At 66.4% G+C, this 230,686-nt stretch carries 196 protein-coding genes and 3 tRNA genes (2 of these 199 cut by a window edge); 104 read left to right on the plus strand and 95 right to left on the minus strand.

The window, feature by feature from the left end:
* The 5 genes from RH91_RS14665 to ald form a co-directional block, all read right to left on the minus strand.
* Positions 1–768, minus strand: the 5' portion of a protein-coding gene (locus RH91_RS14665; RefSeq protein ID WP_232283520.1) for an alpha/beta hydrolase. 342 nt of this gene lie to the left of the window's left edge; only the first 768 of its 1,110 coding nucleotides appear in the window; its start codon is at positions 766–768; its stop codon lies off the left edge, out of view.
* 125 nt (positions 769–893) lie between these two features.
* Positions 894–3,503, minus strand: coding sequence for an HWE histidine kinase domain-containing protein (locus tag RH91_RS14670; RefSeq protein ID WP_010163641.1), 2,610 nt, complete (start codon positions 3,501–3,503; stop codon positions 894–896).
* On the minus strand, positions 3,493–3,987 hold the full coding sequence (locus tag RH91_RS14675) for a biliverdin-producing heme oxygenase (RefSeq protein ID WP_232283521.1): 495 nt from the start codon (positions 3,985–3,987) through the stop codon (positions 3,493–3,495). Before RH91_RS14675 ends, RH91_RS14670 begins: the two co-directional genes overlap by 11 nt.
* 313 nt (positions 3,988–4,300) lie before the next feature.
* Complete coding sequence (locus RH91_RS14680; RefSeq protein ID WP_010163643.1) at positions 4,301–5,593, minus strand: hypothetical protein; 1,293 nt, start codon at positions 5,591–5,593, stop codon at positions 4,301–4,303.
* Between the two features lie 110 nt (positions 5,594–5,703).
* Entirely contained in the window at positions 5,704–6,810 is a 1,107-nt protein-coding gene (gene ald, locus RH91_RS14685) for an alanine dehydrogenase (protein WP_010163644.1), read from the minus strand.
* Between the two features lie 132 nt (positions 6,811–6,942).
* On the opposite strand from ald, the gene RH91_RS14690 reads away from it, so the two are divergent.
* From RH91_RS14690 to trxB, 6 genes are all read left to right on the plus strand, one after another.
* Positions 6,943–7,383: an Lrp/AsnC family transcriptional regulator gene (locus RH91_RS14690; protein WP_029623896.1), complete on the plus strand. Its 441-nt coding sequence runs from the start codon at positions 6,943–6,945 to the stop codon at positions 7,381–7,383.
* Positions 7,384–7,498: 115 nt separating this feature from the next.
* Complete coding sequence (locus RH91_RS14695; RefSeq protein WP_010163647.1) at positions 7,499–9,430, plus strand: KUP/HAK/KT family potassium transporter; 1,932 nt, start codon at positions 7,499–7,501, stop codon at positions 9,428–9,430.
* A gap of 2 nt (positions 9,431–9,432) precedes the next feature.
* Positions 9,433–9,948 carry a 2'-5' RNA ligase family protein gene (locus RH91_RS14700; protein WP_010163648.1) on the plus strand — a complete coding sequence of 172 codons (516 nt, stop codon included), beginning with the start codon at positions 9,433–9,435 and terminating at the stop codon, positions 9,946–9,948.
* Positions 9,949–10,007: 59 nt separating this feature from the next.
* Positions 10,008–10,084: transfer RNA gene (locus RH91_RS14705), tRNA-Met, on the plus strand.
* A 66-nt stretch (positions 10,085–10,150) separates the two neighbouring features.
* Complete coding sequence (locus RH91_RS14710; protein WP_029623898.1) at positions 10,151–10,534, plus strand: VOC family protein; 384 nt, start codon at positions 10,151–10,153, stop codon at positions 10,532–10,534.
* A 105-nt stretch (positions 10,535–10,639) separates the two neighbouring features.
* Entirely contained in the window at positions 10,640–11,605 is a 966-nt protein-coding gene (trxB, locus tag RH91_RS14715) for a thioredoxin-disulfide reductase (RefSeq protein WP_010163651.1), read from the plus strand.
* 162 nt (positions 11,606–11,767) lie between these two features.
* Here trxB and RH91_RS14720 read toward each other — a convergent pair whose 3' ends face one another.
* From RH91_RS14720 to RH91_RS14730, 3 genes are read right to left on the minus strand one after another with little or no spacing between them, the layout of a single operon-like run.
* Positions 11,768–12,544 (minus strand): hydrolase 1, exosortase A system-associated, encoded by a 777-nt coding sequence (locus RH91_RS14720; RefSeq protein ID WP_010163652.1) that lies wholly within the window; start codon positions 12,542–12,544, stop codon positions 11,768–11,770.
* Entirely contained in the window at positions 12,532–13,203 is a 672-nt protein-coding gene (locus tag RH91_RS14725) for a hypothetical protein (RefSeq protein WP_010163653.1), read from the minus strand. The genes RH91_RS14720 and RH91_RS14725 overlap by 13 nt, the downstream gene beginning before the upstream one ends.
* A gap of 7 nt (positions 13,204–13,210) precedes the next feature.
* A complete protein-coding gene (locus RH91_RS14730; RefSeq protein WP_010163654.1) occupies positions 13,211–13,483 on the minus strand; it encodes an acyl carrier protein in 273 nt (90 codons plus the stop codon).
* A 115-nt stretch (positions 13,484–13,598) separates the two neighbouring features.
* Between RH91_RS14730 and RH91_RS14735 the strand changes: the two genes are divergently transcribed.
* From RH91_RS14735 to RH91_RS14790, 12 genes are all read left to right on the plus strand, one after another.
* Positions 13,599–15,101 carry an AMP-binding protein gene (locus RH91_RS14735; RefSeq protein ID WP_010163655.1) on the plus strand — a complete coding sequence of 501 codons (1,503 nt, stop codon included), beginning with the start codon at positions 13,599–13,601 and terminating at the stop codon, positions 15,099–15,101.
* Positions 15,098–16,330, plus strand: coding sequence for a pyridoxal-dependent decarboxylase, exosortase A system-associated (locus tag RH91_RS14740; RefSeq protein WP_010163656.1), 1,233 nt, complete (start codon positions 15,098–15,100; stop codon positions 16,328–16,330). Before RH91_RS14735 ends, RH91_RS14740 begins: the two co-directional genes overlap by 4 nt.
* A 66-nt stretch (positions 16,331–16,396) precedes the next feature.
* The gene (locus tag RH91_RS14745; protein ID WP_198283268.1) at positions 16,397–17,047 is read left to right on the plus strand and encodes an XrtA/PEP-CTERM system exopolysaccharide export protein; all 651 of its coding nucleotides are present in this window, start codon (positions 16,397–16,399) and stop codon (positions 17,045–17,047) included.
* Between the two features lie 13 nt (positions 17,048–17,060).
* Entirely contained in the window at positions 17,061–18,581 is a 1,521-nt protein-coding gene (locus RH91_RS14750) for an XrtA system polysaccharide chain length determinant (protein ID WP_010163659.1), read from the plus strand.
* Positions 18,578–19,492 (plus strand): AAA family ATPase, encoded by a 915-nt coding sequence (locus tag RH91_RS14755; protein ID WP_010163660.1) that lies wholly within the window; start codon positions 18,578–18,580, stop codon positions 19,490–19,492. Before RH91_RS14750 ends, RH91_RS14755 begins: the two co-directional genes overlap by 4 nt.
* Positions 19,492–21,129 carry a hypothetical protein gene (locus RH91_RS14760; protein ID WP_010163662.1) on the plus strand — a complete coding sequence of 546 codons (1,638 nt, stop codon included), beginning with the start codon at positions 19,492–19,494 and terminating at the stop codon, positions 21,127–21,129. The genes RH91_RS14755 and RH91_RS14760 overlap by 1 nt, the downstream gene beginning before the upstream one ends.
* A 38-nt stretch (positions 21,130–21,167) precedes the next feature.
* Positions 21,168–22,313 (plus strand): ExeA family protein, encoded by a 1,146-nt coding sequence (locus RH91_RS14765; protein WP_010163663.1) that lies wholly within the window; start codon positions 21,168–21,170, stop codon positions 22,311–22,313.
* Positions 22,314–22,318: 5 nt separating this feature from the next.
* Entirely contained in the window at positions 22,319–23,173 is an 855-nt protein-coding gene (locus RH91_RS14770) for an XrtA system polysaccharide deacetylase (RefSeq protein WP_010163664.1), read from the plus strand.
* A complete protein-coding gene (locus tag RH91_RS14775; protein WP_010163665.1) occupies positions 23,170–24,243 on the plus strand; it encodes a FemAB family XrtA/PEP-CTERM system-associated protein in 1,074 nt (357 codons plus the stop codon). Before RH91_RS14770 ends, RH91_RS14775 begins: the two co-directional genes overlap by 4 nt.
* Positions 24,243–25,466 carry a TIGR03087 family PEP-CTERM/XrtA system glycosyltransferase gene (locus RH91_RS14780; RefSeq protein ID WP_010163666.1) on the plus strand — a complete coding sequence of 408 codons (1,224 nt, stop codon included), beginning with the start codon at positions 24,243–24,245 and terminating at the stop codon, positions 25,464–25,466. The genes RH91_RS14775 and RH91_RS14780 overlap by 1 nt, the downstream gene beginning before the upstream one ends.
* Before the next feature lies 1 nt (position 25,467).
* On the plus strand, positions 25,468–27,012 hold the full coding sequence (xrtA, locus tag RH91_RS14785; protein WP_010163667.1) for an exosortase A: 1,545 nt from the start codon (positions 25,468–25,470) through the stop codon (positions 27,010–27,012).
* Positions 27,012–28,904 carry an XrtA/PEP-CTERM system amidotransferase gene (locus tag RH91_RS14790; RefSeq protein WP_010163668.1) on the plus strand — a complete coding sequence of 631 codons (1,893 nt, stop codon included), beginning with the start codon at positions 27,012–27,014 and terminating at the stop codon, positions 28,902–28,904. The genes xrtA and RH91_RS14790 overlap by 1 nt, the downstream gene beginning before the upstream one ends.
* A 47-nt stretch (positions 28,905–28,951) precedes the next feature.
* Here RH91_RS14790 and RH91_RS14795 read toward each other — a convergent pair whose 3' ends face one another.
* From RH91_RS14795 to RH91_RS14810, 4 genes are all read right to left on the minus strand, one after another.
* Positions 28,952–29,380: an MAPEG family protein gene (locus RH91_RS14795; RefSeq protein ID WP_029623900.1), complete on the minus strand. Its 429-nt coding sequence runs from the start codon at positions 29,378–29,380 to the stop codon at positions 28,952–28,954.
* A gap of 120 nt (positions 29,381–29,500) precedes the next feature.
* Entirely contained in the window at positions 29,501–30,517 is a 1,017-nt protein-coding gene (locus tag RH91_RS14800) for an alpha/beta hydrolase (RefSeq protein WP_010163670.1), read from the minus strand.
* An 18-nt stretch (positions 30,518–30,535) separates the two neighbouring features.
* Positions 30,536–31,585 (minus strand): 1,9-bis(guanidino)-5-aza-nonane synthase, encoded by a 1,050-nt coding sequence (locus RH91_RS14805; RefSeq protein ID WP_010163671.1) that lies wholly within the window; start codon positions 31,583–31,585, stop codon positions 30,536–30,538.
* A 111-nt stretch (positions 31,586–31,696) separates the two neighbouring features.
* Positions 31,697–32,917 (minus strand): type III PLP-dependent enzyme, encoded by a 1,221-nt coding sequence (locus tag RH91_RS14810; RefSeq protein ID WP_029623901.1) that lies wholly within the window; start codon positions 32,915–32,917, stop codon positions 31,697–31,699.
* 193 nt (positions 32,918–33,110) lie between these two features.
* Here RH91_RS14810 and RH91_RS14815 point away from each other — a divergent pair, with 193 nt between their 5' ends.
* Entirely contained in the window at positions 33,111–34,025 is a 915-nt protein-coding gene (locus RH91_RS14815; RefSeq protein WP_081469554.1) for a threonine ammonia-lyase, read from the plus strand.
* Positions 34,022–34,189 carry a hypothetical protein gene (locus RH91_RS22530; RefSeq protein ID WP_029623904.1) on the plus strand — a complete coding sequence of 56 codons (168 nt, stop codon included), beginning with the start codon at positions 34,022–34,024 and terminating at the stop codon, positions 34,187–34,189. Before RH91_RS14815 ends, RH91_RS22530 begins: the two co-directional genes overlap by 4 nt.
* A 164-nt stretch (positions 34,190–34,353) precedes the next feature.
* On the opposite strand, the gene RH91_RS14825 is transcribed toward RH91_RS22530, so the two are convergent.
* Positions 34,354–35,661 carry a dicarboxylate/amino acid:cation symporter gene (locus RH91_RS14825; RefSeq protein ID WP_010163676.1) on the minus strand — a complete coding sequence of 436 codons (1,308 nt, stop codon included), beginning with the start codon at positions 35,659–35,661 and terminating at the stop codon, positions 34,354–34,356.
* Between the two features lie 101 nt (positions 35,662–35,762).
* On the opposite strand from RH91_RS14825, the gene RH91_RS14830 reads away from it, so the two are divergent.
* Positions 35,763–37,016: a M24 family metallopeptidase gene (locus RH91_RS14830; protein WP_010163677.1), complete on the plus strand. Its 1,254-nt coding sequence runs from the start codon at positions 35,763–35,765 to the stop codon at positions 37,014–37,016.
* Between the two features lie 34 nt (positions 37,017–37,050).
* Here the strand turns inward: RH91_RS14830 and RH91_RS14835 are convergent, their stop codons facing one another.
* Together RH91_RS14835 and RH91_RS23210 are read right to left on the minus strand one after the other, a co-directional pair.
* Positions 37,051–38,388 carry a hypothetical protein gene (locus RH91_RS14835; protein WP_232283522.1) on the minus strand — a complete coding sequence of 446 codons (1,338 nt, stop codon included), beginning with the start codon at positions 38,386–38,388 and terminating at the stop codon, positions 37,051–37,053.
* A 114-nt stretch (positions 38,389–38,502) separates the two neighbouring features.
* Positions 38,503–38,715, minus strand: coding sequence for a hypothetical protein (locus RH91_RS23210; protein ID WP_010163679.1), 213 nt, complete (start codon positions 38,713–38,715; stop codon positions 38,503–38,505).
* Between the two features lie 112 nt (positions 38,716–38,827).
* On the opposite strand from RH91_RS23210, the gene alaS reads away from it, so the two are divergent.
* Positions 38,828–41,485 (plus strand): alanine--tRNA ligase, encoded by a 2,658-nt coding sequence (gene alaS, locus RH91_RS14840; RefSeq protein WP_010163680.1) that lies wholly within the window; start codon positions 38,828–38,830, stop codon positions 41,483–41,485.
* Positions 41,486–41,669: 184 nt separating this feature from the next.
* Here alaS and RH91_RS14845 read toward each other — a convergent pair whose 3' ends face one another.
* Entirely contained in the window at positions 41,670–43,463 is a 1,794-nt protein-coding gene (locus tag RH91_RS14845; protein WP_010163681.1) for a cation:proton antiporter domain-containing protein, read from the minus strand.
* Positions 43,464–43,576: 113 nt separating this feature from the next.
* Positions 43,577–44,797 carry an NADP-dependent isocitrate dehydrogenase gene (locus tag RH91_RS14850; protein ID WP_010163683.1) on the minus strand — a complete coding sequence of 407 codons (1,221 nt, stop codon included), beginning with the start codon at positions 44,795–44,797 and terminating at the stop codon, positions 43,577–43,579.
* Between the two features lie 138 nt (positions 44,798–44,935).
* Between RH91_RS14850 and RH91_RS14855 the strand changes: the two genes are divergently transcribed.
* The 15 genes from RH91_RS14855 (at position 44,936) to rpmE (ending at position 58,878) form a co-directional block, all read left to right on the plus strand.
* On the plus strand, positions 44,936–45,667 hold the full coding sequence (locus RH91_RS14855; protein WP_010163685.1) for a phosphatidylserine decarboxylase: 732 nt from the start codon (positions 44,936–44,938) through the stop codon (positions 45,665–45,667).
* Positions 45,668–45,686: 19 nt separating this feature from the next.
* Complete coding sequence (locus tag RH91_RS14860; RefSeq protein ID WP_029623906.1) at positions 45,687–46,508, plus strand: CDP-alcohol phosphatidyltransferase family protein; 822 nt, start codon at positions 45,687–45,689, stop codon at positions 46,506–46,508.
* 419 nt (positions 46,509–46,927) lie between these two features.
* Positions 46,928–47,776, plus strand: a complete 849-nt coding sequence (rpsB, locus tag RH91_RS14865) for a 30S ribosomal protein S2 (RefSeq protein ID WP_010216841.1) — start codon at positions 46,928–46,930, stop codon at positions 47,774–47,776.
* An 85-nt stretch (positions 47,777–47,861) separates the two neighbouring features.
* Positions 47,862–48,797, plus strand: coding sequence for a translation elongation factor Ts (tsf, locus tag RH91_RS14870; RefSeq protein WP_010163689.1), 936 nt, complete (start codon positions 47,862–47,864; stop codon positions 48,795–48,797).
* Positions 48,798–49,129: 332 nt separating this feature from the next.
* Positions 49,130–49,858, plus strand: coding sequence for a UMP kinase (gene pyrH / locus RH91_RS14875; RefSeq protein WP_029623908.1), 729 nt, complete (start codon positions 49,130–49,132; stop codon positions 49,856–49,858).
* 2 nt (positions 49,859–49,860) lie between these two features.
* A complete protein-coding gene (gene frr, locus RH91_RS14880; RefSeq protein WP_010163691.1) occupies positions 49,861–50,418 on the plus strand; it encodes a ribosome recycling factor in 558 nt (185 codons plus the stop codon).
* A gap of 38 nt (positions 50,419–50,456) precedes the next feature.
* Complete coding sequence (locus RH91_RS14885) at positions 50,457–51,185, plus strand: isoprenyl transferase (RefSeq protein WP_010163692.1); 729 nt, start codon at positions 50,457–50,459, stop codon at positions 51,183–51,185.
* Positions 51,186–51,205: 20 nt separating this feature from the next.
* Complete coding sequence (locus RH91_RS14890; protein WP_010163693.1) at positions 51,206–51,982, plus strand: phosphatidate cytidylyltransferase; 777 nt, start codon at positions 51,206–51,208, stop codon at positions 51,980–51,982.
* Positions 51,979–53,160, plus strand: coding sequence for a 1-deoxy-D-xylulose-5-phosphate reductoisomerase (locus tag RH91_RS14895; RefSeq protein WP_010163695.1), 1,182 nt, complete (start codon positions 51,979–51,981; stop codon positions 53,158–53,160). The genes RH91_RS14890 and RH91_RS14895 overlap by 4 nt, the downstream gene beginning before the upstream one ends.
* Positions 53,157–54,290 (plus strand): M50 family metallopeptidase, encoded by a 1,134-nt coding sequence (locus tag RH91_RS14900; RefSeq protein ID WP_010163697.1) that lies wholly within the window; start codon positions 53,157–53,159, stop codon positions 54,288–54,290. The genes RH91_RS14895 and RH91_RS14900 overlap by 4 nt, the downstream gene beginning before the upstream one ends.
* 244 nt (positions 54,291–54,534) lie before the next feature.
* On the plus strand, positions 54,535–57,117 hold the full coding sequence (gene bamA / locus RH91_RS14905) for an outer membrane protein assembly factor BamA (protein ID WP_010163699.1): 2,583 nt from the start codon (positions 54,535–54,537) through the stop codon (positions 57,115–57,117).
* Positions 57,117–57,839, plus strand: coding sequence for an OmpH family outer membrane protein (locus RH91_RS14910; protein WP_010163700.1), 723 nt, complete (start codon positions 57,117–57,119; stop codon positions 57,837–57,839). Before bamA ends, RH91_RS14910 begins: the two co-directional genes overlap by 1 nt.
* A gap of 7 nt (positions 57,840–57,846) precedes the next feature.
* Positions 57,847–58,326, plus strand: coding sequence for a 3-hydroxyacyl-ACP dehydratase FabZ (gene fabZ / locus RH91_RS14915; protein ID WP_010163701.1), 480 nt, complete (start codon positions 57,847–57,849; stop codon positions 58,324–58,326).
* 7 nt (positions 58,327–58,333) lie between these two features.
* Positions 58,334–58,564 carry a hypothetical protein gene (locus tag RH91_RS14920; RefSeq protein ID WP_010163702.1) on the plus strand — a complete coding sequence of 77 codons (231 nt, stop codon included), beginning with the start codon at positions 58,334–58,336 and terminating at the stop codon, positions 58,562–58,564.
* An 80-nt stretch (positions 58,565–58,644) separates the two neighbouring features.
* Positions 58,645–58,878: a 50S ribosomal protein L31 gene (gene rpmE, locus RH91_RS14925; RefSeq protein WP_010163703.1), complete on the plus strand. Its 234-nt coding sequence runs from the start codon at positions 58,645–58,647 to the stop codon at positions 58,876–58,878.
* Between the two features lie 175 nt (positions 58,879–59,053).
* Here the strand turns inward: rpmE and RH91_RS14930 are convergent, their stop codons facing one another.
* The 3 genes from RH91_RS14930 to RH91_RS14940 are packed head-to-tail and all read right to left on the minus strand — an operon-like array spanning position 59,054 to position 62,320.
* Positions 59,054–60,550, minus strand: coding sequence for a tryptophan halogenase family protein (locus RH91_RS14930; protein ID WP_010163704.1), 1,497 nt, complete (start codon positions 60,548–60,550; stop codon positions 59,054–59,056).
* Positions 60,547–61,599, minus strand: coding sequence for a cupin-like domain-containing protein (locus tag RH91_RS14935; protein ID WP_010163706.1), 1,053 nt, complete (start codon positions 61,597–61,599; stop codon positions 60,547–60,549). Before RH91_RS14935 ends, RH91_RS14930 begins: the two co-directional genes overlap by 4 nt.
* Complete coding sequence (locus RH91_RS14940) at positions 61,586–62,320, minus strand: SapC family protein (protein WP_010163707.1); 735 nt, start codon at positions 62,318–62,320, stop codon at positions 61,586–61,588. The genes RH91_RS14935 and RH91_RS14940 overlap by 14 nt, the downstream gene beginning before the upstream one ends.
* A gap of 279 nt (positions 62,321–62,599) precedes the next feature.
* Here RH91_RS14940 and RH91_RS14945 point away from each other — a divergent pair, with 279 nt between their 5' ends.
* Positions 62,600–62,785: a helix-hairpin-helix domain-containing protein gene (locus RH91_RS14945; RefSeq protein WP_010163709.1), complete on the plus strand. Its 186-nt coding sequence runs from the start codon at positions 62,600–62,602 to the stop codon at positions 62,783–62,785.
* A 111-nt stretch (positions 62,786–62,896) separates the two neighbouring features.
* Here the strand turns inward: RH91_RS14945 and RH91_RS14950 are convergent, their stop codons facing one another.
* Complete coding sequence (locus RH91_RS14950) at positions 62,897–63,835, minus strand: LysR family transcriptional regulator (protein ID WP_010163710.1); 939 nt, start codon at positions 63,833–63,835, stop codon at positions 62,897–62,899.
* Positions 63,836–63,931: 96 nt separating this feature from the next.
* On the opposite strand from RH91_RS14950, the gene RH91_RS14955 reads away from it, so the two are divergent.
* Positions 63,932–65,041, plus strand: coding sequence for an aldo/keto reductase (locus tag RH91_RS14955; RefSeq protein ID WP_010163711.1), 1,110 nt, complete (start codon positions 63,932–63,934; stop codon positions 65,039–65,041).
* Positions 65,042–65,090: 49 nt separating this feature from the next.
* Here the strand turns inward: RH91_RS14955 and RH91_RS14960 are convergent, their stop codons facing one another.
* Positions 65,091–66,284: a DUF2252 family protein gene (locus RH91_RS14960; RefSeq protein ID WP_010163712.1), complete on the minus strand. Its 1,194-nt coding sequence runs from the start codon at positions 66,282–66,284 to the stop codon at positions 65,091–65,093.
* Positions 66,285–66,316: 32 nt separating this feature from the next.
* Between RH91_RS14960 and RH91_RS22540 the strand changes: the two genes are divergently transcribed.
* The gene (locus RH91_RS22540; RefSeq protein ID WP_157136950.1) at positions 66,317–66,643 is read left to right on the plus strand and encodes a hypothetical protein; all 327 of its coding nucleotides are present in this window, start codon (positions 66,317–66,319) and stop codon (positions 66,641–66,643) included.
* Here the strand turns inward: RH91_RS22540 and RH91_RS14965 are convergent.
* The 3 genes from RH91_RS14965 to RH91_RS14975 all read right to left on the minus strand — a co-directional run bounded on the left by RH91_RS14965 (position 66,624) and on the right by RH91_RS14975 (position 69,128).
* Complete coding sequence (locus RH91_RS14965; protein ID WP_010163713.1) at positions 66,624–68,297, minus strand: TonB-dependent receptor; 1,674 nt, start codon at positions 68,295–68,297, stop codon at positions 66,624–66,626. The genes RH91_RS22540 and RH91_RS14965 overlap by 20 nt on opposite strands.
* A 6-nt stretch (positions 68,298–68,303) precedes the next feature.
* Positions 68,304–68,675: a TonB-dependent receptor plug domain-containing protein gene (locus RH91_RS14970; RefSeq protein WP_010163714.1), complete on the minus strand. Its 372-nt coding sequence runs from the start codon at positions 68,673–68,675 to the stop codon at positions 68,304–68,306.
* Between the two features lie 84 nt (positions 68,676–68,759).
* A complete protein-coding gene (locus RH91_RS14975; protein WP_232283523.1) occupies positions 68,760–69,128 on the minus strand; it encodes a DUF2946 family protein in 369 nt (122 codons plus the stop codon).
* 196 nt (positions 69,129–69,324) lie between these two features.
* Between RH91_RS14975 and RH91_RS14980 the strand changes: the two genes are divergently transcribed.
* A complete protein-coding gene (locus RH91_RS14980; protein ID WP_232283524.1) occupies positions 69,325–70,647 on the plus strand; it encodes a nucleotide disphospho-sugar-binding domain-containing protein in 1,323 nt (440 codons plus the stop codon).
* Here RH91_RS14980 and RH91_RS14985 read toward each other — a convergent pair.
* A complete protein-coding gene (locus RH91_RS14985; protein WP_157136951.1) occupies positions 70,529–71,467 on the minus strand; it encodes a phosphatase PAP2 family protein in 939 nt (312 codons plus the stop codon). The two genes, RH91_RS14980 and RH91_RS14985, sit on opposite strands and share 119 nt — an antisense overlap.
* 247 nt (positions 71,468–71,714) lie before the next feature.
* Between RH91_RS14985 and RH91_RS14990 the strand changes: the two genes are divergently transcribed.
* The 5 genes from RH91_RS14990 to RH91_RS15010 all read left to right on the plus strand — a co-directional run bounded on the left by RH91_RS14990 (position 71,715) and on the right by RH91_RS15010 (position 77,740).
* On the plus strand, positions 71,715–72,239 hold the full coding sequence (locus RH91_RS14990; RefSeq protein ID WP_010163719.1) for a sterol desaturase family protein: 525 nt from the start codon (positions 71,715–71,717) through the stop codon (positions 72,237–72,239).
* Between the two features lie 53 nt (positions 72,240–72,292).
* On the plus strand, positions 72,293–73,021 hold the full coding sequence (locus tag RH91_RS14995; RefSeq protein ID WP_232283525.1) for a fatty acid desaturase: 729 nt from the start codon (positions 72,293–72,295) through the stop codon (positions 73,019–73,021).
* A 360-nt stretch (positions 73,022–73,381) separates the two neighbouring features.
* Positions 73,382–73,900, plus strand: coding sequence for a YfiR/HmsC family protein (locus RH91_RS15000; RefSeq protein WP_010163721.1), 519 nt, complete (start codon positions 73,382–73,384; stop codon positions 73,898–73,900).
* A 14-nt stretch (positions 73,901–73,914) separates the two neighbouring features.
* Positions 73,915–75,942, plus strand: coding sequence for a TonB-dependent receptor plug domain-containing protein (locus tag RH91_RS15005; protein ID WP_010163722.1), 2,028 nt, complete (start codon positions 73,915–73,917; stop codon positions 75,940–75,942).
* 37 nt (positions 75,943–75,979) lie between these two features.
* The gene (locus RH91_RS15010; protein ID WP_010163723.1) at positions 75,980–77,740 is read left to right on the plus strand and encodes a methyl-accepting chemotaxis protein; all 1,761 of its coding nucleotides are present in this window, start codon (positions 75,980–75,982) and stop codon (positions 77,738–77,740) included.
* A gap of 101 nt (positions 77,741–77,841) precedes the next feature.
* Here the strand turns inward: RH91_RS15010 and RH91_RS15015 are convergent, their stop codons facing one another.
* The 5 genes from RH91_RS15015 to RH91_RS15035 form a co-directional block, all read right to left on the minus strand.
* A complete protein-coding gene (locus tag RH91_RS15015) occupies positions 77,842–79,326 on the minus strand; it encodes a carboxylesterase/lipase family protein (RefSeq protein WP_010163724.1) in 1,485 nt (494 codons plus the stop codon).
* Positions 79,323–80,075, minus strand: a complete 753-nt coding sequence (locus RH91_RS15020; RefSeq protein WP_010163725.1) for a GDSL-type esterase/lipase family protein — start codon at positions 80,073–80,075, stop codon at positions 79,323–79,325. Before RH91_RS15020 ends, RH91_RS15015 begins: the two co-directional genes overlap by 4 nt.
* A complete protein-coding gene (locus RH91_RS15025) occupies positions 80,075–81,397 on the minus strand; it encodes a sugar porter family MFS transporter (RefSeq protein WP_010163726.1) in 1,323 nt (440 codons plus the stop codon). Before RH91_RS15025 ends, RH91_RS15020 begins: the two co-directional genes overlap by 1 nt.
* Positions 81,394–84,804, minus strand: a complete 3,411-nt coding sequence (locus RH91_RS15030) for a glycoside hydrolase family 2 (RefSeq protein ID WP_010163727.1) — start codon at positions 84,802–84,804, stop codon at positions 81,394–81,396. Before RH91_RS15030 ends, RH91_RS15025 begins: the two co-directional genes overlap by 4 nt.
* Before the next feature lie 106 nt (positions 84,805–84,910).
* Positions 84,911–87,466, minus strand: coding sequence for a glycoside hydrolase family 3 protein (locus RH91_RS15035; RefSeq protein WP_010163728.1), 2,556 nt, complete (start codon positions 87,464–87,466; stop codon positions 84,911–84,913).
* 452 nt (positions 87,467–87,918) lie between these two features.
* Here RH91_RS15035 and RH91_RS15040 point away from each other — a divergent pair, with 452 nt between their 5' ends.
* The 10 genes from RH91_RS15040 (at position 87,919) to RH91_RS15085 (ending at position 102,697) form a co-directional block, all read left to right on the plus strand.
* Positions 87,919–91,089, plus strand: coding sequence for a TonB-dependent receptor (locus RH91_RS15040; RefSeq protein WP_029623915.1), 3,171 nt, complete (start codon positions 87,919–87,921; stop codon positions 91,087–91,089).
* A 111-nt stretch (positions 91,090–91,200) separates the two neighbouring features.
* On the plus strand, positions 91,201–92,727 hold the full coding sequence (locus tag RH91_RS15045; protein WP_232283526.1) for a tryptophan halogenase family protein: 1,527 nt from the start codon (positions 91,201–91,203) through the stop codon (positions 92,725–92,727).
* 79 nt (positions 92,728–92,806) lie between these two features.
* Positions 92,807–94,069, plus strand: a complete 1,263-nt coding sequence (locus tag RH91_RS15050; protein WP_010163732.1) for an ROK family transcriptional regulator — start codon at positions 92,807–92,809, stop codon at positions 94,067–94,069.
* A 115-nt stretch (positions 94,070–94,184) separates the two neighbouring features.
* On the plus strand, positions 94,185–95,081 hold the full coding sequence (locus RH91_RS15055) for an ROK family protein (protein ID WP_029623918.1): 897 nt from the start codon (positions 94,185–94,187) through the stop codon (positions 95,079–95,081).
* Between the two features lie 94 nt (positions 95,082–95,175).
* The gene (locus RH91_RS15060; RefSeq protein ID WP_010163736.1) at positions 95,176–95,856 is read left to right on the plus strand and encodes a response regulator transcription factor; all 681 of its coding nucleotides are present in this window, start codon (positions 95,176–95,178) and stop codon (positions 95,854–95,856) included.
* Entirely contained in the window at positions 95,837–97,180 is a 1,344-nt protein-coding gene (locus RH91_RS15065; protein ID WP_010163737.1) for a sensor histidine kinase, read from the plus strand. The genes RH91_RS15060 and RH91_RS15065 overlap by 20 nt, the downstream gene beginning before the upstream one ends.
* Positions 97,181–97,366: 186 nt before the next feature.
* Positions 97,367–99,859, plus strand: a complete 2,493-nt coding sequence (locus RH91_RS15070) for a TonB-dependent receptor (RefSeq protein WP_029623919.1) — start codon at positions 97,367–97,369, stop codon at positions 99,857–99,859.
* A gap of 20 nt (positions 99,860–99,879) precedes the next feature.
* On the plus strand, positions 99,880–100,587 hold the full coding sequence (locus RH91_RS15075; RefSeq protein WP_010163739.1) for a phosphatase PAP2 family protein: 708 nt from the start codon (positions 99,880–99,882) through the stop codon (positions 100,585–100,587).
* A gap of 36 nt (positions 100,588–100,623) precedes the next feature.
* Positions 100,624–101,037, plus strand: a complete 414-nt coding sequence (locus RH91_RS15080) for a hypothetical protein (RefSeq protein WP_051116700.1) — start codon at positions 100,624–100,626, stop codon at positions 101,035–101,037.
* Between the two features lie 361 nt (positions 101,038–101,398).
* Positions 101,399–102,697 (plus strand): glycosyltransferase, encoded by a 1,299-nt coding sequence (locus RH91_RS15085; RefSeq protein WP_010163741.1) that lies wholly within the window; start codon positions 101,399–101,401, stop codon positions 102,695–102,697.
* Positions 102,698–102,859: 162 nt separating this feature from the next.
* On the opposite strand, the gene treF is transcribed toward RH91_RS15085, so the two are convergent.
* The 11 genes from treF to RH91_RS15140 all read right to left on the minus strand — a co-directional run bounded on the left by treF (position 102,860) and on the right by RH91_RS15140 (position 117,723).
* Entirely contained in the window at positions 102,860–104,452 is a 1,593-nt protein-coding gene (treF, locus tag RH91_RS15090) for an alpha,alpha-trehalase TreF (RefSeq protein ID WP_010163742.1), read from the minus strand.
* Between the two features lie 59 nt (positions 104,453–104,511).
* Positions 104,512–106,938, minus strand: a complete 2,427-nt coding sequence (locus RH91_RS15095) for a TonB-dependent siderophore receptor (RefSeq protein WP_010163743.1) — start codon at positions 106,936–106,938, stop codon at positions 104,512–104,514.
* 159 nt (positions 106,939–107,097) lie between these two features.
* Positions 107,098–109,770, minus strand: coding sequence for a TonB-dependent siderophore receptor (locus RH91_RS15100; protein ID WP_037478858.1), 2,673 nt, complete (start codon positions 109,768–109,770; stop codon positions 107,098–107,100).
* An 84-nt stretch (positions 109,771–109,854) separates the two neighbouring features.
* On the minus strand, positions 109,855–110,769 hold the full coding sequence (locus tag RH91_RS15105; protein WP_010163746.1) for a FecR family protein: 915 nt from the start codon (positions 110,767–110,769) through the stop codon (positions 109,855–109,857).
* 40 nt (positions 110,770–110,809) lie between these two features.
* Positions 110,810–111,481 carry an RNA polymerase sigma factor gene (locus RH91_RS15110; protein ID WP_232283527.1) on the minus strand — a complete coding sequence of 224 codons (672 nt, stop codon included), beginning with the start codon at positions 111,479–111,481 and terminating at the stop codon, positions 110,810–110,812.
* A gap of 181 nt (positions 111,482–111,662) precedes the next feature.
* Positions 111,663–111,738, minus strand: a tRNA-Lys gene (locus tag RH91_RS15115).
* A 108-nt stretch (positions 111,739–111,846) separates the two neighbouring features.
* Entirely contained in the window at positions 111,847–112,962 is a 1,116-nt protein-coding gene (gene rodA, locus RH91_RS15120) for a rod shape-determining protein RodA (RefSeq protein WP_010163748.1), read from the minus strand.
* Positions 112,959–115,028, minus strand: a complete 2,070-nt coding sequence (mrdA, locus tag RH91_RS15125; RefSeq protein ID WP_037479518.1) for a penicillin-binding protein 2 — start codon at positions 115,026–115,028, stop codon at positions 112,959–112,961. Before mrdA ends, rodA begins: the two co-directional genes overlap by 4 nt.
* 32 nt (positions 115,029–115,060) lie before the next feature.
* Entirely contained in the window at positions 115,061–115,570 is a 510-nt protein-coding gene (mreD, locus tag RH91_RS15130; RefSeq protein WP_010163750.1) for a rod shape-determining protein MreD, read from the minus strand.
* Entirely contained in the window at positions 115,567–116,544 is a 978-nt protein-coding gene (gene mreC, locus RH91_RS15135) for a rod shape-determining protein MreC (protein WP_010163752.1), read from the minus strand. Before mreC ends, mreD begins: the two co-directional genes overlap by 4 nt.
* Before the next feature lie 132 nt (positions 116,545–116,676).
* A complete protein-coding gene (locus tag RH91_RS15140) occupies positions 116,677–117,723 on the minus strand; it encodes a rod shape-determining protein (protein WP_010163754.1) in 1,047 nt (348 codons plus the stop codon).
* Between the two features lie 158 nt (positions 117,724–117,881).
* Here RH91_RS15140 and mutL point away from each other — a divergent pair, with 158 nt between their 5' ends.
* Positions 117,882–119,708, plus strand: a complete 1,827-nt coding sequence (gene mutL / locus RH91_RS15145) for a DNA mismatch repair endonuclease MutL (protein WP_029623921.1) — start codon at positions 117,882–117,884, stop codon at positions 119,706–119,708.
* Positions 119,709–119,778: 70 nt separating this feature from the next.
* Positions 119,779–119,907 carry a hypothetical protein gene (locus tag RH91_RS23490; RefSeq protein WP_269724660.1) on the plus strand — a complete coding sequence of 43 codons (129 nt, stop codon included), beginning with the start codon at positions 119,779–119,781 and terminating at the stop codon, positions 119,905–119,907.
* A 95-nt stretch (positions 119,908–120,002) separates the two neighbouring features.
* Here the strand turns inward: RH91_RS23490 and rplI are convergent, their stop codons facing one another.
* Genes rplI through rpsF form a run of 3 tightly spaced genes read right to left on the minus strand, consistent with a single transcriptional unit; the run spans position 120,003 to position 121,284 of the window.
* Entirely contained in the window at positions 120,003–120,608 is a 606-nt protein-coding gene (rplI, locus tag RH91_RS15150) for a 50S ribosomal protein L9 (RefSeq protein ID WP_010163757.1), read from the minus strand.
* A gap of 12 nt (positions 120,609–120,620) precedes the next feature.
* Positions 120,621–120,845, minus strand: a complete 225-nt coding sequence (rpsR, locus tag RH91_RS15155; RefSeq protein ID WP_010163758.1) for a 30S ribosomal protein S18 — start codon at positions 120,843–120,845, stop codon at positions 120,621–120,623.
* Between the two features lie 13 nt (positions 120,846–120,858).
* On the minus strand, positions 120,859–121,284 hold the full coding sequence (rpsF, locus tag RH91_RS15160; protein WP_029623922.1) for a 30S ribosomal protein S6: 426 nt from the start codon (positions 121,282–121,284) through the stop codon (positions 120,859–120,861).
* A 536-nt stretch (positions 121,285–121,820) separates the two neighbouring features.
* On the opposite strand from rpsF, the gene RH91_RS15165 reads away from it, so the two are divergent.
* Entirely contained in the window at positions 121,821–122,531 is a 711-nt protein-coding gene (locus tag RH91_RS15165; RefSeq protein WP_010163761.1) for a helix-turn-helix transcriptional regulator, read from the plus strand.
* Positions 122,532–122,593: 62 nt separating this feature from the next.
* Here RH91_RS15165 and RH91_RS15170 read toward each other — a convergent pair whose 3' ends face one another.
* Complete coding sequence (locus tag RH91_RS15170; protein ID WP_010163763.1) at positions 122,594–122,959, minus strand: RcnB family protein; 366 nt, start codon at positions 122,957–122,959, stop codon at positions 122,594–122,596.
* A 185-nt stretch (positions 122,960–123,144) separates the two neighbouring features.
* On the opposite strand from RH91_RS15170, the gene fabD reads away from it, so the two are divergent.
* From fabD to mltG, 5 genes are all read left to right on the plus strand, one after another.
* The gene (gene fabD, locus RH91_RS15175) at positions 123,145–124,080 is read left to right on the plus strand and encodes an ACP S-malonyltransferase (RefSeq protein ID WP_029623924.1); all 936 of its coding nucleotides are present in this window, start codon (positions 123,145–123,147) and stop codon (positions 124,078–124,080) included.
* A 12-nt stretch (positions 124,081–124,092) separates the two neighbouring features.
* Positions 124,093–124,833, plus strand: coding sequence for a 3-oxoacyl-[acyl-carrier-protein] reductase (gene fabG / locus RH91_RS15180; protein WP_010163765.1), 741 nt, complete (start codon positions 124,093–124,095; stop codon positions 124,831–124,833).
* 126 nt (positions 124,834–124,959) lie between these two features.
* Positions 124,960–125,196, plus strand: coding sequence for an acyl carrier protein (locus RH91_RS15185; protein WP_010163766.1), 237 nt, complete (start codon positions 124,960–124,962; stop codon positions 125,194–125,196).
* Between the two features lie 123 nt (positions 125,197–125,319).
* Positions 125,320–126,579 carry a beta-ketoacyl-ACP synthase II gene (fabF, locus tag RH91_RS15190; protein ID WP_010163767.1) on the plus strand — a complete coding sequence of 420 codons (1,260 nt, stop codon included), beginning with the start codon at positions 125,320–125,322 and terminating at the stop codon, positions 126,577–126,579.
* A gap of 7 nt (positions 126,580–126,586) precedes the next feature.
* A complete protein-coding gene (gene mltG, locus RH91_RS15195; RefSeq protein ID WP_029623926.1) occupies positions 126,587–127,552 on the plus strand; it encodes an endolytic transglycosylase MltG in 966 nt (321 codons plus the stop codon).
* 56 nt (positions 127,553–127,608) lie between these two features.
* Here the strand turns inward: mltG and RH91_RS15200 are convergent, their stop codons facing one another.
* The 9 genes from RH91_RS15200 to RH91_RS15240 all read right to left on the minus strand — a co-directional run bounded on the left by RH91_RS15200 (position 127,609) and on the right by RH91_RS15240 (position 135,474).
* The gene (locus RH91_RS15200) at positions 127,609–127,830 is read right to left on the minus strand and encodes a hypothetical protein (protein ID WP_029623927.1); all 222 of its coding nucleotides are present in this window, start codon (positions 127,828–127,830) and stop codon (positions 127,609–127,611) included.
* 116 nt (positions 127,831–127,946) lie between these two features.
* Positions 127,947–128,561, minus strand: a complete 615-nt coding sequence (eda, locus tag RH91_RS15205; RefSeq protein WP_010163769.1) for a bifunctional 4-hydroxy-2-oxoglutarate aldolase/2-dehydro-3-deoxy-phosphogluconate aldolase — start codon at positions 128,559–128,561, stop codon at positions 127,947–127,949.
* Positions 128,558–129,526, minus strand: coding sequence for a glucokinase (gene glk / locus RH91_RS15210; RefSeq protein ID WP_010163770.1), 969 nt, complete (start codon positions 129,524–129,526; stop codon positions 128,558–128,560). Before glk ends, eda begins: the two co-directional genes overlap by 4 nt.
* A 113-nt stretch (positions 129,527–129,639) precedes the next feature.
* Positions 129,640–131,457 carry a phosphogluconate dehydratase gene (gene edd / locus RH91_RS15215; protein WP_010163771.1) on the minus strand — a complete coding sequence of 606 codons (1,818 nt, stop codon included), beginning with the start codon at positions 131,455–131,457 and terminating at the stop codon, positions 129,640–129,642.
* 28 nt (positions 131,458–131,485) lie between these two features.
* Complete coding sequence (pgl, locus tag RH91_RS15220) at positions 131,486–132,202, minus strand: 6-phosphogluconolactonase (RefSeq protein WP_010163772.1); 717 nt, start codon at positions 132,200–132,202, stop codon at positions 131,486–131,488.
* Between the two features lie 144 nt (positions 132,203–132,346).
* A complete protein-coding gene (gene zwf / locus RH91_RS15225; RefSeq protein ID WP_010163773.1) occupies positions 132,347–133,813 on the minus strand; it encodes a glucose-6-phosphate dehydrogenase in 1,467 nt (488 codons plus the stop codon).
* A 98-nt stretch (positions 133,814–133,911) separates the two neighbouring features.
* Entirely contained in the window at positions 133,912–134,841 is a 930-nt protein-coding gene (gene argC, locus RH91_RS15230) for an N-acetyl-gamma-glutamyl-phosphate reductase (RefSeq protein WP_010216945.1), read from the minus strand.
* Positions 134,838–135,017 carry an SH3 domain-containing protein gene (locus RH91_RS15235; RefSeq protein ID WP_232283528.1) on the minus strand — a complete coding sequence of 60 codons (180 nt, stop codon included), beginning with the start codon at positions 135,015–135,017 and terminating at the stop codon, positions 134,838–134,840. Before RH91_RS15235 ends, argC begins: the two co-directional genes overlap by 4 nt.
* A 133-nt stretch (positions 135,018–135,150) precedes the next feature.
* Positions 135,151–135,474 carry a MarR family transcriptional regulator gene (locus RH91_RS15240; protein ID WP_010163778.1) on the minus strand — a complete coding sequence of 108 codons (324 nt, stop codon included), beginning with the start codon at positions 135,472–135,474 and terminating at the stop codon, positions 135,151–135,153.
* A 264-nt stretch (positions 135,475–135,738) separates the two neighbouring features.
* On the opposite strand from RH91_RS15240, the gene secG reads away from it, so the two are divergent.
* Together secG and RH91_RS15250 are read left to right on the plus strand one after the other, a co-directional pair.
* Positions 135,739–136,143 carry a preprotein translocase subunit SecG gene (gene secG, locus RH91_RS15245; RefSeq protein WP_010163780.1) on the plus strand — a complete coding sequence of 135 codons (405 nt, stop codon included), beginning with the start codon at positions 135,739–135,741 and terminating at the stop codon, positions 136,141–136,143.
* A gap of 113 nt (positions 136,144–136,256) precedes the next feature.
* Positions 136,257–137,891 carry a CTP synthase gene (locus RH91_RS15250; protein WP_010163781.1) on the plus strand — a complete coding sequence of 545 codons (1,635 nt, stop codon included), beginning with the start codon at positions 136,257–136,259 and terminating at the stop codon, positions 137,889–137,891.
* Positions 137,892–138,150: 259 nt separating this feature from the next.
* Here the strand turns inward: RH91_RS15250 and RH91_RS15255 are convergent, their stop codons facing one another.
* Positions 138,151–138,624: an Hsp20 family protein gene (locus RH91_RS15255; RefSeq protein ID WP_010163782.1), complete on the minus strand. Its 474-nt coding sequence runs from the start codon at positions 138,622–138,624 to the stop codon at positions 138,151–138,153.
* A gap of 264 nt (positions 138,625–138,888) precedes the next feature.
* Between RH91_RS15255 and RH91_RS15260 the strand changes: the two genes are divergently transcribed.
* The 5 genes from RH91_RS15260 to RH91_RS15280 all read left to right on the plus strand — a co-directional run bounded on the left by RH91_RS15260 (position 138,889) and on the right by RH91_RS15280 (position 145,142).
* Positions 138,889–141,339 (plus strand): TonB-dependent receptor, encoded by a 2,451-nt coding sequence (locus RH91_RS15260; protein WP_010163783.1) that lies wholly within the window; start codon positions 138,889–138,891, stop codon positions 141,337–141,339.
* A gap of 582 nt (positions 141,340–141,921) precedes the next feature.
* Positions 141,922–143,172, plus strand: coding sequence for a lipoprotein-releasing ABC transporter permease subunit (locus RH91_RS15265; protein WP_010163784.1), 1,251 nt, complete (start codon positions 141,922–141,924; stop codon positions 143,170–143,172).
* Positions 143,165–143,839, plus strand: coding sequence for an ABC transporter ATP-binding protein (locus RH91_RS15270; RefSeq protein WP_029623930.1), 675 nt, complete (start codon positions 143,165–143,167; stop codon positions 143,837–143,839). Before RH91_RS15265 ends, RH91_RS15270 begins: the two co-directional genes overlap by 8 nt.
* The gene (locus tag RH91_RS15275) at positions 143,836–144,666 is read left to right on the plus strand and encodes a GNAT family N-acetyltransferase (RefSeq protein WP_010163786.1); all 831 of its coding nucleotides are present in this window, start codon (positions 143,836–143,838) and stop codon (positions 144,664–144,666) included. The genes RH91_RS15270 and RH91_RS15275 overlap by 4 nt, the downstream gene beginning before the upstream one ends.
* Positions 144,663–145,142 carry a glutathione peroxidase gene (locus RH91_RS15280; RefSeq protein WP_010163788.1) on the plus strand — a complete coding sequence of 160 codons (480 nt, stop codon included), beginning with the start codon at positions 144,663–144,665 and terminating at the stop codon, positions 145,140–145,142. Before RH91_RS15275 ends, RH91_RS15280 begins: the two co-directional genes overlap by 4 nt.
* An 84-nt stretch (positions 145,143–145,226) precedes the next feature.
* On the opposite strand, the gene RH91_RS22545 is transcribed toward RH91_RS15280, so the two are convergent.
* Positions 145,227–145,865 carry a hypothetical protein gene (locus RH91_RS22545; protein WP_157136952.1) on the minus strand — a complete coding sequence of 213 codons (639 nt, stop codon included), beginning with the start codon at positions 145,863–145,865 and terminating at the stop codon, positions 145,227–145,229.
* A gap of 234 nt (positions 145,866–146,099) precedes the next feature.
* On the opposite strand from RH91_RS22545, the gene dnaE reads away from it, so the two are divergent.
* A complete protein-coding gene (dnaE, locus tag RH91_RS15285; RefSeq protein WP_010163792.1) occupies positions 146,100–149,804 on the plus strand; it encodes a DNA polymerase III subunit alpha in 3,705 nt (1,234 codons plus the stop codon).
* Between the two features lie 19 nt (positions 149,805–149,823).
* On the plus strand, positions 149,824–151,416 hold the full coding sequence (locus RH91_RS15290; protein ID WP_010163793.1) for a long-chain fatty acid--CoA ligase: 1,593 nt from the start codon (positions 149,824–149,826) through the stop codon (positions 151,414–151,416).
* A 69-nt stretch (positions 151,417–151,485) separates the two neighbouring features.
* On the opposite strand, the gene RH91_RS15295 is transcribed toward RH91_RS15290, so the two are convergent.
* The 4 genes from RH91_RS15295 to purM all read right to left on the minus strand — a co-directional run bounded on the left by RH91_RS15295 (position 151,486) and on the right by purM (position 154,318).
* Positions 151,486–152,112, minus strand: a complete 627-nt coding sequence (locus RH91_RS15295) for a hypothetical protein (RefSeq protein ID WP_010163794.1) — start codon at positions 152,110–152,112, stop codon at positions 151,486–151,488.
* Positions 152,109–152,486 carry an MmcQ/YjbR family DNA-binding protein gene (locus tag RH91_RS15300; protein WP_010163795.1) on the minus strand — a complete coding sequence of 126 codons (378 nt, stop codon included), beginning with the start codon at positions 152,484–152,486 and terminating at the stop codon, positions 152,109–152,111. The genes RH91_RS15295 and RH91_RS15300 overlap by 4 nt, the downstream gene beginning before the upstream one ends.
* Positions 152,483–153,058: a phosphoribosylglycinamide formyltransferase gene (purN, locus tag RH91_RS15305; RefSeq protein WP_010163796.1), complete on the minus strand. Its 576-nt coding sequence runs from the start codon at positions 153,056–153,058 to the stop codon at positions 152,483–152,485. The genes RH91_RS15300 and purN overlap by 4 nt, the downstream gene beginning before the upstream one ends.
* Before the next feature lie 150 nt (positions 153,059–153,208).
* Positions 153,209–154,318 (minus strand): phosphoribosylformylglycinamidine cyclo-ligase, encoded by a 1,110-nt coding sequence (gene purM / locus RH91_RS15310; protein ID WP_010163797.1) that lies wholly within the window; start codon positions 154,316–154,318, stop codon positions 153,209–153,211.
* 62 nt (positions 154,319–154,380) lie between these two features.
* On the opposite strand from purM, the gene RH91_RS15315 reads away from it, so the two are divergent.
* The 6 genes from RH91_RS15315 (at position 154,381) to RH91_RS15340 (ending at position 163,160) form a co-directional block, all read left to right on the plus strand.
* Positions 154,381–155,646 (plus strand): hypothetical protein, encoded by a 1,266-nt coding sequence (locus tag RH91_RS15315; RefSeq protein ID WP_010163798.1) that lies wholly within the window; start codon positions 154,381–154,383, stop codon positions 155,644–155,646.
* 43 nt (positions 155,647–155,689) lie between these two features.
* Positions 155,690–156,313, plus strand: a complete 624-nt coding sequence (locus RH91_RS15320; protein WP_010163800.1) for an HdaA/DnaA family protein — start codon at positions 155,690–155,692, stop codon at positions 156,311–156,313.
* A complete protein-coding gene (locus tag RH91_RS15325; RefSeq protein WP_029623933.1) occupies positions 156,310–158,487 on the plus strand; it encodes an RNA degradosome polyphosphate kinase in 2,178 nt (725 codons plus the stop codon). Before RH91_RS15320 ends, RH91_RS15325 begins: the two co-directional genes overlap by 4 nt.
* A gap of 7 nt (positions 158,488–158,494) precedes the next feature.
* Positions 158,495–160,009: a Ppx/GppA family phosphatase gene (locus RH91_RS15330; protein WP_198283270.1), complete on the plus strand. Its 1,515-nt coding sequence runs from the start codon at positions 158,495–158,497 to the stop codon at positions 160,007–160,009.
* Positions 160,010–160,191: 182 nt separating this feature from the next.
* A complete protein-coding gene (locus RH91_RS15335) occupies positions 160,192–161,379 on the plus strand; it encodes a glycosyltransferase (protein ID WP_010163804.1) in 1,188 nt (395 codons plus the stop codon).
* Positions 161,380–161,543: 164 nt separating this feature from the next.
* On the plus strand, positions 161,544–163,160 hold the full coding sequence (locus RH91_RS15340; RefSeq protein WP_157136953.1) for a hypothetical protein: 1,617 nt from the start codon (positions 161,544–161,546) through the stop codon (positions 163,158–163,160).
* Between the two features lie 80 nt (positions 163,161–163,240).
* Here RH91_RS15340 and rnd read toward each other — a convergent pair whose 3' ends face one another.
* Entirely contained in the window at positions 163,241–164,416 is a 1,176-nt protein-coding gene (rnd, locus tag RH91_RS15345; protein ID WP_010163808.1) for a ribonuclease D, read from the minus strand.
* 152 nt (positions 164,417–164,568) lie between these two features.
* Here rnd and aspS point away from each other — a divergent pair, with 152 nt between their 5' ends.
* Together aspS and RH91_RS15355 are read left to right on the plus strand one after the other, a co-directional pair.
* Positions 164,569–166,374 (plus strand): aspartate--tRNA ligase, encoded by a 1,806-nt coding sequence (gene aspS / locus RH91_RS15350; protein ID WP_010163809.1) that lies wholly within the window; start codon positions 164,569–164,571, stop codon positions 166,372–166,374.
* 95 nt (positions 166,375–166,469) lie between these two features.
* Complete coding sequence (locus RH91_RS15355) at positions 166,470–167,243, plus strand: polyphosphate kinase 2 family protein (RefSeq protein WP_010163810.1); 774 nt, start codon at positions 166,470–166,472, stop codon at positions 167,241–167,243.
* A gap of 201 nt (positions 167,244–167,444) precedes the next feature.
* On the opposite strand, the gene RH91_RS15360 is transcribed toward RH91_RS15355, so the two are convergent.
* Both RH91_RS15360 and RH91_RS15365 read right to left on the minus strand, forming a co-directional pair.
* Complete coding sequence (locus RH91_RS15360; protein ID WP_232283529.1) at positions 167,445–167,897, minus strand: hypothetical protein; 453 nt, start codon at positions 167,895–167,897, stop codon at positions 167,445–167,447.
* Positions 167,898–167,942: 45 nt separating this feature from the next.
* The gene (locus RH91_RS15365; protein WP_010163812.1) at positions 167,943–168,572 is read right to left on the minus strand and encodes a carbonic anhydrase; all 630 of its coding nucleotides are present in this window, start codon (positions 168,570–168,572) and stop codon (positions 167,943–167,945) included.
* Between the two features lie 65 nt (positions 168,573–168,637).
* Here RH91_RS15365 and lipA point away from each other — a divergent pair, with 65 nt between their 5' ends.
* Both lipA and RH91_RS15375 read left to right on the plus strand, forming a co-directional pair.
* On the plus strand, positions 168,638–169,585 hold the full coding sequence (gene lipA / locus RH91_RS15370) for a lipoyl synthase (protein ID WP_010163813.1): 948 nt from the start codon (positions 168,638–168,640) through the stop codon (positions 169,583–169,585).
* Position 169,586: 1 nt separating this feature from the next.
* Positions 169,587–170,069 (plus strand): type II toxin-antitoxin system RatA family toxin, encoded by a 483-nt coding sequence (locus RH91_RS15375; RefSeq protein WP_010163814.1) that lies wholly within the window; start codon positions 169,587–169,589, stop codon positions 170,067–170,069.
* Here RH91_RS15375 and RH91_RS15380 read toward each other — a convergent pair.
* From RH91_RS15380 to RH91_RS15390, 3 genes are read right to left on the minus strand one after another with little or no spacing between them, the layout of a single operon-like run.
* On the minus strand, positions 170,006–170,530 hold the full coding sequence (locus RH91_RS15380; protein WP_442852547.1) for a CinA family protein: 525 nt from the start codon (positions 170,528–170,530) through the stop codon (positions 170,006–170,008). The two genes, RH91_RS15375 and RH91_RS15380, sit on opposite strands and share 64 nt — an antisense overlap.
* A 2-nt stretch (positions 170,531–170,532) precedes the next feature.
* Entirely contained in the window at positions 170,533–171,066 is a 534-nt protein-coding gene (locus RH91_RS15385; protein ID WP_010163817.1) for a hypothetical protein, read from the minus strand.
* Positions 171,063–172,229 carry a bifunctional 2-C-methyl-D-erythritol 4-phosphate cytidylyltransferase/2-C-methyl-D-erythritol 2,4-cyclodiphosphate synthase gene (locus tag RH91_RS15390; protein ID WP_010163818.1) on the minus strand — a complete coding sequence of 389 codons (1,167 nt, stop codon included), beginning with the start codon at positions 172,227–172,229 and terminating at the stop codon, positions 171,063–171,065. The genes RH91_RS15385 and RH91_RS15390 overlap by 4 nt, the downstream gene beginning before the upstream one ends.
* A 115-nt stretch (positions 172,230–172,344) precedes the next feature.
* On the opposite strand from RH91_RS15390, the gene dusB reads away from it, so the two are divergent.
* The 7 genes from dusB to hflX all read left to right on the plus strand — a co-directional run bounded on the left by dusB (position 172,345) and on the right by hflX (position 181,510).
* Positions 172,345–173,349, plus strand: coding sequence for a tRNA dihydrouridine synthase DusB (gene dusB, locus RH91_RS15395; protein WP_029623936.1), 1,005 nt, complete (start codon positions 172,345–172,347; stop codon positions 173,347–173,349).
* The gene (locus RH91_RS15400; RefSeq protein WP_010163820.1) at positions 173,325–174,410 is read left to right on the plus strand and encodes a two-component system sensor histidine kinase NtrB; all 1,086 of its coding nucleotides are present in this window, start codon (positions 173,325–173,327) and stop codon (positions 174,408–174,410) included. The genes dusB and RH91_RS15400 overlap by 25 nt, the downstream gene beginning before the upstream one ends.
* The gene (gene ntrC / locus RH91_RS15405) at positions 174,407–175,819 is read left to right on the plus strand and encodes a nitrogen regulation protein NR(I) (protein ID WP_010163821.1); all 1,413 of its coding nucleotides are present in this window, start codon (positions 174,407–174,409) and stop codon (positions 175,817–175,819) included. Before RH91_RS15400 ends, ntrC begins: the two co-directional genes overlap by 4 nt.
* Positions 175,820–175,925: 106 nt before the next feature.
* Positions 175,926–178,130 carry a sensor histidine kinase gene (locus RH91_RS15410; protein WP_010163822.1) on the plus strand — a complete coding sequence of 735 codons (2,205 nt, stop codon included), beginning with the start codon at positions 175,926–175,928 and terminating at the stop codon, positions 178,128–178,130.
* Positions 178,131–178,133: 3 nt separating this feature from the next.
* Positions 178,134–179,507, plus strand: a complete 1,374-nt coding sequence (ntrX, locus tag RH91_RS15415) for a nitrogen assimilation response regulator NtrX (protein ID WP_010163824.1) — start codon at positions 178,134–178,136, stop codon at positions 179,505–179,507.
* 134 nt (positions 179,508–179,641) lie between these two features.
* Positions 179,642–180,208, plus strand: coding sequence for an RNA chaperone Hfq (gene hfq, locus RH91_RS15420; RefSeq protein ID WP_269724692.1), 567 nt, complete (start codon positions 179,642–179,644; stop codon positions 180,206–180,208).
* 9 nt (positions 180,209–180,217) lie between these two features.
* The gene (gene hflX / locus RH91_RS15425) at positions 180,218–181,510 is read left to right on the plus strand and encodes a GTPase HflX (protein ID WP_010163827.1); all 1,293 of its coding nucleotides are present in this window, start codon (positions 180,218–180,220) and stop codon (positions 181,508–181,510) included.
* 103 nt (positions 181,511–181,613) lie between these two features.
* Here hflX and mazG read toward each other — a convergent pair whose 3' ends face one another.
* From mazG to RH91_RS15470, 10 genes are all read right to left on the minus strand, one after another.
* Entirely contained in the window at positions 181,614–182,357 is a 744-nt protein-coding gene (gene mazG / locus RH91_RS15430) for a nucleoside triphosphate pyrophosphohydrolase (RefSeq protein WP_029623938.1), read from the minus strand.
* 87 nt (positions 182,358–182,444) lie between these two features.
* A complete protein-coding gene (locus tag RH91_RS22870; protein ID WP_198283271.1) occupies positions 182,445–182,618 on the minus strand; it encodes a hypothetical protein in 174 nt (57 codons plus the stop codon).
* Positions 182,615–183,379, minus strand: coding sequence for an MBL fold metallo-hydrolase (locus tag RH91_RS15435; RefSeq protein ID WP_010163829.1), 765 nt, complete (start codon positions 183,377–183,379; stop codon positions 182,615–182,617). Before RH91_RS15435 ends, RH91_RS22870 begins: the two co-directional genes overlap by 4 nt.
* Entirely contained in the window at positions 183,376–184,152 is a 777-nt protein-coding gene (locus RH91_RS15440) for a TatD family hydrolase (protein ID WP_010163830.1), read from the minus strand. Before RH91_RS15440 ends, RH91_RS15435 begins: the two co-directional genes overlap by 4 nt.
* On the minus strand, positions 184,153–185,691 hold the full coding sequence (gene metG / locus RH91_RS15445; protein WP_010163831.1) for a methionine--tRNA ligase: 1,539 nt from the start codon (positions 185,689–185,691) through the stop codon (positions 184,153–184,155). It abuts the gene before it with no gap.
* A gap of 39 nt (positions 185,692–185,730) precedes the next feature.
* The gene (locus RH91_RS15450; protein WP_010163833.1) at positions 185,731–186,708 is read right to left on the minus strand and encodes a DNA polymerase III subunit; all 978 of its coding nucleotides are present in this window, start codon (positions 186,706–186,708) and stop codon (positions 185,731–185,733) included.
* Positions 186,705–187,337, minus strand: coding sequence for a dTMP kinase (tmk, locus tag RH91_RS15455; protein ID WP_010163835.1), 633 nt, complete (start codon positions 187,335–187,337; stop codon positions 186,705–186,707). The genes RH91_RS15450 and tmk overlap by 4 nt, the downstream gene beginning before the upstream one ends.
* Positions 187,338–187,341: 4 nt before the next feature.
* Complete coding sequence (locus RH91_RS15460) at positions 187,342–188,514, minus strand: D-alanyl-D-alanine carboxypeptidase family protein (RefSeq protein ID WP_010163836.1); 1,173 nt, start codon at positions 188,512–188,514, stop codon at positions 187,342–187,344.
* Between the two features lie 19 nt (positions 188,515–188,533).
* Positions 188,534–189,325, minus strand: coding sequence for an SPOR domain-containing protein (locus RH91_RS15465; protein ID WP_232283530.1), 792 nt, complete (start codon positions 189,323–189,325; stop codon positions 188,534–188,536).
* Between the two features lies 1 nt (position 189,326).
* The gene (locus tag RH91_RS15470; protein ID WP_029623939.1) at positions 189,327–190,355 is read right to left on the minus strand and encodes a lytic murein transglycosylase; all 1,029 of its coding nucleotides are present in this window, start codon (positions 190,353–190,355) and stop codon (positions 189,327–189,329) included.
* Between the two features lie 112 nt (positions 190,356–190,467).
* On the opposite strand from RH91_RS15470, the gene RH91_RS15475 reads away from it, so the two are divergent.
* Positions 190,468–190,557: transfer RNA gene (locus RH91_RS15475), tRNA-Ser, on the plus strand.
* Between the two features lie 90 nt (positions 190,558–190,647).
* On the opposite strand, the gene RH91_RS23495 is transcribed toward RH91_RS15475, so the two are convergent.
* The 7 genes from RH91_RS23495 to RH91_RS15505 form a co-directional block, all read right to left on the minus strand.
* Positions 190,648–190,776 carry a hypothetical protein gene (locus RH91_RS23495; RefSeq protein ID WP_269724661.1) on the minus strand — a complete coding sequence of 43 codons (129 nt, stop codon included), beginning with the start codon at positions 190,774–190,776 and terminating at the stop codon, positions 190,648–190,650.
* Between the two features lie 257 nt (positions 190,777–191,033).
* Positions 191,034–192,101, minus strand: a complete 1,068-nt coding sequence (gene mtnA / locus RH91_RS15480; protein ID WP_010163839.1) for an S-methyl-5-thioribose-1-phosphate isomerase — start codon at positions 192,099–192,101, stop codon at positions 191,034–191,036.
* Positions 192,098–192,784, minus strand: coding sequence for an acireductone synthase (mtnC, locus tag RH91_RS15485; RefSeq protein WP_010163840.1), 687 nt, complete (start codon positions 192,782–192,784; stop codon positions 192,098–192,100). Before mtnC ends, mtnA begins: the two co-directional genes overlap by 4 nt.
* Positions 192,781–193,332, minus strand: a complete 552-nt coding sequence (locus RH91_RS15490) for a 1,2-dihydroxy-3-keto-5-methylthiopentene dioxygenase (protein WP_010163841.1) — start codon at positions 193,330–193,332, stop codon at positions 192,781–192,783. Before RH91_RS15490 ends, mtnC begins: the two co-directional genes overlap by 4 nt.
* Positions 193,329–193,955, minus strand: a complete 627-nt coding sequence (mtnB, locus tag RH91_RS15495) for a methylthioribulose 1-phosphate dehydratase (protein ID WP_010163842.1) — start codon at positions 193,953–193,955, stop codon at positions 193,329–193,331. Before mtnB ends, RH91_RS15490 begins: the two co-directional genes overlap by 4 nt.
* Positions 193,952–195,100 (minus strand): aminotransferase, encoded by a 1,149-nt coding sequence (locus RH91_RS15500; RefSeq protein ID WP_010163843.1) that lies wholly within the window; start codon positions 195,098–195,100, stop codon positions 193,952–193,954. Before RH91_RS15500 ends, mtnB begins: the two co-directional genes overlap by 4 nt.
* A gap of 181 nt (positions 195,101–195,281) precedes the next feature.
* The gene (locus RH91_RS15505) at positions 195,282–196,862 is read right to left on the minus strand and encodes an MFS transporter (RefSeq protein ID WP_232283531.1); all 1,581 of its coding nucleotides are present in this window, start codon (positions 196,860–196,862) and stop codon (positions 195,282–195,284) included.
* An 84-nt stretch (positions 196,863–196,946) separates the two neighbouring features.
* On the opposite strand from RH91_RS15505, the gene RH91_RS15510 reads away from it, so the two are divergent.
* Positions 196,947–197,618: a DUF6445 family protein gene (locus tag RH91_RS15510; protein WP_232283532.1), complete on the plus strand. Its 672-nt coding sequence runs from the start codon at positions 196,947–196,949 to the stop codon at positions 197,616–197,618.
* Positions 197,619–198,144: 526 nt separating this feature from the next.
* Here RH91_RS15510 and RH91_RS15515 read toward each other — a convergent pair.
* Complete coding sequence (locus tag RH91_RS15515) at positions 198,145–199,167, minus strand: LacI family DNA-binding transcriptional regulator (RefSeq protein ID WP_010163846.1); 1,023 nt, start codon at positions 199,165–199,167, stop codon at positions 198,145–198,147.
* Between the two features lie 226 nt (positions 199,168–199,393).
* Between RH91_RS15515 and RH91_RS15520 the strand changes: the two genes are divergently transcribed.
* The 6 genes from RH91_RS15520 to RH91_RS15545 all read left to right on the plus strand — a co-directional run bounded on the left by RH91_RS15520 (position 199,394) and on the right by RH91_RS15545 (position 211,381).
* On the plus strand, positions 199,394–202,336 hold the full coding sequence (locus RH91_RS15520; protein WP_010163848.1) for a TonB-dependent receptor: 2,943 nt from the start codon (positions 199,394–199,396) through the stop codon (positions 202,334–202,336).
* A gap of 80 nt (positions 202,337–202,416) precedes the next feature.
* The gene (locus RH91_RS15525) at positions 202,417–203,931 is read left to right on the plus strand and encodes a tryptophan halogenase family protein (RefSeq protein ID WP_010163849.1); all 1,515 of its coding nucleotides are present in this window, start codon (positions 202,417–202,419) and stop codon (positions 203,929–203,931) included.
* Positions 203,928–205,742: an alpha-amylase family glycosyl hydrolase gene (locus RH91_RS15530; RefSeq protein WP_010163850.1), complete on the plus strand. Its 1,815-nt coding sequence runs from the start codon at positions 203,928–203,930 to the stop codon at positions 205,740–205,742. Before RH91_RS15525 ends, RH91_RS15530 begins: the two co-directional genes overlap by 4 nt.
* 5 nt (positions 205,743–205,747) lie before the next feature.
* Positions 205,748–207,367, plus strand: coding sequence for an alpha-amylase family glycosyl hydrolase (locus RH91_RS15535; RefSeq protein ID WP_010163851.1), 1,620 nt, complete (start codon positions 205,748–205,750; stop codon positions 207,365–207,367).
* The gene (locus RH91_RS15540; RefSeq protein ID WP_010163852.1) at positions 207,364–208,872 is read left to right on the plus strand and encodes a tryptophan halogenase family protein; all 1,509 of its coding nucleotides are present in this window, start codon (positions 207,364–207,366) and stop codon (positions 208,870–208,872) included. The genes RH91_RS15535 and RH91_RS15540 overlap by 4 nt, the downstream gene beginning before the upstream one ends.
* A gap of 19 nt (positions 208,873–208,891) precedes the next feature.
* Positions 208,892–211,381: a TIM-barrel domain-containing protein gene (locus RH91_RS15545; protein ID WP_010163853.1), complete on the plus strand. Its 2,490-nt coding sequence runs from the start codon at positions 208,892–208,894 to the stop codon at positions 211,379–211,381.
* A gap of 54 nt (positions 211,382–211,435) precedes the next feature.
* Here RH91_RS15545 and RH91_RS15550 read toward each other — a convergent pair whose 3' ends face one another.
* The 4 genes from RH91_RS15550 to RH91_RS15565 all read right to left on the minus strand — a co-directional run bounded on the left by RH91_RS15550 (position 211,436) and on the right by RH91_RS15565 (position 215,171).
* Positions 211,436–212,395, minus strand: coding sequence for a L,D-transpeptidase (locus tag RH91_RS15550; protein ID WP_232283533.1), 960 nt, complete (start codon positions 212,393–212,395; stop codon positions 211,436–211,438).
* A 116-nt stretch (positions 212,396–212,511) separates the two neighbouring features.
* Positions 212,512–213,141 carry a response regulator transcription factor gene (locus tag RH91_RS15555; protein ID WP_029623941.1) on the minus strand — a complete coding sequence of 210 codons (630 nt, stop codon included), beginning with the start codon at positions 213,139–213,141 and terminating at the stop codon, positions 212,512–212,514.
* Positions 213,134–214,669, minus strand: a complete 1,536-nt coding sequence (locus RH91_RS15560) for a PAS domain-containing sensor histidine kinase (RefSeq protein WP_010163858.1) — start codon at positions 214,667–214,669, stop codon at positions 213,134–213,136. Before RH91_RS15560 ends, RH91_RS15555 begins: the two co-directional genes overlap by 8 nt.
* Before the next feature lie 61 nt (positions 214,670–214,730).
* Positions 214,731–215,171: a BLUF domain-containing protein gene (locus tag RH91_RS15565; protein WP_010163859.1), complete on the minus strand. Its 441-nt coding sequence runs from the start codon at positions 215,169–215,171 to the stop codon at positions 214,731–214,733.
* 109 nt (positions 215,172–215,280) lie between these two features.
* On the opposite strand from RH91_RS15565, the gene RH91_RS15570 reads away from it, so the two are divergent.
* A complete protein-coding gene (locus tag RH91_RS15570; RefSeq protein WP_232283534.1) occupies positions 215,281–216,015 on the plus strand; it encodes an acyltransferase in 735 nt (244 codons plus the stop codon).
* Between the two features lie 6 nt (positions 216,016–216,021).
* Here the strand turns inward: RH91_RS15570 and RH91_RS15575 are convergent, their stop codons facing one another.
* Positions 216,022–216,780: a Crp/Fnr family transcriptional regulator gene (locus RH91_RS15575; RefSeq protein WP_010163861.1), complete on the minus strand. Its 759-nt coding sequence runs from the start codon at positions 216,778–216,780 to the stop codon at positions 216,022–216,024.
* 132 nt (positions 216,781–216,912) lie between these two features.
* On the opposite strand from RH91_RS15575, the gene RH91_RS15580 reads away from it, so the two are divergent.
* Complete coding sequence (locus RH91_RS15580; protein WP_029623944.1) at positions 216,913–217,581, plus strand: OmpW/AlkL family protein; 669 nt, start codon at positions 216,913–216,915, stop codon at positions 217,579–217,581.
* Positions 217,582–217,651: 70 nt separating this feature from the next.
* On the opposite strand, the gene cydX is transcribed toward RH91_RS15580, so the two are convergent.
* From cydX to RH91_RS15595, 3 genes are read right to left on the minus strand one after another with little or no spacing between them, the layout of a single operon-like run.
* Entirely contained in the window at positions 217,652–217,750 is a 99-nt protein-coding gene (gene cydX / locus RH91_RS21745; protein WP_010163863.1) for a cytochrome bd-I oxidase subunit CydX, read from the minus strand.
* 24 nt (positions 217,751–217,774) lie between these two features.
* Positions 217,775–218,917, minus strand: a complete 1,143-nt coding sequence (gene cydB / locus RH91_RS15590) for a cytochrome d ubiquinol oxidase subunit II (protein ID WP_010163865.1) — start codon at positions 218,915–218,917, stop codon at positions 217,775–217,777.
* A 14-nt stretch (positions 218,918–218,931) separates the two neighbouring features.
* Positions 218,932–220,506: a cytochrome ubiquinol oxidase subunit I gene (locus tag RH91_RS15595; RefSeq protein WP_010163866.1), complete on the minus strand. Its 1,575-nt coding sequence runs from the start codon at positions 220,504–220,506 to the stop codon at positions 218,932–218,934.
* A gap of 205 nt (positions 220,507–220,711) precedes the next feature.
* Between RH91_RS15595 and cydD the strand changes: the two genes are divergently transcribed.
* Both cydD and RH91_RS15605 read left to right on the plus strand, forming a co-directional pair.
* Positions 220,712–222,283: a thiol reductant ABC exporter subunit CydD gene (gene cydD / locus RH91_RS15600; RefSeq protein ID WP_010163867.1), complete on the plus strand. Its 1,572-nt coding sequence runs from the start codon at positions 220,712–220,714 to the stop codon at positions 222,281–222,283.
* The gene (locus RH91_RS15605) at positions 222,280–223,941 is read left to right on the plus strand and encodes an amino acid ABC transporter ATP-binding/permease protein (protein WP_010163868.1); all 1,662 of its coding nucleotides are present in this window, start codon (positions 222,280–222,282) and stop codon (positions 223,939–223,941) included. The genes cydD and RH91_RS15605 overlap by 4 nt, the downstream gene beginning before the upstream one ends.
* Before the next feature lie 63 nt (positions 223,942–224,004).
* On the opposite strand, the gene RH91_RS15610 is transcribed toward RH91_RS15605, so the two are convergent.
* Together RH91_RS15610 and RH91_RS15615 are read right to left on the minus strand one after the other, a co-directional pair.
* Positions 224,005–225,918: an NPCBM/NEW2 domain-containing protein gene (locus tag RH91_RS15610; RefSeq protein WP_010163869.1), complete on the minus strand. Its 1,914-nt coding sequence runs from the start codon at positions 225,916–225,918 to the stop codon at positions 224,005–224,007.
* 25 nt (positions 225,919–225,943) lie between these two features.
* Entirely contained in the window at positions 225,944–227,509 is a 1,566-nt protein-coding gene (locus RH91_RS15615; RefSeq protein ID WP_029623948.1) for an alpha-N-arabinofuranosidase, read from the minus strand.
* Between the two features lie 143 nt (positions 227,510–227,652).
* Between RH91_RS15615 and RH91_RS15620 the strand changes: the two genes are divergently transcribed.
* Positions 227,653–228,792 (plus strand): aldose epimerase family protein, encoded by a 1,140-nt coding sequence (locus RH91_RS15620; protein WP_010163871.1) that lies wholly within the window; start codon positions 227,653–227,655, stop codon positions 228,790–228,792.
* Positions 228,789–230,686, plus strand: partial view of a sialate O-acetylesterase gene (locus tag RH91_RS15625; protein WP_010163872.1) — the 5' portion only. 40 nt of this gene lie beyond the right edge of the window; the window shows 1,898 of its 1,938 coding nt (coding positions 1–1,898); its start codon is at positions 228,789–228,791; its stop codon lies beyond the right edge, outside the window. Before RH91_RS15620 ends, RH91_RS15625 begins: the two co-directional genes overlap by 4 nt.

Consider the following 230,686-nt stretch of genomic DNA (forward strand, 5'->3'; position numbering starts at 1 on the left):
ACCCGAATCGGTGCGCGACGGCAGCGTCATGCTGCTGTTCGCGATCGGATAGACCGAGACGATATGGAGCGGTCGCGCCACGCCTTCGTCGCGCGCGCGGATCGCGGTCGCGACCGCGAGGTTGCCGCCAGCGCTCTCGCCGACGAACGCAATCTTGCGCGTGTCACCGCCCCAGCTTGCGGCGTTCTGCAAGACCCAACGATAGGCTGCGAACGCGTCGTCATGCTGCGCGGGGAACTTGAACTCGGGTGCGTGGCGATATTCGACCGAGACGACGATCGCGTTGAGCTGCTTCGCCAGCAGGCGCGGCGCGGCATCATAGGTATCGACGGTCGCGATCACCCAGCCGCCGCCGTGATAATAGACGACGATCGGCAGCTTGGCACCCGCCGATGCGTTGGCGGGACGGTAGACGCGGCCGAACTGCTGCGCATCGCTGCCATAGGGCACGTCGCGCGTCGTGACGCTCGCGTCCGGGGTGGTGGGCATGCCCTTGGAAGCCATGACCGCCTTGGCGGCATCGGCGGCGGAGGGGTTGATCCGCGCCTGCGCCGGGGTCAGCGTCTCGACCGGCTTCGAGCCCAGAACGGCGAGCTGGTCGATTACCGCCTGCATGTCGGGCGCTGCCTTGGGGGGCGCCATCTTGGTCGCGGGCGGCGGGGGCGGGGGGGCTGCGGTCGGCGTTGCCGCGGACTGCGCGAAGGCGCTCCCCGTCGAGACGACGAGAGCGGTGGCGAGCAGCAAGGCTCGCTGGGTGATGATACGCATGGAATACTTCCCTGTTGACGGGGCCGTTTGGCCATCAGTCGAACACGCACGCGGCCCAGGCCGTTCCCCAAACGCGGGAAAATCGTTCCGGACCGAGATCAGGTCGGACCGTTCCGAGGCCGGCTTTAGGGAAGCATCGCGCGGAGCGCCCGGACGATTTCGCCGCGCTTGAACGGTTTCGCCACGATCAGATGATCGGCGAAACGTTCCGGGATCATGCTGTTGCTGTCGTATCCGGTGGTAAAGACGAACGGAATGCCACGGTCCTGCGCGATCGCGGCGGCTTCCCACGACATTTCGCCATCGAGATTCACGTCGAACAAGGCCGCGTCGATCGCTTCGGTGCGGACGAGCGCAACCGCCTCGTCCAGCCGCATCGCCGGACCGACCATCTGCCATCCGATGTCGGCGATCGCATCCTCGATCTCCATCAGGACCAGTGCGGAATCCTCGACCACCAAAATCCGCTGGGTCGGTCGGGGCGGGGCGGTGATATCGGCCGCTTCGGGATGGGCGGTGGCTGACATCTCCGCGGCCGGGCCAGACGTGAGGTGCAGCGCGGAGGCGGGCACCATGATCGTGCAGATCACGCCGGTGGAAGGGAAGGACAGCGCGGACGTGCCGCCGGTCTCCATCGCCAGCGCGCGTTCGATCAGCGTCGATCCAAAGCCACGACGCCCGGGTTCGGTCACGACCGGGCCCTCGCTCTCGCGCCAGACCAGATGCAACGCCCCGTCCGGCGCCATCTGCCAGAGGACTTCCAGCTTTCCGGTGGCGATCGACAAGGCACCATATTTCGCGGCGTTGGTCACGAGTTCGTGCACCGCGAGCGACAGCGCGAGCGCGGCCTTGGGCGTCAGCGAGACGTTCGGGCCGACCAGCGTGATCTCGCCCTGCTGCATGCGGTAGGCGTCGAGTTCCTCCTGCAGCAGGCTTTCGATCGACACGCTTTCCCAGCGGCTCTTGGTGAGCAGGCTGTGCGCGCGCGACATCGAGCGGATCCGCCGGTCGAGACCGGCGGTGAAGTCGGCCAGGGAATTGGCGCTGCGGCTGGTCTGCGCGACCAGCGCCTGGATGTTGGCGAGCGTATTCTTCACGCGATGATCCAGCTCGGCCATCAGCAGTTGCTCATGTTCCCATGCGCGCAGCCGTTCGCGCGCCGCGGCATCGATCCGGCGCAGCACGATCTCCAGCAGCGACACGCGCAGGTCGAAGGCGGCGTCCTGATCCGAGTTCGACCACGGTGCCGATTGCTGTCGGACGGTTTCGGTCCAGACCTCGAACGACTTGCGCGGCGTCAGCCGGTCGCCGTTGGGGCCCTGCTCGACCGGCTTGTTCGGGTCGCCGCCCCAGCGCACGGTCTCGAGCACTTCGGGGCGGAACCACAGGATGAAATCATGCGGCTCGCGCGAGACCGAGATCGCGAGCAAGCCCGAGCCAAGCCCGGCATAGGCCGCGGCGGGCGGGAACACTTCGGCAAGGCGGTCGTTGGTGAAGACACCTTCGAACGGCTGCATCGTCGCGGTGAGCCAGTCGGTCAGCGCCGCGATTTGGTCGTCGGACGGGGTCGTTCCCAGCACCGAGATCCCGTCGTTGACGCGGATCGCGATCCCGCCTTTCGACTGGCCGACCCGCAGCGCGAGCCCGCCAGCCGCGACATAGCCGAGCAGCGCCTCGCGCTGCGCGACCAGACCGACGGCGTAATCGTCCTCTTCCGCCAGGGCGTGCAGGATCGTGTTGAGCGCGGCGCGCGATTCGAGGCGTTTCGCAAGGCTTGCGGCACGCAACCGGGCTTCCAGTTGCAACGAAAAGATCGAGCCGAACAGCTCGCACACCGCGCGGAGATGCCGCGGCAGCCGTCGCGGGGTGCGATGATGGCAGGCGATCAGGCCCCAGAGCTTGCCCTCATGGACGATCGAGATCGACATGGAGGCGTTCACCCCCATGTTGCGCAGATATTCGCGGTGGATCGGCGACACGTCACGCAGCACCGCCTGGCCTAGGTCGATCGGGCGACCGCTGCGCGGGTTGAGGACCGGCAGGACCGGCGCGGGCTCGTAATCGACTTCGGTGATGAGCCGCAACGTGCTGGTGAGATACAGCGCACGTGCCTGCTTCGGGATGTCCGACGCAGGATAATGGAGATCGAGGAACGGGGTGAGATCGTCGTGCCGCGCTTCGGCGAATACCCATCCCGATTCATCCGGCATGAAGCGATAGACCATCACGCGATCGTAGCCGATCACGGTACGTACCCGCTCGGCGGCCCATTGGCAGTATTCGTGCAGGTCCGGCGCGTCGCCAAGCCCGTCGAACATTTCCTGCACGCACGCGAGCGGATCGACGACGTGCCGGTTGGCAAGATCGGCATCCTCGAACTCGATCAGCAACGCGCCGTCGCTCAGGTGGATGCTCGCATCGGTCGGATGCCCCGCGACGATCCGCAGGACCGGGTCGAGCAAATGCCGGGGGCGCTGGAGGCTGGATGCGCGCACCAGGTCCGCGATCCGCCCGAGCTGTTCGTCGGACACGACCCCGGCGAGCGGCTGGCCCAGCAGATCGGCGGCAGGCTTGCCGAGCAGCCGCTCGGTATCGCCCGCGAGCTGTTCGATGACCAGCCGTTCCGGGTCGACGACGAGCAACACGCCGTGTGGCAGGATGCGTCCCGGAATGTGGATCGGCTCGCGATCGCAATTGGTCAGGTCGACGGTCGCCGGGGCGGGGTTATTCGGCATCGGTATCGCCCCATCGGTCCATCCAGCGCTCGAACGTCGTGAATGTCACAAGCGCGGCGCGGGTCGCCGCCGCCCGCTGATCGGCCCCGGTGCAGGTCGCCTCCAGCGTCTGCACGAACCCGCGCCAGCGACCGGTCTCGATGCCGTCCCCGCTCAGGAACCGCGTCGGGAAGGTCGGCGGCAGCGCGCGCGCCATCACCTGGCCGCCGAGCGCAGCCCCGGTCAGGACATAAGCGGCACCCAGCCGTTCCGGCATGGTCCCGCCGATCGCGAGGGGCGGGCACTGCGGCAGTGCGGCGATCGCTTCATGGCTGAGCCCGAGCAGAAGCAGATCGTTGACCAGCCGCGCGGTCGCCTGCCCGTTCATTCCGGCAAGCGGTTCGACCGGCGCGTAGAAACCGAACGAGCGTGCGAGCAGATTGCGATACGCCCCGCGCCCGATGCTGCCGTCGGCGGCCCGGGCATATCCCGGGTGGCGATGCATACGCTGGTGAATGGTGTCGGTTGCATCGCGGAGGACGAAGCGAAGGTCGGGCCGGGGCTGAACTGGGATACGGTCGGCAAGCGCTTTATGCATCTGATCCCCGCGATGAAGGCTGTCCAACGACGAACGACGGTTGGATCGCCCCCGTCGCGACACATCCCGGATTTTGCGTCTTTCCAAATGCCGCACAACCACAATCGCGGTGGATCGACAATATGGACGAGGTGCAACGTTAATTCAAATTAAGATCAACGAAGCGCTCGATAGGCGAACCGCTGACGTTGCAACGCCGGGGCGAAGCGCAATACCGCAGTTATCTCTTTGAAAAACCATCCACTACTTCGCGGATCACCGACCAGCCTTCTGGCAGATAGTCAAGCGCCATGTAAAAGTAGAAGGCGCACGACCCGTCGCGTCGGTAGCTCGCGCCCTTGACGATCCCGAGCGCGGTGGTGCCGGTGAAGACCGGCGATCCGCTGTCGCCCCCTTTGCACGTCGGGCCCGCTACGGTGACCCAGGTCGGCAGACAGGGCCCGCCGCATAGATCCCCCGCCGGCGCGAAATCGGTCAGCTGGACGAGCGCGCAGCTATAACCGGTCCGCTCGCCGCGGTGGCAGACGAAGTCGCCCGCGCGGGTGCTGGTGCGACTGCGCTGGCCGGTCACCGCACGGACTCGCGTCTTCGCCGTGTCGGCGAAGAAAGTCGGCGCGAGCGGCTCGGGCGAGGCGTTGATCTGGACATCGCGATAGCCCCAGCCCCATTGCGTAACGAATGGCAGCGCGACGCGCTGTCCGGAGCGATCGCGGTAGCTCAATTCGTCGACGCAATGCGCCGCAGTGGTGATCGCGCTGCGCGTGCCGTCGGTGACCGCGAAGCCGGTGGTGCACAGGTAGCGTTTGCCGTCGCCCGGATCGACCCCGTCGACCCGCGCGCCGCCCTCGACCGCGAGGTTGACGTCGACATGGTCGAGCGCGCGGACCTGCACCGGGACGCCCGCGATCGCCTCGACCCGGTGTCGGATGACGTCGACGCCATCGGCCGCATCGGCATTGCCGATCGTGATGACCAGTTCACCGGTCCGCGGGTCGAGCCCCATGCCGGGCGGGGTCTTCAGGGCGGCGCGGATCGCCGCCTGGTGGTTGGTCATCGCCCAGATCACGCGCTCGCGCGTGACGCGCGCGCCGGTGCGGAAGATGATCGGGACGGTCGTGCTGCCGACCGTGACGTGCTGCTCGGCGACGGGCGTCGTGCCGGTGAGCGAAACCAGGATGTGATAGGTCGGGCGATGCTCGATCGCGATCCCGGCGAGGCGGGACCGGTACGCTTCCCCGATCCCATCGGTCGCGGCGACGCTTGCCGTCTGGGCGACGAGCCTCCGCTCGGCTTCCGCCGGGGGTACGGCGAACTGGCGGGCATATTCGGCCGCGTCTTCGGCGAGCGCCTGCGCGGGCGTTTCGCGCGGGGGTGCCGGTACGGCGGGGGCGGCGGTCACCGGCAGGATCGTCACGATCGGCGGCGTCGGCTGGCGCGACGGGATGACCTGGGCCGCAAGCGGCGTCGAGAGAAGCGAGAGCAGCGCTCCGGCGAGCTTTGAGATACGCACCATGGCAATCTACCAGCTTCGACGGGACGACGCGAGGTTCCAAAGAACCCACCGTCACCCCGCGGCTAGCGCCGGGGTGACGATGGGGCAGGGCGGCCGGATCGTTCAGCGGATCAGTGCGTCCATGCCTCGAATGGCAGGTCGAGTGCTTCGGCGACGGCTTCGTGCCGGATCTTGCCGTTCGACACGTTGAGGCCGTTGGCGAGATGCACGTCCGCCGCCATCGCGCCTTCCGCACCAAGGCTGGCGAGCTTGAGCACGAACGGCAGCGTCGCATTGTTGAGCGCGAACGCCGAGGTGCGGGCGACCGCGCCGGGCATGTTGGCGACGCAATAATGGATCACGCCGTCGACTTCGAACACCGGGTCCTCATGCGTGGTCGCATGACTGGTTTCGAAGCAGCCGCCCTGGTCGATCGCGATGTCGACGAGCACCGAGCCGCGCTTCATCGTCTTGAGCATGTCGCGGGTGACGAGCTTGGGTGCCGCCGCGCCGGGGACGAGCACCGCGCCGATCACGAGATGCGCGTTCTTCACCGCCGCCGCGATCGCCGCCTTGCTGGCATAGGCGGTCTTGATCTGGCTGCCGAAGAACATGTCGAGTTCGGCCAGACGCGCGTTCGAGATGTCGTAGATCGTGACGTCCGCACGCATGCCGACCGCCATCTGCGCGGCGTTGACGCCGGACACGCCGCCACCGAGAATCGCGACACGTGCCGGGGCGACTCCGGGGACACCGCCGAGCAGAACGCCGCGACCGCCCTGTTCCTTTTCGAGATAATGCGCGCCGACCTGTATCGACATGCGCCCCGCAACTTCGCTCATCGGCTTGAGCAGCGGGAGCGAGCGATCGTGTGCGGTGACGGTTTCATACGCGATGCAGGTCGCGCCAGACTTCATCAGCCCTTCGGCCTGCGGCTTGTCGGCGGCGAGGTGGAGATAGGTGAACAGCAGGTGGCGGCTCTCGAGCAGCGCGATCTCGCTTGCCTGCGGCTCCTTGACCTTCACGATCATGTCGCTCTGCGCGAACACGGTGGCGGCATCGGGGACGATCGTCGCGCCGGCCGCGACATAATCGGCGTCCTCGAAGTCGATGCCGAGGCCAGCGCCGGTCTGGACCGACACGGTATGCCCGGCGGCGACCAGTTCGGCGACCGACGGCGGGGTCAGGCCGACGCGATATTCGTGGTTCTTGATTTCCTTGGGGACACCGACGCGCATGTGAACTCTCCAGTTTTGATTTTTGCCAGAATACTCCTGTCGGGCGGAAATGTGCTTGCAAAGTTGCCGCCTGGCGGTGCGTTTACGGGAAATGATTGCGTTCGATGTTCATGAGTCGCAATGGCATCGCGCATGGACAGTATCGACGGCAAGATCATCGCGCAGCTCGGCGCGGAGTCGGGGATCACCAGCGAGGATCTCGGCAGCCGCGTCGGCCTGTCGCCATCGGCGGCGCATCGGCGGGTCAAGGCGCTCGAGCAGCAGGGCCTGATCCTCGGCTATCGCGCGTGGCTTTCGCCGGCGGCGCGGGGCAATCCCTCGACCGTCTTCGTGTCGGTGACGTTGACCGACCAGCGGCAGGCGACGATGATGGCGTTCGAACAGGCGCTCGTGCGGACGACGCAGGTCAGCGAGGCGCATCTGATGAGCGGTGAATCGGATTACCTGCTGAAAGTGCTGGTCCGCGAGGATGATAGCTACGAGCGAATCCATCGCGAGGTGCTGTCCGCCTTGCCCGGCGTCCACCGGCTCGTGACCCAATTCACGATCCGGACGCTGGCGAGCGAGGCGTGAGCGGTGCGTTGCGAGGGGGGCGGGCGCATGCTATTGCGCCGCACCATCGAGGCCCCGGCATCATGCGGTCATTCTTGGCCTATCCGTTTCAAATCGGTTTGAAATTCAGCGCATTGTGAGCATCGTGAACGCATCCGCGACGGACCTGACGACCGCTGGCGACTCCGCCGCGATCGAACCCCAGCATCGTAAGAACGGCCTTGCCCGCCTAGCGCTCGGCGCGGTTGGCGTCGTGTTCGGCGATATCGGCACCAGCCCGATCTACGCCTTCCGCGAAACCTTCGCCGGGCATCACAAGCTCGCGGTCGATGCGGTCCATATCATGGGCGTGGTCAGCCTGATCTTCTGGTCGATGATGATCGTGGTGACGTTCAAATATGTCACCATCCTGATGCGCGCGGACAACAAGGGCGAGGGCGGGAGCCTTGCGTTGCTCGCGCTGGTCAACAACCGGACGACGACGCGGCGCTGGTCGCGCGGGATCGTGCTGCTCGGCGTGTTCGCGACGGCGCTGTTCTACGGCGACAGTATGATCACACCTGCCGTTTCGGTCTTGTCGGCGGTCGAGGGGTTGAAGGTCGCCGCGCCCGGCCTCGGGCAGTTCGTCCTGCCGATCGCGATGGCGATCGTGATCGGGCTGTTCTCGATCCAGCGCAGCGGCACCGCGCGCGTCAGCCTGTTCTTCGGGCCGGTGATGCTCGTCTATTTCGCGGTGATCGCGACGCTCGGTGTGCTGAGCATCATCGAGACGCCGCAGATCCTGTGGGCGCTGTCGCCGCAGCACGCGTTCGAATTCTTCGCGCTGGACCCGGTCCGGGCGTTTCTCGCGCTCGGGTCGGTCGTGCTCGCGGTGACGGGTGCCGAGGCGCTCTATTCCGATATGGGGCATTTCGGGCGCAACCCGATCGGCATTTCGTGGCTGTGTGTCGTCCTCCCGGCCTTGATGCTCAACTACATGGGGCAGGGCGCGTTGCTCTCGCGGATCGGCATGCCCGCGCTCGAAGCGCCGTTCTATATGCTTGCGACCGAACAGCTTCGCCTGCCGCTGGTGCTGCTGTCGATCGCGGCGGCGGTGATCGCGTCGCAGGCGGTGATCTCGGGCGCGTTTTCCGTCACGCATCAGGCGATCCAGCTCGGCTTCATCCCGCGGCTGCGGATCGAGCATACCAGCGCGGCGACGGTCGGGCAGATCTACCTCCCGCTGATCAACTGGATCCTCGGCACGATGGTGCTGCTGCTGCTGGTGTTCTTCCGCAGCTCGTCCAACCTCACCTCGGCGTACGGGATCGCGGTGACCGGGGCGATGCTGATCGATACCTGCCTGTTGTCGATCGTGCTGTTCCGGCTGTGGCGCTGGCCCGTGTACTTCGCGGTGCCGCTGCTTGCCGTGTTCTTCCTGGTCGATGGTGCCTATTTCAGCGCCAACCTCACCAAGATCCCGTCGGGTGGCTGGTTCCCGTTGCTGGTCGGCTTCTGCATCTTCGTGGTGCTGACGACCTGGTCGAAGGGGCGACAATTGATGATCGACCGGATGCGCGAATCGGCGATGCCGATCAAGGTGTTCATCCAGTCCGCCGCGACCTCCGCCACGCGGGTGCCGGGGACGGCGGTGTTCATGACCTCGTCGCCCGAGGGCGTGCCGCACGCGCTGCTCCACAATCTCAAGCACAACAAGGTGCTCCACGAGCGGATCATCCTGCTGACGGTCAAGATCGCGGACGAACCCTATATCCCCGAGGGGCAGCGCTGCTCGATCGAGGATCTCGGGCAGGGCTTCCACCGGATGATCTTGCGCTACGGCTTCGTCGAGGAGCCGGACGTGCCGAACGCGCTGGCCAACGTGCACCGCTGCGGGGCCGATTTCCGCATGATCGACACCAGCTTCTTCCTCGCGCGGCAGACGTTGCTGCCGTCGTCGCGGCCGGGGATGATGATCTGGCGCGAAAAGCTGTTCTCGTGGATGCTGCGCAACGCCGAGAGCGCGATGGAGTTCTTCCGCCTGCCGACCAATCGCGTGGTCGAACTGGGCAGCCAGCTCGAGATTTGACCATGGATGGAGCGACGGGTGCGCCGATCATCGTGACGGCGCTGTTCGGCGCGGGCGATGCCGCGTATTTCGACGAATTGCGCCGGGCGCACTTTCCGCCCGAACGCAACCAGTTGGCTGCGCATCTGACGATGTTCCATCATCTCGCGCCAAGTCTCGAGCGCGAGCTCAAGCAGCGGCTGACCGCGGAGACGCGCGGCATTCCCGCGCCTGATGCGCGGATCGCCGGGGTGATGTCGCTCGGGCGCGGCGTGGCGTTCCGGATCGATTCGCCCGCGCTTGAAGAGATTCGCGCCGGGCTCGCCGAGGCGTTCGAGACGCTGCTGACGCCGCAGGACCGCGCCGGGTGGCGGCCGCATGTCACCGTGCAGAACAAGGTCGACCCTGCCGTCGCCAAGGCGCTGAAAGCCACGTTGGAGACCGATTTCCGGCCACGGACGGTACGCATCGCCGGGCTGGCGAGCTGGTGGTATCGTGGCGGACCGTGGGAACCGTTGTCGCGCCATAATTTTACGTGAAAAGGCGGTTGACCGCGCGGCCGTCCCGCTCCTATAGCGCCCCCTCTTCGATACGGCTTGGCGGAGTAGCTCAGTTGGTTAGAGCACGGGAATCATAATCCTGGGGTCGGGGGTTCAAGTCCCTCCTCCGCTACCAAAACGGTAGCGCCGCCGTATCGAACTGCTAATCGAAACCTCTCACGACAAAAAAGGGAGAGGTTCCGTGTTCAGTCACATCATGCTCGGATCGAACGACATGGCCGCATCGCGGGCGTTCTACGATGCGACGATCGGCGCGCTTGGCGGCACGCCAGGCCGCGACGATCCGTCGGGACGGGTCTTCTACATGCACGGCGGCGGGTTGTTGATCCTGACCAAGCCGATCGACGGCGAGCCCGCGTGCCATGCCAATGGCGGTACGATCGGATTCAAGGCCGATTCGCCCGAGGCTGCGGACGCCTGGCATGCCGCCGGTGTGGCGGCTGGCGGCACGCCTTGCGAAAATCCCCCCGGCATTCGCGAAGGCGCGCTCGGCAAGCTGTACCTCGCCTATCTGCGCGATCCCGCCGGCAACAAACTGTGCGCGATGCATCGCGTGCCTGCCTGATACCGCAATCCGCGCGCCGGTCTTGCTTGACGCGGCGCGCACACCATGTTGTCAGCCGGCCCGTCGCGACCCTAGACGCGGCGGGCCGACAGGACGAAAGCGACCATGACCACCCATACCACCCGCATGTTGATCCTCGGTTCGGGCCCGGCCGGCCTCTCCGCCGCCATCTATGGCGCACGTGCGGGGATGAAACCGATCCTCGTCCAGGGCATCCAGCCCGGCGGCCAGTTGATGACGACGACCGACGTCGAGAATTATCCCGGCTTTGCGGACGTCATCCAAGGCCCGTGGCTGATGGAGCAGATGCAGAAGCAGGCAGAGCATGTCGGCACGCAGTTGATGTACGACACGGTGGTCGAGGTCGACCTGACGCGCCGCCCGTTCCGGCTGATCGGCGATAGCGGGGATGTGTATGAGGGCGACGTGCTCGTCATCGCGACGGGGGCGCAGGCCAAGTGGCTCGGGCTCGACAGCGAGGACGCGCTCAAGGGCAAGGGCGTCAGCGCCTGCGCGACGTGCGACGGCTTCTTCTATCGCGGCAAGAAGGTCGCGGTGATTGGCGGCGGCAACACCGCGGTCGAGGAGGCGCTGTACCTCACCAACCATTCCCCCGACGTGACGTTGATCCACCGCCGCGATTCGCTCCGCGCCGAACGCATCCTGCAGGAGCGGCTGTTCGCGCATAAGGGCGTGACGGTGCTGTGGAACAAGGAAGTCGACCAGTTCGTCGACGGCGGCGGGACCGCGGGGCTCGTCGCGATCGACCTGATCGATACCGTGACCGGCGAGAAGTCGCGGCTCGACACCGAGGGCGGCTTCGTCGCGATCGGGCACCATCCCGCGACCGAACTGTTCCGCGGGCATTTGAAGCTCGACGACGACCATTATATCTGGACCGAGACCGGCTCCACCCGGACCAACGTTCCCGGCGTGTTTGCGTGCGGCGACGTGATGGACAAGATCTATCGCCAAGCGGTGACCGCTGCGGGGACGGGGTGTATGGCCGCGCTCGACGCCGAGAAGTTCCTCGCGGAGATGGAATTCGAAATGGCCGAGGCGGCGGAGTAGCCTGCCGCCTGCGGGGACCGGCAGGTCTCGTTTACAATGTTTCCTTCCCCGGCGAAGGCCGGGGCCCAGGAGCGAAACAAGCCATTGCGAGCGACGAGCTTCGTTACCTCGGCCGTTTCTACTGGGCCCCGGCCTTCGCCGGGGAGGCTGCTTCTATCAGCCTCAGTCTGTCCCCAGCCCTGCAATGATCTGTCGTTCCAGCCACGCTGCGTCGCTCACATTGGCAAAGCTGTGGCTGGCAGTGTCGCAGGTCATGACGGCTGCGACAGGGTCGGCGACCGCAGCCCGAAACGCGATGGCGGTGTTGTCGTGCTCGGCGAGGAGGATCATGACGCCGGGTTGGCGCGCTCGCAGGGCCTCGCGAAAGCGTTGCGCGAGCGGTTGTGGGCGCTGCGACCGGTTGCGCGACAGCTTCGACAGTCCTCTGACGAGTTTGCGCAAGCTGACGCCCCCGCGCGCCAGCCTGAGCCATTCGCGCGGGTCGCGCAGCTTCTCCGCGTAGCGCGCGCGGATCGCTGCGGCCGGGGGGAGGTCGTCGGACGGTTCGATCACCCACGGATTGGCGAGGATCAGCCGGTCGATCCCGGCAGCGTCCCCGAACAGCGCCAACGCAGTGGCGGCATCGCAATTGCCGAAGGCGGCGAGGCGTTCGATCCCCGTTTCCGCGCGGAAAGCCTTTGCGGCGGCGGCAATGTCGGGCGCGGACGACAGGAAACCGCCGTTCTCCCCGGTTGAGTCGCCGATTCCGCGACGGTCGAAGCGGAACACCGGGTGGCCCCGCGCAGCAAGCCGTTGTGCCAGTAGCGCCATGCCGCGATGCGCGCCGATCCGGATCTCGTTGCCGCCCGATACGATCAGCAGGCCGGTCTTGCCGTCCGCCTCGTCAAGCGTCGCGACCAGCGTCTCGTCCGCGCAGGGGAAGGTCATCAGCCGGCGCATGAGGCGATCCAGGCGGCAATATCCGCCGCAAGCACTTGCGCGAGCGCTGCGTCATTGTCGGGTTCCGCACGGCGCCAGAGCGGGTTTCCTGCGACATGACGATCGGCCTCGGCAGGGTCTCCGTTCAGCCGGAGCGTGCGCGTGACCGGCGCGGGCGCGGTCTCGGGCGCGGCGAGTTCGCCGAGGAAGGCGGCGGAGATCGGGTTTCCGGCGATTGGCCCGGTCGTCTCGGGCACGCGGTGGAGGTTTCCGGCCTGCTGGATGCGCCGGAGGTGGCGCAACAGGTCCGTCGTGTCCTGCGGGGCGAGGCACCAATGCGGCATCGCTGGCGGCGCTAGCAGCGCACCGCTGCGGATCGATACACAGAAGGGAAGGCGGCCAGTTGTGCGCATGACCTCGCAGACGGTGTGAAAACCGTCCTGCATGTCGCTCAGCGTGCAATCCTGCAGAGGAACGAGGCTCTCGCCTTGCCCCGGCAGATCCGGCAGCACGCTCGCGACCCCGCGGTCTGCAAGCGCCCGGCATACGCTCACCGCAAGCGCGCGGACGCGATTGGCTTCCTCGAACAGCGGCAGCGCGACCATCACGACCGGCCCGGTTTCGGGACCGAAGCGCAGCATGACCTCGCGGCCGCCGCGCCAGGCATAGTGGTCGATCAATCCGCCATCAGCGCGGCGCGTGCGCCGCAGCGAAGCGAACGAGCGCGCCGAAGGTCTCGAGCATGTCGCCGTCGACTTCGTCGTCCTCGATCAAGATGCCGAGCCGTTCCTCGATCTCGGTCAGCAGTCCCGCGACCGCCATCGAATCGAGCTCGGGGAGCGCGCCGAACAACGGGGTTTCGTCCTCGAACGCAGCGACGCGCGCTTCGGAAAGGCCCAGCACGTCGCGCAGGCAGGCACGGATGGTGGTGTCGATCTGGCCGTAATCTTCTGGAAGCACTGACAACCCCGGTTGAGGACCGTAATGGTGCGCTGCGATAGAGACTGCGCGGCGCTCTGCCAAGGGCACAGCGCGCAAAGGCTTCACACGCGGCGAGGGCGGGCTATCAGGGGCCATGATTGCGCTCGACCCGATCCCGTTCCCGATCGATACGCTGCCCCTGCGTGGTGGTGCGTCCGATGTCGCGCTGATCGACCGGGCGGGCGTGCTCGATTTTGCCGGGCTCGAACGGCTGACGGGGCAGGTGGCAGCGTGGCTTTCCGCGCAGAACCTGGCGCCGGGCGCGCGCGTCGCGAGTTGGCTGCCCAAGACTCGGCTTGCCTGCGTCCTGCCGATGGCGGCGCCGCGTGCGGGTCTGGTCCACGTACCGATCAACCCGATGCTCAAGCGCGCACAGGTCGCGCACATTCTGGGGGATAGCGGAGCGACGGTGCTCGTGTCGCAGCCGGCCCGCCTCGAGACGTTGGAAAGCGGCGATATTCCCGACGGTTGTCTGACCCTGTTCGAGTCGGCGCTCGACCCATCGATCCAGCCGCTGCCACGGTCGAACGCTTCGGGCGATACGCTCGCTGCGATCCTGTACACCTCGGGGTCGACCGGACGGCCCAAGGGGGTGATGCTCAGCCATGCGAACCTGTGGCTCGGGGCGATCAGCGTTGCGCACTATCTCAACCTGTCTGCGGCCGACCGCGTGCTTGGCGTGCTGCCCCTCAGCTTCGATTACGGGCAGAACCAGCTGTTCTCCACCTGGGCGGCGGGGGCGAGTTATGCCCCGCTCGACTATCTGACGGCGCGTGACGTGGTGAAGGCGGTCGAGCGGCTCGCGCCCACGACGCTCGCGGGTGTACCGCCGTTATGGGTCCAGCTGCTGGAGATCGAATGGCCGGAAACGGTTGCAAACCTACTCAAAAGATTGACGAACTCGGGGGGTGCATTGACCGCGCCGATCGTCACCGGATTGCGCGCCCGTTTCCCGTCCGCGGACCTGTATCCGATGTACGGACTGACCGAGGCGTTCCGATCGACCTACCTTTCGCCCGAACTGGTAGCGGACCACCCCGATTCGATCGGCCGGGCGATCCCCTTTGCCGAAGTGCTCGTCGTCCGCCCCGATGGGACCTCCGCGGAGCCCGGCGAGCCGGGCGAACTCGTTCACGCGGGGCCATTGGTGGCTCAGGGATATTGGCGTGATCTCGAACGTACCGCGATGCGGTTTCGCCCGGCACCGGCCTGGGCGAAGGGGTCCGGCATGGCAGTCTGGTCGGGGGATACGGTCGTGCGCGGGGCGGACGGACTGTTGCGGTTCGTCGGTCGCGATGATGAGATGATCAAGAGCGCGGGAAACCGGATCAGCCCGACCGAGATCGAGGAAGCCGTCGTCGCCGGTGGCGAGACCGTCGAGGCGGTCGCGCTTGGCGTCGCGGATGCGCGGCTGGGGCAGGCGATTCTCGTGATCGCGCGCGGGGACGGGACACGCGAGGCCGATCTGCGGGCACGGTTGCGGCGCGACCTGCCGAGTTTCCAGCAACCCCTGCGCTATGTCTGGCGCGCAGACCTCCCGCGCAACGCCAATGGCAAGCTCGATCGCGCGGCAATCAAGGCAGAGATGACGTCATGAAACCGATGGGGACGATCCCGGCCGACTTTGGCGCGGGCACGCCGCTGCGGATTGCCGGAGAAACCGCGGAAACCCTGGTCGCACGCGCCGGCGACACGCCCCTGTTCGTCTATGATGCGGGCATAGTATCGGCGCGGATCGCGCGCTTCCGCTCGGCCATGCCGGCGGGCATCGACCTGCATTATGCGATCAAGGCCAATCCATTCGTGGAATTGCTCGGGTTCATGGCCCCGTTGGTGGACGGGTTCGACATCGCCTCCGCTGGAGAACTCGCGCTCGCCTTGCCCCACAAACACGCCCGCACGATCAGTTTCGCAGGCCCGGGCAAGCGCGACGACGAACTGGCAGCGGCGATCGCGGCGGGAATCACGATCAATGTCGAATCCGCGGGTGAGGCACGGCGGGCGCTGGCGATCGGCGAACGCGACGGCATGACGCCCCGTCTCGCAATTCGGGTCAATCCCGACATCGAGCTGCGCGGCTCGGGGATGCGGATGGGCGGGCGCGCCTCTCCGTTCGGGATCGATGCGGACCAAGCCGCGGAGGTCGCGCGCACGGTTATCGCGGCCGGGGCGGAATGGCGCGGCTGGCATATCTTCGCGGGCTCGCAGGCGCTCGACGCTGGCGCGATCATCGAGACGCAGGCCGCGACGCTCGCGCTCGCGGACCGGTTGAGTGCGGATGTCGGCGCGCAGCCGCCGCTGGTCAACCTCGGCGGCGGCTTCGGCATCCCGTATTTCCCGGGCGAAGTGCCGGTCGACGTGGCGGCGATCGGCACCGCGCTCGGCGAACAGCTCGAAGGTCGCGACCGGGCCGGAACGCGCTACGCGATCGAACTCGGTCGCTGGCCCGTCGGCGAGGCAGGGGTCTATCTCACCCGGATCGTAGACAGGAAGGAGAGCCGCGGGGAGACGTTCCTCGTGGTCGACGGCGGCCTGCACCATCAGCTTGCAGCGACCGGGAACCTAGGCACGGTGGTCCGGCGCAACTATCCGGTCGCGATTGCGAACGCCGCTCCGGACGCACCGACCGAGACGGTCAGCGTCGTCGGCCCGCTCTGCACCCCGCTCGACCGGCTCGCGGACAAAGTAACGCTGCCGGTGGCGCAGGTCGGGGATCTGGTCGCGGTGTTCATGGCAGGCGCCTATGGGCTCACCGCCAGCCCGACCGCGTTCCTCGGCCATCCGCACCCAAGCGAAATGCTCGTCGGGCAGGGCACGCAGCCCTAACGCTATCTTCACCCATTACCCGGCATAGCGTCCCGAATACCGCGCGCTGATGGCGCTCGGCGGGAGGTGTTTATGGTGTGCGTTTCGAGGACTTCGGTCGGTTTGCTGCTTGCGGGGGTGGCCGTCGCCACGCTGGCCGGCTGTGCCGCCGGTGACCGCCCGGCGCTGCCGCAGGCCTCGTTCGTCGCCTCGCAGGACAAGCCGAGCGAGGAATATATCATCGGCCCGCTCGACCAGCTCAACATCTTCGTGTGGCGCAACCCGGAGCTGTCGACCAAGGTCCAGGTCCGTCCCGACGGCCGCATCACCACGCCGCTGATCAACGACATGCCCGCAGTCGGCAAGACGCCGCGGATGCTCGCGGACGACATGAAGATTTCGCTTGGCGAATATATCAAGGACCCGATCGTCTCGGTGATCGTCGAGAATTTCGCGGGCACGTTCAGCCAGCAGATCCGCATCGTCGGCGCGACCGAGAAGCCCGCGTCGATCCCGTATCGCGCGAACATGACGTTGCTCGACGCGATGATCTCGGTTGGGGGCCTGAGCCAATATGCCGCGGGCAACCGCGCGCGGCTGGTGCGCTACGATCGCGCCACGGGCAAGCAAGTGGAATATGCGCTGAAACTGTCCCGGTTGCTCAAGGACGGGGACAGTCGAGCGAACGTCCGGCTCGAACCGGGCGACGTGATCATCATCCCCGAGAGCATGTTCTGAGGGCGCGGCGACGATGAACGGGCTTTTCGACGAAATCCGGCTGATGCTCTACGCGATCTGGCTGCGACGCTGGATCGCGCTTGGGGTGGCGTGGGGGGTGGCGCTGCTCGGCTGGCTGGCCGTGGCGCAGATCCACAATAACTATGAATCGCGCGCGCGCGTCTTCGTCCAGATGCAGACCGTGCTGCCGAGCGCGGTCGGTATCACCGCGGCGGACCAGCAGAAGGACGTCGACACGATCCGCCAGACGCTGACCTCGGCGAGCAGTCTCGAAAAGGTCGTCCGCGGAACCGATCTCGCCGCCACCGTCCGGACCGATCGCGATCTCGCGGAACGGGTGGCAGGCTTGCAAAAGGCGATCAAGATCACCGCGCAGCAGGACAATCTGTTCGAGATCGTCGCGACCGGCGCGAGCCCCAAGGTCACGCGGCAGGTGGTGCAGAAGCTGATCGACCTGTTCGTCGAACAGAACCTGTCGGGCGACCGCGACGAGACCAGCCAGAGCCTCACCTTCCTCGATGCGCAACTGGCGCAGCGGCAAAAGCAACTCTCCGATGCGGATGCCAAGCGCACCGATTTCCAGAACCGCTATCTCGGCAGCCTGCCGGGGACGGGGTCGCTGACCGACCGCATGGGCGCGGCACGCTCCGCGATGGCGCAGGTCGAGAGCGATCTCGCGGCGGCGCAATCGGGGCTCGCGGCGATGAACGGGCAGATGGCAGGAACCCCCGCCACCATCGCTGGCGTCGCCGGCACCGTCAGCGTCGGCCCGGCGCGCGCGCGGCTGAGCGCGATCCAGGGCCAGCTCGCGGATGCGCGCGCGAAGGGCGATACCGAGAACCATCCCGACGTCATCGCGCTCAAGGGGCAGCTTGCCGCCGCACAGGCGGCGGCGCGGGGCGAACCGCTGGTCGGTGGCGGCGGTGTCGCAGCGGCGTCCAACCCCGCCTATCTGTCGATACGATCGATCCAGGCGGAGAAGCAGGCACAGGTTGCGGCGCTCAGCGCCCGTCGCGCGCAACTCCAGTCCGATCTCGACTCGATCACCGCGAAACTGTCGGGTGATCCGGCGGTCGCCGCCGAACAATCGCAGATCGAAAACGACTATCAGGTCTTGAAGGATTCCTACGCCAAGCTGCTGTCGGACCGCGAGGCGATCAAACTGCGCGGGCAGGCACAGTCGCAGACCGATTCGATCAAGTTCAGCGTGATCGATCCGCCTTCCGCGCGGCGTGTCCCCGCATCGCCCAACCGCCCGTTGCTGCTGAGCGGTGTGCTCGTCGCGGCGATCGGCGCCGGCATAGCGGCGGCGTTCGCGCTCGGCCAGCTCAAGACGACCTTCCCGACCGCGGCGCGGCTGGAAAAGGTCGCCGGGATGCCCGTGATCGGCGCAATCGGGCAAATGCGCAGCGACGCCGAGATCTCCACCGCGCGGCGGATGGTGCTGTATTTTGGCGGCGGGGTCGCGGCGCTTGGCGTGGCCTGGGTCGGGCTGCTCGGGGTCGAGATGCTTCAGCGGGGATTTGCGGCATGATCGATCCATCGTCTCGCAAGCCGCTCGCGTCGCTGCTGGAACGTGCGGCCGCGCTTTACGATCTGGATGCGCATCGTCGCGTGCGCACGAGCGGAACCGGCGCTTCGACCGGGATTACGAACGCGGAACCGGCGTCCGCCGCCCCCTCACGCATGCGCGCAGCTTCGGTTTCGGGGCCGGTCGCCAGCATCGACCGTGCATTGCTGGCGGAGCATGGGTTGCTCGTGCCCGGCGCACCGATCGGTCCGCTGGCGGAGGAATTCCGGCTGGTGAAGCGCCATCTGCTCGCGACCGCCCGCAGCCCGCGCGCGGAAAGCCAAGCCTTCGCGCGTACGATCCTCGTCACGTCCGCCAACCCGGATGACGGCAAGACCTATTGCGCGCTCAATCTCGCCATCTCGCTTGCGGCGGAACGCGACGTCGAGGTGTTGCTGATCGACGCCGATTTCGCCAAGCCGGACGTTATGAAGCGCGTGGGACTGGCCGAGGGACCGGGGCTGCTCGATGCGCTCGCCGATCCGACGATCGACCCAGAAGGCTGCATCGTCCGGACCGACATCGCGCAGCTCAGCCTGTTGCCGTGCGGGACCAAGAGCCACGCCGACACCGAGCTCGTCGCGAGCGCGCGGACCGAACAGGTGCTCGCGGCGTTGCTGGCGGCGGATCCGCGCCGGATCGTGATCTTCGATTCGCCGCCGGTCCTCGCAGCGTCTCCGGCAGCGCTGATCGCGGGGCGCGTCGGGCAGGTGGTGCTGGTGGTCCGCGCGGATCGCACCGGCGAGTCCGACCTGCGCGACGCGGTCGCGCTGCTGGATGATTGCGAGCAGGTGCAGCTGTTGCTCAACGCGGTCGCCTATGCCCCGGGCGGTCGTCGCTATGGCAGCTATTATGCGCAGCAGGACGACGCCTGATGCGGCGGCGCGTGTGGCCGGGGCTGGTCGTGACGCTCGGGCTTTTCGCGGTGCCTGGCGAAGCGGCACCGCGCGACAAGGCTTTGGCACCGTATATCGAGATCGGTCAGGCCGTCACCGCGGACCTCAACACTGACGACGTGCTGACCTATTCGACGGTTGCCGCCGGGGTGGAGGCATCGGTCCACAACCGCCGTGCGCAGGCGCAGGTCAGCTATCGCTACGAACATCGGATTTCCTGGGACAAGCGAGTCGGCGACGCGGACGTCCACAGCGGGCTCGCGCGCGGTACGATCACGCTCGCGCGCGGGGTGAGCCTGGAGGGCGGCGCGATCGCAACGCGCGTGCGGTCGGACATTCGCGGGGCGGCACCGGGCAACCTCGTCGGCAACGTCGACAATATCAGCCAGGTCTATTCCGCCTATGTCGGCCCGACGCTCGCGCGGCATGTCGGCCCGGTCGGCGTGACGGCAAGCTATCGCTATGGCTATACCAAGGCCGAGGCCCCGGGCACGACCGGCGTCGCGGCGGGCAGCATGCCGCTCGACGTGTTCGGAACGTCGCAGAGCCACGTCGTCAACGCGAGCGCCGCGGTGAAGCCCGGGGCGGTGCTGCCGGTCGGGATCACTTTGTCCGGCGCGTATGAGCGCGATAGCGCCTCGCAGCTCGACCAGAAATACGAACAGTCCCTCGGCCGCGCGGATGCCACCCTGCCGGTCAGCGGAACCGTCGCGCTCACCGCCGGGGCGGGATATGAGAAGATCACCGTCACGCAGAAGGACCCGCTGCGCGACGGCAATGGCGTGCCGGTCGTCGACGGTCGCGGACGCTACGTCACCGATCCCGCCGCCGCGCCCCGGATCGCCTATCGCACGGACGGGCTGATCTACGATGGCGGCGTGCTCTGGCGCCCCAGCCCGCGCACGCAACTGCAGGGGCGGGTCGGGTGGCGCTATGGCGGGATGACCTATTCGGGTTCGTTCAGCTATGCCGCGAGCAGTGCTGTCGGCGTCCAGGTCGCGGTGTACGACAGTTTCGACACGTTCGGGCGCCAGTTGCGTCAGGGCCTCGCGGGTCTGCCGACGAGCTTCGTCGACCAGCGCGATGCGTTCGGGCAGCAGTTCAGCGGCTGCACGTTTGGCGCGGCGAGTGGCGCGGCGGGCGGGTTGGCGGGCGGGGCGACAAGTGGTGCGGCGGGCGGATGCCTCAACGGCGTGTTCCAGTCGATCTCGACCGCCGCCTACCGTGCCCGCGGTGTGGATGCGGTGCTGTCGGCGCGGCGCGGCGCACTGAACGTCGGGATCGGCGGCGGATATGCCACGCGGCGCTTCGCGGCGCCCGAGGCCGGCGGCTTCAGCATCGACGGGGTGACCGACGAAAGCTTCTACGCGCAGGTCTTTGCGGGTGCGCCGATCGATCGCAATTCGGGCGTCAACGGCAACGTCTTCGCCAATTATTACGAAAGCGGGATTACCGCCGCGCCAGGCGTGTTTAGCACCGGCGCGACCGGGCTCTATTATCACAATTTCGGCCGGATCGCCGCGCAGGCATCGGCCGGTCTTTATTCGTTCAACCAGAAGGGTATCGACGATCAGCTGTCCGCACAGGCGCAGCTCGGGATGCGGTATCACTTCTGAAACGCCCGGGCGTGTAGGGTTCCGGCGAGGATGGTGCAATGTACGACGATCATTACGGACTGACCGGTCGCCCTTTCCAGCTGACGCCGGACCCGCGTTTCTGGTTCGAGACCGCGACGCATCGCAAGGCGATGGCGTATCTCGGGTACGGCCTGTCGCAGGGCGAGGGGTTCATCGTCATCACCGGGGACGTCGGCGCGGGAAAGACGACGCTGGTCGGGCATCTGATGGCAACGATCGACCCGGCGCGCCTGCATGTCATCAAGATCGTCTCGACGCAGATCGAAGCGGAAGACCTGCTGCGGATGGTCGCGGGCGGGCTTGAGCTCGACGCGGAGGGGCTGAGCAAGGCGCAGTTGCTCGTCGCGATCGAGCGCGGGCTGCATGCGATCGCGCGAACCGGCCGGCGCACGCTGCTGATCGTCGACGAGGCGCAGGCGTTGCCGGTCGGCAGCCTGGAAGAGCTGCGGATGCTGTCCAACTTCCAGACCGGCGGGCATGCGCTGGTGCAGATCTTCCTGCTCGGCCAGCCCGAATTCCGCACCCGGCTGCACGGGTCGGACCGACTCGAGCAACTGCGCCAGCGCGTGATCGCGGTGCATCATCTCGATCCGATGGAGCCAGAGGAAGTCGAACCCTATCTCCAGCATCGCCTCGCGGTGGTCGGGTCGGCGGGGCGTCCCGGCTTTACCCGGGAGGCCTATGCCGCGCTCTACGCGGCGTCCGACGGCGTGCCGCGGCGCCTCAACCAGCTGGCGGGACGTGTATTGCTGTTCGGCGCGCTCGAAGCGCTCGACACGATCGATCTCGAGGCGGTCGGAGCGGTGATCGCGGACATCGCGGGCGACATGCCCGGGAAAGCGACGGCACGCGAAACACCGGCCGTTTCGGGGCGTCTCCCGGACCCGAAACCACTGCCGATCTTCCACGTTCCAGCACCGAGCGAAGCGTTGCCGATCCGCTTCTCCGCCGCCTCGGTCGAGGGGGAGGTTGCACAACCGGAACCGCCTGCGCCGACCGCAGCCACGCTTCCGGCCGATGCCGCGCTTATCGCCCGGATCGAGTCGCTTGAGGCACGGATCGAGGAACAGGATGTCGCGCTGCGCCGCGTCCTGACACTGCTGGTCGACTGGGCGGAGACCGCGCACGGTCCCATCAGCGCCATCCAGCACAACGGGAAGTGAGCCGGATGCGTCATGCCATGTCAGTCGATGTCGAGGACTGGTTCCAGGTCGGCGCGTTCGAGACCGTCATCGCCAAGGCCGATTGGGCGAGCCTGGCGCCGCGGGTCGAGCGCAACACCGACGCGGTGCTCGCGCTGTTCGCCGAGAGCGGGGTCAAGGCGACGTTCTTCACGCTCGGCTGGGTCGCCGCGCGCTATCCCGCGGTGATCCGCCGGATCGTCGAACAGGGGCACGAGCTGGCGAGCCACGGCTGGGACCATGACCGCGTCTTCACGATGACACCCGATCAATTCCGTGCGGACATCGCGCGCGCGCGGGGCACGCTGGAGGATGTGGGCGGGGTGGCGATCACCGGCTATCGCGCGCCCAGCTTCTCGATCGACGCGCGGACCCCGTGGGCGCATGGCGTGCTGGCGGAGGAGGGCTACGCCTATTCGTCGAGCATCGCGCCGCTCCAACACGACCATTATGGCTGGCCCGAAGCACCGCGCTACGCCTTTCGTCCGCTCGCCGGGTCGCCGCTGGTCGAGGTGCCGGTGACGGTCGCAACCTTCGGCAACCGCCGCATGGCGACGGGGGGCGGATTCTTCCGGCTGTTCCCGGCCGCGCTGACCGACTTCGCGGTCCGGCAGGTCGATGCCGAGGCGCAACCGGCGGTCTTCTACTTCCATCCGTGGGAGATCGACCCCGGCCAGCCGCGGGTCGGCAACGCGCCGTTCAAGTCGAAGCTGCGGCATTACAGCCGGCTCGGCGCGATGGCGGGAAAGCTGCGGGGGTTGATCGGACGGCATGACTGGGGCCGGATGGATGCGATCGTCGCCCAGCTCGGTCCCGTGCCGGTCGGGATGTCCGCGGCGTGACCTTGCCGTTGCTCGCGACGCCGGTTGCGATCCGCGTGGCGGATCTGCGCAACGCGCAGGATCATGCCGGCATCGACGCGTTCGTGCGGGCGCATCCGCAAGCGACGCCGTTCCATCTCCCCGCGTGGAGCATCGGCGTCGCGCAGGGCTGCGGCCAGACCAGCCACACGCTGATCGCCGAACGTGCCGACGGGACGCTGACGGGGATCCTTCCGCTGACCGAGGTGCGCTCGCCGCTGTTCGGCAAGGCGCTGGTGTCGAACGGCTTTGCCGTCGGGGGCGGTATCCTGACGGAAGAGGACGCGGCGGTCGGCCCGCTGGCGGACGCTGCAATCGCGCTGGCGGCGCGGCTCGGCTGCCCGACGCTCGAACTGCGCGGCGGCGCGGTTCCAGCCGGGGAATGGTCGGTCGACACGACGACCTATCTCGGGTTCTCGAAGCCGATCCCGCAAGGCGACACCGATCTCCTCGCAGCGATCCCGCGCAAGCAACGCGCCGAAGTCCGCAAGGCGCTGGACGGGGATCTGACGGTAACGATCGGTCGTGGGACGGAGGACCGCCGTGCGCATTATGCGGTCTACGCCGAATCGGTACGCAACCTCGGGACTCCGGTGTTTCCCGCCAGGCTGTTCCGTTCGATCCTCGAACAATTCGGGGCGGACGCCGATATCCTGACGGTGCGGTCGGACGGGCTTGCGGTCTCTAGCGTGCTGAGCCTGTACTTGAATGGCACGGTCTATCCCTATTGGGGCGGCGGAACGCAGGCGGCACGCGGGCTCCGCGCGAACGACCGCATGTATCACGCGCTGATGGCGCATGCGCGCGCGCGCGGCTGCACGCGGTTCGACTTCGGGCGGTCGAAGGCGGGGACGGGGCCTGCCGCTTTCAAGAAAAACTGGGGGTTCGAGGGGCTTGCGCTGACATATGCCAAGCATGCGGCCACGGGGTGTGAACCGCGCGAGATCAACCCGCTCGACCCGCGCTACGCGCGCAAGGTCGAGATGTGGAAGAAGCTGCCATTGTGGCTCGCCAACATCGTCGGACCGCAGATTTCGCGCGGGCTGGGGTGATGGGGGATATCCTGTTTCTCGGGCATCGCTTGCCCTATCCGCCCAATCGCGGCGACAAGATCCGCGGCTATCATATCGTACAATATCTGTCGGCACGCGCGCGGGTCCATCTCGTCGCCTTCGCGGATGACCGGCGCGACCTCGATCCCTCCGCCAAGCCCGAGGCGATGGCCGGAAGCCGGTCGGTCGTTTGGCGCGGCAAGTCGCAGGCGCGCGCGGCGATCGAGGCGCTGTTGTCGGGCAAGCCGGTTTCACAGACCGCGTTCGACGATGCCGCGATCCGCGCCGCGGTGACGGACGTGCTCGCGCGGCATCCGATCGACACGATCTACGTCTTCTCGAGCCAGATGGCGCAGTATCTCCCGCGAAACCCGCGACAGCGCGTCGTGATGGATTTCGTCGACATGGATTCGGCGAAATTCGATGCCTACGCCGACACCGCTCGCTGGCCGATGCGATGGCTGATGCGGCGGGAAGCACGCTTGCTATTGCGGCATGACGCCGCCGTCGCGCGCACGGCGGCAGCGAGCCTGTTCGTCAGCGAGGCCGAGGCTGCACTATTCCGCACGAAGACCGGCCTGCGACACGTCCACGCGATCGAGAACGGCATCGATACACGCCTGTTCGATCCCGTCGCGTCGTTCGTTCCAGCCGATCTGCCGCCGCACACGATCGTGTTTACCGGACAGATGGATTACCGCCCCAATATCGAAGCGGTGCTCTGGTTTGCAAACGAGATCCTGCCGCTGATCCGCGCACGCCACCCCGACGCTGGCTTCGCGATCGTCGGCCGTGCGCCGACCGAGGCAGTGGTCGCATTGGCCGACCAGCCGGGCGTGACGGTGACGGGCGAGGTGCCCGACGTGCGCGGCTGGATCGCCGTGGCTGCGGTGATCGTCGCGCCGCTGAAACTCGCGCGCGGGGTGCAGAACAAGGTGCTCGAGGCGATGGCGATGGCACGTCCCGTCGTCGCCTCGGTCGCGGCGGCGGAGGGGATCGATCACGCGGGGGCGATCCGCGTCGGCGCGGATGGCCCGGCGATAGCGGCAGCGGTGATCGCCCTGCTCGACGATCGCAGCGCGGCGGACCGGCTTGGCCTCGCCGCGCGCGCGCAGGTCGAGGCGCGGTATAGCTGGGAAGCGCGACTCGCGCCGCTCGACGCGTTGATGGGGCTGGACCTGGGGCCAGGACGCGCGCCCGCGAAACGCCCCGTCGCCGTCTGACATGGCGACCCCCTTCCTCGCTGCGGGGCCGACCCGGCGCGCGCGGTCGATGCCCGTCGGGGCATGGCAGCGGCACGGCGGCATCCTTGGCGCGGTCGCGCTCGTGCTGGTCGCAATGTTCTGGTCCGACGTCGCCACGCTCGCGCATATCTGGTGGACGAGCACGACCTTCGGCCATTGCCTGTTCATCGGGCCGGTGCTGGTCTGGCTGGTGTGGCAACGCCGCGTGGAACTCGCGCATATCCGCCCGGTCGCCTGGAGCCCGGGGCTGGCGCTGGTCGCGCTCGGCGGGTTCGGCTGGCTGCTGGGCGATGCGGGGAGCGTCGCGCTGGCGCGGCATTTCGGGCTCGTACTGATGCTGCAAGGTGCGGTGGTCACGCTACTCGGGCCGAACGTGGCACGTGCGCTGCTGTTTCCGCTCGGCTATGCGCTGTTCCTGGTGCCGTTCGGGGAGGGGCTCGAGGGGCCGCTCCAGACCGTCACGATCGCGCTGACGATGCCGCTGCTCCATCTGTTCGGAGTGCCGGCAACCGTGGACGGCGTGCTGATCACCATCCCCAACGGCACGTTCGAGGTTGCCGAGGCGTGTTCGGGCGCGAAATTCGTCATCGCGATGCTCGCCTACGGCACGCTCGTCGCCAACGTCTGTTTCGTGTCGTGGCGGCGGCGCGCGGGGTTCTTGGTGGCGGCGCTGGTCGTCCCCGTGCTCGCCAACGGCGTCCGCGCGTTCGGGACGATCTACGCCGCTTACTGGACGTCGGTCGCGCGGGCGACGGGGTTCGACCATATCGTCTATGGCTGGCTGTTCTTCGGGGTGGTGATGGCGGCGGTGCTTGCGCTGGGGTGGCGCTGGTTCGATCGCGCGCCCGATGCACCGATGGTCGATCCGACAACGCTCCAGCGCCCACCGCGCAGGCAGATCGATCTCGCGATCGCCGCCGCGCTGACGCTCGCGACGGCGGCGGCCTTTCCGGCCTGGGCGGCGGCGATCGCGGGGCGGGCGCAAGCGCTGCCGGATCGGATCGCGCTGCCGGCGGTGCCGGGCTGGCACCGTGTCCCATCGAGCACGCGCGCGACCTGGTCTCCCACCTATCCCGGCGCTGACCATATCCTGCAGGGGCGGTATGCCGATGCGGGGGGCGAGTCCGTCGACCTTGCGATCGCGGTCTATGGCAGCCAGCGGGAGGGCAAGGAGATCGTCGGGTTCGGCGTGGGGCCGCTGCGCGAGGATGACGTCTGGATCCGCGTCGAGGACCTGCCCGATCTGGCCGGTGGCGCGGTGATGCGAGTCCTCGCGCGGCGGGCAGTCGAACGCGAGATCGTGACATGGTACCGCGTTGGTGACACGGTGACTCATGCGGGTAATGTGGTGAAAATAGAGACGGTAAAGGCGCGGTTGTTCGGCGGGCCGCAGCGTGCTGTGGCGGTGCATCTGTCAGCGGAACGGCTGGCTGGCGCTGACCCGCGCGCGGCAATGGCGCGCTTCCTCGCCGCGCTCGGGCCGATCGACGTGCTCGCCGACCGTAGCGCGGGGATGACGCGCTGATGTGCGGGATTGCCGGGCTTTATTATCCATCGACCCCCAAGCCGGTCGATCCTGCCCGCATCCGCGCGATGGCGGATGTCCAGGCGCATCGCGGACCGGACGGGTCGGGGGTGTGGACCGCGCCGGGGGTAGGCCTTGGGCATCGACGGTTGTCGATCATCGACGTCGCCGGATCGCCGCAACCGATGGCGAGCGCGGATGGTACGCTGACGATCACCTATAACGGCGAAATATACAATTTCGCTACGTTGCGCGCCGAACTGGAGACGCTCGGTGCCCGGTTCGTGACCGCTGGCGATACCGAGGTGCTGCTCCACGCCTGGGAAGCCTGGGGCCCGGCGATGCTGCCGCGGCTCAACGGCATGTTCGCCTTCGCGCTTCACGATGCGCGTCGGCAATGCCTCTTTCTCGCGCGGGACCGGCTTGGCGTGAAGCCGCTGCATTATGTCACGCTTGCGGATGGCGCGCTGGCGTTTGCGTCCGAACTCAAGGGTTTACTGGCGCATCCTCTGCTCCGGCGGCAACCCGACATTCGCGCGGTCGAGGATTATCTCGCCTTTGGCTACGTGCCCGATGATGCGTGCCTGGTCGCAGGCGTGCAGAAGCTCGCTGCCGGGCACGCGATGCTGGTCGAACGCGGGCGTCCCGTCCCGCTGCCGCAACGCTGGTGGGATGTCGACTTCTCGCGCCGCGCTAGCGGCTCCGCACGCGATCTTGCGGCGGAGCTGCAAGGATTGCTGCGCGAGGCGGTGACGTCGCGGATGATCTCGGACGTTCCGTTGGGCGCGTTCCTGTCGGGCGGGGTCGACAGTTCGGCCGTGGTCGCCTTGATGTCCGAAGCGTCGCGGGGCGCGGTGCGGACGTGTACGATCGGGTTCGATGCGGCGGGGCTCGACGAACGCCGCTATGCCACCACGATTTCGCAGCGCTTCGCCACGGCCCACCGGGAACGCGTGGTTGCTGCGGACGATTTCGCGCTCATCGACACGCTGACCGAAGCGTTCGACGAACCCTTTGCCGATGCGTCCGCGCTGGCGACCTACCGGGTGTGCGAACTGGCGCGCGAGGATGTCACCGTCGCGCTGTCGGGCGATGGCGCGGACGAGGCGTTTGCCGGATATCGCCGCTACAAGTTCCAGGCGACGGAGGAACGCGTGCGCGGTCTGCTCCCGCCGGACCTGCGGCAAAGCGTGTTCGGGACGCTGGGCCGCTATTACCCGAAGGCCGACTGGGCACCGCGCCCGTTGCGCGCGAAGACGACGCTGCTCGCGCTGGCCGAGGATGGCGCGGAGGCCTATGCGCGCTCGGTCGGCGTCACGACGCCCGCCTTGCGCGCGGCGCTGTTCAGCGATGCCGCAAGACACGCGCTGGACGGCTATCGTGCCGAGGAACGCTACGTCCGCACCATGCGCGACGCGCCCGCACGCGATGCACTCGACCGGGCGCAATATGCCGATATCCAGCACTGGCTTCCGGGCGACATCCTGACAAAGGCGGATCGCACCAGCATGGCGGTCGGACTCGAGGCGCGCGAGCCGCTGCTCGATTACCGGCTGGTAGAATTCGCCGCTACCTTGCCAGTGGGAATGCGGCTGCGCGGCGGGCAGGGGAAGTGGCTGATGAAGAAAGCGCTCGAGCGGTATCTGCCCAAGGACATCCTGTACCGGCCGAAAATGGGGTTCGTCACCCCGATCAGCGCGTGGTTCCGCGGGCCGTTGGCCGACGAGGCGGCGGGGCTGGCGCGCTCCCGCGTGCTGGGCGCGACCGGATGGTTTGACCCCAGGACGATCGCGCGGATCGCCGAGGATCACCGCGCCGGGACCGCCGAGCATGGGCGCACCTTGTGGCAATTGGTGATGCTCGAACGGTCGATGGCGCGGTTGTTCGGGTAGGCCAGGTCCGGGTCGGTTGGTCTGGCCTTCCTCGTGGAAGCTAAACGTTACGCGAACACTGCGATCGCCGCATGCAACGTCAGCGCGACCAGCGCCAGCGAGGCACCGAGGAACAAGGCGAAACGGACCGACACCTTGTTGATGGTCGCCTGCCACACGCTGTGCGCAATCCGCAGCACGACATAGGCCCAGGCGATCCACGCGTTCATGCCGTCGCCCGTGCCCGTCAGCGCGATGACCGTGCAGACCGCATAGAAGATCGTCGGCTGTTCCATCAGGTGATTGTGGTTGTGCGCGATCCACTGGACCTTCGGCGGCAATCGTCCGTCGGCATCGGCCGCCTTGGCGCCGACCAGCGTCCCGAGATCGATCCCGGACGCCTGCATCGCAGGTAAACGTGTCACCAGCATCCAGAGCAGCATCGCCAAGGTCCAGGCGATCAGCGCAACCATCGGCTTCAGAATTTCACTGTGCATCATTTGCTCCCCCGTCCCGACGCTGGCGCATCGGGTTCCAGAAAGCAACGGGGCGACGATGCGTGGCCGTCCGTCTCCCGTCCGCTATGAGGCCGGACGGGGGATCAACCCTGTCCGGCTCTAGCGCTTGCCGCTGCCCAGCACCTCGCCGATCCAGCGATCGTACAGATCGGGCCAAAGCGATCCGCTGTCGCCCGTCGGCAACCTCGTGGCGAAGCCATGCCCCCCGCGCAGCAGGAAGTGCGCCTCGACCGGAATGCGCGCCGCACGTGCCCCCGCAAACAGGTCCATCGCATTCATGAACGGCACGGTCGCGTCATCCTGCGCGTGGACGATGAACAGCGGCGGCGTCTCGCGCGTGATGTTGCGGTCGCAGGCGTAGCGCCGCTCCATCGCCGGGTCCGGGTTGGGGCCGAGCAGGTTGGCGCGCGAACCGCCGTGGCTTCGGCCCGGATCCATGTTGGACACGGCGTACAACAGCCCGCCGAAGTCGGGTTTCGCCGATACCGCATCGACCGCGTCGACCCGGCGATAGACCGGCGCGTCGTGCTGCGTCAGCAGCGAGGCCGCAAGATGCCCGCCCGCCGAAAAACCGAGCGCGCCGATCCGTCGCGGGTCGACCCGGAACCGCTCGGCATTCGCGCGGATCAGCCGCAGCGCGCGTTGCGCGTCCATCAACGGGGTGTTGGCGCGGTCGACCCAGCCTTCGCCGGGCAGGCGATAATTGAGCACGAACCCGGTGATCCCCCGCGCCGCCAACGCGAGCGCGACGTCGAGCCCTTCCTTGCGGATCGAGGTGAAACTGTACCCGCCGCCGGGCATGATGAGGACGGCACGGCCATCGGGGCGGCGCGGGCGGACGACACCGACGTCGGGGCGCACGACGCCGCGCATCCAGAGGTCGTGATAGTCGCCGGTGCGGCCGGTGATTTCGGGACGGAGGAGGGGTTCCGAAAGGCGCGCGCCGGGGGCGGCACCGGGCCAGAGCGCGAAATTCTCGCGTGGAGGCCAGCTCGGGGTCGACGAAGGCGCGAGCGCTCCCGGAAGAAGCGCGCTTCCGTTCCCCTGGGCCGCGGCCGCAGCAGGGGCTGCGGCCGCACCAAGAGAGAGCGCCAGGATATTGCGACGATTATGCATTCCTGGCGCTTAGCGGGTTCAGTCGAAGCTTGCACCCCAGCGACGCTTGACGCGGTCCTTCCACAGGCCACGATGATACGCATCCGACGCGAGCAGCGGCATGACCGACCCAGCTTCGGCGAACACCATCTGCTCGATACCCGTGTTGACCTTGCCCCACGACGCCGCTTCCTGCAGCGTCGAGGACGAACAGGCACCGTCGCGGACGTCGGCAACCGTGATCTGCACCGCGTACTTGTGGACCTGCACGTCGTCATGGCCGAGAATCTCGGCGCAGACGACCGTGTCCTGAATGAAGTTCTTGGGCACGCCGCCGCCGATCATGAGCAGGCCGGTGACGCCCGCCTTGATCTTGATGTCGGTCAGCTCGCGGAAATCGGCGATCGCGTCGAGCACCATGTAGGGCTTGCCCTCCTTGGCGCGATCGACCTGGTGCTTGACCAGACCGAAGCCAGCGGAGGAATCGACGAACGCCGGGCAGAAGATCGGCACGTCATGCTCGTACGCGAGCTTGACGAGGCTGTTCTCCTTCTTGCCGTTCTCGACGAGGTACTTACCCATCTCGCGGATGAACTCGCGGCTCGAATAAGGGCGCGGCTCGAGCGAGTTGGCGATCTCGAGGATCGTGTGGTCGCAATCCTGGAGCTGTTCTTCGTCGATATACGTGTCGTAGATCCGGTCGATCAGCAGCGAGCGCAGCGTGTCGTCGTCCGGCACTTCGAGCGCCTGATAATGCTTGTGGCCGAGACCCTCGAAGAAATCCATGTCGACGATCGACGCGCCGGTTGCGACGACGCCGTCGATCATGTTGTTGCGCAGCAGCTCGGCATACAGGTCCATGCAGCCGCCCGCCGAGGTCGAACCCGCGATGACGAGGAAGATCGAGCAATCCTTGTCCGCCAGCATCTGGTTGTAGATGTCGGTCGCGCGGCCGAGGTCACGGCTGGTGAAGCTCATCTTCTTCATCGCGTCGACGATCGGGCGCGCGTCGAACTTGGTGATGTCGATATGCTCGACGGTGGTCGAGAGCAGCTCGGCCTTGCGGTTGGTGTTGAGGACTTCGGTCATGGGGTGATACCCTTTTCAACAGCCGCCGTCGTTGAGGGGACGCGGAAACCCGTAGGGAGACGGTGCATCGCCGCACCGCCTCCCCGATTCGTATTGACTATGAAATGCCTGTTACAGCTTGACGACGTTCGAGGCGACGTGGGGCACGGCTTCGCCGTACAGCGAGACCATCGGTTCGTCGGAGACGATCACCGTCTCGTCGGACCCGAACCCGTTGAACGCGGTCCGCATTGCCGAGCCATAGGCGCCGAGCATCCCGATCTCGAGATAGTCGCCCGCCTGGACGTCCGCCGGCAGGTAGAACGGCCCCGCCATGTGATCCATGTCGTCGCAGGTCGGCCCGTAGAAGCTGAACGCCATCTCCTTCGAACGGCTCTCCGGCTCGCGCAGGAGCTCGACCGGGAAACGCCAGCCGATGTGTGCCGCATCGAACAACGCGCCGTAAGCCCCGTCGTTGATGTACAATTCGTCGCCACGACGCTTCTCGACGCGAACCACGATCGAGCTGTACTCCGCGCAGAGCGCACGGCCCGGTTCGGCCCACAGTTCGGCAGAATAGCTGACCGGCAGCGATTCGAACGCACGATGGATCGTCTCGAAGAAATGCTCGAGCGGGGGAGGCTCCATGCCCGGGTAGGACGAAGGAAAGCCGCCGCCGACGTCGATCACGTCGACCGTGACCGCCGCATCGACGATCGCCGCACGGACTCGTTCGATTGCGTTCGCATAGGCTTCGGGCGTCATCGCCTGGCTGCCGACATGGAAGCAGATGCCGAGCGCGTCCGCTGCCTGACGAGTACGGAACAGCAGTTCCTTGGTCTCACCGGGAGCGGCACCGAACTTCGACGCGAGGCTAAGCTTGGAATGCTCCGACGAGACGCGCAGCCGGACGCAGAGCGTCAGGTCGGTCGCCTGGTCGGTGGCTTCCATGATCTTGTCCAGCTCCTCAACCGAATCGAGCGAGAAGGTGCGGACACCATAGTCGAAATAGGCAGAGCGGATCGCTTCGGGGGCCTTGACCGGGTGCATGAAGCACAGGGTCGCGCCCGGGATCGTCGTGGCGACGAGCCGGACTTCGGCGATCGAGGCCACGTCGTAATGCGTGATCCCCGAGTCCCAAAGGATTTTGAGCAACTCAGGAGCCGGATTCGCCTTGACCGCATACATCGAGCGACCTGGGAACTTCTCGACGAAGAACCTGGCCGCACGCGCTGCCGCGTGAGGACGAACCAGCGTAACCGGCTGAACCGGCCGCTGCTGAGCGATGTCGATACCCGAAACCGAGTTCGAAAGGGTCTTCGCTAACCCCAGCGCGCGATGATGCTTGTGCAACTCAAGGGACCTCCAAGTGGCTTGCGCCGAACGGTGAAAAAAGCTGCCTTGCGGTTGGAAGTCCCATGGGGCAGCGGATGGGCGAAATAGGGTCGTGGTTTTCTAATGTAAAGCGGTTTTGGACCCTCGGAGGCAGACAGTGACAATTTTAAGACAGCCCACGCGGGCTGGGGTACGCGATGCGGCTGCCAAAGTGGCGGCTGCGGTGCCGGCAACGCCGCTTTTTACCGTTGATGTGCAAGGGGTTACAGTCGCATTCAAGGCAGAAAACCTGCAGCCGATGGGGGCGTTCAAACTGCGCGGCGCGTGGCATCGATTGACCGCGATCGAACCTGGATTGCGCGCCAAAGGCGTGGTTGCTTTCTCGTCTGGGAACCACGCGCAAGGCGTCGCGTGGGCGGCGCGGCGGCTGGGCATGCCAGCGATGATCGTGATGCCCTCCGACGCACCCAAGGCAAAGCGCGACGGCACGCTCGCGCTGGGCGCCGAAGTGGTCGACTATGACCGCGCGACCGAAAGCCGCGAGACGATCGCGGCGCGTCTGGCAGAAGCACGCGGGGCAGTGCTGGTGCCAAGCTTCGACGATCCGTGGGTGATCGAAGGGCAGGGAAGCGCTGGCGTCGAAGCGGCGGCGCAGATGGCGGTGCTCGGGCTTGGCGCGCCGAAGCATGTCGTGGTGCCCTGTGGCGGCGGCGGGCTTTCGGCGGGGATTGCCTTGGCGCTGCCGGAGGCGCGCGTCACCGTGGTCGAGCCGGAAGGTTGGGACGACATGCGGCGTTCGCTCGTGGCCGGTCGAATCGAACCGGTAGGAGACTCGCCGCCCCCGACCGCGTGCGACTCGCTTCAGACCATGCGTGTCTCGCCGCTGACGTTCGACGTGCTCTCGCGGCGCGGCGCGACCGGGGTCGCGGTGACAGAAGCCGAAATCCGGCACGCCCAGCGTTGGGCGGCGGACGGGTTGCGGCTGGTGGTCGAGCCCGGCGGTGCGGTGGCGCTTGCGGCGATCCTCGCGGGCAAGGTGGCGATGGAACCGGGGATGCTGGTGCTGCTGTCGGGAGGGAACGTGGACCGCGCGGCTTTTGCATCCGTGCTGGCGGAGGCGGTGTGAGCGGGGTCGAATCGCTCGCGCCCGCGATGGCGATGCTGGCGGCGTTTGCGTGCCTAATCGGGGGCGTGCGGCTGATCTGGCGGCGCAGCGACGTCCGCAAGGGCGTGCTGATGCTGGTGATGGCGGCGGTGCTGGTCGGGAACGTGGTTATATGGACGCTTTGACCCTGCACGGGCTGACAGGCCCGAAAACAAAGCCCGCGTCCCCGGCGAAGGCCGGGGCCCAGGAGGACAGGTTGCCGTAGAGAGCGCAGCGGCAGTCTTTCTCAGGTCGCGCTCCTGGGCCCCGGCCTTCGCCGGGGAAGCGAGAGAAGGGAAGCGTCCCCTACTTACCCCCGACTGGGCGCGTGCGGCGGCTCGATCTCCGGCGCCTCGCGCGCATCCAGCGGCCCCTCCCACTTCGCGACTACTGCGGTCGCCACGGCATTGCCGACGACGTTGGTGCCAGACCGCCCCATGTCGAGGAACTGGTCGACCGGGAGGATCAGCAGCAACCCCGCCTCGGGAATGCCGAACTGCCCCATCACCGCCGCGATCACGACGAGCGATGCACGCGGCACGCCGGCGATACCCTTCGACGTGATCATCAACACCAGCAGCATCACGATCTGCTGCCCGATCGACAAATCGACCCCGTACACCCGCGCGAGGAACAGCGTCGCGAAGGTCATGTACATCATCGACCCGTCGAGATTGAACGAATAGCCCAGCGGCAGCACGAAGCTCGCGATCTTGCGCGGTACCCCGAAGCGATCGAGCGCCTCGAGCGTGCGCGGATAGGCGGCTTCCGACGAGGCGGTCGAGAAGGCGAGCAGGATCGGCTCGCCGATATAGCGCGCCAGCGTCAGCGCGCGCGGACCGATGATCGCGAACGCCGCGCCGAACAGCAGCAACCACAACACCGCAAGCCCGATGTAGAAGCTCCCGACGAACAGCCCGAGCGTCCACAGGATACCGAGCCCGTTCACCGCGATCGTCGCAGTGATCGCGGCGAACACCGCGAAGGGGGCGACGCGCATCACGTAATCGGTGATCTGGAGCATCATCGCCGCGAGCGCCTCGGCGCCGCGGACGATCGGCGCGCCCTTCTCGCCGATCGCGGTGAGCGCGACGCCGGCAAAGATCGAGAAGATCACGATCTGGATGATCTCGTTGGTCGCCATCGCCTCGACCACCGAGGACGGCACGATGTGCGTCACGAAATTGGAGAGGTTGAACGATTTCTCATCGAGCCCGACGGTCGCATCGGGGGGCGGGAGCTTGAGCCCGAACCCGCTGCCCGGCGAGACCAGGTCGATCACGAATTCGATCCCGTGGAACAGCACGAGGCCCAGCGTCAGCGATACCAGCGATGCCGAGAGGAACCACGCCATCGTCCGCCCCCCGATCCGCCCGAGCGCCTTGATGTCGCCCATGTGCGCGATGCCCACGACCAGCGTCGAGAACACCAAAGGCGCGATAATCATCTTGATCAGCCGCAGGAAGATCGTCGTGATGATCGAAAAGTAGCTCGCGATCTCCTTCGCGCGCGCGGCCCCCGCGGCGCTGCCGTCGACGATCTGCTGGTTGATTGCCCAGCCGACGATCAGCCCGAGCACCAGGCCGATCAAAATGTACAGTGTCAGCCGCTTCGCCACGCTTCTTCCCCGTTGGTTCCGCCCGCATCAAGGGGAGAATGCGCAATCGGTCAAGCAAGACGCGCGTTGCGGGGCGGCACGCACGCTGCCAGACTGGTGCCATGAACCTGTCCCGTCGCGCTTTCGCGTCCGCCGCCCTCGCGCTTCCCGCCCTGTCCGCCAGCGGTGTCCTGCGCGCCGCAGAACCCGATCTCGTGGGGCTGCGCGACATCACCGGCGCGACCGCGCCGATCGGCCCCGAGGAACGCCGCGGGCGGCTCGCGCGCGCACAGGCATTGATGCGCGCCAACGGGATCGGCGCGGTGCTGGTCGAATCGGGATCGAGCCTGACCTATTTCACCGGCATCCGCTGGGGCCGCAGCGAACGGCTGACCGCGGCGATCCTGCCGGTCGGGGGCGATCTGTGCATCGTCACGCCGTTCTTCGAGGAACCCTCGGTCCGCCAGACGCTCGGCATCCCGGCGCAAGTCCGCGTCTGGCAGGAGGACGAAAGCCCGCACGCGTTGATCGCTGCGTTCCTCAAGGAGCGCAAGCTCGCCACCCGCCCGGTCGGGATCGAGGAGACGGTGCGCTACTTCGCGGTCGACGGGCTGGAACACGCCTTGCCCGGGGCGCGGATCGTATCGGCCAATCCGGTCGTCCGCGCGGTTCGGATGTGCAAGACCGCGCCCGAGATCGCTTTGATGCAGACCGCGACCGACGTGACGATCGCCGCCTATCGCTGGACGTGGCCGCGCGTCGAGAAAGGCATGAAGCCCGCCGATATCGCCGCACTGATGAACGCCGCGACCAAACGGCTGGGCGGCGAACCCGAATTCTCGCTGGTACTGATCGGCCCGGCGGCGGCCTTCCCGCATGGCAGCAAGGACCCGCAGGTCGTCGCCGACGGGCAGATCGTGCTGATGGACTGCGGCTGTACCGTGCAGGGCTATCAGTCGGACGTGTCGCGCACCTTCGTCTTCGGCAGCGCGAGCAAGGCGCAGCGCTTGGTTTGGGATCAGGTGCGCTCGGGCCAGGCAAAGGCGTTTTCCGCAGCGCAACTGGGGACGCCTGCGGGCAAAGTCGATGATGCGGTGCGGGGCTATTACGAATCGCTGGGGTACGGGCCGCGCTATGGCCTGCCGGGTCTGTCGCATCGCACCGGGCACGGCATCGGGCTCGACGGGCACGAACCGGTCAACCTCGTCCATGGCGAGACGACGCCGCTTGCAGAGGGCATGTGCTTCTCGGACGAACCCGGCCTGTATCTGCCGGGAAAGTTCGGCGTGCGGCTGGAGGATTGCTTCCACATGACCGCGGCCGGGCCGAAATGGTTCAGCGTGCCGCCGACGTCGCTGGATGCGCCGCTGGGGTGAGGGGCCTCCCTCTTACGCCATAAGGAAAGTCGCGCTAGCTCAACACCGGACCGAAGGCGGACCGTTCGCCGCGCCAGGTCTTATCCGCCATCGCGCGGTCGCGTTCCGACGCCGCGCCCTTGCCGAGTGCCGTGAAGATTTCCGCGCGCACCGCCAGCGTAACCGGATCGAGCGGCCGCTGCGCCAGCGCGGCATCCGCCTCGCGCAACGCATCCTGCGGACGTCCCGCTGCCAGCAACGCAGCCGCGAGGCTACGGCGCGGCGAATACCACCAGATCGGCGGATCGTTGAACTCGGCCATCGCCTTGTCCTCGTTGAACCGCGCCGCCTGCGCATAAGCGTGGATCGCGTCGTCGTAGCGGCGCTCGATCATCGCGGCGCGGCCGAGCAAAACGGCTTTCGCAATCCGCATCAAATTGGTCGCTTGCCGGGTGGAATCCTCGCGCCCGATCGGACCGGCCGAGCGCGGGATCGCCGCTGCCTCGGCGCGCACCCCGCGCGCATCGCCGAGCCGCGCAAAGGCCTCGCCGCGCGCATAATGGCGATAGGCGCGCAGATAGCCCATCTTCGCCGGAGCGTCGGGCAGCGCCAGCACCACGGCCGGATCGGCGAAACGACCGTGCGCGAAATAGGCGGTCCCGCCGACCATTTGCTCGAACGCAGAGGCATTAGGGCGCTGCGGCAACGCGCGGAGGACCGGTGCGGCGAGCGCCAACGCATTCCTGGCGTCTCCAGCGAGCAAAGCGCCGCCGACCCCAAAATGAACGTTATGCGCATGATAAGGCAGCGTGAACGCGCCATCCGGCCCGGGGGCCTTCGCCGCCTTGGCGTCCCCGATCCCGACCGCGACGGCGCGGACGTTTGCGTCGGTTGCGGCCTGGTAACGGCCGACCCAATAATAGGTGTGGCTCGGCATGTGGATAAGATGGCTCGCCGCGGGAGCGAGACCGACGAGTCGGTCTGCATAATGCTCCGCCCGCGCAGGAAAACCGGACATTTCGGTAGCATGGATATAGAAGTGGATTGCGGGCGTGAAGTCCGGATTGCGTTTGAGTACCGTCTCGAGCAGCGCAACCGCACGCGGCAACGTCTCCGTCTTGCCCTCGAGCGACGCCGGGATCATCCATGCATCCGCTGCAAGCGTTAGCAGTTCGTCGCTACCGGGATGGTCACGCGCAATCGCGTCCATCGCGCGGGCGAACGCCAGATCCCCGCCGGTCCGATAGCGCGCCGCGAGCGCTGCGAGCAGTTGGCGCTCCAGTAACGGCCCGGTTGCCGCAAGCGGGATCGCGCCGTCGACCAGCTTGCCGAGCTTGACCTGAGTCGCCGCGTCGATCGGGTAGTTGATCGTCGGTCCCTGCGACCACGCCACGCCCCAGACGCACATGCCGCATTGCGGATCGAGCCGAGCGGATTCCTTGAAGGCGGCGGTTCCGGCTTCGTGCGCGAACGCATGACTAAGCTGTAACCCATTGTCGAAGAACGCTTATGCCTTGGGCTGAGCGGTCGTGACAATCAGCGCGCCCGAGCCGAACCCGGGCATCAGCCGTGCTACACCCGGCGCGATGACGTCATCCCCGCACATCCGATGCGCCGCCGCGCCGGAGACTTGAGCTGGGATGTCCTGCGGTCCGGCGGTGCCGCCCCCGGTTGCAGGCGCCAGCAGCAGCAGGAAAGACGCGAGCACAGGCAGACGCATCGGCAAAATCGAAGCTCCTTTCGCGCAGCGTACCGCATTGCGACCAGACGAGCCACGCTGGCGATGCGCGGCATACTTGAGAACGCCGGGCGGCTCGCCTAAGCCACCGCGCATGACCAAGAGCCCGATCTCCACCAACGACATCCGTCGTAGCTTCCTCGACTATTTCGCGGCCAATGGTCACGCGAAGGTCGCCTCCGCGCCGTTGGTCCCGCAGAACGACCCGACGCTGATGTTCGTCAACGCCGGAATGGTGCCGTTCAAGAACGTCTTCACCGGGCTCGAATCGCGACCGTATGTGACCGCGACCTCGTCGCAGAAGTGCGTCCGGGCAGGCGGCAAGCACAACGACCTCGACAATGTCGGCTATACCGCGCGGCATCACACTTTCTTCGAGATGCTCGGCAATTTCTCTTTCGGCGATTATTTCAAGGAACGCGCGATCACGCTCGCGTGGAACCTGCTGACCAAGGAATGGGGAATCGACCCGAACCGCCTGACCGTCACCGTCTATCACACCGATGACGAGGCGTTCGACCTGTGGCGCAAGATCGCAGGGTTGCCTGAGGAGCGGATCATCCGCATCGCGACCAACGACAATTTCTGGTCGATGGGCGACACGGGTCCCTGCGGGCCATGCTCGGAAATCTTCTTCGACCATGGCGACCACATCTTCGGTGGCCCGCCGGGATCGCCTGACGAGGATGGCGACCGGTTCGTCGAGATCTGGAACCTCGTGTTCATGCAGTTCGACCAGTCCGCCGACGGCGAGCGCACGCCGCTCCCGCGTCCGTCGATCGACACCGGCATGGGGCTCGAGCGAGTTGCCGCGGTCCTGCAGGGCGTCCACGACAATTACGATACCGACACGTTCAAGGCGCTGATCGCCGCGTCGGCCGCGATGACGGGCACGCCCGCAACCGGCGACACGCAGGCGAGCCACCGCATCATCGCGGACCATCTGCGCTCGTCGGGCTTCCTCATCGCGGACGGCGTGCTGCCCGCTGCCGAGGGGCGCGGCTATGTGCTGCGCCGGATCATGCGGCGCGCGATGCGCCACGCGCATCTGCTCGGTGCGAAGGAGCCGTTGATGCACCGGCTGGTCCCGGCGCTCGTCGCGGAGATGGGCGCGGCGTACCCCGAGCTGGTCCGCGCGCAGGCGGCGATCGAATCGACGCTGTTGCAGGAAGAGACCCAGTTCCGCCGCACGCTCATCAACGGGCTGCGGTTGCTCGACGAGGCGACGGGCGCGATGGCAGCGGGCGCGACCTTGCCCGGCGAGACCGCGTTCAAGCTCTACGACACCTACGGCTTTCCTTATGACATGACCGAGGACGCGCTGCGGGCGCAGGGCTTCGGGATCGACCGCGCCGGCTTCGACAGCGCGATGGCCGAGCAGAAGCGCGCCGCCCGCGCCGCGTGGAAGGGCTCGGGCCAGCGCGCGTCGGATGACGTGTGGTTCGACATCGCCGAAGCGAGCGGCGGGACCGAGTTCATCGGTTACAGCGCGGTCGAGGGCGAGGGCGCGGTCGTCGCGATCGTCCGCGACGGCGCGCAGGTCGAGCGGGCCGAGGCGGGCGAGACGGTCGAGATCGTCGTCAACCAGACGCCGTTCTACGCCGAGAGCGGTGGCCAGGTCGGCGACACCGGCACGCTCACCGCGCCGGGCGTCCATGCGGTGGTCGAGGATACGCGCAAGTATCTCGGCCGCGTCTTCGCGCATGTCGCGCGGATCGGCGAAGGCGGCATCGCGCTCGGCGATGCGCTCCACCTGACCGTCGATACCGCGCGCCGCGACCAGATCCGCGCCAACCACAGCGCGACGCATTTGCTCCACGAGGCACTGCGCCAGCGGCTCGGCGCGCATGTCGCGCAGAAGGGCAGCCTCGTCGCGCCCGAACGGCTCCGGTTCGATTTCTCGCAGCCGAGCGCGATCGATCCCGCCCTCATCATGGAGGTCGAGGCCGACGTCAATGCGCAGATCCGCCGCAACGGCGCGGTCGAAACGCGGTTGATGACCCCGGACGAAGCGATTGCCGAGGGCGCGATGGCGCTATTCGGCGAGAAGTACGGCGATGAAGTCCGCGTCGTCTCGATGGGGACCGAGCATGGCAAGACCTATTCACTCGAACTGTGCGGCGGAACGCACGTCCGCGCGCTGGGCGATATCGGGCTGTTCACGGTGGTGAGCGAGGGCGCAGTGTCCTCGGGCGTCCGCCGGGTCGAGGCGCTGACGGGCGAAGCCGCACGCGACTATCTCACCACGCGCGACTCGAAGCTGCGCGAGGCGGCGGCAACGCTCAAATCGTCGCCCGACGAAGTCCCGGCGCGCGTTGCCGCTCTGGTTGAGGATCGGCGGCGGCTCGAGCGCGAGCTGGCCGATGCCAAGAAGGCGCTTGCGCTCGGTGGCGGCGCGGGGGCGGCAGCCTCTGGTCCGGAGCAGGTCGGTGGCGTCGCGTTCCTCGGGCAGGTCGTCGAAGGGCTCGACCCCAAGGGCTTGCGCGGAACGGTCGACGAGATGAAGCAGCGGCTCGGCTCGGGGATCGCGATGATCGTCGCGGTGAACGAGGGGCGCGCTTCGGTTGCGGTCGGCGTCACCGCGGATCTGGTCGCGACGAAGAGTGCGGTCGATCTGCTGCGGGTCGCGGTTGCGACGCTCGGTGGGCAGGGCGGCGGTGGTCGCCCGGACATGGCGCAGGGCGGCGGACCCGATGGCAGCGCCGGCGCGGCGGCGGTCGATGCGGTGAAGGCAGCGCTGGCGGCTGGATGAGGTTAGGCCGGTTTGCGTAGAGGCTGGTTCGCGACCCTACTGCGCTTCCCCGGCGGAGGCCGGGGCCCAGTAGTGACGGTCGAGGTAATTAGGCGCTGTCGCCAGCACTCTTCAGTTCCTCTCCTGGGTCCCGGCCTTCGCCGGGGAAGCGGAAGAGGAGATGTTATAGACGCCCGGACCTCGCCTAGGCGGCAGGCGTAGTATCCATGCCCCGCCGCCCGCGAACGCGCCTGAGCCGGGGCGCGACCGTCATCTCCGCGGCGGCCTTGATCTCCTGCCGCAGTTCATCGCGCTTCTCGTGGATCGACGCGATCACCGGGCCGACCGCGACCCCGAGATCGGTCAGCACCGCCTCCGCCAGCTGCAGCGAACTCTCGAGCGTCTCGGGCACCGCATCGGTCGCACCCGCGCGGTACAGCTCGGCGGCATGCGCCGTGTCGCGCGCGCGGGCCACGATGGCGAGGTCGGGGACCCAGTTGCGCACGCGCCGCGTCAGCGCGACGCTCAGGACCGGATCGTCCATCGTCAGGATCAACGCCTTCGCGCGTCCGAGATTGAGGCGGTCGACCAGTTCGGGCCGCACGACATCGCCGAACAGGACGACATAGCCCTCGGCATGCGCCGCGGTGACGACGTCGATATCCGCCTCGACCGCGACATAGCGCTGGTTGTGGACCGTCAGCATGTCGCACACCATTCGACCGACCCGACCGAACCCGATCACGACCGTTCCCGGGCCTTCCTCGGGGATCTCGAGCGGCGCGTCTGCACCATCCTGCAACTCGATCCGCTTCGCCCAGCGCCGCCCGAGCATCGCGAGCAACGGGGTGATGGTCAGCCCGATCGCGGTGACCGTCTGCCAGAAATTTGCGGTCGGCGCGGCGATCAGCTGTGCTTGTGCTGCTGCGCCCAATACGATCAGCGTCGTTTCGGACGGGCTACCCATCAGCACGCCGGTCTCGACCGCGACCCCGCCGGTGATCCCGGCCCAGCGCAACAGGCCGTAGGTGACGATCGCCTTGACCGCGACGACCGCCGCGATCGCGAGGGTATAGGCAGCCCAGTTCGCCGCGATCGCGCGCAGATCGACGCTCATCCCGATCGTGATGAGGAACACGCCGAGCGCGAGGCCCTTGAAGGGCGCGGTCATCACCTCGACTTCGCTGTGGTAGTCGGTCTCGGCGATCAGCACGCCCGCCAGTAGCGCGCCGACGATCGGCGACAGCCCTGCCGCGGTCGTCGCGAGGCTTGCGACGATGACCACGAGCAGCGATGCGGCGAGGAACAGTTCGGGGCTTTTGGTCCGGGCAGCCTGCGCGAACAGCTTGGGGAGGATGAAGCGACCGCCGATGAACAGCGCACCGACGGTCAGGAACGCCGCAGATCCGACCCGCGCCAGCCCGCTCCAGCCGCTGTCGGCGGCCATCGGCCCCATTGCGGCGAGCACGAAGATGATCGGGACGAGCGCCAGATCCTCGAACAGCAGCATCGCGAACGCCGTGCGCCCGACCGGACTGGTCGTTCCCGCGATCGGCAGCACCAGCGCGGTCGAGGACAGCGAGAGTGCGATGCCGAGCGCCATCGATCCGGTCCACGGGAGGGCGGTCAGCAGGTGCAGGCCGAAACCAAGGATCGCGCCCGCGGCGAGGAGCTGCGCAGCGCCCGTGCCGAAGACGAGCTGGCGCATCGACCAGAGGCGCTTCAGCGACAGTTCGAGCCCGATCGAGAACAGCAGCAACACGATGCCGAACTCGGCGAAGGGTTCGATCGAATGCGGATCGGAAATCGTGACGTAATAGAGCCAGGGGTAATCCCGGACCAGAGCGCCGAGCCCGAACGGACCGACCAGCAGGCCGACGAGGATGAAACCGATGACGGGGCTGATCTTGGCGCGCGCGAATGCTGGAATGACAAGACCGGCTGCGCCCAGAATGACGAGGGCGTCGCTGAAACCGGCGTTGCTGAGGGCTGAAGGCATCGTGGCATCTAAGCCACATTCGTTGCGCTTGTCAGCTTATGTCCGAAGATCGTCGAAAAAACGTCGGGTCGCGCCGCCCCGGAATGGCTCCGGGGCGACGCGATGCCGGGGCATCAGGCGGAAGCGCCCATCGCCTGTTCGAGGTTGAGGCGGACCTGCTCGAAGAACTGCTCGGTCGTCATCCACGGCTGATCCGGGCCGATCAGCAGCGCGAGATCCTTGGTCATGTGACCGTCCTCAACCGTCTTGACGCAAACGCGCTCGAGCGTCTCCGCGAACTGCGTTACCTCAGGCGTACCGTCGAACTTGCCGCGATACTTGAGGCCACCGGTCCAGGCGAAGATCGACGCGATCGGGTTGGTCGACGTTGCCTTGCCCTGCTCGTGCTGGCGGAAGTGGCGCGTGACGGTGCCGTGTGCGGCTTCCGCCTCGACCGTCTTGCCGTCCGGCGTCAGCAGCACCGAGGTCATCAGCCCGAGCGAGCCGAAGCCCTGCGCGACCTGGTCCGACTGGACGTCGCCGTCATAGTTCTTGCATGCCCAGACGAACTCCCCGTGCCACTTGAGCGCCGAGGCGACCATGTCGTCGATCAGGCGATGCTCGTAGACGATGCCCGCTTCCTTGAACTTGTCCTTGAATTCGCTCTCGAAAACCTCGGCGAAGAGGTCCTTGAAGCGGCCGTCATAGGCCTTCAGGATCGTGTTCTTGGTCGACAGGTACACCGGCCACTTGAGGTTCAGGCCATAGTGCATCGAGGCGCGCGCGAAATCGCGGATCGAATCGTCGAGGTTGTACATCGCGAGCGCGACGCCCGAGGTCGGGAACTGGAACACTTCCTGGTCGATGACCGTGCCGTCCTCGCCATCGAACACGAGGCGCAGCTTGCCTGGGCCGGGGACGCGGAAATCGGTCGCCTTATACTGATCGCCGAATGCATGGCGGCCGACGACGATCGGGTGGGTCCAGCCCGGGATCAGGCGGGGGACGTTCTTGATCACGATCGGCTCGCGGAAGATCGTGCCGCCGAGGATGTTGCGGATCGTGCCGTTGGGCGACTTCCACATCTTCTTCAGGCCGAATTCGGTAACGCGTTGCTCGTCCGGGGTGATCGTCGCGCACTTCACGCCGACGCCGTACTTCTGGATCGCCTTGGCGCTGTCGACGGTGATCTTGTCGTCGGTGCCGTCGCGGCTCATCATGCCGAGGTCGTAATATTCCAGATCGATATCGAGATAGGGGAGGATCAGCCGCTCGCGGATCCACTGCCAGATGATCCGGGTCATCTCATCGCCGTCGATCTCGACAACGGGCGTCTTTACCTTGATCTTCGCCATCACGCACTTTCCTGTGGGGGTTTTGGGGTAGCGTCTAGGAGCATGCGCGTAATCGATCAACCCGGCGCTTCGCGCGGCGGGGCGGGGGGTAGGGCATTGACGATTGTGGCAAACCGGCCGGTCGGTTAGGGTTGGCCCATGATACCACCGCCTTATGCGCCGCCTTCGCCCGAAACCGCCAAATGGCGTGTTCCCGATCTTCACCCAGAGGGGCGCAAATACGTCATCATCGCGGGTGCCGTCTCGCTCGTCGCGCTGATTTGGCTCGGCTGGTTCGTCGCGTGGCCGCTGCTCGGGCTGACCTTGTGGGTCGCGCTGTTCTTCCGCGATCCGGTCCGCGTCACGCCATCGGGCGACGGATTGATCGTGTCCCCCGCCGACGGGCTCGTCTCGCGGATCGAGCGCGTGCCGGTGCCGCGTGAGCTCGCCGGGCCGAACGGACTGGGCGAGGCACCGTTGATCCGCGTTTCGGTGTTCATGTCGGTGTTCGACGTCCACATCAACCGCACGCCGATTGCGGGGACGATCAAGCAGGTCGTCTATATCTCGGGCAAGTTCGTGAATGCCGAGCTCGACAAGGCGAGCGAGGACAATGAGCGGCAGCATCTCGTGGTCGAGGGCCGCGACGGGCGTCGGATCGGCTTCACGCAGATCGCCGGCCTGCTCGCGCGCCGGATCGTGCCGTTCGTCAAGCCGGGCGACATGGTCGCCGCGGGGCAGCGGATCGGGCTAATCCGGTTCGGCAGCCGCGTTGACGTCTACCTGCCCGACGACTGCGCGTGCCAAGTGGTGCTCGGGCAGCGCAGCGTGGCCGGGGAGACGGTCCTTGGTCGTGTCGGCGGGGCCGTTGCTACCGGGATCGCGCAGTGATCGGTTCGGAAACGCGGGCATGAGGCGCCCCGAGCGCCGCGCCACGACGCGTGGTCTTCCGTTACGGGCAGTCGCGCCCAATGCGGTGACTGCGCTCGCCTTGTGTTCCGGGTTGACCGGCATCCGCTTCGCGATCGCTGGTCAGTGGGAAACCGCCGTCCTGATGGTGATGATCGCAAGCGTGCTCGACGGGATCGATGGACGGATCGCCCGGATGGTGCGCGGCGAAAGCCGGTTTGGAGCGGAGCTCGACTCCCTCTCCGACGCGATTTCGTTCGGCGTGTCCCCAGCGCTGATCCTGTATCTCTGGTCGCTCAAGGATCTTCCGCGGCTCGGCTGGCTTTGCGCGCTGGTGTTCGCGGTGTTCTGTGCGCTCCGGCTCGCCCGATTCAATGCGGCGATCGACGTTGTCGAACAGCCCCACAAATCCGCAGGCTTCCTGACGGGTGCGCCGTCTCCGGTCGGGGCAGGGCTGGCGATGTTGCCGCTCTACCTGTGGTTCTGGACGGGGCTGGAGTTCTGGCGGTCGCCCCTGCTCGTCGCGCCGTGGGTCGCGGCGATGGCAGTGCTGATGATCTCGAGCGTCGCGACGTTCAGCTGGTCATCGCTGCGGCTGCGGACGCATATCCGGTTCGAGGCGATCGCGGTCGTCGTCCTGCTGGGCGCGGCCCTGATTTCCGCGCCCTGGCATACGCTGACGTTCCTGTGCATCGCCTACCTAGGCACGCTACCGTTCAGCATAGCGGCCTATGGCAAAGTCAAGCGGCTGCGCGCAACGCCTGGCGGGGCACTGCGGTCACCGGCACCAGCCGCGCCCGAGCCCGAACCCGAGCTTCGCTGACGGTAAGCATCGGGCGTGCGCCGGTTACAGGCTCGACGCCATCGCGAAGCAGAGAGACGATCCGCGGCATTGCCGGAGCCAGCGTTTGCCAGAATACGGTCGCGCTGGCAGCGAATGCGCTTGCGAAGACCAGAAAGCCCGTCACCATCATCATCGCCTGAATTCCTCTGTCTCGACGCGAAAGGTTGCAGGGCTAACCCACAGGCGTGGGCAACGTTCCCTGTTCTGTACGTGAACATGTTATGTTCCATGTTCGTTCCGCTCGTCAAGCGGTTTCGCTGTCTTGCCTTTGTGTCCCGGATTGCGTAAAGGGCGCGCCTTCACACCGCATGGGAAGCACACATCACCGGTGTCGTGCAGGGGTTTGACCCCGAATCGATTACTCGCTTCCCAGAGGATCAACCGGAAAGGAATTATCTATGGCGGCACCTGTCGTTTCCATGCAGCAGTTGCTCGAGACGGGCGCACACTTCGGCCACCAGACGCATCGCTGGAACCCGAAGATGAAGCCTTACATTTTCGGCGACCGTAACGGCGTCCATATCCTCGATCTCTCGCAGACCGTTCCGCTCTTCGCCCGCGCGCTCGAGTTCGTCTCGGCGTCGACCGCGGCAGGCGGCAAGGTTCTGTTCGTTGGCACCAAGCGCCAGGCGCAGGAGCCGGTCGCGGACGCAGCGCGCCGTTCGGGCCAGCACTTCGTCAACCATCGCTGGCTGGGCGGCATGCTCACCAACTGGAAGACCATTTCCAACTCGATCAAGCGCATGAAGACGCTCGAAGAGCAGCTGTCGGGCGACACCGTCGGCCTGACCAAGAAGGAAGTGCTCCAGCTGACCCGCGAGAAGGACAAGCTCGAGCTGTCGCTCGGCGGCATCCGCGACATGGGTGGCATTCCGGACGTGATGTTCGTGATCGACGCGAACAAGGAAGAGCTGGCGATCAAGGAAGCCAACACGCTGGGTATTCCGGTCGTCGCGATCCTCGATTCGAACGTCTCGCCGGACGGCATCGCCTTCCCGGTTCCCGCGAACGACGACGCAAGCCGGGCGATCCGCCTGTATTGCGAAGCGATCGCGATCGCCGCGACCCGCGGTGGCAACGAGCAGCTTGCGCGCCGCCAGGACATCGGTTCGATGGAAGCACCGCCCGCCGAGGAAGCGCTGCTCGAGACCGCGCCTGCTGAAGCCGGCGCCGAGCCGACCGCAGCCAGCGACGTAGCGCTGCAGGCCGAAATGGTCGCAGAGGCCGAGCGCCAGATCGACGCATAAGCGTCGCAGAACTGACATAGGGACGGGGTAGGGCATCGCTCTGCCCCGTCCAAAACCGCATCTGACACACAAGAGGATAAGTGACATGGCCGACATTACTGCCGCTGCGGTGAAGGACCTGCGCGAGAAGAGCGGCGCGGGCATGATGGATTGCAAGAAGGCGCTGACCGAAGCTGCCGGCGACATGACCGTTGCGATGGATTGGCTGCGCGCCAAGGGCCTCGCGGCTGCCGCCAAGAAGTCCAGCCGCACCGCGGCCGAGGGCCTGATCGGCGTCGAAGTCGACGGCACGATCGGTGCAGCGGTCGAAGTCAACTCCGAGACCGATTTCGTCGCGAAGAACGAGCAGTTCCAGACCTTCGTCCGTGACGTGACCGCGGTCGCGCTCCGGCTCGGGGACGACATCGACGTCATCAAGGCAGCGTCGCTCGGCGAGAAGACCGTCGAGGAAACACTCACCAACAACATCGCGACGATCGGCGAGAACCAGAACATCCGTCGCGCAAAGCGTCTGGAAGTGACCCAGGGTGCGGTCATTCCGTACATCCATAACCAGGCGGCCCAGGGCCTCGGCAAGATCGGCGTGCTCGTCGCGCTCGAGAGCGATGCCGGTGCAGACGTGCTCGAGCCGCTCGGCAGGCAGATCGCGATGCACATCGCGGCCGCTTTCCCGCTCGCGCTCAACGAAGACGGCCTCGACCCCGAGATCGTCGCGCGCGAGCGTGCGATCGCGACCGAAAAGGCTGCCGAGAGCGGCAAGCCCGCCGACATCATCGCCAAGATGGTCGACGGCGCGATTGCCAAGTACCGCAAGGAAAACGCGCTCGTCAGCCAGCTGTTCGTGATGGACGGCAAGACCAAGATCTCGGACGTCGTTGCCAATGCCGCCAAGGCAGCGGGCAAGTCGATCGCGCTCAAGGACTATGTCCGCTTCCAGCTCGGCGAAGGCATCGAGAAGGAAGCGACCGATTTCGCGGCGGAAGTCGCTGCGGCATCGGGCGTTCCCCAGCAGACCGCCTAAGCGTATCGCTCGACACCCGGTGGCCTGAGACGGCTGCCGGGTGTTGGACGTTGGTATGGGTACCATGGGCCCATACCCATCCGTTCGTTTCGAGCGAAGTCGAGAAACCCCGCGCTGTGCCAGGTTTCTCGACTTCGCTCGAAACGAACGGGAGGGGGCGTTGATGGGACGTACCCGCCCGTCGGCTGGTGCCGACGACGACCCGCCGCAATCTCGCGACGGTTTCCGGTCCGCACCGGACGATCGACGCACCTGTACAGTTTCCGCGCTTCCAATCGCTTCGCGCCCCCGATAAGGTCCGCGCGCCCCGTCTTCTTGCCGTTCGGATTGTCGTGCCAAACCCAAATTTCAAACGTATCCTGTTGAAACTGTCGGGCGAGGTCCTGATGGGGCCCGAAGGCCTCGCGATCGATCCATCGGTAACCGCTCGGGTTGCGGGCGAGATTGCGGATGCGCGTTCCAAGGGGTTCGAAGTCTGCGTCGTCGTCGGCGGCGGCAACATCTTCCGCGGCCTCGCCGCAGCCGCCAAGGGGTTCGAGCGCGCGACTGCCGATTACATGGGCATGCTCGCGACCGTGATGAACGCGCTCGCGGTGCAGAATGCGCTCGAGCAGATCGGCGTCGATACGCGCGTCCAGTCCGCGATCCCGATGGCGAGCGTGTGCGAACCGTTCATCCGTCGCCGCGCCGAGCGCCATCTCGAAAAAGGCCGCGTCGTTATTTTCGCGGCGGGCGTCGGCAGCCCCTATTTCACCACTGACAGCGGTGCCGCGCTGCGCGCCGCCGAAATGAAGTGCGATGCGCTGTTCAAGGGCACTTCGGTCGACGGCGTCTATGATGCCGACCCGAAGCTCGTCCCGACCGCCAAGCGCTACGACACGATCAGTTATGGCACCGTGCTCGCCAAGGACCTCAAGGTCATGGACGCGAGCGCGATCGCCTTGTGCCGAGACAACAATATCCCGATCGTCGTCTTTAACATCCGCGAGCCCGGCAATCTTGCCGCGGTGCTGCGGGGTGAAGGCGTTTCCACGATCGTCCAGGCAGAGACAGGAGCATAATCATGGCAGCCTATGACAAGGCCGATCTCGAGCGGCGCATGGCCGGCAGCATCGAATCGTTGAAGGGCGACCTCAGTGGCCTCCGCACGGGGCGGGCCTCGACGTCGCTGCTCGATCCGGTGACGGTCGAGGTCTATGGCGCGCAGATGCCTCTCAACCAGGTCGCGACCGTCTCGGTGCCCGAACCGCGGATGATCTCGGTCCAGGTGTGGGACAAGATGAACGTCGGTCCGTGCGACAAGGCGATCCGCTCGGCCGGGCTCGGGCTTAACCCGATCGTCGATGGCACCACGCTGCGCCTGCCGATTCCGGATCTGACCGAGGAGCGCCGCAAGGAACTCGCCAAGCTTGCCGGCAAGTACGCCGAGGATGCGCGGATCGCCGCACGGAACGTCCGTCGGGATGGCATGGACAGCCTCAAGACCGACGAGAAGAAGGGCGTGTACAGCGAGGACGAGCGCAAGAAGCTCGAAACCGAAGTGCAGAAGCTGACGGACAAGACGATCGGCGAGATCGACGCAGCCGCGACCGCCAAGGAAAAGGAAATCCTGGGGAAGTGAGGCCGTTTGCCGCCCCGGCTGCCGATCGGGCGACGACATTGGAATCGGGGGCGCCGGATTCCGGCGTTGCCGTCCTCCCGCGTCACGTCGCGATCATCATGGACGGCAACGGTCGTTGGGCGAAGAAGCGGCACTTGCCGCGGCTTGCCGGTCATCGTCAGGGCGTCGAGGCAGTCCGCAGGGTTTCGCGCGCCGCGCGCGTGCTCGGAATCGAGGCGCTGACGCTTTACGCCTTTTCGAGCGAGAACTGGCGTCGTCCGGAAGAAGAGGTCAGCGACCTCATGGGATTGCTGCGGCTGTTCATCCGTAGCGACCTCGACGAGATGGTGCGCGAGAATGTCCGGTTGCGGATCATCGGCGATTATCGTCGGTTCAGTGCCGATCTCGTGCAGCTGATCGACGACGCGGTCGGTCGCACCGCGTCCAATACCGGGCCGATCCTCGCGATCGCGCTCAATTACGGGGCGCAGGCCGAAATCGCCTCGGTCGCGCGACGGCTCGCCGAAAGCGCGCGTGACGGCGTGCTCGATCCCGCGACGATCGACGAGGCGATGTTCGAACAGGAGCTCGAGACGCGCGACCTTCCGCCGCTCGATCTTCTCATCCGGACCTCGGGCGAAGTTCGCCTCTCCAATTTCCTGCTGTGGCAGGCGGCCTATGCCGAGTTGCTGTTCGTCGACACGCTGTGGCCCGAGTTCGACGGGGACACGCTCACGCGCGCCATTGCCGCGTTCGGGCAGCGACAGCGGCGGTTCGGGGGCCTGTGAAGCGGGGTCTGTCGCAGCGAATGTCGTCCAACCTCGCGCTGCGGTCGGTGGTCGGCGTAGCGTTGATCGGGGTGGCGCTCACCAGTGTCCTGTTCGGCGATATCGCCTTCTGGCTGCTGTGCGTCGTGCTCGGCCTGTTCATGATGGGGGAATGGGCGGATCTGCACGCCGCTCCGCCCAGCACCAAGCGGCTCGCGCAATATGCGGTGTCGGTCCCGCTCGCGATCATGGCACCGCATCTCGGGGCGGGACCGGGCTTCTTCGCTCTTGGGCTGATCGCCGGCGCGGCATTTTTCATCGTAATTGTGACGCGGCGGCAGGGACTTGCCACCGGTATCGTCTATGTCGGTCTGCCGATCCTCGCCTTGCTGCTCATCCGCAGCCAGGCAAACGGCATCGTGCTCACGATCTGGACGCTAGCGCTCGTCTGGGCATGCGACATCGGCGCGTATGCCGCCGGGCGCTTCATCGGCGGACCGAAGCTCGCTCCCCCGATCAGCCCGAACAAGACCTGGGCGGGCCTCGGCGGTGGCGTCCTTGCGGCCGGGTTGTTCGGCGCGTTCCTGCACCTGCGATATGGCTTGCCGCTGCGGCTGACGCTGGCGACGCCGTTTCTCGCGGTACTGGCGCAAGGCGGCGATCTGTACGAAAGCTGGCTCAAGCGGCGCGCCGGAGTCAAGGACAGCGGCACCCTGCTGCCCGGGCACGGCGGCGTGCTCGACCGGCTCGACGGGCTCGTCCCGGTCGCGCCGGTGGCCGCGTTTCTCATCCTGTTACCGAAAGTCTATTGGTGGTGAAGACGATCACGATCTTGGGGGCGACGGGGTCGATCGGCACCTCGACGCTAGACCTGGTGGAGCGCGAGCCCGACCGGTTCGAAGTCCTCGCGCTGACCGCCAATTGCGACGTCGCGCGGCTCGCCGCCGCTGCGATCCGCACGCGCGCACGGCTTGCCGTCGTGGCGGACGAAGCGTGCCTTCCCGACCTCCGACAGGCGCTGGCTGGAACCGACACGGTCTGCGCGGGCGGACGCGCGGCGGTGATCGAGGCGGCGACGCTTGGCGCGGACATCACCATGGGGGCGATCGTCGGGTGCATCGGGCTGGAACCCGTGATGGCCGCGATCACCGGGGGCAAGACGGTAATCCTTGCCAACAAGGAGCCGCTCGTCTCGGCAGGGGACGTGGTTCTGGCGGCGGCGGCTAAGCACGGTGCGACGCTGTTGCCCGCGGACTCCGAACACAATGCGATCTTTCAGTGTTTCGACGCGGCACGGCCCGAACGCGTGCGCCGGATCATCCTGACGTGCAGCGGCGGTCCATTCCGGACCTGGTCGACCGAGGCGATGCGCGGCGTCACCCCGGAGCAGGCGGTCGCGCATCCCAACTGGTCGATGGGCGCGAAGATCTCGGTCGATTCGGCAACGCTGTTCAACAAGGGCCTCGAACTGATCGAGGCCGCTCGGCTGTTCCCGGTGCCGCATGAGTCGATCGAGATCGTGATTCACCCGCAATCGGTAATCCACTCGCTGGTCGATTACGTCGATGGCTCCGTGCTCGCGCAGATGGGGCCGCCCGACATGCGCACCCCGATCGCGCATTGTCTCGCGTGGCCCGACCGGATGGCGACGCCGATGGCCCCGCTCGACCTGGTGGCGATCGGACAGCTCGATTTCGAGGCGCCCGATCCCGAGCGGTTCCCCGCGCTGCGCCTGACGCGCGAGGCGCTCGACGCCGGGGGAGCGCGGCCTGCAATTCTCAACGCCGCCAACGAGATTGCGGTCGCCGCTTTCCTCAACCGCGAAATCGGCTTCCTCGAAATTGCCGCAATCGTGGACGATACGCTGTCGGTCTATCATCCGGCCGCACCGGGAACGTTGGGCGACGTTCTCGCGGTCGACGCCGAAGCGCGCAGCATAGCGCGCCGGCAGGTGGGGCATCGCAACGGGGCGTTGATGAAGGATAACGTCGTTTGAGCCAATCGCCCGGATTTCTGCTGACGATCCTCGCGTTCGCGCTGGTGATCGGTCCACTCGTGTTCCTGCACGAGATGGGACATTATCTTGCCGGACGGCTGTTCGGCGTGAAGATCGACGCTTTCTCGATCGGCTTCGGCAAGGAGCTGTTCGGCTGGACCGACCGGCTCGGCACGCGCTGGAAGTTCAGCGCCTTGCCGCTTGGCGGCTATGTCAAATTTGCCGGCGACATGAATGCCGCCAGCGTTCCCGATCCCGCCTGGCTCGAGCTCCCCGCTGCCGAACGCGCGCGGACCTTGCAGGCGCGCCCGGTATGGCAACGCGCGATCGTCGTCGCGGCGGGTCCGGTCACCAATTTCGTCATCGCTATCCTGATCCTCGCGGGCTTCGCAATGACCTACGGCGTCGACCGGACGCCATCGCTGGTCGGGGTCGTCAGCCCGGGCAGCGCGGCGGCGAAGGCCGGGCTGCAGACCGGCGACCGGATCACCGCGCTCAACGGGCGCGCGATCGCGACGTTTAAGGACGTCTTCCAATATGCGGTTCTCCGCCCGGGCGAGCCGGTGCGGGTCGATTACGTTCACAACGGCGTTCCGCAGAGCCGCCAGACCGTTCTTGGCGTTGCAACCGAGCGGGACCGGTTCGGCAACGAATTCAAGAAGGGGCTGCTCGGGATCGGACCGACGACACCCGTCGCGCACCCCGTCGGCCTGCTCGAAGCGCCGCTCGTCGGCATCGACGTGACCGGGGAAATCCTGCGGACCACGGTCGAGGGGTTGGGGCAGATCATCTCCGGGCGTCGCTCGGTCGACGAACTCGGCGGGCCGCTGCGGATCGCCAAGGTGTCGGGGGAGCAGCTCTCGCTCGGCTGGCCGGTGCTGATCTTCTTTATCGCCGGGGTGTCGATTAATCTGGGATTCATCAACCTTTTGCCAATTCCGATGCTGGATGGCGGGCATCTTTTCTTCTACGCGATCGAGGCCGTGCAGCGTCGGCCGGTCGCGCCGACCGTGCAGGAATGGGCGTTCCGCGGAGGATTGGCAGCGATTCTTGCCTTGATGGTGATGGTAACGTTCAACGACCTCGGCGCATTCGGCCTCTGGAAGACCCTCGGCGGGTTGATCGGTTGACGCAGGTAAGGCAGGGCGGGCCAGCGTTTTTGGCCACGCGGGTATTTTCTCCGATTTGGGGTGGGATGTGACAGCGATCAAGGTTTCTCCGTTCAGGGCACGGGCCACCGCCGTGTTGCTGGCAAGCACGATGTTCTCGTGCCTGCCCGCCGATGCCCAGACCACGTCGCCCGCCGGACGTCGTGCAGCGCCGGCTCCTGCTGCGGCACAAACACCGGCGCCTGCTGCTGCCATTGCCCCCGCCGTGACGCGGACGATCAAGTCGATCCGCGTCGAGGGGTCGCAGCGGCTCGAGCCCGAGACCGTGCTGTCGTACACCAAGCTACGGTCCGGCCAGGCCTTCACCAACGAATCGCTCGATCAGGCGATCAAGGATCTGTACGCGAGCGACCTGTTCGCCGACGTTTCGATCGCTGGCGCGGAAACGGGCGACATCGTGTTGCGGATCCGCGAGAACCCGGTGATCAACCGGATTATTTTCGAGGGCAACAAGCGGCTCAAGGAAGACAAGATCAAGAAGGAGGTGAAACTCGCCCCCCGCCAGATCTTCACCCGCACCGCGGTCCGTCAGGACGTCGCGCGGATCATCGAGCTGTATCGCCGCCAGGGGCGTTTCGCCGCGGTGGTTGAACCCAAGATGGTCAACCTCGACCAGAACCGCGTCGACGTGATCTTCGAGGTGAGCGAAGGGCCGAAGTCCAAGGTTCGCCAGATCAACATCCTCGGCAACCAGGAGTTTTCGGACAACAAGCTGCGCGAACAGATGGCGACCAAGCAGGCACGCCTGATCACGCTGTTGAGTTCGAACACGAGCTACGACCAGGATCGGCTCGCCTACGACCAGCAGAAGCTGCGGCAGTTCTACCTGACCGAGGGCTATGCCGACTTCAAGGTAACGTCGGCGGTTGCCGAGCTGACGCCCGACAAGAAGGACTTCATCATCACTTACGTGGTGGAGGAGGGCAAGCGCTACAAGTTCGGCGACGTGACCGTCGACAGCGACATCCGCGACTTCGACAACAAGAAGCTCGCCGCCAGCCTCGGGATCAACAAGGGCGACTGGTATAACGCGAAGAAGGTCGAGACCGCAGTGGACTCGCTCAGCGAGGCTGCCGGCGCGTTCGGCTATGCCTTCACCGAGGTGAACCCGGACTTCCAGCGCGACAAGGAAACGCTGACGATGGGGATTAATTTCCACATCGCCGAAGCCAAGCGCTCCTATGTCGAGCGGATCGACATCAACGGCAACACCCAGACGCAGGACAAGATCATCCGTCGCGAGATCCGTCTTGCGGAAGGCGATGCGTTCAGCAGCTTCCAGGTCAAGCGGTCGCAGGATCGCATCAACTCGCTCGGCTTCTTCCAGGACAAGTTCGAGATCAAGCAGACGCAGGGGTCCTCGCCCGACCGCGTCGTGCTGACCGCGAACGTCGAGGAAAAGTCGACCGGCGAGCTGTCGCTGTCGGCCGGTTTCTCGAGCCTCGAGCGGTTCATCATCCAGGCGTCGATCCGCCAGCGCAACTTCCGCGGCAAGGGCCAGGAACTGCGCGCCAGCGTCAATTACTCGACCTATTCCAAGTCGGTCGAGCTTGGCTTCACCGAACCGTATCTGCTCGACAAGAATATCGCGATCGGTGGTGACATTTTCCGGCGCGATTACAACGCGTTCAACTTCACGACCGGGAACCAGCGCAACACCACCTACACGCAGGTCTCGACCGGCTTCCAGCTTCGCGCCGGCATCCCGCTGACCGAATATTGGCAGCTCGCCGGCCGTTATGGTCTGTCCTACGACCAGGTCGGGCTCGATCAGGCGACCTATTTTACCAACGGCGTCTGCGATCCGCTTCGCGCCGGCCGCTATCTGTGCGACTCGATCGGCAACCGCTGGACCTCGTCGGTCGGCTATTCGCTGCTGTACGACAGCCTCAACAGCCGCCTGCGCCCGACCGCAGGGCAACGTTTCATCTTCAGCCAGGATTTCGCCGGGCTGGGCGGGGACGTGAAGTACATCCGCACGAAGGTCGAGGGTTCGAAGTTCGTCAATGTCGGCAGCGGGTTCATCGCGTCGCTCAACGTCGAAGGCGGCTATATCAAGTCGCTCGAGAAGAGCCGCGGCGTGGGGATCGACAAGGTCCGCATCACCGATCGCTTCTATCTCGGCGAACCCGATTTCCGCGGCTTCGACATTCGTGGCGTCGGCCCGCGGATCCAGCGTATCCCGTATCAGACCGATGCGGCGGGCAACCAGACGCTGGTTACCGATCGCAACCAGTTCGTCGATGACGCGCTCGGCGGCAACGCTTACTATCTCGGCAAGCTCGAACTCGAGATCCCGCTCGGCGCGGGTGCTCGCGAACTCGGGTTGCGGCCGTCGATCTATGTCCAGGCGGGCGCGCTGTTCGGCGTTACCCGTCCCAAGCCGACCGCGACGTTCCAGACGACGGTCGACCCGGTCACCGGTCGCACGATCGTCCTTCCGCTGACACAGGCAGTCCTCGCCACCAACGGTAACCCGTATTACACCGTGCCTGCCACCGACGGCACCAATCCGTCGGCAAACACGACGTGCGCGGTCGGCTATTCGGCAGCGGTCGGCGGGGCCTGCTCGGGCACTTCGGTCAATACGCCGCTGACGACTCAGGTTTCGGCGCCGTTCCTCGAACGCTTCGTCGGGGATTCCCCTCGGCCGCGTGTGTCCGTCGGCGCGGGCGTGAACTGGAATTCGCCCTTCGGACCGCTTCGCATCGATCTCGCTTACGCCCTCCTCAAGGACAAGGGCGACGATAGTAAACTCGTAACTTTCAACGTGGGGACACAGTTCTGATGAAGACCACCTATTCCATCCTGCTCGGCTGCGTCGGTCTTGCGGTTGCCGGCTCGGCACAGGCCCAGGTCGGCGGTATCGCGATCGCGGATCCGGAGACCGTGATCCTGACCGCCAAGGCGCTCGACGCGGCGAACACCTCGATCGCGACGACCTACAAGGCGCAGCTCGACCAGGCGACCGCGCGTGCACAGGCGCTCCAGGCACAGCTCAACACGCTGTACGCACCGCTCGATCTCAACAAGGACAAGCAGTTGTCCGACGACGAGATCCAGAAGGCGCAGGCTGCCAAGAACCCGGCACTGACGCAGATCGAAACCGCACAGCGCACCGGCCAGGCCGATGTCGCACGGCTGCGTGGGCCCGCAACGCTGGCGCAGGCCTATGCGATCGAGCAGATTTCGCAGAAGTACGCTGCCGCGATGCAGGCCGTCGTCGCTTCGAAGAAGCTCAGCTTGTTGCTGTCGGCGAACACCGTCCAGTTCAGCACGCCTGCCGTCGACGTGACCGACGCCATCAAGGCCGAGCTCGACCGCGCGAACCCGACCGTGCCGTTCACGCCGCCCGCCGGCTGGCAGCCGAGCCAGCAGACCCAGCAGCTGCTCCAGCAGTATCAGCAGCTCGCCTATATCTCGGCGATGCAGCGTCAGCGCGCCGCTGGCACGCCGGGCGCTGCTCCGGCTGCGCCGGCTGCCGGCACTAAGGCACCGCAGGGTCGCTGAGCGTCGCATGGCAGACGGTGAAACCGAAGGCCGTGGCGCCATGGGCCCGCTCGATATCGGGCGGGTCATGGCGGCGCTGCCGCATCGTTACCCGATGCTGCTGGTCGACCGTGTCGAGGATCTGATCCTCGACCGGTCGATCATCGCGATCAAGGCGGTGACGATCAACGAGCAGTTCTTCCAGGGGCATTTCCCGGGGCGTCCGATCATGCCGGGTGTGCTGATCGTCGAGGCGATGGCGCAGGCGGCGGGGATTCTCGCGGTCGAATCGCTCGGTCTCGCCGGCTCGGGCAAGCTCGTTTATTTCATGGCGATCGACGGGGCCAAGTTCCGCAAGCCGGTCGAACCCGGCGTGCTGCTGAAGCTCGAGGTCGCGTTCGTCCAGAAGCGTTCGAGCGTCTGCAAGTTTTCCGGCCGCGCGACGATCGACGGCCAGCTTGCCGCGGAAGCGAACTTCACCGCGATGATCGCCGATCCGCCCAAGTGAGCGCGGCATGGACGGCCTGACCTTGTTCGGGCTGTTCGCGGTCTCGGCGATGTTATTGTGCTATGCGCTGGAGGACCGCTCGCCCTGGTGGGTGCTGGGGTTCTCCGGGTCGTGCGTGCTCGGCTCGGCCTACGGGTTCCTGCAAGGCGCGTGGCCGTTCGGGCTGGTGGAGGCGATCTGGTCGATCGTTGCGTTGCGGCGATGGTGGGCAATTCGGGCAAGCCCGCGCGCGCGATAGTTGCATTGCACGCGTGTCCCTGATACGGCCCGCGCCTTGTTTGCTGGTCGGAAACCAGCGACTTTTCGGAGAATTCAGTCGTGAAGAAGAACATCCATCCCGATTATCACACCATCACGGTGCAGATGACCGACGGTACGCAGTTCCAGACCCGCACCACCTGGGGCAAGGAAGGCGACCTGATGACGCTCGACATCGATCCTCTCGCGCATCCGGCCTGGACCGGCGGCCGTGGCACGATGCTCGACGCAGGCGGCCAGGTTGCCCGCTTCAACAAGCGTTTCGGCGCGATGTCTTCGATCGGCAAGAAGTAAGACCTGTCGGGGGCGCCGCGAGGCGCCCCTTCTTACGCGGACAAACCGTTCGTTTCGAGCATCGTTGAGAAACCGGTCACCCAACGTGGTGCTTGGTTGCTCGACGTCGCTAGAAACGGGCGGTTTTTGCGTGTTTTGATCTGTCTCGTTGCCGCCATAGCCGTCGAACTGTCGATCATGCCGGCTGTGCAAAACGCTCCAGGAACGCCGCATGCGGCGGGAGCCGGTCAACGGTTGCGGCAATGCCGCGCTTCAATTCCGACAGCGCGCCCTGCAACTGGGCGGTCGGCATCGTCGCCGGAAGGCGGTGATGGCTGCGCGGGGTCACGCCCTGACCCAGCATGACCTCGATCCAAGAGTCGGTGCGGAACAGCTCGTCCTTGTCCTGATACGCCATCGCCGATTCCCGGAACAGGGCGATCCGGCTTGCGAGACTGTCGGGGATCGGCAGCGTCCGGCGCGATTGCCAGAACGGCGTGTCGTCGCGCTCGGTCAGGACATAGTGCAGGATAATGAAGTCGCGGACCTGCTCCCACTCCCGGCGAGTGCGGGCGTTGAATCGGTCGGCGAGCGCCTTGCTGTCTTCGCCGAAGGGGAAATTCTGGACCAGCCATGTCACCGCAACCATGACGAGATGGATGCTGGTCGATTCGAGCGGTTCGACAAACCCGCTGGCAAGCCCGAGCGAAAGGCAATTGTGGTTCCACACCCGCCGCCGCATCCCGCTGGTGAAGCGGATCTGGCGCGGATCGAACAGCGGCTTGCCGTCGATGCCGGCGAGCAACCGCGCGCGAGCTTCGTCGTCCGAGAGATACGCGCTCGAATAGACCAGTCCGTTGCCCGTGCGATGCTGCAACGGGATCTTCCAGCGCCACCCGTCGCCGTGCGCGATGGCGCGGGTGTAGGGCAGGGGGCCTTCGGTCGTTTCGCTCTGCACCGCGAACGCGCGGTCGGTCGGCAACCAGTGCGACCAGTCCTCGAACCCGGTCTCGAGGCTGTCCTCGATCAGCAACGCGCGGAAACCGGTGCAATCGATGAAGAAGTCACCGTCAACCCGCGCGCCGGAGGCAAGCACCAGCGTGGTGATCGCGCCGCTCTCTCCGTCGCGTTCGACCTGCGCGATCCGGCCCTCGATTCGCGTGACGCCATCGGGCTCGGCGACGCCGCGCAGGAAACGCGCATAGCCGGTCGCATCGAGGTGGTACGCGTAAGCAAGCGTCTGGTCGCGATCGAGCGCGAACCGCTTGGCAGCGGCCGCCTGGAGTTCGAGCGAGTAGTCGCCATAGTCCCCGCCGAACCCGCGCGCGCGCGCCTCGAGCCAGAAGTGCTGGAAATCCGCGACGAAGGTCGATCGCCCGACCGAGCCGAAGGCGTGAAAATAGCGTGCGTCGATCCGGTCCCAATGCTCGAACGAAATGCCCAGCTTGAAGGTCGCGTTGGTTGCGCGGATGAAGGCATCCTCGTCGACCCCGATGAACTGATGGAAGGTGCGGATCGTCGGGATCGTCGACTCGCCGACGCCGACCGTGCCGATCTCGTCGGATTCGATCAGCGTCACGTCGACCAGCCCGGCGAGCTGCCGTACCAGTGCGGTCGCGGCCAGCCATCCCGCCGTGCCGCCGCCCGCAATGACCACCCGCTTGAGCGGTCGTGCCCCGGAAGACGCGATCATCGGTTGAGCTTCTGCGCGACCATCGCGCGCAGGCGTCGCGCGGTCAGCGTGTCGAGGGGCGCAAGCGGGCCATGCGCCGCCGGGGATAGATGCGCGGTTGCCGTATCAGTGGGGCCGAACAGATAATGATCGAACATTGCACGCCATGCCTGTTTTTCGGAATCGGGCCGTCCGCGCAGACTGAGCAGCCCGTGCAGCAGGGTCGTCATCGGGGAATCGAAATACGCGGGAACGCTGTTCCACCAATAATTGACGAGAATGTTGAAGCCGTCCAGCGCCTCGACGTGATGCCACCACAAGGCGGGATAGACCAGCACGTCACCGGGCTCGAGCTCGGCGACTTCGGCCACCGCCAGCGCATCGGCGAAACGCGGGTACCGCTCCAGATCGGGCGCGCGCAGGTCGACCATGCTGACGACTTGCCCTGCGGGGGTGGGGTCGATCGGGCCGGGATACAGATTGCTCGCCTGGTCAGGGGGGAACAGCGTAAAGCGCCGATGGCCAGCGACACAGACGGCGAGATTGTTCGACATGTCCCAGTGCGTCGCGGCGATCGTGCGATTGCCGATCCAGATGCTCGCGAGCGGGGGATGGTCGGCGAAGGTGCCGTCGCAGGGGACGATATCGTTCTCCGCGCGCAGACCGGGGAGGAAAAGGTCGAGATCGGTCGAGCCGACATAGAGCGAGACGCTCTCCTCGCTGTCGGGAAGCGCGAGCAACCGGTCGAGCACGCTGCCAAGCGCCGCCCGCTCACTGGTGAAGTTCATCGCGGTGCCATCGGGGGTGTAGTGAAACCGCCCGCGGATCGCCGGATCGCCGACATAGACGATCACGGGTCGGCCCCCGTCCACCTTGCGCAGCAACGCCGCCGCCGCCGCTGGCGATTCCCGCCCGGCGCGAACCAGCGGCCAGTCCCGCGCCGCGCCCTTGAGGATCACCGGCCGCCCCTCCGCGATCAGCTCTCCGAGCGCAATCGCGTCGATGGCGATGCCCGAGCGGGTCTCGGTCCGTCGCAGCGTCGGCACGTGCGTCGTATCAGCGGACGGCATCGCGCGACCGCTTGCGCTCGATCAACGCGGAGATATTCCCCAGCGACGTGATCGCCCATACGGCACAGCGCAGGAAATCCTGCGCATTGAGGCTTGCCAGCGTGGCGCCGTCGAGCGTTGCGAACCGCGCGGCGGAGACGAGGTAGACGTCGGGAATGGCATAGCGCCGTCCGTCACCGATTTCGAGCTCGAGCGTCGCCGCCTCGAACAGTCCGGCGTCGGCGAATGCCGCGGCCATGACGGGCGAAACCTGGTCGCCGGCGAAGATCGTCCGCAATACCCCGCCGACATGGTCGAGATAGGGGGCATTGCCGCCATGGTCGAGAAACACCTGCTCCCCGTCGGATCGACTGACGCGGGGATCGGCAAGGTCGACATGGATCATCGGTTCCCCCGGCTCCCCCGGTGCCGGCATGCCGATCGAGAAGGGGCCGCGTTGCAGGAGCGCGGGAATGAAACGCGCGTTCCACGTCGTCCCGTCGAGGTACAGGTTCTCGTCCCGGTCGAGCCCCAGCAATACCGATGCGCTATATCGGCCGTCGTCGGTGCGGCGGAACAGGATGACATATTCGCGGGCGAGCGCATCGAATTCGGTTGGAAAGACCGGAATTTCGTTGATCCCGTCCCCCCAGGCCGCCCCGCGCTCGGTCCTGATGCGGAGGTCGTGGTGATCGACGTTGTTGAGCAGGACGCGGGTGTTTGCGGAATCAGGGCCGGCCATGGTCGCTTGTGCGCTTTCGTGAAGGTCCGGCTCGTTTTACACGATCGCATCCGCCCGTCACCCCAGACGTGCGGGGGCCGCAGCGCAAAGTGCGGGGTGTGCAGGGCGCTTCCCCGTCTCGGCCGTTGGCACACATAACGTGCCGGGTTTGCGGATGCGTCGGCGCGGCACAGGCTGACGACGGGAGAACCCGCCCGGGAACGGCGTCCCGCCTGACGAGTTCACCATCGTCCGTCCGCCGCAACCCGGTGGTGCGGTGGGACCAGCGAGGAAAGACCCATGATCGACCTGAACACTGCCTCCGCCGCGGAACTCGATTCGGTACCCCAATTGAAGGGCCACGGATTCGAGATCGTCCGATACCGCGACGAACGCGGGCGCTTCGGCGCGATGCGGCAACTCGACGAGGTTCCGGGACTGGCGACGAAATGGGATGGCGCGGAGGCGATGGTCGAGGTGGCCTGACGGTGCGGCGCGTCCCATTGCCGCGTTCGTTGCGCCGATTTTGCGGACCTCCGGGTGTCGTACCGACGACGCACTAGCGCCCTTCGCCAATGCACGCGCCAACCCGGCCGCTCACTCGGTGGGCAAGGCGGAGCTGGCACGTTCCGGGCTCAGCGCACCGTCCGACGTCCAGCGTAAGCAGTCGACGAGCGCGCGCAACGCCGGTGTCACCTGGCGGCTCGGATAATAGAGGTAGCATCCGGGGAAAGGCGGACACCAGGCGTCGAGGACCTGGATCAGCGTGCCGTTGGCGATTTCCTCCGCGACGTCGTGTTCCAGCATATAGCCAAGCCCCGCCCCGGCGCGCACCGTCGCCTCCACGAGGCGCTCCTCGTTCACGATCAACTGTCCAGCGGGGCGAAACCTGATCTCGCGCCCATCCCGTTCGAATTCCCACGGCAACAGACCGCCACCGCCGAGCAGCCGATAATTGATGCAGTTATGACCTTCCAGATCGGCAGGCGTGGCGGGCAGGGGACGGTCGGCGAAATACCCCGGCGTCCCCACCACCAGCGTGCGGAGGGCAGGCCCGACCGGGACCGCCACCATGTCGAGATCGACCGTCTCGCCGAGGCGGATCCCGGCGTCGAAGCCACCCGCCACGAGATCGACAAGCCGGTCCTCGACGATCACTTCGACCGAAATCTCGGGATGCGCGCGCAGGAAATGCGGCAGCCTCGGCACGAGCACCGTGCGCGCGGCATAGCCGAACGTCGTCAACCGGATCGCGCCGGAAGGAACGCCGCGCCAGTCGGCCAGCGCGGACAGCCCGCGCGCGACTTCCGCAAGCGCCGGATCGAGCGAGCGGAGCAGGCGCTCGCCCGCCGCGGTCGGCGCGACGCTGCGCGTGGTCCGCGCGAGCAGCCGGACGCCGAGCCGCGTTTCGAGGCTGCGCATCGCGTGGCTGAGCGCGGAGGGAGAAAGGCCGAGTTCGGCGGCCGCGCGGGTAAAGCTCCGCACGCGGGCGACCGCCGCAAAGGCTGCCAGATCGTCTAGGTCGCCACGTCGCATTGCTGCATGCCCTTCACAAGCCCATGCCGTCGATGCCGTCTAATCAGGGGGGCGCCAAGCTGTATCTTGTGATCGTATCTCAACGGAGCGACAGTCATGAGCCTCACCACCTACCGTACATTGGGCCGATCAGGCCTCGCGGTCAGTCCGCTTGCCCTCGGCACGATGACGTTCGGCGCCGGACGATGGGGGGCGGACGAGGCGACGTCGCGGGCAATCTTCAACGCCTATGTCGAAGCCGGCGGTAACTTTGCCGATACCGCCGACGTCTATTCTGGTGGCCACAGCGAGGAAATGCTCGGGCGCTTCGTCGCCGAGCGCGGCAATCGCGCGCGGATGGTGATCGCCACCAAATCCGGCTTTCCGCGCACTACGGGGACGCCGCTTGCCGGGGGCAATTCCGCGCGCAACATCCGCGACGGGATCCACGGATCGCTGCGTCGGCTCGGCACCGATTTCATCGATATGTACTGGACCCACGTCTGGGACCGGACGACCCCGCCCGAGGAGGTGCTTCGCGCGCTAACCGACGCGGTCCGCCGCGGCGATATTCTATATTATGGCTTTTCCAATGCGCCGGCCTGGTATGCAGCGCAGGTTGCGACGCTGGCACGCGCGCATGGCCTGCCCGAGCCGATCGGGCTGCAATATTCCTATTCGCTGATCGATCGCGGCGTCGAACTGGACGTGATCCCCGCCGGTCAGGCGCTTGGACTGGGGCTGGTCGCCTGGAGTCCACTGGCAGCAGGGTTGCTGACCGGCAAATACGGTCGCGAGAAGCTCGCCGATGCGGGTCCGGCGGGAAGCCTGCCCAATCGGTCCGGCGGCACCACGGCAGACGGGAGCGACGGCCGGTTGAATGGCGACAACCCTTTCGGCGGCATGCTCTTCACTGAGCGGAACTTCGACGGCGTCGACGTCCTTCAATCGGTCGCGGCTGAGATCCGTCGACCGATGGCACAGGTAGCGCTCGCCTGGGTCGCAGCGCGCGGCGGGGTTGCTTCGGTGCTGGTGGGCGCAAGCCGACCGGCGCAATTGATGGAGAACATCGCGGCGCTCGATATTGTCTTCACCGCAGACCAGCAGACACGTCTGGACAGCGCCGGTGCTCCACCGATGCTCAACCCCTATTTCATCTTCGACCTGCCGCGCTCCGCGATTTTTGGGGGCCAGCACGTCGAGCCATGGGCGCCAATCGTAGCGTGAGGGAAGGCGGGGGCGCAAACGCGCCTCCGCGCCCCGGCTCGAACGCGCGTCACCCCCGCATCGCGTATTTCCGGCAATGGTCGAGATATCCGGCCTCGTGACTTCCCGCCAGCGACACGACGCTTTCCCACAGCCAGTTCGGCGCATCGATCGCCCCGCGACGATCCGCGTCGAGGATATCGACCCACGCGTGCCGCGTCGCGCTATCCATCTGGCGGGCATGCGCCTTGCCCACCACGAAGGCGAGATATCGCGCCGCCTTGACCGCTTGCCCCGCGCTGAATTGTTCGACCTCGAGCTTGAGGTCCTGCGGAGACAGTTCGCGGATGAACAGTGATCGATCTAGCGCGTGCGCGGCGACCATCCGGCTCCCGAGGTGCGGCGACAGCGCGCGCGCCGCGGCGACCACGCGCGCGCCTTCGTCCGTCGGCATCTTTGCCCCCCTGGCGACGGGAGCGATCGGGGTCGTCGCTTCCTTCAGGTCGATCAACGCGTAGTCCGACCGGCCCTTGGCGTTCTTCAACCCGACCAACGCGGCGAACCGCAGGAGACCCAGCGAACTGCAGCCCTTCATCCAATAGGCCGCATCGACCAGCCGCACCGTGCGGTCCCGGTCCTTCTCGTCGAGCGAGAGCACGAGCGCAGCGACGTCCGGTTCGGTGACGAGCGCGGCGAGCGAAGCACGTTCGGCCTTCTCCAGCGGCCAGAACTTGTCCCCCAGCGGAATCGCCGGCTCGTCGCTGGCGAAGCGCTCCTTGGCGAGATGACGCCAGCGGCGACCGAGCGCGCGGCGTTTGACGCTGCGGACCGCATCGGGTTCGGGACCGGCTTCACCATTTGCCGGATCCGCCATCGCGCTGGCGTAACCGGTCACCATTTCCTCGATCATGTGCGCCGTAGTGACCCCTGGAAGATCCGAACCACGCGCCGCGGTCGCAAGCGACAGGCCGAGGCGGATGAGATCGTGCGCCGGGTTGCCGATGACGGCCTGATCCAGATCGCGGATCTGGATCGCGACGCGCCCCCCGCCATCGTTGATCGGCCCGAGATTGCCGAGATGGCAGTCCCCACAGATCCAGATCGCCGGCCCTTGCGGAACCCGCCGCGATGCCGGCGATTCCGCCAGCCACTCGTAGAATTTGGCCGTATTGCCCCGGACATAGGCATGGGTCGACCGCGCCATCTTGAGCTGGCGCTTGGCAGCGAGAAGGGCGGGCCGCTCGGCCAGGGTCGGTTTGGGCATTCGGGTCCTTTGCGCCGCGTTGGGCGAATACGATGGCAGGCAAGCTAGGCACGCCGACGATCCAGGCAGCGGGCCGAAATATCGAAGCGACCGGACTCGGCGGCGTCGCAATGATGAAGTCCTACGAACCGGTCGCAGCTTGCCTGAACGCCCCTTCACCGGACTGGTTCAGCGCCGATGCCGTTACGATGCGGTATTTCTGGTTGATCTGGATCGTAACGGCGAAAATCGGCTGGAAAACCGCCCGTTTATCTCAGGGAGGAAGCAGTCGGCGGCGGCGGCGGGCATGGACGCCGGGAAAAAGACCGGCGAGAGGTTTACCAATTCGCCTGCTGCGCATCACAGGCTCCCCAGCTTGAGGCGCACCCCTCCCGTGGCGGTAAACGGCTTGCCGTAGAGCGCGGCGGTGAAGCCGTCATTGGTGCCGATGTAGCGCCGATCGAACAAATTCTCGAATTGCCCGAACAGTTCGACGTCGCGGCGTACGGCCACGCTGGCACCGAAGTCGGCGATGAAGTGCGCATCGGTCCGGTAAAGTCTGTCGGGATCGCCGTTGGTGCGCGAGAGGTAGCGGACCCGCGGACCGAGCTTGATGCCGTGGGGGCCGGTCCAGTCGAGACTCGCACTTGCGCGATGCCGCGGGATGCCCGGCTGTTGAAGGCCGATGCTGGCCGGGTCTTCCGGGTTCCGGGTCACGATCGAGTCCGCATAGGTGTAGGCCAACGTGCCGCCGAGCTTGGGGCTCGGCCGCCACGTCAGTTCCGCTTCCACACCGCGGCTGCGCGCACTGCCAGCGTTGATGAGTCGCGCGCCGATCGCAAATCCGACGGGCAGCGTGGCGGGGTCGAGATACCGGTAGGTCAGGAAATCGGGGATGCGGCTGGTATAAGCGGTCGCCTGAAAGCGGACCGGACCGCGATCGACATCGAACCCGGCTTCCGCCCCCTCGAGTGTCTCGGGCTTCAGCGCCGCGTTGCCGTAGAGGATGTACCCGGGGACCGACGCGCCACGGTACAGATTGTCGAGCGTCGGCGCCCGGAACGCGCGGTAGAGCGCGCCACGGAGCGCGAAGCCGGCGGGCAATTGGTACCGTAGCGAGAGGCGTGGATCCACGTCGCTGTCGTGCCGGTTCGCGGTTTTGCCGAGGCCGCCCGGCGTATCGTCCACGCCGTTGAAGCTGAAGAAATCCTGGTAACGGACGCTGAGCAGCACTTGCAGGGGATCGAGCGGCCGGAGGTCCGCCTGGGCATATCCGCCGAGGAACCGCTGGTTGCCCGACCCGATATCGGTTCGAAGCCGCGCGCCGGTTTCATCGAAGATGCCCGCCCGGTCGATCCCCTGAACACCGTGATAGTCGGCCCCCGCCGACAATGCGCGGACAAGACCCGAGAATGTCTGCGTCCAGACCAGCGATGCGCCCCAGTCGTTCGCGCGGGTGCGGTGGCTGTTCTGGACGAACTCGACGTCGTTGGGGTTGGCGTCCGCTGGCGAACCGGGATTGTTTGTGATGAACCGCTCGTCGTTGTGGAACGCCGTCAGGTCCAGCGACCCGCCCGCGCGCGGTGTCCAGCGGATCGTGCCGGTGTAGCGCCACGTCCGCTGGTCGTTGGTATTGGCACGCGTGAGGAACGTCTGGTCGTTATCATAATAACTGACCCGTGCGCGTGCGGTCAGGTCCGGCATGAGGTCGACGTTCCCCGACAAGGCAACGGTCCGGGCCGTGAACGAGGTCGGCACCGTCGCAGCGCCGCGCGCACTTTCGCCCTGTTCGACATAGCCGTCGCTATGCTGCACCCCGGCGTCGAGACCCACCCCGTAGCCGGTGCCCGCAAATGCCGCGTGGCCGTCCGCTCGGTAGCTCCCGCGGCTGCCGCCCGCCACTTCCGCAACCGCGCCGGTCTTCGTGATCGGCCTGGTCAGGATATTGATGACCCCGCCCATCGCGTAATTGCCCCAGAGCGGTGCGCCGCCGCCGCGGACCACCTCGACGCGGTCGATCGTCTCCAGCGGCACTTCGCTTCACTGGACGTAGCCGAAGAACGGATCGTTGATCGGCACACCGTCGAGCAGCACCAGCGAGCGGATGCCGCTCAATCCCCGCATCGACACGATGGTGTTGGTGGGGTGCTGTTCGTTCGTGCCCGCGATCGGCAGATCGACCGAGGGGACGCGCCGCAGCACATCGTCGATCGTGCGCGCTGGCGTGTTTTCGATCTGGGCTGCGGTGATGACGCTGACGCTCGCCGGCACGTCGGCCAGCGCGCGCGCGGATCGGGTGGCAGTGACGACGATATCGCTCGCAGCGGGGGAGGCGAGGTTCTGCGATGACGCCGGGGTGGCGAGCAGGAGGCACGGCAAAGCGCCCCCGGCGAGCAGGTAGGATCGAGACATGGAGATACCTTCGACTGGCCCGAACGTTCGAAACGCGGGCCATGGATCACGGGCACGCCGGGCGAACCGGCGCGGATGGAAACGTCAAAGGGCCGTTGGTGGTCCGCGCAACGGTGGCCACAGAAAGCCCGGAGCCGCCAGTTCCGGTCGGGAAACGCCGATCGTTCCCATCGCCATCACAAAAGCGATCAGGCTCGCGAGCAGGATCGGATCGACCGAAGCCAGCATCGCGGCGGACAGCCCGGCGAACGCGCACGGCATTTCGGCCTTGCCGTGATCCTGCGACTTTCCGTGATCGGCCATGCCGCCATGCACGCCCGGCATTGCCATCGTCATTGGAGCGGAACCCATGCCCGGGCACAGCGTGATGGCGATGCGACCATGATCGCTGCCGATCATATAGCCGACGGGCACTACCAGTTTCAGGATGAGTGCCGCGACGCAGATCAGCACCGCGAGATGGCGTTGCGCCAGGAGATGCCGGAATGCCTGCACGGGCCTCGCCTAACCGCGGCGGCGGGGCGTGTCACCTGGACATTGCGTCCCGACCCCCATGCGCGAAACCGTCCGCAGGAATGGAGCTATCGCGCGTCCCGGACATGCTGGTAGGACCATTCCACCATCGGACGGCGTCGGAAAGCTCCTTACATTGACCCATGTTGGGCAACACATTGCCATCATCGCGCCGCCGACTGCCGGACACTTCAATCCGCTGGCGGCTTTGGGGACGGCGCTTGCCGCCGCCGGTGCCAGGGTCACCTTCGTGCATATGGCCGAGGCGCGGTCGCTTGTACCAGGGTCCGCAGTCGGTTTCGCCGAACTCGACCATCCCGACGATCGCCCGGGGAAGCTGGCAGACTATTACCGGAAGCTCGCCCAACCCTCCGGGGTCATCGGGCTTCCCAGGATGATCCGCGGTACCGCCGCCATCACCGAGCTTTTGTTGCGGGCGCTGCCGGCGGCGTTGCAGGACATCGAAGTCGACGCAGTGATCGCGGACTCTGCCGAGCCGGCGGGAGCGCTGGTGGCACGGCATCTCGACTTGCCGTTCGTTACTGCCGTGACGGGGTTGCCGCTTCTCCGGGAGCTGGGTGTGCCGCCGCCGTTCCTCGGCTGGGCCTATCGCGCGGACCGCTGGGGACGCTTTCGCAATGGCGGAGGCTATGCCGTCAGCGACGCCCTGTTGAGGCCCATCACCGAAACCGTCTCCGCGCATGCCCGCCGTTGGGGTCTCGATCCGAGTCCGCGAAAGCAATGGTCGGACCGTCTGCAAATTGCGCAATGCCCGGAGGCGCTCGATTTCCCGCGGACGGCCTTGCCGGCACGCTTTCATTACGGCGCACCGTGGCGGCTCGAGGAAGCGGCTGACATGCCGCTGCCGGACGACGACCGGCCCCTCGTCTTCTGCTCGCTCGGATCGTTGCAGGGAGCGCGACGATCTTTGTTCGCGGCGATGACGCGGGCCTGCGCCGCGCTTGGGGCACGTGCGGTGGTGGCGCATGGCGGTGGGCTGACCGCGGACGAAGTCGCCTCGCTTCCGGGCGACCCGCTGGTGCGCGCGTTCTGGCCGCAGACCCGTATCCTGCCGCGCTGCTCGGCAGCGATCCTGCATGCCGGCTTCAACACCGTACTGGATGCGTTGGCGGCGGGCGTACCGATCGTTGCGGTGCCGCTGGCGTTCGAACAGCCCGCCACCGCGGCGCGACTGAACCGGATCGGCGCGGCGTGCGTCGTGTCGCCAACCGACGCGAGCAGGAGCGGACTCGAAACGGCGCTGAAACGGGTCCTGAACGATCCACGCTACCGGCACGTCGCGCAGACCCTCGCCGGGGAGATCGCGGCGGCGGACGACCTCACCGCGACCGCGGCGTTGGTCCTGGCCGCGTTGCGCGCGGACGACGCAATTGCGCCAGCGACGCGGAACCGATCGGGCTCGTCGCCGCGGGTCGCGTCAGGCGTCGGGCTGCGATGATGGCAGGCGGCGCCAGTAGCAGGCCTGCGATGACATCCACGCCGTAATGTCCCCCGAAGACCGGCGTCGCGACGATCGTGAGAACCGCCCATCCGCCGCCGGGAACGGCAAGGCGGGGCACCGCGCGGAACGCCCAGACGAAGATCGCGGCGAGCGTTGCATGGAAGCTGGGAAAGCTGACGATCCCCATCAGCATGGTCAGGTCGAGCGAGCGGAGCGACCCGTCGCGTAGGCCCGTGATCAAGCCCTGCTCCTGCCACGCGACCGACGGCCACAAGTGCAGGTAATCCGCGGGATCGAACAGGTTCCCCATCGCCGGCGTCACGCCGGAGATCAGGATACTCACGAAGCCCGAACCGATCGCCGCGCACACGGTCGTCCGCAGCGTGTCGAACTTGCCCAGCGCGCTCAGGACGACGATCACGACGATCATCTGCAGGATGAGGCTGTGGTATGCGAGCCCCAGCAACCAGACGACGGGCGGTGCCATGTCCAGCCGGCTGCGCACCACCGGCCAATCGAAGCCGATCGCACGATCCGCGGCGGCGAGTCGACCGTCCCAGAGATCCCCGGCGTTTGCCGCAAGCGCATAGGCCAGGACGACCCCGAGCAGCGTAAAGAGCGTCATTTGCGCAAAAGCCGCCGCGCCGGCGGCGAGCCGCGGGCGTCCGGTCGTCCGGCCCGCCACGATCGCGACGCCCAGCGCGCAAAGCGCTGCGGCTGCGGGCAGGGCGCGGACCGGATCGACCGAAAAGGCATGACCGTATTGAGCGAGGAAGACGCTGATCGTCATCCCCGCAAGAAGCAGCCAGGACGGCATTTCCGGGCGGTCGGCAGGATTGAAGAAGGCGCGCATCGCGACCGAACGCAGGTCGGGCGGAGGCGGTCCCGAAAATCTTCGGTGCCGCCGATTTTTGCGGAATCGTTCTTATTGCGGACGTTCCACGATGCGCGGACGGCGGGATTATTCGGGCACGGCCTCTCGCATCATGCCGCCGCTACGCTTATGTGCGGTGCATGCTGAAGCCGTTGTACCTGTCCGCCTCCAGTAAAGACGACCGCGCCTGATGGCCTGGTATCAAAATCTCGCGATCGTCGCCTTCATGGTTTTGTTCATGGAGTGCTTTGCCTGGGCGATGCATCGCTATGTCATGCACGGCGTGGGTTGGGGGTGGCACAAGTCGCATCACGAAACGCATTCCGGCTGGTTCGAGAAGAACGATCTGTACGCGATCGTCTTCGCGATCGTGCCGATCGTCCTGTTCACTGCCGGGCTGTGGTGGAAACCGCTGTGGTGGGCAGCGCTCGGTATCACCGTCTACGGCGGGATCTACGCCTTCGTGCACGATATGCTCGTGCACCAGCGCGGCGGGTTCCGCTGGGTGCCGAAGCAAGGCTATTTCAAACGCCTGTTGCAGGCACATCGGCTGCACCACGCGGTCGAGGGCCGGGACGGTACCGTCAGCCATGGGTTCCTCTTCGCGCGCAAGCCCTCGGTCCTGAAGGCGCAACTGCGCGCGAACGCCGATCCGCAGCGGCGGACCGCGCGTCCGGCAGCGGTCACCGACGCTGCGCTGGCGACACGGAAGTGAGTGCGTTACGGCCTTCGGCGACACCCGCCGCCCGACGCCAGACCCGTATCGGCGTGTCATTGGCCGCTGCGTTGATCCTGGCATGGCTGGCGATTCATATCACGGGGATTTTCTTCTGGCATTGGAGCTGGGCGAGTGTTCCGGTTGCGATCGCGATGGTCGCCGTCCAGACATGGCTGAGCACCGGGCTTTTCATCGTCGCGCACGACGCGATGCATGGCGCGCTTGCGCCGACGCGTCCGCGGCTCAACCGGGTGATCGGCGCAACCGCGCTTTCGCTCTACGCCTGCCTGTCCTACGCCGCGTTGCTGCCGCAACATCACCTGCACCACAAGGAGACCGGAACCGCCGGAGACCCTGATTTCCACCGGGGCGATGCGAGCCTTGGCGGCTGGTTCCTGCAGTTCTTCCGGTCCTATTATTCACACGCGCAGATTGCGCGGATCACGCTCGTCGCGCTCGTCTACACGCTCGTACTGGGGGCACCGCTCGGAAACATCGTCATCTTCTGGGCGCTGCCGGCGCTCGGGGCGGTGGGGCAATTGTTCGTCTTTGGCACGTGGCTTCCGCACCGGGATCGCGCCGAACCCTTTGCCGATGCGCACCACGCCCATAGCATCGACATCGGTCCGGTTCTGTCGTTGCTGACCTGTTTTCATTTCGGTGGCTATCATCACGAGCACCACGTGTCGCCGGGAACCCCCTGGTGGGGGCTACCGGCACGACGTCACACGCTCGCACAACGAATAAACGATCGCGCCTCGACCGAAGCCTACCGATAAGACCCGAGAGCCTTACTCCGGCGGTTGTCCTTTCCTGATGCTGGACAGGACGAATAATCGTCCGATCCGGCGGCGTGTTCCCAATTCATGACCGTGTCGTACTGGAGTACCGGGCATTGTCCGTCTTCGGCGCGATTGAGACCCCGAACAAAACCGGCAGCGTCGATCGATGCTCGCTCTGTCCGGCACGCTGCCGCATGTACGGGAAATCCTGCAGCGATTTGCGCGTATTTTCGCTTGCCCGTGTCCGGTCGCAGCGGTTTGGCTAGCAAAAGTCTCCGTCTTTCCGACGCTTAACAGACCGGTTAACCAGTTGGTGAGGACCTCCTGCGAAGACGACCCCGTCGAGTAGGGGGTAGCGTGTTCAAATCCTGGTCATCAACCGGCGCGGTCGTGGCGCTTGGTCTAGCGGCGCCGCTGAGCGCCGAACTCAATGTGCCGATCGCGGCACGCGTCGTCTCCTTCCTGCAGCCGCCGCCGAGCGGGACAATTGCTGCGGCGATCCTGTTCGAACCCGGCAATGCCGCGTCGGAAGCGGAAGCCAGCGCGATTGAGCGTTCGATCGGTTCGGGGCTCGCGGCGGGTCGCAGCGCGATCCGCGCGCGCCGGCTTGCGATCGGGGCGATGGGCTCGCTCAGCGGGTATAATATCGCGTTCGTTACGGCGGGCTTGCGCGCCGAACAGGGCGGCATCGCCGCGGCGGCCGCAAAGTCGTCGGTGCTGACGATCTCGTCCGATCCCGCCTGCGTCCAGGCAAGTCGGTGCGTCGTCGGGATCACCTCCACGCCCAAGACCCAGATCACCGTCAACCGCGCCGCCGCGCGCGCCGCCAATATCCGCTTCGGATCAGCCTTCCTGATGCTGGTCAAGGAAATCTGACAATGGTTGCTCCCATGCGTATCCATGGCTTGCGCACGATCCTGACGATCGGCGCCGCACTGAGCCCGGCTGCCGTTTCTGCCCAGGCGGTCGACTATCAGGCGCTTCAGGCGACGGTCGGCGAACCCGTCACCACCAGTGTCACCGGCACGCCGCAACGCGCCTCGGAACTGCCGGCCTCTGCGACGATCATCACGCGCGACGACATCGCGCGCTCCCCCGCGCGCGATGTTCCGGGGCTGCTCAAGACGCTGGCTGGCGTCGACGTCAACCGCTGGACCGCGGGCCAGACCGACGTCGCGGTGCGGGGCGGCGTACAAACCTATAATGCGCGGCTGCTCGTGCTCGTCGACGGCCGTCAGGTCTATCTCGACCATTACGGCATGACCGACTGGAATTTGCTCGGTGTCCAGCTCGAGGAGATCCAGCAGATCGAACTCGTCCGCGGGCCGGCCAATGCGCTTTTCGGCTTCAACGCGGCGAGCGGCGTCGTCAACATCATCACCCGACGCGGCGGAGCGACGCCATCGGCCACCGCGACGGCGGAAGCCGGCGACCACGGCGCGAGCAAGCTTGCGGCGTCGGTGCTGCTGCCGGTTACACCGACGATCGGACTGAAGCTCGCCGCCGGGCGTGCGCGCGAGGACGAGCGCGCGATTCCCGCGACGCTGCTGCGGCCCGAGATGGTCTTCGATGTCGCCAGCGATCAGGTGTCGGGGGATGTCGACGGGACGTTCGGCGCGGTGCAGGTCTCGCTCGGCGCCGGTCATGCCACCAACCGCCAGGTCGAGTATTTGCCGAGCCAGTTGCTGTCGAACCAGAGGTATTCGAGCGATACGCTCCACGGGACCGTAACCCGCGACACGCCCTGGGGCGGGCTGACGCTCAACGGTTACGTCAACTGGCTGGACGCGGAATATGGCGTCGGTGCGGGCCCCGGTGCGACCGACCCGATCGATTATCGCAACCGCATCATCGTCGCGCAGGCGTCGTCGCTGGTCCGTCTCGACACGGCCAACACGCTCCGGCTCGGCGTCGAATATCGCAACAACCGGCTCGAGTCCGACTATCAGTTCGCGCAGCGGATTTCTTATGACGTCGCCTCGGCCAACGCGATGCTCGACCTCCGCCCGCTCGACCGCGTGTCGTTCACCGTCGCGGGTCGGCTCGATCGGTTGTGGCTTCACCAGTCGGGCGTGATCGCGCGACCGACGTACGACGATCCCGCGGCATTCGACCGCGCCTTCAACCGGTTCAGCTTCAATGCCGCGCTGCTGATCCGGACCGGCGGGGACGGCATGCTCCGCATCAACGGCGGTCGCGGCTACCAGCTTCCGTCGCTGGTCAACTTCGGGATCCGACTGCCGATCATCACGCCGGCGCCAATCCCGATCTTCGTCGCCGGTTCACCGCGGATCGACCCCGTTACGGTATGGAGCGGCGAGGTCGGCTACACGCAGCCGCTCGGCGCGATCAAGCTCGAAGCGACGGCGTTCGCGACGTGGACGCAGGGCGCAATTGCGTCGCCCGGGGACGGGCTGCAGACCGAAACGTTCTTCACGCCGCTGCCGTCGCTGGTCGCGCGGTTCCGGGCGGTCGGCGACTATACCACTTACGGGGTCGAACTCGCCGCGTCGGGCCAACTCGCGAACCTGACATGGCGCGCAAATTATAGCTGGACGCACACCGACGACCGCCTGCCGCCCACGACGCTGCCGATCCCCTATGCGCTCGCCCCGCAGGCGGCCACACCGGTGCACAAGGCGAACGTGATCCTCGGATATGAGGTCGGCCCGGTGACGCTGAGCGGCGTCGCGCGCTTCACCGCCGCTACCCGCCAGCTCGCCTTTTCGCCGACGCCGCAATTGCTGCTGTATCCGGTCGCCGACGCGGTCGCGCTCGACGCGCGCGTTGGCTACCGGGTGATGCACGGCTTCGACCTGTTCGTCGCGGTTGACAATCTGGCGCTGGCGCGCGGCGCGGCGGTGTCGCCGATCCCGGCGGACCGTCGAATCCGGGCGGGGGTACGCCTTGCGCTTTGACACCGTCCTCAGGCATTTTGGAAAACTCGAGGCGAGGTTGAAGCTGTCGAACCGGTCGATCCGCGCGAAGGTCGCGGCGACCCCGGTGATCATGCTGTTGCTGTTCTTGGCGATGGCAATCGCGAGCACCACCGCGCTGCTGCTCGCGGGGCGCAGCATCGAACGGGTCGTCAATCGTGACATGCCCGATATCAACCAGCTCAACGCCATCACGCAGCGGTTCGACACGGCGAACCTTGACGTCTATCACCTGCTGGTCGTCAAGGCGGCGAACCCGAACGCTGCGATCGACGCGCAAGTCGGCGTCATCAAGGCCGAGCTTGAGGACGTCCGTTCGAAACTCGTCCAGTTCCGCCAGGCGCACCCGAGCCAGACCGCGACGGTACAACCCGCCCTCGCGGAGCTCGACCAGTATCGCGCGACGGTGGACGTGGTGACGTCGATGCTCGCGATCGACTTCGCGAGCACCGCCGCGATGATCGAACCGTTCCGATCCAACGCCAAGCGGATCGACGCGCAGATCCGCCGGGTGACGGCGGAAGGCATCCGGCGCGCGGACCGCGGCGCGGCCGGGGCGGTGCTCGGCACCAGGATCACGATTGCCATCCTGCTGCTGGCGCTGGTGATCAGTACCGCGATCAGCATGGTCATGGCGTACCTCGTCGGCCGCTCGATCGTCACTTCGATCACCGGGATCGCTGCGGCGACCGAAGCGGTGATGAACGAACGGGACATCGATTTCGCCGTATTGAAGCGCCGCGACGAACTTGGCCTGGTGGTGACGGCGCTCGTGTCCTTCCAGGCCCAACGCGCGGAAGCCAGGACGTTGGCGGCGCATGCAGACGGTATGCGGTTATATGCACAAGCGGAGGAAAAGCGGCAGTCCGACGCAATCGCGTTGCTGGAAGCCGAAACGCGACGCGAGCGCGAGCGGACGCTCGCGGCGCTTGCCGAAGCGTTCGACCGGCAGGTCACCGGGATCATCCGCAAGGCGCAAGGCGCGATGGTCCAGCTCGAGGCCAACTCCGCCAGCCTGCAGGATGCGATCAGCGGCAATCGCACGCTGGCGCTCGAGCTGGACGTCATCGCCGAACTGTTCGCGACCGAGATGTTCGAGGCCGGAAAACAGACCCAGTCGATCGCCTGCGCGTTTGAGGACATCGACCGCGAGGTCGCTGGAACGAGCCTCGCGGCCAAGTCGATGACCGAACATGCGCGGAGTGCGAACGAGACGGTCGCGCTCTCGCAGCAGCAGGCTGCCAGCATCGAACAGATCGTCGACGTCATCACCGCGATCTCGAAACAGACCAATCTGCTTGCGCTCAACGCATCCATCGAGGCGGCGCGGGCGGGGCAGGCGGGGGCGGGTTTTGCGGTGGTCGCGGGGGAAGTGAAGATGCTCGCGTCGCGGACGGGCGCAAGCGCGGGCGACGTCCGCTCGAAGATCGAGGCGGTGCAGGGACAGATCCGCTCGGTCGTGACGACGACCGAGCATCTGGGCGTACTGATCCACAGCCTCGATGACGGTGCCGACCGCGTGGCCACGATGTCGCGCGGACAAGCCAGGGCGATCGAACAGTTGAACGGCCGGATCACCGCGGTCGAGGACCGAAGCCAGACGCTCGCGGAGGCGAGCCACCAGATATCGTCCTCCGTCGACCGCAGCCTGGCTGCAATCGCGGATGTCCAGCAGACCGGAGCCCTGCTGAAGCTGACGTTGCAATCGCTGGCGAACGACGCGCAGCAATTTACCGCGCATTTCGCGGTTCCGCGGGACGGCGGGGTCGAACTGGCCTAGCCCCCGGGGCTGGGGCGGGAGCGGGCACGACGAGCGGGGCGTGGTCGGCTCGTCAGGTTCTTGCCTCCACCCGCGACGTCGAACCGTTCAGGCGAGCAAGCTCAAGGTGCATCGCGCCAGAGGCAGGGCAAACGGGTTGCATCGCGCACGATCGGCCCCGCATTGGTGAATGCAAGCGCGTGCGGGCTGGCGGCCGAGACCTCGGGCCAGAGTGCCGAGCCGGTTGCGTTCGGATTACCGGTCCGGACGAACTGCACCCAATAGGATTGCAGCGGCGGCGCGCCACGCTCGAGCCCGGTCGCGGGGGTGCCGAACACGCTGCGCAGCTCGCTTCCGTGCGTTACGGGTGCTGCGTCCGGTGCCGTATAATCATAGGCATATTGCCAGACCGATCCGCCGTGCCCGGCCACGGCCGCGGCGGTGACGCGTGTCGGGCAGCGGAAGGTCAGGTCCGTGGCGATCTGGTCGGTGGTGCTGCCGAGCCGGGGGTCTGACACGGGCATCCGTCCCGGACCCAACCCGTAATAGGCCAGCGCCGCGCCGGCGTGGCTGCCGAAGGCCCGCGTCACGATCCCGGGGGCGGCGGACAGGTCACCGTGCAGCGGCAACTCGCGCGCGTTGGTCCCGATGATCAGCGGGACGGGGTTGACGCGTCCGCGCGCGAGCAGATGCGCGGGCGTATCGGGTAGCACGCGTCCATCGACCACGGCCTGCAGCCAGATGAAGCTGTTGTCCTCGAGCCCAGGCGCCACGATCGCCTCCTGCGCCGCGAGGACGCGATCGACCGGAAGCGCACGGAGCTGCGCGGCGGTGGCGTCGGGGGCGAGACCGGCCGCCGGAGCGAAAAGCGCGCCCACCGCCTCATTCTGCGCCAGACTGCGCGGCGGCACGCCGAACCCGGCCGTCCCGCTTTCCTGGATCGCCGCGTGGAACAGCCCGTGCGCCAGCGGGGACAGCTGTTGCAGCGCGACGTCCTGCGCGCCGGCGGATTCACCCGCGATCGTCACCCGCCGCGGATCTCCCCCGAACCGCGCGATGTTCCGTTGCACCCAGCGAAGGGCGAGTTGCTGGTCCATCAGCGCGTAATTGCCCGAATGCCCACCGTCCTCGGCGCTCAGCGCGGCGTGGCTGAGGAACCCGAGCGCCCCCAGCCGATATTGGATGCTGACCAGCACGATCCCGCGCTCGGTGATCCGGCTCTCGACGGTGCCACCGCCGGCCCCGCCGCGATTGCCGCCACCGTGAATCCAGACCAGCACCGGCAGCCTGGCGGCGGGCGTCAGGCGCGGGGTGCGGACGTCGACAAACAGGCAATCTTCCGATCCCCCCCGCGCGGCGGCGCGGTTCCACGTGCCATAGTCGGATTGCGGACAGGCCGCATGGTCCGCGACCGCCGCTATGGGCGTGGTCCAGCGACGCGGCCGGACCGGTGCCCGCCAGCGCAACGCCCCCGTCGGCGGGGCACCATAGCGGATACCCCGGAACACCGCCCCACCGCCCGCGATCGCTGCACCACGGACCGGACCGTCATCGGTCGTGACGATCGGTCCGGCGGCCGCCAGCGCGAGCGCCAGCAGAACGCTCACCGGGGCAGGCCGGCGGGGGCAGGGCGCGCCAGCGCATCGCGAATCGCCACTTCGGCGACGGGGGCCATTGCGGCATAGCCGCGTTCATTCGGGTGGACGCCGTCGACGGTGAATGCCTCGCGCTGCGCCGGACCGTCGTGGAGCGCGGTCCAGTAATCGGCATAGGTCGCGCCGATCCGCGCGGCATAGCCCTTCAGCCAGAGGTTCATCCGCGCGATCTTGGACGACACTTCCAGTCCGGGACGCCATGGAAAGTTGGCGGCGGGCGGGATCGACGCGAGGATCACGCGGATCCCGTTCGCGCGCGCGAGGTCGCACATCATCATGATGTTGGCCTGTGTCTGCTCCAGCGTCATTGGCCCCGTGTTGCTGGCGATGTCGTTGGTCCCGCCCATGATCTGCACCACGGCAGGGTGCAGGTCGATCACGTCTTGCCGGAAGCGCAGCACCATCTGCGGCGTGGTCTGTCCGCCGATCCCGCGATCGATCCGGTCGGGGCCGAAGAACCCGGGAACCTTGTCGAACCACCCCTGCGTGATGGAATCGCCGATGAAAACGACACGCTTGCGGGTGTCGGACGGCGGAATCGCGGCATTCGCCTGCTGGTAGCGGCCGAGCCACGCCCAGTCCTGATGCAGTCGTTGCTCGGCGTCCTGCGCCGGGGTGGGCTTGTCGGCCGCCGGGGTCTGCGCCTGGCTCGCGCTGGCCATTGGCAACAAGGCGGACAGCAGTAGCATCGCACGGCGCATCAGCGGGACTCCATCATCCGGGCGTGCATCGCATCGAGCGCGACGCCCTTGGTTTCGGGGAAGAACAGCAGCACGACGACGCATTGCACCGCCATCGCAACCGCAAAGATCACGAACGGCGCGCCTGCCGACCAGGCGACGAGCACCGGAAACACCCCGGCGATCGCGGCATTCATCAACCAGTGCGTGCTCGCGCCAAGGCCACTGCCGCGCGCACGCACCGCGCTCGGGAAGATTTCCGACAGATAGACCCAGATGACCGCGCCCTGGCTGGTCGCGAAAAAGGCGATGAAGCCGACCAGCGCGGGAAGCAGCGCGGCATTGCCGATCCGCCCGAACAACACCAGCGCGGCGACCGACAGGCACACCGTCATCCCCGCCGCGCCGGCGGCGAGCAACGTCCGCCGCCCGACCCGGTCGATCAGCGCCATGCCAACCAGCGTGAACAGCAGGTTGGCGGCACCGATCAGGATCGCCTGGCGATCGGGCGACAGGCTTCCGGCCTTGGCGAAGATGTCGTTGAGATAATAGAGGACCGCATTGATCCCGGCGAGCTGGTTGAACATCGCGGTCGCGACCGCGAGCAGGATCGGTTTGCGATGCTTGCGCCATGACAAGGCCTCGCCGGGTTCGTCCTGCCGAAGCGCTATCTCGACCGAGGTGATCTCGGCGGACGCCTCCGCCGCGGTCAGGCCGATCCGCGCCATCGCGGCGCGCGCATCGTCGAGGCGTCCCGACAGGATCAGCCAGCGCGGGCTGTCCGGAATACGCGCGAGCAGGACCAGGAACAGGATCGCTGGCGCCGCGGTGACGCCGAGCTTCCAGCGCCATGCCGCCTCGCCGACCAACGACCCGACGACCGCGTTGCTGAGATAGGCCACCAGGATTCCCGTGACGATCGCGAGCTGGAACAGCCCGACCAGCATTCCGCGCCGGGCAGGGGGCGCAATCTCGGCGATATAGACGGGGGCGAGGACCGAGGATCCCCCGATCGCGAGCCCGCAGGCAAACCGGAAGGCAAGGAACGCGCTCCAGTCGGTGACAAGCGCGCAGCCGATGCCTGCGATGACATAGAGGATGCCGAGCAACGCGAGCACGCGGCGGCTGCCGTAGCGATCCCCCGGCTTGCCGGTGAACAGCGCCCCGACCAGCGTTCCCCACAGCGCAGCGGAGACGGTGACCCCCAGCGTTTCCGGGGTAAGCCGGTAGGTCCGCGTAAGATCGCCGGTGACACCTGCGATGACCGCGGTGTCGAACCCGAACAACAGCCCGGCGAGCGCGGCGGTGCCGATACTCGCCGCGAGGACCCCGCGCCCGCTCACCGCAGCGCCGTGCTCGACGCGGCGACGTTCCAGCCGCGCAGCGTGACGCTCGGGGTCGCGGCCTTGCCGGTCGGGTAACGGATCTCGACGGAGCGGGTTTCACCCGGCAGCAACGACACGTAATTGTCGGTGAAATAGGCGGGCAGGACCTGGCTGCCGTCCGCATTCAGCACCGTCAGCTTGGTCTCGATCGCCGGGGTCTGGCTTGGGTTGGTCAGCGTCACCGTCGCGACGGTTTCGGCACCGTCGACCCGGCTGCTCGCGGTGGACTGGAGCGTCACCGGAGCAAGCGTGTTGAGCGCCTGGAACTGCGCGTCGTTGGCGGCCTGCCAATAGAGGTTGGTCGACAGGACCTTGCCGCCAGCGTCGCGCGCTTCCAGCCGGACCAGCGCGACCCCCTTCGCCAGGATCGGCGCGAGGTCGAGCGTGAACGCCGCGTTGGCGGTTTCGCCGGTCGCGGTCAGCGTGGTGCGCTTCTCGGCGAGCACGCGGTTGTCGAGGCTGACGACCTTCGCCGCCACGGTCACACCGCGCAGGTCGCCGACCCGGTTGTTGACCAGCACGACCTTGTAATCGGGCAGGTTCATCTGGACGTGGACCGGCTCCGACGCCTTCTTGACGCCGTAGAAGGACGCCTGCGTGTCATAGTCGGAAGAGAACATCTGCCACGCCGAGGACGGCCAGGCGGGCTGGGTCATCCACAGCATCCGCCCGCTGTTCTGCGTCCACAGCCCGGTGTTCATCCCCTCGAAGATCGCGCGGTAGGATTCGTACTGCATCATCTGCGCCTTGCGCTCGAAGTCCTCGAGGCTGGTGCCGGGGCCGAAACGCGTGGCGAGTGCATTCATGTAGCTCGTCACCGCGCCGTTCCCGGTCTGATGCCAGTCGTGATACGCCCAGGTATCGCTGATCGGCCAGCGGTCCGCCGCCGGGATCGCGCGCTTCCACGCTTCCAGCGTCGGCAGCGACGGCGTGCCGCTCTCGACCGAAAAGCCCTTGGCATGCTCGGTGAAATATTCGACCGGCGGGCGCCAGTTGTACGGCCCGCTGTTCTGCAGGTTCACGCGGTTGGACGACCCCATGTAGATCCGCGTGCCGTCCTCCTGGTGGATCAGCGCCTGCAGCCCTTCGTTGAGGATCGGCTGCGGCACGCCCTCGTTGCGACCGAACCACACGACGATCGAGGGGTGGTTGCGGTAGCGCTTCACCACGTCGGTCGCGTTCTTGAGGAACAGCGCGGGGTCCTGCGCCTCGATGTTGTAATCCTGCGTCGATTCCCAGAAATCGTTGAGGATCATCAAACCGTATTCGTCGGCCAGATCATAGAACGTATCCTCGGTATTCTGCCCGACCCAGTTGCGGATGATGTTCATATGGGCGTCCTGGTGGAGCCGGAAGAACGGCTCCAGCCGCGCGCGGTCGACTCGTTTCATGAAGTCGTCCATGCCGATGTTGCCACCACGCGCCGCGATCCGCACGCCGTTGACGCGGATCACGAGATACGGCGTCAGCCCGTCCTCATCCGTGATCTGGCGCACCGCGGGCGAGGTTTCCGCGCCCGGGACCAGCGAGGCGGCCCAGCCGTCCTTGACCTTGTGGATCCCGGTGTGGCTGCCATCGACGATCTGCTGGCCGAGCGCGCGGGCCTTGCTCAGGTCGATCCCGACTCGTTCGAGCGTGCCCTTCTGGTCCATCAGCGACATGTCGTAGGTGACCTGCCGCATCCCGAAGCGCAGCCGCCGCGTGTCGCTCGGCTGGCCCGCGACGGTGCTCGTCAGCGTCAGGTCGTGCAGCGCGGGGGCGCCATAGCCGTTGGGCCACCACAGCTTGGGGTTGCGGACCGACAGTTGCCTGAACTCGGACGGACGCAACACGACGTCGCTGCTTTCTCCGGGTGCGAGCGTCACCGATTTCTCGACCGTGACATCGTCGAACGCAGCGCGCACGACGGTCGTGACCGGCTGCGCCGACGCGTTCGAGACGGGCACGGTGATCTCGACATCGGCAACGCTGTTGTCCGCGCGCGGCAGTGTCGTGACGACGTGTGGATCCCCCAGCGTCGCGACGCCGGTCGCAGCCAGCGTCACGCCGCGCCACAGCCCGGTGTTGCGGTCGCGGATGGTCGGGATCCAGTCCCAGCCCTCGGCCGCGCCGAAGGTCGGGCCGTCGAGCATCATCATCCCGCCATTCTCGCCGACACCTGCGGTCAGCGATTCCTCCTGCGCGATGCCGGGATGCGGGGCGGGCGAAACCTTCACCGCGATCGCGTTGCGACCGGGGAGCAGCTTGCCCGTCACGTCGAACTGGCCGCGGATGAACGCGCCCTTCATCGTGCCGATCACCTGGCCATTGAGCCACACCTCGGCGGCATAGTTGACGCCGTTGAAGGTCAGTTGCTGACGCTTGCCTGCGGCGTCGGTGGGGACGTTGAATTCGGTGCGATACCAATAGTCCTGCCGCGCCAGCCGCTCGGGAATGGCGAGGTTGTTGAGACCGTGCGCGGGATCGGGATAGACGCCGCGATCGACCAGCGTCGTCAGCACGGTGCCAGGGACGGTCGCAGCATACCAGCCGCGCGTGTCGAACCCGGCACGGCTGAGCGTCGCGCCCGGCGCGCTGACCTTCGGCGCTTCTGCGAGGCGCCAGCCGTTGACGTCCCATTGCCCGGGGCCGGTCGCGACAATCGCCGCAGTCGTCGGCTCGGGCTTTGCGACCGGAGCGTCGAACGGCACCTTCGATTTCGGAAGCGTCGCGGCATCCTGCGGCGCGGTCTGGCCATACATCTGGCGGACCTGCACCGGCCAGCTCGGGCTGCCCTGCTGGAAGGCGATCAGCGCCGGGTCGGGCCGACGCATCGCCGCGGCCTTCAGCGTCTGCGCATCGCTTGCGCCGGCGACCAACCTGAAGTCCGCCACGTGACCGGCGAAGACCGGATCACCCGAGCGGGGCGCGAGGGTTGCAACCGGAGACACGGGCGCGGCCGTCATCTTGCGGTGTGCGACCGGCTTGCCGTCGACGAACAATCGCGCGGTGGTCCCGTCGAAGCTGGCCGCGAGGTGATGCCACCCGACGGGCGTCAGTCGCGCCGGCGCGGCGAGCGTTCCGCCCTCGGTGACGAGACTAGGGCGTCCGGCGTCGAGCGCCAGGAAGCGGCGTGGCCCTGTCGCGGGATCGCCGAAGCCACCGACCAACGCGCGCCCGGCGGGAAGCGCGGTGGGCGCGACCCATGCGGACAGCGTCCAGGTTGGCGCAACGATCGTCGTGGCGTCGGTGCCACCGATCCGGCTGGTGACGGCGTCGCCACCTGCGGGCAGGTCGGCGCTGATCGGCCCGTAGGTTTGCGCGCGTGCGGTTGCTGCGGTTGCCAGCAACGCAACGAGTATCGCGCCTGCGTGTGTCTTGCCCATCGATCGCCTCCCAACAGTGCCGATCCCGTCGGCTTGATGGACCAAAAGCACAGAGGCGGCGGAATGCCAAATCAATTTTGTTTAATTGCAACAGGTGAGCGTGACCTCAGCCACCGCATTGCGTCATCGGCACCGGGGCGGAATCGATCTTCACGTCCGAGAGCGACAGGGCCAGAGCACCGTCGGTGGCGAGCACGAAGGGCGCGCTGACATGCGCCATGTCGACTCCGCGAGCCGCGAAACATTGCAGCGGGACGATTACCTGCTGCCACGCACCCGGCTTCGCCGCCGCAAGCATCGCGCCGATCGGGACGGTGACGGCCTTGCCGTCGTTGCTGACCATCCCGAGCCGGGCGGTGGCGCTGGAGGCGCGGTCGACGCGGACGTCGACGACGAGGCTCAGTTCGCCATTGCTCTCGCGCGTCAGGTCGATCGGACGGTCAGTCTCGATCCGCGCCTCGGCCGGGCCGCCCGTCCACACGAAGGCGCGCGCATCCTCCTGCCGCCGCCGGTCGACCGCGGAGGCGGTCAGCCGCCTGGTGGCGGTCGTCGCCGTCACGCCAAGCAGCCGGACCTTCGACTGGCCGGGCTCGACCAGCGCCAGCGACCAGCCCTCTGGAACGCGCCCCTTGCCGAACACCGTGCCGCTGAAAGCCGAGGCAAGCCCCGCCGGGCGCTTTTCGTCGAGAGTCGCGACGGTGCCAGGCCGTGCGTAGCTCAGGCCGTAGCCGAGCGCGAACAGCGGGTCGTAGCCGGGGTCCGAGCGATTGAGGACATATTGATCGGGGCGTTTGGGCCAGGAAAAGCTGAGCTTGCCGCGGAAATCGCTGCCGATGCGGCCGTCCTTCTTGCGGAACAGCACATCGGCAATGCCACCGCCCTCGCTGCCCGGCAGGAATGCCGCGACGAACGCGTCCGAGGCATTGAGTTCGGCATTCACCCACAGCGGGCGGCCCGACAGGAATACCGCGACCACGGGCACGCCCGCCGCCTTCAGCTTGCGCAGCAGTGCGAGGTCGGACTTGTCGTCGGGGCTGTCATCGAGCGTCGGGCGGTCCCCCTTGAACTCGGCATAGGGTTGCTCGCCGAACACGACGATCGCGGCGTCGGGCTTGCTCGCGAAGCTGCCGTCGACCGACAAGGTGGCGGTCCCGCCCGCGGCCTTGACCGCGGCGTCGATCCCCGACCAGATCGATTGCGCATTGGGGAAATTGGCGTTGGTCGTCCCGCCGCCCTGCCACGTCAGCGACCAGCCCCCGGCCTGCTGCGGGATATTGTCCGCGCCGCCGCCGGCAACGAGGATGTTGGCAGACGGCTTGAGCGGCAGCACGCCGCCCGCATTCTTGAGCAGCACGAGCGACTCGCGCACCGCACGCCGGGCGATCGCGCGATGCTCGGCCGCCCCGATCAGCGCCATCTTGCCCGCGAGCGCCCGCGACGAGGGGCGTCCACGGTCGAACGTGCCCGCGCGGATCTTGACGCGAAGGATGCGGCGCACGGCATCGTCGAGCCGTGCTGCGGGAATTTCACCCGACTGCGCCTGTTTGAGCGTGTTCGCGTACAGCGTCTTCCACGCGCTTCCCGAATACATGAACATGTCGAGCCCGGCGTTGATCGCGGCAGCGCAGCTTTCGTTAGAGCAGCCGTCGACCTGGCCGTGACCGTTCCAGTCCCCGACGACGAAGCCGTCGAAGTGGAGCCGGTCCTTCAGCACCCCCGTCAGCAGGCTTTTGTTGCCGTGCATCTTCGCGCCGTTCCAGCTCGAGAAGCTCGCCATCACCGATTGCGTCCCCGCCTCGATCGCGGCGGGATAGCCACCGAGGTGGATGTCGCGCAGGACCGTCTCGGGGATGCGCGCATCGCCCTGGTCGCGACCGCCGGTGCCGCCGTCGCCGAGGAAGTGCTTCGTCGTCGCAATCACGTGGTCGGGCGCGAGGAAATCTCGGGTGCCGACCTTGCCCTGCACGCCCTCGATCACCGCACCGGCGTAATCGGCGGGAATCGTCGGTTCTTCGGAATAGCTTTCATACGTCCGCCCCCAGCGATCGTCGCGCACCACCGCGAGCGTGGGGGCGAACGTCCAGTCGATCCCGGCGGCGGCGGTCTCGATCGCGGTGACGTGGCCGATCTCGCGCATCAGGTCGCGATCATGCGCCGCGCCGAGCCCGATATTGTGCGGGAAAAGCGTCGCGCCGGGGATGTTGTTGTTGCCATGCACCGCGTCGGTGCCCCAGATCACCGGGATGACCGGGCGACCATCGGTGCGCGCGACCGAGGCGTCGTAGAAGGCGTCCGCCAGCTTGAGCCACTCGACCGGCGGGGCGAGATCGTCGCCGTTCGGCCCGGCATTCCCCCCGTTGAGGATCGATCCGAGCTTGTAGGTGCGCAGGTCCGCGGGCGTGATGCTTGCGATGTCGACCTGGATCAGCTGGCCGACCTTGTCCTCGAGCGTCATCCGCCGGAGAATCGCATCGATCCGCGCCTCGACCCTGGCATCCCGCAACGGCCGGGCATTGGCGGTTGGCCAGATTTCCGGATGCGCGACCGCGGATAGCGGCGCTGGCGCCACGGGTGCTGGCGACGTCGCGGGAACGGCAGCAAGCGGCGCGACTGCCGCCTGAACCAGCAATGCGACCTTGATCGAAGACAAACCGGCAGCCATCAAACTCTCCCCAGGCTGGTCGAACACGACCGCTCTTCTGCGTTATGTCCACCGTTGCGGCACGACATAACGAAAATCAATTGGCGAATGCGGTGGAACGAGCCGTTCGACACCCTTGTGTAGCGACGAGCACCAACACGTGCCGCGAAACTAGGATTTTCCCGGCGGCACAACCGCTTTCCGCCAATCCGGCCTCAGCGCAGAACGATCCGACCGCAGACCCGGGACGTGTCACCCAAATCCCACGCGATTTTATAAAACCACAAATTGCATTATTTAATCGTTGACGCACATCGACACATGGTGGAATTGTTCGGGTCTCGGAGACGACGGTAAGTCGCGAACGCGGTCAGGGGAGGGGGAGCAGGCACGGCCTGTGCCGCAGTTTTCTCCATACCCGTGGATCGCCGCCAAGCCGCGGTCCGCCGAATCAGGGTTGGAGAGGATTGGGAATGATTTTGAAATTTGGGCATAAGGCGTCCTTGCTGATCGCCGTTTCCGGGTCGGCATTGCTGACCGGCACCGCGGCGTACGCGCAGCAGAGTGGAACCACGCAGGGCGTTCTCGCGAACGCGCCGACCGCGCAGGCGGCATCGCCCTCGGCCGCAGCGGCCGATCAGGCCGGTACGGCGAGCGATCCCGTCGCAGTCGCGGCGCCCGCCGACGACAATACGCCACCCGCCGACATCGTCGTCACCGGTATCCGCGGCGCACAGCAGCGCGCGGTCAACCTCAAGCGCTCGGCCGGGTCGGTCACCGACTCGATCTCGGCCGAGGACATCGGCAAGCTCCCCGACGTCACGATCTCGGATTCGCTCCAGCGCATTCCGGGCGTCCAGATCCGCCGCGACGCGGGCGAGGGCGCGGCGATCAACATCCGCGGCCTGCCGCAGGTGACGACGCTGCTCAACGGCGAAGCATATCTCGGCGCGCAGTCGATCACGACGATCCAGCCGAACTTCAACGACATCCCCTCGCAGCTGTTCGCAGGCGCGGACGTCATCAAGTCGAGCACCGCCGACCTGCTCAACGCGGGCATTACCGGTACGGTCAACCTCCGCACCCGCCGCCCGATGGACCTCAAGCGCGGCTTCACCGTCGCTGCCGCGGCCGAAGGGTCGTATGGCGACAAGGCGAAGGAGCTCGACAAGAGCTTCAACGGGCTCGTCGCCTATCATGGCGAGCGGTTCGGCGTGCTCGTGTCCGGGGCCTATTCGAACCTGCACCTGTCGAACTCGCACAACGGGATCCAGGAAGGCTATGGCGTCGGGCTGCACAACGAGCAGTTCAACACCGCCGCCAATCCGACCGGCGACGTCGACACGTCGAACGGCTTCTCGCCCGCCGGCCGTCCGCGCGGCACGGTCGTCGGCAGCGGTCGCGACGTGAACGGCAACGGCACCGCGAACGACATCTTCCTGACCCCGCAGGCGTTCACCGCGTGGAACAAGATCAACCAGCGCGAGCGCATCGGCCTCAACGCCTCGGCGCAGTGGGAAATCAGCGATCAGCTGACGCTCGTCGCGGACGCGTTCTTCACCCAGCAGAACGAGCACGATCGCACCGCCGGCATCCAGATGCAGAACGTCAACTGGCAGGCGGGCGAAGCCCTGCCGACGGGGTCGCGCAACACTGGCGCGCAGATCACCCAGACCAGCAACGGCATCTCGCGCGCATACGATCTCTATTCGACGCAAGTGTATGATTATGCGCTCGGAAACTTCGATTCCTACTCGCAGAACGATCACTACAAGTCGCAGTCGCAGAACTATAATGCCGAGCTGAAATACGACAATGGCAGCGGCTTCAAGGCCAGCCTGCGCGGGATCTACGGCAAGGCCTATTCGGATTACGACCAGAGCTACCTGCAGTTCAGCGTCAGCAATGGCGCGCAGTGGCAGCCGGGCGGGATCGGGCGCTATCCGACCGGGAACGTCGCGTTCAACCCGGGCGGCTATGTCGTCAACACCATTGCAGGGACGGCATCGCTCCCCGCGCAGGTCAACTTCTCCGGCAGCCAGCCGGTGTTCACGCTGCCGTCGCAGCTGACCACGCTGCTCGGCAACATCAACAACTATTCGATGAAGACGACCTCGTCGGAAGGCAATTACCGCCGCAACGGCGACCTCAAGCTGATCCGTGGCGACGTGTCGTATGAGGCCAATGATGCGGTCAGCTTCAGCGCGGGTGGGCGGTACAGCGAGCGGTCGGTCAACGACTTCGAGTTCGATCGCGCCGCGCCCCTCTACGCGGGGCAGGCGTCGCGCGCTGGCGGCTGCCTGGTCAAGTGGAAGGCGTTCGACGTTCCGCTGAGCGACCCGAGCTGCTCCGCCGGGCCGGTCGGAGGTGCTTACACCGCGGGGCAGGTCCGCAACGCAAGCAACGCGATCTTCAACAATCAGGTCAAGCAGTACAACCTTCCGGGTGCCGGCCTTCCGGGGATCTACGTGCTCAACCCGGGTGCGATGGACAATGCACTCGCGTTCCAGAACAGCTTCTACCCGGGCAATGTCGAGGTGCAGAATCCCGGCGCCTCGTTCAACGTCGGCGTGAAGCAGATCTCGGGCTATGTGCAGATGAACGTGAAGGGCGATGTCTTCGGCATCCCCGTGTCGGGCAATGCCGGCGTCAAGATCATCAACACCAAGCTCGACATCATCCAGTTCGTCACCGGGTCGCCACAGCCCTACGGTCTGGCCAACCTCAGCAACGGCATCGTCGAGACGAAGCGCAACTTCACCGATTACCTGCCCGCCTTCAACCTTGCGTTCGACCTGCAGCGCAATCTGAAGCTGCGCGTCGCGTTCAGCCAGACGATGACGCTGCTCGATCTCAACCAGTGGGGCGGGGGGCTCAACCCGAACTACGCGATCGACACGACCAACGCGGGCTCGCCCGTCTTCCGCGTGACCGGCGGCAGCTCGAACGGCAACCCGCAGCTCGACCCGTGGCGCGCCACCAACGTCGAAGGGTCGCTCGAATATTACATCGGGCGGAGCAGCCTGCTGAGCTTCGGCGCCTTCTACATCGACGTCGCCAGCTTCATCCAGTCGGGGACGGTCACGCGCAGCGATCTGCCCGACAATGACGGTGTCGTGCGTGGGCGCACGGTGTTCATCACCACGCCCGTGCAGGGCCAGGGCGGGACGCTCAAGGGCGTCGAAGCTGGCTGGAAACAGTCGTTCAGCGATCTCGGCTTCATGCCGCGGCTGCTGACCAACTTCGGCATCGACGCGAACATCACCTATTCGCCGTCGGACTCGGGCCAGACCGATCTGGCGGGCGCGTCGATCCCGTTCCAGGACAATTCGAAGATCCAGACCAACCTCGCGGGCTTCTACCAGGACGGGCATTTCCAGGCGCGCGTTGCCTGGAACTATCGTTCGAAGCGCGCGGTGCAGTCGGACTTCAGCGGCATCAAGGGTCTGGAGCTGTATCAGTCGCCGACCAACTACATCGATGCGTCGCTCAGCTACGACGTCAATTCGCACATCACCTTCTATGCGCAGGGCTCGAACCTCGGTGGCGAATATGAGAAATACTACCTCACCTTCCCCGACCAGAAGGCCTACAACAACATCTACGAGCGCCGCTTCACCGGTGGCGTGCGCGTCAAGTTCTGATGCGCCCGGGGGCGGTCTGACCGTCCCGGCGTCCGTCCGCTCCTTTTGGGGCGGGCGGACGCCGAACCTTTGGGCAACGCGGTGGCGCGCACCGCGCTTGGGGAAGATCGGATGACCGGACAGACGGAGCGGCTCCACGGCGAACGGGCGATCCGCTCGATCGTCATCGCGGGCGGCGGAACCGCCGGCTGGATGGCCGCGGCGATGCTCGCGCGCAGGCTCGATAAGCAGCCGGTGCAGATCACGGTGATCGAATCCAGCACGATCGGCACCGTCGGCGTCGGCGAAGCGACCGTTCCCGGCATCCGCGACTTCTTCCGCGAGCTCGGCGTGACCGAACGCGAGGTGATGGCGGCGACCAAGGGCACGGCGAAGCTCGGGATCGAATTCGTCGACTGGAAGCGCCCGGGGCACAGCTTCTTTCACCCGTTCGGGCTGTACGGGATGCGGTCGCGCGGCGTCGCGTTTCACCACTATTGGCAGAAACTGCGCAGTGCGGGCGATCCGGTCGAACTCGCCGATTACTGCCTCGCGACCGTCATGGCGAAGCGCAATCTGTTCATGCTGCCGACCGACCGGCCGGTCCATGACCTGTTGTTCTTCGACTGGGCGGTGCATTTCGATGCCGGGCTGTTCGCCCGGTTTCTCGCGGCCCGTGCGGTGGCGGGCGGGGTTCGCCGGGTCGACGCGACGATCACCAACGTGCGGATCAATGGCGAGACCGGGTTGGTCGACGGGGTCGATACCGCGTGCGGCAAGGCGATCGACGGCGATCTGTTCATCGATTGCACCGGGTTCCGCTCGCTGCTGCTCGGTGCGGCGCTCGGGAGCGGCTATGAGGACTGGAGCAACCTGCTGCCGTGCGACCGCGCGGTGGCCATCCCGTGCGAGCGGGCTGGGCCGCTCACCCCGTTCACGCGCAGCACCGCGTTTGCGCAGGGGTGGCAGTGGCGGATCCCGCTCCAGCACCGCGTCGGCAACGGGCTGGTCTATGCGAGCCGCCATCTGTCCGACGACGCGGCGATCGACATGCTCCGATCGCGGCTTGAGGGCGCGCCGCTGGCGGAGCCAAACCTGATCCGTTTCCGCACCGGGCACCGGCGCGATTTCTGGCGGGGCAATTGCATCGGGCTCGGGCTCGCGGCGGGGTTCATGGAACCGCTGGAATCGACCAGCATCACGCTGATCCAGACCGGGATCGAAAAATTGCTCGCGCTGTTTCCCGACCGCGCTTTCGATCCGGCGCTGGCAAGCGAATACAACCGTTCGACCACGCTCGAATACGAACGGATCCGCGATTTCCTTTTGCTCCATTATTGGGCGAACGACCGGCGCGGCGAGCCGATGTGGGATCAATGCCGCGATACCGCCTTGCCCGACGCGCTCGCGCACAAGCTGCGGCTGTTCCGCGCGAACGGCAGCCTGGTCCGGTACGAATGGGAATCGTTTCACGATCCGAGCTGGTTGTCGATGTATGCGGGCTTCGACATCGCGGCGCGGTCGCACGACCGGGCGGCCGATTATTTCTCGGTCCCGGATCTGCAATCCGCGCTGGCGCGGATGCGCGAGTCGATCGGCAAGGCGGTCGCGCTGGCGGAGCCGCATGATGCGTTCCTGCGGACTTATGGTGTAGGGTGACGGTAGCCGGACCGGCCGGCGGCGCGAGGGCGATGCGGTGCCCGATGCTGCCCGGGGGCGGCATCGGGGCGTGGGGGAGATGATGGTGCAGGGAGCGGGTGGTATCTTGGATCTTTCGGACTTTGGCCCCGCCGGCGCCGGCGTGACCGCGAGCGATCGTGCCGCCCGGCTTGGCACCAGCCTGTCGGGGACCAATCTCGTGCGCGCGGGGGATTACAATCAGCGGGTCGTCCTTCAGGTGATCCGCAAGAACCCGGACATCACCCGCACCGAAATCGCGACGATGACCGGGCTGACCGCGCCGACCATCGCCAACATCACTGCGCGTTTGTTCGAGAGCGACCTGGTGGTGGAATCGGGTCGCCGCATGGGCGGGCGCGGCCAGCCTGCGACGCGGCTGCGGATCAACCCGGACGGGTGTTTCGCGATCGGACTTAATGTCGACCGCGACCACGTGACGCTGGTCTCGCTGGATCTTGCCGGCACCGTCCGCTCGCGGCTCACGCGGCAGATTGCCTTCGCGATGCCCGACGACGTCGTCGCGATTGTTCGCGAAGGGCTCGGCGAGATCCAGCGTAGCGGAGCGCTGCGGGAGGATCGGATCCTCGGCATGGGGGTCGCGGTGCCCGACGATCTCGGCCGGGTCGCGCTGCCGCATCGCCCCGCCAATTACGAAATGTGGAGCGAGGTCGATCTGCCGACGCTGCTTGGCGGGATCGTGCCCTTATCGATCCACGTCGACAATGACGCCGCCGCCGCCGCCATCGGCGAAGCGCAATTCGGCGGCGGCCTCGATCATGAGAGCTTCTTCTACATCCTCGTCAGCGCCGGGCTCGGTGGCGGGCTGGTCGTCGATGGCGCTTATTACCGGGGCGCGAATGCGCGCAGCGGCGAGATCGGGTTCCTCCCGTTGCATCGCAATGACCCCGGTGGGCAGGTGTTGCAGGACGTCGTGTCGCTCTCCGCCCTGTCCGCACGGATCGAACGCGCGGGGGTGTCGCTCGACGGGGTCGATCCGACGATCGCGTTCCCGGATGCCGCAAGGCCGTACATCGATGGCTGGATCGACGATGCGACCGATGCGCTGGTCCCCCCGCTGACCGCGGTCAATTGCCTGATCAACCCCGCGGTCGTCCTGATTGGGGGGCGGCTGCCCGACGAGATCCTCGATCGGCTCGCCGAAACGAGCAACCGCAAATTGCGCGCGATGGCCCCCAATCTCCCCGCGCTCGCGCCGATGGCGCGCGCGACGCTTTCGCGCGATGCGCCCGCCGTCGGCGCGGCGATCCTGCCGTTCCTCGATCGGATCTTGCCATCGGATTCGATCCTCATCAAAAGCTGAGCGACGATTATAGAAATTGACTTTAATTATTGACGGGGCAGGGTAGCCGTAGCGTCGCCGAACAGCGCGGACGCTCTTGGCGGGCGCTCCGTCGACCTTGGAAGGCATTTTGGTGGTGATACAGATCGGCGTCGATTTCGGCGGGACCAAGATCGAGGCTGCGGCGCTGGATGCCGCCGGACAGTATCTCGCGCGGACGCGAATTCCCAATCCCGGCAACTACGATGCGGCGATCCGGGACGTCCGCGACCTGATCGCGGCGGTGGAGCGGGACGTCGGCGCCTCGGGGACGATCGGGATCGGCACGCCGGGGTCGATCAGCCCGCGCTCGGGGCTGATGCGCAACGCCAATTCGACTTACCTCAACGGCCGCAATTTCCGTCACGATCTCGAGCAGGCGATCGGGCGCGAACTGCGCATCGCCAACGACGCCAATTGCATGGCCTTGTCCGAAGCCGTCGACGGGGCGGCCGCGGGGGCAAGGGTCGCTTTCGCGGTCATCATCGGGACCGGCGTCGGCGGCGGTCTGGTGATCGACGGCCAGATCGTCGAGGGTGCGCACGGGATCGGCGGGGAATGGGGGCATGTCCCGCTGCCGTGGATGACCGCGGCGGAATTCCCCGGACCGGCGTGCTGGTGCGGCCATTCGGGCTGCCTCGACATGTTGATCTCGGGAACGGGACTGCGCAAGGACCACGCACTGCGCAGCGGCGAAACGCTCGATGGCCCTGCGATCGTCACCCGGGCGCGGGACGGCGATGCGGTCGCGGTGGCGGCGCTCGATGCTTATGTCAGCCGGCTCGGGCGCGCGATGGCGATGGTCGTCAACATCGTCGATCCCGACGTGTTCGTGATGGCGGGGGGCATGTCGAACGTCCCGGAAATCTATCCGGGCTTGCCCGACATCATCCGCAGCCACACTTTTGGCGGCGCATGGGAGGGGCGGATCGTCCCCGCCAAATGGGGGGATGCCTCGGGCGTGCGCGGCGCCGCCCGCCTGTGGGCGCGGTGACGGCCGGGACCGCGCCGAACCGCCGGGTACCCCTGTCACGACGGTTTCACATTTCGCGCCGAGACATGTGGTTTTCCGCTCTAGGGTAAGACACATGGCGACTGTCCTGGTGGTAGAGGACGATCCCAAGTCGGCCGACGCGATCTGTTCGATCCTGGCCGACGAAGGCCTGTCGGTGGTGGCGGTGCAAACCGGAACCAACGCCGTGTTGCGTGCCACGGAACGGGCTTTCGACGCGATCGTGCTCGACCGCATGTTGCCCGGCGGGATCGACGGCATCGGCGCGCTCGACCTGATCCGCCGCAGCGGGGTCAGCACGCCGGTGCTGATCCTCAGCGCACTCGCCGCGGTCGAGGAACGCATTCGCGGACTTCGCGCTGGCGGCGACGATTATCTCGCCAAGCCGTTCGAACCGCTCGAGCTTGCCGCCCGGGTCAATGCGCTGATCCGGCGCCGGGTGGCCGAGGCATCGACGATCCGGCTCGAGCACGGTCGCGTGGGCATCGATCTGATCGCACGCGAAGCCTGGATCGACGGCGTACGGGTCGACCTGCAGCCACGCGAACTGCTGTTGCTCGAATATCTGCTGCGCCACCAGGGGCGCTCGGTCACGCGAGCGATGATCTTCGAGGATGTCTGGGGGTATCGCTACGACCAGCGGACCAATGTCATCGACGTGCACGTCACCCGGTTGCGCCGCAAGATCGAGCGCCCCGACCGCCCACCGCTGATCGAGACGGTACGAGGAACGGGCTATGTCCTTCGCTGCGATTAAGCGCTGGCGGCGCAGTTCGAGCGCACGCTTCGCGACGATCTTCCTGCTGCTGTACGGGGCGGCGTCGATCAGCCTGTTCGCGTTCGTCCACGATCGCGCGATCGCGCATTTCAACGCGCAGACCGATGAATGGCTGGCGCGCGAAACCGTCAAGCTGCCCGCCACCCTGCCGCGCGCCGACGTGATCGAACGGGTGGTTCGGCACAATCGCGCGGACGTGCATCACCTGCGCCCGTTCGGCCTGTTCGATTCCGCCGGGCGGCGGCTGTCCGGCGCACCGGCCGCACTTCCATTGGACCAACCCGAGGGGCAGGCGTTCGAAATGGCGAATGTCACGTCGCGCGGGGAAGTGGATTTGCGCGCGATGATCGTGCCGCTCGCCAATGGCGATCGTTTCCTCGTGGCGCAGGATCTGCGAGAATCGCGGGCGTTCGCGACCGACCTCGTCCTTACCATCATCTGGGGCGGACTGGGCTTGCTGGTGCTTGGGCTGTCGGGTTCGGTGCTTCTGGCGCTGGCGCAGGAATCGCGCGTCCGTCGACTGACGCAGGGGCTGCACGCGATCATGGCGGGGCGGCTCGACGCCCGGCTGACGCCGTCACCCCGCCGCGACGAGCTCGACGATCTCACCCTGGAGGTCAACCGGATGCTGGACGAGGTCCAGCGGTTGATGCTCGAGGTGAAGGCCGCGGGCGACAATATCGCGCACGACATGCGCACGCCGCTGACCCGGTTGCTCGCGAACCTGCGGCAGGCCGACGATGGCGCGGCGAGCGCACCGGCGATGGCGGTCGTGATCGGCGACGCGGTCGAGGAAGTGACCGGGATGATCGGCATGTTCGACGCGCTGCTGCGCATCGCCGAGATGGACGAGGGCGCAAGGCGCCAGGGGTTTCGCATGCTCGACCTGTCCCGAGTGGTGGCGGACGCCGCCGACTTCCACGAAGTGGCGGCGCTGGAACGCGGGATCAGCATCACGCGCCGGGTCCCCGACGATGTCGTGTTCGAGGGCGATGCCGATCTGTTGTTCGAAGCGGTCGGCAATCTGGTCGACAATTCGATCAAATATACGCCCGAGGGCGGGCAGATCGTCATCAGCCTGGAAGCCGGACCGATCCTGACTGTCGCGGACGATGGCCCCGGGATACCGGCGGAAGAACGCGACAAGGTGCTTGGTCGTTTCCACCGTGTCGAGACCAGCCGGAGCCAGCCCGGCAACGGCCTCGGGCTGCCGCTTGTCGCCGCAATCGCGCGGGTCCACCGGCTGGAGCTGCGGATCGGCGACTGCGCGCCCGGCTGTGTCGCAACGCTGGCGGCGCTGTGATCCGGCGCGCAGATTAACTCGAATTTAAGTGTTCGACACGGGCGGGCCATGGAACGGCCACGCAAGCGTAACAGCCCGTGTCTAGAGCGCTACTCAGCGGGGTGCCGGTCGGCGCGCCGTCGGACCGCCGGGTTGCAGCGTCAGAAGCGCGCACCCGGGGACGACTGTTCATTCGGGGATCATTCGATGCGTGCGACTTTCCGTCAGACCCTGCTTGCCGGGGTCGCTTTCTGCGTAGCCCTTCCGGCCCACGCCGCCACAGTGGTGCCGACGCCGCCCGTTCCCGCTGCGAGCGACGCAAGCGTGCCTGCGGCAGCCGCGCCGGTTCAGGCGGGGTCCGGCCCGGACGCGCAGACCACGACCAGCGCGAATAGCGCGGGCCAGGCGAACGACAAGCAGTCGCTGACCTCTGCCGACATCATCGTGACAGGATCGAAGACCGCGCAGAGCGCGCCGATCACCGTCTCGCTGACGACGACCCAGCCGCAGTCCGCGGTCAGCCGCGATTACATCGCCAACACCACCGCCTCGGCCGATTTCAACGAGCTGATCGCGCTGACCCCGAGCGTTTCGATCTCGGGTGCGGGCAACGGCTATGGTCTGGGCGAGACCAAGGCGACGATCCGCGGCTTCCAGGACGGCGAATATAACGTCACCTACGATTCGATCCCGTTCGCGGACACCAACAACCCGACGCACCATTCGACCTCGTTCTTTCCGTCCAACACGATCGAGACGATCGTCGTCGACCGCGGCCCCGGCAACGCGAGCCAGCTCGGCCAGGCGACCTATGGCGGGAACATCAACATGTACTCGCGCGCCGCGACCGAGCAGCGCGGCGCGCAGGTCGAGGGGATCGTCGGCAACTGGAACACCTTCATCGGACGTGCCGAAGTGCAGTCGGGCAGCATCGAGAAACTCGGCGGCGCGCGGATCGTGCTGACCGGCCAGTATCTGCAATCTGACGGCGCGCTGACCTATTCGCCGGTGGGTTCCAAAAACCTCTACGGCAAGATCGTCGCGCCGATCGGCAGCCACAACACGCTGACGATCATGAGCACGTGGAACCGCAACCATTATTACCAGTCCGACGTGCTCAAGGGCGCGACGTGCGGCAGCGCGGCAATCGGCGCGAACAAGACGACCGCGCTTGGCACCGATGGCCTGCCGCTGACTCAGCTGACGGGCGAGAACTGCTCGGTGGCGTCGAACGTCGGACAATACGGTCGCACCTACGGCCTAAGCAACACCCCGAGCCAGCAGGATTACTGGAAGTACAACCGGACCGACAAGACCACGGATTTCTCCTATGTCCGGCTGCAGACCGACCTCGGCTCGGGCTTCTCGCTCGACAATCGCGGCTATATGTATGGCTATACCAACAACACGTTGTCGGGGAACACCGGCTCGGTGATCACCGGGTTCAGCGGCGCGGGCACGGCCGCATCGCCCTACAAGGCCGTCGCCGGACCGACGAGCGACATTCTCGGCTATAGCAAGCTCAACAAATACCGTGTCTTCGGCTATATCGGCCAGGTCAATTACGACTTCGCGCTCGGCAAGATCCGCGTCGGCGGCTGGTACGAACATGCCGTCACCGACCGCCATCTGGTCGATCTCGACCGCACGACCAACACTTTCAGTTTCAACGAGAAGTTCAACAACGGCAACGGCACCGCCGCGCAGAACGCGCTGCCGCCGATCACCCAGGCCGATCTCAGCTACGTCCAGCATTCGAACTGGAACCAGTATCAACTGTTCGGCGAGTTCGAATTCCACCCGGTCGCGGGCCTGTCGATCACGCCCGGCGTGAAATACGTCCATTTCGAGCGTGGCGTCGCAGCGCCGGTCAACCAGAAGACGCGCCTGCCGCTCGACACGAGCCAGACTTGGACCAAGACGCTGCCATTCGCGACGATCAATTACATGCCGACGTCCAACTGGTCGTTCTACGGCCAATATGCGCAGGGGATGTATGTCCCGGATCTGTCGAGCTTCTACTCGGCCTCGGGTACGCTCTCGACCGCGCTCGATGCGCTCAAGCCCCAGACCTCGACCAATTATCAGGTCGGCACGGTCTGGCACGGCAACAAGGTCTCGGTTGATGTCGACGGCTATATCATCAACATCGACAACAAGATCGGCACCTGCACCACGACCGGCTGCGACCAGACGCTGCTCGTCAACATCGGTCAGGTCCGCTACAAGGGAGTCGAGGGCGCGCTCAGCTACATGCCGGTGCGCGGGCTGACGCTGTTCGGCAACGGCTCGTACAATTACGCGCACAACGTCATGACCGGCGCGCAGATCGCCAAGGCGCCGTTCACGACCGCGGCGGGCGGGTTCATCTATCGGCGGCAGGGGTTCCGCCTGTCGTTCGACCAGAGGTTCACCGGCCCCCAATATGCCAACGAATATACCGGCAGCCCGGACTACCGGCTCTACCGCATCCGCCCCTACAGCATCGGCGAGTTCGCGATTAGTCAGGAGATTCAGGGCGGATTGCGGCTCGGCGTGACGGTCAACAACGTCTTCAACAGCCGCGCGGTCACCGCGATCTCGACGAGTGCGACCGGGGCGCCGGTCACGGCTGGCTATCAGAACGGTTATGGCCAGCTCGACCAGTTCAATTACCTGCCGCCGCGCTCGTTCCTCCTGTCTGCCCGCATCGGTTTCTGACGAAAGGGGGAGGACGGCACATGGGAAAGCCGATCGGAGCCACGTGTCTGGCGCTCGCGCTCGTTCTTGGGGGAGGGGCGGCCGCAGCGGCACCGCATGCGCTGCATTATCTGTCGGAGGACAGCGTCCGCCCGGCGCTGGTCCTGCCCGCGCCGCCGGCACCGGCATCGCCGCAGGAGCGGGGCGAGCTCGCCACAATCCATGCGATGATCGCCGCCGCAACGCCCGCCCGGATCGACGCGGCACGCTGGGACGATGCGCATGAGACGCCCGCGCTGTTCGACCGGACGCTCGGGCTTAATCTCGAGACGTACCCGCTGACCTGGGCTTTGCTGCGCGAGGTTCAGGAAGAAGGGGATGCCACCGCCGGCATGGCCAAGGCCTATTTTCATCGAACGCGGCCCTCTGCGGTCGATCCGACGATTGCGACCTGCGTGCAGGGCAAGAAACCGGACAAATCCTATCCGAGCGGTCACGCAACGCTGGGTTTTTCGACCGGGTTCGTGCTTGCGCATCTGCTCAGCGGGCGTTCCGCCGCAATCCTCGACCGCGCCGCCGATTATGCGATGAGCCGCGAACTGTGCGGCGTCCACTTCCCGAGCGATATCGAGGCGAGCCACGCGCTCGGCACGCTGGTCGCCGCCGATCTGATGAACGTCCCTGCATTCCGCGCGAAATTCGACGCGGCGCACAAGGAACTGGTCGACGCGCATGTCGCTGGTGCCTGACCGCCTGGCGCCCGCGCATGCCGGAGAAAGACAATCATGAAAGCGCAATCCCAGCGTCGCTTGCGGCAGCTCCACAGCTGGATCGGACTGTTCTTCGCGCCCGCGATCCTGTTCTTCGCGCTGAGCGGGAGTCTGCAGGCGCTCGGCTTCCAGGATCGCGCCGCGCACTATGATCCTCCGGCGTGGATGACGCTGATCGCCAACGTCCACAAGCACGGCGTCGTCCGGCGCGACCGCAAGGCTGCCCCCACGAAGGCCCCCGAAAGCAAGGCGGCACCGGCCAAGGTCGTTAATACGTTCAGTCTCTTCGCGGCGCTGCTAGGGCTCCTTCTGAGCGCCGGCACCGCACTCGGAATCTGGATCGCCATTCTGAACCGACGCAATCGCCCGACGTCGCTCCTGCTACTGCTGGCCGGCATAGGTGTGCCGGTCCTTCTCCTGCTTGCGTGAACCAGGATTGATCGCCGCAGCGGTATCCGATGCCGAATGCGCCCGCCGGTACGAATAGTATTGGGTCAGGCGCCGCGTTTCGCCCTGTCGAGATGCCCTGCAGGACTTGTGTCGTGTCCGTCGCCAACGCCAAAACGTCGGCGAGAGCGTCGCCCCGAATTGCCTTCGTCAAAGAGGCGTTCGGGTTTAGTGGCTTGGAACAGCCCCCTAAAAAGGGCGAGCGGCAGTAGTGCCGCACGCAGCATAATCGCGTATCGTTTTCCTCATGATGTCATCGTCGAACACGCAAATATCGCTTCCGGTACGGGGCAATCCCGGTTCTTGCCTGCAGATGGCAGATCCTTCAGCGAGCAAGTGGTGAATGCGAAAGATCGTCCTGACAACTGCCGGTACGTTTGGCGATCTGCATCCCTTCATCGCGATCGCCTTGGCGTTGAAGGAGCGAGGCATCACGCCCGTTTTGGCGGTCCCCGAGGATCATGTGCAGAAGTGCACGCAGGCCGGGCTCGAGGCGGTCGGCGTGTTGACGAGCTTCGCGGAGATCTGTGCGGGAATGGGGCTCGGTCATGAAGACGCGGTGCGCCGCATCATGAGCGATCAACGCATCATGCTCGAACGCGTGCTGCTCCCGGGCCTGGCCGAATGCACTGTCGCGCTCGACGCGCTGGTTGCGGATGCCGAGGCGATCGTCGCGTCGATCTTCGTCTTTGCCGCACCCATCGTGGCGGAGAAGCGCCGCCTGCCGCTGGTCTCCGTGATCCTCCAACCGATGGCGATGCTCTCGCCCTACGATCCACCCCGGACGCTCGATTTCTGGATGATGCTCGGGGCGCCGGTGACTGGCATCGGCGTGGCGTGGAATCGTTTCGCTTTCGGCGCGCTGCGCCGGTTGGTCGACCGTCTGTACGGGAAGCGGATCGATCGGGTACGGTTCGAACACGGGCTGCCGGCGGGCGGTGCCGCGCATCTCCTCGATCCGCCGCCGACCGCCCTGCTGCGGCTCGGGTGCTATTCACCGCAACTGGGCGCACTGCCGCCCGATGCCACGCAGACGACCCGGATCGTCGGGTTTCCGATGTTCGATCAGGGCAGTGGCGGGAAGGACCCGCTCCACCCTGCGATCGTCGCGTTTCTCAAAGCGGGGCCTTCGCCGCTGGTCTTCACGCTCGGCTCGTTCGCGGTCAATGGTGCCGGCCGCTTTTATGAGAGGGCAAGCGACGTCGCCAAAGCGCTGCACATGCGGGCGATCCTTCTGGTTGGCGGTACCGCCGAGCCGAGCATCGACGGCGATATCCTTCGCGTCGGCTACGCCCAGCACTCGCTGCTCTTCCCGCATGTCGCGGTAATCATCCAGCACGGGGGTGTCGGCACGACCGGCCAGGCTCTTCGCGTGGGGAAACCGCAACTGGTGGTGCCGCACATGGGGGATCAGTACGATCACGCGTATCGTGTGATGCGCATGGGCACCGGATTACGGCTCAAGGCCCGCCACTTTACCGTTCGTCGCGCGACCAGACTGATCGCCAGGCTGCTCCATAACCCCACGTACCGCGAGACCGCCGAACGCGTGGCGGCGGCAATGGCCGAGGAAAACGGGGCGGATACCGCAGCCGACACGATCCTCGTCGCGCTCGATGCCCTCGCCGCCAGCAGGCGCTAGGAGGCTCGCGACCGATCGGCCCGGGCGTGCCCCTCCCGTGAAGCCGGGCGTAGTCCGCGCGTCGCAGGTTCACCGGCCCGCGCGGCAAGTGGCTGCTCGGGGCCGGTCAACACGCGCAATGTCGCTATGCCCGCCTGGTGAAACGGTAGCACTCACCGGGGATCAGCCGTGATCCAGCGCCGGGTATTTCGCAAGCAGCGCGCGCGTCACGCCGTTGGTCCAGCCGAACCCGTCCTGCACCGGATACTCGCCCCCGCCGCCGGCCTCGCCGGTTTCGAGGTTGTACTTCTCGACCATCCGCCCGTTGGCATCATAATAACGCGAGACAGTGCGGAGCCAGCGGTGCGCGAGGTCCTCGGCCTGCGCGGTCTTGCCATACCGGTCGAGGCCCTGAACGCCGATCCACAGCAGCGGTGCCCAGCCGTTGGGCTGGTCCCATTGCTGGCCGGTGGTGAGGGTCGTGGTCCGCAGGCCACCGGGCGCGAGCAGCTTTGCCGTGACGAGCGTGGCGGTGGCGTCTGCCTGCTCGCGCGTGGCGAGGCCGACGAACAGCGGATAGAGGATCGCCGCGCTGATCGAGTCCGTTGGCTTGGCCGTCTTGCGGTCCCAATCCACCCAACGTTTGTCGCCCGCCGACCAGAGATATTTGCTGATCGCCATGCCGCGGGCGGTGGCGCGGGTCTCGAATGCGCGGGCGCATGCGGTGTCCCCGACGGTCGTGCAGCGGCGCGCGATCGCTTTTTCCAGGTTCCACATCAGGCTGTTGAGATCGACCGGCACGATATCGGTAGTGTGGATCGTCGCCAGCGTCTTGCCGTCCGCGAGCCAGCGCGAGCTGAAATCCCAGCCGCTCTCGGCGGCGGCGCGGAGATCGCGATTGACCTGCGGGGCGGCGCGACCCGCAGCGGCGGCGGTCGCGATATCCTCGGCATAGGATTCGTCGCGCGGCGTGTCGCGGGCGTCCCAATAGCGGTTGAGCAGGCTGCCGTCGGGCATCCGAACGACGTGCTCGCACGCGCCACTGGCGGCGACGCACTTCGCACCCGCCATCCAATAAGCGTGCTCGGCCTTCAGCGTCGCGAGGCGTTCGCGGTCGAGCGCGGGGTCATGCGTGTCGGACAGGTCCATCATCAACGCGAGGAACGGCGGCTGCGAGCGCGACAGATAATAGCTGCGCGTGCCGTTCGGCACATGCCCGTATTGCGCGATCAACGCGCTGAAATTGCCCAGCATCGACTCGATCAGCGGCCGTTCGCCATCGGCCTTCAGGCCGAGCATGGTGAAGTAGCTGTCCCAGTAATACATCTCCTGATAGCGCCCGCCCGCCACGACATAGGTCTGCGGCAGCTGCAACGCGGACGAACCCGGCACCACCGCCACCGGCGGCTTGGCGAGTACCGGCCACAGCGCGCGGATATGCTCGCGCATCGACAGCTTGCGCGCGTCCGCGTCCCCGACCTTGCGGAAGTGCCGCGCGACGAAGGCGGCGAGCGCTTCGCGGCTCTGCGGCGCTTCTGTGCGATACGCCTGGAGGATCGCGTCGGGTGCCGAGAGTGGAACCATGTCCGCGAAGGTCTTGCTATCGGGAAATACCCGGCCGAGCTCGACCGCGCGGTACAGCGGGCCGTAGATGTCCTCGGGCGTGCGGACCGCGCTGGCGGCGAGGGCAGGCGTGATCTCGCGCGCGGCGGCAGGTGCGCTCAAGGCGATCGACAGCGCGACGAGGGGCAGGGCGAAGGATCGGCGCAAGATCATGATGAGCAACTCGACATAAGAGGTGCCGGTCGGGGCGTGAACCCCGACCGGCGGGAGGGTCAGAACTTGTAGGCCGCGGTGATCGTCGCGTGCCGGCCGAAGATCGGGCGGCCCAGGAAGAAGCCGGCGGAATTGGCCGAACCGACCGTACGCACATTGCCTTCGGTCAGCGCGAGCGTGTCGGTCAAGTTCTCGACCGTCGCCTGCAGCGAGAAGCGATCGTTCAGGTCGAGCGACGCGCCGAGATCGACCGTCTCATAGCTGCCGAGCCGCTGCTGGTTCTCGATATCGGCGAACCGGTTGCCGATATGCGTGAACGTCCCGAACAGCCGCGCCTTACCCCAGGCGCTGCGGAAGGTGTACGACGGCGTCGCGGCGATCTGGAATTTCGGCTGGCGGTTGACGCTGTTGCCGGTGTTGGTCCCGAAATCCTTGAACTTGCCGTCCTGCACGACGCCGCGCACCGCGAGCTGGACCCCGTCGACCGGGCGCACCGCGCCTTCGAATTCGAGCCCGTAGGCGCGCGATCCACCGAATTGCACGACGTTCTGCTCGACCCCGCCGATCACGCGGATGTCCTGGAAGATCAGGTTGTGGAAGCGGTTGTAGAAGCCGGTGAGGTACAGGTCGTAATAGCGCGTCGCGGTCTTGAGCCCGAGCTCATACTGGTCGGCGGTCTGCGGCTTGATGTTCTGCAGCGACGTCGCGTTGCCGCGCAGATCGTCGAACTGCGGGAGCAGCGCACCCGAGTTGGCGCGGGCGAAGGCGTTGAGCTTGTTGGTGAAGGCATAGTCGAGACCAGCGGTCCACGACACCTGCGTCTTGGCGTAGCGGGCATTGCTGAAAGTGCCGTTGAGATAGGTCGCGCCATTGTTGTACGCGGTCAGCGGGTTGTTATCGAGATCGCCGGTCGCGCTGTTCTCGAACCGGTCGTGGAGCACGACGCGCTCGACGCGGACGCCACCGTCGACCCGCAGCGCGCCGAGCTTCCATTCGTCGCTGAGATATCCGGCGACGTTGCTGCTCGTGTAAAACGCATTGACGTCATAGCTGTTGGCGCTGGTGAAGCCGTTGCGCGTCAGGATCGTGCCGTTGACGAGCGTCGCGTTGAGCACGCGCGCATTGGGTTCGAGCGCGAGCAGGATGTTGTTGCCGAGGTTCCACTGGTCGTGATCGCCGACATGCGCGTAATAGCCGCCGAGCGTCAGCGTGTTGCCCGAGAACAGCTCCTTGGAGAGCTTCAGTTCGTCGGTGAAGCTCTCGATCTGCTTGGTCACCGACCAGATGCCCGCCTGGATCGTCTGTTGCCCGGCGGTCAGCGCCTGGCCGGTGCCGGCATAGGTCACCGTACCCGCGCCGCCTGCACCCGCGAGATATTGCCCGACCGTTTGCGGGTTGGAGCCGGTGAACAGCGCGAACGTCGTCGACGTGCCCTTGGTGAAATTGACGTTGTTCTGCACCGCGAACCCGCCGCCCACGTCATAGCTGAAGGTCGAGCCGAAGGTGTAGACGTTCGACCCGCGCCCGCGCGACAGGTCGACCGCCTTCTTCTGCGTCGGGTCACCGTTGATGCTCGGGCCGACCTCGATCACCGTATTCTCGATTTCCCGACCGACCAGCGTGTCGGTGCGTGCGTCGAAGCCGCTGAACGTGCTGAACTTGCCGTTGGTCTCGACCAGCGGCATCGGCGTGTAGAAGGCGTTCTTGTCGTCGAGATAGCGCCCGTAGACGGTCAGCTTGCCCGCGTCGAACTTGTGCGTGATGCTGCCGGTGATCTGCCCGCCGAGGTCGCCGGCGAAGCCGGTCTTCCGGAAGCCGTCCGAATAGCGATAGAAGCCGCCGACCATATAGGTCGTGTCCGAGGTGAGCGGCCCCTGTGCGACGAAGTCGCCGCGATAGGTGCCCTCGGTGCCATAGGTCGCGCGCAGCGACAGGTGCGGATCGCGGGTGCCTTCCTTGAGGATGAAGTTGGTCGTGGCACCGGGCTGGCCGTTCGAGAAGATCGGGCTCGGGCCGCCGCGCAGCACTTCGAGCCGCTCGATCGTGTCGTCGAGGCGGAAGATCGAGCTGTCCTCGAGGAACGACAGCGACGACGGGGCGATGACCGGCGAGCCGTTGAGCTGGAGCGTAAGGAACGGCGCATCGCCCGTCGACGGGAAGCCGCGGATGAAGACGTTGGCACCCGCATTGCCGCCCGAGCTTTCCACCCACACCCCCGGCACGATCTTGAGCAGGTCGGCGGTCGAGGTCGGCTGGACTTCGCGGATCTGCTCGGCGGTCGCGGTCGAGATCGAATAGCTGGCGTCGAGCTTGCGCTGGCCCGCGCGGTTGGCGTTGCCGGTGACGACGATGTCGGGTTGATCGGCCACCGGCTCGGTTGCCGGGACGGCTGCCTGCGCGGGGACGTCCTGCGCGAAGGCGGGCAGGGCGCCGAGCGCTGTGCCGGACAGCAGCGCGAGTGCCATGATGGTGCGGGTATGGGTCATGAGGTTCCTCCTGAACGTTTCTGGTCTTGGTAATCGGGTTGGCATTGGAAAACGGTGGACGCGCGCCGTCGTCTCGCCGGACAGCGTCGCGGCGATGTGGATCGGTGGGCACGGGCAAGCGTCGGATGGGTTACGGAGGGCTGCGCAAACGGGGCATCCTCAGAACCTGTACCGGGCTGACAGCTCGACCGAGCGACCCAGGATCGGGCGCGCGAAGATTGCGCCCGTTGCTTGCGCGCCGAGCGTCCGCGGGTTGCCTTCGGTCAGGCCGATCGTGTCGGTGAGGTTGTCGGCGCTGAGCTGGACGCGCAGCCGGTCGTTCACGTCCAGTGCGGCACCCGCGTCCCATTTGACGAAAGCGGGCAGCAACTGGCGGTTCTGCACGTCGGACCAGCGATCGCCCATGCGGCTCAACGTCGTGAACAGGCTGACCTTGCGGGTGGCGACGGCGAAGTCCCAGGCCGGGGTTAAGCGCCATTGCCATTGCGGCTGGCGCTGGACACGGTTGCCGCTGAGATCGGTCCGCCCGCCGTCGGTAAAAAAGCCGCGATAACGCGCGTCGAGCCAGCTCCCCGAGAATGTCACCGAAAGCGGCGCTACCGGACGCCACAGTCCGTCGAGCTCGACCCCGGTCGCGCGCGCCCCGCCAATCGAGGCGAGCGGCGCGCCGCTGGTGATGACGGTCGTCGCAAGGCCCTTGAAGCGGTTGCGGTACAGCGTCGCATACAGGTTGAGCGACCGCGTCGAGAGCTTCACGCCGCCTTCGATCGTATCGACGCGCGGCGCGACGGTGATGCCGTCGCGCAGATTGTCGAAGAACGGGAAGCTGTTCCCATGGCTGAAACGCACGAACCCGGCGAGGGTGCGGGTGACGTCGTAATTGGTCCCGAGCGTCCACGACCAGGCACCGCCGCGATACCGTACCGGGGTCTGCGTGCCCGTAAACACTACATCGTCATTGTCGTACAGCGTGGCCGGGTTGCCGTCGGTGCCACCGGGACCCGCAGGTTTGGTGTCCACAGCCCAGCCGTCGACCGCGTGGCGTTGATGGCGGATCCCGCCGTCGAGCCGCAGGCGATCCGCCACCATCAGCTCCTCGACCGCGTAGAAAGCGAGATCGCTGCCGCGATAGCGCGCGTCGACGAGGAAGCTGGAACCGCTGGCAAAGCCGTCGCGCGAGACGATGTCGCCGTTGGTCAGCGTCAGGTCGAGCCGCCGCGCGTTGGGCTGTGCGGTCAGCAGCAGCGCATTGCCGATATCCCAATGGTCCCGCGCGCCATAGTCCGCCGCATAGACGCCGACGGTCGCCTTGCTCGGTCCGGTCTTCCACTCCAGCGTGGCATCGTTGACGCGCGCGTCGATCCGCTTGGCGACCGTCCAGATGCCAGCGCGCACGACCGCCTGATCGGGCGACACGGCGCGACCGTCGGCGGTCGTGACGAGCGATGCGATCCCGCCGCCCAGGCTCACCGCGTAAGCGGCGGCGCTTTGTGGTGCCGTATTTTCCGAAACGAGCCCGGTGGTGTCTGCGTGGCCGGAAAGCCAGCTCGCCTTGTCGCGTAGCGTCACGCCGCTGCCGAGCCGCAGCTCGATATTGGTCCCGAGGTTGACGATCCGCGCACCACGCCCGTCGTCGAGATCGTAGCGGCTGCCATCGTTGCGGATGCCGGTGCGCGTATCGGGCCCGGCCAGCGTGCCGCTTCCGGCATCGAAACCGGGGTAAGCGGTGATCCGCCGTCCGCTCTGCACGACGGGGATCGGCAGCAGCCACTGGCTGCGATCATCGAGGTAGCGCGCGAACAGCAGCACCGAGCCGGAGGAGACGTTCCGGCGCAGATTGGCGGTGATCTGCCCCCCGCGATCCGCGGCGAAGCGCGGCGAACGGATACCGGTGCCGCGCGAGGCATAGCCGCCGATCATGAACCGCGTGTCCTGGTCGAGCGGCCCGGCGACATAGACGTCGGTACGCACCTCGCCCGTGTCGATCACGCTCCCCTTGATCTCGCCCGCAAGGTGGTCGCCGCCCTCACGCTGGATGACGTTGACGGTCGCGCCGGGCTGGCCCGAGGCGAGCAGCGCGCTGGTGCCACCGCGCACCGCCTCGACGCGCTGTACCGTCTCGTCGATCCGGTAAAGCTGCGAATTCTCGAGGAAGGAGAGCGTCGCCGGCGGAAAGAACGGCACGCCCTCGGTCTGGAAGGTGACGTATTCGGCATCGCCGCCGGACGGATACCCCCGCACGAAGATGTTCGCGCCGTTCTTTCCGCCGGAGGTTTCGACGGTGAGGCCGGGCACGAGCTTGAGCACGTCCGCGGTGCTCGCGGCACCCAGTCGGTCGATCGCGGAACGGCTGACGGACGTCACCGCGAACGCGGCTTCCTGCCGTCGACGGCCGCCACCTGGCGTCCCGACCACGACGATGTCGGCGTTCCGCGCGACATCGGCGGGGGCGAGGTCCGCCTGCGGAAGGGAAGGGCGTCGTGCAGCGCTAGCCACCGGCACGACCTCCAGCAGCCACGCGCCGCCGGGCGTGGCCCGCACGCGAAAGCCGGTTCGCGCCAGCAACCGTGCCAGGGCACGATCCGGGTCGTGCGGGCCGCGCACCCTCGGCGCGTGCAACCCGCGCACCTGCGTCGGCGCGAACAGGATCTGACGCCCGCTCTGCCGGGCAAATGCGATGAGCGCATCGCCCAACGAACCGGCGGGAATGTCGAACGATACGGGGGGCGCGGCAATTGCGGCAGTCGGCACGGCGAGGGCTGCGACGATCGCACCCAAATGTCCGCCATACGCGCGCCATCGCAACCATCCCCCCTTCGGCAGCCCCATCATGTGCGGGGCTTTCGAAGGACAAGACGCGCGCCCGGACAAAATCCGAACCGCAATCGCATTCTTTTTCTCAAAAGTGCTGGCGCCTCAGCGCGCGGAGATGACGATACCCGCATCGTCGTCCCGCTTTACGCGCACCGGAAAGCCGACCGCGAGCGCATCGACGAACGCCAGCGAACCGGTCGTGCGGAACGCGCCCGACACGCGCAACGCCCCCGCGCGACCATCGGCAAGCCGGATCGGGTGGCGGCGATAGCGGTTGAATTCGCTCACCGCCTCGGCGAGCGGCACGTCGTCGAGTTGCAGGGCACCGGTCCGCCAGCCGCTGAAACTGCCGGGATTGCTCGGCGTGCGGACGGTGACGTCGTCGCCGCTGACCGCAATCATGCGCCCGGCCGGCAAGGCGAGCGAACTATCGGCCCCGACGAGCTTGAGTGTCCCGTCCGCGGCGAACGCGCGCATCCGCCTGGCATCGGTCCGCACGTTGAACTCGCCGGCGGTCGCGACGAAGGTCCGGCCCGCCGCGCTGATCTCGAACGGCGTGCTCGCCGGCTTCACCTTGAACCAGCCCTGTCCGTCGAGCCTGACCCGGCGCATGCCCTCGGACACGCGGACCTCGAGCGTGGTTGCGGTGTCGAGCGTCACGATCGACCCGTCCGCGAGCGTCACATCGGCTTGCTGCCCGATGCCGGTGCGGAAAATCTCGGCAGGCGGCGGGGCCACGGGCGCGGTCCAGGCGCTGATGCCATAAGCGGCGAGCGGTGCCGCCGCCAGCAGCACCGCGCCGGTCGCGACGACCCGCCACCGCATCCGCGACGGCCGCCGTGCGAGCATCGTTCGTGCCAAGGTCTGCTGGCGCAACGACAGCAGCGGCGCTTCCTCGGCAAGCGCGCGCGTGCGGGCATGCGCGGCACACACCGCGTCATACGCCGCCGCGCGCATCGCGCTTTCCCCGCGCCACGTTTCGAACGCGGCAAACGTGGAGTCGTCGGCGTCGCGCATCCGCTCGTGCCATTCGGCGGCTTCGATCAGGAGCGTGGACTCAACGATGGCGCCAGTCCTCCAACGCCGCCGTCACGCGGGCAAGCGCCTTGGCTTGGTGCTTTTCGGCGGCACGCGTTGAAATACCGATCGCATGAGCAACGTCGGCCATTCGCAATCCCTCGAGCATACGCAGAACGAACACGTCGCGTGTCCGTTCGGGAAGCTCCAGCAACACCGCCTGCAGGCGATCCGCTGCCTCCCTGCCTTCCAAGACGCGGTCGGGCGGAATTTCCGAACCGGCGAGGGTGTCCCCGAGTTCGTCGTGCAGCCCGCCGCCCCGCGCAGAATCGCGCCGGGCGCGGTCCTTCAACACGTTTGCGGCGGTCACGAACAGGAAATGCTCGGGTTTCTCGATCGCGGTCGGGTCCGGCATCTGACTGAGCCGGAGATAGACGTCCTGGACCAGATCCGGCACGTCCGCCTTCGAGCGAACCCGGCGGGCAAAGTAGCGGCTCAGCGCGCGCTCATAGACATGCGCCAGTCTTGCCAGCACGACGCTGCGATCCGCGACCGGACCGTCTGCGCGAACCCTCTCTGATATGAACGTTCTATCGCGCTCCATCCCGACCGCTTGCCACCTCTGGACACCGCTTTCAAGGACCGCCGACCGGACGCCCTGGAAGGAAATGGAGACGCTCATCGATCGGGCCACGCGGACCGCTGCGCCCACATTTCAGAGAAGCTGGTGCGGCTTGATGCGGACCAGATGACCTCCAGGCGCAGGTTTGACCGCGCCGAACGCTGCGGCGGCACGATCCGGCAAGGCCGTAACCGTTATTCCCGCGCGAGACGGTTCGGGCTCAGCCCCACGGAAGGAGGCGACCTTCGCCGATCTTGAATTTGGGAAGAAATGGTGGACGCACTTGGGCTCGAACCAAGGACCCGCTGATTAAGAGTCAGCTGCTCTACCAACTGAGCTATGCGTCCATTCCCGCTTGGTAGGGGCAGCGCGTCTGCGCCGCCGTTGCCGGGAGGCGGTCTGGTAGCAGCGTGGTCGGAGGTTGCAAACCCTTTTTGCACCGCACCGCAAAAAATCTACCAGCGGGTCTCGATCTTGCGGTTGGAACGCTCGATCGACATCAGGATTCCCAGGCACAGCATGAACGTCATCTGGCTCGATCCGCCATTGCTGATCAGCGGGAGCGGCACGCCGACGACGGGGGCCATCCCCATCACCATCGCCATGTTGATCGACACGTAGTAAAAGATCGTCGCCGCCAGCCCCGCCGCCGTCAGCTTGGCGAAGCGCGATTGCGCGGAGAGCGCGGTCGAGATTCCCCATTGCACGATCAGCACGAACGCGATGATCAGCAGCACGCCGCCGACCAGCCCCCACTCCTCCATCATCGTCGCCAGCGCGAAATCGGTATGCCCTTCAGGCAGATAGTCGAGATGGCTCTGCGTGCCGTTGAGGAACCCCTTGCCGAAGATCCCGCCCGATCCGATCGCGATCTTGGACTGGCTGATGTGATAGCCGATCCCGAGCGGATCGCTTTCGGGATCGAGGAAGACGAGGATCCGGTTGCGCTGATAGTCGTGCAGCACGAAGTTGAACGCGATCGGGACCGCCGCGCCGAGCGCGAGCGCGCCGCCGATGAACAGGCGCAGCGGGACACCGGCGAGGAACATCACGGTGATGCCACCGATCGTGATCATCAGCGCGGTCCCCAGATCGGGCTGTTTCATCACCAGCGCCGCCGGAATCAGGATCAGGATCGCCGCGGGCCAGATCGCGCCGAACCGGCGCGTCTCATTGGGCGGGAGCATGTCGTAGAATTTGGCGCAGGCAAGCACGATGCACGGTTTCATCAGCTCGGACGGCTGCAACCGGATCAGCCCGAAGTCGAGCCAGCGTTGCCCGCCGCCGCGGACCGCGCCGACCAGCTCGACCAGCACGAGCATGACGCACAGGATGACATAGGCCGGAAGCGCACTGCTGTTCCACCACCGCTCGGGGATTCGCGACAGCGCGAGCGCGACGCCGAGCAGCATGAAGAAGCGAATCCCCTGCGACAGCGCCCAGGGCCGCACGCTGCCTCCCGCCGCCGAGTACAGCACCAGCAGGTCGAAACAGCCGATCGCGATGACGAGCAGGATGATCTTCCACGGGAGCTGAACGAGCGGGGCAGGAACAATGCTGCGCGTGCTCATCGCGGGTCATGCTCCGGACTGCCGTCTTCGGCGACCGTGCGGCCGCTCGCCGCGCTGTTGGCGAGCGCTTCCGCCGCCGCCACGTCGGCGTCGGCGGCGGCGCGGACGGCGGGCGCATCGGTGGGCGCGGTCGCGTTGCGCTCGGTCTGCGCGCCGATCGCGGGTGGCGGGGCGTTGGCGGCGGCGCGATAAGCCGCGCTCTCCGCCGCCATCCGCGTCCGGATATCGCCGCCCCAGGTCGGCTCCGACTCGGCAAGCGACGCGAGCGCACGGTCGCGGTCGAACAGCCACGTCATGATATCGCGCGCGATCGCCGGGGTATCGAGGTTGCGGACGGTATGGCCGCCATGCTCGAGCACCACCGCAATCGCGTAGCGCGGGTTGTCATGCGGGGCGAACCCCTGGAACAAGGCGTGGTCACGCATCTTGAAGGGCAATTGCCCGTTCTTGAGGACGCCGCCCGCGCGCTCTGCCATCGTGATCCGGCGAACCTGCGCGGTGCCGGTCTTGCCCGCAAGCGCGACCCCGGGGATCAGCATCTTCGCCGCCCCCCCGGTGCCGCCGCCGTTGACGACGCCCCACATCGCCTCGTGGACGGTGCGGAGGTGATCGGGCTGGACCGCCAGCGCCGGCGCGTCCGCATGGACGTGGCCGGTCAGCAGGCTCGGCTGGAGCGCTCGCCCGGACGCGAGCCGCGCCGCCATCACCGCAAGCTGGAGCGGGTTGGCGAGCACATAGCCTTGGCCGATCGATGCGTTGAGCGAGTCCGCGACGGTCCACGACTGCTTGTAGCGCCGCAACTTCCACGCCGCGTCCGGCACCGTGCCATAGCGCTGGCTGCGAAAGGGGATATCGAACTTCTGCCCGAGCCCGAGCGACCGCGCGACCGGCGCGACGTGATCATACCCCAGCCGGCGCACCATCTCGTAGAAATAGATGTCGCAGCTCTGCATAATCGCATTCTTCAGATCGAGTGCACCGTGCCCACGCTTGAGATGGCAGTGAAACACGCCGGTGCCAACCCGCAAGGCGCCGCTGCAGAACACCCGTTCCGACGCGGGAACGCCGGCGCCGAGCAGCGCCAGCCCGTTCATCGGCTTGACGGTCGATCCGGGTGGATACAGCCCTTGCAGGACCTTGTTCATCAACGGAACATGGTCGTTGTCCGACAGCATCTTCCATTCGAGATGGCTGATCCCGTCGGAGAAGGCGTTGGGATCGTAGGCGGGCATCGACACCATCGCGAGCATCTCGCCATTGGTGCAGTCGATCACCACGACCGACCCAGACTGCGTCCCGAGCCGCCGCGCGGCATATTCCTGCAAGCCGGCATCGATCGTCAGCCGCGCGTTCTGGCCCGGCTGATCGGGTCTGGTTGCCAGCTCCGCGACCAGCTTGCCGCGCGCGGTCACCTCGACTCGCTTTTGCCCCGCCACTCCGCGAAGTGTCTTTTCCAGCGTCTTTTCAAGACCATCCTTGCCGAGCTTGAAGCCCGGTGTGACCATCAGCGGGTCCCGCGTTTCCTTATATTGCTCCGCCGAGGCGGCGCCGACATAGCCGGTCAGATGCGCGACCGCCGCGCCCCCCGGATAGCTCCGCGAGAACCCGCGCGTCGGGGCGACGCCGGGCAGTTCGGGCAGCCGCACGCTGACCGCCGCGAACCGCTCCCAATCGAGATTCTCGGCGACCTGCACCGGCTGGAACCCCGCCGCATGCGCGAGGTCGGCGACGAGCCGGTCCATCTCCTCGGGCTGAAGCTTGAGCAGGTCGCGCAGCAAGGCGAGCACGCGGTCCTTGTCCTCGAGCCGGTCGGGGATGATGTCGACGCGGAAATCGGTGCGGTTGTTGGCGATCGGCGCGCCGTGGCGGTCGACGATCCAGCCGCGCCGCGGCGGGACCAGCGTCATGTTGACGCGGTTGCTTTCCGACAAATTGGTATAATGCTCGTTCTCGGCGATCGCGAGCCACGCCATCCGTCCCGCGAGCGCGAGCCCGAACACGCCCTGGCCAGCACCCAGCAGCACCGCGCGGCGCGAAAAGCTGAAGCTTTGCGCCGCCTCGGTCATCACCTTGTTCGAATTGCCGAAAGTCGGCCCGTTCACGCCGATTCCTCCTCGCGCGCCAGCATCGTGCAGATGCGCGTCGCGAGGGGAAACAGCAAGGTCGCAACGGCAATCTGCAGCAGCAAAAGCGTGTCGACGTGCGCGCCAAGCGGTGAAGCGACGAAACGACCGAGGATCAGGCAGAAGGCGATCGAACTTCCCGCGATCAGCCAGTCCTGCCAGAAGTCGCGAAACACGATGCGCTGGTCGATCAGGTCGATCATGAAAAAGCACAACGTCCAGAACAGCATCGCGCTGCCGAGCGGCTGTCCGCTGACGAGATCGTCATACAGCCCAAGCGGCAGCGCCGCCCAGACCGGCAGGCTGAGCGGCCGCGACAGACGCCAGCCGAGCAGCATCAGCAACCCGAACGGCGGCATCACGGGCAAGCTCGCGATGATCGGCCATACCGTCAGCGTCGATGCGATGACGATCGACAGAGCAGGGACGAACCGCGTCAGGCTCGTATCGGGTGGCTCGTCGAAAGGGCCGCGAATCTGGCTCATCGCGCAACAGCGCTCGCGGCAGGCGCAGGCGCAGGAGCAGGACCGGGCGCGGAACGCGGCTTCGCCGATTTCGAAGGCTTGGGGGCAGGGGTGGGCTTCGCTACCGGGACCGGCACCGGCGTAGGCGGCAGCGGCGGCATGAACGCGCGCTGCACCATCGCATAGTCGAGCGTGTCTGGCTGCGAATAGCTGCGCGCCGGCGCGGAGTCGCGTCCGTGCCGGAAGACACGCGCGACCGGAACGTCGGGCGGATAGATCCCGCCGATCCCCGACGTCACGAACACGTCGCCGGGGGTGAAGCCCGCGTTGGACATCGCGACCGACCGGATATCGACCAGTCCGTCGCCCCGCCCGGCGGCAAGCGCGGGCAGGCCATCCCGGGTGCGCCGCACCGGCACGACGCTTTCGCCATCGGTCAGCAGCAGCACGCGCGCGCTGTTCGGCCCGGTTTCGAGCACGCGCCCGACGAGTCCGTCCGGTCCGGTCACCGGCTGGCCCGAGGCGACACCCTGCCAAGACCCGGCATTGAGCACCGCAAACCGACGCGTGCTCGTGGCGGAGGAGCTGACCAGCCGCGCGGTGACGACGGGTTCGGCGATCCGCTCGCGCAGCCGCAGCAAGGCGGTGAGCCGGCGGTTGTCATACACCAGCGAACGCGCGCGCATGTAGAGGGCGTGCTGGTCCGCAAGCTGCTTGTGGAGGCGCTTGTTCTCGTCATGCACTCCGACATAGCTGCCGATCCCGCCCGGAATAGACCCGAACCACTGGCCGACCGCGGACAGACCCGATGACATCGGCGTCGTCACTTCCGCGACCGTCGCGCGCAGAACCGCGAATGCGGGCGGATCGATCGCCGACAACGCAAGCAACACCGCAGCCACGAGTGACCCGGCAACCGCGATCACATAGCCGAGAAACAAACCATATTGCGCCCGCCGCGAAAAACCCGGGCGCCGATTGCGAGGCGGCGCCATGTTACCCCCATCCAAAGGCCCAAGGGCCGCCTGATGCTACCGTCTGTAGCGAGGGCCGTCCGCGCTGAGTAGGGATTCGCGTACCCATCTCGCTCGACAGCCGTGTTGATCCGTATGTCGTGCCCGCACCGCTCACGCGCTGTGGAGCACACCCCGGTAGATCGGATCCTCAAGCGCACGCCCGGTGCCGAGCGCGACGCAGGTGAGGGGGTCGTCCGCGATCGTCACCGGCAGGCCGGTCTCGTCGCGCAGCACCTCATCGATGCCCTTGAGCAACGCGCCGCCACCGGTCAGGACGATGCCCTGGTCGACGATATCCGCGGCCAGTTCGGGCGCCGTATTCTCGAGCGCGATGCGGACCCCTTCGACGATCTGCCCGACCGGTTCGCTGAGCGCCTCGGCGATCTGGCCCTGGTTGATCTGGATTTCCTTGGGCACGCCGTTGACGAGATCGCGGCCCTTGACGTGGATCGTCAGGCCGATCCCGTCGAGCGGCGGCTTGGCGACGCCGACTTCCTGCTTGATCCGCTCCGCCGTCGCATCGCCGATCAGCAGGTTGTGGTTGCGGCGGACGTAGGAGACGATCGCCTCATCCATCTTGTCACCGCCGACGCGCACCGAGGTGGTGTAGGCGAGACCGCGCAGCGACAGCACCGCGACTTCGGTCGTGCCGCCGCCGATGTCGACGACCATGCTGCCGATCGGCTCGGTGACAGGCATGTCCGCGCCGATCGCGGCGGCCATCGGCTCCTCGATCAGCCAGACCTGCGAGGCGCCCGCGTTCGACGCGGCATCGCGGATCGCGCGGCGCTCGACCGAGGTCGAGCCCGAGGGCACGCAGATCACGATCTGCGGCCAGCGCATGAAGCGCCGCTGCCCGCCGTGAACCTTGCGAATGAAGTGCGCGATCATCTGCTCGGCGACATCGATGTCGGCGATGACGCCGTCGCGAAGCGGGCGGATCGCCTGGATGCTGTCGGGGGTCTTGCCCATCATCAGCTTGGCGTCGTCACCCACTGCCTTGACGCGCTTGACGCCGTTCAGCGTCTCGACCGCGACGACCGAGGGTTCGTTGAGCACGATGCCGCGGCCGCGCAGATAGACGACCGTATTGGCGGTCCCCAAATCGATCGCCATGTCGTGCGAGGAGAAGCGAAAGAGATTCGAGAAAAAGCCCATGGATCGTTCCGTTTCACGCCGGGTGCGGAGGCTTCCGGCAGGTCGCATTTCGCCCCCGCGACATGCTTAAACCCGTGGCTTTCAGAGCGACGCCCACGCTCTGGTTAAGTCACGGATACGGCTCGCGGGATGGCGTCGCTTGGGCTAGAGCTTAAGGCATGTCAATACGCCGCCTCCCCGAACATCTCGTCAATCGTATCGCTGCCGGTGAAGTGGTGGAACGGCCAGCCAGCGCGTTGAAGGAGCTGGTCGAGAACGCCATCGACGCGGGCGCGACGCGGATCGCGGTACGGCTGGCGGGGGGCGGGACCGATCTGGTCGAGGTGACCGATGACGGGTGCGGGATGCAACCGTCCGACATGGCGCTCGCGCTGGAGCGGCATGCGACGTCGAAGCTGCCGGACGAAGCCATAGAGGCGGTCAGCACGCTCGGTTTCCGCGGCGAGGCGTTGCCGTCGATCGCAAGCGTCGCGCGGATGACGCTGGAGAGCCGGGAGCCCGGCGCGGAAGGCTGGTCGCGCGTGATCGACAATGGTGTGCTGGAGTCGGAAGGCCCCGCCGCGATCCCGCCGGGGACTCGCGTACGGGTCGAGGCGCTGTTTGCGCGCGTGCCCGCGCGCCGCAAGTTCCTGCGCTCGCCGCGCGCGGAGTTTGCCGCGTGCATGGATGTGGTCCGGCGTCTGGCGATGGCGCGGCCCGACATCGGCTTCTCGGTCGAGCATGACGGGCGGCGGTCGCTCTCGGTCAGCGCGGGCGAGACCTTGCCCGACCGGGTCGCCGGGCTGACCGACCGCGGACTGGTCGAGAACGGCGTCGGGATCGACTTCGTCCGCGAGGGGATCGGGCTGGGGGGCATCGCGGGCTTGCCGACCTTCAATCGCGGGATCGCGGATCACCAATATCTGTTCGTCAACGGGCGGCCGGTGAAGGACCGCCTGCTGATCGGCGCGATTCGCGGGGCCTATGCCGAGATGATGCCGCGCGACCGGCATGCGGTGGTGGCGCTGTTCCTCGATGTCCCGCCCGATGCGGTCGACGTCAACGTCCATCCTGCGAAGACCGAAGTAAGGTTTCGCGACCCGGCGCTGGTGCGCGGGCTGATCGTCAGCGGGTTGCGCCGGGCGCTCGATGAAGCGGGGCATCGCAGCCAGCGGCCTACGGAAACGGCGCTTGCGGCCTGGACGACCGAAAATAGCCCCTCCCCTTCAGGGGAGGGGTTGGGGTGGGGCAGTCCAGCAGAACTGGCTCTCGGTGAGACATCCCCCACCCCCAACCCCTCCCCTGAAGGGGAGGGGCTTGCCATCGACCAACGGTATTACGCGGTATCCGACCGCCGCACCTTCTTCACCCCACCCCCACAAGCCCGCGCCGAACCCGCCTACGCCCCACCGCCCGAAACCGTCGCCTACCCCCTCGGCGTCGCGCGCGGCCAGGTCGCCAAGACCTATATCGTCGCGGAAGCACAGGACGGCCTGATCCTCGTCGACCAGCACGCCGCGCACGAACGCCTCGTGCTCGAGCGGATGCGCAAGGCGATGGCGTCCGGCGGGGTCGCCAGCCAGGCGCTGCTCCTCCCCGAAGTGATCGAACTCGACGAATCCGCCTGCGACCGGCTCGATGCGCGGGCAACCGAACTCAGCGAATTCGGCCTCGACCTCGACCGCTTCGGCCCGCGCGCGATGCTGGTGCGCGGTGTCCCCGCGATGCTCGGGCAAAGCGACGTCACCGGCCTCGTCACCGACCTCGCCGACGAACTCGCCGCCTTCGACGAGGCGCTGTCGCTACGCGAGCGACTCGATCACGTCGCTGCGACGATGGCGTGCCACGGGTCGGTGCGGGCAGGGCGGATCCTGTCGGTCGCCGAAATGAACGCCTTGCTGCGCGAAATGGAAGTCACGCCGCATTCGGGACAGTGCAATCACGGGCGCCCAACCTGGGTGAAGCTGGCGCACGGCGACATCGAACGGCTGTTCGGGCGGAAGTAGCGAGGCGCTGGGCAAGCTTTCGTTTGGAAGGGCAAAGCAGGCTTTCGTTCATGCTGCGGAAACAAATGCGATGCGGCGCATTTTACCCGCAACAGCCCCCATCGCCGTATCGGACCGCCTGATGACCAAAGTTCTTCCCATCGTCTTCGCGCTCATCCCGCTCGCCGCCCTCGTCGGTGCGTGCGCCGTCACCGGCTGAACCCCACCCCCTCGAGCCGGGCGAAAGTTCAGCGCAAAGAAAAAGGGCCGCCCGGATCACTCCGGACGGCCCTTTTCGTATCGTAACCGAATGACTTACGCTGCGGCAGGTGCCTCGGCGTCGTCCTGGTTCGAAGCAACCTCGGCGGTCGCGCCGGGCTCTGCGTTGGGATCGTAATCCTCAACGAAGCCAGCCTCGTCCTTTTCGAACATGGCTTCCATGACGTTGACGCCCTCGGCCTGCATTTTCGCCTCTTCCGGCGAGCGTGCAATGTTGACCTTGATCGTCACCGACACTTCCGGGTGCAGCGAAACCTTGACCTCATAGAGGCCAATGGCCTTGATCGGCTTGTTGAGCACGATCGCCGACTTCGACACCTTGTGGCCTTCGGCCTCGAGGATCTCGATCAGATCGCGCACCGCGACCGAGCCGTACAGCTGGCCGGTGTTCGACGCCTGACGGATCAACGTCACGGTCGTGCCGTCGATGTCCTTGGCCTCGACTTCCGCTTCCGAACGACGCGCTGCGTTTTCGGCAACGATGTTCTCGCGGTTCTTTTCGAAGACCTTGCGGTTGGCTTCGTTGGAGCGAAGCGCCTTCTTGTTCGGCAGGAGGAAGTTGCGGGCGAACCCGTCCTTCACCTTGACGACGTCGCCGATGTTGCCGAGCTTGTCGACGCGTTCCAGCAGGATGACATCCATCTCAGCTGCTCCTTACTTAACGATGTAGGGCAGAAGGCCCAGATGACGCGAACGCTTGATCGCCTGGGCGAGCTCGCGCTGCTTCTTTGCGCTCACCGAAGTGATACGCGACGGGACGATCTTGCCACGCTCGGACACGAAGCCCTGGAGCAACCGGACGTCTTTGTAATCGATCCGGGGAGCGTCTTTTGCGGAGAACGGGCAGCTCTTGCGGCGGCGGAAAAATGGGCGTGCCATGGTCTATAGCTCCTTATTCGCCGTCGAAGTCACGACGCGGGCGGTCGCCGCGGTCAGGACGATCACCGCGGCCTTCACGGCCACCTTCACGGTCGCCACGACGCTCACGGTCGCGCTCGGACTTGCGCATCATCACGGTCGGGCCCTCTTCGAGCGCGTCGACCTTGACGGTCATGTAGCGGATGATGTCTTCGTTGATCTGCGTCTGGCGCTCGAGCTCGGCGACGACACCGGCAGGGGCGTCGATTTCGAGCATCACGTAATGCGCCTTGCGGTTCTTGGCGATCTTGTACGCCAGGCTACGCAGACCCCAGCTCTCGGTCTTGACGACCCGGCCTTCGTTATCGTTCACGATCTTGGTGGCGGTTTCCGCCAGGGCGTCCACCTGCGCTTGTGCCAGATCCTGGCGCGCAAGGAACACGTGCTCGTATAGAGCCATGTGTCTCGTCTCTCTCTTTTGGCCGATCGCTGACGCCGCACCATGCGGACGCCCCTCCGGCTGTCGTCTCGGGAATCACATACGACGACCATTTCTGGACGCAGCACGGGCGTGTCCTTTGCCCGAACCTTCCGACGCACACAAGCGCTTTGTTCCGCGTCTTACCCGCTTCGGATTAATCATGTCTGGCATCGAAAACGCAAGGACAACAGGACGATAAAGCGATGTGGATTGGCTCATACCCAATCCTAAGTATTAACTATACGGTGTTTGCAGTATTCTCCTTCAATACCGAAAAAGGTAAGTATGATCGTCGGGAGGTGATCCTCAATGATCCTATTACTTTCAGTAATTGTAAGCGCTGCCCTGTTCTCGGTAGGGTTTGTCGCGGGCTGCTTCTGGAGCGCCAACTTCCTACAGAACCGGGTCGACCAGGAAAGGGGGGCAGCAATGGCTGTACATCGTTCAGAGGGACCGGTGCCAGGGGCGCTGGAGCCGTCATTTTCGTTCGGGCTGGCTGAAGGGACCCCGGTGCGATGACCGCGCGCGTCGGCTTTCGAACGGACCATTTGCAGCTTTTCGAGGCGTGCAACATCCATACTCCGACGTCGGACCGGTATCTGGCGACCTTCGACCTCGATGCCGATGGCCTTCTGCTCGGGTCGAATGCTGTCGGCCAGCACATGCTTGCACGCCAGAACCTGTTGCACGGCGCGCTCGGGCAGCCGCTGCTCGGGGCGTCGCGGGACTTGTCCACGCAGTTCAGCACCGCACTGACCGAACGCGCCGGCGATGTGGTGATGGTCTCGGTGACCGATACCACCGGCGTCCGTCATGCCCTGCTGATCGCGCATGATACGGCAAGCGGGACGTACCAAGCGGCGAGCCGGACGAAGCTGGTGGTGCGCGACCTGCTCGCCTGGGCCGAATCGGAAATGCTCGTTCCGTCCCGTGTCTATCTGCTGACCGCGAGCGAAACCGCCCTCGCCCAAAGTCTCGTGATGGGGCGGTCGCTGACGACTCATGCGCGATTGCGCGGCTCCGTCGTCGCGACGGTTCGAAAGCAGCTATCGTCGATTTTCTCGAAGACCGGCACGAGCCGCCAGGTCGAACTGGTCGCGACGCTGCTCGCAACGGCGGCACTGCACGATCCGTGGGCGACCGGCGGGGAGGCACCCGGTTTCGGCACCGGGCAAAATCTGGACCACGGCGTCATTCGCCGGTCCGCGATGCGGGTCCGGCACTAACGTTACCCCCCCGGGAGGCGAGGGCTGTGCCCGACGAACCGTCGGGCACAGCCCTCGTTCGATCAGTTGAACGCACCACTCAGCACTGCGCCGATGACGCCGCCATTGGTGCGGATCAGCACCGCGTCATTGCCCGAGCGAACCCAGCGCGAGCCGCGCGGCGGGGCGTAGAGTCGGCGACCGCGATACGCACGCCAGTCGCTGATCTCGCGGTAGTTCTGCGCGTAGCGACGGTCGAACTTCTGCCCGCGCGCCCAGCGGCGATTTTGCGGCGCGTTGGTCGTCGTCGTGCGGCGAGTCACGACCGTGCCGTTGGGCCGCTCGCGGACCACCGTGCGGGTTTCACGCTGCTGTGCCTCGGCACTGGTCGCGGCGATCGGGCTGGCAGCAGCGGCTGTAGCGAGCAGCGCTAGGATTAGCTTCTTCATGACAAACTCCTTGGTTTGGACGGCGCCTTGCTCCCGGCGTCGAGACTTAATTTGGGATGCGCATGTCGCACATCCGTACCGACAAGAACGCCAATTGGTCGCAAGATGTCCCGGCCGGTCCGGGCCCGTTCAGGTTGACGCCGCTTCGCTCGCGGGCCTAACCGCGCGGACAAAGGAGTGATGCGATGCGGGCGTTTGTTTTTCCGGGACAGGGTAGTCAGGTGGTCGGCATGGGCCGCGCGCTGGCGGAATCGAGTGCGGTCGCGCGCGCGGTCTTCCAGGAGGTCGACGATGCGCTTGGCCAGAATCTCTTCCGGCTGATGACCGAAGGCCCCGAGGACCAGCTTCAGCTGACCGAGAACGCGCAACCCGCGATCATGGCGAATGCGATCGCCACGTTGCGCGTGCTCGAACAGGAGGGCGGGATCCGCCTTGCCGACAAGGCCGATTACGTCGCGGGCCATTCGCTCGGTGAATATAGCGCCTTGTGCGCCGCGGGCGCGATCGACCTGTCGACCACGGCGCGGCTGCTCAAGCTGCGCGGGCAGGCGATGCAGGCGGCGGTCCCGGTCGGGGTCGGCGCGATGGCGGCGCTGCTCGGCGCGGACGTCGACAAGGCGCGCGCGATTGCCGAAGCAGCGGCCGAAGGCGAAGTCTGCACCGTCGCGAACGACAATGATCCGTCGCAGGTCGTCATCTCCGGGCATCGCGGTGCGATCGAGCGTGCGATCGCGCTCGCCAAGGAAATGGGCGCCAAGCGCGCGGTGCTGCTCCCGGTCTCCGCGCCGTTCCACTGCCCGCTGATGCAGCCCGCCGCCGATGCGATGGAGCGTGCGCTCGCGGATGCGCGGGTCGATGCGCCGCTCGTGCCCGTGTTCGCCAACGTCACCGCTGCGGCGGTTGCCGACGCCGACACGATCCGCCGGCTGCTGGTCGAACAGGTGACCGGCATGGTCCGCTGGCGCGAATCGGTGCTCGCGATGGCGGACACCGGGGTCGAGCGCTTCGTCGAATTCGGCGGCAAGGTGCTCACCCCGATGATCAAGCGCATCGCCCCCGACGTGGACGCGACCAGCGTGGTGACGATGGACGATATCGAAGCGCTTTCCAAAGCGCTGTGACGGAGAAGAATGATGTTTGATCTGACTGGAATGACCGCGCTCGTCACGGGCGCATCGGGCGGCATCGGCTCGGCCATCGCGCGCGCGCTCGCCGCGCAAGGCGCGCGGATCGCGGTATCGGGCTCGAACGTCGCCAAACTGGAGGCGTTTCGCGACAGCCTGGACGGTGATCACGTCGCGCTGCCGTGCGACCTGTCCGACGGTGCGGCGGTCGACGCGCTCGTGCCGCAGGCGGTCGAGGCATTGGGCGGCAAGCTCGACATCCTCGTCAACAATGGCGGCATCACGCGCGACAATCTGGTGATGCGGATGAAGGACGAGGAATGGGACGCGGTGATCCGCGTCAACCTCGAGGCGGCCTTCCGGCTCGCACGCGCCGCGGCCCGCCCGATGATGAAGGCACGGTTCGGGCGGATCGTGTCGATCACTTCGGTCGTCGGCACCACCGGCAACCCGGGGCAGGCGAACTATGCCGCGTCCAAGGGCGCGCTGACCGCCATGTCCAAGGCGCTGGCGCAGGAACTCGCCAGCCGCGGGATCACCGTCAACTGCGTCGCGCCGGGCTTCATCGCCTCGCCGATGACCGACGGGCTGCCCGATGCACAGAAGGATGCGCTCAATGCGCGGATCCCGATGGGAAAAATGGGCGAGGGCATGGATATCGGCGCAGCAGTCGTCTATCTGGCCAGCCGCGAGGCGGGCTATGTCACGGGGCAGACGCTCCACGTCAACGGTGGCATGGCCATGATCTAAGCGCAGACGCCGCACGGTTCGCGGCGTTGCCGCACGCGTTCGGGTACCGGTTCCCCTTGCAAGGGCCTTAACCCCGTTCTACGTGCGTTCAGGAATCAAGAACCCCCAGCTACAGAGGGACGGAATATGAGCGAGACCGCAGACCGCGTTAAGAAGATCGTCGTCGAGCATCTCGGCGTTGAAGCCGACAAGGTGACCGAAGATGCGAGCTTCATCGATGATCTGGGCGCGGACAGCCTCGACATCGTCGAGCTGGTGATGGCCTTCGAAGAAGAATTCGAAGTCGAAATTCCGGATGATGCCGCCGAGAAGATCACGACCGTCAAGGACGCGATTACCTTCATCGACGAGCACAAGGGCTGAGCGCCACGCCACGGGCGCGGCAGCAACGCTGACGACAGAAGCGGCTCCCCGTCCCAGGGCAATATACCGGGGGCGGGGGGCCGTTTTCCATTTGGACGACAAGCAATACAACGGGAGATGGCCATGCGCCGTGTTGTGGTAACCGGATTGGGTCTCGTGACGCCGCTTGGCGCCGAGGTCGAAACGGTGTGGGCGAACCTGCTCGCCTCGAAATCGGGCGCAGGGCCGATCACGCGGTTCGATGCGTCGGACCAGAAATGCCGCATCGCGTGCGAGGTGAAGCCCGCCGACCATGCCTATGGCTTCGATCCCAACCTGCGCGTCGACCATAAGGTCCAGCGCCAGGTCGATCCCTTCATCATCTATGGCATCGATGCCGCCGGTCAGGCGCTCGAGGATGCCGGTCTTACCAACATGTCGGAGGCCGAACGCTATCGCGCGGGCTGCTCGATCGGGTCGGGGATCGGCGGATTGCCGGGCATCGCGAGCGAATCGCTCGTGTGCGAGAACAAGGGGCCGAGCCGCGTCTCGCCGCACTTCGTCCACGGTCGGCTGATCAACCTGATCACCGGGCAGGTGCAGATCAAATACGGCCTGATGGGCCCGAATCATGCGGTCGTCACCGCCTGCTCGACCGGTGCGCATTCGATCGGCGATGCCGCGCGGATGATCGCGATGGACGATGCCGACGTGATGCTCGCGGGCGGGGCCGAGGGCGCAATCTGCCCGCTCGGGATCGCTGGCTTCGCGCAGGCGCGCGCGCTGTCGACCGCGTTCAACGACGAACCCGAAAAGGCCAGTCGCCCCTACGACATCGCCCGCGACGGTTTCGTGATGGGCGAGGGTGCAGGCGTCGTCTGCCTCGAGGAATATGAGCACGCCAAGGCGCGCGGCGCAAAGATCTATGCCGAGGTGATCGGCTACGGCATGTCGGGCGATGCCTATCATGTCACCGCGCCGCATCCCGAAGGTTCGGGCGCGTTCCGGTCGATGGAAATGGCGATGAAGCGGTCTGGCCTGCAGTTGTCCGACATCGACTATATCAACGCGCACGGCACCTCGACCCCGCTCGGCGACGAGCTGGAGCTGGGCGCGGTCCGGCGGCTGTTCGGCAGCAACATCGACACGCTGTCGATGAGCTCGACCAAATCAGCGATCGGGCATCTGCTCGGCGGCGCGGGCGCGGTGGAGAGCATCTTCTGCATCCTCGCGCTGCGCGACCAGATCGTGCCCCCGACGCTCAATCTCGACAATCCGAGCGAAGGCTGCGCGGGGGTCGATCTCGTTCCGCATGTCGCCAAGCAGCGGTCGGTGAAGGCGGTGCTCAACAATTCGTTCGGCTTCGGCGGGACGAATGCATCGCTCGTCATGATCCCGGTCTGAGCCGCGGGTGCGGCGTCTTGGCTGCCTTGGGCTCGGCGCATTGCTGCTGGCGGTAGCGGTGGTGCTGGGCGTCGCGAACATGTGGGGCGGGCGTGGCCCGCTCGATCGTTCGATCTCGGTGCAGGTCGCACCCGGGGCGAGCCTCGCGACCGTCTCGCTCCAGCTCGAAAAGGCCGGGGCGATCGCCTCGGCCGAGCGATTCCGCCTGCTCGCGCGGGTCTTCGGATCGAACGCGCCGGTCAAGGCGGGCGAATATCGCATCCCGCCACGACTCAGCCAGGGCGATATCCTGAAGGTGCTGCAAGGGACGAAGACCGTCCAGCGCTTCGTCGTGATCCCCGAGGGCTACCCTTCGGTGATGGTGAAACAGGTGCTCGATCGCACCACCGAACTGTCCGGGACGGTGGAGGCACCGGCCGAGGGCAGCATCCTGCCCGACAGTTACGCGTACCAGCGCGGCGAGACACGCGCGCAGATGGTCGCGCGGATGCAGGCGCCGATGACGCGCTATCTTGCGCAGGCATGGGCCAAGCGCAAACCCGGGCTGGTCGTGACGACGCCGCGCGAGGCATTGATCCTCGCCTCTATCGTCGAGAAGGAAACCGGCAAGCCGAGCGAACGCCGCCTGGTTGCGGCGGTCTATGCCAACCGGCTGCGGCAGCGGATGATGCTCCAGGCGGACCCGACGATCATCTACCCGATCACCAAGGGCAAGCCGCTCGGCCGCAAGATCCTGCTGTCCGAGGTGCGCGCGGTGAATGCGTACAACACCTATGCGATGGTCGGGCTTCCTGCGGGGCCGATCTGCAACCCGGGCCGCGCGAGCATCGACGCAGTGCTCGATCCCGCGCAATCCAAGGCGTTGTATTTCGTCGCGGACGGATCGGGCGGACATGTCTTCGCCGATACGCTGCCCGAGCATAACGCCAATGTCGTCAAGTGGCGTGCCTACCGGCTCGCACACGGCATCTGATCCGCCACCCCGGCGGCGTGCCGGGGTGACAGGTCAGGTGTATCGCTCGGAAAAGACTAGCGTTGCGAAACCGGGGACGGTGCTGTTGGCTTGTCCGCCAGTTCGGCCGCCTTCGCCATCGCGATCGCGGTGCCCGAAACCGGGCGGAGCTTGAACCATTCGGGCCGATCGATCGCGACGAGGAACGCCAGCATCACCAGTCCGAACGTCAGAAACAGCATGGAACCGCGGAAGGTTTCGGTGGGGGGCGTACGGTCTACGTCGTTCGATCGGTGCATCGGCTGTCTCCTCGGGGTGGAGATCCAAACGTAAGCACCGGTCGAATACCCCGTTTAACTAAAGCGTGAGTTTTCATTGCTGCAGCGCAGCAAGGTTTCGACACAAAGACCGGGTGTCACCCCCGCAAGCCGTTCGCCGCGCGCGCGAGCGCCTCGACCTCGGCCATCGATGCACCCTTGGGCGTCACCCAGCTTCCCCCCACGCACAACACCGGCGCGAACGACAGCCACTCGGGCGCGCTTTGCTCGGTGATGCCGCCGGTCGGGCAGAAGCTGCACTGATAGAACGGTGCCGCCAGCGCCTTGAGCGCCTTCAAGCCTCCATTCGCCTCAGCCGGGAAGAACTTGAAATGCGTCAGGCCGAGATCGAGCCCGGTCATGATGTCCGCGGCGTTCGCGATCCCCGGCAGGAACGGGACGCCGCTGTCGATGATCGGCCGCGCCAGCCGTTCGGTCAGTCCGGGCGAGACGATGAACTCCGCGCCCGCGTCCATCACCTGAGCGAACTGGTCGGCGTTGACGACCGTGCCCGCACCGACGATCGCGCCCGGCACCTGCTTCATCTCGCGAATCGCGTCGAGCGCGGCGGGGGTCCGCATCGTGACCTCGAGCACGCGCAGGCCACCCGCGACCAGCGCCTCGGCGAGCGGACGCGCGGTCGCCGCGTCGTCGATCACCAGCACCGGGATGACCGCGCTGGTCTGCATGATATCGGCGATCGTGACGGTCATTGGGTATACTCCTGCGCGTAGGCGGCCGCTGCGCCGAACAAGCCGGGCTGCGGATAGGTGATGAGTTTGACGGGGATCGTCGACATGCGGTTCTGGAACCGCCCCTTGGCGGCGAACCGTTCGGCAAAGCCCGACTTGCCGAAATGGTCCTTCAACCGAAGCCCGAGCCCGCCCGCGATCACGACGCCGTTCGAGCCATGCGCCAGCGCCAGATCCCCCGCGACCGCGCCGAGGCTCATGCAGAACCGGTCGAGCGCGGTGACGGCGAGGCTGTCGCCTTCCTCCAGCGCAGCGGTCCAGATCGCCTTGTCGTCGAGCCGCGTGATCGAACGATGCTCGATATCGGCAAGCGTCTCGTAGATCGCGACGATCCCCGGACCCGACACGACCCGCTCGGCGGATACGCGGGTGTATGCCTTGCGCAACCGCTTCACCATTGCATCCTCGAGCGCGTCGAGCGGCGCGAAATCGAGATGCCCGCCTTCGGTCTCGAGCACATGATAGCGGTCATGCGTCCGCAACACCTGTGCGACGCCAAGGCCGGTGCCCGGACCGCAGACGGTGATCACGCCCGTCGCGGGGAAGGGGACGTCCGGCCCGCCGATATGGAGGAACTCGGTTTCGGGAACCTGCGCCACTGCTTGCCCGACCGCGCCGAAATCGTTGATCAGGACGAAATTGTCGACCTTGAGCCGCTCCTTGATCAGCGGCGGGCGGATCACCCAAGGGTTGTTGGTCAGCTTGATCACGTCGCCGCTGATCGGCGAGGCGACCGCGATCGCCGCCGCGCGCGGAAGCGGCTGCCCGATCTGCGCGCCAAACGCCTCCCAAGCAGTCTGGAACCCGCCATATTCGGCGGTCTTCAAGGTCACCGGTTCGCCGAGCGAGACGACACGGCCGCCCTCTACCTCCGCCAGCGCGAAGCGGGCGTGCGTACCGCCGATATCAACTGCAACGACCTGCATTCCATTCCCCTCTGGCTTGCCCCCCGGGTGCCCCTGCGCAGGCAGGAGCCTGGAGTAACAAGCGCTACGTTCGTAACCCTGGGCTCCTGCCTGCGCAGGAGTACGGCGGATCGTTACCAGCCCATGCCCGTCAACAAGGGCGAAGCACCGCGCTCCGCCTCGTTCGCGTTGGCGCGGAACAGGCCGAACAACTCGCGACCCATCCCGTCGATCTCGGTCGGCATCGTGACCGGCGTCCGCGCCGCCCATTCCGCCGGATCGACCCGCGCGAACAATTCGCCGGTTTCCGCATCGACGCGGATCACATCGCCGTCGCGCACGCGCGACAACGGCCCATCGCCGAGCGCCTCGGGTGAGATATGGATCGCACACGGCACCTTGCCGCTCGCCCCCGACATCCGCCCGTCGGTCACGAGTGCGACGCGGAACCCGCGGTTCTGCAGCACACCGAGCGGCGGGGTCAGTTTGTGGAGTTCGGGCATACCGTTCGCACGGGGCCCCTGGAAGCGCACGACGACCACGACGTCGCGGTCGAGTTCGCCCGCCTGGAACGCCGCCTGCACCGAAGCCTGGTCATGAAAGACCCGCGCCGGCGCCTCGATCGTCCAGCGATCGCGCTCCACCGCCGAAACCTTGATGCACGCGCGACCGAGGTTGCCGGTCAGGATGCGGAACCCGCCCTCGGGCGCGAACGGCGCAGCGGGGGTGCGCAGGATCGTCTCGTCCCCGCTCGGGCCGGGATCGACCCAAGTGAGGTGGTCGCTTTCGAGCACCGGCTTGCGCCCATACGCTTCGAGCGAGTCGCCCGCCACAGTCATGAGGTCGCCGTGGAGCATCCCCGCAGCGATCAGTTCGCGGATCACGAACGGCATGCCGCCCGCCGCCTCGAACCCGTTCACGTCGGCCGAGCCGTTCGGATAGACCCGCGCGATCAGCGGGATCGCCTTGGACAGCCGGTCGAAATCCTCCCAGTCGATCACGATCCCGGCGCAAGCCGCGATGGCCGGAAGGTGAAGCAGATGGTTGGTCGAGCCACCCGTCGCGAGCAGCCCGATCGCCGCGTTGACGATCGCCTTCTCGTCGACGCACAACCCGAGCGGCCGATAGGACTCGCCATGCCAGCCGTTCGCCGCGAGCCGGTGGACTGCACCGCGCGTCAGCTCCTGCCGCAGCTTGGTACCCGGATTGACGAAGGCGGCGCCCGGCATGTGGAGCCCCATCATCTCCATCATCATCTGGTTGGAATTGGCGGTGCCGTAGAAGGTGCAGGTGCCCTTCGAATGATACGCCCCGATCTCGGCCTCGAGCAGCGCGTCGCGCCCGACCTTGCCTTCGGCAAACGCCTCGCGAACCGCCGCCTTTTCCTTGTTGGGAAGCCCCGAAGGCATCGGCCCGGCGGGGATCAGCACCATCGGCAGATGCCCGAAGCGCAACGCGCCCATCAGCAGCCCGGGGACGATCTTGTCGCAGATGCCGAGCAGCGCCGCGCCTTCGAACATCCCGTGGCTGAGCGCGATCGCGGTCGACAGCGCGATCGTGTCGCGGCTGAACAGTGACAGCTCCATACCCGGATAGCCCTGCGTCACGCCATCGCACATCGCCGGAACACCGCCCGCGACCTGCGCGGTCGCGCCCGCTTCGCGCGCCCAGACCTTCATCTGCTCGGGGTAGCGATAGTAAGGCGCGTGCGCCGACAGCATATCGTTATATGACGTGACGATCCCGATGTTCATCGCCTTGCCGCCGGTCAGCGCGGGGCGATCCTCCTCGGTTCCGGCATAGGCGTGCGCCGCATTCGCGCAGCCCATCGCGGGCCGTTCGATATGCGTGTCGCGCGCACGCCCGATCAGCGTGAGATACGCATCCCGCGTCGCCCTGGAGCGGGTGATGACGCGGTCGGTGACGGCGGCGATTTCAGAATGAAGGGTCACGACAATCTTCCCGGGGAGGGGTTGGAGATCACTCAGCGGCCCAGTGAATATCTACCGGTAGTTCCGCATCTGCAAGCACACGTCCAATCGGGTAGGACGATGACGGCCCCTGCTTGATCGCCTGCTCGATCACCTTCTTCTTCGCATCACCCGTCACCGCGATGATCAGCGCGCGCGCCGAGACGATTGCGGCGCGGCTGAGCGTGACGCGCGCGACCGGCGCTTCCTTCGGGAACGGATCTGGCATCACGCCGAGCGCGCGGCGCTCGACCGGGCCGGACAGCGCCTCGTCGAAATCGGGGCCGGGGAAGATCGACGCGGTGTGGCCATCAGCCCCCACGCCGAGCAGGCACAGGTCGAGCGGCCAGTGCAGGTCCTGCATCAGGGCATCCGCCGAGCGGCCAGCGGCCTTGTAATCCGCGGTCGCGTTGGGAACGATCGGCATCACGCGCGCGCCCTTGGGCAGGAACGTCTTCGCGATCATCGTCACGTTCGACAGCGCGTCGCCCAGCGGCACGACGCGCTCGTCGGTCGGCACGATCGTCACGCGCTTCCAGTCGATCTTCGCCTTGGCGAGCCGTTCGTAGATCGGCACCGGGGTCTTGCCACCCGCCAGCGCGATCACGGCCGCGCCGCGCGCGTCGATCGCCGCGTCGATGATGAAGCCGATGTCGCCCGCGACGGCATCCGCCATCTCGTCGGCGCTCTCATAATCCCACCATTCGATTTCGTGTTCGTCGCTCATGTCTCTTCTCTCTTGTTCCCCCTCTCCCCGCTTGCGGGGAGAGGGTCGGGGAGAGGGGCAGTCAGAAACGCAGGTCCGCGTATCAGCCCTCTCCCGTCCTCACTCAACTCGGCCACCCCCTCCCGCAGGCGGGAGAGGGAGAAATCAATCGTCCTGCCAGGTCACGCCATCGCGCTCGGTCAGCGCGACTGCAGCACTCGGTCCCCAGCTCCCCGAAGGATAGCTCTTGGGCTTCATGTCGTTCGCGACCCAGCCCTCGCGGATCGCGTCGATCCACGTCCACTGCGCCTCGACCTCGTCGCGGCGGACGAACAGGGTCTGGTCGCCCTCGATCAGGTCGAGCAGCAGCCGCTCATACGCAATGCGACGGCGCGTGCCCGCGAACTCCGAGTCGAGGCTCAGGTTGAGCGGCACTTCGCGCAGGCGGATCCCATCGCGGTCGAGCCCTGGCTCCTTCGCCATCACCAGCAGCTGGATATATTCCTCCGGCTGCAAGCGGATGATCAGCACGTTGGGCTGGAGCAAGCCGCCGCGGTTCGAGAACATCGAGTGCGGCACCGGCTTGAACTGGATCGCGATCTCGCTCCGCCGCGTCGGCATGCGCTTGCCGGTGCGCAGGTAGAAGGGCACGCCCTGCCAGCGCCAGTTGTCGACATGCGCCTTGATCGCGACAAACGTCTCGGTGGTCGAGGCCTTGCCAAGCTCGTCGGCATAGCCCTTGACGATCTCGCCGCCGCTTGCGCCCGCGGCGTATTGCCCGGTGACGGTGTCGCGCGGCGCTTCCTCGGGCTTGATCGTGCGGAGCGAGCGGAAGACCTTGGCCTTTTCGTCGCGGATCGCGTTGCCGTCGAAGCGGGCAGGGGGCTCCATCGCGACGAGCGCGAGCAACTGGAGCATGTGGTTGGCGACCATGTCGCGCAGCGCGCCCGCGCCGTCATAATAAGCCGCGCGTTCCTCCAGCCCGACCGTCTCCGAGATGGTGATCTGGATATTGTCGATCCCGCGCGCATTCCATACCGGCTCGAAGAACGAATTGCCGAACCGCAGCGCGAGGATGTTCTGGACGGTTTCCTTGCCGAGATAATGGTCGATCCGGAAGGTGCGTTCCTCAGGGAAGGCGGTCGCGACCGTATCGTTGATCTCGCGGCTCGATGCGAGGTCGTAGCCGAGCGGCTTCTCCAGCCCGATCCGGACGGTTTCGCCCGCAAGGCCCGCGGACTCCAGACCGCGGATCACCGCTTCGAACAGCGACGGCGCGGTCGACAGGAAGATCGCGAGCCCCCCGGACACGTCCCCGACCTTCTCGCCAAGCTGCTTGTAATGATCGAGGTCGGTCGCATCGAGCGGCTGGTAGCCGACCCGCTCGAGGAAGCTCGCCATCGCCTTGTCGTCCATCCGGTCCTTGGGGACGAACTTCTCGAGCGCGGTCTTGGCGAACGCCTGATAGCTCGCATCGTCATGATCGGAGCGGGCGGTGCCGGTGATCGTCAGCCCCTCGGGCAACAGGCCATCGGCATGCAGGCCATACAGCGACGGCAGCAACATGCGCTGCGCGAGATCGCCGGTAGCACCGAACAACAGGAGTTTACCGACAGGCGTGCGGATTGGCATGCGACTAGAACCTCCTGGGGACGGGGGGAAGCGTCACCTAAGCAGCAAGCGATGCGCCGCCAAGGCAAAAGCGGAAAACAATTCGGCCGTTGATCGTATCAGCGGATCAACCCGGCGAGCGGATCGAACCCGGCCATGACGTTCAGGTTCTGCACCGCAGCCCCCGCCGCACCCTTGCCGAGATTGTCGAGCGTGGCGATCAGACGGACCTGCCCCGCTTCGGCATTGCCGCAGACCCGCAGCGTCAGCCGATCGGTGCCGGCGTCGTCCTCGATCTGGACGGTCGTTGCGTCATCATCGGCGATCCGGATCAGGCTGTCGCTGCCGTAAGCTTCGCGGAGCGCTGCCTCGCACGCCTGGAGCGACGGGCGCCGCTTGAACATGCCGAGCGGGAGCGGAACCTCGACGATCATCCCGCGGTAGGTGTTGGCGACCGAGGGCATGAAGATCGGCGGATGTTCGAGCCGGGCATGCTTCTGCATTTCGGGCACGTGCTTGTGCGCAAGGCCAAGCGCATAGGCGCGCGCCGCCGGTGGCGGGTTGGGGCCTTCATATTCCGCGATCATCGCCTTGCCGCCACCCGAATAGCCCGACACCGCGTTGACTGTCAGCGGCCAGTCGACCGGGACGAGCCCCGCGCGCACGAGCGGGCGGACGAGCGCGAGGAATCCGGTCGGGTAACAGCCGGGATTGGTCACCCGCTTCGATTCGGCGATGGCCGCCGCCTGGGAGCGCTCCAGTTCGGGAAAGCCATAGCTCCAGCCCTCCGCCGTCCGATGCGCGGTGGAAGCGTCGATGATCCGGGTGCGATCGTTGTCGATCAACGCGACCGCCTCGCGGGCGGCGTCGTCCGGCAGGCACAGGATCACGAAGTCGCTGTCGTTGAGCGCCTCGCGCCGCGCGGCGGCATCCTTGCGGAGCGCATCCGGGAGCGTGACCAACACGACGTCATCCCGACCGGCAAGCCGGTCGCGGATTTCGAGACCGGTCGTCCCGACGGCACCATCGATGAAGACACTGACGCTCATGCTGTCGGCCACGATAACGTGCGCGTATCGACATAGCCAACCCGTTCGATCGCTGGTGCGACGCCCCATGCGCGGCCTGCGACGAACTCGAGGACTTCGAACGTGCTGCCCACGCTCAGCGTCGCAATGACCGCCGAATCCGGTTCGGGCGCTTCGCGCAATTCTGCCGTGGTCACGACAATGCGTGGCACAGCCGCTGCGTAATGCGGCGCGAAAACGCGGTCCGCTAGCCGGATGTCCGCCAGATCCCGACGCACTGCATTGCACGAGGGATCAAGCGTAACCGACTGGCCGGACAACGCAAAACTCTTACGCGGTGGCGCGACGTGCGACAGGTTGCGGTTCGCCGCCGCCGATGAACTGGCCGAAATCTTCAAGAAACCCTGCCCCTTCGGAGGTACGCGCGACGAAGATGTTACGTTTGTCGTTGTCGTCGCGCTGGCGGCGCAGATAGCCCAGGGTGCCAAGCCTGTTCAAGGCGCGCGTTACGACGGGCTTCGATACGTTGAGCATCGCTGCCAGACCACGGACCGTATGCGGGCCCGGTTTGAGATACACGACCAGAAGCAACGCCATTTGTCGGTTGGTCAGGTCGGGTTCCCCCGAGCGGACATAATCGACCAGCGCCTGCATCCATTCGCTGAGTGAACCATCGGTTTGAACTGCCACGGCAAGGTACCCGTAATTACTCGGCAACCCCCGACTGTCGGGGGACATTCCTGGACGACTTAACGTCTCGCTCCCCGCTAGGTTTCAGTTAGATGGCGAAATGCCTAAGATGTCTGCGGCAGGGCGCCATGCGCGCGTGGTTGATCGAACCGGCGACCTCGCCTATGTGCCCCGCAACGCAGCCGCCCCAACGCCATTGTCTCCGGCGCTCAAGGATCCACTCGCAAGATGTTTCTGTTCCAGTTCCTTCTCGTCGTCCATTTCTGCGTCGCTGCGGCGCTGGTCTCGGTGATTCTCGTGCAGAAGTCCGAAGGTGGCGGTCTCGGGATGGGCGGATCGCCGTCGGGCCTGATGTCGGCGCGCGGCGCGGCGGATTTCCTGACGCGCGCAACCTCGACGCTGGGGGCGGTGTTCATCGCGCTCAGCATCCTGCTCGCGGTGCTCGCCGCGCAGAACCGCGTCGCCAAGGTCGATCCGACCCTGGCACGCGGCGCGGCCACCGCCCCCGCACCGATCGCGCCGCCGGTCCAGACCGATCCGAACAATCCGTTCGCGAGCGGCGCGCGCAGCGCGATCGAGCCGACCGGCAATACCGCGGCGCCGGCGAACGGCGCGGCCCCGACCGCTCCGTAAGCCCCACCGCAAGCCGCGAACCGGCCACGCGGCCGGCTTCGCACCTTCCCTGAAACTTTCCCGGAGTCGCGCGCTTGTCGCGCCACCCCGGATGACGCTAGGCCTTTGCTCCCATGGCGCGGTTCATCTTTATCACCGGCGGCGTGGTCTCCTCGCTCGGCAAGGGTCTCATGGCAGCGAGCCTCGCGGCACTGCTCCAGGCCCGTGGCTATCGCGTGCGGATCCGCAAGTTCGATCCCTATCTCAACGTCGATCCGGGCACGATGTCGCCTTATCAGCATGGCGAAGTCTATGTGACCGACGACGGCGCAGAGACCGACCTCGATCTCGGCCATTACGAACGCTTCACCGGCGTTCCGTCGCGGCAGAGCGACAACGTCACCTCGGGCCGGATCTACCAGCAGATCATCGCGCGCGAACGGCGCGGCGATTATCTCGGCGCGACCGTGCAGGTCATCCCGCACGTCACCGATGCGATCAAGGACTTCGCGCAGGCCGAGATCGACGATCTCGACTTCGTGCTGTGCGAGATCGGCGGGACCGTCGGCGACATCGAATCGCTGCCGTTCATCGAAGCGATCCGCCAGCTCCGCAACGATCTGGGCCGCGGCAATTCGGTCAGCATCCACGTCACGCTGGTGCCTTACATCGCAGCCGCAGGCGAGCTGAAAACCAAGCCGACGCAGCATTCGGTCCGCGAACTCGCCGCGCTCGGCGTCCAGCCCGACGTGCTGGTGTGCCGCTGCGAGCAGCCGCTCCCCGAAAGCGACCGTGCGAAGATCGCGCTGTTCTGCAACGTGCCGAAGTCCGCGGTCATCCCCGCGCTCGACGCCAAGAGCATCTACGCGGTCCCGGTCCAATATCATAACGAAGGCCTCGACGACGCGGTGCTCAACGCGTTCGGCATCCTGCCGGGCAGCTCCCCCGACCTGTCGCGCTGGACCAACATCATGGACCGGCTGACCAACCCCGAGGGCGAGGTCACGATCGGCGTGGTAGGCAAATATGTCGGCCTCCAGGATGCGTACAAGTCGCTCAACGAAGCGCTCGTCCACGGCGGGATCGCCAACAAGGTCAAGGTCAACGTCGAGTGGATCGACGCCGAGCTGTTCGAGGCGGACGATGCCGACATCGCCGCGCGGCTCGAGCCGATGCACGCGATCCTCGTTCCCGGCGCGTTCGGCGAGCGGGGCGCGGAAGGCAAGATCGCCAGCGTCCGCTTCGCGCGTGAACGCGACATTCCCTATTTCGGCATCTGCTTCGGGATGCAGATGGCATGCGTCGAAGGTGCACGCGATCTTGCGGGGATCACGGCTGCGAGCTCGACCGAGTTCGGCCCGACCGAGGAACCCGTTGTCGGCATGATCACCGAATGGATGAGCACCGGCGGGCTCGAAAAGCGCGAAGCCGGTGGCGATCTCGGCGGGACGATGCGTCTTGGTGCGTATCCGGCGAAGCTCGACGGCAATTCGGTCGTCTCGACGATCTACGGCGGCAGCGACATTTCGGAGCGGCATCGTCACCGCTATGAGGTCAACACCGCGTACCGCGAGCGGCTCGAGCAGGGCGGTCTGGTGTTCAGCGGCATGTCACCCGACGGGATGCTGCCGGAGATCGTCGAGCGGCCGGACCATCCATGGTTCGTCGGCGTCCAATTCCATCCCGAGCTCAAGAGCAAGCCGTTCGATCCGCATCCGCTGTTCGCGAGCTTTATCGCGGCGGCAGTCCGGCAGTCGCGGCTGGTGTGACGGCCGCCGTCCTGCGGTGGCAGCGCTACTGCGGGACACGGACGTCGCTGGAGAGGCGAACGCCCTTTAAAACCTTCCCCGGCGAAGGCTGGGGTCCAGTAGCGCAGGTCGCGGTAACGAAGCGCAGTCGCTCGCCTTCGTCCGTATCACTACTGCGCCCCAGCCTTCGCCGGGGAAGTGTTACGGCGTCATGGTCGGAACGCAAAAGGGCGCCCGGACCAAAGCCCGGACGCCCCAACCTATGCCCAAACGCCAGCCGTCAGGCAGCCTGCGCCGAGTCCTTCCCGACCTCGACCGCAACCAGCGGCGCGCCGGTCTTGATCGCGATCGTCTTGGGCTTCATCGCCTCGGGCACTTCGCGCAGCAGGTCGATCACCAGCAGCCCGTCGTTCAGCCGCGCATCCTCGACCCGCACGAAATCGGCGAGTTCGAAACGCCGCTCGAAGCTGCGGTTGGCGATGCCGAGATGCAGGAACGACGCGGCCGCGGCGTCCTTGTCATCCTTGCGGCCCTTCACCTGCAGCAAATTCTGCTGCGCGGTGATCTCGATATCGTCGCGCCCGAAACCGGCGACCGCAATCGTGATGCGATAGCGATCGGTGTCGAGCCGCTCGAGATTGAAGGGGGGATAATTGTCTGCGCTCGCCTGGCGCGCATTGGCCTCGAGCATGTCGAACAGCCGGTCGAAGCCGACGGTCGAGCGGCGGAAGGGGGTAAGATCGAATTGACGCATGATGAGCTCCTAAAAAAGCGAGGTACAGCGTTGGTATGCAAGCCCGGCCCACGAAGGTGCGACCCGGCCCGGTGCGGCCCGAAAGTGGCGCCGCACGGCCTGAATCTGGGGCGTTTCGTCGTCGGTTCAAGAGCGGGTCGATCGGATTTGCCGGCGCCTAAAGCGTGGCTATCGACCGCCCAAGAACAATCCGGCGTGATAATCCCCGTGTTTGATAGGCATTGTGCGGCGACTCGGTAGCGCCGGGCGCAAAAGGGGACGTTCATGTTTGCTCACCTGCCGCTTATCCTGCTTGCCCAGACCGCGGTCGAACCGCAGACGCCGCCCGCCACGCCCGCGCCCACGGGCCAAACCGATGGTCGGCTGGGAACCGCGCAACAGGGCGGGGGGGATATCGTCGTCACCGCGCGCCGAAGGGTCGAGACGATCCAGTCGGTCCCGATCGCGATGTCGGTGATCGGCGGGACCGCGCTGGCGGAAACGGGGACGTACAACGTCAACCGGCTGACCCAGCTGCAACCGTCGCTGCAATTCTACTCGACCAACCCGCGCAACTCGGCCGCGAACATCCGTGGACTCGGCGCGCCGTTCGGGCTGACCAATGACGGGATCGAGCAGGGCGTCGGCATCTACGTCGACCAGGTCTATTACAGCCGGATCGCTTCGGCGACGTTCGACTTCACCGATACCGAGCGGATCGAGGTGCTGCGTGGCCCACAGGGCACGCTCTACGGCAAGAACACGACCGCCGGCGCGATCAACATCACGACCCGCAAACCCAGCTTCAGCCCCGAGGCACGGGTCGAGGTGAGCGGGGGCAATTACGATTTTTTCCAGGGCAAGGCATCGGTCTCGGGGCCGCTGATCGACGACAAGCTCGCGATTCGGCTTTCGACCTCGATCACGACGCGACGTGGCACGATCTACAACGTTCGAACTGACACATACCTCAACAGCCAGGACAATGTCGGCTTCCGCGGGCAATTGCTGTGGAAGCCGACCGATACGCTCGACCTGACCCTGTACGGCGATTACGCGCGACAGAACCCGGAATGCTGCGTCCAATACTATGTCCGCACCGGTGCGACCCAACGTCCGCTCAACCGCCAATATGCCGCCCTTGCTGCGGCACAGGGCTATGCGGTCCCGTCGACCAACGCGTTCGACCGGATCACCGATGTCGATACACCGCTCCGCGCCAAACAGTCGCTGGGCGGCGCGTCCCTGGTCGCCAATCTCGACCTCGGCGGGTCGACGCTGACCTCGGTCTCGGCGTGGCGGTTCTGGAACTGGGATCCGTCGAACGATCGCGACTTCATCGGTTTGCCCGTCACCAGCGCGTCGAACAATCCCTCGCAGCAGGAGCAGTATAGCCAGGAACTGCGGATCGCCTCCAACGGCAATCGCAAGATCGATTACGTGCTGGGCGCGTTCTACTTCTACCAGACGATCGATACGCAAGGACTGCAGGTCCAGGGATCGGCGGCGAGCCGTTTCCTGCTCAATCCGGGGGCAAGCGTTCGACCGGGCGCGAGCGGCTGTTCGCCCGTAACCGCGAACGCGTGCAACCCCGCGATCCTCAACGGGCTGACCGCGCGCAACACGATCGGCTTCACCAACACCAGCGTCGCGGCGTTCGGCAAGGCGACATGGCATATCACGGACGCGCTCTCGATCGCGCCGGGTCTGCGGGTGAATTACGACAAGAAGAACGGCTCCTATGTCTCTGTCGTGACGACCGGAACCGGCAGCATGACGCTCAACGCCGACCAGCGCGGCGTGCTGGCGCCGCAGACCTACACCCCGCGGTTCGACAAGTGGAACGTGTCGGGGGATATCACCGCCGCCTATACCGTCAGCCGCGACATCCACGCCTATGCAACCTATGCACGCAGCTACAAGTCGGGCGGGATCAACCTGTCGGGGCTCCCGCTCGACGGCGCGAACAACCCGATCCTGTCGTCGGCGACGGTCAAGCCCGAGAAGGTCAACCATTTCGAGCTGGGGCTGAAGACGCAGTTCCTCGATCGCCGCGCGACGGTCAACATCGCGGGCTTCTGGACCGAAATCGACGATTATCAGGCGACGGTCACCAACGGACAGTTGGGCGTGCTGCGCGGATATCTCGCCAATGCGGGCAAGGTGCGGACGCGCGGGATCGAGGTGGACTCGGCGTTCCGCCCGTCGGCGCGGCTCAATGTCTATGCGAATGGCGCTTTCACCGACGCACGCTACGTCCGCTTTGTCGACGCGCCGTGCCCGCCCGAGCTTTCGGGCGGGACGACCGTAGCAGCCGGGCAGACTCCGGCGGCGGCGGGGGTGTCGGGCCTTAGTCCCGCGAGCTGCGACGTTTCGGGTCAGTGGCTTCCGGGCGTGTCGAAATGGGCGTTTTCCTATGGCGCGGAATATGACCTGCCCGCGCGGGTCGGGTCGGTCGAGGGGCAGTTCTACGTTGGCTATGACGGCAGCTATCGCTCCAAATTCTCGTCCAACCCGTCGCGTTCGGCGTATACCGACATCCAGGGCTATGCGCTGAGCAATTTCCGGATCGGGTTCAAGGCGCGCGACGCTTTCAACGTATTCGGCTGGGTGCGGAATGCGTTCGACCAGAATTACTATGAGGTGCTCGCGACGCAATCGGGGAGCACCGGGCTGGTCGTCGGCCAACCGGGGGATCCGCGGACCTACGGGGTGACGGTGAGCAAGTCGTTTTGAGGTCTGGGCAGCGCGGGTCTCTGCGAGGCTCGGCCCCACCCCAACCCCTCCCCTGAAGGGGGGGCTAGAAAGAAGCGACCGCCGAAAAGCCCCTCCCCTTCAGGGGAGGGGTTGGGGTGGGGAAGTCCAGCAGATACACCTTTGCCGCGGAGCAAAAAACCAGGAAGAAACAAAGAAGCGCCGGTCGGCAAAGCCGCCGTCGGCCGGGTCGCTGCGCGCCCGCCGTCCGTTTTGGGGGATCTGCTGTGCAGACCGGCGCGTGCGCCTTCCCCCAAAAGCAAACGCCCGGGCCGTTTCCGACCCGGGCGCCTGCGTGACGATCGCTCGTCAGCCCCCAATTCGCCTTCGCAGCCAGCCCTTTTAGGCGGCGCTGAAAGCATCCCCGAACCACGGCCGTTGCCTGTGTGTCAGTGACAAAAGCGTTAGGTTTGTTACCGGGGCTTGTCACCGGGAATGTGGCCGCGCCGTACCGATTGCGGCGGCGCTGTGGCGATTGCGCAACACGTCGCAACAGTTGCCAGTCCGCCACCTGCCGCCTAGAGCGACGCGATCAGCACCCCCGGGGCGGCCAGACCGAACGATATGATCCTATCCCGATACGAACGCATGATCGCGCGGCGCTATTTGCTGCCGGGCAAGGGCGAGGCGTTCATCTTCCTCGTCGCCGGGATCAGCCTGGTCGCGGTGATGCTCGGCGTCGCCGCGCTGGTGATCGTGATGAGCGTGATGAACGGCTTCCGCGCCGAACTATTCGACAAGATCGTCGGGCTCAACGGCCATGCGGTGGTGCAGGGCTATGGCGGGCAGATCCCCGACTGGCGCCGGATCGTCGGGCTGGCCGAAACCACCCCCGGCGTGACGAGCGCGATCCCAATGATCGAGCAACCGCTGATGACGACCTATAACGGCCGCGTCGAAGGCGTGCTGCTGCGCGGGATGCGCGTGTCCGACATCCGCTCGAACAAGACGATCGGCAGCAAGGTCGTGATGGGGTCGCTCAGCAACCTGACCCCGGGCAGCGGGACGGTGGCGATCGGCTCGGGGCTGGCGGATGCGCTCGGCGCGGTGGTCGGCAGCCAGATCCAGCTGATCAGCCCGCAGGGGCAATCGACCCCGTTCGGCACGGTGCCGCGGATCGTCAACTACACGGTCGGCGCGGTGTTCACGATAGGCGTGTACGATTTCGACAAGGCCTATGTCATCATGCCGATGCAGGATGCGCAGACGCTGTTGATGATGGGGGATTCGGTCGGCATGGTCGAGTTGCAGACGACCAACCCCGATCGCGTCGGGCAGATCCTCGCGCCGCTGGTCGACAAGATCGGGCGGACCGGGACGATCCAGGACTGGCGCCAGATGAACGCGCAATTGTTCGAGGCCTTGGGCGTCGAGCGGGTCGCGATGTTCACCGTGCTGTCGATCATCATCCTCGTCGCCGTTTTCAACATCCTGTCGTCGCTGATCATGCTGGTCCGCGCCAAGACCCGCGACATCGCGATCCTGCGGACGATGGGGGCGAGCCGGGGGGCGATGATCCGCATCTTCATGGTCGTCGGCACGACGATCGGCGCGCTCGGCGTGGTCGCGGGGCTGCTGCTCGGCTTCTTCTTCCTGTGGTTCCGGCAGGACGTCGTCAACGCGGTGCAATGGGCGACGGGGCAAAACCTGTGGGACCCCTCGGTCCGGTTCCTGAGCGAACTCCCGTCCAAGACCGATCCGGTCGAAGTCACCGTCATCGCGCTCATGGCACTCGTGTTCAGCTTCCTCGCCACGCTCTACCCCGCGCTCAAGGCGGCGAGCACCGATCCCGTCCAGGTCCTGCGCTATGAGTGAACCCGTCCTAGTAGTGACCGGCCTGTCGCGCAGCTTCGCACAGGGCGGCCAGACGATCGAAGTGCTCCGCAGCGTCGACCTCACCGTCGGCGCGGGCGAGATCGTCGCGTTGCTCGGCCCCTCGGGCTCGGGCAAGTCGACGATGCTCCAGGCGGTCGGGCTGCTCGAGGGCGGGTTCGGCGGGTCGATCCGGATCGCGGGCGAGGAAGCCGCACGGCTCAACGCCGACGGGCGGACGCGGGTGCGGCGTGACCAATTGGGCTTCGTCTATCAGTTCCACCATCTCCTCCCCGATTTCAACGCGACCGAGAATGTCGTCCTCCCGCAGATGATCCAGGACCGGCCGCGCGACGAGGCCGACGCACGCGCCGCCGCGCTGCTCACCGCGCTCGGCCTCGGGCATCGCCTGACGCACCGCCCCAACCAGCTCTCGGGCGGCGAGCAGCAGCGTGTCGCGGTCGCACGCGCGCTCGCCAACCGGCCCGCGCTGGTGCTCGCGGACGAACCGACCGGCAACCTCGACGAGGGCACCGCGGACATCGTGCTGGCGGAGTTCCTCCGTCTGGTTCGCGGGGAGGGATCGGCGGCGCTGGTCGCCACGCACAACGAACGGATCGCGGCCAAGATGGACCGCGTTGTCCGGCTCCACGAAGGACGGCTTGCATGACAGCCTGGACCGACCCGCCGACGCTGGTCGGCCAGCATGTCATTCTCCGCCCGACGGTGCCCGAGGACCAGGGCGGCATCGTTGCGGCGGCGGCGGACGGGAAGATCAGCGAACTGTTCTTCACCAACGTCTCGACGCTGACCGACCCCGCGGCGTTCATGGCGGCGCTCTTCAAGGAGCGCGACTACGGGCGCGCGATGCCGTTCACGGTTTGCGTGCCCGATCCCACACCCCCACCGTTCGCCCTGAGCGAAGTCGAAGGGCCGGGCACAGCGCAGGGGCTTCGACTGCGCTCAGCCCGAACGGAGGTGGGCGCAGGGACCGAAGCCGGGATCACGACGCCCACGCCACCCGCACCCACACCCCCGCCGTTCGCCCTGAGCGAAGTCGAAGGGCCAGGCACAGCGCAAGGGCTTCGACTTCGCTCAGCCCGAACGGATAGTGGGCAAGCCCCCCGCATCGTCGGCCTCACCCGCTACATGCGGATGAACGCCGCGCACCGCAGGCTCGAGATCGGCGGCACCTTCTACGCGCACTCGGTCCAGCGCAGCGGGGTCAATACCGAGGCGAAGCTGCTCCTGCTCAAACACGCGTTCGAGGTGCTGGACTGCAACGCGGTCCAGATCCGCACCGACTGGTTCAACAAGGCCTCGCAAAAGGCGATCGAGCGGCTCGGCGCGAAGCGCGACGGCGTGTTGCGTAATCACCAGTTGATGGATGGCCGGATCCGCGATCTCGTGGTCTATTCGATCATCGCGAGCGAATGGGCGGGGGTCGAGCGCAACCTGCGCTTCCTGCTCGCGCGCAACGAAGGGAAGACGGCATGAACGCGATCACCGACCACATCGTGACGGGCGCGGACGGCAAGCCGGTCGATCTGTCGGCCTATGCCGGCAAGGTGCTGCTGATCGTCAACACCGCGTCCAAATGCGGCTTCACCCCGCAATATGCCGGGCTGGAGGCGTTGCAGCGCCGCTTCGCCGACAAGGGCTTCGCGGTGCTCGGCTTCCCGTGCAACCAGTTCGGCGCGCAGGAACCTGGCGACGCCGAGGAGATCCGCACCTTCTGCTCGCTGACCTATGACGTCACCTTCCCGATGTTCGCCAAGGTCGACGTAAACGGCGCGGACGCCGCCCCATTGTTCACCGCACTCAAAAAGCAGGCACCGGGGTTCCTCGGCACCGGGGGGATCAAGTGGAACTTCACCAAATTCCTGGTGGATCGTGGGGGGAAGGTAGTGGAGCGCTATGCGCCGACGACCAAGCCTGAGGCGCTTGAGGCGGATATTGCCAAGCTGTTGTAAGGTTGACTACTTTTCTTGGTGATGCTGCAGGTTGCCCGGAGAGTTTCGGTAAAGTTGCACCATCGGCGCTGGATAGGACATGCCTCAGCCGACCCGATCTGCGACTAATTCTCGTAGGCGTAAGAACGTCGGCGTAGTGATCCCGTGCTCGCCCGTATCATCCCAATAACCGGTTAGCCGAGTGAAGACCCCCGCTCTAGCGGTCCTGTGTATGAAATCGACCACCTCCTCACGGGGAACGGAAAGTGTTGTTACCACTTCGTCGACAAACGCTGGCCAAAAAGAGAGAACACGCTTCATAGGATTTTCATCAGGTTCCGCCTCATGAAGCAGACGGTCAAAAACTGTCAATGCCTGCCATTCTCGATAAGACAGGTCGTCGATAACTGATATCGCCTCCTCGAACTCGTCAACGGTTGACATAGCCTCGGCGACAATACCGTTCGTTAAAGCGCGGGCGAAGAGCCGTATCTTTTCATCGCGACGTGTTCGAACGACCGCACGGGTAGCTGCCAGAAAGCAATGAAGAAAATCGTTCGATGATACTAGTTCTTCTGATATCAAAACATCGCCATTTGCGAGTTCCTCGAAGAAGGTTCGCAAACGTTCTTCTGCCAGCATACGGGCGCCGTCACTGATAAAAACGTCCAAGGCTGATCCGACGCCCCCGGGGACGAGCTGAAGCAGAGCTTTTACAATTGGATTATCGAGCTTCCCAAACATAAATACGACCTTCAGCTGTGTGACAGCTCTACGCAACGAGCGAAGTGCGAACGGAACGACATACTTATGATGGCGGCATTCCCTTTAAAGTAAAGATTTTCGTTATCGATGCCCATCGCTGCGAGACCGAAAGTGTTGCATACTCAAAGGTCTTCGTAGTCGCGGGCATCCCACACCCCAAAAATCCCCACGCCCCCGGTTCCCAGAATCGCCCTCACGGCGCATAAGCCCCCCATGTCTCATGCTGGCTTCGTGCCCCTCCGTATCTTCTCGTCCTACACCATGCTCGACGGCGCGATCGAGCCCAAGGCGATTGCCAAGCACGCGCAGCAGCTCGGCTTTCCCGCCGCCGCGCTGACCGATCGCAACGGGCTCTATGCCGCGATGGCCTTCTCCGACGCGGCGATGGCCGCGGGCGTCCAGCCGGTGATCGGGACGATGCTCGGGCTGTGCCGCCCCGACATGCCCGAAACCGCGACCCCGGTGATCGACTGGATCGCGCTCTATGCGCAGGACAAGACGGGCTATGACAATCTGTGCAAGCTCGTCTCGCGCGCGCATCTCGATCGCCCGCTCGAACTCGCCGCGCATGTCGATTTCGACGCGCTGGCGGCGTGTTCGGACGGGCTGATCGCGCTCACCGCGGGGCGCGAGGGCGGGCTCGCGCGGCTGTTCGCCGAGGACCAGCCGACCCGCGCGCTGGCTTATGCCGACCGGTTGCAGGCGCTGTTCCCCGACCGGCTTTATATCGAGCTCACCCGCCGCCAGTGCGAGATCGAGGGCAAGGCCGAGCCGCTGCTGCTCGACCTCGCCTATGACCGGAACCTGCCGCTGGTCGCAACCAACCCGTGCTGTTTCGCGGAAGAGGATTTCAGCGAGGCGCATGACGCGTTGCTGTGCATCGCCAACTCGACCTATATCGCGAGCGACGACCGCCCGCGCAGCTCGCCCGATGCGTGGATGAAGCCCGCCAAGGAAATGAAGGCGCTGTTCGCCGATCTCCCCGAGGCGATCGACAACACGATGATCGTCGCGCAGCGGTGCGGCGTGGCCGCGCCCAAGCGCAAGCCAATCCTGCCGAGCCTGGCGGGCGACCGCGAGGCCGAGGCCCAGAAGCTGCGCGTGGATGCGCGCGCGGGGCTGGAGCGGCGGCTCGACCGGATTGCGGCGCTGGGGGTGTTGTCGGGGAGTGGGGCGCGCGTTTCCGCCGCTGCTCCTTCCCCCACGCCTTCCACTCCTGTTTCCTTCCCCGGCGAAGGCCGGGGCCCAGGAGAGGAACAGAAGATCGGCGAGGACGGCGCTTCGACTACTTCTGCGCCACAACTGGGCCCCGGCCTTCGCCGGGGAAGCGCAGAAGGGGGAAACGCGGAAGGGGAGGTAGCTCCGCTCCCAACCCCAACCGACTGGCGCACCCCCTATCGCGACCGCCTCGAATTCGAACTCGACGTCATCATCCAGATGGGCTTCCCCGGCTATTTCCTGATCGTCGCGGACTTCATCAAATGGGCGAAGGACCACGACATTCCGGTCGGCCCGGGCCGTGGTTCGGGCGCGGGCTCAGTCGTCGCCTGGGCGCTGACGATCACCGATCTCGATCCGATGAAGCTGGGGCTGCTGTTCGAACGCTTCCTCAACCCGGAACGCGTGTCGATGCCCGATTTCGACATCGATTTCTGCGAAACCCGCCGCGGTGAAGTGATCCGCTACGTCCAGCAGAAATACGGCCGCGATCAGGTCGCGCAGATCATTACCTTTGGGAAACTGAAGGCGCGCGCGGTGTTGAAGGACACCGGCCGCGTGCTCCAGATGGGCTATGGCCAGATCGACCGGCTCGCGAAGCTCGTCCCCAATCTCCCCGCCGACCCGTGGACGCTCAAGCGCGCGATCGACGGCGTGTCCGAACTCCACAGCGAGTATAAGCAGGACGGCAACGTCCGCCATCTGCTCGATCTCGCGATGAAGCTCGAGGGGCTTCCGCGCCACAGCTCGACCCACGCGGCGGGCGTGGTGATCGGCGACCGTCCGCTCGCCGAGCTGGTGCCGCTGTACCGCGACCCGCGCTCGGACATGCCGGTCACGCAGTTCGACATGAAATATGTCGAGGGCGCGGGGCTGGTGAAGTTCGATTTCCTTGGGCTAAAGACGCTTTCGGTTCTCAAGAAGGCGATCGACCTGCTCGCGCAGCGCGGGGTCGTGCTCGATCTCGACGCGCTCGAATGGGACGACGAAGGCGTCTACAAACTGCTGCAGAAGGGCGACACGGTCGGCGTGTTCCAGCTCGAATCGGAGGGGATGCGGCGCACGCTGTCCGCGGTTCGGCCGTCGAATTTCGGCGACATCATCGCGCTCGTCTCGCTGTATCGCCCGGGCCCGATGGACAACATCCCGATGTTCGGCAAGCGCAAGAACGGGCTCGAGCCGATCGTCTATCCGCATGCGCTGCTCGAGGGGATCCTGTCGGAGACCTACGGGATTTTCGTGTACCAGGAACAGGTCATGCAGGCCGCGCAGATCCTCGCGGGTTACTCGCTGGGGCAGGCGGATCTCTTGCGCCGCGCGATGGGCAAGAAGGTCAAGGCCGAGATGGACGCGCAACGCGCCGGCTTCGTCGAGGGCTGCAAGACGATCAACGGGATCGAGAAGGCCAAGGCGAATGAACTGTTCGACTTGATCGACAAGTTCGCAGGGTACGGCTTCAACAAATCGCACGCCGCGGCCTATGCGTTGCTGTCGTACCAGACGGCGTGGCTGAAGGCGCACCACCCGCACGAATTCTACGCTGCTTCAATGTGTTTCGACATGACGCTCACGGACAAACTGAGCATCTTCGTCGATGACATGCGGCGTCTCGAAGTCGCGCTTTTGCCGCCCGACATCAACCGCAGCGAGGCCGAGTTCACGGTCGAGGATACGGGCGACGGGTTGGGCGTCCGATATGCTTTGGCCGCGCTGAAATCGGTCGGCGAGGGCGCGATGGAAAAGCTCGTCGCCGAGCGCGAGGCGAACGGCAAGTTCGAGTCGATCGACGATCTCGCCCGCCGCGTCGACCCGCGCCTGATGAACAAGCGCCAGGTGGAGACTTTGGCGTCAGCGGGCGCGTTCGACTGCCTCGATGAGAACCGCGCCGGGCTATATGCTTGTTCCGAAACGATTTTGGCGACCGCGGCGCGCATCCATGACCAGAAGACCAGCGGGCAGGGCGGTCTCTTCGGCACCGCCGACGCCGCCGAACCCCCGATCAAGCTCCCCCGCTCGGCGCACTGGTCGGTCGCGCAGCGGATGGACCAGGAGAAGGACGCGTTCGGCTTCTACCTGTCCGCCCACCCCATCGACCGCCACGGCCACCTCGCCAAGATGCACGGCGCGCGCAGCTTCGCCGCGCTGGGCGAGCTGTCGATCCCCGACGACGGAACGCGCGCAGGTGCAACGATGGCCGCTTTGATCGAGGACGCGCGCTGGCGCACCTCCGCGCGGGGCAAGCGCTATCTGATGGCGACCTGTTCCGATCCCTCGGGCCAGTTCATCGCGACCTGCTTCGACGACGGCGTCGCCGCCGACCTTGAGGAAGCCGCGCGCAACAACGGCTGCGGGCTGCTGACGGTCGAGCTCGACCGCCGCCCGGGCGAGGAGACCCCGCGCGTCTCGATCAAGCGGATCCAGCCGTTCGAGCAACTCGCCAACAGCGCGCGCTTCGCGCTCGAACTGAGCGTGGCGAGCCCAGCCGGAATGGCCGCGCTCGCGCAGATCCTGTCGGACGTCCGCGGCGCGCGCGGCGAGGTATGGGCGAAAGTGCCGGTCGCCGGTGGCGGACACGCACGCGTCCTGCTCGGTCGCGACTTTTTGCTCGACGGGGAGCTTGCCGAGCGGATCGAAGGCTTGCAGGATGTCAGCGACGTGGAGCTGAGAACCGCCGAAGCGCGGCTGGCTCTGGTGGGGTGAGTGCTGCCCCATCTCGATGATGGGAGAGACGATGCTCGGCGGAATGCAGGATTTCGAATTGCGCGTCCCGCGCCTGATCGACCACGCCGCGCGCGAACACGGCGCGCGCGAGATCGTCACCTATTGGGCAAACGGCAGCGAAACGCGAACCGACTGGTCTCGCGTCGCGCGCGACGCGCGCAAGCTCGCGCAGGCGCTCGAACGGCTCGGCGTCAAGCCCGGCGACCGGGCCGCGACGCTCGCGATGAACCACGCGCACCATCTGGTCTGCTGGTACGGCGTGATCGGCATGGGCGGCGTGGTGCACACGATCAACCCGCGGCTGTTCGACGAGCAACTGGTGTTCATCGCCAACCATGCCGCGGACCGCGTGCTGTTCTACGACCGCCAGTTCCAGCCGATCGTCGACCGGCTGCGCGATCAGTGGCCGTCGATCGAACGGTATGTCTGCCTCGACGACGGCGCGTTCGAAGCGATGATCGCGGCAGAAGACGGTGATTATGCCTGGCACGAAGGCCCCGAACGCGAGCGGTGCATGCTCTGCTACACCAGCGGGACGACCGGGAACCCCAAGGGCGTGCTATACGAACACCGCTCGACCGTGATCCACGCGATGGCCGAAGTCGCGCCCTGGGTGTTCGACCTGTCGTCGACCTCGGTCGTCCTGCCCGTCGTGCCGATGTTCCACGCCGCTTCCTGGGGCCTGCCGTTCGCGGCGGCGCTGGCGGGGGCGAAAGTTGTCTATTCGGCGGTCAACGAACCTGCGGTGCTGTGCCGCTTGATGAACGACGAGCGCGTGACGCATTCGGCAGGGGTGCCGACGGTGTGGCTTGCCCTGTTCCAGCATATGGACGCGAGCGGCGATGCGCCTCGCTACCTCCGACAGGTGACGATCGGCGGATCCGCCGCGCCGCGCGCGATGATCGAGCGGATCATGGGGATGGGGGCGACGGTCAAACACCTGTGGGGAATGACCGAGACCTCGCCGATCGGCACTGCTGGCTGCTACCCGCCGCATTGGGACACGATGAGCCGAGACGCGCAGCTCGATCACGTCTGCAAGCAGGGACAGGTTCCGTTCGGAATCGAACTGCGCGTGGTCGACGATGCCGACGGGGTCTTGCCGCGTGACGGGGTGAGTTCCGGACGGTTGCAGGTGCGCGGGCCCTGGGTGGTCAAGCGCTACTTCAAGGCTGACGCGGATGCTGTCGATTCGGATCAGTGGTTCGATACGGGCGACGTCGCGGTACTCCACACCGACGGTACGATGCAGATCACCGATCGCGCAAAGGACGTGATCAAGTCAGGCGGCGAGTGGATTTCCTCGGTAGACCTGGAGAACGCGGCTGTCGGCTGCCCGGGCGTGGCAGAGGCGGCGGCGATCGGGGTTTATCACCCGAAATGGGACGAGCGACCGCTACTGCTGGTGGTGCGCAAGGCGGGAAGCGACGTGACTGCGGCGGCGATAGCGGCGCATCTTGCGGGGCATGTCGCAAAATGGTGGTTGCCCGATGAGATCTTGTTCGTTGAGTCTCTGCCCCACACCGCAACGGGCAAGCTTCTCAAAACGGCATTGCGCGCGCAATTTCGGGATCATGTCCTGGCGGCATAGCGATCCGCGATATTCGCACCAAATGTATCTGACGGCGATCGGTCGATCGACAAGATCCGGGTATAGCGATCAGGAGGTTTTGGGTTTCGGACCGTCTTTGGCCCACGCCACATCCAGCGCCGCTTTTGTCCCGATCGGAGTGCGTAATCGAAGCGCTTCGACCTTCAACTCGCGACCAAGCACGAGGCGCCCTTTGGTCTGCCACACGATGTCGTAGATACCGGAGATACTCCGTGGCGAATCGTCGTTCCAGTAATTGACGGTCAGCAAAACGGGGAGCTTACCGGATTTACGATCCGTGCCGCCGTCGGTCGCGGCGAGCAAGGCGCGTTCGTACCAGCCGCGGCTGATCGTCTGCGTCGGAGAGGTCTGCGTCGCAATCCCGAGTACGGCCGGGAACGTCACGCTGATATCGCCCAACGCATGCCGTTCGTCGCGCTCGATCAGGATATCGCCATTGCGGGCGACGCTCGACTTGACCACATACAGCGCGTTTTCACGGCGTTCGGTAACCGACTGACTCTGCTTCTCTGCCTGTTCGCTGCGATGATCGGACCAGGTCACCCATAGTCCCAGGCCCGCAATCGCGACTCCCGCCACGCTGACGACTTCGGCGAGCGAAACCCAGCGTCGCCGGATCGCGGCAGCTTCGGCCTTTTCTGCTGGCGTCGGTACTGGACCGGGCCGGTCACTCATCGACCGCCCACTTCCAGCAATCGCTGCGGTGCGGCGAGTTCCCAGCTGATCGCGATGCGGTCTCCGATGCGATCCCAGTCAACCGTGTCGCCGTCCAGCCGCATAGCAATCCATCCGGATGACCCGAGATAGGCCGTCTTGTAATAACACGCCGGATCAAGCTCGATGAGCTGCGCCTGTTCGTCGTCGCCGCTCGTCTTCACGATAACGACGGTCTCGCCGTCGTCGTGATGGTTATGCCAGAAATAAGCGAAGAACTTCCCGTCGTCGACGACGAAGCCGGGTGCGCCATGCGACTCGCGCTCGACTGCCTCGGGGAGGGCGAGACACAGCGCGCGGACGCGGTCGAGCAGGGGGGCGGGATCGGGACTCATCGTGCGACAAACTCTGCCAGAATTTTGGGGTAAAGACGATGTTCGGCCTCCAGAACACGCGCCGCAAGTGTGTCAGCCGTATCGCCACCCAGGATCGGAACTTCGGCTTGTCCGAGCACCTCGCCCCCATCGAGTTCCTCGGTCACTACATGGACCGAACAACCGGCGACCGAATCGCCCGCGTCGATCGCGCGAGCGTGCGTATCGAGCCCCTTGTACTTGGGAAGAAGCGACGGGTGAATGTTGACGATACGACCGCGCCACGCGCCAACGAAACTGTCGGAAACCAATCGCATATAGCCTGCAAGCGCAATCGTCTCGACGTGCGCAGCGCGTAGCGCCGAGTTCAGCGCGGCTTCGTACGCAGGCTTGCCGATACCTTTCGGCGAAAGGCTCCAAGTCGCGATGCCCTGGTCGGTCGCCCAGGCGAGGCCAGGGGCTTCGGGCTTGTCCGAGGCGACGAGCGCGACCTCATAGGGGCACGCCGGCTCGCGGGCGGCTTCGACGAGCGCGATCATGTTGGAGCCGCGACCCGAAAGGAGAATGCCGACCTTCGTTTTTGGCGCGGTCATCTGTCCGGCCCCGACCCGATCGGAGGTCGCCGGCCAACCGCGGAGTCAGCGGTACCGAAGGGCTGCCCTGCCAGTGTCTCGCGCGCCGTCAGAATCCGGCTTTCGGCGGGCACGCGGCTCCAGGGAATGCGGGGCGAGATATCCGGGTGCTCACCCATGATTGTGCGTGGCGGTCCAGTCGGCCTTGCCGCCCCAGGTCTCGGTCGAGCCCGATACGGTGCAACCACGCGGTCCTGCTTCCAGCGTTCCGATCGACAGCACCGTCTCGCCTGCAGCCTCCAGCGCCGTCGTCACCGCATGAACCTGATCCGGCGCCACGATCACGACCATGCCGACTCCGCAGTTGAAGGTCCGCGCCATTTCCTCGGGCTCGATATTGCCCTGCGCTTGCAGGAACGCCATCAGCCGCGGCTGGGTCCAGGCATCGGCATCGACCTTCGCATGGACGCCTTCGGGCAGCACACGCGGAATGTTTTCGAGCAGACCGCCCCCGGTGATATGAGCGAGTCCCTTGATCCTGCGCTCTGCCAGCAACGGCAACAGCGATTTCACGTAGATCCGCGTCGGCGCCATCAGCGCATCAATCAGGCGGACCTCATTGTCGAACAACGCGGGGCGATCGAGCTTCCACCCCTTGTCCGCTGCCAGCCGCCGGACCAGCGAGAATCCATTCGAATGCACGCCCGACGAGGCGAGCCCCAGCATCACGTCACCCGCCGCGATGTCGCGTCCGGTCAGCACCTTGTCGCGCTCGACCGCGCCGACGCAGAAACCGGCGAGATCGTAATCGCCCGGCGCATACATACCCGGCATTTCGGCGGTCTCGCCGCCAATCAGCGCGCAACCGGCCTGGAGGCATCCCTCGGCGATCGAAGCGATGACTCGCTCGGCGACGGCGGGGTCGATCTTCGCCGTCGCGTAATAATCAAGGAAGAACAGCGGCTCGGCACCCTGGACGATCAGGTCGTTGGCGCACATTGCGACCAGATCGATCCCGACGCCGTCATGCGAATCCTGTTCGATCGCGAGCTTGAGCTTCGTTCCGACGCCATCGTTCGCCGCGACCAGCAGCGGATCGACAAATCCGGCCGCCTTCAGGTCGAAGAACCCCCCGAAACCACCGAGATCCGCATCTGCGCCCGGGCGACGCGTCGCCTTGGCCATCGGGCCGATCGCGCGGACCAGCGCATTGCCGGCCGCAATCGAGACGCCCGCCTGGGCATAAGTGTAGGACGCCTTGTCCGGTTCGTTTTCGCTCATCCTGTCCGCCTAGCCATATCGCGCTTGGATTTCCACGCCTCCTTCGCCAAAAGGGCGCCGACATGTCGATCCACCGTCTTTTCCGCCCGTTGGGGTTGGTCGCCGTGCTTGGCCTTGCCGCGACTGGCGGGCTGGTCCTGGCTCAGGCCGACAATCCGGCACAGGGACTCGCATCTGCCGATTACTCCGGCAGTTACGAAGTCAGCGGCGTCACGGTCGACGTGACCGGCAAGACCGCGGACCAGGCGCGCTACGCCGGATGGCGGATCGCGCAGCGCAAGGGCTGGCAGATGCTGTCCCGGCGCCTCGGCGGCGGTGGTGCCCTGGTGTCGGACGGGACGCTGGACAGCATGGTGTCGGGAATCGTTGTCGAGAACGAACAGATCGGCCCGAACCGCTATGTCGCCCGGCTAGGCGTCCTGTTCAGCCGTGCCCGCGCCGGATCGATCCTCGGCGTTTCGGCGGAGGCGACGCGATCGCCGCCGATGCTGACGATCCCGATCGAGATCAGTGGAGGGGTGGCGACCGCGTTCGAACAGAAGACCGCGTGGCAGGAAGCGTGGCTACGCTACCGCACTGGCAACAGCCTGATCGACTATATCCGCCCGACCGGCACCGGGAACGACGCAGTGCTGCTCAACCTCGGGCAGACCGAACGCCGCGGGCGCGGGTGGTGGCGTGTCGTGCTCGACCAATATGGTGCTACCGACGTCGTGATCCCGACCGTCTCGATCCGGCGCGAATGGCCGGGCGGCCCGATCATCGGGACGTTCCAGGCGCGGCATGGCCCGGACAATCGCCTGATTACGCAATTTACGCTGCGCGTTGACAATGGTGAGGCGCTGCCGGTCCTCCTCGACGCCGGGGTGAAACGGATCGACGATGCCTATCAGGCCGCACTGCGCAACGGCGCGCTGATGGGCGATTCGGGCCTCGCTTATGTCGCGCCGGTCGCGACGCCGACGCCGGACGCGACGCCGACCGATCTCGCACTTCCCGGTGTGGATGGTGGTGTCGCCGGGGCTGGCACGACGGGCGGTTCGGTCGTGACCGTGCAGGCCGACACACCGAATGCCTCCTCGGTCACCGCGACCGAAGCGGCGTTGCAGGGGGTGCCGGGCGTACGGTCGGCGATTACCACCAGTCTTGCGCTTGGCGGTGTCTCGGTCCTGAGGGTCCAGTTCGACGCGGATCCTGCCGTGCTTCGCGCTGCGCTGGAGGCGCGGGGCTGGACCGTCTACGGCAGCGGGACGACATTGCGGATCCGTCGCAGCGCGGCATCTGCGCCGGGCGGGCAGGCTGGGCCCGCCGATAATGCCACCGGCTGATGCGCCGATGTCAGACCCGACTCTTATGATCCCGTCCGCGCAAATGGCACTGCCGTTCGATTGGCCAGCCGACCCGCGCGATGACGAATTCCTGATCGGCACGTCCAATGCCCGCGCAGTGCAGCAGCTCGAACATTGGAGCACCTGGCCGGTGATGGCGGTGGTCGTCACCGGGCCGCGCAAATCGGGTCGCAGCCTGATCGCGCGGATCTTCGCCGCAAAGACCGGCGGCGGGCTGATCGACGATGCCGAGCGGCAGAGCGAGATCGCGATCTTCCACGCGTGGAACCGCGCGCAGGAGGAACGGCGTCCCGTCGTCGTGGTGGCCGATTCACCGCCGCCCGAATGGGAAATCAAGCTTCCCGATCTGCGTTCGCGGTTGATGGCGAGCCCGACGCTGCGGATCGGCGACCCCGATGAGGTGCTGATGGCGGCCCTGTTCGAACGCCAGTTCCTCAGGCGCGGGCTCGACGCGCGGCCCGACCTGATCCAGTGGCTCGTCACTCGCGTCGAACGCACTCACGTCGCACTGCTTCGCGCCGTCGACCTGCTCGATCAGGTCGTGCTAGAGCGCCGCAAACGCTTGTCGATCCCGCTCGCGCGGGCAACATTGCAAGAGGCGGGGCTGATCGGCGGCCGCGCTCCAGACCCGGCAGAGCATCCATGACGAGACCCGCCCATATCGCGAGCCTGGTGCGTGACGACGATCCGTTCGTCGGCACCGAGGGGGCTGATCGCTATTTCAACCGCGAACTGTCCTGGCTGGCGTTCAACCGGCGCGTGCTGGAGGAAGCGACCAATACCGCGCATCCGCTGCTGGAACGCCTGCGCTTCCTGTCGATCTCAGGGTCGAACCTCGACGAGTTCTTCATGGTGCGCGTCGCCGGGCTCAAGGGCCAGCAATTGCAGGACGTGGACCGCCGCTCGACCGACGGACTGACGTCGGGGCAGCAGTTGACCGCGATCGTCGCCGAGGCCGACGCGCTGATCGAAAGCCAGCGCACGGTGTGGCGCGAACTGCGGCGGCTGCTTGCCGAAACCGGGATCGGCGTGCTGAGTTCGCGCACGATCGACGAGGCGCTGACCGCCGAGGAACTGTTCTGGCTGGAGACGCAATTCCGCGAGCAGCTTTTCCCGATCCTGACCCCGCAGGCGCTCGACCCCGCGCATCCGTTTCCGTTCATGCCCAACAAGGGCCTGGCGGTGATGTTCGACCTCGTCCGGATCTCGGACGATCAGCCGATCCGTGAGCTCGTGATGATCCCCGCGCCGATGCCGCGCTTCCTCCGGTTGCCGGGGACGAAGGCGCGCTACGTCGCCGTCGAATCGCTGGTGAAGCGGTTCGCGCCGCTGATCTTCCCGGGCTATCGCGTGCTCGGGGCCGCCGAATTTCGCGTCCTGCGCGACAGCGATATCGAGATCGAGGAAGAGGCGGAGGACCTCGTCCGCTACTTCGCCAACGCGATCAAGCGGCGGCGGCGGGGGCGGGTGATCCGGCTCGAGCTGGAAAGCGGGATGCCCGAGCGGCTTGGCGCGGTGCTCCGCGACGAACTGGGTGGGCCGGATTGCTTCGTCACCGAGAGCGGCGCGTTCCTCGGCGTCGGGGATCTGGAGGCGATCGTCGACGAGGATCGGCCGGACCTCAAGTTCCCGCCCTTTTCGCCCCGCTTCCCGGAGCGAATCCGCGAATATGGCGGGGACTGTTTCGCGGCGATCAGCGCGAAGGACATCGTCGTCCACCACCCGTACGAGACGTTCGACGTGGTGCTCGCCTTCCTCAAGCAGGCCGCCGCCGACCCCGACGTCGTCGCGATCAAGCAGACGCTGTACCGCGCGGGGAAGCAGTCAGCGGTCATCAACGCGCTGATCGCCGCCGCCGAAGCGGGCAAGTCGGTGACCGCGGTGGTGGAGCTCAAGGCCCGCTTCGACGAGGAGCAGAATTTGCTGTGGGCGTCGGCGCTGGAGCGCGCGGGCGTTCAGGTCGTTTACGGCTTCATCGACTGGAAGACGCACGCCAAGGTCTCGATGGTGGTGCGTCGGGAAAGTGGCCAATATCGCACCTACTGCCATTTCGGGACGGGCAACTATCATCCTATAACTGCAAAAATATATACGGATCTCAGCTTCTTCACGGCGGATCCTCGACTCGGGCGCGATGCTGCGCAGATGTTCAACTACGTCACCGGCTATGTCGAACCCGAGAACATGGCGCTGATCAGCCTGTCGCCGCGCGACATGCGTCCGCGCTTGATGGACCTGATCGACGCCGAGATCGCCAATGCCGGCGCGGGCAAGCCCGCCGCGATCTGGGCGAAGATGAACTCGGTCGTCGACCCCGAGACGATCGACAAATTGTACGAAGCGAGCGAGGCCGGGGTCCAGATCGACCTGATCATCCGCGGGATCTGCTGCCTCAAGCCCGGCGTTCCGGGCATGTCCGAGAACATCCGCGTCAAGTCGGTGGTCGGGCGGTTCCTCGAACACAGCCGGATCTGGGCGTTCGGCAATGGCAAGGACCTGCCCAACCCGGATGCAAAGCTGTTCATCACCTCGGCCGACTGGATGCAGCGCAACTTCGACCGGCGAATCGAATATATGCTCCCGATCGAGAACCGCACCGTCCACGACCAGATCCTCGGCCAGGTGATGGTGGCGAACCTGATCGACAATGAACAGAGCTGGGACTTGCAGGCGGACGGAAGCTACGTTCGTGAAGAGCCGGGCGACCGGCCGTTCAACCTCCACCGCTATTTCATGACCAACCCGTCGCTGTCGGGGCGTGGTGCGGCGCTGGCGGCGAGCGGTTCGGTGCCCAAGCTGTCGCTGCGGCGCCGGCGGTGACGCGATCATGACCGCGCTCATCTTTCGCAAGCCAAAGCCCGTCGGCGGCCCGGTCGCGCCGGCCGCCGCCAATGGCGCACCGCGGACCGGGATCATCGACATCGGGTCGAACTCGATCCGGCTGGTCGTCTATCAGGGGCCCGAACGGCTACCCGCGACGCTGTTCAACGAAAAGGTGATGGCGGGGCTCGGGCGCGGACTGGCGGACACCGGCGCGATTGCGACCGAAGCGCTCAAGGTCGGTGCCGACGCGCTGGCGCGCTTCGCGGCGGTCGCGCGCGAGATGGAGGTCACGCGGCTGCGCACGGTCGCCACCGCCGCGGTCCGCGACGCCAGCAATGGCGCGGTGCTGCTTGATGCCGCGCGCGACCTCGGGCTCGACGTCGAACTTTTGTCGGGCGAGCAGGAAGCAAGCGGCGCGGGGTACGGCGTGTTGTCCGCGATACCAGAGGCGGACGGCATCGTCGGCGATCTGGGCGGCGGCAGCCTCGAACTGATCCGCGTCTCGAACGGCGAGGTGCGCGACCGGGTGTCGTTCCCGCTTGGCGTGCTCAGGATCGCGGCGATTCGGAACAAGGGGCCGGGCGCGTTGCAGCGGGTGGTCGAGCACGCGCTGCGGACTTCGGGCTGGCTGGGCAAGGGGAAGGGGCTGCCCTTGTACCTCGTCGGCGGGTCGTGGCGCGCGCTCGCGCGGCTCGACATGCACGTCAACAGCTATCCGCTCCCCGTGATCCACCAATATGCGATGCCGCGCAGCGCGATCGACCGGCTCGGGCGCACGATCAGCCATGTCAACAAGGCCTGGTTGCGCGCGGTGCCCGGCCTGTCCGCGGGGCGCGCGGCGACGCTGGGCGATGCCGACGCGCTGCTGGCGGTGCTGCTCAAGCATCTCGGCACGGAAACGACGATCGTTTCCGCGTTCGGATTGCGCGAGGGGCTGCTCTACGGGGCGCTCGACCCTGCAGTGCGCGCGCAGGACCCGCTGATCGTCGCGACTCGCGATGAAGGACAGCGCCACGGCCGGTTCGCCGAGCATGGCGATCTGCTCGACACTTGGATCGCGCCGCTGTTTCCGCGCGATGCGCCGGACATGGCGCGGTTGCGGCTGGCGGCCTGCCTGCTGGCGGACGTGGGTTGGCGCGCCAACCCCGAGTTCCGCGCCGAACGCGGCGTCGAGGTGGCGTTGCACGGCAATTGGGTCGCGGTCGATGCGCGGGGCCGCGCGGTGATGGCGCAGGCACTGTTCACCAGCCTTGGCGGCGGGACCGATACGCCAGCCCCGCTCGCGATGCTGGCGCCCGCGATCGATCTCAAGCGGGCGGTGCTGTGGGGCCTGGCGATGCGGCTTGGACAACGGATGAGCGGCGGTCTCGCCGGGCCATTGCAGCGCACCCGGCTGATCGATGACGGAAGCCTGCTGACGCTCAAGGTCGCGCCCGAGGACCGTGTTCTCTACAGCGAGACGGTCGAACGGCGGCATGGTGCGCTCGCGACCGCTTTGGGGCGCAAGGCTGCGGTCTGAACGATCGAACGGCCGTTCGCAGGACCATATCTTGCTGAGGGATCCGCGGCGTCGCCCTGTCCCGGAATGGCACAACCGTTTGTTGCTATAAAGAAACATACTCCATATGGATGAATGCGCATTCCGAGGGGGCTCGGGGCGAGGTTTGCAACAGGCAAGTCCGATACTTTGGGGAAGTTGGTATGGATTCGTCACAGCAGGGGCTGGTGTCGTCAGCCGTAATTGCCGGGCGCGACCCCGGAGGGGCGTTCCGGCTGCCCGCTGAGCTATCCATCATCGTTCCCACCTTCAACGAATCACGCAATGTCCCGCTGCTCGTCGAGGCGCTCCGCGCCGCGCTGGGTGATACCCGGTGGGAGGTGGTGTTCGTCGACGACAATTCTCCTGACGGCACCGCGGACCAGGCGCGAGCTCTTGCACTCGAGGATCCGCGGGTCCGCGTGGTCCACCGGTTCGACCGGCGTGGCCTCGCGTCGGCCTGTGTCGAGGGCATCCTCGCGACATCGGCTCCCTATGTCGCGGTGATGGATGGCGACATGCAACATGACGAGACGATCCTGCTCGACATGCTCGCGCGGATCCGGCGCGGCGATATCGATCTGGTCGTCGGCAGCCGCTATGTCGAGGGTGGCGGCATGGGCGACTGGAACAAGCGCCGGATCGCGATGAGCGAATTTGCGACGATGCTGGCCAACAAGCTGACCAAGACCGCGATCGGCGATCCGATGAGCGGATTCTTCATGCTGACGCGCGACGCTTTCATGGGGTCCTTGCCCGGGCTGTCGTCGGTCGGGTTCAAGATCCTGCTCGACATCGCGGCGTCGTCGCCGACGCCGCTGCGCGTTGCCGAAGTGCCGTTCACGTTTCGGACGCGGCAGCATGGCGAAAGCAAGCTCGACGGATTGGTGCTGTGGGAATATCTCCAGTTGCTGCTCGACAAGGCGTTCGGCCACGTCGTGCCGATCCGCTTCGTCAGCTTTGCGCTGGTCGGCGGGTCTGGCGTGGTGGTCCATTTCTTCGTGCTCACGGTCGTGTTGCAGATCCTGCTGGCAGTGTTCGGTACCGCGGACGAAGCGCGCTGGTTTGCCGTGGGGCAGGGCGTGGCAACGCTGGTCGCGACGTCGAGCAACTTCTTCCTCAACAACATCCTGACCTACAGTGACCAGCGCCTGAAGGGGCAGCGGCTGTGGTGGGGCTGGCTGACGTTCAACCTCGTGTGCGGGGTTGGCCTGTTCGCCAACGTCGGCATCGCGCGCTGGCTGTACCAGCGGCACAATTATCTGATCCTGTCGGCACTTGCCGGGATCGCGGTGACGACCGTGTGGAATTACTCGATGTCGTCGATCTTCACCTGGCGGAAGCGGCGCTAGGCTCTGGCGGGTTAGCGCCGGTTTCGCACCGTAGGTCAGTGGGTCGATTTTGATTGCCGCGGGCAACGATTTAACAGGGGCGAACGATGGAACGCACAAGGTTCACGTCGAAAAGTCTTGTTCCCAACGCTTACGGGGACGCGCAGATGATAGCTTCTGCTGAAATGAAACCGAACACCGCGCCAGACGTCCCGTCAGCGCTGGGCAAGGTGGCGGACTATCTAGAGACGCCAACGGCATGGTGGATCGCTTTATCGCTCATGCTAATGGGGCTGCTCCTTCCGCTGCTGCTGGTGGAGGTTCCGCCACTGACGGATTATCCCAACCACCTCGCCCGCGGGCTATTCCTGGCATTCGGCGCGGATGACCCCGCAACATCGCGCATGTTCGCACGAAATTGGCAGATCGCCCCAAACCTTGCGCTGGACATGATCCTGCCGCCGCTGCTTTTCATCATGTCGCCCCTGATCGCGGGGAAAGTGCTGCTCGCGATTGCGGCGATCCTTCCGGCGACCGGGGCCATCGCGCTCAACCAGGCATGTTTCCAACGCCGTTCCTTATGGGCGCTCGGCGTTGGCCTGGTCGTCTACAATATTCCCTTTCTGCTCGGTTTCATAAACTTCCAACTCGGGGTTGGCGTGGCGTTATGGGGTGCGGCCGCATGGATTGCGATTGGGCCGGAGCGACCCTTGGTTCGGATCGCAACAGGGGCGGTCTTCGCGCTCGTAGCGTTCTTCAGCCACCTTTTCTCGTTCGCATTCTTCGGGGTGCTGATCGGTTGCGCCGAGGCTGCCGCTATCTATCAAAGGGGCTTTACCAGTTCGGCAACTCTAACGTTTGCAATTAAACGTTTGAGTGCAGTTGCAGGCGCACTGATCCTACCCGCGGTATTATACGTCGTCTCGCCACTCGCAAGTACCGGCGGATACGTCTTTCGCAATAGCTGGGTCGAAAAGATCAAGACATTGGCGGTTCCGGTCGGCGGTTATGCCCCCAAGCAGACCTATATCATTCTTGCCGCGCTGGCTCTGATCTTAGCCATATTGATCATCAAGCGACGGCTCCGGGTAGCGCCATTGGTGTTTTTCGCGTTGCCCTTGCTTGCCGTAGTCTTTCTTCTGTTACCAACCGGGGCGAAGGGCGTCTTCTATATCGACACGCGCATTCCGGTCATGATGGGATTCCTCCTGTTTGCCGCTACGATGCCGCGCAAATCCCAAAGTCTCGAACTCGGTATTTATCTGGTGCTCACCGCCCTGTTTGTCGCTCGGATAACGCTGATCAGTCAGAACTGGCTGAGCGCGCAAAGCGACATCCAGCAAGTTCGTCTGGCCATGGCGACCGTAACCCCTGGCAGCCGTGTCCTCGCGGTCGACACGCTCTCGCGGGATGCCGAACAGGAACCCGTGCGCTTCCGGGTAATGGCGCGGAGTTACCCAGGGAATTATTGGCACTATGCGTCGTTTGCCTACATCGACCATCATGCCTTCTGGGCGGACGCTTTCACGCTTTATGGTCAGCAACCGGTCGTCGCGCTTCCGCCCTACAATCCATCGAGCAACCCTGGTGGCTTCCCTATTCAGAATTATGGGTTGCTCGCTGATCCGACAGCCACGGGTCAGACCAAGCGTCCGAGTTATCTGACTGCTTGGCCGTCGAAGTTCGACTACATCCTCGTAATGAATGCCGACCGGGACAAGACGCTCGAGCGCTTCCTGCCGGGGAAGCTATCGTTCGTATCCCGCCAGGGCTTTGCCGTCCTCCTCAAGGTGCGACGCTGACGGCGCTCGCCTTCCGCCACGCCCACTGCGGCGCGGCGCTTGTTCACCACGCCGCTACGCTTCCGGCAGCTTAGGTCAGGTCAGGTCACGTCCTCGGTCCGCGTCATCTTGAGCTTGCCGCCGACCACCGCGAACGCGAGCCGCCCCTCGACCAGATCGAGCGCATCGCGCCCGAACTGGTCGAAGCGCCAGCCCTCGAGGATCGACAACCCCTCACGCTGACCCGCCGCCAGTGCATCGAGATCGTCCGTCCGCGCCAGCAAACGCGCGGCGACGTCGATTTCCTTCGAGCGGATCTTGAGCAACAGCTTGAGCAGGTCGGCAACGAGCGCGCCGTCCTTGCCCAGACCGGGCTTGCGATCGTCGCGCGCGGGCATTTCCTCCGCATCCATCGGGGACGCATGTTCGAGCGCCGACATCAGCCGGGCACCGATGTCGTTCTGCGCCCATGACGCCGACAGCCCGCGGACCTTGGCGAGATCGGCCTGCTTGCGCGGGGCGTGCCCCGCGAGATCGGCGATCGTCTCGTCCTTGACGATCCGCCCGCGCGGCAGATCCTTCGACCGCGCCTCGATCTCGCGCCACCGCGCGAGCGCCTTGAGGCGGCCGAGCACGTCCGGCTTGCGACTCGGGATGCGGATCCGCTTCCACGCTTCCTCGGGGTCGTTGGCGTAGTTCTTGGGGTCGCCGATCCGCTCCATCTCCTGGTCGAGCCAGGCGCCGCGCCCGGTCTTGCGCAGCCGCGCGAGCATCCGCGGGAAGATGTCGGCCAGATGCGTCACGTCGCCGATCGCATATTCGATCTGGCGCGCGTCGAGCGGGCGGCGGCTCCAGTCGGTGAAGCGCGCGCCCTTGTCGATCGTCAGGCCGAGCCATGCGTCGACGAGGTTGGAATAGCCGATCTGCTCGCCCTGACCGAGCGCCATCGCGGCGACCTGCGTGTCGAACAGCGGGTAGGGGGTCTTGCCAGTGAGGTTGTAGATGATTTCGAGATCCTGCCCGCCGGCGTGGAAGACCTTGAGCACGTCGTCGTTGTTGACCATCAGCTGGAGCAGTGGCGCGAGGTCGAGCCCCGGCGCCATCGGGTCGATCGCGGCGGCCTCGTTGGTGTCGGCGATCTGGATCAGGCACAGTTCGGGCCAGAAGGTGTTCTCGCGCATGAACTCGGTATCGATGCAGACGAAGTCGGCCTCGGCCAGTCGGGTGCAGAGATTGGCGAGGGTGGCACTGTCGGTGATAAGCGGATGGATATGCATCACCCCCCCATAGCGACGGTCGCGCGCCTTGACAAAGGTGGGTGAGGGAGGGAAGCGCGGAGCATCCCTTTCACCCTTGTGGAGCGGGCGTCGTGCCCGGTTCGCGCGCGGCCCCGGCCCTGGCCGGGGTGACGCACATGAGAAGAAGAACGATGCACGCTTATCGCACGCACACCTGCGCCCAGCTGCGCGCCGCCGACGTCGGCACCTCGGTCAAGCTGTCGGGCTGGATCCACCGCAAGCGCGACCACGGCAATCTGCTGTTCGTCGACCTGCGCGACCATTACGGTATCACCCAGATCGTCACCGACAGCGATAGCCCGACGCATGCGATGCTCGACAAGGCGCGGCCCGAGTCGGTCGTGACGGTCGTGGGCGACGTCGTCGCGCGTTCGGCCGAGACGGTGAACGCCGGTCTGCCCTCGGGCGAAATCGAGCTGCGCGCGCGGGAAGTGACCGTTCAGTCGTCGGCGCACGAGCTGCCGATGCCGGTGTTCGGCGAAAACGAATATCCCGAGGATATCCGCCTGCGCTACCGCTTCCTCGACCTGCGGCGCGAGCGGTTGCATGCCAACATCCTGCTGCGCTCGAACGTCATCGCGTCGCTGCGCAAGCGGATGATCGACCAGGGGTTCACCGAATTCCAGACGCCGATCCTGACCGCGTCGTCACCCGAAGGCGCGCGCGATTATCTGGTGCCGAGCCGGGTGCATCCGGGCAAGTTCTACGCGCTGCCGCAGGCGCCGCAGATGTTCAAGCAGCTGCTTATGGTCGCCGGGTTCGATCGCTATTTCCAGATCGCGCCGTGCTTCCGCGACGAGGATGCGCGCGCCGACCGGTCGCCGGGCGAATTCTACCAGCTCGATTTCGAGATGAGCTTCGTCACGCAGGACGACGTGTTCGCGGCGATCGAGCCGGTGCTCCACGGCGTGTTCGAGCAGTTCGCCGACTGGCAGGGCAAGGGACGCACCGTCTCGCCGCTGCCGTTCAAGCGGATTCCGTACCGCGAATCGATGCTCAAGTACGGCAACGACAAGCCCGACCTTCGGAACCCGATCGTCATCACCGACGTGTCCGAGCATTTCCGCGGCTCGGGCTTCGGGCGCTTTGCGTCGATGGTCGAGGGCGGGGACGTCGTCCGTGCGCTGGCCGCGCCGAACACGCATGAGAAGTCGCGGAAATTCTTCGAGATGAACAGCTGGGCGCAGAGCGAGGGCTTCCCGGGGCTCGGCTATGCGACGCAGAAGGACGGCGTGTTCGGCGGGCCGATCGCGAACAATCACGGGCAGGAGGGCATGAAGGCGATCGCCGAGGCGCTCGGTCTGGGCCCGAACGACGGCATCTTCTTCTCGGCGGGCAAGGAAGCGTCGGCGGCGAAGCTCGCGGGGCTCGCGCGGACGCGGGTTGCCGACCAGCTTGGGCTAATCGACGATAAAAAGTTCGAATTCTGCTGGATCGTCGATTTCCCGATGTTCGAATATGACGAGGACGCCAAGAAGGTCGACTTCAGCCACAACCCCTTCTCGATGCCGCAGGGCGAGATGGAAGCGCTCGAGACGATGGACCCGCTCGATATCCTCGCCTTCCAGTACGACATCGTCTGCAACGGGATCGAGCTGTCCTCGGGCGCGATCCGGAACCACAAGCCCGAGATCATGTACAAGGCGTTCGAAATCGCGGGCTATACGCAGGCGGACGTCGACACGAACTTCGCGGGCATGATCAACGCGTTCAAGTGCGGCGCACCGCCGCACGGCGGCTCCGCACCGGGCGTCGACCGGATCGTGATGCTGCTGGCGGACGAACCCAACATCCGCGAGGTCATCACCTTCCCGATGACGCAGAAGGCCGAGGACCTGATGATGGGTGCGCCCAATTTCGCGACGCCCAAGCAGCTGAAGGAACTCAACCTCAAGGTCGTCGGTGACGGGGCGAAGGCGGCGGAAGCGGCCGGCTGAAGCCCTTCCGATCGGTCTGCGGGATCGAATCGGGGTGACGACGAGTATAGGAAGGCGGCATGATTGCCGCCTTCCCATCGACGAGGCCCGATCTGATGACGCTGCACCTTTCGGATTATGAAGGCGGCAAGAAATATTCCGGCGATTATGAAGACGATCTGGAGGCCCTGCAGGAGCGGCTAGCGCATATCCAGGTCGCGCATATCGTTCAGCGCAAGCGTGCGGTCGTGATGTTCGAAGGGTGGGACGCCGCGGGCAAGGGTGGGATCATCAAGCGGCTGTGTGCCGAATGGGATCCCCGCAACTTCGAGGTCTTCCCGATCAAGGCACCGACGCAGGACGAACAGGACCATCATTTCCTGTGGCGATTCTGGCAGAAGCTCCCCGCCTGCGGCAACATCGCGGTGTTCGACCGGAGCTGGTACGGGCGCGTGCTGGTCGAGCGTGTCGAGGGCTATGCCAGCAAGGCCGAGTGGAAGCAGGGCTTCGACGAGATCAATGCGTTCGAGGCGCAGCAGGCGAAGTCGGGAACGACGATCGTAAAGCTGTTCGTCCATGTGACCCAGAAGGAACAGGACAAGCGGCTCGAGGACCGGCTCGAATCGCCGTGGAAACGCTGGAAGACCGGGATCGACGATTATCGCAATCGCGAGAGGCGCGCCGAGTATCTCGAGGCGATGCACGACATGTTCAAGCGCACCGATACGAAGGTCGCGCCGTGGACGATCATCGACGGCAACGACAAGAAGGCGGGGCGGATCGCCGCCCTTACGATGATTGCCAAGGCGCTCGAGGCGAATGTGGACATGACGCCGCCGCCGCTGGATCCGGAGATCGAGAAGGTGGCGCGCAAGGCGCTGGGGAAATAGCGGGGGTTTGGAGCGGGGGGACGTTCGTCTGTTTCAAAATTCTTCGCTTTCCCGGCGAAGGCCGGGGGCCAAGCGTGGAACAGACGATATTCGGGCGGTGTGAATCGCTACATCCGTCCTCCCTACTGGGCCCCGGCCTGCGCCGGGGAAGTGGAAGAAGGAGGGACCGCTTTCCGCCCTGTGCGCTTGCCCGTTGCCCGCTCAGATCCACAACAACATGATCGGCACCACCGTGCCGAGCGCCAGCAAGGTCAGCGAGACACGTCGCCCGCTCTTGATCGACAAGGCGATCATGACGCCGAGCACGGTCGACGCCGCCAGCGCGATCGAGAGCAACACGACGAAGATCTTCAACGGCAGCGGCGAGGGGCGTTTTGCGTCGCTGGCAGGGCGTCTTTCCGGCTTCTCGCTGGCGACCACCGGTCCAGCTGCCTTCGGCCGCTCGGCACGTGGCGCGCGGGGCGGCCCCTGGTCCTTGTGGACGCTGGCGAGCCAGACGATCCAGGTTGGCGGCGGACCGCCATAGCCCCCCGCCTCCTGCAACCGGAAGGTCTGCAACGCGCCACTGATGGCGAACAGCAGGATCATCGGCGCGAAGAACAGCCCCAGATACATGTGGTATCGCCGCAGGGCGCGCAGGGTGTTTGGTCTCATTGCGGGAGGGTACGGCCGGAACAGTCGACAGGCAACGGCTCTCCGTCAGGCGGCAGCGAAGCCCTCATCCTCACCCATGACGTGCAGCACGCCATCCGCGATCGCGAAATAGGCGCCCCGGAGCGACAGCGTACCGGCGGCTTCCGCTGCCTGCACGAACGGGAAGGTTCGCAGGTTCGCGAGGCTGACGCGTACCGTCTCCAGCTCCAGCGCACGAACCGCCTCGGGTCCGGTGCCATGCTCGGCGACGATCCGATCGCGGGCTTCGCCGAGGATGTCGATCCAATGCGCGATGAAGCCGCCTTCGCCCGGCTCCTTGCCGTCGAACACCTCGGTCAGCGCGGCACCGACGCCGCCGCACGAGGCGTGGCCCATCACGACGATCTCGGACACCTTGAGCTGAGTCACTGCGAATTCGAGGGCCGCCGAAACACCGTGGCGCGACCCGTCGCGCTCGAACGGCGGGACGAGGTTGGCAACGTTGCGGACGACGAAGATCTCGCCCGGCGACGTATCGAAGATCTGCGCCGGGTCGACCCGGCTGTCCGAGCAGGCGATCACCATCACCTTCGGGCTTTGCCCCTTGGACAATTCGGACCAACGATCGCGCTGACGCGCCCAGTCGGAGTCGCGGAAGCGGTGATACCCGCCGACGAGTTCGGAAAAATCAGCCATGACCGCTTTTTATCGCAGGCATGCAGGGGGTGGCAAGGCCCGCAAGCAATCGCTATCTGCCACCCATGACCGAGAACTCCCCGCTCGCACCCCAGTTGCTCTCAGAGTCGCCGGCCCGCCCGGCCCGTGAACGCAAGCCCGACTGGATCCGCGTCAAGGCCCCCGGCGGCACCGCCTTCGCCGAGACAAAGGCGCTGATGCGCCGCCTCAACCTCGCCACCGTGTGCGAGGAAGCGGCGTGCCCCAATATCGGCGAGTGCTGGACCAAGAAACACGCGACGGTGATGATCCTCGGCGACACCTGCACGCGCGCGTGCGCGTTCTGCAACGTCAAGACCGGCATGCCGCGCGCGGTCGACGCGCTCGAGCCGCAGCATACCGCTGACGCTGCCGCCGAGCTCGGCCTCGAGCATATCGTCATCACCTCGGTCGATCGCGACGATCTGCCGGACGGTGGCGCGTCGCAATTCGTCAAGGTGATCGAGGCGCTGCGCCGCACCACGCCGAATACGACGATCGAGATCCTGACCCCCGATTTCCGCAACAAGACGCAGGCTGCGGTCGAGTCGATCGTCGCGGCGCGGCCGGATGTGTACAACCACAACCTAGAGACGGTGCCGCGGCTGTACCCGACGATCCGTCCCGGTGCGCGCTATTACGCGTCGCTGCGGCTGCTCGAATCGGTCAAGCGGCACGATCCGTCGATCTTCACCAAGTCGGGCGTGATGCTCGGGCTCGGCGAGGAACGGCTCGAGGTGCATCAGGTGATGGACGACATGCGCTCGGCCGACATCGATTTCCTGACGATGGGGCAATATCTCCAGCCGACCCCGCGCCACACCAAGGTGATGGACTTTGTCAAGCCGCAGACGTTCGACGCCTTCGCCGCGATCGCACGCGCGAAGGGCTTCCTGCTCGTCGCGAGTTCGCCGCTGACGCGGTCGAGCTACCATGCCGGAGACGACTTTGCCCGCCTGCGCGCCGCGCGGGAGCTTAAGCTGGCCCGCGCCTGAGATGCCGCGTCATTCCGAAACGCGGCATCTGCCGTACACGCCCGAGCAGATGTTCGACATGGTCGCGGACGTCGGCCGCTATCCCGAGTTCCTGCCGTGGGTCTCGCAGATCCGCGTGCGGTCGCGCAGCGAGACGCAACTGGTCGCGGACATGATCGTCGGGTTCAAGGGACTGCGCGAGACGTTCACGTCGAAGGTCGAGATGGTGCGGCCAGACCGCATCCACGTCGACTATCTCGATGGCCCGCTCAAATATCTGCGTAACGAATGGCTGTTCCGGCCCGAGCCGCAGGGGTGTGCGGTCGATTTCACGGTCGACTTCGCGTTCAAGAACCGCGTGTTCGAGATGCTCGCGGGACAGGTGTTCGGCACCGCGCTGCGCAAGATGATCGGCGCGTTCGAGGATCGCGCCAAGGTGCTTTACGGCGCGTCGTCACCGTCGCTCGGCGGCAGCAGCAGTTCGAGCGCGCACAGCGCGGCCTGAAGCCGGACGCCGCCGCGACCGAGATCGCCGAAGTCCTTGCGGTCCGCTACGACATTGCCGGGATCGGCCCCGCGCTCGGCGCGTGCGAAGACGACGGTGCCGACCGGCTTCTTCTCGGAGCCACCGCCGGGCCCCGCCACGCCGGTGATCGCCACAGCGATGTCAGCGCCGCTCGCCTCGAGCGCACCCTGCGCCATGCTCCAGGCGGTTGCGACCGATACGGCGCCGAACGTCTCGATCACGTCCGCGCTCACGCGCAGCATCGAGAGCTTGGCGTCGTTGGAATAGGTGACGAAGCCGCATTCGAACATCTCGGACGATCCCGGGATTTCGGTCAGCGCCGCCGCGACCAGACCGCCGGTGCAGCTCTCGGCCAGCGCAACGCGCCGCCCGACCGCGAGGTTGGCCTCGACCACCTTGCGTGCCGCTTCGACGAGTTCGGTAGGAAGGATCGTGTCCATCGTCATTTCGCCGTTTCAAAACAGACGGGCAGGTCGATCTTCTCGCCCCTGCGCGCCTTGGCCTGGATCGTGAGCAGCAGAATCTGCGCCGCGACGTCCGCCGTGTTGCGCGGCGGAAGCGGGGCGAGCGCAGTGTAGATCCGTTCGATCGACGTGCAATCACGGACATTGATCGTCTTGGTCACCTGCGCGACCAGGATGGTGGTCAACAGCGGCCGGACGAGATCCGAGTCGAGCATCGCGGTCCCCTCGACCCCGCCGATCTTGCCGATCACGCGCTTCGCCTGCGGCCAGACGCGATCGGCCTCGCTGCGGTAGCGCGTCAGGAGCGCGCCATTGGTCTGGCGGATCGCGGCAGTCGCCGGGAGCACGCGCGCACAGACCTGCCCCGCTGCGCCGATCGCCTCGGGGAGGACGACCTGCGCGAGATCGGTCACTTCCGAGGCGGTCAGGCAGGCGCCCGGCTGCGCCTGCGCCGCGCTGCTCGCGGTGGCGGCGAGCGCCAGCCACGTCGCCACGATCGCCCGCATCCTCATGCCGTCCGATCCTCCGGGACCCGCACCGTTGCCGCCGCCTGCGCCGCGATTCCTTCGCCGCGCCCGGTGAAGCCGAGCCGTTCGGTGGTGGTTGCCTTGATACTGACCTGGCCGGGCTTGAGCCGCAACAGGTCCGCGATCCGGTCGCGCATCGCGGTGCGGTGCGGGCCGACCTTGGGTTCCTCACAGATCAGCGTCAGGTCGATGAAGTCGATGATGCCGCCCTGGTCGGTGATGAGGCTCGCGGCATGCTGGAGGAACTGCGCCGAATCCGCACCGCGCCACTGCGGATCGCTCGGCGGGAAGTGCGTGCCGATGTCGCCTGCCGCAATTGTGCCGAGCAGCGCGTCGGTGATCGCGTGGAGCGCGACGTCGGCGTCGCTATGTCCGGACAGGCCCTTGTCGTGCGGGATCAGCACGCCGCCAAGCCACAATTCCTCGCCGACCTCGAGCCGGTGGACGTCGAAGCCGGTCGCCATGCGGGTGCGCAGCGTGGTTTCGAGGCGCGCCTCGGCGGCGGCGAAATCGGCGGGGTGTGTGATCTTCTCGAGCATGGGATCTCCTTGGACCAAGGCGACGGTGCCACCCGCGAGGCGGACCATCTGGGCATCATCGGTGGGTTCGTCCCCGCGCCAGCCGCGGTGCGCGGCGAGCACGACCGGATAACGGAACGCCTGTGGGGTCTGGATACGGTGCAACCCGTCGCGCGCCACCGTACCGCCGAGCAGCGTGCCGCTGAGCGCAGTATCGCGCGCGAGCGTGTCGGCGACGGGGAGGGCGGGGACCGCGCCGTCGCGCGTGTCGAGCGCGGCGAGCAGCGCGTCGATGACGGTCGCGCTCAGGAACGGGCGGGCGGCGTCGTGGATCAGGACGTGGTCGGTCTGGCTGGTGAGCGCTTCGAGCCCGGCCAGCACCGAGCGCCGCCGCGTCGACCCGCCGATGACGAACTCGACGTCGCCAAGCGCGTCGTTCAACGCCGCTTCCTGTCCAGCGCCGATCACCACGATCACGCGGTCGATCGCGGGGTGCCTCCGCAAGGCTTCATAACTGTGCGCCAGGATCGCGCGTCCACCGAGCGGCATATATTGCTTGGGGACCGCACTTCCCGAGCGTGCGCCAGTCCCGGCGGCAACGATGATGGCGGCATTTGTGGTCGATGACATGCGGCGCGCCTAGCCCATGCCGCGCCGTCCCGCCAGCCTTGCCGCGCCGCGTCGTCCCGGCTATAGACTGCCCGTTTTTAAGGCACATGCCTTCCCCCCGAAAGATCAGGCTCCCGTGACCCCGCGCACGCTTTCCCCCTTGCAGATCGGCCCCGTGACGATCGCTTCCCCGGTCATCCTCGCGCCGATGACCGGCGTCACCGACATGCCGTTCCGCACGCTGGTGCGGCGCTACGGCTCGGGCCTCAACGTGACCGAGATGGTCGCGAGCCAGGCCGCGATCCGCGAGACGCGCCAGTCGATCCAGAAGGCCGCGTGGCATCCGATCGAGGATCCGGTGTCGATGCAACTCGTCGGCTGTACCCCGTTCGAGATGGGCGAGGCCGCCAAGCTGAGCGAGGATCGCGGTGCCGCGATCGTCGACATCAACATGGGGTGCCCGGTCCGCAAGGTGACTAACGGCGACGCGGGTTCCGCACTGATGCGCGACCTCGATCTCGCGGCGGCGATCATCAAGGGCGTGGTCGATGCGGTATCGGTGCCCGTCACGCTCAAGATGCGGATGGGATGGGACCTCGACCGCCTCAACGCGCCCGAACTCGCGAAGATCGCGCAGGATCTCGGGTGCAAGCTGGTCACGGTCCACGGCCGCACGCGTAATCAGATGTACAAGGGCAATGCCGACTGGGCGTTCATCCGTCGGGTCAAGGACGCGGTGACGATCCCGGTGATCGCCAATGGCGACATCTGTTCGATCGAGGATGCCGAGACCGCGCTCGAGCAATCGGGGGCTAATGGCGTGATGATCGGGCGGGGGGCGTACGGTCGCCCGTGGCTGCTCGGGCAAGTGATGGAGTGGTTCGCGTACGGGCGGCGGCGGGAGGATCCTTCGCTCGAGGAACAATATACCGTTATTGCAGAACATTACGATGCGATGCTGACGCATTATGGCACCGAGACCGGGGTCAATATGGCGCGCAAGCACATCGGCTGGTACACCCGCGGGCTCCACGGCTCGGCCGAGTTCCGCAACAAGGTCAACCAGATCCCCGACCCGAAGGTGGTGCAGGCGATGCTCGCCGAATTCTACGCCCCGTGGCGCAGCCGCGCCGCCGCGTGACGGGCGCAGGGGCGGGGCCCGGCTTCGCTGAACTGTTCGCCGCGCTGCCGGTCGCGGTGCTGGTGGTCGACCCCGAGTCGCGGATCGTCCAAGCCAATGCCGAATGCGAAACGCTGCTCAACCTGTCCGAGCGCGCGATGCTGGGGCAACCGCTCGCGGCGGTGATGCAGGATCCGGGGGTCGATTATCCGCGCGACAATCACGGCCTGTCGGCGTTCGACACCGAGATCGCGCTGGCCCGCGGCGGCAGCGTGCGGGTCGATTATGTCGAGACGCTGATCGCGGATCACCCCGGCTGGCGGACGATCACGCTCCACCATGCCGCAAACTCACGGCGGCTCGGCCACAGCGCGGACCGTGCGGCAGCGGCGCGTGCCGCGATCGGCGCGGCGGCGATGCTCGCGCACGAGATCAAGAACCCGCTGTCCGGCATCCGGGGGGCGGCGCAGCTCCTGTCCAAGGGCAAGGGCGCGGCCGAGCTGACCACGCTGATCACGACCGAAGTCGACCGCGTCGCCGCGCTGATCGACCGGATGCAGGATTTTACCGACACCCGCCCGCTCCATCTCGCGGCCGAAAACGTCTATCCGCTGCTCGATCATGCCCGGCGCGTCGCGCTCGCCGGGTTCGCGCAGCAAGTGAAGATCGAGGAACGCTTCGATCCGTCGCTCCCGACCGCACAACTCGACCGCGATTCGATCCTGCAGGTCGTGCTCAACCTGCTCAAGAATGCATGCGAGGCGATGCGCGGGCAGGCGGACGCGCGGATCACGCTCGCCACTGCCTACCGCCACGGCATGGCGATCGCGCCCGGCCCCGGGCGTCCGCGTCAGCCGCTCCCGATCGAGATCTGCGTGATCGACAACGGCCCCGGCGCGCCCGCCGATATCGCGGACCACCTGTTCGACCCGTTCATCTCGGGCAAGCCCGAGGGGCAGGGGCTCGGCCTCGCGCTGGTCGACAAGCTGGTCCGCGACATGGGTGGGATCGTCCAATATGCGCGCGAGGGAACCCCGCCGATGACCGTCTTCCGCATCATGCTCCCGCGCGGCACCGCGTGACCCGCACCGGCCGGATCCTCGTGGTGGACGACGACGCGGCGATCCGCACGGTCGTCGGGCAGGCGCTGAAACGGGACGGCCACCGGGTCACGACCGCGGCGACGATTGCCGAGGCCGAAGTGCAGCTTGCCGGACGCGCCCCCGACGTCCTCGTTACCGATGTCGTCCTACCCGACGGCAACGGGCTCGATCTGGTCGAACGCGTCGTCGCGAGCCATCCGGGGCTGCCCGTCATCGTCCTGTCCGCGCAAAACACGCTGACCACTGCGGTGCGATCGACCGAGGTCGGCGCGTTCGATTATCTGCCCAAGCCGTTCGACCTCGATGCGCTGTCGCAAAGCGTCCAGAGCGCGCTCGCGCGGGGATCGGGCGGGGTGTTCGAACCGAGCGATGCGGACGAGACCCTCCCGCTGATCGGGCGGTCACCGGCGATGCAGGACGTCTATCGGATCATCGCGCGGGTCGTGTCGAACGACCTGACGGTCCTGGTGTCGGGCGAGTCGGGGACGGGCAAGGAACTGGTCGCGCGCGCGATCCATGATCTCGGCCCGCGCCGGCGCGCGCCGTTCCTCGCGCTTAACATGGCAGCAATCCCGCGCGAGCTGATCGAGGCGGAGCTGTTCGGCCATGAACGCGGTGCGTTCACCGGAGCGCAGGCGCGGTCGGCCGGTCGGTTCGAGCAGGCAGCGGGGGGAACGCTGTTCCTGGACGAGATCGGCGACATGCCGATGGAAGCGCAGACCCGGCTGCTCCGCGTCCTGCAGTCGGGCGAATTCACGACGGTCGGCGGTGCGCGGACGATCCGCGCCGACGTCCGGATCGTCGCCGCGACCAATCGCGATCTTGCCCAGCTTGTCGCCAACGGGCAGTTTCGCGAGGACCTGTTCTACCGGCTCAACGTCGTTCCCGTGACCTTGCCCGCGCTGCGCGCGCGGCGGCAGGATATCGCGCTGCTGGCGCGGCACTTCCTCGACCGTGCGGTTGAAGACGGGTTGCCGCGCAAGCAGTTGACGACGGATGCTCTGGCCGTGCTGGAAATGCATGACTGGCCGGGCAACGTCCGCGAGCTCGAGAACATGATGCGCCGCATGTCGGTGCTGGCGCGTGACGAACGGATCGACGGCGGCGAAGTGCGCGCGATGCTGGGGGGCGTAGCGCCGCCCCGCCCGGTCGGCGATGCCGGGATCGAGGCCGCGATCCACGCCCGGATCGCGCGACTGGCGATCGAGGAGCCTGCGGCGCTCGACGATGGCACACTGTACGACCGCATCATCGGCGAGGTCGAGCGTCCGCTGATCGAAGCGTTGCTGGCGCGCCACGGCAATAACCAGCTGCGCGCCGCCCGTGCGCTCGGAATTAACCGCAACACTTTGCGTAAGCGACTGGATGTGCTGGGGATTGAACCCTAAGCTGCGATCGGTCGGATCGGCAATCCGATGGACCGAGACAAATACTGTGTTTTCTTAGCCACAATAGCGTTGTAGCAATGTCACGATGGAAGGCAGTACGCCCCCTTTGACACGTTCCGCCCCGTCGCTTCGCGCGCCGCTCAAAATTGTCCCGGCAATCGAGTTCCTTGTGCTGAGCGCGTTGGTCGCGATCGCGGTCGCGACCTATTTCGTCATCAGCACCGGTGCGGCCTCGCGCGCCTTGCTCAGCCCCGCGGTGATCGCCTTGCTGCTGGTCGCCAACCTGCTGCCGGCAGGCGCGTTGCTGGTGTTGCTCGGGCGGCGGATCGCGATGAAGCGCGCGGCGCGGTTGCCGATCGGCGGGCGCGCGCGCCTGCATGTCCAGCTCGTCGCGTTGTTCTCGGTGATCGCGGCGGTGCCGACGCTGTTCGTCGTCGTGTTCGCGTCGCTGCTGTTCCAGTACGGCGTGCAATTCTGGTATTCCGACCAGGCGCGCAGCATGATCGAGAACGCGACAGGCGTTGCGCGCACCTCCTACGACCAGATGTTGCGCCGCTGGCAGGATTCGGCGGTCCTCGCCGCAGCGGACATTTCCGACAACCTCCAGCAGAACCTCAAGTCCCCGCAATTCCCCGCTTATTTCTTCAACCAGATCTATCTGCGCGGCCTTTCCGACGGGTTTCTGTTCATCGCCGAGCCCAAGGGCGAGTCGCGCGAGATCGTTCAGGTGAATCCCGACAAGCTCGATTACCGCAACGAGGTGTCGCAGGCCGAACTCGATCGGCTACGGCGCGGCACCCCCAGCATCACCGCGGTAAAAGGCGACCGGATCGAGACCGTGACGCTGGTGCCCGGCACGACCAATGTCTTCCTGCTGACCGTCGCCATTTCGGACGTGCACGTGATGGAGGCGCAGTCGAAGCGCAGCATCGCGGTGTTGTCGAGCTACCGCGACCTGATCGCCAAGTCGCGCTCGCTGCAATTGAAATTCAACGCGGCGCTGTTGGCGATGTCGCTCCTGATCATCGCGATCGCGGTGTGGATCGCGCTCGAGGTGGCGGATCGGCTGGTGCGGCCGGTCGGCGCGCTGGTGGCGGCGGCACACAAGGTGGCGACCGGGGACCTGTCCGCGCGCGTTCCCGAAACGCGTGTCCAGGACGAACTCGGCACGCTCGGCAGCGCGTTCAACCAGATGACCGAACGGCTGCAGGCGCAGACCGGTGCGCTGGAAAGCCGCCGCGCGCTGATCGAGGCGGTGATGTCGGGCGTCACCGCAGGCGTGATCTCGGTTTCGCCCGATGGCATGATACGGCTGATCAACCGTTCGGCGATCTCGCTGCTCGAAAGCCCCGACGAGACGCTGGTCGGCAAACCGCTCAGCAACATTTCCCCCGAACTTGCCGCGCTGATCGAGCGCGACGAGCGCGATGCGATCGTCGAACTGGGGCAGGGCAACGAGATGCGGACGCTCGCGGTGAAGGTGACGCGCGCCGCGGAGGGGCCGATCCTGACGTTCGACGACATCACCGGGCAATTGCTGGACCAGCGTCGCGCCGCCTGGTCGGACGTCGCGCGTCGGATCGCGCACGAGATCAAGAACCCGTTGACCCCGATTCAGCTCGCCGCCGAACGGCTGCAGCGCCGCTATGGCAAGCAGATCGACCCCGAGGACACGACCTTCGCCCGGCTGACCGACACGATCGTCCGACAGGTCGGCGATCTACGCCGCATGGTCGATGAGTTTTCCTCGTTCGCGCGGATGCCCAAGCCGGTGTTCCGGGAGGAATCACTCGTCGATCTCGCCCGCCAGACGCTGTTCCTCCACGAGGTCGCGCATCCGGGCATCACCTTCGCGCTCGACTTTGCCGACCCCGCGCCGATGCTGATCTGTGACCGGCGCCAGATCGGCCAGGCGTTGACCAACATCGTCAAGAATGCGGTCGAGGCGATCGAGGCCAATGCCGGTGCCGAAGCTGCGCAGATCGTGATGGCGATCGAACCGGGCGACGGCAGGATCGTGCTGACCGTCGCGGACACCGGAATCGGCCTGCCTGCCGCGCGCGACCGGATCGTCGAGCCCTATGTCACCACCCGCGCGCGCGGGACCGGTCTCGGGCTCGCGATCGTCAAGAAGATCGTCGAGGAACATTGCGGCACGATCACCTTCGCCGACCGGCCGGGGGGCGGGACGATCGTGACTTTGTGCTTCGATACCGAACAGCTCGCCAAGCTCGATGGCGGCGACGATGCCATTACGCCAATGTCCAACAGCGCGCCTGCCGCGCCAGTCCTCGTACAGAACCGGACCTGAACCATGCCCCTCGACATCCTCGTCGTCGATGACGAACGCGATATCCGTGATCTAGTAGCCGGCGTCCTCGAGGACGAAGGCTATGACGCGCGGGTGGCCGGCGACAGCGATTCCGCGCTGGAGGCGATTTCGGTGCGGCGGCCGTCGCTGGTGTTGCTCGACGTGTGGCTGCACGGGTCGCGGCTCGACGGGCTCGAACTGCTCGACGAGATCAAGCGGCGCGATCCGTCGATCCCGGTGCTGATGATCTCGGGCCACGGCAATCTCGATACCGCGGTCGCGGCGATCCGGCGCGGTGCCGCCGATTTCATCGAAAAGCCGTTCGAGGCGGAACGCCTGTTGCTAATGGTCGCGCGCGCGACCGAGACCGAACGGCTTCGTGCCGAGGTGGCGAGTCTCCGCGCAAGCGTCGGGCGCGACAACGACCTGACCGGGAGCTCGACCGCGATCAACGGCGTCCGCGCGACGTTGAAGCGCGTTGCGTCGACCGGAAGCCGCGTGCTGATCATGGGCGGCGCGGGTGTCGGCAAGGAAGTCGCCGCGCGGCTGCTGCACGGCTGGAGCCAGCGCGCGACCGCGCCGTTCGTCGTCGTCAGCGCGGCACGGATGACGCCCGAGCGAGTCGAGGAAGAACTGTTCGGCGTGGAGGAGGGGGGGCAACTCGTCCGCTCCGGGCTGCTCGAACAGGCGCATGGCGGGACGTTGTTCCTCGACGAGATCGCGGACATGCCGCTGACGACGCAGGGGCGGATCCTGCGCGTGCTGACCGAGCAGGCGTTCAACCGCGTCGGCGGGCAGCGGGTGGTGAAGGTCGACGTCCGCGTCGTCTCGGCAACCGCGCGCGACCTGACGCACGAGATCGAGCAGGGGCGGTTCCGCGAGGACCTGTATTACCGGCTCAACGTCGTTCCCGTCACGCTTCCCAACCTGTCCGAGCGGCGCGAGGATATTCCGGTGCTGATCGACCATTTCATGGCGCATTATGCCTCCGAACGTCGTGTCGCCACGCCGCAGGTCGCGCCCGATGCGATGGTCGCGCTGCAATCCTACGAATGGCCCGGCAACGTCCGCCAGTTGCGGAACATCGTCGAGCGGACGATCATCATGGCACCGGGCGACCGGCTCGCGCGGATCGACGTCGACATGCTGCCGCCCGACATCCTCGGCGATCCCGGTGAAATGGGGAGCGGGGCGACCGCGATCATGGGCGCGCCGTTGCGGGAAGCGCGCGAGAGTTTCGAACGCGAGTATCTGCGGGTGCAGATCCGGCGGTTCTCCGGGAATATCTCGCGCACCGCCAACTTCATCGGGATGGAGCGCTCGGCGCTGCACCGCAAGCTCAAGCTGCTCGGGATCACCGAAGTCCGCGAAGACTAGGACGGTACACCAGGGGAGGGCGGTGCCGTTGGCGTGGGTGCGCAACGGTCAGCGGGTTTTTGCGCGCTGGCCGACTGCCGCCCGCCAGATAAAGTCGTTGCGCTCCAGTGGACGAAGCGCACCCGCATCCCTAGATTAGCACCTCCAGACTATCCGACGCCGGGCACCGGCGCGCCGCGGGCAAACCCGCCAAGAACAAGGATCGACCGATGGCCGACAAACAGACTTCGCTCCAGGACCTCTTTCTCAACGCGCTCCGCCGCACCAAGACACCGATCACGATGTTTCTCGTCAAGGGCGTGAAACTGCAGGGAATCGTGACGTGGTTCGACAATTTCTCGGTGCTGTTGCGCCGCGACGGCCAGTCGCAGCTGATCTACAAGCACGCGATCTCGACGATCATGCCCGCGAACACGATCGACGTCGACGCGATCGTCAATGCGATCGGCGAAGCGCAGCGCAAGCAGCCGCTGTTGCAGGAGATCTTCCTCAACGCAGTGCGCAAGTCCGAAGACAGCGTGACGATGTTCCTGGTCAACGGCGTGATGCTCCAGGGGCAGATCGCCGCGTTCGACCTGTTCTGCATGATGCTCCAGCGCGATGGCATGGCGCAGCTTGTCTACAAGCATGCGGTGTCGACCATCCAGCCCGCGCATCCGCTTAATCTCGCTGATGAAACAGCGGGTTCCGACGAAGATTGAGGACCGTTTTTGACCACAGGATTTGAACGCGACCGCGACGACGTAGCGCGCGGTGCCAAGGCCGTCGTTGTTTACCCTGACACGGGTGCTTCGTCGCGCGATGCCGATGCCCGGCTGGCAGAGACTGCCGGGCTTGCGATGGCGATCCACGTCGAGGTCGTCGACCGCGTCGCGGTCAAGGTCCGCGCGCTGCAGCCAGCGACGCTGATCGGCAAGGGTCAGCTCGAGGCGCTCGCCGCGACAGTGCGGATGGCCGAAGCCGAGCTCGTCGTGTTCGACGCGAGCCTGACGCCGGTGCAGCAGCGCAACCTCGAAAAGGCACTCTCCGCCAAGGTGATCGACCGAACCGGTCTGATCCTCGAGATTTTCGGCGAACGCGCTGCGACCGCCGAGGGGCGGTTGCAGGTCGAACTCGCGCATCTCGATTATCAGGCGGGCCGCCTCGTGCGGAGCTGGACCCACCTCGAACGCCAGCGCGGCGGGTTCGGCTTCCTCGGTGGTCCGGGTGAGACGCAGATCGAGGCGGATCGCCGCCTCATCCGCGACCGCATGGCACGGCTCAAGAAGGAACTCGAACAGGTCTCGCGCACCCGTGGGCTGCACCGTGACCGGCGCCAGCGTGCGCCGTGGCCGGTGATCGCGCTGGTCGGCTATACCAACGCGGGCAAATCCACGCTGTTCAACCGGATGACCGGTGCCGACGTGATGGCGGAGGATCTGCTGTTCGCGACACTCGACCCGACGTTGCGCCAGATCGCGCTGCCCGGGATCGACAAGGCGATCCTGTCGGACACTGTCGGGTTCGTCTCGGAACTGCCGACCCAGTTGGTCGCTGCCTTCAAGGCGACGCTCGAGGAAGTCGTATCCGCCGACCTGCTGATCCACGTCCGCGACATCGCGCATCCCGACACGATCGCGCAGAAGGACGATGTCGAGGCGGTGCTGCGCGATATCGGGGTCGACGCGTCGGTCCCGCGGATCGAGGCCTGGAACAAGCTCGACCTGCTCGATGCAGACGAGCGCGCGGAAATGATCGGCGAGGCGGCGCGGCGCGAGGACGTCGTGGCGTTGTCGGCGCTGAGCGGGGAAGGGGTCGCGGACCTGCTCGATACCGTTGCGGGTCTGTTGACGGCAAGCCATCGCCAATATGCGATCACGCTCGATGCGGCGGACGGCGCAGGCGCAGCGTGGCTGCATGCGCATGGCGAGGTTTCGGCGCAGACGGTCGACGGTGATACGGCTGTCTATGAAGTGCGGATGGCGGAACGGGATTACGAGCGGTTTTGCCAGCGCAACGACTGAAGTTGCCCGTTTCGAGGGTAACGGGGAAACCGGCTACAGCGCCGGTTTCCTTACTACGCTGGAAAGGAACGGGTAACAGAGGGACCGGAAACGCTCGGCGGCGCTAAGCTTCGAAGCGTTTAACCGTCACCCACAAGGCCTCCATCCCGTCGAGGTCAAGCGCTTCGAAGTCAGACCCAGCTTCCGCTTCCATCGCCTTGAAACGACGTTCGAATTTCCCGTTCGCCCGCCGCAGTGCCGCTTCCGGATCAACGCCGAGCTTGCGCGCCCAGTTGACGACGGAAAACAGCACATCGCCAATTTCGTCCTCGCGTTCGTCGAGCGAAGCGGCGGCTTCGACCTCCTGCAATTCCTCATCGATCTTCGCGCGCGCTCCCGTCGCATCGGGCCAGTCGAACCCGGTTCGCGCCGCGCGCTTCTGGAGCTTTTCCGCCCGAAGCAGTGCGGGCAGGCCGATCGCCACGCCGTCCAGTGCGCCCGAAGTCCCCTTGTCGGCGCGTTCGGCAGCCTTGATCTGCTCCCACTGATGATCGACGCCGTCTGGGGTGTCGCCGAAGATCTGCGGATGCCGGCGTTCCATCTTGTCGCTGATCGCCGCGATGACGTCGGGCAACGCGAACGCGCCGGCTTCTTCGGCGATCCGGGAATGGAATACGACCTGGAGCAACAAGTCGCCGAGTTCATCCTTGAGATCGGCCATGTCGTCGCGCGCGATCGCGTCGGCGACTTCATAGGCTTCCTCGATCGTGTACGGCGCGATGCTGCTGAAATCCTGCGCGACGTCCCATTCGCAACCCGTCGCCGGATCGCGCAGGCGGGCCATGATATCAACGAGACGTTCGATCATCTGAAGAAGCCCTTCCGCAGCCGACGATCCATAAGACCGATAATACACCTTATGTTAAATGGGGCATGATATTCGATAGGAAGTCGGTCAGGACGGACTCGAATTCATAACCTGCTGCCAAATCACGACGACCAGCACGAGCCCCGCAAAGATCGCTGTCCACATCAGCGCGAGCTTCACCACCGTGCTGACCGGAAGCCGCCGCGACGCAAGCGCCGCGATTGGCAGGATCAGGCACAACGCAGTGACGAACGCGCTCATGCTTCCAGCACCAGCCCGTCATAGCCCGGCTCGACCCCGTCCGGCAGGTCGCGCACCAAAGTTGCATAGTCCATCGACTGGTCCATGTGCGTCAGCGCGACACGCCCTGGCTGCAATCGCTCGACCCAGCCCAGCGCCATTGTCAGATCGGGATGCGATGGATGCGGCCGCTCGCGCAGCGCGTCTACCACCCAGACGTCTAGGCCGGTGTACAGCCGCGCCATATCCTCGGTCATCCCGCTGAGATCCGTTGCATAGCCGATGACGCCGCCTTCCCCTTCGAACCGCAAACCGGCGGATTGGGTGCCGCCATGCGGTTGGTCCGCAACCCGGACGGTAATGTCTCCGATGACGATCGTGTCCGGCAGATCCTCGATCGACGCGACCTTGGGATATCCGTTCAGGCCGCTGAAAACATAGCCGAACCGGTCGAGCAACCGCGCCTTCAGCGCCGGGCGCGCGATCCCACGCACCGGTCGGCCGAGCGCGTGGAAGACCTGCCGCAGATCATCGATGCCATGCGTGTGATCGGCATGGTCGTGAGTCCAGATCACCGCGTCGAACGTCGAAGCGTCGGCGGCGAGCAACTGCTCGCGCATGTCCGGGCCGGTATCGACGAGGATCCGCGTCGTCGCAGTCTCGATCAGCACGGACGCGCGCGTCCGCCGGTTCCGCGGGTTGGTCGGGTCGCATGCGCCCCAGTCATTGCCGATCCGCGGGACGCCCGAGGACGTTCCCGAACCAAGGATCCGCAGCCTCATGCGCGCGTCTTGGCGAACAGGGTGTGGAAGTTCTCGCGCGTTGCCGCCGCGAGCGTCTCGATCGATTCGCCCCGCAGATCAGCCAGGAACGCTGCGGTATCCGCGACGAAGGCGGGTTCGCCGGTCTTGCCGCGGTTCGGCACGGGTGCGAGGAATGGCGAATCGGTCTCGATCAACAGACGGTCGAGCGGCAGGCGCGCGGCGGTCTCCTGCAGGTCCTTCGCGTTCTTGAACGTCACGATCCCCGAGATCGAGATATAGAAGCCGAGGTCCAGCGCGATATCAGCGAACGCGCCGCTAGCGGTGAAGCAATGGATCACCCCCGGAAAGGCCCCCTGCTCCAGTTCCTCGCGCAGGATCAGCGCGGTATCCTCCTCGGCGTCGCGGGTGTGGACGACGATCGGCAATTGCGTCGCGCGACAGGCCGCGAGATGCGCCCGGAAGCTCGCCTGCTGGCGCTCACGGTCGCTGTGATCGTAGAAATAGTCGAGCCCGCTCTCGCCGATCCCGACGACGCGCGGGTGCTGCGCGCGCTCGATCAACCGCGCGGTGCCGACGTCGGGATGCTGGTCGGCCTCGTGCGGGTGGATGCCGACGGTCGCCCACACGTCCGGCTCGCGCTCGGCGGTGGCGAGCACCGCGTCCCATTCGCTTTCACGCGTCGCGATGTTGAGCATCGCCTCGACGCCGCGCGCACGGGCGCGGGCGAGCACCTCGCCCTGATGTTCGGCGAGGCCCTTGTAGTTGAGGTGGCAATGGCTGTCGGCGAACATCTATGCCTCCGCCGGGGCTTCGAGCCGCGGGAAAACCCCGCTCGGCGCGGGCAGCGTCAGCCCGGACGCAAGCGGATGGCCGAGCGCCTCGAAGCTGCGCGCATCGGAGGACTGCGCGAGCAGGTCGAGGAGCTTGTCCGCGCCGCCCGGGATCGCCCAGCGCGCGAGGATCGCGATCCGGCGGATCGCGTCGGCGGCATGATACAGGATCGTGTCGGCGCGCGCGGGATCGGTCTTGCGGACGCTCCACGGGGCCTGGTCCGCGAAATACTGGTTGGCGTCGCGCGCGGCGGACCAGACCGAGTCCAAAGCAGTGTGGAGCGCAAGATCCCTCATCGCGTCATGCAGACCGCGTTCGGCCGCGGCAACGCTGTCGGCAAGCGCGGTCTCCGCTTCGGTCGCTTCGCCCGCGTCCGGTACGACGCCGTTGCACGCCTTGGCGATGATCGACAGGCAACGCTGCGCGAGGTTGCCGAGATTGTTGGCGAGATCGGCGTTGCACCGCGTGACGATCGCTTCCTCGGAATAGCTGCCGTCCTGCCCGAAGCTGACTTCGCGGAGCAGGAAGTAACGGAGCGCATCGACCCCGAAATGCTCGACCAGCGCCATCGGATCGGTAACGTTGCCGAGCGACTTCGACATCTTCTCGCCGCGGTTGAGCAGGAAGCCGTGCCCGAACGCCGCACGCGGCAGCGGAATATTCGCACTCATCAGGAACGCCGGCCAGTAAACGGCATGGAAACGCACGATATCCTTGCCGATGATGTGGAGCTGCGCCGGCCAGAACGTCTCATACAGTTCGAGATCGTCGGGATAGCCGACCCCGGTCAGATAATTGGTCAGCGCGTCGACCCAGACGTACATGACGTGCCCCGGGCTCCCCGGAACCGGCACGCCCCAGTCGAAGCTGGTGCGCGAGACCGACAGGTCGGACAGGCCCCCCTCGACGAACCGCAGGATTTCGTTGCGGCGTGCCTCGGGGCGGATGAAATCGGGGTTGGCTTCGAAGAAATCGAGCAGGGGCTGCTGGTATTTCGACAGGCGGAAGAACCACGTTTCCTCAGCGGTCCATTCGACCGGAGTGCCCTGCGGCGAGAGCTTCGCGCCCCCTTCCCCCTCGACCAGTTCCTTGCCGTCGTAGAACGCCTCGTCGCGAACCGAATACCAGCCCTCATAGCGGTCGAGATAGAGGTCGCCCGCGGCTTCCATCGCCCGCCAGATCGCCTGGCTGGCGCGATAATGATCCTCGTCGCTGGTCCGGATGAAGCGATCGTAGGAAATATCGAGTGCGTCGGCCATCTGCTTGAAATAGCCGCTCATTTCATCCGCGAGCGCGCGCGGGGTCAGGTCGCGCTTGCGCGATTCCTGGACCATCTTGAGCCCGTGCTCGTCGGTGCCGGTCTGAAAGCGGACCTCGCGGCCGAGCTGGCGCTGGTAGCGCGCGATCGCATCGGTCGCGATTGCCTCATAAGCGTGCCCGATATGCGGGCGGCCATTGGGGTAGCTGATTGCGGTGGTGATATAAAAGGGATCGGCCATCGCCGCCTCCTAGAGCAAGGCGCGCGTGAATTGAAGGCCTCAGGCGGCGAGCCGCGCGACGATCCCGGCCATTTCATACACCGTCGCCTGCGCATCCAGCGTGAGCGCGCGTGCGCTTGCCGAGAGCGCGCGCGCGGCATCGTAGCTTTCGAGCGCGGTGCGCAGCCGCTGGCCCTGTCGTGCCGGGGCTTCGGACGCGATGAACGCCGGCGCACGGTCGAGAAACGCTTCGTAGCGGGGTTGCGCCGCCTTCAGCGCCAGCGCCTTGGCCAGCTTGCCCCGCCGCGCATTGGTCGGATCACCGTCGCGCGCGATGGCTGTGAGCGCCTGGTCGAGCGCGGCGAGATCGAGCCCGGCGAACCCCATCGCGCGGCCGGGCGACCCCTGCGCCACGCGAGTCAGCGCGGCAATCTCGCTTTCGTCCGCGGACGGCAGCAGCGCGCCGAGCACCGACGTCATCGCCGCATCGCTCAGCGGATCGAAGCGCAGCGTCCGGCAGCGCGAGCGGATCGTCGGGAGCAGGCGCCCCGGTGCATGGCTGACCAGCAGGAAGATCGTCCCCTGCGGCGGTTCCTCGAGGTTCTTGAGCAGCGCGTTCGAAGCGCCGGGCCGCTCGAGATCGTCCACCGCATCGATGATGACGACGCGACGATCCGACATCGACGGTCGCGTCGCGAACATCGGGCCGAGCGCGCGGACCTGCGCGATCGGGATGCTCCGCGCGAGATCGAGCCCGGTCTTGTCGCCTTCCTTGGGCTGGCGAGTCAGCACGCGGTAATCGGGGTGCGACCCGGCGGCGATCAGCGTCCGCGTCCGGTCGTTCTCCGGAACATCGAAGCCCGGCGGCAGGTCCGCCCCCGCGCCTTCCGCGAGCATCCGCACCGCCGCCGCGCGCGCGAAACTGGCCTTGCCGATCCCCTCGGGTCCGGCGAACAACCACGCGTGGTGCAGCGCGCCGCTCCTGAGCGCGGCGGCAAACGCCGCATGCGCCGGATCATTCCCGATCGGCAGTGTCATGGCAGCAAATCGGCGAGGTCGGCGAGGATCGCGGCGGAAACGGTCGCGATATCGGCACTCGCGTTGATCATCCGGAACCGCTCGGGCTCGTGCTCGGCGAACCGGCGGAACGCGGTGGCGACGTCGGCATGAAACGCCGCCCCCCGCGCCGCGAACCGATCCGCCGCCGCACCGTCACGGACTGCCGCCCGCTCGCGACCTTCCTCTGGCGTCAGTTCGAGCACGAACGTGCGATCCGGCAGCAGCCCGCGCGACCCGAAGCCATGCAGTGCGAGGATCGCGGCATCGTCGATCCCGCCCGCAAGCCCCTGATACGCCCGGCTGCTGTCGAGATAGCGGTCACAGATCACCCAGCGCCCTGCGCCGATCGCGGGGCGGATCGTCTTTTCGACATGGTCGGCGCGGGCGGCGGCGAACAGCAACGCCTCGCTGTGCGCGCTCCACCGCGTCACTGCGCCTTCCATCAAGAGGCTACGGATCGCCTCCGCCCCCTCGCTCCCGCCGGGCTCGCGCGTGACGAGCGCATCGATCCCGCGCTCGGCGAGCGCGGCGGCGAGCAGGCGCGCCTGCGTCGACTTGCCTGCCCCCTCCCCGCCCTCGAGCGACAGGAACCGTCCGGTCACCGCCACCGTATCAGCCGCCGAACAGGCTCATCAGGCCGGCCCAGGCGCGACCGAAGAAGCCCGCTTCGGCAACGTCGGTCGCGGCAACCAGCGGCAGGCGCTGCTGCGGCATGTCCGGGGTCGAGACGACGAGATCGGCGATATGCTGCCCGGCCTTGATCGGCGCCTTGATCGGCCCCTGATAGACGACCTTGAGCGTCATGTCGGCGGCGACCCCGGCGGGGAGCGTCGCGGTCAGGTTGGTCGGCGCGACCAGCCCGACGGTGCGCGCGCTGCCCATCTGGACTTCGGCGGTCTCGACCTGCTTGCCCTTGGCGACGATCGGCTTGGCCTGCCACGCGCGGAAGCCCCAGTTGATGAACTTGACCGACTCATCCGAGCGCTGGCCCGAACTGCCGAGGCCCGCCATCACCATCACGAGGCGACGGCCGTTCTGCTCGGCCGAGCCGGTGAAGCCATAGCCGGCTTCCTCGGTGTGCCCGGTCTTGAGCCCGTCCGCGCCCTGGACGCGGCCGAGCAACGGATCGCGGTTCGCCTGGTCGATCGGCTTGGCGCCGCCAAGCGTCTTGCCCCAGGTAAAGCTCGGGAGCGAATAGAAGCGCTTGTACAACGTCGGGTGATGCTGGATCGTCGCGGCGGCCAGCTTGGCGAGATCCCGCGCGGTGACATAGGTTACGCCGCCATCGGGCCAGCCGTTCGACGTGCCGAAATGGCTGTTGGTCAGCCCGAGCTTCGCGCCCGCGCGGTTCATCCGCTCGGTGAAGGTCTGCTCGGTCCCCGAAATGCCTTCCGCCAGCACGACGCAGGCATCGTTGCCCGACAGCGTGACGATCCCCTTCAGCAGATTCTCGACGCTGACATTCTCGCCCGCCGACAGGAACATCGTCGAGCCCTGGCTATGCCATTTGCGCCACGTTTCGGGCTGGACCTGGAAGGTCTGGTCGAGCTTGAGTTCGCCCGACTTGATCATCTCGAACGCGACGTAGACCGTCATCATCTTGGCCATCGACGCGGGCGGCATGCGCCGGTCGGCGTCCTTCTCGTACAGCACCGCGCCCGACGAAAGATCCGTCAGATAGGCGACCGGAGCCGGAGTCTGGAAATCGGGCTTGGCGAGCGCAGGCGTCGTGGCCGCGATCGCGATGATGGCGGTGGCGGCGGTCCAGTTCCAGCGGGATGACATGATGTTGGCTCTCGTTCTTCTAGTTTGAATGGAGAATGCGTGCGTCGCCATAGCCAGCCCGGGCGATGCCGTCACGCGCGCGCTTGGCGGTTGCCGAATCCGCATAGGGCCCAAGCTGCACGCGGTACAGCCCGCCGCCGGCCGAAACGTGCCCGCCGAGCTTCTGCGCGAGCGCCGTCGCACGCTGTGCCGAGGACAGAGCGGTGACCTGAATCACGATCACGCCGTTTGCTACCCTGACAGGGGACGGAGTCCTGCGGATCGCGTGACCGGGCGCTGCGGGTTTTGCCGATGGTGGTGTGGCCGAAGGGACGGTAACCGGCACGGTCGTTCCCCGAGCAACACCATTCCCGCCCGGCAACCGCCGGCGCAACGCCGCAAGCAACGCAGGCGGCGCGTCGAGCCGGGGCGCAACGCTCTTGCCCGCGAGTAGGATCGCCCGATCCTGCGCGTTCGGAGTCACCTCGCGCACGCGCAAGGCGGCACGGTCGCCAACGCCCAATTGCCGCGCCGCGCCCGGCGATAGGGCGACGACCGCCCCCTCCGCCGATCCGCCGAGCACCTGCGCGATGATCGTCCGCCCGGTGTCGAGCGCGGTCACTTCGACGAAGCTTCCCGCCGGCAGCGTCGGATGCCGTACCGCAATCATCGCAGAAGCGAACGGCCCCTCGGGCAACGGCACCATCGCGGCGGCATAGCCGACCGAATCGGTCGGAATCTCGCTCGAGGTCGCGCGCGGCCCAGTGCCGACGAGAACAGGGTCGGCCTGTCCTGCCAGCGCCAGCAGCACGACTGCGCCCCCGAGGCTCATCTCACCGCTCCACGGCGTCGGCAAGCAAGCCCACCGACAATGCGTAGAAGTTGGAGCAGTTGTAATCGAGGATCACGCGGTAGTTGCCGGTGAGCAAATAGGCGGTCTGCCCCGGGCCGTCGGGTTCGATCAGCGTCGCGAGCACGCGATCGCCGGGCCAGCCGCGCGCCTGCGGCACCAGCCCAAGCGCGCGCCATTCGGCCATCGTCTTCCACGCGCTGTGCCGCTGGAACACGCGCGGGCAACGCGGCGAGACCAGCCGCGTCGTCAACTGGCTGCGGTCGAACGCCATCGGGACCGCGACGGCCAAGCCCCACGGCTCGCCCGGTCGCCAGCCCGCGTTGTTGAAATAATTGCCGATCGACGCGAGCGTATCCGCACTGCTCGTCCAGATATCCGCGCGGCCGTCGCCATCGCCGTCGCGCGCGAGGCGCAGATACACGGAGGGCAGGAACTGCGGCCCACCGGTCGCGCCCGCCCAACTGCCGACGAGCTGCGACCGCGGGACGCCGCGGTCCATCATCTGCAACGTCGCGATGAATTCGTCCGCGAACAGGTCGCGCCGCCGCCCCTCATAGGCCAGCGTCGCGAGCGCGCGCGGCAGGTCGAACCCGCCCATTACGAGGCCGTAGCTCGTCTCGTGCCCCCAGATCGCGACCATGATCGATTCGGGAACGCCGGTCTGCTGCTCGATCCGCTGCAGCCGCCCGCGTTCGGAAACATAGGCGGCCTGCCCGCGCGAGATGATCGCCGCGCCGACATGCTGCGCCTGATAGGGCGCGAAGTTCGGGATCGCCGCGATGGAGGGCCCACCCGGCTGCTGTCGATCGAGCTCGATCACGCGCTGGTTCAACGTCAGCGTCGGAAGCACCGCATCCAGCGTCGCCCGGCTCACCCCGCGCGCCGTTGCCTGCGCCCGCAGCGTCGTCAGATACGTTTGAAATCCGGCGTCATCCTGCGCGTTCGCAGACCCGCCCACCGCTACACAGGCTAGAACCCCGGCGACACCGCCGACGATCCGCGCCCTCATTTTGCTGATACCCCGCATGGCCTGGACCTTGGCACAGCGCTTCTTTCGCATGAAGCCCCAAAGCCCGTGCCTCTTGCACAATTCGCCAGACGCTGGCTAAGCGGGGGTGAACGGAAGAGTGGCCGAGTGGTTTAAGGCAACGGTCTTGAAAACCGTCGTGGGTGCAAGCTCACCGTGGGTTCGAATCCCACCTCTTCCGCCAGAGCTGGGGTCGCGGCCTACGCTGTGCGTTCCGAAGTCCTTGCAGGCCGGACGCACGGGCAGGTCGGAGCTTACGCCCGCCTGCCAGACCTCATCCGACGCTATTCCCCGGTGCCATGCCGTCGTGAATGAGGAGGAAGGCGAGCGCGAGCATCACCAGCGACACGAGCATCAGCAGCGACATTCCGAACACACCAACGATACGCCTGGCAATTGTCACGATCTGGCCCCTCGACACGGCTCGCCGCCGATGACGCCCGCCTCGTGACGGACGTTTTCCTGTTGGAGGGCCGCCTGGCAGTCGGAGAACAAATCCACGCGACCCTCCCCTGGAGGCGACGTAAATCGTCTCCGGGTACAAGTGGTTTATGGCGCGTTAGGGGGCGTGCAATAATCAATAAGATGCAGAGTTTGCCCGAGTTTGGAGATATGCGCCGTTTTGGGATCACCCGATCCGAAACGGCGGAAGTTTTCTCTTCATCCAAACGCCGCAGTCAGGCCAGCAGCATCGCGGACCCGCCCTTTTTCGGTGATATACGCGCTGACCAGCCGCGCGGGGGTGATGTCGAACGCCGGATTCGCCGTGGGCGACGTCGTTACGACGATCTGCCGCATCGTTCCGTCCAGGTCCGGGCCGTCGAGCCGGCGGACCTCCTCGGAGGACCGTTCCTCGACCTTGACCGCTGCGCCGTCCGGCGTCGCGGCGTCATAGGTCGAGGATGGCAAGGCGACGACAAACGGGATGCCATTGTCGTGCGCCGCGAGCGCCTTCAGATAGGTGCCGATCTTGTTGCAGACGTCGCCGTTGCGCGTCACGCGGTCCGTGCCGACGAGAACGAGGTCGACCTGCCCACGCTGCATCAGCAGCCCACCCGCATTGTCGACGATATAGCTGTGCGGCACACCGTGCGCGGCAAGCTCGAGCGCGGTGAGCGCGCCCTGGTTGCGCGGGCGGGTTTCGTCGACCCAGACGTGCAGCGGGATTCCGAGATCGTGCGCCATGTAGAGTGGCGCGGTCGCGGTGCCCCAGTCGACCGTCGCCAGCCAGCCCGCGTTGCAGTGCGTCAGGATGTTGATCGCGCGGCCCGGATGGGCCGCGACGAGCGACTGCAGGATTACGAGCCCGGCACGACCGATCGCGGCGTTGACCTCGACATCCGCGTCGCAGATCGCGCCGGCTTCGACGTACGCCGCCGCGGCACGATCACGCTCGGGCAAGCGCGTGACCACGCCACGAACCCGGTCGAGCGCCCACCGGAGATTGACCGCGGTCGGGCGCGTCGAAACCAGCCGATCGAACGCGCGGTCGAGCGACTCGTCACCCGGGTCCGCCCGCAACGCCAGCGCGATCCCATACGCCGCTACCGCGCCGATCAGCGGCGCACCGCGGGTCGCCATGTCGGCGATGGCCAGCGCACAGGCCTCCATCGTCGTCAGGCGTAACCGCTCGACGGCCCACGGCAACCGGCGCTGGTCGAAGATCCCGACGCTCCAGCCGTCCGGTTCGAGCCAGATCGACCGCGTCTTCTGCCCGGCGAGAATCATGCGGCAAGGCTTTCGGCAAGGATGATGTCGAACGAAGTCGCGAGCGGGTAGCCCGGGTCAACCGGTACGCCGTCGCGCGCGAGCAGCATCACGTGCAGCCCCGCTTCGCGCGCCGCCGCGAGTTCCTCGATACTGTCAGAGAGGAACAGGATGTCGTCGGGCTCCAGCGCGATCCGGCGCGCGATCTCGCGGTATGAAGCGCTGTCGCGCTTTGCGCCGACGGCGGTATCGAAATGCCCAGCGAACAGCGGCGTCAGATCCCCTGCCGCGGTATGCGCGAACAACAGTTTCTGCGCGGCGACCGAGCCCGACGAGTAGACGTAGAGCGCGATGCCGTGCGCGTGCCACCGCGCGAGCCCGGCAATCGCATCGGGATAGACATGGCCGATCAGCGTTCCATCGGCATAGCCTTCGGCCCAGATCATGCCCTGGATCGCCTTCAGCGGCGCGACCTTCCGGTCGGCATCGTGCCATTCGAGCAACTGATCGATTGCCCCTGCCAGATCGAGGTCGGGTTGCCCGGATGCAGCGCGGACCAGCGCGAGTTCATCGTCGAGGCGCATCGCGTTGGCCGCGACGAACCGCGCGAGCCGCGCGCGGGCGTAGGGGAACAGCACCTCGTGGACGAACGCGATGCTCCAGGTCGTCCCTTCGACATCGGTTACGATCGCTTTCGGGGTCACGCGACGCCTCCGTACAACGGAATGCCCCGTGCGATCGGGTCGCCGGTGAACCGCGCCACCCAGCCGTCCGGTTCGGCGAACAGCCGGATCGCGGTAAAACGCGGTGCCGGCCCCATGTCGAACCAGTGGCGGGTCCCCTCGGGCACCGCGATCAGGTCGTCGCGCGTGCATTCGAGCGCATAGACCGCATCGGGGCCACGGATATAGAAGACGCCGGATCCCTCCACGAAGAAGCGGACTTCATCCTCGTCGTGGATATGCTCGTCGAGGAACTTGGTCCGCAGCGTCGCGCGCTCGGCATTGTCAGGGAGCAGGCGGATCACGTCGCACGACCGATACCCGCCCGCCGCCATCAGCCGGTCGATGTCCGCCCGATAGGCCGCGATCACGTCGGCGTCGCTCGCGTCATGGTCCAGAACCACCCCCGCCTGCCACCGCTCGAACCGGATCCCGAGCGGCGCAAGTCTGTCCGCGATATCGGTCGCATCGTGCGTTTCGGCCAGGCGTGCATGCGGGTCGGCGAGATCGTACAGGGTCAGGGTCGTCATGATACGCGCCTTTCCAGTTTCAGCGTTTCCCACTCGCAGGCGAGCAGATACTCGACCGCCTCGACGACGTTTTCGGCCTCGGCAAGCGTCCGCCCCCAGGCGTAGAGACCATGGCCGCGAATGTAGAAGGCGGGGAGGATCGGGTCCTGTGCCGCGAGCATTGGACGAAGCGAGTCCGCCATCGCGACCATGTCCTGGCTGTTCTCGACCAGCGGGATCGCGACGCGGGTGGCGTGGGTGTCGATCCCGGGGAAGACCTTGAGCAATTCATAGCCGTCGAGCACGATCGCCTGCCGTCCGGCCAACGCACGGCTCAACACCACGCCGGTGACCGAGTGGGTTTGCAGCACCCCGCCCGCGGTCGCGTCGAGCGCATAGACCAGGCAGTGCAGCACCGTCTCGGCCGAGGGCCGCTTGCCGTCGAGCGCAATCCCGTCGGGGCTCGCGCGCATCACCTGTTCGGGGTCGAGCCGCCCCTTGTGCGCGCCGGACACGGTCAGCGCGATCGTCCCGTCGGGCAGGCGTACCGAATAATTGCCCGCCGTCGCCGGCGCGAGTCCGGCACGGTCAAGGCGGGTGCCGGCCGCGATGATCGCAAGGGTTGCCGCTTCGAACGGCGTCACGTCAGCGCCCTGCGGAATTCCGCCAGCTTGTCGGCTGCGCTGGCGAGGGTCGCTTCGTCCTTGGCAAAGCAAAGCCGGACATATCCGGTCTGCGGGGCCGTGGCGTAGAAGGCGGAGACGGGGATGGTCGCCACCCCCGCCTCGACCAGCAGGCGATGCGCGAAGGTTTCGTCGTCGAGCGCGATCCCCGAGGCGGCGAGATCGATGATGACGAACCACGTCGCCGCCCCCGGCAAGACCGCATAACCCGCCGCGACGAGCCGTTCGACCAGGAAGGCGCGCGCGTGGCGATATGGGTCGCGGTGCGCGTCATGCCAGTCGGCGGGGAGTGCCAGCCCTTCCGCCACCGCCCATTGCAACGCCGGCGCGGTCGTGAAGGTGAGGAACTGGTGCGTCGCCGCGATCGCGTCCGCGAGCGGTGGCGCGGCGCAGGCCCAGCCCACCTTCCACCCGGTCAGCGAGAAGATCTTGCCCGCCGACCCGATCTTGACGGTGCGGTCGCGCAGGTCCGGGATCGACAGGGGGGACACATGCGTGCCCCCGAAGATCATCGCTTCCCACACCTCGTCGCAAATCAGCGTGACGTCATGGCGGACGCACAAGGTGGCGATCGACGTCCAGGTCGCCGCGTCGATCCGGCTTCCAGTCGGGTTGTTGGGGGTGTTGAGCAGGAGGACGCGGGTCCGGTTCGACATCGCGGCTTCGAGCGCATCGAGCGGCAGCGTCCAGTCGGGGGGCGTCAGGTCGATCAGACGTGCGACCCCGCCAGCGCGTTCGACGAGTGGCAGATAGGCGTCGTAGAGTGGCTGGACCAGCACCACCTCGTCGCCCGGGCGGACCAGCGCCAGCAGCGCCGCCGCGAGCGCCTCGGTCGCGCCCGATGTTACGACGACTTCCTCGGGCGTGAGCGTAAGGGCTTGCTCCCGTGCGTAATAGTCAGCGATCGCCGATCGCAGCGCGGGCAACCCCCGCATCGGCGGATACTGGCTGGACCGCTCGGTCAAGGCGCGCGCGGCGGCGGCGAGCAGCGCGCGGGGGCCGTGGCCGATCTCCGGCATGTCTGGGAACCCCTGCCCCAGATTGATCGCGCCGAGCTCCTGCGCTAGCCGCGACTGGCGCTCGAAGATCGTGGTGGGCGGCGGCAAAGGCGGATCTCCTGCTTGGCGCAGACGGCAGGGGTGTGGTCCAGACGCTATAATCGCTCCTGCCAGCATTTGCGCACCATAATTGCTTTCAACCGCGTCGCCATCCGCAGTTTACCCCCGGCGGCAATACCGCTTCAAACCAAAGCTGCACCATGGTGGCGCGAATTCGGGGGATAACGCCCTAGTCCGCGCCCGCCTCGCCGACCCGAAGCATCGCAAGCGCCGCGAGCGCCATCACGACGGCGGCGAACGCCATCGTCCAGATCGGTTCGGTCGGGAAGAACGCCTTGAGCACCGATCCCATCACGGTCGCCACCAGCAATTGCGGGATCACGATGAACACGTTGAACAAACCCATGTAAATCCCGAGCTTGGCCTGCGGCAGGCTCGACGCGAGAATCGCATAGGGCATGGCGAGGATCGACGCCCAGGCAATCCCGACGCCGATTTCACTGAGGATCAGCCAGTTGGGATAGCGGATCACGAAGACACTCGCGAACGCCAGCGCGCCGCACAGAAGGCACGCGATATGCGTCCGCACCTTGCCGATCCGCGCAGCAAGCCGTGGCAGGATCAGCAAAGCGACCAGCGCGGCGACGCCATTGTAGACCGCGAACAACACGCCGACCCAATCGCCCCCGGCATTGTAGGCGGCACTGGTCGGATCGCTCGACCCGAACGCATATTGCGCGACCACCGGGGTCGAATAGATCCACATGATGAACAGCGCTGACCAGCTGAAGAACTGGACCAGCGCCAGCCGCTTCATCACCGGCGGCATGGCGGAGAAATCGCCGACGATCAGGCCGAGCGCGCTCGTCGTGTCCCCCTGCCGCGCGCGCCGGATCGCCACTGCGCTCGCGGCGCCGAACGCGATCAGCAGGCCGCCGAGCAGATACACTTCCTTTTGCAGCGCGAGCGTCGGCACCGCGACCAGGATCGCTGCGCCTGCGACGATCCAGGCGATCGACCGCCCGAAGCTCCGTGCGGCAAGCGCGCGCATCGGGTGCGCGACGTCCTCGCTCGCGTCGCGCTCGCCGAACCCCGCCATCTGCTCGGGGCTGTATTCGCGCGTGTTGCCGACCGTCCACAAAACCGCGAGCAGCAGCGCGGCACCGCCGGACCAGAAGCTGTAGCGCACCGTATCCGGCACCCCGCTGATCGCGGTTTCAGCAACGCCGAGATGCGCGAGCACGAACGGGAAGATCGATCCCACGACCGCCCCTGCCCCGATAAAGACGGTCTGCAGCGCATAACCCGCGCTATGCTGGTCCTTGCGCAGCATGTCGCCGACGAACGCGCGGAACGGCTCCATCGAGACGTTGATCGAGGCATCGAGCACCCACAGCGTCAGCGCCGCGAACCATAGCACCTTCGCCTCCGGCATGACGAACAGCGCGAGCGCCGCAAGCACCGCGCCCGCGAGGAAATACGGCCGGCGACGCCCGAAGCGGTTCCACGTCCGGTCGCTGTAATGGCCGATGATGGGCTGGACGAGCAGCCCGGTCAGCGGGGCGGCGACCCAGAGATAGGACAGATCGTCGAGCGACCCGCCGAGCGTCTGGAAGATCCGGCTCATGTTCGCGTTCTGCAGTGCGAAACCGATCTGGATTCCGAAAAAGCCGAAGCTGATGTTCCACAGGCCGCCGAAGCCCTGCACCGGTTTTTCGTTCACGTCAGGCCTCTCCGGGTCCGGCTCCTGCTGTCGGCCGACCTTGTCGCGTGCCGGAGTGCCGCCAAGCGGACGTGCGCACAAGGGCATGCGGCGATGCATACGAATGCGACGCGCTTTCCGGCGCGCCGAAAGAGGTTGCGGACCACGTCGGGCGGGTTGCATGACGCCGGCATGCAACCGCCACGCGTCTTTCATCAGGGTCTGGAACGGCGTCCGCTGCTCGCGATCGACGATTTCTGGCCCGATCCCGAGCTGCTGCGCGAGGATGCCGCCGCGCTCCGGATGGGCGAGATCGGCCCGCATTATCCCGGCATCCGCGCCGAAGTCCCGCCGCGACTGGCGGAAACAATGCGGCGGAAGATCGCGCCCTTGCTCAAGGCGCATTTCGGTCTGGACCCCGCGCCGGCGGTATCCGAAGCCTATTATTCGCTCGTCACCACCGATCCGGCAGCGCTCGCGCCGATCCAGCGGCTGCCGCATTTCGACGGAGTCGAGCCGCGGCGGATCGCGCTGCTGCTGTTCCTCGGCCACGGCGCGCAGGGCGGCACCGCTTTCTATCGCCAGCGCGAGACCGGGTTCGAAAGCGTCGATGCGGCGCGGCTCGACCGGTTCAGGAATACGCTCGAAGAGGGCGTTCGCACCCACGGCATGCCTGCATCGTCCTATATCGCGGGCGATACCGCCTTGTACGAGCAGGTTGCGGTACAGGCCGGGGCGTTCAACCGGGCGCTGGTCTATCCGGGCAACACGCTGCACTGCGCGTATCTGCCGCCGGACGTGGCGCTCAGCCGCGATCCGCTTGCGGGGCGGCTGACGCTCAACCTGTTCCTGTTCGACGACTGAGCGGGAGCGGCTCGGCGTTCCCAACCGCTTCGCCGACATTAAGAGCGGCCGCCTTTATCCGCCCCGCCCCTTCGGTTGCGGGCAACGGCTGCTCTTAATCGCCCCTCCCCTGCAGGGGAGGGGATGGGGGTGGGGGAGGTCTCACCGAGACCAGTGCCGGAGTTCGCGGCACGGCCCCACCCAAACCCCTCCCCTGAAGGGGAGGGGCTTTTGCCGAACCGCGCGCAATGGCCGCTCTTTTCCGCCCCCACCCCGCAGTAGAGGCCAACGGCCGCTCCTGTTCGCCCCTCCCCTTTAGGGGAGGGGATGGGGGTGGGGGAGGTCTCACCGAGCCCAGTGCCGGAATTCGCTGCACGGCCCCACCCCAACCCCTCCCCTGAAGGGGAGGGGCTTTTGCCGAACCGCGCGCAATGCCGCTCCTAATCGCCCCTCCCCTTCAGGGGAGGGGATGGGGTGGGGGGAGCCTCACAGAGACCCGCGCCGGAGCCCGCGGCAAGGCCTCCCCCATTGCGCCCGTCGATCCGCGCTACCCGCCGCTGCTCTCGCGCACGACGAGCCGCGTCGGCAACGGATCCGGCACCACCGCCTCCCCGCGCAACCGACCGAGCAGCGTCGCCACCAGCGTTTCCCCCGCGCGCCTTGCATCCTGCGCGACCGTGGAAAGCGGCGGACTGGTCAAGGACGCCGAGGGAATGTCGTCGAACCCGACGATCGCCACGTCGCCCGGTACGCTCCGCCCCGTCGCCGCAAGCGCGCGCATTGCGCCGATCGCGATGCTGTCGCTGGCGGCGAAGATCGCGTCATACCCGGCACCGCGCCGCGCAAGCTCGACGACCGCGTCGACCCCGGCATCCTCCGAAGTGATGGCATCGACCCGCAGGCGTTCGTCGGGGGCAATCCCGGCACGTTCGAGCGCCGCGCAATAGCCGCGATACCGCTCCTCGATCTCGGGATAGCGGCTGTCCGCCGTACCCAGAAACGCAATGCGCCGACGCCCTTGCGTCAGGAGGTGCGCAGTCGCCTGCGCGCCGCCGTCGCGATTGTCCGATCCGACGGTGATCGCGCCGGGCCCCGTACCGACCGCGCCCCAGCGCACGACGTGCGATCCCTGTTCGGCAAGATGATCGAGCCGGACGCGGTAGGTATCATAGTCGCCATAGCCGAGCAGGATGATCCCGTCCGCCTTGTGGCTGTCCTGATAGTCGACGTGCCAGTCTCCCGACAGTTGCTGGAACGAGATCAGCAGATCATAGCCCGCCTTGGCTGAAGCGCGCGTGATAGAGCCAAGCATCGATAGGAAGAACGGGTTGATCGCACCGTCCTCTTCCGCTGCCTCTTCGAAAAACAATAGCGCAAGAGTATTGGCGGCCTGGCTCCGCAGGCTCGATGCGTTCTTGTCGACCGCGTAGTTCAGCTTGCGCGCGATCGCCTCGATCCGGGCGCGGGTTTGCGGATTGACCGTCTTCACCCCGCGCAAGGCGCGCGAGACGGTCGGCTGCGAGACGCCTGCCAGTTGCGCGATATCGAGGGAAGTCGGTCGTCTCGCCATCGTTGCCACAATCCTCCGGACTAACTTCGAGGATCCTAGCGCGCCGGGACGATGGGCGGCGAGGCGCGTTTCGGGGTGCGTTCGAGAATACGTATGCCCGATCCTTCTGCAAACCCCCTCTTCGAAATATAGACGCCACAGGGCAATCGACGCAGCTTTCAGGACGTCGACGAAACTGTACGTGAGGATGCGCGGGCCAGGCCCGCCTGAAGGGGAACGCCACAAAATGACCGACCAAGCGATGAGCCGCGCAGTTTGCGCGACCGCACCCGTGCGCCGCCTGTCCACCACGCTGCTCGGCCTGCGCGTCAGCAGCACCGCGCTTGCCGCGGCGCTCGTCATGCCGGGGGTCGCGTTCGCGCAGGACGCGTCGACCACCGCCAATACCAACCCGACCGCCAAGGCGCAGGTCGAGGCAACGGCCAACCAGGCCGATCCGACCCCGGCACCCGCGACGCCCGCCGAAACCCCGGTCGAAGCCGCCGCAGCGGCACCCGCCGACGAGAACATCGTCGTCACCGGCATCCGCGCCGGTCTCGACTCCTCCGCCAAGATCAAGCGCCAGTCGGTCCTGATCGTCGATTCCGTCTCCGCCGAGGACGTCGGCAAGCTGCCCGACGTATCGATCGCGGACTCGCTCGCACGCCTTCCGGGCGTCACCGCGCAGCGTCTCGAAGGCCGCGACCAGCGCCTGTCGATCCGCGGCCTCGGCCCCGACTTCTCGACGACGCTGCTCAACGGCCGCGAGCAGGTTACCGTCGGCGACAACCGCGGCGTCGAGTTCGACCAGTACCCCTCGGAATTCTTCAAGACGGTCAACGTCTACAAGTCCGCTGACGCCTCACTGATCGCCGCAGGCATCGCGGGGACGGTCGACCTGCGGATGCTGCGCCCGCTCGACCAGGGCAAGCGCGTCATCGCGGTCAGCGCGCGCGGGCAGATGAACGGGATCGACAAGCTCAATCCGGACGGTACCCGCTACGGCTATCGCGCGTCGGCGACCTATGTCGACAAGTTCGCCAACGATACGATCGGCATCGCGATCGGCGGCTCGGCCACGTCCGCACCGTCGCAGAACGAACGCTACAACGCGTGGGGCTATAACGGTGCCGGGACCGCGGCGAGCCCATTCGTCCTCGGTGGCGCAAAGCCTTATGTCCAGTCGAACGAGCTGAAGCGCTACGGCGGCGTCGCCACGATCGAATGGCGTCCATCCGAGACCTTCCATTCGACCTTCGACGCGCTGTATTCGCACTTCGAGGAGACCCAGTTGCTGCGCGGAATCGAGTTCCCGCTCGGCTTCTCGAGCCCGACGCAAAGCGGCATCACCGTGACCGACGGGTTCGCGACCGCAACGACCTTCTCGGGCGTCCACGCGATCCAGCGCAACGACTATAACCAGCGCAAGGCGGAGAACTTCTCGCTCGGCTGGAACAACGACCTGAAGCTGACCGAGAAGATCCACCTCAACGTCGATGCGAGCTGGAGCCGTGCGACCCGCACCGACTTCCTGCTCGAGACGTACACCGGGGTCGGCTACGCCGGTGCCGGGCCGGACGATACGGTTCGCGTCTCGCAGAAGGGCAACGGGACCTTCAACATCGTCCCGACGCTGGACTACACCAACACGAACATCTTCCGCCTGACCGATCCGCAGGGCTGGGGCTATAACGGCACACAGCCGGTCGTGCAGTCCGGCTTCCTCAACCGTCCGAGCTTCAAGGACGACCTCAAGTCGCTCCGCGCGAGCCTCAACGGCGAATTCGACAACAGCATCGTCAAGAGCTGGGAAGTCGGCGCGAACTACAGCCGACGTGAAAAGACGAGCGCGTATCAGTCGTTCTTCCTTTGCCCCAAGGGCAGTGGGACGGGCTGCACCGTTTCCAGCGGCACGCCGACCTCGGCCGCCATTCCGAGCCAGGCGGTCATCGGGACGGTTCCGCTCGCATATCTCGGCGTTCCGGCCGCACTCGCGCTTAATCCGCTGTATCTGTACAACAACAGCTACAACAGCGCGTTCGACGGTCGTCCCAGCTCGCTGGTCCGCGACAACGTCGTGCTCGAGAACGTCTACACCGGCTATGCCAAGATCAACATCGACGGCGACGTCGGCGGCAAGGCGCTAAAGGGCTCGATCGGCACGCAGGTGGTGCGGAGCGAACAGCGGTCTGACGGGCAGATCGCCAGCGTGGTCAATGGTATCGTGACGATCGCTCCGGCGAGCCAGAAGGTCCGTTACACCAATGTCCTCCCGTCGGCTACGATGGCGGTCGAGCTCGTGCCGCTGGGCTATGTGAAGATCGGCGCGTCGCAGACGATGGTTCGTCCGCGGCTCGACCAGGAGCGCGTGACGCAGGATGTCAGCATCAACATCGCCAACATCCAGCCGAACAACGTCAACCCCGCGCTGAACCCGGTGTTCAGTTCGTCGGGCGGCAACGTGGCGCTGCGTCCGTACAAGTCGACCAACGTCGACATGTCGTTCGAGCAGTATTTCCGGGGCGGCGGCTATGTCGCGCTGTCGGGCTATTACAAGCACCTCACCGATTTCGTTGATCCCAACAATAGCTATGCCTATGACTTCTCGGGTCTGCTTCCAGCGCTTTCGCCGGCACAGCAGGCGATCGTCACCGCCAACCGGCTGACCATCGGCAACGTCAGCGCGCCGGCGAACACCGGGCGGGGCAGTGTCATCGGCGCGGAGGCGACGCTGTCGGTCCCGTTCAAGATGATCACCAGCGCGCTCGACGGGTTCGGGGTGTTTGTCTCGGGCAACTACACCGAATCGGCGATCAAGTTCGTCAACAACCCGGCGCAGGCGATCACCCTGCCCGGCCTGTCGACGTGGACCGGCAGCGGCACCGCCTATTTCGAGAAGCATGGCTTCCAGGCCCGGGTGAACTATCGATACCGGTCGTCGTTCCTCGCTGAAGTCGCGGGTCTGTCGGCGACGCCGACGTATCGGACCGCGCGCGCCGAGGCGATCCTCGATGCGCAGATCGGCTATGAGTTCCAGAGCGGGATCCTCAAGAACTTCGCGATCCTGGCACAGGCCAAGAACCTGACCGACCGTCCGTTCGTGACGTACCAGAATGACGACCCGCGCCAGGTGATCGATTACCAGCGCTATGGCCGTGATTACTATATCGGTATCACCTACAAGTTCTGACCACGGCCGCGCACGGCCAGTGAAACCTTTCGCTGGCCGCGCGCGCGCTGAATGCCTTAGTACAAGCGGGGACGTCGATCATGACCGAGCAGCCTGAGCCGATCAGGATCGTCATCGTCGGCGGCGGGACCGCGGGGTGGATGACGGCCGCCACCTTCGCCCGCTTCCTCGAGAATGGGTTCGAGATCGACCTGGTCGAATCCGACGCGATCGGCACCGTCGGCGTCGGCGAGGCGACGATCCCGCAGATCCGGCTGTTCAACGATGCGCTCGGGCTCGACGAGGACGCATTCCTCCGCGCGACGCAGGGGACGTACAAGCTCGGGATCGAGTTCGTCGACTGGCTTCGGCCCGGACATCGCTACATGCACGCGTTCGGCACGGTCGGGCGCGATGTTGGCTTGCTGCCGTTCCATCAATATTGGTTGCGCGCCAACGCGCTCGGCACCGCGAAGGACCTCGCGGCCTATTCGCTCAACACCCAGGCCGCGCTTGCGGAGCGGATGCAGCGTGGGCCCGCGCGGACCGCGCGCGTGCTCCCGGACATGCCATCCGCTTTCCATTTCGACGCGGGGCTCTATGCACGGTATCTCCGCCGCTACAGCGAGACGCGCGGGATCAACCGGATCGAGGGCAAGGTCGTCCGCGTCGAGCGGGCCGACAATGGCGATATCGGTTCGCTGCTGCTCGAGGACGGGACGACGCTCGCCGCCGACCTGTTCATCGATTGCACCGGCTTCCACGGCCTGCTGATCGAACAGACGCTTGCCACCGGCTATGACGACTGGACGCACTGGCTCCCGGCGGATCGCGCGATGGCGGTGCCGTCGGAACGCAGCACGGCGTTCACCCCCTACACCCGCTCGACCGCCAAGGCGGCGGGCTGGCAGTGGCGGATTCCGCTGCAGCATCGCACCGGCAACGGCATCGTCTATTCGTCCGAGCATCTGAGCGACGACGAAGCAACCGCGACCCTGCTCGCCGGGCTCGACGGCGAAGCACTCGCCGACCCGCGGCCGATCCACTTCCGCACCGGCAAGCGCCGCAAGATGTGGAACCGCAACGTCGTCGCGATCGGGCTGGCGGGGGGCTTCCTGGAACCGCTGGAGTCGACCAGTATCCACCTGATCCAGTCCGCGATCGCGCGGTTGATGAAGCTGCTCCCAGGGCGCACCGTCGCCGAGGCGGATCGCACCGAGTTCAATCGACAAAGCGATTTCGAATATGAGCGCATCCGCGACTTCATCATCCTGCATTATCACGCGAACGACCGCACCGAGCCGTTCTGGCAGAAATGCCGCGAGATGGCGCTTCCCGAGACGCTCTCCGCCAAGATCGATCTATGGCGCGGCAACGGCCACATCACGCGCGAGCATGAGGAACTGTTTACCGAGGTCGGCTGGCTTCAGGTGTTCGCGGGCCAGGGCGTGATGCCGCGGGGCCATCACCCGCTCGCCGATGCGATCCCCGCCACCGATCTTGCCGAATTCCTCGACACGATCGACCAGCTCAACGCCCGTGAGGTTGCCCAGATGCCGAGCCACGCCGACTTCATCGCGCGTCATTGCGCCGCAGCCCTGTCGGTGCCCGCATGAGCCTCACCGCAGCCCTGCTGTTCGCGCTCGCCGGTCCCGCGACCGCCGTTCCGGTAGAGCAGGTTCGCGCCCGCGCGCCTGAGAACGAGATCATCTATTTCGTCCTGCCCGACCGGTTCGACAATGGCGATCCGTCCAACGACACGGGTGGCCTGACGGGAGACCGGCTGACCACGGGCTACGATCCGACCACCAAGGGCTTCTACCACGGCGGCGACCTCAAGGGGCTGATGCAGCGGCTCGACTATATCCAGTCGCTCGGCGTCACCGCGATCTGGGTTGCGCCGGTGTTGAAGAACAAGGCGGTCCAGGGCGCCAAGGGGCATGAGAGCGCCGGGTACCACGGCTATTGGATTACCGACTTCACCAGGGTCGATCCGCATTTCGGCACCGATGCCGAGTTCGCGGCGTTCGTCGACGCGGCGCATGCCCGGGGCATGAAGGTCTATATGGACATCATCGCCAACCATACCGCGGACGTGATCCAGTATCGCGAGTGCGTCGCCAAGACCTGCGCCTATCGCAGCAAGGCGGATTATCCGTACCAGCGGCGCGGTGGCGTCACCGGCAAGCCGATCAATCCGGGCTTCGCGGGCGACGCGGTGCAGACGCCCGAGAACTTCGCCAGGCTGACCGATCCGGCCTACGCCTACACCCCGTTCGTGCCGCCTAGCGAAGCAAGCGTGAAGGTGCCGGCATGGCTCAACGACCCGCGTTATTATCACAATCGCGGAGACTCGACCTTCGCCGGTGAATCCGCGCGCTATGGCGATTTCAGCGGGCTCGATGACGTCATGACCGAGGATCCGCGCGTCATCGCTGGGTTCATCAGCATCTACGGCAGCTGGATCGACCAGTTCGGCGTCGACGGCTTCCGCATCGATACCGCGCGCCACGTGAACCCCGAATTCTGGCAGGCGTTCATCCCCGCGATGCAGACCCGCGCGGCGGCGCGCGGCATCCCCAACTTCCCGATCTTCGGCGAAGTCTATTCCGAGACGGTCGACCCCGGCTACACCGCGCAATTCACCCGGCGCGACAAATATCCTGAAGTGCTCGACTTCTCGTTCCAGGCTGCGGCGCGCGCGATGTTGACCGGCAAGGCGGGGACCGACGTCTTCGCCAGGCTGATCGACGGCGACGTACTGTACGAGGGCGGCGACGCGACCGCGCTGCGGCTCCCGACCTTCCTTGGCAACCACGACATGGGCCGGATGGGCTATATGCTCGACAAGGCGTGGCCGACCGCGACCGAGGCCGAACGGCTCCAACGGCTCACGCTCGCGCATGTCCTGCTGCTCTCCGCGCGCGGCGTGCCGACGATCTATTCGGGCGACGAGCAGGGGTTCACCGGGCACGCGGGCGACCAGGACTCGCGCGAGGACATGTTCCCGAGCAAGGTCGCGACCTATAACGACAACCGGCTGATCGGCACGAAGACGACCACCGCGACCGCGCATTTCGGGACCGAAAACCCGATTTTCCAGACGATCGCCAAGCTGTCGCAGATCCGACGCGACCATCCGCAGCTTCGCCACGGTCGCACCGTCGTACGGTTCGCCTCGGAAAAGGCGGGCCTGCTCGCCTTCACGCGCGGGGATGACGACGGACGCGAAGTGCTCGTCGTGCTCAACACGTCGACCCAGCCGCTCAGCGCCAATGTCGAAGTCGGCGCGCAGTCCGCACGGTTCACGGCGCTCGCCGGAAATTGCCCGGCCAGCGTGACCGCGCCGGGTTCGGCAATGATAACGCTCCCACCGCTCGGCTACGCGATCTGCGCCGCCGCACCTGCCCGCCTCCCCAGCAAATGAGCCTCATGACCGCCCCTGCCGTCCAATCCGCGCCGTCTGCCTCCGAACAATGGTGGAAGGGCGCCGCGATCTACCAGATCTATCCGCGCAGCTTCGCCGATTCGAACGGCGACGGGATCGGCGATCTCAACGGGATCACCGCGCATCTCGATCATGTCGCCTCGCTCGGGATGGATGCGGTGTGGCTGTCGCCGTTCTTCACCTCGCCGATGAAGGATTTCGGCTATGACGTTGCGAACTATCGCGACGTCGACCCGATCTTCGGCACGCTCGCGGATTTCGACGCGCTCGTCGCGCGCGCACATGCGCTCGGGCTGCGGATCATCATCGACCAGGTCTATTCGCACACGTCGAACGATCATCCGTGGTTCCAGGCAAGCCGCGCGAGCCGTTCGGGCGACATGGCCGACTGGTACGTCTGGGCGGATGCCAAGGCGGACGGCAGCCCGCCGTCCAACTGGCAATCGGTGTTCGGCGGCCCGGCGTGGACGTGGGACGCGCGCCGCCAGCAATATTACCTCCACAATTTCCTCAAGGAACAACCGCAGCTCAACGGGCACAATCCGGCGGTGCAGCAGGAACTGCTCGATACCGCGCGTTTCTGGCTCGATCGCGGGGTCGATGGTTTCCGGCTCGACGCGATCAACTTCGCGATGCACGACCCCGCGTTGACCGATAACCCCCCCGCCCCCGCGACCAACCGCGCACGAACGCGGCCCTTCGATTTCCAGCTCAAGCTGCACAACCAGAGCCACGCCGACATCCCGGCGTTTCTCGAGCGGATCCGCGCGTTGCTCGACGAGTATGGCGCTGGCTTCACCGTCGCCGAGATCGGCGGGGAAGACAGCGATCGCGAGATGAAGCTGTTCACGGCGGGCGGCAAGCGGCTCGACAGCGCGTACAGCTTCGACTTCCTCTATGCCGATGCATTGAAGCCCGAACTCGTCGCGGATTCCCTCGCGCGCTGGCCGAACGACCCGACGATCGGCTGGCCGAGCTGGGCGTTCGAGAACCATGACGCGCCACGCGCGGTCTCGCGCTGGACCACGCCCGGCAATGCGCGCGCGTTTGCGCGGATGAAGCTGCTGCTGCTCGCGTCGCTGCGCGGGAACATCTTCCTGTATCAGGGCGAGGAGCTCGGGCTGACGCAGGTCGACATCGCGTTCGAGGACCTGCTCGACCCCGAGGCGATCGCCAACTGGCCGATGACGCTGTCGCGCGACGGGGCGCGGACGCCAATGCCGTGGGTCGGCGCAGCGGACGATCTCGGTTTCGGGAGCGTGACGCCATGGCTGCCGTTCGGTGGCGATCACGCCGCCCTCGCGGTCGACGTCCAGGATGCCGACGCGGACTCGCTGCTCAACTGGACCCGGCGCGTGCTGACGACGCGCAACGCGCACCCGGCATTGCGCGCTGGCGACCTGCGGGTGCTGTTCAGCGACGATGCGCTGCTCGCGTTCGAGCGCGCGGCGGACGGCGAGCGGCTGCTGTGCCTGTTCAACTTCAGCGACACCGCGCGCCGCGTGCCGGAGACGATTGCGCGCGACGGTGCCGTGCTGCTGGCGACTCACGACGGCGACATGGACACGCTGCCCGCCTTCGCCGGGCTGGTGCTCAGGCTGTGACGCATCCGACGGCGGATCGGGCGATCGTCATCCTGGGCGGCGGCACCGCCGGCTGGATTGCGGCCTGCCTGATCGCGCGCCGCTGGCCCGACGCGCGGGTGACTTTGGTCGAGAGCCCCGAGATCGGGATCGTCGGCGTCGGCGAGGGTTCGACCCCGCAACTGAAAGGCCTGTTCGACCAGCTCGGGATATCCGAGGCCGAATGGATGCCCGCGTGCGACGCGACCTACAAGCTCGGGATTGGGTTCGAGGGCTGGTCGGATCGCCCGGGGTTCGACCGCTATTTCCACCCCTTCCCGACCGCACTCGACAGCCACACCGCCGACGCCTTCTTCTACAACACCCGCGCGCGCCGCACCGGGCGCGATGTCGTGGCGCATCCTGATCGTTTCCTGCTTCCGGCGCGGCTGGCGGATGCGGCGTGTGCGCCGCAACCCGACGAGACCTTTCCGTTCGAGGTCAGCTACGGCTACCATTTCGACGCTTATAAGGTAGGCGCTTTCCTCGCGCGGCACGCGGTCGAGAAGCGCGGCGTGACGCATCTCCAGCGGCGCGTGACCGGGGTGGAACGTGCAGCAGACGGCGGGATCGCCGCGCTGCTGTGCGAGGATGGCGCTCCGGTGGTTGGCGACCTGTTCGTCGACAGCAGCGGGTTCCGCAGCGTCTTGTTCGAGCAGACCCTGAACGTCCCGTTCGTCCGCTACGCCGAAACGTTGTTCAACGATGCCGCGGTCGTGCTGCCCACCCCGCGCGACCCCGCCGCGCCGCTCGCCAGCCAGACCCGCGCGACCGCGCTGTCGGCCGGGTGGGTGTGGGACATCCCGCTCACCACCCGCAGCGGGAACGGTTATGTCTATTCGAGCCGCCATCTCTCGCCCGAACAGGCTGAGACGGAATTACGCGACCATCTTGGTGTCGGCGACAGCGGTACCGCGCGCCACCTGACGATGCGCGTCGGACGGGTCGCCGAAAGCTGGTCGCACAATGCGCTCGCGGTCGGGCTCGCGCAGGGGTTCCTCGAACCGCTCGAGGCGACCGCGCTGCATCTCGTGATCGCAACGGTCGAGGCGTTCCTCGACGCGGTCGATGCGGATGGCTTCACCGCCAGGGCGCGAACGCCGTTCAACGCGCGGATCGCCGCACGCTACGATGGCGTGCGCGACTATATCGTCGCGCATTACCGGCTCAACCAGCGCCATGCCGACCCGCACGGCTATTGGGCGGCCGCCCGCGCGGTCGACCCGTCGGACACACTCAAGCGCGTGATGTCGGCGTGGTTCACGGGCGGCGATCTCGCCTCCGAGATCGAGCGGCTCGACCTCGGGCGCTATTACAGCGCGATTAGCTGGCACTGCCTGTTCGCGGGCTATGGCACCTTCCCCGAGGATGCCCGGCTCGTCCCGCCCGGTCCGGATATCGACCGCGTCGACATGGCCCGCATCGACGATTTCCTCAGCCGCTGCGCGCGCAATTTCCAGCCGCACCAGACCCACCTCCCCCGGTAATTTCAGTGAGAGACCAGTCATGAAACGCCTCCCCATCGCGCTGCTGCTCGCCACCGTCGCGCTGCCGCTCACCGCCCCCGCCGCACAGGCACAGGCTGCTGCCCCCGCGACCACGCTGACGGCTGCGCGCGATGGCGTAGAAGTGACCGCGGGCGCGCTCAAGATGAAGCTGATCGCCTTGTCGGACGATCTCGTCCGGGTCCGCATCGCGCGTGACGGCGTCTATCCCGAGGACGCCAGCTGGGCGGTCCTCCCCGCGCAGCGCAAGACCCGCGCGACGGTGACGCCAGCCCCCGACGGTTTCACCACCGCGACGCTGCGGGTCCGCATCGGCGCGGGTGGCGCGGTGACGTTCGAGACGCTCGACGGCAAGATCATCTCGGCCGATGCCGCCCCGGCGCGCGTCGACGGCAAGGCGTTCACGCTCACCAAGACTCTGCCGATCAGCGAGCATATCTACGGCCTCGGCGACAAGACCGGCGGGCTCGACCGGCGCGGCAAGGAATTCGTCGACTGGAACACCGATGCGTTCGGCTTCACCAGCGGGGACGACCCGATCTACAAGTCGATCCCGTTCTTTGCCACGACCGGCGGCGCGGGCGGCAGCTACGGGATCCTGCTCGACAACACCTATCGCACCTGGTTCGATTTCGGCCACCGCGACGCCGACACGCTCAAGTTCGGCGGCGCCGACGGGCCGATCGACTATTACTTCCTGAACGGTCCCAGCCTCGCCGACGTCACCCGCCGCTACGCCGGGCTGACCGGCCGCGCGCCGCTCGCGCCGAAATGGGCGCTCGGCTACCAGCAGTCGCGCTACAGCTACATGTCCGCCGATGAAGTCCGCGAGATCGCCCGCCACCTGCGCGCCGACCGCGTGCCGACCGACGTGATCTGGCTGGACATCGGCTATCAGGACCGCAACCGCCCGTTCACGACCAATCCGCAGACCTTCCCGGACCTTCCGGCGCTGGTGAAGGACATGAACGCGGAGGGGATCAAGCTGATCGCGATCACCGACCTGCACATCGCCAAGGCCGACACCGGCTACGCGCCCTACACGACCGGCAAGCGGATCGACGCGTTCGTCAAGAACCCCGACGGCAGCGACTATGTCGCGCCGGTGTGGCCGGGGGACTCGGTCTTCCCCGATTTCACGACGACGAAGGCGCGGACCTGGTGGGGGACGCTGTACAAGGGCTTCCTCGATGCGGGCGTCGCTGGCTTCTGGAACGACATGAACGAGCCCGCGATCTTCAACACGCCGACCAAGACGATGCCGCTCGACACGGTCCACCGCATCGACAGTGACGACTTCGCCACCCGCACCGGCGACCACCGCGAGATCCACAACGTCTACGGGATGCAGAACACGCGCGCGACCTATGACGGCCTGCTCGCGCTGCGGCCCAACGAGCGCCCGTTCGTGATGACGCGTGCAAGCTATGCGGGCGGACAACGCTATTCGGTGACCTGGACCGGCGACAATCTCGCGACCTGGGATCACCTCAAGCTGTCGGTCCACCAGATCATCAACCTCGGCCTGTCGGGCTTCGCCTATAGCGCCGCCGACGTCAGCGGCTTCGCGGGCGGGCCAAGCCCCGATTTGCTGACGCGCTGGTTCGAGATCGGCGCGTTCACCCCCGTCTTCCGCGATCACTCGGCGACCGGCACGCCGCGCGTCGAGCCGTGGGTCGACGGCCCCGACCATCTTGCGATCCGCCGCCGCTTCGTCGAGGAACGCTATCGCCTGATGCCGTATTTCTATGCGCTGGCGGACCAGAACAGCCGGCTTGGTGACCCGATCATGCGCCCGGTGTTCTACGATTACCCAAGTGCGGCATCGGCGAGCTGCAACCAGTCGATGACGTTCACGCTCGGCAAGGCGTTGCTGATCGCGCCCCCGCCCAGCCCGGAATCGCCGCAGACCTATGACGTCTGCCTGCCCGCCGGGGGCTGGTACGATTACTGGACCGGACTGCGCACCGGCACCCCCGAGCCGACCGTGCAGGGTCCGATCCAGTCCGCGACGCAGGCCGTGCCGACCGCGCGTTCCAACGGCGACCGCGTCGTCGAGACGCCACGGCTCGACCGCCTGCCGGTGTTCGTCCGCGCGGGCACGATCCTGCCGCGCCAGCCGCTCGTCCAGAGCACGGCTCAGATGCCGAGCGGACCATTGATGCTCGACGTCTATCCGGGTGCCGAATGCGTCGGCACGCTGTACGAGGATGACGGCACGACGCTCGCCTATCAACGCCGCGGGTTCCTGCGGCAGAAGGTGACGTGCGCGATGACGCCGAACGGCCTGTCGATCGCGTTCGAGGCGCGCGACGGGAGCTTCAAGCCGTGGTGGTCGCAGGTGACGGTGACGGTCCACGGCTGGAGCACGCCGGCGACCGCAACGCACGACGGCAAGCGGCTGGCGACGGCGGCAGACAGCGCGGCGCAGACGGTGGCGTTCACGATGCCCGCGCCGGTCAAGGCATCGCGCGTGATGCTGGCACGCTAACCGTCACGCCGCCCCGGTGCAGGCGCGACTGGCCTGCGCCGGGGAAACGGTCGCTCAGCGTTGCGTATCGAACACGCGCAGCCGCTGACCGGTCCCGCTGCTCGCCAGCGTGTCGCGGGTGACGAGCATCGTCGTTCCGGGTTGCAGCACGCCGAGCAGAATTGCCCGGAACGCTGCGGGGATATGCGAGCCCGACCGATCCGGATCGACTGTCTCGCCCGCCGCAGGGTCCGGTGCACCGGGCAGCGGCAGGCCAAGCCAGTGCGGCCCGGCGGGGTCGATCGCCTGCAGGACATAGGCGCGCGTCGCCAGGATCGGCGCATCGATCAGCACCCGCGCCGATCCGATCTCGCGCCCGTTGCGCAGGACGACGAGCCGCCGGTCGCGCCCGCTCACCAGCAGCGAAATCGGCCCCGTCGGGGAGCGCTCGGGGTTCCAGGCATAGTCCTCGGGCGCAGCATGGCGGTCCTCTGGCGCGACCAGCGGGTCGGCGGTCGGTGCGATTTCGGGGACAGCGGCTTCGTCGGTGATGACGACGGTCGCGCCGCGCGCGGTGATCGCATAGAGCCGCTCGGCGAAACCCGACGGCAGCCGGATGCAGCCGTGGCTCGCGGCATAGCCCGGCAGCGGTCCCGCATGAAGCGCGATCCCGTCCCAGGTCAGCCGCTGCATGAACGGCATCGCCGCATTGTTGTAGCGGTTCGAATGGTGCGTCACCGCCTTTTGCAGGATCGTGAAGACCCCGATCGGCGTCTCATGCCCGGCACGCCCGGTCGATACCGTGCTGACCGCGATCGGAACGCCGTTGCGATAGACATAGGCGCGCTGCGTCGCGGTGCTGATGACGATCGTCACCGGCCCGTTCGGCGCGATCTCGGGCTCCCACAGGAAGTCGCCAGGCTTAAGGGTTTCGACCGGGCCGGACGGGGTCTGGGCAGTCGCGGTGACGGACAGCAGCGGGCTTGCTGCGACCATGATGGCGCACAAGCGTCCGAACACACGGGATACGATCACGCCATTCTCCTGAAAGGCGACGGCAGACCAGAACCCGGCGAAATCGGCTATCGGGGGGACTACCTACGCCCGCCTCGCCCGAGGAAAACGCCAGCCTCTCCCGATCGGTGCGAACGCTACCCCGCGTCCGGCTGCGGCCCAAGCCCGGCCGCGAACGCGATCCGCAACGCTTCGGGAAAGCTCGCCACGTCGAGCTTCGCCATCAGGTTCGCGCGATGCACCTCGACGGTGCGCGGGCTGATCCCAAAGTCGAACGCGATCGTCTTGTTGGGAAGACCATGCGCCAGCTGTTGCAGCACGTCGCGCTCGCGTGGCGTCAAGGCGGCGATGCGGAGCCTGGCGGCGTCGGCTTCGGCGGCATGCCGGTCCGCATCCTCGATCCGCGCGATCGCCGCTTCGACCATCGCCAGCAAGACCGTACGTTCGAACGGTTTCTCGAGGAAATCGACCGCGCCGCCCTTCATCGCCCGCACGGCGGTGCCGACGTCGCCATGCCCGGTCAGGATGATGACCGGCATCGCGATCCCGCGTTCCGTCAGCGTCGCCTGTACCTCGAGCCCGTCCATCTCGGGCATGCGCACGTCGAGCAGGATGCACCCGATCGGCGCCTGCCGCGCCTGCTTGAGGAAGGCGACCCCGCTCGGCCAGGTATGGACCGCATAGCCCGCGGTCCGCAGCATGAACCCCGCCGACTTGCGGATCGCTTCCTCGTCATCGATGATGTGCACGACGGGACGGTCAGTCATCTCTTGTCTCCCGCCCTGCCCGGGGCACGGTGAAGTGGAACGCGGTGCCGACCGGGCGGGATTCGGCCCAGATCCGCCCGCCATGCGCCTCGATGATCGTCCGGCAGATCGACAGGCCGAGCCCCATGCCGTCTCGCTTGGTACTGGCGAAGGCGCCGAACATCGTGGCGAGGATGCCCGGGGCAAGCCCTGCCCCGCTGTCGGTGACCGTCACCTGCGCGAAGTCGCCCTGCGGGCGCGCGGTGACGCGGATGATCCCGCCGTGTTCGCCCGGGATCGCCTCGACCGCGTTGCGCATCAGGTTGATCAGGACCTGCTGGATCTGCACGCGGTCGACCAGCACGGGACCGGTCGTCGGGTCGATCGCGCGTTCGATCTCGATCGACGGCGTCGCCGCGCCGACCATGCCGAGCGCGCACGCATCGTCGACGATGTCGGACAGCGCCTCGACCGTCTTGTCGAGTTCCCCGCGCGCGACGAAATCGCGCAGCCGCCGGACGATCTTGCCCGCACGGTGCGCTTCCGCCGCCGCCTCGGCGAGCGCCTCCTGGACGATCGCGTCGCTCCCCGGCGCACCCGCCTGCAACAACGCGAGCGATGTCTCGACGTAATTGGCGACCGCCGTGACCGGCTGGTTGAGTTCGTGTGCGAGGGTAGAGGCCATCGTCCCCATCGCGGTGACGCGCGAGATGTGGAGCAGTTCGGATTGGAGTTCGGCGAGTTGCGCGGCGGCGGTTTCACGTTGCGTCAGATCGCGGATGAAGCCGGTGAAGACGCGCCGCCCGCGCCCACGCGCCTCGCCGATCGCGAGTTCGTGCGCGAAGGTCGTGCCGTCCTTGCGCAGCCCGATGACACGGCGCGCCTTGCCGATGATGCGGCGTTCGCCGGTGTCGAGATAGCGCGAGAGATAGCGGTCGTGCGCCTCGCGGTCGGGCGTCGTCATCAGCATCGAAACGTTGCGCCCGAGCACCTCGGCCTCGTCATAGCCGAACAGTTTCTCGGCGGTCGCGCTGAACGACTGGATCACGCCGTGGTCGTCGATCACGATCATCGCGTCGGGAACGGTCTCGAGGATCGAGTTGAGCAGGATCGCGCTTGCCTCGATCGAGCTTGCGGAGGCGCGCTCCTCAGTCACGTCGCGCACCACCAGCCAGAAGCCCTCGACCGCGCCGCCCGCGCTCGCGATCGACGTCAGCGAGGTGATCGCGCGAAAGCTCGCGCCGCTCTTGTGGCGGCACTGGTCATCCGCGGTCTCGCGTTTGCGTCCGCCACCTGGCGCGATATGCGCGATCAGAGTACCGGCGGTGCCCGGCGCGAACAGCCGTTCGACGTCATGCCCGAGGATCTCCTCCGCGTTCCAGCCGAACAGCGTGTCGGCGGCGGTTCCCCAGCCGTTGACCCGCCCCTGCGCGTCGAGCCGGACGATCGCATGGTCGGGCAATGCCGCGATCAGGCTCGGCAGCGCGCCAAGGTCTCCCACGCCACCTGACCCGCCGCGCGGGACGTCTAACGAATAGTGGATCGGCATTGGTGTTCCTGTTGCATCCGCTGGCCTAGCGTACCACGGGCATCGGAATATCTACGTATCTCTACGGAGACCCGCCTTCGTGCGACAGGCGCCGCGACGTGGGTGCCGCAAGACGGTCCATTAGGTCGACCAGACGGTCGACATCCGCCCGCGGCGCGTCGGGCTGCGCGACCAGGGGGCGGATGAATCCCTCGAAATACGCCGACCGGCCTTGATACGCGAGCGACCACCGGACGAACCGTCGGCGTAAAAGGCTTTCACGCCGCAACACCGTTACGTCGCAGTGACGAGGGTCGCGCGCGATGCTGCGCATCAATGTCTCGATTGCATCTTCCGACCCTTCGATCACCTGCGCGAACGTATTCTCGGTCGCGACCAGCACCCCGGTCACGCCAAGCCCGGTATTGCGCAGACGCGCCGGTTCGACGATCCCGGCGATGACCTTGACGGCGTCGCTTACCGGGAACACCCGTTTGCTGACATAGATGACGGTTCGGTCCATGCGTGTATCTTCAAGGAGGCTCCCGGTCGTTTCACCGATTGCGCGGCGGCACGCCATACGAACATTCCACCGAAAGCGGTGGACGGTGGGAAACACGCCCGCAAACCCCATGAACGGTGGTGCCGGGAACGACGACCCTTCAATTTCGATGTGCCGTTACAGTACATTAACTTACACAGATATACTTAACACTTCCTTTCTTCTGCTTGCCTCGACCTTTGCCGGATGCAAATCAAAAGGACAGGGGGGAACGATGATAGGCAGTATGCTAAATCTGTTACGGCGCGCGCTTGGGCGCCCGGGCGAGGTCGACGGGCTATCCCATGCCGCGGCGCTCAAGGCCGAAGGGCGTATCGTCATGGGCGAACATTGCTCTATCAGCCCGCGGGCCGTCATCACCGATCCGGACTATGTCCGCCTGGGGGACAATGCCCGGCTTTCCGACTGTTTCCTGTTCGGGCACGATGGCTCGATCAACATGATCAACCGCATGATGAACACCGCTTTCGATGCCGTCGGCAAGATCATCATCGGCAGCAACGTCTTCATCGGTCACGGTGCCATCGTTCTTCCCGACACGACGATCGGCGATAACACGATCATCGGTGCTGGTGCGGTCCTGAAGGGCCATGTCGAAGGCGGTTACGTCTATGGCGGGTCACCGCTTCGGCGGATCCGGCCGATGGCGCAGCATGTCCTGTCGCTTACGCGCCGCGACCAGCAACTGCCGGACGAATGGCGCGATATGATCCAGGCCCGCGGATGCGACTTCGATCCGGTGTTCGAGCCGCGGTTGATCGAACTCCGGCGCAACCATTTCTTTCACGCCGATCTCGCCAGCTGATCGCGATCACGCCATAACTTGACGGCGGCCATCGGCAGGCAGGGACGGCGTCCCCCTCCCGCCCGCGATCGCAGCAAGTGCCGTGGGATCGTGCATCACCAGAGTCCGTTGCCCCGGCAGGCCGATATGCCCCGCGCGTTCGAACGCGCGCAGCCGGCGGCTGACCGTCTCGATCGAGAGCCCGAGCAGATCGGCGATCTGCTGTCGCCCGAGCGGGATCGCAATGTGTCCCGCCGGCGTGCGATCCCCCCGTTCGGCGAGATCGAGCAGGAAGGTCGCGATCCGTTGCGGGGCGGACATTCGCACGAGCATCAACATGTTGCGGTGTGTCCGGGCAAGGGCGTCGAGCGACTGAAGCAGCATCGCATGTTCAAGCGGCGGACTGGCGGCAGCGAACCGTTCGAACGCTGCGCGCGGAAAGACGCACAGCACCGTCGGCGTGATCGCGGTCAGGCTGTGGTCGCTGATGGCGGCGAAGGGGCGCCCCACCATGTCCCCGGCGAACGCGAGCCCAACGACCTGTTCGCGCCCGTCCGCTAGCAGCAGGCTGCGCCCGACCAGTCCTTGGCGCACGATTGCGATCATCACCGATGGCGCGCCTTCCCACGCGATCGTCTCGCCTACGGCAAGCCGTTCGATCCGGCGCATCGTCGCCAGGGGCATCAACTGCCCGGTCGTCAGCGCGCCACAGACCGAACGATCCCGCACCGCGCACGTGTCGCAATCCTCCCGCACGGGCGGTTGTTGTCGGAGATGCGGTGCCATCGCGCGACCCTACGATCGTCGCGCGGTGCAGGATCGGCGTAATCATACGTAGGCGCGCGCGTGTCGGCGCGCAAATCCGCCCGGTCGCCACCGCGCTACGCGACTCTCCATCATCATCGACGGAGGGATATCATGCGTTTTACCTTAGCCTTGGGCGCTGCGCTCACCACCGCGGTCGCGGGCACGATCGCGATACCGGCGTCCGCGCAGATCCAGCAGGGCGACGTGTTGGTCCGCGCGCGCGCGATCATGGTCGCGCCGAACGAACGGAGCGACGCGGTGACGCCGGGCTTCCCCGGCAGCAAGCTCGGGGTCGACGACAGTTTCGCGCCCGAGGTCGATTTCACCTATATGCTGACCGACCATCTCGGGACCGAGCTGATCCTCGCGACGACCAAGCACAGCGTGATCGGGCGCGGCACGATCGCTGCCCTCGACAAGGTGGCAAGCACCTGGGTTCTCCCGCCGACGCTGACGCTGCAATATCACTTCCTGCCCAAAGGGCATGTCCGCCCGTATCTCGGTGCCGGGGTGAACTACACGATCTTCTATTCGGCCAAGGCGAGCGACTCGCTGGTCAAGGCGATCGGGCCGACCGACGTCCATCTGAACGACAGTTTCGGCTATGCGCTGCAGGCCGGGATCGACGTCGACATCTCGAAGCGATTATTCGTCAATCTCGACGTCAAATACATCGACATCGACACGACCGCGCGGCTCGACACCGGTGCCGCCGTCAACCGGTCGCGAGTCCATATCGATCCCATCGTCGCCGGGGTCGGGATCGGCATCCGGCTCTGATCCAGACGTAAAAAGGGCCGCCCCGGAACTCCGGGGCGGCCCTTTTTTTCGTGTCGATCGATGCGGCGGGTCAATCCTCCACGGGCAGGTGGAACTCGTGCCACAGCCCGTTGAGAATGCCGAACCCGACCGCGAGGCCTAGCCCCAATACCCAGGTAAAATACCACATGTGCTTATCCTCCAGTCGGGGTGGTCAATACAGGTCGACGTTGGCGATGACCTGCGCGGTGGTCACCCGCCCGAACATCACGCGGTACGCCCAGGCGGTGTACACCAGGATGATCGGTAGCAGCACCAGCGTGACCACGAGCATCAGCACCAGCGTCGATGCACTTGACGACGCGTTCCACACCGTCAGGCTGGAATGCGCGTCAATGCTGGACGGCAGGATGTACGGGAACATCGACAGCCCTACCGTCGAGATGATCCCGGCCGCCCCCAGCGACGAACCGACGAGCGCCGCCGCCTCGCGCCGGAACAGGATCCCGGCGAGCGCCAGCGCGGTGCCGCCGAAACCGAGGACGGGTGCGACGATCATCCACGGATAGCGCGCGTAATTGCGGAGCCACGCGCCCTGCTCGACGACCGTCGTCAGCCGGGTCGGGTTGGAGGGGCCGAACGGATCGACCACGCCTTGCGCGACATAGCCGTTGCCGCTTGCGACGAACCCCCAGCCGATCGCGAACAGGACCAGCGACGCGACCGCCGCCCCCGTGCCGATTGCGCGGGCACGGCAATGGACCGGGCCGTGTTCGATCTTCACCGCGAGCCACGCGCTGCCGTGCAGGACCAGCATCGCCACCGACAACAGCCCGCAGACCAGGGTGAAGGGCGTGAACAGACCGAGCAGGCTCCCCTCATAGGTTGCGCGAAGGTCGGTATCGATCCGGAACGGCGCCCCTTGCAGGACATTGCCGACCGCGACCCCGAAGACCAACGTCGGTACGAACCCGCCGATGAACAGCGCCCAGTCCCACCGCGCCCGCCATTTGGGATCATTCGACTTGGAGCGATATTTGAACGCGACCGGGCGCAGGATGAGCGCCGCGAGCACGAGGAACATCGCGAGGTAGAACCCCGAGAAGCTGATCGCGTAGAGCAGCGGCCAGGCGGCGAAGATTGCGCCACCGCTGAGGATGAACCACGCCTGGTTGCCCTCCCACGTCGGGGCGATCGCGTTGATGACGAGCCGCCGTTCGACATCGCCGCGCGCGATGAACGGGAGCAGCGCGCCGACGCCGAGGTCGAACCCGTCCATCACCGCGAAACCGATGAGCAGCACGCCGAGCAACGTCCACCAGATCAGGCGGAGGACTTCATAATCGAGAAAAGCCATGATCGGAGCGTCCTTCAGGCGACGAGGTGCGGGATGGGCCGGGTGACGACCGGCGCGGGATCGGCATCGGGCAGGTCCTCGAGCGGACCGTGCGCGATCGCGGCGAGGACGAGCCGAACTTCGATCACCGCGAGTCCGCCGTACAAAGCCGTGAAGCCGATGATCGTGGTGATCAGCATCGCGGGCGTGAGCGACGACGTCGCGAGGAAGGTCGGCAGCACGCCGTCGATCGCCCACGGCTGCCGCCCGAGTTCGGCGACGACCCAGCCGAGTTCGGCGGCGATCCACGGCAGCGGCATGGCGGCGACCGCGATGCGGAGGAACCAGCGCGACGAGTCATGCCGCCGGAGCGTTGCGAAAACGAATGCCGCGCCGAACAGCGCGATCATCGCGAACCCGATTCCCGCCATCGCACGGAACGACCAGAACATCAGCGGGACGCTCGGCACCGTATCCCAGGCCGCTTCGTCGATCATCGTGGGCGTTGCGGCAGCGGGGTCGGCGACGTAGCGCTTGAGCAGCAGTGCATAGCCGAGGTCGCGCTTGTGCATCTCGAACGCCGCGCGCGCCGGGACATTCTGCGGGGCGTGCTTGAGGACCTGGACTGCGCGATACGCGATCTGGCCCGAGCTGATCCGCTCATGCGCCTGCAGGACGAGTTCCGACATGCCGGTCACCGTGCCCGACAGGCTGCGGGTCGCGATCAGCCCGAGCACCCAGGGGATCTCGACCTGATAGCGTGTCGTACGTGTCTCGAAATCGGGGAAGCCGAACAGCGTCAGCCCCGCCGGTGCAGGTGCGGTGTGCCACGCGCCCTCGATCGCCGCCAGTTTCATCTTCTGGTTGTCGGTCAGCGCGTAACCGCTCTCGTCGCCAAGCACGACGACCGACAGCGACGACGCCAGCCCGAACGCGGCGGCGACCGTCATCGACCGCTTGGCGACTTGAGTGTAGCGACCGCGCAGCAGGTAGAAGGCCGACACGCCGAGCACCAGCGCCGACGCGATGACGTACCCGGCGCTGACGGTATGGACGAACTTCGCCTGCGCTACGGGGTTGAACAGTACCGCGCCGAAATCGGTCACTTCCATCCGCATCGTATCGGTGTTGAACCGTGCGCCGATCGGATTCTGCATCCAGCCGTTCGCGACCAGGATCCACAGCGCCGACAGATTGGTGCCGAGCGCGACCATCGCGGTGACGAACAGATGCTGCCCCTTGCCGAGCTTCTCCCAGCCGAAGAACATCAACCCGACGAAGGTCGCCTCTAGGAAGAACGCCATCAACCCCTCGATCGCGAGTGGCGCGCCGAACACGTCGCCGACATATTGCGAGAAATACGACCAGTTGGTGCCGAACTGGAATTCCATCGTCAGCCCGGTGGCGACGCCGAGCACGAAGTTGATCCCGAAGATCTTTGCCCAGAACCGCGTGATCACCCGCCAGATCGGGCGGTTGGTCATGACGTACAAGGATTCCATGATGACCAGCATGACGCTCAGACCAAGCGTCAGCGGTACGAACAGGAAGTGATAGAGCGCGGTCAGCGCGAACTGAAGTCGCGACAGATCGACGATAGTGAAATCCATGGCATAGCCCTCCCGGCTCGACCATCCGCGAGCCGCCAATCGCGTTCGGCTACCCCCGGCACCGCTTTTGCCGGAATACGCGGTTTCCCGTATTCGGCCATTACGGCCCCTGTTCTAGGCAACGGGAATGACGACCGCCGCCCTGTCTCCCACCCCCGCCGTCCCGCTATTGAAAGAGATCGCGGGCTATGCTTCCGCGCGCCCGATGGTGTTGCTGCTCGGCGATACCGTCGCGGCGATCCTGTTTGCGGCGGGGCTGGCGGGTGCGGTTGCGACGCTTGCCGCGGGGAATCTGCGGATCGGGTGGTGGATCGCGCTGATGATCCTCGCGGGCGGTTTGCGCGGCGTGGCGGCGATGTTCGCGGTCCGCGCCGGCGCGCGCGACGCGCAGGCTGCCAAGACGGCGATCCGCGCGCGTGTCGTCGCGGCGCTGTTCCGCCCGCTTGCCGGACACGGTTCCACCGGGGCACTCGTGAACAGCGCGGTGGACGAGGTGGAGGCGCTTGACGGCCATGTCGCGCGCTTCCTGCCCGCACGCCGTGCGGCCGCGATCGCGCCTTTACTCATCGGCGGCGCGATCGCGGTGGCCAGCCCGGTCGCGGCGATCATCCTGCTGCTGACGCTCGTGCCGTTCATCGCCGCGATGGTGCTCGCCGGCGGCGCGGCGGCGGCGGAATCGCGGCGCCAGTTCGACGCGCTCGCGCAACTGTCGATCCGCCTCGCCGACCGTCTGCGCGCGCTTCCCGTCATTCTCGCGTTCGGCGCGGTCGCGCGGGAAACCGACGGGATTGCGGTTGCCAGCGCAACGGTCGCCCGGCGGACGATGCGCGTGCTGCGAGTAGCGTTCGTGTCGTCCGCGGCACTCGAATTCTTCGCGGCCTTGTCGGTCGCGCTGGTCGCGGTCTACGCCGGGTTCAACTTGCTCGGGCTGTTGCCGGTAGCGGTGCCCGAGCATCTGACGCTGTTTCGCGCCTTCTTCGTTCTGGCGTTGGCCCCCGAATTCTACGCACCGATGCGACGGCTGGCGGCGGCGTATCATGATCGCCAGGCCGCCGAGACCGCGAGCGTCCGGCTCGACGCTGTCCTCGCGGCACAAGCGCCAGAGCCGGCGGGCTGGTCTCGTACCACGACCGCGCTGCCACGCGTGACCTTCGCTGCGGTTACGATCCGCTATCCGGATTCCGATGTCGCGGCGGTCCGCGATTTCACGCTCGACGTCGCGCCCGGCGAGATCGTCGCGATCACGGGCCCCTCGGGGAGCGGCAAATCGAGCCTGCTGCATGTCTTGCTCGGCCTCGCGCCCCTGTCGGAAGGAACGCTCGCGATCGACGGGATCGTGCTCCCCGGGAACGCCAGCCTCGCGGCGCTCGCGACCTGGTCGGGGCAGAACCCGCTGTTGCTGCCCGGGACCATCGCCGACACGATCGCGCTGTCGGATCCAGCCGCCAGTCGCGCGCGGATCGTCGCGGCGGCAGCGGCGGCCGGGCTGACCCCCGCGCTGACGCGGCGCGCGGGCGGGCTCGATGCGACGATCGACGCGCGCGGGAGCGGCCTGTCGGGCGGGGAACGTCGCCGCATCGGGCTGGCGCGCGCGATCCTCAAGCCTGCGCCGCTCCTGCTGCTCGACGAACCGACCGCCCATCTCGACGCGCCCGCCGAAGCGGCGTTGATCGTTACCCTTCGACAGGCCTGCCGTGGGCGGACCACGGTGATCGCGACCCACAGTGCGGCGCTTGCGGCAATCGCGGATCGCATCATCCGGCTGGACGAACGATGATGCCAGGCCGCCTCGCCCGCCTGCTCGCCATCGCCGCGCGCGGTCATGCCCGCAACCTGCGCTATGCCGCTGCGGGCGGCTTCGCGGTCGCCGCCGCGACCGTGCTGTTGCTCGGCCTGTCGGGCTGGTTCCTCACGGCCGCCGCGCTGGCCGCTATGACGGGCGCGGCGCATGTCTTCAACTATATGCTCCCGGCGGTCGGCATCCGGCTGCTCGCGATCGTCCGCACCGGCGCGCGCTATGGCGAGCGGTTCAGCGCGCATGACGCAGCACTCGGGATGCTCGCGGAGGTCCGTCCCGCACTGTTCGGCGCAATCGCCGCCACCGCGCCGGGGCACGCGGTGCGGTTCTCGACCGGCGAAGCGAGCGCACGGCTGGTGCAGGATGTCGCGGTCGTCGAAGCGGCGGTGGTGCGGCGGTCGGCGCGCTGGGCGCTGGGCGGTGCGGTCTCGTGCTCGGCCTTGCTGGCGGTGCTTGGCGGACCTGGCGTCATGGTCGCGGTTGCAGGCGTGATTGCCGCGACGGTCGGGGTGGCGACGCTCCTTGCATGGCGGATGCGGTTCCCCGCGCAGGTCGCGCTCGAGGCAAACGGGGTGCTGAAGGAACGGCTCGCGGATTATGGCGCTGCCGCGCCCGAATTGCGCTGCTACGCGCTCGAAGCGCGTGCCGTTGCCGATATCGAGCGGGCCAGCGCCGCGCTTGCCACCGCGCAGCTTGCCGGCGCGGACGCCGCCAGTTGGCTCGACCTGGTGCAGGCAACCGCGATCGCGGTCGCCGCGGGGGTTGCGTTCACACTGGCGATCCCGGCGGGCGCACCGATCGCGGCGCTTGCCGCGCTCGCGGCGGCGATGGGGGTGGACGGAGCCGCGCCGCTGATCCGCGACATCGCGCAGCGCGCGAGCGTCGCCGCGGCGACCGCGCGGCTCGATGCAATCCTAGCGTTGCAGCCGGCTCCCGCCGTCGCCGTGGCGGACCTGTCCCCGACCGCACCGACCATATGGTTCAGGGCGCTAGCGGCCGCGCCGTTCGAACCGGGCGACCGTGTCGCGATCCTCGGCCCCTCCGGCTGCGGCAAGACCAGCCTGATCGAAACGCTGCTCGCGCTGCGCCCCGTGGAGCGCGACGGTATCCGGATCGGCGGCGTGGATATCGCCGACATTACGCCGGCGCGGCTTCGGTCGCTCTTCGCGCTCGCGCCGCAGGATGCAGCGTTGCTGACGGGAACGGTCCGCGACAATCTGATGCTGGCGGACCCGGAGGCGGAGGACAGCCGACTGTGGCAGGCGCTCCACGACGCTGCGCTGGATCACCGCGTGGCGGCGCTTCCGGGCGGACTGGACGGCTGGATCGGCGAGAATGGCGCGCGCTTGTCGGGCGGTGAGCGGCGGCGGTTGTCGCTCGCCCGCGCTTTTCTATCCCGCGCCGCGTGGCTGTTGCTCGACGAGCCGACCGAGGGGCTTGACCCGGCAACCGAGCGGCGTGTGCTCGACCGGCTCGGCGCGCGAATTGCGACGACGGGACAAGGCGTTTTGATGGTGACGCATTCCCGGCAAGCGCGCGCCTTCTGCTCCACGATCGCGCATTATGGTGCGGAACAAACAGGTAATCAGGAACTTGCTTCGTCACTTCCGCCGCGTGCCGCTACCGCGACGCGTTGAGACCGCAAGCCATGACGGGTCGCGGGCCAGGCGGACGGGACCCGATCGGACGGCGAGCCTGCCTTACCGGGTCAGTGCCGCCTCGCCCCACGTCACCGGATCCGGAAAACGCGTCGGCTTTGCCGTCCGCACGACCAGTTCGATGAGCGTCACCCCGCGCACTTCGACCGACAGCGGCACCGCCGCGTCGCCGAACCCGATCGGAGCGGACTGGCGGAGCAGCTTCCCGTCGCCATAGACCGCGAAGCGAACCGGCTGACTGCGGTCGCGCGCGGTATCGTCCATGCCGACCTGTGCGGTGAAGGTATTGAACCCGGCGTTGCGCACCTCGAGCCGCGAGTTGGCGAGCACCCCGATTCCGGTCACGAAGCGTTTCCCCGCGACCTGCAGCGTCTCGCCATACGGCGTGCTGTCGGCCTGCGCGCCGCCCCAGCCGCCATAGCGCGGGCGATCCCCGACCCCGCGGGTCGACGCCCAGGCGGAGACCGCGCGGTGGTTGATCGGCTCGTGCTCGGGCACGGTGACGCCATCGACCGCGGGGTTCACGCTGCCCGGCTGCTCGGACAGATACAGCCCACCCGGCAGCAATCGCGTCCCGCGCGTGGCGAAGACCAGCGTCTGGTGCGGCGCGAGCATCAGCTTGGTCTCGCCGCGGAAGCGCTGTTTCTGCCCGGTCCACAGATCCTCGAGCGCGATCTCGCCCGTGTCGGTATATTTCAGATGCGCGGCGGTGAGCACGACTTCGATGGGCGTTGCATTGCGATTGAAGATCGCGAGCGCCTTGTCCCCCGAGGCAAGTGTCTTGACCAGCATCTGGACGTCGTCGGTATCATACGCCAGCACCGCCTGGTTTCCCGCGGGGTCCTGGTTGAGCGCGATGAGCCGCGTGTTGCCAAGCAGGTCGATCAACCCCGGCGGCGCCTTGCGCAGGTCATAGCCGATGAACAGCGGCGCATTCTCCATCGCCCACAACGCGAAGTGGCTGCGCGCCTCGGCCATGTGCGCCGCGTCGAAGTCGCCGGTCCCGACGAACAGCATGTCGGGATCGTTCCACGATCCGGGATGCGCATAGAGCGCACGCCGCGAGACGGTGTCGAAATTGTGCAGCATCCGCGACCAGTTGGCCGAGATGTCCTCGCTGGTCCGCGAGATGTTGCCGAGGTCCTTGGCCCAGGCGCGCACGTCCGCCGATCCCCACAGGCAGATCGAGAACAGATAATCCATGTCCGGATTGTAGCGCTTCAGCGCGGTGGCAACCGACTGGTAGAGCCCGCGTACCTTCGGAATATCGGTTCTACCGAGCGACTCCGGGTCGATGATCGGCGGGAATTCGCGATACTTGCCCGACTGGACCAGCGGACTCGTCGCGGGCAGCGCGCGGAGACCACAACCGTCGACCTTGATCAGGTCGAACCCCCATTCGGCGAAATACAGCCGGATGTCCTGGTCGACATGGCCGTACAGCCCGATCTCCCGCTCGGCGACCGTCCCCTCGGGCTGGTTGGGCGCGGTCGAGGCATAAACCTGCCCGCACGAATTGCGGCCCATATCCGAATAGATCCCGGCCTTGAACCCCATCGCATGGAGCCGATCGGTGAATGGCCGGAAACTCGTCTCGCCGCCCGGCCCTGCCCCGGCCGCGGAGGGGAAGGTCGCGGTGCGGATGATCATCCGCCCGTCGGTCTGGCGCCGCTTGAGCCACCAGCCGTCGTCGATGTCGATGTAGCGATAGCCCTTCGCCTGCAGCCCGCTGTCCGCGATGATCTTCGCCGAGGCGATCACCTTCTCCTCGCTGACATCGGTGCCGAAGGCGTTCCAGCTGTTCCACCCCATCGGCGGCAGTTTCGCGCTGCCGTCGGTATTGGCAGTCCAGCGACCGGTTGGCGTCAGGTCATCCGCCAGCGCGGTGCCTGCCGCGAGCGACGCGCCGATCCCCAGCCCGAGGGAGATCAGGCATTTTGAAACGGTGCGACGCATCGGCGGTCTCCCTTGGTCGATCGGATCAGCGCAGGTCGAGCACGACGACCGACATTGCCGGAACGGTCGCCGTGAGCGTGCCACCCGCCACCTGCGCTGCGGTGAACGCCACCGGCTTGACCGCATCGGGCTGCTCGAAGCTGTTGTGCGCGTCCATCGTCGGACCGGTGACGACCCGCCCCGAAACGCCCGTCGCGGACAGCCCGGTCAGCGCGACCGACACCGGAACCGCGCGGTTCGGATCGAGGTTGACCAGCGCGACATGGACCTGCCCGGCGGTGTCGCGGACGGCGGACGCATGGATCGCCGGAAGCGCGAACGCGTCCTTGTGGTACCACGGCGTCTTGACGTCGATCGGCAGGACGGTGGCGTCCATCCACGGCTTGTACAGGTCGAACACCCAGTAGGTCGGGGTCTTCACCATCCGCGCGCCGTCGGTGAGCAGCATCGCCTGCAACACGTTCACCATCTGCGCGATCGCCGCCATCTTCACGCGGTCGGCATGGTGCGCGAAGATGTTGAGGTTGATCCCCGCGACCACCGCATCGCGGACGCTGTTCTGCTGGACCAAAAAGCCTGGGTTGCTGCCCGGCGCTGGGTCATACCAGGTGCCCCATTCGTCGACGACCAGCCACGTCTTCTTCGCGGGATCGTATTTGTCCATGATCGCCGAATGCTTGGTGACGAACTCGTCCATCTGGAGCGTGTGCGCCATCGTCGCGGCCCAGTCGTTTTCGGAGAAGCCGAGCGCCGGCCCCTTGTCTTCCCACTTCGTGTCGTGCGGGCGGGTGTAATAATGCAGCGCGAGGCCGTCGATATTCTTGCCCGACAGCCGCATCATCGTGTCGGTCCATTCGTAGTTCGAGTCGCTCGGGCCGCTCGCAATCTTGAGCATCTTGGTCTTGCCGCTCGCCTTGGCGAATTGCGCATAGCGGTTGGTCAGGTCGGCGGCATATTCGGCGCGCATGTTGCCGCCGCAGCCCCATAATTCGTTCCCGATCCCGAGATAGTCGAGCTTGAACGGTGCGGGATGGCCGTTGGCGGCGCGCTCCTTCGCCAGCGTCGAACCGCTTGGCGAGGTCATGTATTCGACCCACGCCGCCGTCTCGCCCGGGGATGCGCTGCCGACGTTGGCGGAGACGTAGGAGTCCGCGCCCAGCCGTTCGACGAAGCCCATATATTCGTTGGTGCCGAAGGCGTTGTCCTCGTCCACCCCGCCCCAGTTGGTGTTGATCTTGACTGGGCGCTTGGCGCGCGTGCCGATGCCGTCGCGCCAGTGATATTCATCCGCGAAACACCCGCCGGGCCAGCGCACCATCGGCACCTTGATCGCCTTGAGCGCGTCGAGCACGTCCCGGCGATACCCGTGGTCGTTGGGGATCTTCGACGTCTCGCCGACCCAGATGCCGCCATAGATGCCGTGGCCGAGATGCTCGGCGAACTGGCCGAACACCTGGCGGTTCATTCGTGGCCCGGGCTGATCGGCGTGGATCGTCGCGGTGGCACCTTCGGGCGCGGCCTGTTGCGCGAGGGCGATGGCGGGAAGACTGGCGGCACCCAAGCAGAGCGCAAGACTAACGTGGCGTAGCATGGTGAAAATCCTTCTCCGATTCGTTGCGACACCCTTGCTCGAGGGGTTGCTCTTTGACCGATATTGTCTGAGTATAAGTGGCAAGCCGTGACGTCAACGGCGCATGATCGGTGCCGGCACCACGGCCCTGGAGAAGGACTTTCATGTTCAAGGCCATCGCAATCACGACGTTTTCGCTTTGCCTCCTCACTCCGGCGTCCGCCCATGCCGCCAGTGCCGAACGCTCCCGTTTCGGAGCGCTCGCCGATGGCCAGGCGGTCGACGTCGTGACGCTGACCAACGCCAAGGGCATGCGCGCGCGCATCCTGAGCTATGGCGCGATCCTGCAGGCGGTCGAAGTCCCCGACCGCGACGGCAAGGTCGCCGACGTCACGCTCGGCTACAATGACATGCGCGGCTATCTCGAGGCGCCGAATTACTTCGGCGCGACCGTCGGGCGGTATGCCAACCGGATCAAGGCCGGGAAGTTCACGCTCGACGGCAAGGCGTACAGCCTCGCGCTCAACAACAAGACCAACGCACTGCACGGCGGGGTCCAGGGGTTCGACAAGCGGCTGTGGCGGATCGTCGAGGCGAAGGGCGGTACGACCGCGCACGTCACGCTGTCCTATACCAGCGCGGATGGCGAGGAAGGCTATCCGGGCGCGTTGAGCGTCACCGCGACCTATACGCTCAACGACGCGAACGAGCTGTCGGTCGACTATCGCGCGACGACGACCAAGCCGACGATCGTCAACATCACCAACCACAGCTTCTTCAACCTTGGCGGCGAAGCGTCGCAGCGTTCGATCTACGATGCGGTGCTGACCATCCCCGCCGAGACGACCACCCCGGTCGATGCGACGCTGATCCCGAACGGGCAGTTCCGTCCGGTCGCCGGCACCCCGCTCGATTTCCGCCAGCCGATGGTGATCGGCAGCCGAATCCGCGACGCGAGTGATCTGCAGATCGTCTACGGTCAGGGCTATGACGAGAATTACGTGATCGCGCGCGATGTCGCTAGGGCGCCGCGGCTCCACGCGCGGGTCGAGGATCCGGTCAGCGGGCGGACGATGGAAGTGCTCTCCAACCAGCCCGGGGTCCAGCTCTATACCGGCAACTTCCTCGATGGTACCGCGGTCGGCAAGTCCGGGCACGCGTATCGCCAGGGCGACGGCATCGCGCTCGAGCCGCAGGTGTTCCCCGACACGCCCAACCAGCCAGCGTTCGGATCGGCGCGGCTCGACCCCGGGCAAACCTATCACAATCAGATCGTCTACCGTTTCGCGGTGAAGGCCCGGTGAAGCGCGGGATCGCGTTCGGGCTCGGGCTTCTCGCCGCATCCACCGCAACCGGGGCGGTCGCCGCCCCCAAGGTCACCGGCATCCTCGGCGATCACGCCGTCCTCCAGCGCAACCAGCCGGTGGTCGTCTTCGGCACGGCGGTGGCGGGCGAAGCGGTCACCGTCATCGTCGCGGGCACTTCGGCGCAGACCAAGGCGGGGCGCGACGGACAGTTCCGCGTTTCGCTTCCAGCACTGCCTGCGGGCGGACCGTATGAGATGCTGCTGATCGCGCCGAGCGGGACGTCGCAGATCCACGACCTGCTGGTCGGCGACGTGTTCCTCTGTTCGGGCCAGAGCAACATGGAACTCCCGGTCGAGCGCGCGCAGGATGCGATCGGCGCGATCATGGGGTCAACCGACGACCAGCTCCGGCTCGTCACGGTCGCCAAGGCGACCTCGCCCGTCCCGCTCGACCGCTTTGGCACGCAACCCGAATGGGCGGCAGCGGGGCCGAAAACGACGGGCAGCTTCTCGGCAGCATGTTTCTACATGGCGCAGGAGCTGCGCAAAACCGGCAAGGTGCCGATCGGCGCGATCCACTCGAGCTGGGGCGGATCGCAGATCGCCGCTTGGATGGGCGAGGACGCACAACGCGCCGCCGGACGTGGCGCGCAAGCCGATCTGCTCAAGCTCTATGCGCGCGATCCCGCCGCCGCGAGCCACGCGGCGGGCCTCGAATGGGAACGCTGGTGGCGCGACCGGTCGGGCGACCAGGCGGGGCGTGAACCGTGGCAACCCGACGCCGCGCTCGACTGGCAAGCAGTACCGAAGATCGATTTCTACGAACATTGGGGCGTCCCCGCGCTCGCGACCTATCTCGGGATGCTGTGGTACCAGAAGACGATCACGCTTTCCGCCGCGCAGGCGCGCCAGATGGCGACGATCGCGATCGGCGCGATCGATGATGCGGACCGCACCTGGATCAACGGCAAGCCCGTCGGCGGTCGCGGCGGGTGGGATGCACGGATGTATACGGTGCCTGCGGGCACGCTGCAGGCGGGGCGCAACGTCCTCACGATCAACGTCGAAAACGCCTATTCGACCGGGGGCATGCCCGGGCCGGCGGACGCGATGCGGCTGACCTTCGCGGATGGTAGCAGCGTGCCGATCGCGGAAGGCTGGCGCTATGCGGTCGCCAAGCGGATCGAAGGCACATCCCCGCGCGTGCCGTGGGACGACATCACCGGCGCTGGGACGATCTACAACGCGATGATCGCGCCGCTCGGGCAGACCGCGCTCGCCGGGGTCGCATGGTATCAAGGGGAAAGCGACACTGCGATCCCGGGCTATGCCGACCGGATGAAGGCGCTGATGGCGGAATGGCGTCATCAGGTCGGGGTCCCGCAACTCCCCTTTGCGCTCGTGTCGCTGGCGGGGTTCGGGACGCCCGCCATCGCGCCCGGCGAAAGCGGCTGGGCGCAGGTCCGCGACGATCAGCGCCGCGCGGCGGAGGCGGACGGGCATGCGGCGGTCGCGCTTGCGATCGACCTTGGCGACCCGCTCGATATCCATCCCGGCGAGAAGCACGAAGTCGGCCGCAGACTCGCGCGGGCGATGGGGGCGCTGGCCTACGGCCAGACCGCGCCTGCCTCCGGACCGCACGTCTCGGGCGTGGTTCGCGATGCCGGGGGTGGGGCGACGGTCACGTTCGCGGGCGTCACCGGCGCGCTCCACGCGCGCGGCGCGGCGCAGCCGATCGGGTTCGAACTGTGCGGACCGGCAGCGGGAACGTGCCGCTATGCCGCCGCGACGATCACCGGCAATCGCGTGACCCTCGCCGGGGACGGCAAACCGGCAAGCCGGGTGCGCTATGCCTGGGCGGACTCGCCCGCGGTCAATCTGGTCGATGACGC

Origin of the sequence: Sphingomonas sp. PAMC 26617, assembly GCF_000242835.1 — a bacterium.
Lineage (GTDB): Bacteria > Pseudomonadota > Alphaproteobacteria > Sphingomonadales > Sphingomonadaceae > Sphingomonas.

What these genes read in the sequence shown, in the direction of transcription:
- RH91_RS14670 (WP_010163641.1), bottom strand. Translation starts at nt 3,503, where the DNA reads ATGCCGAATAACCCCGCCCCGGCGACCGTCGACCTGACCAATTGCGAT.
- RH91_RS14675 (WP_232283521.1), bottom strand. Translation starts at nt 3,987, where the DNA reads ATGCATCGCCACCCGGGATATGCCCGGGCCGCCGACGGCAGCATCGGG.
- RH91_RS14680 (WP_010163643.1), bottom strand. Translation starts at nt 5,593, where the DNA reads ATGGTGCGTATCTCAAAGCTCGCCGGAGCGCTGCTCTCGCTTCTCTCG.
- ald (WP_010163644.1), bottom strand. Translation starts at nt 6,810, where the DNA reads ATGCGCGTCGGTGTCCCCAAGGAAATCAAGAACCACGAATATCGCGTC.
- RH91_RS14690 (WP_029623896.1), top strand. Translation starts at nt 6,943, where the DNA reads ATGGACAGTATCGACGGCAAGATCATCGCGCAGCTCGGCGCGGAGTCG.
- RH91_RS14700 (WP_010163648.1), top strand. Translation starts at nt 9,433, where the DNA reads ATGGATGGAGCGACGGGTGCGCCGATCATCGTGACGGCGCTGTTCGGC.
- trxB (WP_010163651.1), top strand. Translation starts at nt 10,640, where the DNA reads ATGACCACCCATACCACCCGCATGTTGATCCTCGGTTCGGGCCCGGCC.
- RH91_RS14720 (WP_010163652.1), bottom strand. Translation starts at nt 12,544, where the DNA reads ATGCGCCGGCTGATGACCTTCCCCTGCGCGGACGAGACGCTGGTCGCG.
- RH91_RS14735 (WP_010163655.1), top strand. Translation starts at nt 13,599, where the DNA reads ATGATTGCGCTCGACCCGATCCCGTTCCCGATCGATACGCTGCCCCTG.
- RH91_RS14740 (WP_010163656.1), top strand. Translation starts at nt 15,098, where the DNA reads ATGAAACCGATGGGGACGATCCCGGCCGACTTTGGCGCGGGCACGCCG.
- RH91_RS14750 (WP_010163659.1), top strand. Translation starts at nt 17,061, where the DNA reads ATGAACGGGCTTTTCGACGAAATCCGGCTGATGCTCTACGCGATCTGG.
- RH91_RS14755 (WP_010163660.1), top strand. Translation starts at nt 18,578, where the DNA reads ATGATCGATCCATCGTCTCGCAAGCCGCTCGCGTCGCTGCTGGAACGT.
- RH91_RS14760 (WP_010163662.1), top strand. Translation starts at nt 19,492, where the DNA reads ATGCGGCGGCGCGTGTGGCCGGGGCTGGTCGTGACGCTCGGGCTTTTC.
- RH91_RS14765 (WP_010163663.1), top strand. Translation starts at nt 21,168, where the DNA reads ATGTACGACGATCATTACGGACTGACCGGTCGCCCTTTCCAGCTGACG.
- RH91_RS14770 (WP_010163664.1), top strand. Translation starts at nt 22,319, where the DNA reads ATGCGTCATGCCATGTCAGTCGATGTCGAGGACTGGTTCCAGGTCGGC.
- RH91_RS14780 (WP_010163666.1), top strand. Translation starts at nt 24,243, where the DNA reads ATGGGGGATATCCTGTTTCTCGGGCATCGCTTGCCCTATCCGCCCAAT.
- xrtA (WP_010163667.1), top strand. Translation starts at nt 25,468, where the DNA reads ATGGCGACCCCCTTCCTCGCTGCGGGGCCGACCCGGCGCGCGCGGTCG.
- RH91_RS14790 (WP_010163668.1), top strand. Translation starts at nt 27,012, where the DNA reads ATGTGCGGGATTGCCGGGCTTTATTATCCATCGACCCCCAAGCCGGTC.
- RH91_RS14795 (WP_029623900.1), bottom strand. Translation starts at nt 29,380, where the DNA reads ATGCACAGTGAAATTCTGAAGCCGATGGTTGCGCTGATCGCCTGGACC.
- RH91_RS14800 (WP_010163670.1), bottom strand. Translation starts at nt 30,517, where the DNA reads ATGCATAATCGTCGCAATATCCTGGCGCTCTCTCTTGGTGCGGCCGCA.
- RH91_RS14805 (WP_010163671.1), bottom strand. Translation starts at nt 31,585, where the DNA reads ATGACCGAAGTCCTCAACACCAACCGCAAGGCCGAGCTGCTCTCGACC.
- RH91_RS14830 (WP_010163677.1), top strand. Translation starts at nt 35,763, where the DNA reads ATGAACCTGTCCCGTCGCGCTTTCGCGTCCGCCGCCCTCGCGCTTCCC.
- RH91_RS23210 (WP_010163679.1), bottom strand. Translation starts at nt 38,715, where the DNA reads ATGCGTCTGCCTGTGCTCGCGTCTTTCCTGCTGCTGCTGGCGCCTGCA.
- alaS (WP_010163680.1), top strand. Translation starts at nt 38,828, where the DNA reads ATGACCAAGAGCCCGATCTCCACCAACGACATCCGTCGTAGCTTCCTC.
- RH91_RS14845 (WP_010163681.1), bottom strand. Translation starts at nt 43,463, where the DNA reads ATGCCTTCAGCCCTCAGCAACGCCGGTTTCAGCGACGCCCTCGTCATT.
- RH91_RS14850 (WP_010163683.1), bottom strand. Translation starts at nt 44,797, where the DNA reads ATGGCGAAGATCAAGGTAAAGACGCCCGTTGTCGAGATCGACGGCGAT.
- RH91_RS14855 (WP_010163685.1), top strand. Translation starts at nt 44,936, where the DNA reads ATGATACCACCGCCTTATGCGCCGCCTTCGCCCGAAACCGCCAAATGG.
- RH91_RS14860 (WP_029623906.1), top strand. Translation starts at nt 45,687, where the DNA reads ATGAGGCGCCCCGAGCGCCGCGCCACGACGCGTGGTCTTCCGTTACGG.
- rpsB (WP_010216841.1), top strand. Translation starts at nt 46,928, where the DNA reads ATGGCGGCACCTGTCGTTTCCATGCAGCAGTTGCTCGAGACGGGCGCA.
- tsf (WP_010163689.1), top strand. Translation starts at nt 47,862, where the DNA reads ATGGCCGACATTACTGCCGCTGCGGTGAAGGACCTGCGCGAGAAGAGC.
- frr (WP_010163691.1), top strand. Translation starts at nt 49,861, where the DNA reads ATGGCAGCCTATGACAAGGCCGATCTCGAGCGGCGCATGGCCGGCAGC.
- RH91_RS14890 (WP_010163693.1), top strand. Translation starts at nt 51,206, where the DNA reads ATGTCGTCCAACCTCGCGCTGCGGTCGGTGGTCGGCGTAGCGTTGATC.
- RH91_RS14910 (WP_010163700.1), top strand. Translation starts at nt 57,117, where the DNA reads ATGAAGACCACCTATTCCATCCTGCTCGGCTGCGTCGGTCTTGCGGTT.
- fabZ (WP_010163701.1), top strand. Translation starts at nt 57,847, where the DNA reads ATGGCAGACGGTGAAACCGAAGGCCGTGGCGCCATGGGCCCGCTCGAT.
- RH91_RS14920 (WP_010163702.1), top strand. Translation starts at nt 58,334, where the DNA reads ATGGACGGCCTGACCTTGTTCGGGCTGTTCGCGGTCTCGGCGATGTTA.
- RH91_RS14930 (WP_010163704.1), bottom strand. Translation starts at nt 60,550, where the DNA reads ATGATCGCGTCTTCCGGGGCACGACCGCTCAAGCGGGTGGTCATTGCG.
- RH91_RS14935 (WP_010163706.1), bottom strand. Translation starts at nt 61,599, where the DNA reads ATGCCGTCCGCTGATACGACGCACGTGCCGACGCTGCGACGGACCGAG.
- RH91_RS14940 (WP_010163707.1), bottom strand. Translation starts at nt 62,320, where the DNA reads ATGGCCGGCCCTGATTCCGCAAACACCCGCGTCCTGCTCAACAACGTC.
- RH91_RS14945 (WP_010163709.1), top strand. Translation starts at nt 62,600, where the DNA reads ATGATCGACCTGAACACTGCCTCCGCCGCGGAACTCGATTCGGTACCC.
- RH91_RS14950 (WP_010163710.1), bottom strand. Translation starts at nt 63,835, where the DNA reads ATGCGACGTGGCGACCTAGACGATCTGGCAGCCTTTGCGGCGGTCGCC.
- RH91_RS14955 (WP_010163711.1), top strand. Translation starts at nt 63,932, where the DNA reads ATGAGCCTCACCACCTACCGTACATTGGGCCGATCAGGCCTCGCGGTC.
- RH91_RS14960 (WP_010163712.1), bottom strand. Translation starts at nt 66,284, where the DNA reads ATGCCCAAACCGACCCTGGCCGAGCGGCCCGCCCTTCTCGCTGCCAAG.
- RH91_RS22540 (WP_157136950.1), top strand. Translation starts at nt 66,317, where the DNA reads ATGGCAGGCAAGCTAGGCACGCCGACGATCCAGGCAGCGGGCCGAAAT.
- RH91_RS14970 (WP_010163714.1), bottom strand. Translation starts at nt 68,675, where the DNA reads ATGTCTCGATCCTACCTGCTCGCCGGGGGCGCTTTGCCGTGCCTCCTG.
- RH91_RS14985 (WP_157136951.1), bottom strand. Translation starts at nt 71,467, where the DNA reads ATGCCGTCCTGGCTGCTTCTTGCGGGGATGACGATCAGCGTCTTCCTC.
- RH91_RS14990 (WP_010163719.1), top strand. Translation starts at nt 71,715, where the DNA reads ATGGCCTGGTATCAAAATCTCGCGATCGTCGCCTTCATGGTTTTGTTC.
- RH91_RS15005 (WP_010163722.1), top strand. Translation starts at nt 73,915, where the DNA reads ATGCGTATCCATGGCTTGCGCACGATCCTGACGATCGGCGCCGCACTG.
- RH91_RS15020 (WP_010163725.1), bottom strand. Translation starts at nt 80,075, where the DNA reads ATGCGCCGTGCGATGCTACTGCTGTCCGCCTTGTTGCCAATGGCCAGC.
- RH91_RS15030 (WP_010163727.1), bottom strand. Translation starts at nt 84,804, where the DNA reads ATGGGCAAGACACACGCAGGCGCGATACTCGTTGCGTTGCTGGCAACC.
- RH91_RS15035 (WP_010163728.1), bottom strand. Translation starts at nt 87,466, where the DNA reads ATGGCTGCCGGTTTGTCTTCGATCAAGGTCGCATTGCTGGTTCAGGCG.
- RH91_RS15040 (WP_029623915.1), top strand. Translation starts at nt 87,919, where the DNA reads ATGATTTTGAAATTTGGGCATAAGGCGTCCTTGCTGATCGCCGTTTCC.
- RH91_RS15045 (WP_232283526.1), top strand. Translation starts at nt 91,201, where the DNA reads ATGACCGGACAGACGGAGCGGCTCCACGGCGAACGGGCGATCCGCTCG.
- RH91_RS15050 (WP_010163732.1), top strand. Translation starts at nt 92,807, where the DNA reads ATGATGGTGCAGGGAGCGGGTGGTATCTTGGATCTTTCGGACTTTGGC.
- RH91_RS15060 (WP_010163736.1), top strand. Translation starts at nt 95,176, where the DNA reads ATGGCGACTGTCCTGGTGGTAGAGGACGATCCCAAGTCGGCCGACGCG.
- RH91_RS15065 (WP_010163737.1), top strand. Translation starts at nt 95,837, where the DNA reads ATGTCCTTCGCTGCGATTAAGCGCTGGCGGCGCAGTTCGAGCGCACGC.
- RH91_RS15070 (WP_029623919.1), top strand. Translation starts at nt 97,367, where the DNA reads ATGCGTGCGACTTTCCGTCAGACCCTGCTTGCCGGGGTCGCTTTCTGC.
- RH91_RS15075 (WP_010163739.1), top strand. Translation starts at nt 99,880, where the DNA reads ATGGGAAAGCCGATCGGAGCCACGTGTCTGGCGCTCGCGCTCGTTCTT.
- RH91_RS15080 (WP_051116700.1), top strand. Translation starts at nt 100,624, where the DNA reads ATGAAAGCGCAATCCCAGCGTCGCTTGCGGCAGCTCCACAGCTGGATC.
- RH91_RS15085 (WP_010163741.1), top strand. Translation starts at nt 101,399, where the DNA reads ATGCGAAAGATCGTCCTGACAACTGCCGGTACGTTTGGCGATCTGCAT.
- treF (WP_010163742.1), bottom strand. Translation starts at nt 104,452, where the DNA reads ATGATCTTGCGCCGATCCTTCGCCCTGCCCCTCGTCGCGCTGTCGATC.
- RH91_RS15095 (WP_010163743.1), bottom strand. Translation starts at nt 106,938, where the DNA reads ATGACCCATACCCGCACCATCATGGCACTCGCGCTGCTGTCCGGCACA.
- RH91_RS15100 (WP_037478858.1), bottom strand. Translation starts at nt 109,770, where the DNA reads ATGATGGGGCTGCCGAAGGGGGGATGGTTGCGATGGCGCGCGTATGGC.
- RH91_RS15105 (WP_010163746.1), bottom strand. Translation starts at nt 110,769, where the DNA reads ATGCGCGACGCCGACGACTCCACGTTTGCCGCGTTCGAAACGTGGCGC.
- rodA (WP_010163748.1), bottom strand. Translation starts at nt 112,962, where the DNA reads ATGAGCACGCGCAGCATTGTTCCTGCCCCGCTCGTTCAGCTCCCGTGG.
- mrdA (WP_037479518.1), bottom strand. Translation starts at nt 115,028, where the DNA reads ATGACCGAGGCGGCGCAAAGCTTCAGCTTTTCGCGCCGCGCGGTGCTG.
- mreD (WP_010163750.1), bottom strand. Translation starts at nt 115,570, where the DNA reads ATGAGCCAGATTCGCGGCCCTTTCGACGAGCCACCCGATACGAGCCTG.
- mreC (WP_010163752.1), bottom strand. Translation starts at nt 116,544, where the DNA reads ATGGCGCCGCCTCGCAATCGGCGCCCGGGTTTTTCGCGGCGGGCGCAA.
- RH91_RS15140 (WP_010163754.1), bottom strand. Translation starts at nt 117,723, where the DNA reads ATGGGCTTTTTCTCGAATCTCTTTCGCTTCTCCTCGCACGACATGGCG.
- mutL (WP_029623921.1), top strand. Translation starts at nt 117,882, where the DNA reads ATGTCAATACGCCGCCTCCCCGAACATCTCGTCAATCGTATCGCTGCC.
- RH91_RS23490 (WP_269724660.1), top strand. Translation starts at nt 119,779, where the DNA reads ATGCGGCGCATTTTACCCGCAACAGCCCCCATCGCCGTATCGGACCGC.
- rplI (WP_010163757.1), bottom strand. Translation starts at nt 120,608, where the DNA reads ATGGATGTCATCCTGCTGGAACGCGTCGACAAGCTCGGCAACATCGGC.
- rpsR (WP_010163758.1), bottom strand. Translation starts at nt 120,845, where the DNA reads ATGGCACGCCCATTTTTCCGCCGCCGCAAGAGCTGCCCGTTCTCCGCA.
- rpsF (WP_029623922.1), bottom strand. Translation starts at nt 121,284, where the DNA reads ATGGCTCTATACGAGCACGTGTTCCTTGCGCGCCAGGATCTGGCACAA.
- RH91_RS15165 (WP_010163761.1), top strand. Translation starts at nt 121,821, where the DNA reads ATGACCGCGCGCGTCGGCTTTCGAACGGACCATTTGCAGCTTTTCGAG.
- RH91_RS15170 (WP_010163763.1), bottom strand. Translation starts at nt 122,959, where the DNA reads ATGAAGAAGCTAATCCTAGCGCTGCTCGCTACAGCCGCTGCTGCCAGC.
- fabD (WP_029623924.1), top strand. Translation starts at nt 123,145, where the DNA reads ATGCGGGCGTTTGTTTTTCCGGGACAGGGTAGTCAGGTGGTCGGCATG.
- fabG (WP_010163765.1), top strand. Translation starts at nt 124,093, where the DNA reads ATGTTTGATCTGACTGGAATGACCGCGCTCGTCACGGGCGCATCGGGC.
- RH91_RS15185 (WP_010163766.1), top strand. Translation starts at nt 124,960, where the DNA reads ATGAGCGAGACCGCAGACCGCGTTAAGAAGATCGTCGTCGAGCATCTC.
- fabF (WP_010163767.1), top strand. Translation starts at nt 125,320, where the DNA reads ATGCGCCGTGTTGTGGTAACCGGATTGGGTCTCGTGACGCCGCTTGGC.
- RH91_RS15200 (WP_029623927.1), bottom strand. Translation starts at nt 127,830, where the DNA reads ATGCACCGATCGAACGACGTAGACCGTACGCCCCCCACCGAAACCTTC.
- eda (WP_010163769.1), bottom strand. Translation starts at nt 128,561, where the DNA reads ATGACCGTCACGATCGCCGATATCATGCAGACCAGCGCGGTCATCCCG.
- glk (WP_010163770.1), bottom strand. Translation starts at nt 129,526, where the DNA reads ATGCAGGTCGTTGCAGTTGATATCGGCGGTACGCACGCCCGCTTCGCG.
- pgl (WP_010163772.1), bottom strand. Translation starts at nt 132,202, where the DNA reads ATGAGCGACGAACACGAAATCGAATGGTGGGATTATGAGAGCGCCGAC.
- zwf (WP_010163773.1), bottom strand. Translation starts at nt 133,813, where the DNA reads ATGCCAATCCGCACGCCTGTCGGTAAACTCCTGTTGTTCGGTGCTACC.
- argC (WP_010216945.1), bottom strand. Translation starts at nt 134,841, where the DNA reads ATGAGCGTCAGTGTCTTCATCGATGGTGCCGTCGGGACGACCGGTCTC.
- RH91_RS15240 (WP_010163778.1), bottom strand. Translation starts at nt 135,474, where the DNA reads ATGCAGGCGCTGGTCGATTATGTCCGCTCGGGGGAACCCGACCTGACC.
- secG (WP_010163780.1), top strand. Translation starts at nt 135,739, where the DNA reads ATGTTTCTGTTCCAGTTCCTTCTCGTCGTCCATTTCTGCGTCGCTGCG.
- RH91_RS15250 (WP_010163781.1), top strand. Translation starts at nt 136,257, where the DNA reads ATGGCGCGGTTCATCTTTATCACCGGCGGCGTGGTCTCCTCGCTCGGC.
- RH91_RS15255 (WP_010163782.1), bottom strand. Translation starts at nt 138,624, where the DNA reads ATGCGTCAATTCGATCTTACCCCCTTCCGCCGCTCGACCGTCGGCTTC.
- RH91_RS15260 (WP_010163783.1), top strand. Translation starts at nt 138,889, where the DNA reads ATGTTTGCTCACCTGCCGCTTATCCTGCTTGCCCAGACCGCGGTCGAA.
- RH91_RS15265 (WP_010163784.1), top strand. Translation starts at nt 141,922, where the DNA reads ATGATCCTATCCCGATACGAACGCATGATCGCGCGGCGCTATTTGCTG.
- RH91_RS15270 (WP_029623930.1), top strand. Translation starts at nt 143,165, where the DNA reads ATGAGTGAACCCGTCCTAGTAGTGACCGGCCTGTCGCGCAGCTTCGCA.
- RH91_RS15275 (WP_010163786.1), top strand. Translation starts at nt 143,836, where the DNA reads ATGACAGCCTGGACCGACCCGCCGACGCTGGTCGGCCAGCATGTCATT.
- RH91_RS15280 (WP_010163788.1), top strand. Translation starts at nt 144,663, where the DNA reads ATGAACGCGATCACCGACCACATCGTGACGGGCGCGGACGGCAAGCCG.
- RH91_RS22545 (WP_157136952.1), bottom strand. Translation starts at nt 145,865, where the DNA reads ATGTTTGGGAAGCTCGATAATCCAATTGTAAAAGCTCTGCTTCAGCTC.
- dnaE (WP_010163792.1), top strand. Translation starts at nt 146,100, where the DNA reads ATGTCTCATGCTGGCTTCGTGCCCCTCCGTATCTTCTCGTCCTACACC.
- RH91_RS15290 (WP_010163793.1), top strand. Translation starts at nt 149,824, where the DNA reads ATGGGAGAGACGATGCTCGGCGGAATGCAGGATTTCGAATTGCGCGTC.
- RH91_RS15295 (WP_010163794.1), bottom strand. Translation starts at nt 152,112, where the DNA reads ATGAGTGACCGGCCCGGTCCAGTACCGACGCCAGCAGAAAAGGCCGAA.
- RH91_RS15300 (WP_010163795.1), bottom strand. Translation starts at nt 152,486, where the DNA reads ATGAGTCCCGATCCCGCCCCCCTGCTCGACCGCGTCCGCGCGCTGTGT.
- purN (WP_010163796.1), bottom strand. Translation starts at nt 153,058, where the DNA reads ATGACCGCGCCAAAAACGAAGGTCGGCATTCTCCTTTCGGGTCGCGGC.
- purM (WP_010163797.1), bottom strand. Translation starts at nt 154,318, where the DNA reads ATGAGCGAAAACGAACCGGACAAGGCGTCCTACACTTATGCCCAGGCG.
- RH91_RS15315 (WP_010163798.1), top strand. Translation starts at nt 154,381, where the DNA reads ATGTCGATCCACCGTCTTTTCCGCCCGTTGGGGTTGGTCGCCGTGCTT.
- RH91_RS15320 (WP_010163800.1), top strand. Translation starts at nt 155,690, where the DNA reads ATGGCACTGCCGTTCGATTGGCCAGCCGACCCGCGCGATGACGAATTC.
- RH91_RS15325 (WP_029623933.1), top strand. Translation starts at nt 156,310, where the DNA reads ATGACGAGACCCGCCCATATCGCGAGCCTGGTGCGTGACGACGATCCG.
- RH91_RS15330 (WP_198283270.1), top strand. Translation starts at nt 158,495, where the DNA reads ATGACCGCGCTCATCTTTCGCAAGCCAAAGCCCGTCGGCGGCCCGGTC.
- RH91_RS15335 (WP_010163804.1), top strand. Translation starts at nt 160,192, where the DNA reads ATGGATTCGTCACAGCAGGGGCTGGTGTCGTCAGCCGTAATTGCCGGG.
- RH91_RS15340 (WP_157136953.1), top strand. Translation starts at nt 161,544, where the DNA reads ATGAAACCGAACACCGCGCCAGACGTCCCGTCAGCGCTGGGCAAGGTG.
- rnd (WP_010163808.1), bottom strand. Translation starts at nt 164,416, where the DNA reads ATGCATATCCATCCGCTTATCACCGACAGTGCCACCCTCGCCAATCTC.
- aspS (WP_010163809.1), top strand. Translation starts at nt 164,569, where the DNA reads ATGCACGCTTATCGCACGCACACCTGCGCCCAGCTGCGCGCCGCCGAC.
- RH91_RS15355 (WP_010163810.1), top strand. Translation starts at nt 166,470, where the DNA reads ATGACGCTGCACCTTTCGGATTATGAAGGCGGCAAGAAATATTCCGGC.
- RH91_RS15360 (WP_232283529.1), bottom strand. Translation starts at nt 167,897, where the DNA reads ATGAGACCAAACACCCTGCGCGCCCTGCGGCGATACCACATGTATCTG.
- RH91_RS15365 (WP_010163812.1), bottom strand. Translation starts at nt 168,572, where the DNA reads ATGGCTGATTTTTCCGAACTCGTCGGCGGGTATCACCGCTTCCGCGAC.
- lipA (WP_010163813.1), top strand. Translation starts at nt 168,638, where the DNA reads ATGACCGAGAACTCCCCGCTCGCACCCCAGTTGCTCTCAGAGTCGCCG.
- RH91_RS15375 (WP_010163814.1), top strand. Translation starts at nt 169,587, where the DNA reads ATGCCGCGTCATTCCGAAACGCGGCATCTGCCGTACACGCCCGAGCAG.
- RH91_RS15380 (WP_442852547.1), bottom strand. Translation starts at nt 170,530, where the DNA reads ATGGACACGATCCTTCCTACCGAACTCGTCGAAGCGGCACGCAAGGTG.
- RH91_RS15385 (WP_010163817.1), bottom strand. Translation starts at nt 171,066, where the DNA reads ATGAGGATGCGGGCGATCGTGGCGACGTGGCTGGCGCTCGCCGCCACC.
- RH91_RS15390 (WP_010163818.1), bottom strand. Translation starts at nt 172,229, where the DNA reads ATGTCATCGACCACAAATGCCGCCATCATCGTTGCCGCCGGGACTGGC.
- ntrX (WP_010163824.1), top strand. Translation starts at nt 178,134, where the DNA reads ATGCCCCTCGACATCCTCGTCGTCGATGACGAACGCGATATCCGTGAT.
- mazG (WP_029623938.1), bottom strand. Translation starts at nt 182,357, where the DNA reads ATGATCGAACGTCTCGTTGATATCATGGCCCGCCTGCGCGATCCGGCG.
- RH91_RS22870 (WP_198283271.1), bottom strand. Translation starts at nt 182,618, where the DNA reads ATGAGCGCGTTCGTCACTGCGTTGTGCCTGATCCTGCCAATCGCGGCG.
- RH91_RS15435 (WP_010163829.1), bottom strand. Translation starts at nt 183,379, where the DNA reads ATGAGGCTGCGGATCCTTGGTTCGGGAACGTCCTCGGGCGTCCCGCGG.
- RH91_RS15440 (WP_010163830.1), bottom strand. Translation starts at nt 184,152, where the DNA reads ATGTTCGCCGACAGCCATTGCCACCTCAACTACAAGGGCCTCGCCGAA.
- metG (WP_010163831.1), bottom strand. Translation starts at nt 185,691, where the DNA reads ATGGCCGATCCCTTTTATATCACCACCGCAATCAGCTACCCCAATGGC.
- RH91_RS15450 (WP_010163833.1), bottom strand. Translation starts at nt 186,708, where the DNA reads ATGACACTGCCGATCGGGAATGATCCGGCGCATGCGGCGTTTGCCGCC.
- RH91_RS15460 (WP_010163836.1), bottom strand. Translation starts at nt 188,514, where the DNA reads ATGTCATCCCGCTGGAACTGGACCGCCGCCACCGCCATCATCGCGATC.
- RH91_RS15465 (WP_232283530.1), bottom strand. Translation starts at nt 189,325, where the DNA reads ATGAGCCTCGGGGGCGCAGTCGTGCTGCTGGCGCTGGCAGGACAGGCC.
- RH91_RS15470 (WP_029623939.1), bottom strand. Translation starts at nt 190,355, where the DNA reads ATGAGGGCGCGGATCGTCGGCGGTGTCGCCGGGGTTCTAGCCTGTGTA.
- mtnA (WP_010163839.1), bottom strand. Translation starts at nt 192,101, where the DNA reads ATGATTCTCGCCGGGCAGAAGACGCGGTCGATCTGGCTCGAACCGGAC.
- RH91_RS15490 (WP_010163841.1), bottom strand. Translation starts at nt 193,332, where the DNA reads ATGACGACCCTGACCCTGTACGATCTCGCCGACCCGCATGCACGCCTG.
- RH91_RS15505 (WP_232283531.1), bottom strand. Translation starts at nt 196,862, where the DNA reads ATGCCCTTGTGCGCACGTCCGCTTGGCGGCACTCCGGCACGCGACAAG.
- RH91_RS15510 (WP_232283532.1), top strand. Translation starts at nt 196,947, where the DNA reads ATGCAACCGCCACGCGTCTTTCATCAGGGTCTGGAACGGCGTCCGCTG.
- RH91_RS15515 (WP_010163846.1), bottom strand. Translation starts at nt 199,167, where the DNA reads ATGGCGAGACGACCGACTTCCCTCGATATCGCGCAACTGGCAGGCGTC.
- RH91_RS15520 (WP_010163848.1), top strand. Translation starts at nt 199,394, where the DNA reads ATGACCGACCAAGCGATGAGCCGCGCAGTTTGCGCGACCGCACCCGTG.
- RH91_RS15525 (WP_010163849.1), top strand. Translation starts at nt 202,417, where the DNA reads ATGACCGAGCAGCCTGAGCCGATCAGGATCGTCATCGTCGGCGGCGGG.
- RH91_RS15530 (WP_010163850.1), top strand. Translation starts at nt 203,928, where the DNA reads ATGAGCCTCACCGCAGCCCTGCTGTTCGCGCTCGCCGGTCCCGCGACC.
- RH91_RS15535 (WP_010163851.1), top strand. Translation starts at nt 205,748, where the DNA reads ATGACCGCCCCTGCCGTCCAATCCGCGCCGTCTGCCTCCGAACAATGG.
- RH91_RS15545 (WP_010163853.1), top strand. Translation starts at nt 208,892, where the DNA reads ATGAAACGCCTCCCCATCGCGCTGCTGCTCGCCACCGTCGCGCTGCCG.
- RH91_RS15555 (WP_029623941.1), bottom strand. Translation starts at nt 213,141, where the DNA reads ATGACTGACCGTCCCGTCGTGCACATCATCGATGACGAGGAAGCGATC.
- RH91_RS15560 (WP_010163858.1), bottom strand. Translation starts at nt 214,669, where the DNA reads ATGCCGATCCACTATTCGTTAGACGTCCCGCGCGGCGGGTCAGGTGGC.
- RH91_RS15565 (WP_010163859.1), bottom strand. Translation starts at nt 215,171, where the DNA reads ATGGACCGAACCGTCATCTATGTCAGCAAACGGGTGTTCCCGGTAAGC.
- RH91_RS15570 (WP_232283534.1), top strand. Translation starts at nt 215,281, where the DNA reads ATGAACGGTGGTGCCGGGAACGACGACCCTTCAATTTCGATGTGCCGT.
- RH91_RS15575 (WP_010163861.1), bottom strand. Translation starts at nt 216,780, where the DNA reads ATGGCACCGCATCTCCGACAACAACCGCCCGTGCGGGAGGATTGCGAC.
- RH91_RS15580 (WP_029623944.1), top strand. Translation starts at nt 216,913, where the DNA reads ATGCGTTTTACCTTAGCCTTGGGCGCTGCGCTCACCACCGCGGTCGCG.
- cydX (WP_010163863.1), bottom strand. Translation starts at nt 217,750, where the DNA reads ATGTGGTATTTTACCTGGGTATTGGGGCTAGGCCTCGCGGTCGGGTTC.
- cydB (WP_010163865.1), bottom strand. Translation starts at nt 218,917, where the DNA reads ATGGCTTTTCTCGATTATGAAGTCCTCCGCCTGATCTGGTGGACGTTG.
- RH91_RS15595 (WP_010163866.1), bottom strand. Translation starts at nt 220,506, where the DNA reads ATGGATTTCACTATCGTCGATCTGTCGCGACTTCAGTTCGCGCTGACC.
- cydD (WP_010163867.1), top strand. Translation starts at nt 220,712, where the DNA reads ATGGTGTTGCTGCTCGGCGATACCGTCGCGGCGATCCTGTTTGCGGCG.
- RH91_RS15605 (WP_010163868.1), top strand. Translation starts at nt 222,280, where the DNA reads ATGATGCCAGGCCGCCTCGCCCGCCTGCTCGCCATCGCCGCGCGCGGT.
- RH91_RS15610 (WP_010163869.1), bottom strand. Translation starts at nt 225,918, where the DNA reads ATGCGTCGCACCGTTTCAAAATGCCTGATCTCCCTCGGGCTGGGGATC.
- RH91_RS15615 (WP_029623948.1), bottom strand. Translation starts at nt 227,509, where the DNA reads ATGCTACGCCACGTTAGTCTTGCGCTCTGCTTGGGTGCCGCCAGTCTT.
- RH91_RS15620 (WP_010163871.1), top strand. Translation starts at nt 227,653, where the DNA reads ATGTTCAAGGCCATCGCAATCACGACGTTTTCGCTTTGCCTCCTCACT.